Below are 225,587 nucleotides of genomic sequence, written 5' to 3'. Positions count from 1 at the left end.
CTGAGCGGCCTGAAGGCGGACATTCGGCTCGTGGCCGTGGCTGCTGGCAGATGGCATCTGTTCGTGGCGGAAGGTACTGCCGAAGAGCTTGCTTTCAGCGAAGCCCTTGCTCGTGTCTCCGAGCTCCTCCAGCAGCTCGCCGGTCTTGGTCCCACTGCTCGCGCGGCTGACCTAGTGCCCCCGTCGAAACAATCGCAGGCTCAAGCGGGAAGTTCTCCCATTGGAGATTTCACGCTCCGCAGTTCTGTTGCAGCGGGTGTTGCCCTGCCCTTCGGCTCCATAGCGGCAGAAGACCTTGCCGCTCTGGCCTGCACCGCTGGGCAGATGGGCGTCACCGAAATTAGGCTGGCCCCACACCACGGTCTGCTTGCCATCGGCGCCGGCACCGCGTTCACCCAACGAGCAGCGCAACTCGGCTTCATCACCACATCGTCCGATCCCCGCACCCGCATCAGCGCCTGCATCGGCAGCGACGGCTGTGCTTCCGGCCACATTCCAGCGCGGGTTCTGGCGGCGCGGATTGCGGCTCACCTGCCCGAGAAGACCCGTTTACACGTTTCTGGCTGCGCAAAGGGCTGCGCCCATCCCCCCCCCGCCGACATTACCCTTGTGGGCCGCGCTGATGGCTATGGCCTTGTCATCGGCGGCAAGGCAGGCGATACGCCCCGGACAGTGTTGCAAGCGGACCAGCTTGAGTCCTCGCTCGCCGCCCGCTAGGGATGACGATGATCACTTACGACTACATCAAGGATGGCGACGCGATCTATGCGCAGTCCTTCGCCATCATCCGCGCGGAAGCCGATCTTTCGCGCTTTTCATCCGACGAGGCCGAACTCGCCGTGCGCATGATCCATGCTGCGGGCTCGGTCGAAGCAGCTGACCATTTCGAGTTCGGCCAGGGGTTCGTTCCTGCGGCGCGAACGGCGCTCGCCAGCGGCGCACCGATCTTCTGCGATGCGGAGATGGTCGCGCGTGGCGTCACTGCTGCGCGTTTACCCGCACAGAATGAGGTGATCTGCACACTGCGTGATCCGCAAACTCCGGCCCTCGCGGCGGAGCTCGGCAACACCCGTTCTGCAGCTGCCCTGCGGCTCTGGCTGCCGCGCCTGGAAGGATCAGTTGTCGCCATCGGCAATGCCCCGACCGCCCTGTTCTTCCTGCTCGAACTCCTGCGCGACGGCGCGCTGAAGCCCGCGGCCATCATCGGCATGCCAGTGGGTTTTGTGGGTGCAGCTGAATCCAAGGCTGCACTGGCCGAGCACTCCTATGGCGTACCCTATGCCATCGTCCGCGGCCGACTAGGTGGCTCGGCCATGACGGCTGCAGCGCTCAACGCCTTGGCGAGGCGCGGCATATGACGGGTAAGCTTTTTGGCGTCGGCACCGGCCCGGGCGATCCGGAGCTACTCACGCTCAAGGCCGTTCGCGCTGTCAAAGGCGCCGACGTCGTCGCCTATTTCGCAAAGCAGGGCAATCGGAGCAATGCTCGCGCAATCGTCGCCGAGCTGATGACCAGCCAGCTTGAAGAAGAACTCGGCTATCCCGTAACCACCGAGATTCACCGCCATGACGAGCGCTACAAAAGCGCCATGGCCGAATTTTACGCCCAAGCGGCCGAACGCGTTGCGGCGCATCTTGATCTCGGTCGTACCGTAGCCGTGCTCAGTGAAGGCGACCCGCTGTTTTACGGTAGCTACATGCACCTGCATGTGCGCCTCGCGCACCGTTATCCCACCGAAGTTATTCCTGGCATCACCGCTATGTCGGGCTGCTGGTCACAGGCCGGCCTGCCGCTGGTCCAGGGTGACGATATCCTGTCGGTGCTGCCGGGAACGCTTGAAGAAACTGAACTTGCAGCCCGGCTCGATGACGCGGGCGGGGCGGTCATCATGAAGGTCGGGCGCAACCTTCCCAAAATTCGCCGGGCAATCGCCACGGCGGGCCGCCTCGATAGCGCGGTTTATGTTGAACGGGGCACCATGGCCGACGGCCACTCGATCCGCCTTGCCGACAAGCCAGATGATGTAGCGCCCTATTTTGCGCTCGTCCTGGTGCCCGGCTGGAGCACACGCCCATGACCGGCAGGCTGATCGTGGTAGGCACGGGGCCCGGCAATCCCGACCAGACGACGCCAGAAGCGCTCGCTGCCATTGCGGCCTCGCATGTGTTTTTTGGCTATGGCCCTTATCTTGACCGCCTAACCCTGCGAGACGATCAGCGCCGCGTCGCTTCGGACAATCGAGAAGAGCTGGCCCGCGCGAGGGATGCGCTGCATACTGCAGCCTCGGGTGAAAAGGTCTGTGTAGTTTCGGGAGGTGATCCGGGCGTGTTTGCCATGGCGGCCGCCATTTGCGAAGCCATCGAGGCGGGCCCTCCTGCCTGGCGCGCCCTCGATGTACAGATCGTACCGGGCGTCACCGCCATGCTGGCCGTTGCGGCACGATCCGGCGCACCGCTCGGCCATGATTTCTGCGCCATGTCGCTGTCCGACAACCTCAAGCCATGGGCAATCATCGAGACGCGTCTACGCGCCGTGGCCAGCGCCGGTTTTGTGATCGCGCTCTATAATCCCATTTCAAAGGCGCGTCCGTGGCAGCTGGGCACGGCCTTTGCCATTCTGCGGGAAGTGCTGCCTTGGTCAACGCCGGTGATCTTCGGCCGCGCTGCTGGTCGGCCAGATGAATCTATAACGACAATGACCTTGGCCGAAGCTGATCCCGCGCGCGCCGACATGGCAACTTGCGTCATCATCGGCTCGCCCGAGACACGGATTATCGAGCGCGAAGACCTGCCCCCGCTGGTCTATTCACCGCGCTCCATAGGTGAGAAACCATGAGCTGGCTCTCCATTGTCGGCATCGGCGAAGATGGATTGAGCGGATTGGGCGAGGCAGCCCGAGCCGCTATTTCGAGCGCCGAGTTCGTATTTGGAGGCGCCCGCCACCTTGAACTTGCTGGCGCGGCCATTTCGGGCGAGCCAAGGTCCTGGCTCACGCCCTTCAGCCAATCCATTGACGCCATCCTGTCGCTCAAGGGCCGCCAGGTGTGCGTGCTTGCCTCGGGCGATCCATTCCATTTTGGCGTAGGCGCAACGCTGAGCCGCCATGTGGATGCCAGCCAGATGCAGGTTTTCCCGCATCCATCCTCGTTCAGCCTTGCCGCAGCAAAATTGGGGTGGCCCCTTCAGGATATTGTCACGCTTTCCCTGCACGGCCGTCCGCTCGATCTCATCCGGCCGTATCTGCATCCCGGGGCTCGCATTTTGGCGTTAACCTCGGATGAGCACGGCCCTGTTGATCTAGCCCACCTGCTCGCCGAAGCCGGCTTCGGCATTTCCATCGTGACGGTTCTTGAGGCACTAGGCGGACCGGACGAGAATATCCGCTCGGCCGTTGCCATGAACTTTGATTTGGCTGGTATCGATCCCCTCAACATCTGCGCCATCAGCGTTGTGGCCCTGCCTCAGGCGCGTGTCCTGCCGTTTACGTGCGGGCTTGATGATGGATTGTTTGAGCATGACGGCCAGATCACCAAGCGGGAGGTGCGAGCACTGACGCTGTCGGCCTTGGCACCACGGCGTGGAGAAGTGTTGTGGGACATTGGAGCAGGGTCCGGCTCTATTGCCATCGAGTGGATGTTGGCCGATCCGACCCTGCACGCTGTAGCCATCGAAGCCGATCCTGATCGGGCCGCACGCATTTCGCGTAATGCTGGTCGTTTTGGTGTGCCCGACCTGCAGATCGTGATCGGCCAGGCGCCGGATGCGTTGTTGGATTTGCCATCGCCACACGCCGTGTTTATCGGCGGGGGCGGATCGGACGCGGGCGTGATCGAGGCAGCCATTGCGGCGCTGCGTCCGGGTGGGCGGCTTGTCGCCAATGCTGTCACCCTGGAGTTAGAGGCCGTGATGCTGGCTCAGCATGCCCAACTTGGCGGTCGCCTCACGCGAATTGCAGTGGCACGGGCCGACGTTGTCGGCTCCATGACAGGCTGGCGTCCCGCCATGCCGATTACGCAATGGGTCTGGGTCAAGAACCAAGAAAACTGAAGACCCATGGCGAGCTTGTCGACCTATGAGGACAGTCGAAGGGTTCGTGCCACGCCCTCGTTCTTCGACAGGCTCAGGATGAGGCTACAGAGGTAAATAGATGACCGTTCACTTCATCGGCGCAGGACCGGGCGCGGCCGATTTGATCACCGTACGTGGCATGAAGCTCCTCGGGGAGTGCCCCGTCTGCCTTTTTGCAGGCTCGATCGTACCGCCCGAAATGCTGGAGTGGTGTTCGCCGGGCACAAGGCTGGTGGACACGGCACCGCTTTCGCTGGATGAAATCGAAGCCGAGTACCTCAGTGCGCATGAGTCGGGACAGGATGTTGCGCGGCTCCATTCGGGCGATCTATCGGTGTGGAGCGCTGTGGCTGAGCAGATGCGCCGGCTCGATCGGCTCGGGATACCATATACTCTCACGCCAGGAGTTCCCGCCTTTGCAGCGGCCGCTGCGGCTATTGGGCGCGAGCTGACCATCCCTGCCGTGGCACAAAGTCTGGTGCTGACGCGGGTTTCGGGACGCGCCTCACCTATGCCGGAGACGGAAACGCTCAGCGCTTTCGCAGTCACAGGAGCAACTGTCGCGATCCACCTGGCCATTCACGCACTAGATCGCGTTGTGCGGGAACTTGTGCCAGTTCTCGGCGGCGATTGCCCGGTGGCGATCGTGTTTCACGCCTCCTGGGCGGATCAGAAGATCATCCGGGGGACGCTCAACACAATCGAGACCTTGTTCGCCCAGGAGCCAGTGGAGCGCACCGCAATCATCTTTGTGGGGCGAAGCCTGAGTACGGCGAATTTTCGGGAGAGTTCCCTGTACAATCCCGACTATCAGCGCCGCTTCCGCAACCGCCTCTAAGCCGCCCTCGCGCGCCCAATCTCCTGAGTTTTGGTCAAGGCCCAAGCAAGACCAAACAACAGCAGGAGCCCGGTCCCGAGCATCAGGCCATCAGCCAACATGTCAGGTTCGCTATGAGTGCGAATGGCTTGGAGGAACATGCTGAGCACCGTTCCCGTGGCAAAGACAGCCAGCCCTTGGCGTCCCATCAACCGTAGCGGCGTTGCCGCGGCCGAACTTGCAAAGCGGCGAATAAGCAGCCAGTTCGACATCACGTAAAACAGTGCCAAAGCGTGTAAAAGCCTTGGCAGCGACAGGAAGGTCTTGTCGAACCAAACGATATAGAACGGCACGCCCATGCCGTTTAACCAACCCATCGTACCATTCATGAACTTGCCGAAGAGCGGAATCTTCATCCACATCAGGGTGAAGACCAGCATGCCAAGCGCCAGAGTCAGAAGCAGCTTCGAATAGGGCACGAAAGTCCTACCAACCTTCATGGCGCTGCCCGACAGCAATCCAATCGTGAAAAGGAGCTGCCAGGCAAAGGGATTAAAGAACCAGCCGCCAGGATTGGGAAACGCCGGCAGGTTTAAGCGGAACTGACCCGCGACAGCCCAGAGCATGACAGAAGCAATTGCCACCCGCACTGGCCAGCGGAGCCCTGCCAAGATGATGAGGGGTGTCGCCAGCAGCAAGCTCATATAAAGGGGGAGAATATTGAGGTAGCCGAGCTGGTGGGTCAGCAGCGGAATGCCGACGAGGCTGCTCAGCGGCTTTTGAAAAAGCGGAGCCAGATTATTCTTGGTCAGCACTTCGGTGAAGCCGAGCCATTTCGCAGCGCCCGCGAAGATCGCCAGGCACAGCATAGTTATAACGATGTGAACGAAATAGAGCTGGCGCGCCCGCGCCCAGACCTTGGCCGTTCCAGCCCATAGACTGCCGCTGCGGAAGCGACTTGAGTACGCCAGCCCCGCTGCCATGCCGGACATGAAGACAAAGGCCTCGGCGGCGTCGGAAAAGCCAAAATTGCGGTTAGTGAAGTCCTCGTAAAACGTGCCCGGAACATGGTTGATGAAAATCATCACCAGTGCCAGGCCACGGAACATGTCCAGCCTCTCGTCACGCCCGCCTGGGTGAACCAGGCCTTCTGCTGGCTTGGGGCGGCCCAACAAACGCTGCCCCCAGCCCGAAAGGGAGAGGTCAGCTGTCCGGGAGACAGCCGCTGTATCAGGCAGGGACATAGCTGGTCGCCCTGCCCGTCAGCGGCTCGACCGATGGCTCGGGAAGCGTCCAATCCTGCAGGATCTTCTGGTATTCGAGGATAATCGGGGCCGGCTCCATTTCCATATCCGTTAGAAACACCAACCGTGTCCTAAGCCCCTTAGGAGGCTTCGAGCTAATGGAGATCAGTAGAGGCGCGAAGATCGCCGGGAGCATGGCTGGTGCCACCCACATGACAATCTGTGGTGCGAAGGCAATTGTTCCGCCCAGGGTTGCCAAGCCCAGAAGAGCAATCCACCAGGACGCGCGAAAAGCAATCTCGAGATTGATCCAGTTTTGTCCACGCACGGTTGCAGGCCAACCTCCGTCGAGCCCCAGAAGAACCTGTGCGACCGCCCGCGTCTGCAAGAGCAGCATGACTGGGGCAAGAATGGTTGAGAAAAGGATCTCGGAAATAACCGAACCCAGGACCCGCAGATTGCCGCCGAAGCGCTTGTTGTGCCCATCAAAGGCGCCGCGGATCATGATCAAGAGCTTTGGGAGGACGAGCACGGCGGCAACGGCAACTCCAAGCACCCAGATATCGATTTTCGTTGCTCCAGAAGGTGCGAACAAGGAGGTCTGGTCGGGGTAGATCGCGGCAAAGATGCTCGAAACCATGAGCAGGAGCCACAAGGGCGAGGCGAAATAGGCCATAATCCCTTGTACAAACGTGAAGCGACTCCAGAACTTGAGCCCCGGCGCCCCTATAAGACGGCGATGCTGCAAATTGCCCTGGCACCAGCGGCGATCCCGCTTGGCATACTCGATCAGATTTTCAGGTCCTTCTTCAAACGAACCGTCGAGGTCGGGATCAACCATCACCTTCCATCCGGCGCGGGAAAGCAGGGCAGCCTCGACATAGTCGTGACTAAGAATATGGCCGCCGAACGGGGGCTTGCCAGAGAGTTCGGGCAAGCCACAACTGGCGGCGAATGCCCGCATCCGCACAATGGCATTGTGACCCCAATATGGGCCCTCCGATCCCTGCATCAGCGAAGCGCCGCGCGCGAAGCTCGGTGACAGATACCCCGCGGCAAACTGCATGGACCGCCCAAACAGCGTGCGGGCATGAATGACCTTGGGCACCGTCTGCAGCAATCCAAGCTTTGGATCGGCATCCATGCGGCGCGCCATCTCACCCATGGTCTCGCCGGACATGAGGCTGTCGGCATCCAGGATGATCGCATAATCGTAGGCACCGCCCGAGCGTGCAACGAAGTCCTCGATATTGCCGGCCTTACGCCCAAGGTTGCGCTCGCGACGGCGATAGAAAATCCGGCCCGAACTCATCGGCTCGCGGAGCAGGTGCTCGAACCAAACAGCTTCCTGGGTCGCGGCTTCGAGTGATTGCGTGTCCGACAAAACGGCGATGTGAAATTTATCGGCTATGCCAAGATCCACCAGGCTGCGGTTCATCGCGGCGATGCGCGCAAAGGTTTGCGTCGGATCCTCGTTGTAGATCGGCACCAGGATAGCCGTCATCCCACGCGGAAGGACGCGTGCGTTGATAGAGGCTGTTCTAGAAGGGGCGAAAACGCCCATCACGCCCGCCGTTCCGCCCCAAACCAGCCAAAAACTGCTCAGAACCACGAGGCCAGTGCGGCACAAATCCAATGCCGATAGGCCATTCTCGCCTGTGAAGCGCAAAAAGAGATAGCCTGCGCAGCAGCTCAGAAAGAGCGCGACAAGCAGGGCACCGGTGCGAAACAAATAAGGCCGTGTCATAAATGTGGAACCGGCTCAGCGTGTTGCCAGTACCGAGAATACATCCCGCAAAGCGTCGAATAAAGACCGGCGCTGATTTTCCAGCCGCTGCTTGGGCATAGGAAGAGGCGCGTCCGGTAATGCGTTGCCAAAGGGAAAGTTACCGTCATATTTCATGCCGCAGGCCTCCATTGATAGAGCCAGGTTTCGGTTAGCTGGCGTCCCGACCCGACCAGGTATGCCCTGAGTTCGAGCGGTGCCGTTTCATCGGTCTCAACGTCAAAGACCAGACGCCATGCCCCGTTGGCATCAATGCGCGACAGCACAGTGTGCTGCGCCACCCCGCCGGAAACTGTTGCCACCACATCTGGTGGCGTTTCCGCCGGAATGTCCGCCAGTTCGCCGCCCATAAAGTCGACGACGAACTTGCGAAGGTTCGTTGCGTTTTCTACGCCAGACACGCCACCTGCCCCGGAGCGGGTCTCGGCCACATAAGCCAATCGCGAATTCGTGTCCGGATTGAGGTCACCCCAAAAAAGGCGATACCCAAACTCGCGCGATTGGCCTGCGAGTGCCGGTTCAGCGGGGATCCAGAAGGCCCCGATATTGTCGTCCACTTCCAGTTTTGCTGGGATTTCGATGAGCCGGATAGATCCTTGCCCCCATGAACCAATTGGTTCGACGCGCAGGGATGGGCGGCGCTCGTAATGGGCACCAGCATCTTGATATGTGTCGAATTCACGGCCGCGCTGATAAAGTCCGAAGGCCTTCGGATTGTTTTCCCAAAGATAGGAATTGCCCAACGCAGGCGAATTGTTCAACGCACGCCACATCACCTCTCCGCTTTCACGCTCAATCAGCAATCCGTTGCTGTCGTGAACCTGGGGGCGGTAATCATCGAAGCCTGCGCGATTGGCCTCGGCGAACAGGAACATCGAGGTGAGCGGCGCCACCCCCCATTCCCTGACATCCTGCCGGAAGTTTAACCGGGCCGTCACGTCCATGATTGTTGACTGCTCGGCCTCGCTGCCGGGCGTGATAACGAAACGATAGGCGCCGGTGACGCTGGGGCTTTCGAGCGCTGCATAAACAATCACGGGACCACCCGCGACTGCCGGACGCTCGATATAAAATTCGGAAAAGCGGGGGAACTCCTCGGGCACATCAAGCCAGGAATTTAGCAGCAGGCCGCGTGCGCTCAGGCCATAGATATTATCGCGGCCCAGGGCACGGAAATAGCTCGCACCAAGAAAGGTCACCAGCTCATCCATGCGATCGCCTGCATTAAGCGGGTAGTTGATGCGGATGCCTGCGACGCCTGGAAAGGTCGTACCGGCAACGCGCTCTTCTACTGCAGCATCATGGTAGTCGAAGTCAGCGGCACCAAACTCGACGGGCATGGCGATGCCGTCGCGGAGTTCGAAAACCTTGACGGGCTCCTTAAAGAGCCAGCCTGGGTGGAATGCATGGACCTGGAACCCGAGCCCATGTTCCGACCAAAGGGCATGATCCGGGCGGAACTGGATGCGACGGTAATCATCGTAATCAAGGCCGTCGAAGCTTTCAGGCAGTTCGAACTGCGGCGCCACATAAGGCTGCCCCGCAAGATCCTTCATGCGAGCTGAAAACGTATCGAAGTCGAAGGGCGTCAATTTGACCTCCGCTTCGACCTCCTGCCCAAAGGGAGCACTGCTCAAAGCAGTGCCTGACATCAAAAGAAAAGCAGCGCCGCCCCCAAGCAGGACGGCGCGACGGTTCGGCAAGCTTTGCTGGTGACGCTTCACAACTCAATCCGGTGCAGGAATTAGCCTAGCTCTGTCGGCAAATCCTCAACGCTGGATAGGGGGAAAAGTTGTCGCATGGGTGGCATGCAACATGGTTATAGCTCACGCCGCTGTGAACGGCTCGTCAGCCACCCTGTCTTAGGCCAGTTTTCCGTTGCTTAGCGAATGGGCCAAGGGGATAGGCCGTTCCACGGGTGTTGAAATATTTACGACCTGTCCCGTCCGAGACGAAACATCAAAGGCCTCCATAACTTCAAGAACATGGAGCGCCAGGTCTCCGTTCGCGCGGTGGGGGCGGTCACTTGCGATAGCATGCGCCATATCGGCGAGACCAATGGAACGGTAATTTCCGTCGGCATAGGGCATATCGGTGTCAACCCTTTGCCATTCGCCGCCCTTTTTGAGCAGTTCTATCTGTCCACCAAAGAAGTTCGGATCTGGCACAACGAGGCTCCCTTCAGTGCCGTATATTTCCAGCGGCACATGCTTGTGCCCCGCCACGTCGAAGCTCATTGTGACCTGAACAACGGCGCCGCTCTGGAAAATTAGCGTGCCCGAAACGTGTGTCGGCACATGCACCGGGATGATTTCGCCCGCACGTTCCTTGGCCGTGATGGTGCGCGTGTTGCGAAGCATGGAGCCCACGCCGGAGACCTTGGCTACAGGGCCAAGCAGATTGACCAGATCGGTGATATAATAGGGTCCCATGTCGAGCATCGGGCCGCCGCCCACTTCGTAGTAAAAGGCGGGGTTCGGGTGCCAACGCTCATGACCAGGGCACATGAAATAGGCCGTGCCACCAACCATCTGCCCAAGCGTGTCTTCATCGACGATGCGACGCGATGTTTGGTGTGCACCGCCCAGGAAGGTGTCGGGAGCCGAGCCGACGCGCAAGCCTTTGGCCTTGGCAGCCGCGATCAGCTTTTGACCTTCTGCAAAGGCGATGCCGAGTGGTTTTTCGGAATAAACGTGCTTGCCGGCTTCGATTGCCCGCAGGCCAACTTCCACATGGGCCTTGGGGATAGTCAGATTAAGGATGATGTCGATGGACGGATCAGCAAAAAGCTCATCCACACCGACGGCCTTGAGCCCAAATTCGTCCGCCCGCGCCTTGGCAGCGGCCGGATTCATGTCGGCAACGGCGCGGATATCGAGAATAGGGAAATGCGTGCTCGCCTTGAGATAGGCCGCGGAAATGTTTCCCAGCCCAACAATGCCGATACCCAACTTGTCCATGTGTGATCCCAGTTATTGCGGTTGAATATAAGAAAAGCGCCAGTCAGCCGCGGCCGACGAAGGGCATTTTGGTTGCCATGATGGTCATGGACAGCACATTGGCTGAGAGGGGGAGCCGCGCCATGTTGAGGACGGCATCGGCCACCAAGGTCACATCCATGGTCGGCTCGGCTGCCGTCGAGCCATCGGCTTGCAGCACGCCCTTGGACATGGCGCTGGTCATGTCCGTTGCCGCATTGCCAATGTCGATCTGCCCGCAAGCGATGTTGAAGGGGCGGCCGTCTAGCGCCGATGATTTAGTAAGGCCCGTAATGGCGTGTTTGGTGGCGGTATAAGGCGCCGAGTGCGGCCGCGGCGTCATGGACGAAATGGAGCCATTGTTGATGATGCGGCCGCCCTGAGGATCTTGCCGCTTCATCTGCCGGAAAGCGGCCCGGGTGCACAGGAAGGCACCCGTCAGGTTTGCGCCCACCACCTGATGCCAGACCGAAACATCGAGTTCATTAATGGGCACCGCGGGTGCGGACATGCCGGCATTATTCACCAGCAGGTCCAGCCGTCCATATCGGGCAACCACCGCAGCAAACAATGCATCCACTTCCTCGCTGTTGCCGATGTCAGCTGGGTAAACAAGGGTTTCGCCAGCAAACTCGCTAGCAGCAGCCTCGAGCACTTCGCTGCGGCGGCCGGTCATGGCCACGGCATAGCCGGCCTTGAGCAGAGCGCCAGTGATAGCCTTTCCAACGCCCGTCCCGGCGCCGGTCACTAGGGCGATGGGTTGGCTCATGGCAACGCCCCCCCGAGTTCGTCCTCAATATGGGCTTGGATGATTTCTGCAAATGAGGTCTCGGCCTTGAAGCCCAGGGCTAGGGCTCTTTCGGGTGCGAAATTGTAGGGCCAGCCATCTACAAATTTAATGATGCGCGGATCAGGTTCCCGGCGGATCAATTTGACTGCCTTCTCGCCTGCGGCGGCTCGCAGGGCCTCGATCTGATCGGCAACAGTGGCGGAAAGGCCGGGCATGTTGAGGGTGCGCCGCGTGCCCAATGACTCGATATCGATCGTCGCGCCATGGACGAGGAAGCCCACGGCGGAGCGTGGACTGGTAAACCAATGGCGCACGCTTTCGTCCACCGGCAGAACAGCTTCCTGCCCGATCAGCGGCTCGCGCAGGATGTTGGAAAAGAAACCCGATGCGGCAGCATTGGGGGTGCCTGGACGCACGCATATCGTGGGCAGGCGGATGCCTATGCCGTCAAAGAAGCCGCGCCGGCTGTAGTCGGCCAGAAGAAGTTCCGTCATCGCTTTCTGCGTGCCGTAACTGGTTTGTGGTGCAGTGATGAAATCATCGTGGATCGGCTCGGCAAAAGGCGGGCCGAATACCGCTATGGACGAACAGAATACAACCCGCGGGCAGTAAGGCTGCTTCTGCCCCTCCGTCCGGATCGCCTCAAACAGCGCGCCACTTCCTCCCAGATTGCTTCTGTAGCCTTTCTCGAAGTCAGCCTCCGCCTCCCCAGAGACAACAGCTGCCAAATGGAAAATGACGTCTGGACGTGAGGCGATCACCTGCTGGGCGCTGGATGGCGAAGCCAGGTCTAGAACGAGTTCAGTGACCTTGCCGCCGAACCCCACTGGACTTGTAGGCTTCACGATATCGGCAAGGGTCAGTGCTTCAATTGCCTTGTCGCCCAAGGTTCCGGCGCTGACCAATTGCGCGGTCAGCTTGCGCCCGAGCATGCCGGCCGCACCAATAATCAAGACGTGCATAATTCACCTCTGCGCCAGACTCAGGCGCGGTTGGTCCGCGTTCGCATGCTGGCCGATGTTTCGATTCTCGATAGTTTCACACACCATGGCTTTGCATAGCCAGCCTTCGAACGGGCTTTTTCGTCCAATCTTGTTCCTTTATGAGGGAACGAAAAACAAAGCCTTGTTATTTCCAGTGGGGTGGCAGGGGCGTTATTGCCAATTGCACAGAACCCGATCATGGCACTACGCTATGATGACCTCCCTCTTGAACGACTTGAGGCTCCGTTGACTCAGCCGAATATTGCCTCAAGCCTGACCCGTCGGTTGCGCGTCGAAACCGCTGAAGCGCATGCCAGACTAGAGGCCGCTACCGGCTTTGACCTCCACCGCCCAAGCGCTGCGAGCGCCATCGCCATGCTAGAGAACTTCCATCGTGTGCTCACCGTCTTCGAGCCAGCCATGCTGGCGCTGTTACCGGCGCGGCTACAGGAGCGCTCGCGCCTCGCGCTTCTTGAGGCAGACCTAACCAAGCTCGGGCGCGCCCCTGAGCGGAGATCATTTGCTCCGCTTTGGCTACCGCACCACAAGGCAGAAGCCTTTGGGGCGCTCTACGTCATGGAAGGGTCAACACTGGGTGGCAAGTTGATCTCCAGGGCGCTTCAAAAAACTGCAGACTGGCCGCTGAAGAGCCCGAACTATTTTGACCCCTATGGGCCCCAGACCGGCGCCATGTGGTCCCTTTTTCAGGATGAGCTTTTGGATATTCCCCCCGCCGATGCCAACGGCGTGATTCACGGCGCGAACGAGACCTTTACTATGCTCGAGAGTGCATTTGCCCGGGAGGCAGTGTCTTGACGGGCCTAACCAACGCGCAGATCGACAATTGCGCCGCCGAGCCGATCCGTATTCCTGGTGGTATACAGCCGCATGGCGCCGTGCTGGTGGTGGAGCCACAGAGCCTACGTATTCTGCAGGCGAGCGCCAATGCCACTGATCTGCTTGGGCCGGGTTACGTGGCAGGCGCCGTTCTGGAGCTTGATGGCTATGTGCTGGATTGGGTGCGGCTGGCCGATGGCTCCAATTTGCTGCAGTCTTTTGAAAGAGACGGGGGCCTTTTCAACATCAGCGGCCACCATATGCCGCAAGGGGCCGTATTGGAGTTCGAGCCCCTCGATCAGGGCGAAGCATCTTCTATTGAAGCGATGTTCCCCCGGCTTGAGGCCTTTGCGGATGCCATCCTGCCGCTGGACGAGATCAAGGCGGTGGCCGGTGCGGTAGCGGACCAAGTGCGTACTGTAACGCGGTACAATCGAGTCATGATCTACAGCTTTGATCCTGATTGGCACGGCACCGTTGTAGCGCAAAGCACCGATGGTACCCTGCCCTCTTATCTGGATCTGCGCTTTCCCGAATCCGACATCCCCGGTCAGGCGCGCGAACTTTACCGGCTGAGCCCACTCCGCATCATTCCCGATGCCGACTACATGCCCGTGCCCCTGGTGCCGCTGCTCAGCCCGGTTGATGGGCAGCCAACCGATCTGAGTTTCACGGGTCTGCGCAGTGTCTCGCCGGTGCATCTGCAGTATATGCGCAACATGGGCACGTACGCGTCCATGTCCATTTCCATCATCGTCGATGGCAGGCTTTGGGGTTTGATCTCCTGCCACAATGAAAAACCACGCAGAGTGCCGCTACAGATCCGCTCGGCCTGCAATTTCATTGCGAAGATCTTCTCCCTCCAGATCAGTTCGCTCCAGCGTGGTGCCCACGCAGCGCAGCGGATCGCGCTCAAGCAGCACGAAACGACGCTCCTTCCCAAGCTTTCACGGGCTGACAAGCTGCCCGAGGAATTGTCCAAGCATGCGGCGGCCTGGCTGTCGCTGACCAATGCACAAGGCGCGGTGATCGTCACCGAAGATGGGATGCGAAGCGTTGGGGAAACCCCAAGCCGGCACGCCATAGAGGCTCTTGTGGCCTTTCTGAAATCCGAGAAGCAGGATCGCTTCGCCACCGACCAGCTTTCAGCCGTTTGGCCCGGCGGCAGTGCAATAGCCGACACCGCTAGCGGAATTCTCGCGATCTCCATTTCGCAACTGCATCCGTCCTATGTCATCTGGTTCCGCTCCGAAGTGGTGCGGACGGTGACCTGGGGCGGCGACCCTCGAAAGCCGGATGATCCGCAGGAGCGACTAACGCCGCGCAAATCGTTTGAGCAGTGGCAGGAAGTGGTGCGACATCGCTCCATTAGCTGGACGCAAGCCGAGATCGAAAGCGCCGAGGACTTCCGGAACGCCTTGCTCAATTTTGTGCTGTTGCGCGCAGAGGAACGCGCCGAAATGACCGAGGAGCTGGAACGCTCCAACAAGGAATTGGAGTCTTTCTCCTATTCAGTCTCGCACGACCTAAGGGCGCCCTTCCGCCACATCGTAGGCTATGCCGAACTGCTGACAGCCCGCGAACAGAACATGGATGAAAAGTCGCGGCACTATCTTCGCTCGATTGTGGATTCGGCACTCTCGGCTGGCCGGCTGGTGGACGATTTGCTGACATTTTCGCAGCTCGGGCGCACCAATGTTGCCAAGTCCCGCATCGATATGAACAAGCTGGTTGCCGAAGTGCGTCGCTCGTTGGAACCGGATTTGGAAGGCCGAAATGTGCAGTGGAAGATTGCAGACCTGCCGCCAGCATGGGGCGACGGGGCGTTGATCCGCCAAGCACTTGCTAATCTCTTGGAAAACGCCATCAAGTACAGCACTGGCCGCGATCCTGCTGTTATTGAAATCTTGGGATCCAATGACGGGCAACAAACCGTATACAGGGTTCGCGACAACGGCGTTGGTTTCGAGATGGCCTATGTTCACAAGCTCTTTGGCGTATTCCAGCGCCTGCACCGGGCGGAAGATTTTGCCGGTACCGGTATTGGACTGGCCTTGACCAAGCGCATCATCAACCGCCATGGCGGGGAGGTGGAGGCGCTGGGTGCTGTTGATGAAGGCGCCACCTTTACATTCACTTTGCCGGAAGGTGGAAGAGACAAACCGAATGCCTGATTTACGTCCGATCCTGCTGGTCGAGGATAACCCGCGCGATCTCGAGCTGACACTGGCTGCGCTGGCGAAATGTCAGCTCGCCAATGACATCGTCATTGCCCGGGACGGCGCCGAGGCGCTCGACTACATCTACACACGCGGAGCCTACAAGGATCGGGACCCTGGTCACCCGGCGGTGGTGCTGCTCGACCTTAAGCTGCCTAAAATCGATGGCCTGCAGGTTCTCGAAACAATTAAAAGCGACCCTGCGCATAAGCATGTCCCTGTGGTGATGCTGACCTCCTCACGCGAAGAGCGGGATGTGTTGTCGAGCTACGAGAACGGCGTCAACGCTTTCGTTGTGAAGCCGGTAGACTTCAATGTCTTCTTTGAGGCCATACAGGACCTGGGCATGTTCTGGGCCGTGCTGAACGAGCCACCGCCTCGGGGCTGGAATGACCGCTAGGTTTGAACGCCTTTTTGAGCCGATGGTCCTGCGCATCCTCCTGCTGGAAGATAGTGACATCGACGCCGAGCTGCTGGAAACTCATCTGGCAGCGGGACCTCTGACGTTCGAGATCGAGCGGGCAACCAGCCGGGTGGAGTTCGAGCGCCTTTTGAAAGGCGAGCACGATGTTATTCTGGCGGATTATTCGCTGCCGGACTTCGATGGTCTGGCTGCGCTGGAAATTGCCCGAGGGCGTCGCCCTCAAACGCCGTTCATCTTTGTTTCCGGCGTGGTGGGCGAGGACTTCGCCACCAACGCCCTGCTCCAGGGCGCGGTGGACTATGTCACCAAGCGCAATCTGCGGCGCCTCCATTCGGCCGTCGCGCGAGCCGTCGGCGAAGCACGGGAACGCCGCCGCAGCCAGCAGATCGAAGCTGACCTAAGGGCAAGCGAGATCGGCAGCCGCATTGCACTACGCGCTGCGCGGCTGGGGAGCTGGGAATATCATCCGCAAACCGGGCAGCTCAGCTGGGATCAAAAATGTCGAGCCATGTTTGCCGTCGGTCCTTCGGTGGAATTGGACTATCCCCTATTCCTAAGCATGCTCCATGCCGACGATCGGGAACGCATTCACCAGGCCATTCGCCGTTCTACGACGCAGCTGGCGAGCCCCGACTTTGCAGAACAGTTCCGTATCGTAACGCCGCAAGGCGGTTCAGCCTGGATCGAAAGCACGGGCAGTGCAATCTTTGAAGATGGTCTTTGCCAACGCTTCCTCGGTGTGGTGCGGGACATCACTAGCGAGAAAAAGGCAGAGCTTGCTCTGCTTGATCGCACAGCCTCGCTGCAGGCCAGTGTCGAACAGCAAGCCATGGAGCGCCACCTCCTGTGGCAGAATTCGCAGGACGTCCTTGCCGTTATTGGTCCAGACGGAAAAATGCGCGATGTCAGCCCGTCATGGGCACGCACCTTGGGTGACAAGGTGGATGATGTGCTCGGCCGTCCCCTGCTCGACTGGGTGCATCCAGATGATGCCGAAGCGACAGGCGCAACGATGGCTCGGGCAAAGCCCACGGTGTCGGTCCAGTTCGAAAACCGCTTGCGCCACATCGACGGCAGCTATCGCTGGTTTTCTTGGACGATCACGCCCGACGACAATGGCGTTATCTATGGCAATGGTCGCGACACCACCGAGGAAAAAGCCGCTGCCGAGCGAGTGCGAAATGTGGAAGAGGCCTTGCGCCAGTCGCAGAAAATGGAGGCGATCGGCCAGCTTACCGGCGGTATCGCGCATGACTTCAACAATCTTCTAGCCGGCATCATGGGTGCCATCGACGTGATCAGCCGGCGGATCAGCAAGCAGCGTTATGATGACCTGGACCGCTTCATGGAGGCGGCCATTTCTTCGGCCCAGCGCGCCGCGGCCCTGACCCAACGACTCTTGGCCTTCTCCCGCCGGCAGACACTGGATGTTCGACCGGTCGATGTGGCTGCGGTTATCACAACGATGGAAGATCTTCTTCATCGTACGCTGGGCGAAAACATCGAGCTCGAGGTCACTTCCAGCACCGACCTTTGGCGCGGGCTAACTGACAGCAACCAGCTCGAAAGCGCCGTTCTCAATCTTGCGATCAACGCCCGAGACGCTATGCCCGGCGGCGGCAAACTCCAGATAGAAACCGCCAACGTTTTGGTTGGCCCAGGCCAGCACAGAGGCAGCCTCGAAGACGGCGAATATGTGCTTGTCGCGGTTGCCGACAATGGCGAGGGCATGACCGAGGAGGTCATCAACAAGGCTTTTGATCCGTTTTTCACTACCAAGCCCATCGGCCAAGGCACCGGGCTGGGACTGTCGATGGTTTATGGCTTTGTCAAGCAATCGGGTGGGCATGTAAACATCGTTTCCCAGCCCGGGCGTGGTACGCGGATTGAGCTCTATCTGCGGCGTGCACTAGCGCCGCTTGCAGAACAGCAGAACATTCCCCCGCGCGACAGCCGCACATGGGACGGAGAGACGGTCTTGGTGATCGAGGACGATGATGCGGTTCGCATGCTCATCGTTGAGGTGCTCCAGGACCTTGGCGTCCATGTCATGGAGGCCGAGGATGCGCGGTCTGCCCTGCCCCATATCGAGGGAGATGGACGGATCGACCTGATCGTGTCCGACGTTGGTTTGCCCGGGCTGAACGGGCGCAAACTGGCCGAGATCGCCCGCGAGAAACGGCAGTCCGTCCCCATTCTTTTCGTGACGGGCTATGCCGATGGCGTTCAGGATCGGGACGGTTTCCTGGGCGACGGCATGGACATGCTGGCCAAGCCCTTCCAGAACGATGAACTGGCTGCGCGCGTCAACGCGATGCTGACTTAGGGCAGCCCTCAAGGGCTGCCAACTACCCCAATTGTGAAGCATCCATTCTCCCTGCTTGCTCGTTGCGCACCACCAATCCGGTGAGTGCTTGGGCACAGTGGCAAGGCGGGTAGATGGACTTGGCCGATATAACGATCTTGGTGGTGGACGATGAGCCGCTTGTGCTCATGAGCACGGTGGATTTTCTGCAGGACGAAGGTTTCGCGGTTCTTGAAGCTGCCAATGCTGACGAAGCCATCGCTTTGCTCGAGACCAATCCGGCCATTTCCATTCTGTTCACCGATGTGGACATGCCTGGAAGCATGGATGGCCTCAAGCTCTCAGCTGCCGTCCGCAAGCGCTGGCCGCCGGTGCGGATCGTCGTGACATCCGGCCACCGTATCGTCGACATAACCGATCTTCCGGATGGCGGGGTGTTCTTCTCCAAGCCCTATCGCCACAGCGACATTGCGGCTTCTTTTCGCGAGCTTATGTCCGGCGCCTGAAGTTTGTCCGCTTACACGTTCTTGGGAGCGGCCGAACCGGCTGTCCGCTTTCGCAGTTGAGCATGAGGCCGCCCGCGACGATGCGAGCCCCGCTTCTCACTGACGGAGATATTGTATGAAGATCAACCATCTACATTGTGCCAGCATGCTTGTGCTTGCACTTGCCATGAGCAACCCGGCCTTGGCCCAAAACACACCCGCCGAAACGCAGCCGCCCAACGCTCCAAGCCAGGAGCCGCAATTCCCCAACCAGACCCGGGCACCAGAACCGGCCGACCCAGCGCAGGTTGAACAGGAGGTCGTAGCAACCGGGCTCCCACAATTGTGGGCGCTGGAATTTTTGCCAGATGATCGCATGCTGGTGACGGCAAAATCCGGGGCGATGATGATCATCGGACCCGATGGTCAGCCTGGTCCCGAGATCGAAGGCGTTCCCGAAGTTGACGCGCGTGGCCAGGGCGGTCTGCTGGATGTGGCCCTGGCGCCGGACTATGAAACCAGCAACAAGATCTTCTTCTCGTTTTCCGAGCCGCGTGACGGCGGCAACGGAACCTCGGTCGCTTCGGCGACCTTGGCCATGGATGAAAGCGGTGGCGGACAGCTCCAAGATGTCGAGATCATCTTTCGACAAACCCCCAGCTATGACGGTACCAAGCATTTCGGTTCCCGCCTTGTCTTTGGCAATGACGGTGAGCTTTTCGTTACAGTAGGGGAACGCTCGGATACGCCGATCCGCGATCAGGCGCAGGATATCGCAAGCGGCTTGGGCAAAATCTTCCGCATCGACCAGAACGGGCAACCCCTCCCCGACAATCCGCTAATCGATGAACCCAATGCCTTGCCTGAAATCTGGAGCCTTGGACATCGCAACATGCAATCGGCGACCCTCGATGGACAGGGCCGCCTATGGACCGTGGAGCATGGCCCCAAGGGTGGGGACGAGCTCAACATGCCGGAGGCCGGCGTGAATTATGGTTGGCCTGAGGTCACCTACGGTATCGATTATAGCGGCGAGCCGATCGGCGAAGGCATTACGGCCAATGCCGAAACGACGCAGCCGATCTACTATTGGGACCCGGTGATCGCCCCCTCGGGGATGGCCTACTACACAGGTGATGAGTTCGCCAATTGGCAAGAGGCTTTTCTTGTTGGAGGTCTCGTGACCCAAGACGTTGTCGTGCTACATATGGAAAATGACTTAGTCGCCTTTGAGGAACGCGTGCCGGTCGGCGCCCGCGTGCGCGATGTCAAGCAAGGTCCGGACGGCGCCGTTTATGTAGTCACCGAGAGCCGCCAGGGCAGTTCGGAAATCGTCCGCCTCTCCAGCGCCGACTGATCTCTTACAATTCCGAACTGGTCGGGACCGCGCCTCATTTGAGCGGCGGTCCCGAGGAAAAGCGCTCGACCAGTGGGCATTCCAGCTTGGTGATCGGGTAGCGCTTGCTTTTATCATGCGTATGCGCGTCAAGCTGTTCGATGCACCATTGGCCCATGGCGCGGTGGGGCAAGATGGACGTGGTCAGCTGCGGGTGAAGGTGGCGGGAGATTTCTTCGTCGTCATAGCCAAGGACAGACATTTCGCGCGGAATGGACAAGCCTGCTTCCTTGAGTGCCTCGTAGCAGCCAATTGCAGTGCGATCATTTTGGCAAAAGATTGCCGTCGGGCGTTCCTTGAGCTTGAGCAGTTTGGTTGTTGCTGCATAGCCAGCGCTGGCCGACCAATCGCCTTCGATCACCAGGCTGGGATCAAAGGGAATGTCGGCGGTCGCCAAGGCCCGCCGATATCCCTTGAGCCGGTCTTGCGCCGCCTGCATCCAGGGCTCTCCAGTGATGCACGCAATTCGTCGATGACCCAAAGCGACGAGGTGGCGGGTGGCCCCCTGCCCTCCTGCGATTTCGCTTGGGATAACTGCTGGAAAAGCGTGATCTGCGGTATAGCAGTTGAGCAGGATCACGGGAATGTCTAGATCGTATAGATAAGGCGGCGCCTCGATCTCGCGCGTAAAGATCGCCATGTAGATCAGGGCCGATGCGCCCTGCTCAACAAGCGCCCGTACCGTGCGCTCGCCCATCACGGGATCAAACAGGGTCTGAGCGACAAGAATGACATTGCCTGCATTCCAGCTTGCCTGCCGGGCACCCTCGATGGCGACCACTGCCTCCGGGCTGGTTGCGAGCTGATCAACGACAAAGCCAATCACCCCATCCACGCGAGGGCGCGCTGGCGCGGGCTCGACATGGGCAAAGTTGGGCGCGGCATAGCCCAGAGCACGCGCGGCCTCGATCACCCGTTCGCGGGTCTGGGCAGAGATTTTTATGCCCGGCGTGCGGTTCAAAACAAAGCTGACGGTCGCCTGCGAGCAATTTGCCGCCTGCGCTATGTCCGTCATGGTGACCCGACGCGGTGTATCGCCCCTTGTGCGGCTACGGCTCCGCTTGGGCTTGGTGAATGCTTCTTCCACTACTCCAACCCTGCCCCACTCAGCTTCTGTGTCTCTCCATGCCCAAGCGTACTATATGGGAGAACAACACTGACTAATACTTATAAATAATTATGGCGAGCAAAGCACGATGCGCAAGATCATGTTGTGGTGGGTGGCTCCAATGCTGCGGTGAAACGATAGGCTGGATGCTCCGAGTGTGGGTATTCCGGAAGCAGACTATTCTGAACTCCACGACATGATAGTTACCCGAGGCTGCGATAATAGCTTGCGCCACGGCTACGGGAACATCTTGTGCGCTGAGTCTTGGAAGATTCGGTTCCGTCATGCAAAAGCACGACATGGAAGAGCTTGTAACAGCTGGTGCGGCGCCCAAGAATTATGGGCAAGTGGCTGGGGTGCTAGGATTCGAACCTAGGAATGCCGGTACCAAAAACCGGTGCCTTACCACTTGGCGACACCCCAATCTGGCGCGGTTCGTACACGGTTTGCACGGGCGGTGCAACATGTCACGAAGGGTTTGCGAGTGATGCTTGAACAGCGTCGCAAGCGCGGCTATATAGCGCTCGCGGCGGTCGCATATGCTCTCTTCGTGCTAACAGACTGTTAGCATCGAGCTTAGCATTTCGCTGCTTTTGACGGAGTATAGCGCAGCCTGGTAGCGCACCTGCTTCGGGAGCAGGGGGTCGAGTGTTCGAATCACTCTACTCCGACCAATCGAGCCCGGCCTTTTCTTAAGGCCGGGCTTTTTGTTGTTCCGGATGTCCCCTGCCGCTTTGAAGCGGGGTATGGTAAGGCACAAAAGGTTAAATCAGGAGCCTTCGCAGGGAATACGGCAGTCAGGAGCCTAGTTTGATTAGCACTTGATCGACGAGGTTGCAGCCGAGTTCCTGGTTGCTGAAGCGGTTCAGCTAAGTCGGCGGCGTACCGTACAATGGCGATCTGATTTTCTACCCAACGATCGATGACGCCATCGCGGTGCATGAAAGCAACCAGAACGCGATCCAGGTGGTATTGCTGCCTCCGGCAGGTTTCCTGTTCATGGGGCCGGAAAAGAAAAAGGCGGGCCGTGAAGCCCGCCTTCTGTTTGGTTTGCAGCGCCGATTAACGGAGCAGCTGCAGCACGCCCTGATCGGCCTGGTTTGCCATCGACAGGGTCGACTGAGCCAGCGACTGACGGGTCTGAAGAGCCATCATATTGGCAGCTTCCTGGTTCATGTCGGCCAGGGTGAGGTTGCCAGCACCTGTTTCCAGCGTGTCGATCATGGCTTTGGTGAAGTCCTGACGGTTCTGAACAATGGACAGGTTCGAGCCAAAAGCCGAAGACTGAGAGCGAACGTCATTCAGAGCTGTCTTCACATCGTCAAGGAACTTGTCGATACTCGCATCGCTGTCTAGATCCTTTGCCTGAAGGGTGGTCTTGAGCTTCAAGCTGGTCGAATCTACAGACTTTTCGCCTTTAGTCTGAATATCGATCGATGAGGTTCCGGTTTCATTGAAGGTAATCTTCAACTTGTCGCCACGAAGCAGGTTGATACCATTGAACGACGCATCGTCTGACAGCTTGTCGAGTTGATCACGCAACTCGTTGAACTGCTCGGCCAAACCTGCACGTACGGTATTGCCTGTTACCTTGTTGACGCCGCTCGACGTTCCGTCAACTACTCCGGTGCTTGACGCGCCGTTGATGTTAAGTTCCTGAGTAGAAAGATTTTCGATCCGCAGCTTGCCATCATCGTTCGACGCGCGGACCTTGCCCTTGAGTTCGGCCTTGTTGTTGATTTCATTGACGAGTTCATCAACAGTTTTAGCCGCCGCGGGAGTTCCAGGAACTGCTGGAGTACCGGTGGTAGCCGGTGTGCCCGCGACCAGGGGAGAACCCGCAACTTCTGCAGGTGTAGTGCCGAGAATCTGATCAGTGGTGCCGGCAACGTTGCCAGTAGCGTCAGCCATGCTGATGCCGGTACCAGCAGCGTTCTGAAGACGTAGCTGACCACCATCAGTATCAGCGACGTTAAAACCAACTTCCGCGTTGATCTTACCTGCAACCGCAGCTGCGTCATCACCGGCATCAAGCGAAACGGTGTAATCCGTTGTGCCCACCGTCACGACGACGTCACCGGCAGTTCCAGCATCGATAGCAGCACCACCAACGCCGGTGACAGAAGAAGTCACTGCAGGGGTATCAGCGCCAGCAGGCGTGCCCGGCACAGCTGGCGTACCGGTCGTGGCAGCGGTGCCCAAAGCTATGGTAACGGGGGTGCTACCGATTGCCCCGCCGGCGAAGCTCAGATTTTGTGCAGAAGTAAGATTAGCACCAAGCGTGAGCGAAGTAGTCTGGAAAGACTTATCCTGGCGAGCCTGGCGCAGGGTGGACTGCATCGACTCTAGATTCTTGGTGATCGAGGTCAGGCCGTTGTTCGCAGCTTCGATGGTCTTGATGCCGTTAGCCATCGAGTCCATCAGATTGTTCAGGTCGCCCGCGCGGCTGTTCAGCGACGAGGCGGTGAAGAAGTTAGTCGGATTATCGAGGGCGGTATTGACCTTGTTGCCGGTCGAGAGGCGATCCGAGGTCTTGGACATCAGCGCCGCTGTGTTCTGCAGCGACCCGAGGTTGGAGCGGACGGCTTTGGAGAGGTTGATATCTGCCACTTTGTGTTCCTTCTGGAAATCTGGCCCTATCTGGGTTGATGATCGATAGCGTGGAACCTTTTAACGATTGATGAAATGAGTGCGCTCGAGTGCTTCAATCGGCAGTGGTGTCGAGGCGTGTGCGCGACGCGCTTAATAAAGGTTAAATCTGGTGGCTGACTTTTGCTGACGCCGAGTTCCGGGGGGCGTAGCAGCCTAGACGGCAGGCCTTCTGCAAGACGCGAGGGGGAGGCGCCACTGGGCTCGGGCGAGAGCGTCGGCGATGCTTTTCGGGGTTTCATATCCTTGGGTCCACACCGCCCCAGATCGGCCTGTTGGCGCGGCGGCCGTGGCTGTATTTCGATATCCAGCGGTATTCGGCTCAGATAATTCCCGCCCATAATAGAAGGCGGCAATAACCAAACCGCCGGCCCATTAAGCGTGAGAGAAGGCCGGCGAGCACCTGTACCAGGAGAGAGTTGGCACATGCTGCATGCTTCGAAAACGTGGGAGTCGATGGCTTCGTTCAGCAACGAACTGGCGTGCACGTCGGACGGTGTTGAGCAGTTGGCCCTAGAGAAGGGCAGGCTTTTTGTTGGTTGGGTTGTCCCCTCCCAATCGATCCGCGGCATTTGTCTAAAATTTTAGGGAAATTGCATGCGAAGCGGCAAGAGGGGGCCGGCATGCTTAAGCCATCAACTCAGGGATGGCTCAAATGAACAACAAATTGGCTTCTGTCTTCACCGGCGCCGCTTTCATGCTGACGCTTTTCTCTTCCGGCGCAGCCTTGGCCTATGCGCCCCATACAAATATTTCGGCACGGCCCGTGGTGCATACCGCAGCGCTCACGCCCTTTGCCATGCAGGTGTTCTGCGCCAAGAGCCCGCGGCAATGTGCCGGTGGCGGCACAGCTAGCCAGGTGACGGCGACCAACGATCTTCTTGCGGTGTTGAGCAAGGTCAACCGGAGCGTCAACGCTGCCATTAAGCCACGCAATGATCGTGGTGATAGCTGGCAGGTCAATGCCAGCTCGGGCGATTGCGAGGATTATGTCCTGACCAAGCGGGCCCAGCTGATCCGCAAGGGCGTGCCGGCGGGATCGCTGCGCATTGCTACTACGAAGACGCGCTGGGGCGAGTCCCATGCGGTTCTCGTGGTCAAGACCAGCGCTGGTGACTATGTGCTCGACAATCTCAGCGACAAGGTCAAGACGCTGCGCGCATCGGGCTACCGCATTCGCTCTATGTCTTCGTCCGATCCCAACCGCTGGGTTGCTGGCTAAGGCGCAGCCCGGCCGGGGAGAATGACGATGCAGCAACAAGCCACACAGCAGGGCTCTGCCCCTGCTCTATTGGAGCGCATCCCGAGGGGCTGGATCGTGATTTCCCTTGCGGCCGGCAGCTGGGGCCTTCTCGCCGCTGTCCTGTTCGGATTAGCCCGTCTTTAACAAGAAGATGGCTATAGATTTCGTCAGTGTTTGATCCGGCCAATACGCCGGATCAATATCGGCGGTGATAAACCTGACGGTGGCGAAAGATTCTGTGGCCAATAAGCAAATTCACGCATAATGAAGCGGCCAATGTTATCTATTGTGGCCCTTGATTGACACAGCGCAACAGTCTTGCTGCCCCAGCCCTGGCCGCTTTTGGCATCGTGCTTCTTGGCTTGAGCGCGTGGGCGTTTGCCCAGGAGGGCAAAACCTACCTCCTTCATGCCAACACTGCCGTCACCTCGATTGCTCTGCGCTCGCCTGCCGATCCGACGGGCCTCGGTGTCGCGACCCGAAACGAGGTATTGCGGGCTTGCGAGCGCACTCTGCGGTCGGAAAAATCGTTCGAGCTGATGGTGCTTTCCAGTATCAAGTTCGAGGATCTTGCGCAGAAATGCGCCGATATCGCTGAAGGGATTGCGGCGGATGCGCCGACCTTTTCCTTTGCATGGGCAATTGCCGCGCGTGCGGCAGCTGTGGCGGGTGACTGGCCCAAAATGAACCAATATCTCAAGGCCTCGCAGCAGACGGCGCCGAACCAGCAATGGATCGGTCGGCTGCGCTTCGAAATTGCCGATATTCATTACGAGCATTTGAATGAGGCCAGCAGGCCCCTGTATGATCAGGATCTGGCCATGCTGATCAAGAGCAACAAGGGCATTCCCTATATTGCGCGGCAATATGTCGGGGATGTTGGGTTCAGGTCTCGCATCACGGCCGTTTTGCAGGACATGAGCGAAGCGGATCAGCGGCGCTACATCTCTACCTTGCGCCGGATGCTGCCGCGATGAGCAGCGAAGTGTCCGGCATTGTTGTTCATGCACGGCGCTCGAGCGGTGATCGCGTCAAGGGGCAGAATCTGCGCAGCCGAGCCAATGGCTTCGCCCTTTGGGCCTCTCTGATCGCGATTGTGCTTTCGCCGGTTCCATTGGGGAGCGCGCGCCCGCTCGCCTGGGCTGTGTGGGGCGTTTATTTCGGTCTCACCCTCACCGTTTATGCCTTGCTGATGCAGCGCAGCCGCCAGCCCTTCCGCGTGACGGTAGCCGATTTCAAAGTGCCTGCGGTCCTGTTTGGCGCCCTGCTGGTCTGGCTTGTGATCCAGGTGCTGCCTCTTGGCGGTGTTTTCGGCGGTCTTCCGGTTGAGGGGCGGCTGGGGATCGTGGCGTTTTCGGATACGCTGAGCGTTGATCCGGGTTCAACGATATTGATGCTGGTGCGCCAGTGCACTTATGCGGCACTGTTCTTCCTGGTTCTGCAGATTGCCGCCCATCCTGCCCGTCGGGAACGGGCGCTCAACATCATCCTTTTTGCATGCCTTGGATATGCGCTTCTTGGCATTGTGGCGCTCAATACAGGCGACTGGATCCTGGGGCTCAGCAAATGGGCTTATGAGGGGTCTGCCACCGGCACCTTTGTTAATCGCAACAGCTATGCGACGTTTCTGGCGTTCGGCAGCGTGATTGCGGCGTCCAAGCTGGCGCGGCATGTGGCCGACAGGCTCGAGCGCCATTATGATGATGGCCCAATCCAGCACAGCACCAGTTCCATCCTGCTTTATAGCCTTGCCTTTGTGTTCCTGCTTGCGGTGATCGTGGCCACCCAATCGCGCATGGGTTTTGCAGCAGCCCTTGCGGGGTCGCTTATTGCCATTGTTGGAACAGCGGCCCGCTCGTCGCGCGCCTTGCCCATCATTATCGGAGCAACGCTGCTGGGCGTGCTCGCGACCATACTGGCCCTGTCGCTCTTTGGTCAGGCCCTGTTCGACCGCTTCGGGACTGTGGAGCGCTCCGCCCTGGTGCGGACCGATCTTTATCAGCAGGTTCTTGCGCTCATCAGTCTGCGCCCATTGACCGGCTATGGCGGAGGATCATTCGAGCTTGCCTATCCCCTGGTGCACGAGCTTCCCGTCAATCTGGACCTGCTTTGGGACAAGGCGCACAATACTTATCTCACCTTGTGGAGCGAGTTGGGGCTTATCGGGGGCAGCTTGCCGCTGGTGATTATTGCCCTCCTGGTGTGGCGAACAGCCATGGCGCCGCGGGGTAGCACGAGTGACTGGCGGTTCCGCTGCATGTTGTTTGGCGTTGTAACCGTTGCTGCTGTGCACTCGCTTGCCGATTTCAGCCTCGAGATACAGGCCAACGCTATCATGTTCGTGGCGCTGCTGGCGCTGGGCATGCCTGCGGCTGATAGGGCGAAGTCCTGAGCATGGGGCTGTTTGGATCACTGTTCAGGCCAAGGCCGCGCATGGTCAGCGCCTTTGAAACACATCTGAGTATCCCGTCCTGGCCTGCTGCCATCTATGCCATTGGCGATGTTCATGGTTGCCTTGAGCAATTGCAGCGGATCGAGCAGTGCATCCTAGCCGACAGCGACGCTCCGCCGGGCGACAAACTCCTCGTGATGTTGGGAGACTATGTTGATCGGGGCCCCCAATCGGCAGGGGTGATCGACCACCTGTTGCGTCCGGCACCGGCCGGTTTCAGCCGAGTGCTGCTGGCGGGCAACCATGAAGAGATGATGCTCAACGCCCTTCTGGGGGCGGGCGATGAAGGATGGCTCGAGTTTGGGGGCATGGAAACGGTTCGCTCCTATGGGGCCGATGCGGATCTGTTTCGCTCGCTGGCGCCCAAGGCGCGCCAAAGGATGCTTCAAAGCCTTGTTCCGCAGGAGCATGTCGGCTTTCTCACGAGCCTTGCCGTGACGCTGCAGGTGGAACAGACCGTTTTCGTGCACGCCGGGATCAGAAGAAACATTCCGCTGGAGCAGCAGGATCGCAGCGATCTGATGTGGATACGGCGCGAGTTCCTGGAGGCTGCGCCGGTGGACGGACTGCTGGTTGTCCATGGGCATACGCCGGTGGAGGAGCCCGAGATCGCCCAGGGGCGGATCGGCATCGACACAGGCGCTTTTGCAACCGGCAGGCTGACGGCAGTTCGCCTGTCCAAGGGGCAAGCACCGGCTTTCTTTACGACTGGCGTGTAAACAGCAATGAGCCTATGCGAACAGCGGCTCTATTAAACAAGAACTGCTGTGCTTACACACAGCCAATGACTTCTTCGGGAAAAGCAATATGGATGAGACAATAGAGCTCCGCACCATTTTTGGCCTATTGCAGCGCCAATTCCGCCTGATTGCGGTAACGGTCCTGCTTGTGGTCGCAGCGGCAGCCTTGATCGCCTTTTCGCTGACCCCGATCTATTCGTCCTCAGCGCTTATCCTGGTGGATCCCGCGCGCAAGGACTTGCTGGACCCCGAAACGCAAGGCTTCTCGACCGGCAGCGACAGCGCCAAGGTCGATAGCGAAGTGGAGATCCTGCGCTCCAACAACGTCCTGCTGCGGGTTGTTCAATCCCAAGACCTCGTAAAAGAGGTGGTGGATAATTGGGCGCCTTCCCTGCGCGAGCGAATTCTTGCGACGCTTCGGCTGGGCGATCTTACCCCGCCAACGGCTGAAGAAGCGGTGACCCAAGCCCTTCAGGGCTTGCGGCGGAACCTGACCGTGCAGCGTGTAGGTCTGACCTATGTGATTTCTGTTCAGGTGCGCTCGCCCGATCCGCAGCGCGCTGCGGACTTGGCCAATGCCGTGGCGGAGGCCTATGTCTCGGAACAATTGCAATCCAAGGTCAGCAATGTTCTGGCCTCGCGGGACATCATGCAAGGCCGTATCGGCTCTGCCCGCCAGCATATCGTTGAATCCGAAGGCGCATTCGACAGCTACATCAACAGCAATATAGACCGCATTGTTGCCGAAACGGGTCGCACGGAACTGGCCAGTTTGCAGCGACAGATCGGTGAGCTGACACAAGCGCGCCAGCAATCGGCAGCTCTCGCCGAAACATTGCAGGCTAGCGTGGCCAATAACGACATAAACGCCATCGTTCAAAGCCTGCAGGATGATGCGGTTCGCCAGCTCGAACAACGCCGCAACGAGTTGAACGGGCAGATTGCCAATGCGGACCCGGCGATCGCGATTGATCTGCAGAGCGAACTGCAGAGCATTGACGAGCAGCTGCGCACTGCGGCCGTGTCGCAGATCGATCAGCTGCAAAATCAGGTCGCCCAGACTCAGGAACAGGAAGAGCAGACACGGCAGCGCCTGCGCAGTTCAGCTGTTTCGAGTGGCCTGCCTGCGGAAATGTTGACCGAGCTGTTTGATTTGCAGCAGGGCGCTGAGCTCGCGCGGCAGCAATATCAGCGCCTTCTCGGGCTTGAGCAGGACCTTTCCACCCGTGCGAGCCTGCAAGTCGCGGACAGCCGGATCGTTTCGCCAGCTCTGGTAGACGAACGCGCCGTGTTCCCCAACCGGCCGCTGATCTTGACGCTGGCCGGCATTGCGGCGATCGGCTTGGGCGTGTTGCTTGCCTTTGCTTATGAAAATCTGATCGGCGGCTTCACGCGTGAAGACCAGACCGAGGCCGTTTTGAAGGCCAAGGTGCCTGCGGCCATTCCGCGCCAGAAGGGAAGTTCAAACGAGATTTCGGCTCTCATGGTGAACTCTCCCCTGTCGGTATTTGCCGAAAGTATCCGGCGCCTGCGGGCCGCCATCGATCAGGCCAAGATCATCACCCCTGGTGCAGCCGACCGACGCAGCCAGGTCATCATGGTGAGTTCCACAGCGCCCAATGAGGGTAAGACGACCGTGGCGCTATCGCTTGCGCGATCCTATGCCACTTCCGGCCGCAAGGTCCTGCTGATCGATGCGGATCTGAGAAAGCCCAGCATCCACCGGCATGTAGGGATCGAATCTTCCGTTGGGCTTCTGGAGTTCTTGAACTCCGATCCGGAGAACGCACCCGAGATCCAGTCCATCATTACGACGGATACGCTCACCAAGGCCATTTTACTGCTGGGGTCGGGTCGTAGTGGCGTACCGACGGATCATCTGGTGACGCTGCCCGCCTTCGAGCGGCTGCTCAAATCTGCGCGCCAGGCCTTTGAAGTGGTGATTGTGGACACGCCTCCGGTGGGGCCGGTGGTGGACGCACTTTATGTGGCGCCGCTGACCGATGCGATTGTCTTTGTCACCAAATGGGCCAGCACGTCCCAGATGGATGCGAAGGCGGCGCTCAACAGCCTCAAGGAGGCCGCACCCGAGACTGCGGTGTTTGTTGCTCTTAATCAGCAGATCGAGTCGCGGATTGCCTATCAGCGGAAATATGGTGGGTATTACGTGGAGGCGTAAGCGCGCGCTGCCTTCGTGCAGTTGACCTGCGTAATGTCGTAGATGGTACTATGTGGCGGGGCGAGAGGCGGGCTATCCCAGCTAAACAGCCGCCCTGCCCCTCCTCACTATGGGGAGGCAGCTATCGGCACGGCGGCCGCTCCATCGCTCGCACAAGTGCCGAGCGAACGCTACCAGCGTGTACCTGATCGCTTTATGAACGTGGTGATATGGGCTCCACTCGCGCGGCCTCGTGGTTCGACAGGCTCACCATGACGCCTCTGGGCGTGCTGAGGGATTATCAGATCTCGCTTCGGGGTACAGCTATGCTCAAACGAACTCCCAGCGTGCAGGCCGGAAGGTTCGTTGTACCAGTTCCTGCTATGGCAGGAATGTTTTGGCGAGGATGTTTAGCGTTCCGAACATACAGGGTGCTCGAATAGTAGATGCATCAAAGTCTAAGCGTCTGCAGCCGTTTTTAGCGGACGCCTAGCGATCAGTGACCAGAGCCGCCGGCGAGTTCGCGCTTCAGGGTCAGCCAGATGATCTTAAGGTCCAGCCAGAGGCTGAAGTTCTCGATGTAGTCGAGGTCATAGTCGACGCGCTTGCGGGCCAGTGTGGCATCGGTCGTGGGCCCACGCAATCCATTAGCCTGAGCCCAGCCGGTCAGCCCGGGCGTAACTGCAAGGCGCAGATCGTAATAGGGCACCAGCGCCCGGTAGTCACGGCCGCCGGCCATCATGCCGCGGACATGTGGACGCGGGCCGACCAGGGACATGTCGCCGAGCAGCACATTGAACAGCTGCGGCAGCTCGTCGATGCTGGTGCGGCGAATAAAGCTGCCCACTTTGGTGACGCGGCTGTCGCCAACGATTGTCTGCTGCACCCCGCTGAGGTCGCAATCATCCTGTCGCATGGAGCGGAACTTGAGGGCGCGGAACAGCATACCGGCCTTGCCTTCGCGTTGCTGCACGAAGAGGACCGGTCCTTTGCTTTCCAGGCGGATCGCCAGGGCAACGAGAATAAGCAGCGGCATCAGCGCAATGATCGCTATTCCTGAAACCAGGATATCGAACAACCTTTTAGCGTCGGATTGCCAGCCGAGAAGATTGGGCGATGGGTTCAGGATGCGTGTTGCCTTGGAGCTCACGAGCTTACCGGCGGACGGGTCAAGCCAGTCAACAGGATCATTCTGGTTGGCCGCCTGCCGAGCGATCGATAGCGGAAAATCAAGTGCCGAAGCATTGATCTCGGTTTCGCCCTGAAAGCCTAGACTACTCACTGCAGCTTCCCCGTGAACACTGTTAACAAAGTCTTATTTCGCAGACACCATAAACATGGCCACGCCACTACCAAGTCATTGTTTTCACAACTTAGCTAGTTAGTTAATGCAAGTCTCGGCAGCAAACCGGACTATTCGCAAGATTGCGGCATGAACTATTGCGCCATCTGGCAAGTGGCACAAAAAAGCTGACACACTCGAAACAAGTGCGTCAGCCCGAACTTAAGCTAGTTCATCTATCAATTGGGGCTTGCCACGTCGGGCTCAGCACCACCGCCAGTAGTTCCACTGAGGCTTTCACCGCCTGCAGCAATGGCAGCAGGGGCGATTGCACCAGTGGCTGCGGTGTCCGGGAACAATTCCTCAAAAGCTTCGTCAACCACTGGGCCGCAATCGGCTTCGCGAGCTGCGTCGCGGAGGGCCTGGAAACGTGCCAGGGCTTCGTCGCTCGTGATCGCGCCGCTTGCAACCAATTCAGCCATCTGGGCGGAATAGTCTGCCAGAAACGAGCGGAATTCAGCTTCGTCCACGGCGCAAGCTGCCAGGACCTGCGCTTCCAAGGCAGTCGTATTATCTTGAGCAAAGGCGTGGGGAACAACAGCGCCACTCAAAGTGGAAGCGCCCATCAACGCCGCAGAGACTACCGTCAACAGCACTTTACGCATGAAAAACCCTCAAAAAATTACCGCACGGTGTTCTTAAGCGGTCTCAATCAAGTCGTCAACGTCGAAGAAAGGTTTCATTTACCCAAAACGCTGCCCAAGATGCCCCCTGGTTAATAGAGAAGGGCTGCGATACTCGGAATGACTTGTTGTTTTGCAGATCAGGTGCAGCTCAACTTACATGAGGCCCATGCAGGGCGTGCAAGGCTGCGGATGGTGAGAGAACAACCCAAGCGGCTTGCCAAAAGCAAAAGGCCGGCGCTGGGCCGGCCTTAGACGATTACGGAAGGTCGTCTTTTTACTTCTTGAGCTGGCTCCAGATGCCGCTGACGGTAAGGGCAGCCAAGGCCATTTTGAGGATGTCCCAAAGGATGAAGGGCTGGACGGCCTTGGCAAAGGCGGAGGCGACGACGTTGGACTGGTCGAGCCACTGGGCCTGGCCGGAGAGGAGAAGCAGCCAGGCGAAGCCTAGGGCGAACAGGGCGGCATCGCCGACCAGCATGGCAGCAAAGAGGGCCATTGGCTTGCCGGAGGCGCCGCGGTCGGCGGCATGACCGATGATGGCAGCCATGGCAAGGAAGCCAAGGAGGAACCCGCCCGTAGGACCAACCAGGTAAGGCAGGCCGCCCCCAGTGGCGAAAACGGGAAGGCCGAGGGCGCCTTGGAGCAGGTAGAGCGCGACGGTCGCAACGCCGATGCGGGCACCGAAAGCGGCGGCAAGTCCGGCCACGGCAAAGCCCTGCAGTGTCACAGGAACTGGCCAGACCGGCACGTTGATCTTGGCGCAGGCGGTGATGAGCAGCGTGCCCAGCACGATCGTTGCGAAATTGGATGCCAGTTTGGCGACATCGCCCTTAGGCTGGTAAAGACCCAGGAGCGTGTTGGGCGTTGTCAAAGTCATCGCCATTTCAAACCTTTCGTACTTAGGGCGCCCGCTGTTTGCGTAAGACACGGCAGCGGTTTACGTCACCACTTTCTTAATGTGCCAAAATCGTGAGTGCAATGGCTGCCCCCCTGGTCTTCGACAAGCAATTCGATCCACAAACGGGGCAGCCGGTTCAGGTTGCCGGGGGGCTGGTGCGGATCACGGCGCCCAACAGCAGTGCCTATACGTTTACCGGCACCAATAGTTTCCTGCTTGGCCATGAACGGCTGGCTGTGCTTGATCCCGGGCCGGACGATGATCGTCATCTTGCTGCACTGCTGCAGGCTATTGCGGGCCGGCCGGTGGACGCCGTTGTGCTGACGCACACTCATCGTGATCATTCTGCATTGGCAGGGCGGCTGGCTCGGCACCTAGGGGCGCCATTATGGTTCGGTGGTGCACATCGGCTGTCCCGTCCCTTGCATCGATTCGAGCGCAATCGGCTGCGTGGCTCAAGCGACTGGGGATTGGTGCCCGATCGTGTTGTAGTGGATGGGGAGACGATCCGGGTGGGGGACCTCCAAGTCACGGTCCATGCCACGCCTGGGCATTGTGCTAATCACCTTGCGTTCGGCTGTGGTGACATGCTGCTCAGCGGGGACCATGTAATGGGGTGGAATTCAACGCTGATTGCTGTGCCCGATGGCTCGATAGCTGATTATTTCGGCTCGCTCGACAAAATCACCGCCCTGCCCTATCGGCGCTATCATCCGGCTCATGGCGGGCCTATCGAGGACGGCCCGGCATTTGCCCGATCGCTCCGGGCGCATCGGGAATTGCGCAATGGGCAGATTGTCGATGCGGTGCAGCGCGGTGCGCGGACGATCGGGGCAATTGTTGCCGCGATCTATCCGCAGCAAACCTGGCCCGTTCGGCGGGCGGCACGGATGACCGTAGCGGCGCATGTGGAGTATCTGGCGGCACAGAACCGGCTGTTGGTTTCCCGGGGGCTTTTGGGCCTCCGGATCACGCTTCACGAAGCAGGTGGCTGAACGTCGCCTTCGGGTTCCACGGGCGTTGGGAGGTTGATGTCGGGATTTTCCACCAGAAGCGTTGTGATGGCATCGTCTAGATTGGTCAGAAAGCTCTCCAGCCGCTGGCCATTGCTGCCAAAATCGTGGGGAGCATTGAGCGAAACGGAGCGCATGTCGACACTGGCGCTCTGATCATCTCCAGAAACGCGAATAACCGCCTCCTCGCGCCAACCGGGCAAGGTCACGATCTGGGCGTTGATCTGGCGGGCCGTGCCGGGTGACACGGCGCGCTCGGCCCTGATCTCCCAGCCATTGCTGGCCACCTGATCGCGGATCAGCTCAAAAGTCTGCGCCTGGTTCAGCGGATAGGTGCGGGTGACAATATTGGGAAAGATCGCTTCCTGCTCGGCAGGCGAGAGCATTTTGGGCGGCGGCATATCTGCCGTGCCGGGTTCAAACACCAGCGGCAGGAGGCTGCGGTCGGTTGTTGCGATGTCGGTGACGGCTGGGTAGCGCAGGGCCAAGGCGCCGTAAAAGGCAAAGGGCAGCAGGCACAAAACGCCCAAGGCGAGACCCAGCAGCGCCTTGCTCCAGCCCTGGTCGCCACTGTACCAGAGGCGGACAAGAGCTGCCAATGAAGTCAGCACGGCAACGAGCGCGACACAGAAGGCCAGGGCCGCAGCCGCCAGAAACAGGTCGCCGCTGATGAGGCGGAAACGGTGCAGCAGGACCGAGATGACGACCAGCGGCACGGCGACGCTGCCGAGCCGGCGCGCCCAGATGGCGAGTTTGGAAGTGCGGATCAGAATACGCAAGGCAGGTTCACGACAGGGCAGCCGATGGCTGCTTCCAGGTTCTGCGGGATGGATTATGCGGGGAAGCGGTCATGGTGTCTTGATCTTTGGCAGCAAGGGTGGATCCCCGCACATGCTGCGAATAGCAGCCCATTCGGCTGGAGAGAAGGGCGGCTCGAGCCCGCTGGGTCGTTGTGCGGCGAGGATTTCCAAAGCGGCCTTGCGATCGGTGGTCAAAGGGTGGGTGTTGAACAGCGCCAGAGCCTGGGCGAATTGGTCGTCTTCGCTGACACGGGCGATCAAATCGGCAAGGCCGGCAGGGTTGAAGTCGAGCCTATGCGCCAGGGACGCTGCATAGGCATCGGCCTCTCTTTCGGCGAGGCGGGAAAAGCGCGCATCGATCAGGGTAGAGCCCAGGCCGGCAGCGACGGAGAGGCCCGTCATGTCTCCGAGGATAAAGCCGATCAGGGCGCCGGTGCCGGCGGTGGAAATCAATTGCTCCAGCCCGTGGCGATAAACGACGTGGCCGATCTCGTGCGCAAGGACGCCGGCGAATTCATCCGGGCTGGTTGCTCGATCCAGCAAAGCCGAAAAGAAGTAGACACGGCCGCCCGGCAGGGCAAAGGCGTTGGGAATGTCGGAGCGCACGATTTTGATGTCGAGGGTGAAGGGCGATCCGGAGCCGCGCATGGCTTCGATGCCAAAGCGCTGAAGCGCCTGGTTGGCGAGGCTTTGCGGGTTGGGATCACAGATTTCAAAACCACCGCTTTGCGCCAGGCCAGCCTCCATCTGTTGGGCAACTGTGTTGCCCAAGGATTGTTCCCAGGCTGGGGGCACGACACTGGCGATGCGGGTGGCAAGAAGTGGCACGCCAAAGAGGTAGGCGGCGATCACGGAAGCAAGCGCCAGGGTGGCGGTGAGGGCGATACGCACCTGCCGCCTGGTTTCCTGCTGCGCCTTGTGCGCCAGCACCGGCAATGTGGCCCGGATGCGGGCTATGTCTTCGCGGCCTTCCACGATCACCCGGGCACCCGTGGGCTGGCCCGTGGCCGCAAGACGCAGCACATGCCGAGGCGCATTGACGGTGTAGAGGTTACCAGCCGGCCAGCGCGCGAGTTCCATTGCGGTCACCGGGTCGCGGATGATCAGCGTGCCCGAGGCGCCGCGCTTTTCGTAGTCGAGAGCGACGTCGCGCACGGCGGCAGTCAGACCATCGTGGAAGCGCGCGGGGATGGCCATCAATAGGCTCCCACGTTGAGTGCGTCGGCAAGGCCTTCGCCAAGAAGGGCTTTGTCCTCCGCGCGGGCTTGGACATTTTCCAGGCTTTGGAGGCCGGAGATATCAGCGCCTTGAGCAACAAGCCGCCAGAAACCATAGCCGATGAACAGCTCCTTTGTGGCGGTAAAGGCGCCCAGGAGCAGCAGATAGCCCAGCACAAATGCGATCACAGTGGCAATACTGCTTTGAAGGTAGCCAAGAAATATCTGAGCGTCGAAATGGTTGTCGGCAAAGGCGTCGGCCGCAAGACTGCCGAGGACAATGGCGCCGCCAACAAGAAGCAGAACGAAGGTGCCGAGCAGGGCGAGGGCGAACTGCCCGTAAATCCAGAGCAGGCTTCGCGCGCGAATGTGCACCGTCAGTTCGGCCGAACCCAGGCGAACGGCGGAGAACATGCGGCTGATTTCGCGCGATTGGTAGAACAGCACCCATAGGGCGCAAAAAGCGGCTCCAGTGGCGAGGGGTGGAAGCGCTGAAGGGTTGAAGGAGGCCAGGCCAAAAGGGAAAATGCCGGACCCTGCCCCGTTCCAGATCGATAGGACGGTGATGATCAACACGGCCATGTAGCTGAGGTAATAGGGCCAGGCGATCTGCCTCCAATTGCCGGTGAAGCCGAACTGACGATCGCCGTACCAAGTGTTGCAATAGCGGTAGCGCCAGAGATTGGCGGCCATGAAGGGATAGACGAGCCCGCCCGTCATGATCATCAGCACGGACCAACCGAAGCGGCGCCAGGCGTAGCCCCAGGCGCTGCCGCCTTGATCAAACCGGATGCCGCGCCACAGGGTCCGGGACAGGCGGAAATCACGCGCGCGATATATGGCGTAGCCTGAGAGAAACCAGACAAAGATGCCAATGGCACCGTAGCCGATGAGGGCGGCTTCCGACGAGAGGGTAGAGAGATAAAAGAAGATGCCGTAGAGCGGCACGAACACAGCAAGGGCCAGGAGGAAGCCGAGCATGAGCTGGCTGGCGTCGCCGGTATATTCCAGCCGGTCCCCGCCGATTGATGTGTGAGACCAGTAGAAGCGGCGCTTCCAGCTGGTGAGCCAAAAGCGATAGAGGCCAATGGTTGGCACCAGCAGAGCGTAGCCGCGCAGCAGGATGCCGGCCAGTTCGCGCTGGGAGCCGGTGAAAACGACCGCAGCATTGGCTTTGGTCTCAACCATGCGCAGCCTCCGGCCGGTTGAGGTTGCCGATCAGGGATAAAGCCGCGTGCTGGTCCAGCCACCGCCGTCCCGAGTAAAGCGGACACGGTCATGGAGGCGGAACTCGCCGTCCTTCCAGAATTCGATGCTGGTGGGGACAATGCGGAAACCGGACCAATGGACGGGCCGTGGTGCCTCGCCGGTGCCGATCTGTTTGGTCAGAGATTCAACTTCATCGAGCATCTGGGCGCGGCTGGCGACGGGTCGCGACTGCTTGGACGTGGCAGAGGCGATACGGCTGTTTTTGTGGCGGGTGGCGAAATAGGCGTCGGCTTCGGCAGCCGAGACGTGCTCGACGGGACCACGCATGCGGACTTGGCGGCGGAGCGACTTCCAATGCATCACCATGGCCGCCTTGGGATTAGCGAGGAGTTGCTGGCCCTTGGCGCTTTCGAAATTGGTGAAAAAGCAAAAGCCCCGCTCGTCGCGCGCATTGAGCAGGACCATGCGCACATCGGGCATGCCCTCTGCGTCCGCAGTGGCGAGCGCCATGGCGTGGGGGTCGTTGGGTTCAGCTTCCCTAGCGAGGGCGAACCATTCTTCGAAGATGGCGAAGGGATCGAGATCGGACCGGTCGCCGTCGTCAAACAAACGTTCGGTCAAGGTTTGCAACATTTTAGCTTATCTCTTGCGTCAGCGAAACTGGACATTGCCGAGGCCCATAGCCATATAGGGCACGAAAATCGGGCAAAGCAACGCCTCCCACAAATTGAATGGACAACATGCGCGATCCCTACACCGTGCTTGGGGTGCCAAGATCGGCAAGCGAAAAGGACATCAAGTCCGCCTATCGCAAGCTGGCCAAGAAGTATCACCCCGACCAAAATCCGGATGATCCTACGGCCCACGGCAAGTTCGCCGAGGCAACGAATGCCTATGATCTGCTCAACGATGCGGCCAAGCGGGCGCAATATGACCGCGGCGAGATCGACGCCGACGGCAATCCCAAATTCGCCGGGTTCAATCCGGGCGGGTTCGGCGGCCCCCGTGGCGCGCGGACGGCGCAGGGCGGATTTTCGGCAGAAGATATCCTCAAAGAGTTCATGAGCGGCTTTGGCGGCCAGCAGCGCGGGGGCACCCGCACGGCCGGTGGAGCGCAATGGGACCCCTTTGCGGGAACGGCGACTGGTGGTGGCGGCGGTGGCGGTGCGCGCATCAAGGGCGACGACATCGTGGTCAACGCCACGGTATCGCTGGAAGACGCCCACAAGGGTGGCTCCATTCCCGTCCGCATGCCTTCGGGCAAGGTGCTTTCCGTCAAGCTGCCGGAAAAGCTCGAGGAAGGACAGCAGATCCGCCTCAAGGGCCAGGGTTCTCCGGGTGTTGGGGAGCCGGGCGATGCCCTGGTGACCGTACGCTTCGAGAAGTCCAAGCAGTTCCGCCGGGATGGGGCGGATTTGCGCACCGATGTCTCAATCACGCTTTACGAGGCGGTTTTGGGCGCCAAGGTGCGCGTGCCGACGCTGGATGGTTCGGTGGAGCTGAACCTGCCGCCGGGGATCGACACGGCCAAGGCTTTGCGCCTCAAGGGCAAGGGGCTTTATGGCGACGGCGACCTTTATGTGAACCTCAAGGTGGTTCTGCCGCCGGGGGGCGATCCTGATCTTGAGGCGCTGGCGCGCTTTATGCGGGATCAAAAGCCCTACAAGGTGCGTGACAATCAGTAAGACAAGCCTCCGGCACGCCGGAGGCTAGTTGCGCGGGGCAGCGGCGCGTTGGAGGCGATCGTTGATCGCCTCGCCCAGCCCGGTTTGAGGAATGGGTGCGACGGCGATCACCCCTGCCCTTTCGGCGTCAAGCTCATGGAGCATGGAAAAGAGGTTCCGTGCCGCTTCCCTCAGATTTCCGCTTTCCGACAGGTTTCGCGTAGGCCCTTCGAAGGGTTGGGCGGAACCAAACGCCAGATAGGCTTCGCCCTGGGCTGGCACGGCATTGAGCCTGATCTGCGCGTCGGGAGCGTAATGGCTTGCCAGCATGCCCGGGGCCGCTATCGCCGAGCCTTGCGCCACCAATTCCACTGGAACATCGAGCGCCCGTTCGATCTCCTCGCGCGCCAAAGCGCCGGCCCGAAGCTGGATGAGGCGATCGCCATCCACCCGGATGATGGTGGATTCCAAGCCCGCCTGGCACGGACCGCCATCCAGAACCGGCACCCTGCCCCCAAATCCAGTCCAGACCTGCTCGGTCGTGGTGGGCGAGAGTTTGCCGGAGGGATTGGCGGAAGGGGCTGCCAGGGGCCGTCCGACAGTCCGGAGCAATTTTGTTGCCAGCGGATGATTGGGCACACGCAGGCCAACAGTGTTCAGACCGGCTGTTGCGATACCAGCAAGGCCGTTGCCCGGTTTTGCAGGCAAGACAATGGTCAGCGAGCCCGGCCAGAGCGTCGCCAGGCGGCGCGCCAGGGGCGAGAACTCTGCCAAGGTTTGAGCCATACCGAGGTCGGCACAATGGATGATCAGCGGATTGAACCGCGGGCGGCCCTTGGTTTCGTAAATGGAGAGAACCGCATCGGGATTGGTCGCATCGCCGCCCAAGCCGTAAACCGTTTCGGTGGGAAATGCACAAACACGGCCGGCGCGCAGCAACTCGGCGGCTTGCGCCACCGTTAGGGCATTCATGTGCTGTTGGGCTGGGTTGGACATGGCGCCTGTTTGACAACGGCCCGGTGGCACGTCAAGACGCAGTCGCGAATCATCTGGAGCATCCTAGGGCGTGACTACCCTGCTCGTCAGCCAGCCGAACTTTGCCGATCACCAGACGCCGCAGGGCCATCCCGAGCGCGCTGACCGCATCCGCGCCGTGGAAGAGGCACTCTCTCGGCCGCGTTTCGACAAGCTCAAGCGGCGCGAGGCACCCACGGGCGATCTGATGCTGGCGGAACTGGTGCATGACGGACGATATCTCGACATTCTCCGTCGGGCCCGACCAGCGGAAGGAATTGGGCAGATCGAGGCTGATACGTTTATTTCGGCCACCTCGCTGGCGACGGTGACGAGCGGCCTTGGCGGCGCTCTCCATGCGCTCGATGCCGTGCTGCTCGGCGAGGTGGACAATGCCTTCTGCGCCATCCGCCCGCCGGGCCATCATGCTGAAATCGCCCGCCCTATGGGGTTTTGCCTTATCAACACGGTCGCCATTGTTGCCCGCGAGGCGCAGCGGAAATATGGGGCGGAGCGGATGGCGATCATTGATTTTGATGTGCACCACGGCAATGGCACGCAGGACATTTTCAAGGCAGACCCGAGTGTCTTTTATGCCTCGAGCCACCAGATGCCGCTTTATCCCGGTACCGGGCGGGCCGACGAAACAGGCGTCGGCAATATCAGCAATGCGCCGCTTGATCCGCAAACCGATGGCCAGACCATGCGCGAGGCGTATCTTGAGCGTATCATTCCTGATCTCGTCAATTTTTCGCCCGACCTCCTGCTGATCTCGGCCGGTTTCGACGCACATGAACGCGACCCGCTTGCCCAGCTCAATTGGCAATCGGGTGATTATGGCTGGCTCACCGGAAAGTTGATGGACGTCGCCGAGCGCTATTGTGGCAACCGCATTGTGTCGCTTCTTGAAGGTGGGTATGACCTCAAGGGCCTGGCCGGCGGGGTTTCAAACCATGTGGCCATGCTGATGGATGGCGCAGTGGGGCGCCTCGACGACTAGGATTGTGCCATGGCCGACAATGACGACATCAAGACCCTCAGCTTCGAGGCAGCTCTTCAGCAACTTGAAGAGATCGTCGGCAAGCTGGAATCAGGCCGGGCTCCCCTGGCTGAATCGATCGCGATCTATGAGCGCGGCGAAGCACTGAAGGCACACTGCGAAACGCTGCTGCGGACGGCCGAGGCGCGGATCGAGAAGATTACGCTCAGCCGCGACGGCAAGGCTACCGGTACCGAACCGCTCGACGCCTGACCATGGCTTCCAAAGCACTTCGAAATTTCCGCATCGTTCTTTGGGTGCTAGTGGCTGTTGTGGCTATCGGCGCAACGGCGCTGTTCGTGTTCCGGCCACCGGCGCGGCCGCTCGGCATCACGGGCCAGGAGTTCGCGCTCAATTCCAGCAAGGGAGGCGCCTTTACGCAGGATGATCTGCGGGGGACGCCGAGCCTGGTATTCTTCGGTTTTACCTATTGCCCCGATGTGTGTCCCACGACTCTTGCCGAAACCACGGCCTGGCGGAGTGAGCTTGGGCTGACGGCAGAGGATCTGCGCATCATTTTCGTTTCGGTCGATCCAGAGCGCGACACGATTGAGATGGTCAAGGATTATGTGGAAGGGTTCGATCCCACGATCATCGGCCTTGTCGGGAGCAGCCTTGAGCAGACCGAGAATGCCAAGAAGGCGTTCGGGGTGTTTTCCGAGAAGGTGGGCGAGCCGGGTGACCCCAATTACCTCGTGAACCACACTGCACTCACCTTCCTGATCGACGAGAATGGTGCGTTCCAGAGCACGGTGTCCTACGAGGAAGACCATGATACGGCGCTAGCCAAGGTCAAGCGGCTGGTCGAGGGATGAGCGAGCGGATCAGGCTCGATCTGGCGCTGGAACAGCGCGGGCTGGTGCCCAGCCGGGCGCGGGCGCGCGATGCGATTCTGCGCGGCACGGTGACCATCAACGGCGTTCTCGCGCATAAGCAGAACCAGATGGTCAGCCGCGACGACACGCTGGAGTTGAGCGATCCGGCGGCGAACTATGTATCGCGGGCGGCGCTGAAACTGGTGGCGGGGCTCGATGCTGGTGCCATCGATGTCCAGGGTAAGGTTTGCCTTGACGTGGGGGCCTCCACCGGTGGCTTCACGCAGGTGCTGATGGAGCGCGGGGCTAGCCGCATCTATGCCGTGGATGTGGGTCATGAGCAGTTTCATGAGCGGCTCAAGGGCAGCGATCGCGTCGTCAGCATGGAAGGGGTCAATGCGCGGGATCTGACCGCGGAGATGATCCCCGAGCCGATCGACCTCCTGGTGTCGGACATCAGCTTTGTTTCCGTGATCAAGGTGCTGGAGGCGCCGCTGCGGCTGTGTACGCCGGGGGCAGAGGCGGTGGTGCTGTTCAAGCCGCAATTTGAGGTGGGGCGGCAGAATGTGGGCAAGGGCGGGATTGTGACCAGCCCTGCGGCCATCGAGACGGCGTTGGCTGATGTGATTGCGTTTATGGAGGCGCAGGGGTTTGTGCACCGGCAGTCGGTGGTGTCGCCGATTGCGGGTGGGGATGGGAATGTGGAGACGGTGCTGGTGTTTGGGCGGAGCAAGCCCCGCACCTAAGCCAGTGTCGAGGTAGGCCCCCCACCCCTAGCCTCCCCCTGGGAGGGGGAGGGACGGATCGGGGTTGGGGCGCGTTCGGAGAACCATATTTGCAGTAGACCTCATGGTGAGCTTGTCGAACCATGAGGGTGTGGCACCTGAGGCCTCCACTCGCGCGGCCTCGTGGTTCGACGGGCTCACCATGAGGCCTCTTGGGCATTGTGGGTGCTGGTGTTTGTCTGGACCAGCTAGCGGCTGTGGCGCCATCTCGGGATGGATCCCGGCTCGAGGCCGGGATGACATCGAGCGTGTGGTAAGATTAATTGCGCTCGAAGCCCACCGCACCTTCACGGCCGGTTTGGCCGCGATGGCGGAGGGCGTGGTCGGCGAGGACGAGGGCCATCATGGCTTCGCCGACAGGGACGGCGCGGATGCCGACGCAGGGGTCATGGCGGCCCTTGGTGATGATGTCGGCGTCCTGGTTGCCGGTGGTCACGGTCTGGCGCGGGGTCAGGATGGATGAGGTGGGTTTGACCGCGAAGCGGCAGACAATGGGGTCGCCATTGCTGATGCCACCCAAGATGCCGCCAGCGTGGTTGGAGAGGAAATAGGGCTTGCCCTCCCCTGCCCGCATCTGGTCGGCGTTTTCGACGCCAGTGAGGCTGGCGGCCTCAAAGCCGGCTCCAATTTCCACAGCCTTGACGGCGTTGATGCTCATCATGGCGGAGGCGAGGTCCGCACTAAGCTTGCCGTAGATCGGGGCGCCCCAGCCGGCGGGGACGTTTTCGGCCACAACCTCGATCACGGCGCCGACCGAATTGCCCTCCTTGCGGATGCCGTCGAGATAGTTGGCCCAATGGGCAGCGGCTACGGCGTCGGCGCAGAAGAAGGGGTTCTGGTCGACTTGGGCCCAATCGAAATTATTGTAGTCGATCTTGTGCGGGCCGATCTGGACGAGGCTGGCGCGGATAGTGATGCCGGCGAGGACCTGCCGGGCAACGGCGCCAGCGGCGACGCGGGCCGCGGTTTCGCGGGCGGAGGTACGGCCACCGCCGCGATAGTCCCGGACGCCGTATTTCTGATCATAGGTGTAGTCGGCGTGGCCCGGACGGTATTTGTCGCGGATATCGGCGTAGTCCTTGGAGCGTTGGTCGGTGTTTTCGATCAGGAGGGAAATGGGCGTTCCCGTGGTGCGGGGGCCGTCGGTGCGCTCGTCTTCGAAGACGCCGGAGAGGATACGAACCTCGTCGGCTTCGCGGCGCTGGGTGGTATATTTCGACTGGCCGGGCTTGCGACGGTCGAGATCGCGCTGGATCATTTCGGGCGTCAGCACGAGCCCCGGAGGGCAGCCGTCGACCACGACGCCGAGGGCCGGTCCATGGCTTTCACCCCAGGTGGTGAAGCGGAAAAGATGCCCGAAAGTGTTGAACGACATGGTGCGGCCCCGTGGTTGGCGGCTTTCTAGGCAGACGGGGGCCGCAGGTCAATCAGGAGGGGGCGCTGAGCAGTTCCATGAAGCCGGGCTTGAAGTGCATGATGACGTCCTGCGGCGGGGCCCAGTTGATGACTTCAATGATGGGCGCCCGCTCGATCAGGACGCGCAGGGTGCGGGCGATGCCGCCATGGGCGACAACGACAGAAGGGCCCTGGAGAACGCTCGAAAACTCGGCTAGGCGCGTTTCGACGTCGCGATAGTTTTCGCCGTTTTCGGGCCGGAACTCCCAATAGTCCTCGGTGCGCTTGCCGGGGGCAACAGCCATGGTGGCAGGCAGATCCTCGAACAATTCGCCTTCCAGGATGCCGAAGGAGATTTCCATAAGGCGAATGTCGAATTTGACTTCGGGCAGTGGCGTGTCGAAGCCGGCGCGAACGCGCTCCATGGTTTCGCGGGTGCGTCCCAGGGGCGAGGCGTGCCATTCAAAGGCATTAGGATCAAGGCCACGTGCCTTGAAGAGCGAAGCGAGCGTGCGCCCGTTCTGGTCGGCTTGTCCGCGACCGATGTCGTTGAGGGGGATGTCGCGCCGGCCCTGGTAGCGGCGCTCCGCGTTCCACTGCGTCTGGCCATGCCGGATGAAGTAGATTTCCGGCCATGTTGTTGTTGTCATAAATTCACTCACGGGAACAGCGGCGGGCAGGATTGCAGGCTCGATTGGCCGCTACCGTAATGGATTCGCCCATTTGTTCCAGTCGCTTGGTGGTTTATTCCCCCTTGTGCCGCTTGTCCCCGTCCGTTTTCAGAGCCATTTAGAAGGCCCCTGCCCTTTCCGGATCTCCCATGTCCTTGCCCCATGCACAGATCGTCCAAGACCTCGCAGCCTTGATCGGGCCCAACGCCGTTATAGGCGAGCCCGAACACATGGGGAATTATTTGCGAGAACCGCGCAAACGCTTCCACACGGGAGCGGCTGCGGTGGTGATGCCAAGCTCGGTCGCTGAGGTGCAGGCGATTTTGCGCTGGGCGCATCAGCACGAGGTCGGGATCATTGCGCAGGGCGGCAATACGGGGCTTGTGGGGGCGCAAGTGCCCCAGCGCGGCGACGAGGTGATCGTGAGCCTGGCGAAGCTCGACAAGATCCGCAGCGTCGATGTGGCGGCGGGGACCATGACCGCCGAGGCCGGGGTGATCCTTGAAAACGCGCATAAGGCGGCGGAGGCGGAGGGCAATATCTTTCCGCTATGGCTGGCCTCGCAAGGGTCTGCCCGCATTGGTGGGCTTCTCTCGTCTAATGCGGGGGGCGTTAATGTCCTGGCCTATGGCAATGCGCGGGAGCTAACCATGGGGGTGGAGGCGGTGCTCGCCGATGGGCGGCTTTATCAGGGGCTCAATGCGCTCAAGAAGGATAATACCGGCTATGATCTCAAGGATCTGCTGGTGGGGGCCGAGGGGACGCTGGGGATCATTACCGCTGCAACGCTCAAGATTTTCCCCAAGCCGGAAGATTACGAGACGGCGCTGGTGAACATTGCGGGGCCGGAGGTAGGCTTGAGCCTGTTCCAACTGCTACGCGAGCGTGTGGGCGCGCGGCTCAATGCGTTCGAGATCGTGCCCGTCCTAGGGCTGGAGTTGCAATTGCGGCATGGGTTCCTTGATCGCGATCCTACGGCGGGCCCCTCCCCCTGGTATGCGCTGATCGAAGTGTCGCGCATGCGGGGCGGACCGGAGGGGACGTTGCAGGCGGCGATCGAGGCGGCGTTTGCTGATGGATTGATCGACAATGCCGTCATGGCCGAGAGCCTCGAGGACCGCACGCGCATGTGGGCGTTTCGCGAGCAGATGAGCGAGGTGCAATCTAGGGAAGGCGCGTCGATCAAGCACGATGTTTCGGTGCCGATTGCTGCCGTGCCGCAGCTAATTGCGCAAGGGATTGCGGCGGCCGAGCGGCTGTTGCCGGGGATCAGGCCGGTGCCGTTCGGGCATATGGGCGATGGTAATATCCACTTCAATTTCAGCCAGCCGGTGGGGGCGGACGGCAAGGCGTTCATGCTGGAGGCCGAGGAGCGGGTGCATGATGCCATTTATGAGATCGTGCTTAAGCTCGGTGGTTCGGTTTCGGCAGAGCACGGGATTGGCCAGCTCAAGGTCAATTTGCTGCGCCAGGTGAAGGACCCGGTGGCGCTCGAAATGATGCGCTCGATCAAAGGGGCGCTGGACCCCAAGGGGATTCTGAACCCGGGCAAGATGCTGCCTTGAGGGCGGCCACTTTTTTGTGCCGTCTTGATCAGCCTTCTGGTTAAGGCCATCTAGCTGGCATGATCGACGATATCCAATTTCTAGACGACGCAACGCGTCCGACGGCGCCAAAGCTGGAGGGTTTGACCGAGGAGCAGCGCGAACCTGGCCTGCATCTGCGCATGATCCATGATCACTTGCGGCGCAACATGGTGACGTTGGGGCAGCTTATCGAGCGGGCCTCACGCGGTGCGGTGACGCATGAGCAGGTGGCCGAGGAGACCGGCAATCTCGCCATGGTCGCCAACTACCGGCGCTTCGGTAATCTCTGCGGGCAGCACTGTCAGATCGTCAACACGCACCATTCCATCGAGGACTATGCAATCTTTCCGGGGCTGGCGCAGCAAGGGCCGGTATTCAAGGCGATCGCGGACCGGCTAAGGGCGGAGCATGTGGTGGTGCACGAACTGCTGGAGCGGCTGGTGGACGCGCTCAATACGCTGATCGATGAGCCGACCGAGGCGCGGTTCGAGGAAACCAAGATCGTCTATTTTGCGCTGGAGCGGGTGCTGCTGTCCCATCTTGGCTATGAGGAAGATGCGATGGGGGATGCGCTGGGGTATTTTGGGATCGGGGTTTGATTGAGCCTGGCTCAGTAGGCCTCATCCTGAGCTTGTCGAAGGACGAGGCCGTGGCACTCTAGTCCTCCACTCGCCCGGCCCCGGGTCAAGCCCGGGGCAGGCCCTCGTGGTTCGACAGGCTCACCACGAGGGCTCTGGGGGGTGGCGCTCTTCAAAACAGATCCATCTGGGCGCTGCCGCCGGCGACGCGTTTCTTTGCGGCGGGAGGCTTTGGCGGCTCGACCGTTGCGGGCTCGATCAGGCCAGGGTCGTCATCGCGGGCGGAGTTGACGCGGGTCGAGACTGGATGAAATTTGAGGACGCCGTCGGGCAGCGGCAGGGCCAGCTGGCGAGCCTCAGCGGCGCGGACATCCCGGACATTGAGCCAGTCGTCGATCGCGTCAGGCGCAATGATGGCTGGCATGCGGTCGTGGATGGGGGAGAGCTGCGCATTGGTCGGCACGGTGATGGTGGCGACGCTGTCAATCTCCTCGCCATTAGGGCCCATCCAGCTGGCATAAAGGCCAGCCAGCGCCATGGGGCGACCATCGGCATAGGTGATGTAGTAGGGCTGCTTGGTCTTATCCGGATTGGTGTGCCATTCGTAGTACCCGCTGGCAGGAATGATGCAGCGGCCGTGTTTAAGCGCATCGCGGAAAGCCGGTTTTTCGGCCATGGTCTCGACGCGGGCGTTGATCAGCAGCGGAAATTCACGGGGGTCCTTGACCCAACCGGGCACCAGGCCCCAGCGCGCGAAATGGGCTTCGCGGCGGCCGTGCTGCTCCCAAATTGCGGCAATCGGCTGGGTCGGCGCAATGTTATAGCGCGGGACCATGTCGAGCTTATTGAGCAGCTTGAAAAGCTCCTGCAGCATCTCGGGCGGGAGCGTTGAAGCGTAACGGCCGCACATGTTGTGGTCTCCATCGTTTACCAACAACAGGTAATGTCTTGGTGCCCGAATCGCAAATGGATCACCTCGTGACCGACCAACCCAATGCCGCCAGTGTTGCCATTGTCAGGGAAGGCAAGGTGCTGCTGATCAAGCGCGCCTATGCGCCCTACCAGCATCTGTGGACCTTGCCGGGCGGACGGATCGAAGAGGGCGAGAGCATCGAGCAATGCGCGATCCGCGAGGTGCAGGAGGAGCTCAATATCACCGTGCGTAATGTGCGGCCGGTGATGGAGCAAATGCTTGGGCGAGAAGGCACTTTTCGGCTCCAAGTGTTTGTGACGAGGGATTTTTCGGGCGTGCTGCGGGCGTCGGACGAGATTGCGGACCATAAATGGGTCGATCCTTCGGCGCTGGTGGCATTCCGGACAACGAGCCGGCTCGATGACGTCCTTGCGAGAGCCTTCGCAGTTTTGCAGCAGGGGTGATAAGGCAGAGCAATGGTTAGCGCTGCAACTCGCCCTTCGTCATTGCCGGGCTTGTCCCGGCAATCCATAAGTGTTGTGAGATGGATCACCGGGACAAGCCCGGTGATGACGATAGTTGGGCTGTTTGGGACGTGACGCAGATCGAGCGCTTCCGCCGTATATCATTTATTGTGTTGGCTCTTGGGCTCGCTAGCACGCCCAGTTGGGCGATCGATCCGCCTTATCAGCGGCAGATGGAGCGGCTGGCCGAGATCATGGGCAGCCTTTATTTCCTGCAGCCGCTGTGCCAGCCGCAGACGACGGATTGGCGGGCGCAGATGGATGAACTCATCACGCTCGATGAGCCGGACGAGGACCGGCGGCAGCGCCTGGCAGGGGCATTCAACGGGGGTTATACCGCTTTTGCCCGTTTTCACCGTCATTGCACGCCGGCAGCCAAGGAAGCCCTGACCCGCTTGCTGACCGAGGCCGAAAAAACCGCCCGGGAGATTCATACGCGCTTTGCGGAGTAAGGGGATAAATTTGCACACCGCGTATTAACCTTCGGGTTACTTCTTACGGGCCTGCCACAATTACCCATGCTACGCCCGTGGCATGACTTCAATCAAAACCAATTTTGCGCCCGCTGCGGGCCAGACCCTGTTTGACCGCGACAATGGCGAGCGGCAGCTGGCGCTGGAATATCTAGCAGAAGCATGGAATTACGCCGAGGAAGACGGCGTGCAGACGGCTGCATTGGCGCATGCATCCTTGTTCGCTGCGCTTGCCACATTCGTCAAAATGCACGGCGATGAAGCCACCGCCGAGCTGATGGAATTGCTGCCCGACCGGATTCGGACGGGGGAATATAATCTGGAGCGTGTGCTGCAATAGCCGCCAAACGGTGCCTTTGGGGCACCGCATTTGCCTGTTTGGCGTTAGCAGACTGTTATCGTTTCCGCGCGGCCTCGCGTTAAACCGGCAGCGCTTCAAGAAAGCGCATGGGCTGGCCCATTGATGGGGTCACCAGTTCTCCCTGCCACATCACTCGATTGCCGCGCACGATCGTGCCTACCGGCCAGCCGGTGACCGTCACGCCATCATAAGGGGTCCAGCCGGCGCGGCTCTTGACCCATTGGTTGGTGATGGTCTCGCGGCGCTTGAAATCAATGACGGTGAAATCGGCGTCATAGCCGACGGCGATGCGACCCTTGCCGGCAATGCCGAAGAGGCGATTGGGGCCGGCGCTGGTCATGTCGACAAAGCGCTGGAGGGTGAGCCTACCATTGTTAACGTGATCGAGCATGATGGGGACGAGCGTCTGGACGCCCGTCATGCCGGAGTGGGATTGGGGATAGGGGTGGTCTTTTTCCTCTGTTGTGTGGGGCGCGTGGTCGGACCCCAGGATGTCGGCCACGCCATTGCTGACGCCGCCCCAGATGGCTTCGCGGTGCGCCTTGTCGCGGACGGGCGGGTTCATCTGGGCGTAGGTGCCAAGGCGTGTGTAGGCGGTTTCGTCGAGCGTCAGATGATGGGGCGTGACTTCGACGCTCGCGACATCCTTGTGGTCAGCGAGGTAGGCGATCTCCTCGCCGGTCGAAATATGAAGGACATGGATGCGCTTGCCCGTTTTGCGGGCGAGGCCAACTAGGCGCTGCGTGCAGTTGAGCGCGACTTCGGGCGAGCGCCAGACAGGGTGGCTCGATGGGTCGCCGGGGACGCGCAAATCCTTGCGCTGCTCGAGCATGTATTCATCTTCCGAATGGAAGGCGGCGCGGCGGGAGATGGCGCGCAGGATGGCTTCAACGCCATCGTCGTCGGGCACGAGGAGTGAGCCGGTGGAGGAGCCCATGAAGACCTTGATGCCGGCACAACCGGGAAGCTTTTCGAGCGTAGCGAGCTCGCCGACATTTTCGTGGGTGCCGCCGATATAGAAGGCGAAGTCGCAATGCATGCGGTTCGTGCCGGCTGCGATCTTTGCCTCGAACGTTTCGCGCGTGGTGGTGAGCGGGTTGGTGTTGGGCATTTCGAAAACGCCCGTCACACCGCCCATGACGGCCGAAAGGGAGCCCGACTCCAAGTCTTCCTTGTGCGTCAGGCCGGGTTCGCGGAAATGGACCTGGGTGTCGATAACGCCGGGCAAGATGTGGAGGCCCTTGCAGTCGATGGTCTCGGCTGCGAGGTCACTGGCAAGACCGCCAATGGCGGCGATGCGGCCGTTGCGGACGCCAATATTGGCGGGGCCTTCGCCGTCCTGGTTCACCAGCGTGGCGTTCTTGAAAATGGTGTCGTACTGCGCCATGTCTGGTTCCCGCCCTGCCCGTTTGTTGTTGCGGGGTTTAGCGGACGGATTGACGGCGAGGCAAGAGATTCATGACCACCTATCTGCGGGCTGACCGGGCCGTTTTCCGCTTTTCGGGCGCCGATGCGCACAAGCTGCTCAATGATGTGGTGACCGGGCATGTGCCGGCCGAGGATGGGCCGGCTGCGTGGTGGGCGCTTCTGTCGCCGCAGGGCAAGATCCTGGCGGAAGGGCTGGTTGGCCATGCCGAGGGCGCCCTGTGGGTGGATGTACATCAGTCCGTGGCCGATGATTTCTTCAAGCGCATGAAGATGTACCGTCTTCGGGCTCAGGCGGTGATCGAGGATTTGCGGGAGAGTTTTCGCGTCGGCTATGCGGCGGAGCCAGTGCTGGGCATTGCGCACAAGGATCAGCGCGGGCCGGTTGATCTGGGGTGGCGGGTGATCGCGCCGCTCGAGGAGACGCAGGGCTGGGAAGCCGAGGACAGGCCCTACCGGATGGCGCGGGTGGAGGCGGGAGTGGCCGAACTGGGCGTCGATTATCCGGCCATGGAGGCCTTTGCCCATGATGTGGGATTTGACCTGCTGGGCGGGATCGATTTTGCCAAGGGGTGTTATGTCGGCCAGGAGGTCGTGAGCCGCATGAAGCATCGCGGCACGGCACGGCGGCGGCCGGTGATCGTGCAAGGGGTGAGCGCAGAGGTCGGGGCGGCGGTGGTTGCTGGCGGGCGCGACGCGGGAACGATCGGGCAGCCGGTGGATGGTGGCGCGGTGGCGATCGTGCGGCTCGACCGTGTGACCGATCCGGGTGCGGTAAGCGTTGCGGGGGAGCCGGTGCAGGTGATGGTGCCGGAGTGGGCGGAGTATGTGTTGGGGGAGACTGGTGGGGAGGGAAGTGAAGAGCCCTCGGGTCAAGCTGGAGGGTGACGATTGGAGGTGGGGGAAGATGGGGGTCTCAGCCACAGAACGAACAAAGAACTCGGTCGTCACCCTTGGGCTTGACCCAAGGGGGTTGCACTTGTGCGTGCTGGTCGGGTGGAAACTGACTGGTCAGGGGGAAGTGAAGAGCCCTCGGGGCAAGCCCGAGGGTGACGATTGGAGGTGGGGGAAGATGGGGGCCAGCCACAAGACGAATAAAGAACTGGGTCGTCACCCTTGACCCAAGGGTGGTGCACTTGTGCGTGCTGGCTGGGTGGAAACTGACTGGTCCGGGGGAAGTTTAGAGCCCTCGGGGCAAGCCCGATGGTGACAATCGGGGCGGGTGTTTCACTTGTTGATCTCGTCCCAGAGGTCCTGCCAGCCGGGATTGTGTTCCTCGATCAGTGCTTCTTTCCACTGACGGTACCAGCGCTTTAGGGTTTTCTCGCGCTGGATGGCGAGGGGGACGGTTTCGTGCGTTTCGAAATGCACGAGGCGCTTGATGTTGTTCTTTTTGGTGTAGCCGTCCGCCAGGCCTTCGCGGTGTTCGTAAATGCGGCGGTGCAGGTTGTTCGTGACGCCGATGTATGTGCGTCCGCGACGCATGTCCGCAAGGATGTAGGTGTAGCCGGCCATATCGGATGATTGGAAGTACAGAGCCCTCGGGTCAAGCCCGAGGGTGACGGTCGGGAGGGGTGGGCTGAAGCGCTAGAAGAATCGCGGCGGGTTGCGTAGCTTCCGGCGCTCAACAAACATCTCGGGGGCGTGATGGTGCGGAATGGGACGCGGGCTTGGCAGCGTATGCTGTCGGGGCGCCGGCTTGATATTCTGGATCCCTCCCCCATGGATGTGGAACTGTCCGATATTGCCCATGGGCTGGCCCGCGTGGCGCGCTGGAATGGGCAGACGCAAGGAGATTATCCATTTTCGGTGGCGCAGCATTCCGTGCTGGTGCTGGAGCTGTTTCGCGGCACTAATCCCGAAACCAGTCCGGTCTGGCAGCTGCAGGCGCTGCTGCATGATGCGCCCGAATATGTGATGGGCGACATCATTTCCCCGTTCAAGGCAGCGATGGGCGGCAATTACAAGGATGTCGAGAACCGGCTGCTGTCGGCCATCTTCCTCAGGTTCTCCTTGCCCGCGAGCATGCCGTCGGCTTTGGCCAAGCTCGTCAAAAAGGCGGACCGGGAGGCCGCCTATTTCGAGGCGACGCATCTGGCGGGCTTTGCGCGTGAGGAAGCGCGGCGCTTCTTTGGCGAGCCGAGCCAACCCACCTTTGATGTCGATTCATTCGACCGGCTGATCCGCCCCTGGCCGACGCGGGAAGCCCATGACCGGTTCGTGGCGGCTTTCGAAGCGATCACCGTCTAGGCCGCCGGCCCATCCGTGATGCAATTTGCGACTGCGTTTGGAAATTAAGCTTAACGAGAAGTAAACTTTGTCCGACTCTGCGGTGTATGGTTGATGGATCGTTAAGACCAACACGCCAAACGCACCACAACGGGACGGACGCCATGAACCTGCCAACGCGCCACGTTATGATCGGGATTGTTGTGGGAGCGCTATCGGCGTCCGTGATCGCGGTGACCGGGCCCGGTGTGACCATGCCGGCGCTGGCCGACGAGGTGCTGACCAGCGTTGCGCCGGGTTTTGACCCCGACAATCTGGTCAAGTTCAAGGAGCGGAAATATCGCGTGGAGCACGAGGACTGGGTGGCAACCGAGCCGCTGTCCAGCGTGCGGGTCAAGAAGATCGTGGGTGGAAAAGTGTCATTTGTGGACATCACCACGACGGCGACAGGGACCTATTCAACCGACGGGATGTTTTCCCGGCACATCCAATATCCCGGGGTTCATGTGGACGAGGTGCGGGCGCGCAACTGGTTTTCCTTCTGGAGCGGGCATGGCTGGGAAGGGCTGTCGGTGGGGGCAGGAAATTCGTTTGTGTATTGGGATAGCTGGCGCAAGTAGGTGATCCCTCCGGCCGGGGTAGCGCCGGGCATTGGCGAGTGCAGGCTCTGAAGGAGAGAGACAGATCGACGGGGTGAGGTGCATTGAGAAAGCTCAAATGCCTCCGATGGTCAGCCTAAGTTCAGCACAAGTGGCGAGCGGCCCTCGGATCAAGTCCGAGGGCGGCGCTGGTGGGTGGAAGGGATGGCGCCCGGCAGAGACCCCCTCCCCGGCCCTTCCGCAAGGGGAAGGGTGGGCAGAGTGATAGCTTTAAGTCTTAGCCGAAGAGCCAGCCGCGTTTGAATTCGTAGAAGACATGGAGCCCGATCTGGGTGAGCTTGACCATGCGCGGCGCCCAGGCTGGGCGGACGTAGGTGGCGTGGTAGTGCGTGGCCTTGCCTACTTCGGTGAGATAGAGTTCGCCATCGGCAAAGCGCTTGGCGATGTCCTGGGCCTGGGCCCATGACTTCTTGTCATTGATGACTTCGGGCTGGCCATCGCAGGCGAAGGAGAACTGGCAGGAATTGCGGCGGTGCTGGTTCTGGAAGACGACGCCGCAAATGGTGCTGGGATAGCGGCGATCCTTGACGCGGTTCTGAACGACCTGGGCGATGGCGACCTGGCCGCGATAGCTTTCGCCGCGCGCTTCGAAATAGATGGCCGTTGCCAGGCACCAGAGTTCCTTTTCCGAGGTTTCTATGGGCTGGCCGGTGGCAAAGCCGCCGGTGATCGGGGCCTGGGCGCGGGCATAGGCCAGTTGCTCGGAAGCGGCAACGGGCATAGGTGTTTTCATTTCGGGCGCAATGCCGGCAATGGCGTCCAGCGCCGAGGCGCCAGAGCCGCCAAGCGAGGCCAGCGACATGCGCGGGCCGATTTCAACGTCCCCTGTTGGAGCGATGTTGACTTCGGCGAGACGCGATTGGTTGAGATCGGCCGGATCGGAGCGCAGGGCGGCAAGGCGAACGCGCACTTCCGCGAAGCTGCGCGAGAGAGCCAACGCATCGACCTTTGGACGCACGCGATCGGTTTTTGCCGATCGATTGGGGCCGGTGAAGCTGGCGCTCTTGAACATATGTTCGAAGGAACCCGTGATCACTGGATCCACAGCCTTGGGAGCAAGGCTCGCCTCGACCAAGTCGACTTGAGGAAGCGTTTCGGGCAGATCGGATGCGGGACCAAAGGCGCCGGAGGTGAGACCGCTATAGGTCAGGGCACAAAAAACCCCAACAGCCAGGACTCTGGTGATGGGATTGGTGCGACGTACCGCTCTAGCCGGGCGCGCAGGCGCCGCCGGCCGGTGGGAAAAGACCATAAATGCTACTCAACTCAACGCAACAACACGACTGGGCGGCGAATGTGACGCTAGAATGCCGCTCTTGGTGATGATGTCTGATTAGGGTTAGCGGCGAGTAAACACGTATTGCGGCCACCCAAAGGATTAACCATGGCGCTGCTGAGGCAGGATTATGAGTCTTGTGCGATGTGGGTCAGACGCCACAGGCGGCGCGGACGGGCGCGACCTCGGTCATGATGTCATCGACCCGGAAACGCACCGAGAGGGAGCGCGAGGCGACGGGGGTGACGCGAGCAGTAAGGTTGTTGGTGCCCGCGAGGCTGTCCAGCAGGGCTGCGGCGTCTCTCGTGTTGTCAACCACGATGGCGGTGTTGGTTTCGTTGACCGGCAAGGTGCGGCTGCGGGCGGGCTGCAAATCGCTTTGAAGGGTCAGGCCAGCGTCGCGTCCAAGGGCGGACATGGTGTTGCCGGCAAAGGCAAAGGCGATGGTCAGCTGGTTGCTTTCACACGAAATTGTCATCGTTGCCGGCTGGCGGCCGCTGGGGCGAGCAGGGATCAGCTGCTCGGATTGGATGACAACGCTGAGGGCGCCTGCCTCGGCACCATTGTTGCGGAACAGTGCATCGTAGCAGGCGAGGCGCTCGGCATCCGCTTGCACCCCAACGCATTGCGCGACCCCTGATTGAGCCAGGGCAGCAGGCGCGGGAAGAGCCAGAAGTGGCAAGAGCGTCAGCACTGCAAAAGATTTCACCGTCGATTTCCCCCATGTGCCGATGTTGCGGCGGTTCCCCTATATGGGGCGTTTGTTTGCTTATTTAAGCTTTGCCTGCGCCAGAGTGAGCCGCGCCAGGGGCACACGATAGGGTGAGCAGGAGACATAGTCGACGCCCAGGCCAGCAAAGAAATGGAGCGACGCAGGATCGCCCGCATGCTCGCCGCAGATGCCGATCTTGATGCGCGGATTGGCCGCCCTGCCCCGCTCAATGGCGATGGCAATCATCTCACCCACGCCCTTTTCGTCGATGGTGACGAAGGGGTCGCGCTCATAAACGCCCTTGCGCTGGTATGCGGCAAGGAAAGTGGGGGCATCGTCGCGGGATATGCCGAAAGTGGTCTGGGTAAGATCATTGGTGCCGAATGAGAGAAAATCCACCATGTGGGCGATGTCCCCGGCGCGCAGGCAGGCGCGAGGCAGCTCGATCATGGTGCCGATGGAGAAGGTGGCACGGCCGCTGCGCAGGAGGCCGGAATTGTCGGCAATAGCCATGGCGCGCTGGCGCACCCAGGAGACTTCGGTTGCGGTGGACACAAAGGGCACCATGACTTCGATGGCGACGGGGTCGTTCTGCGTTTCGGAGGCGGCCCGGGCGCCGGCCATAATGGCCTGGATCTGCATCTGCAGGATCTCGGGATAGGTGATCGCAAGGCGCACGCCGCGATGACCCAGCATAGGGTTGACCTCGGCGATGCGTTCGAGCCGCAGGCGCAGGGCACGCACGGCAAGGCCCAGCGAGGCTGCAGTTTCCTCGATGTCTTCGTCGGTGCGCGGCAGGAACTCATGCAAGGGAGGATCGAATAGCCGGACGGTGACGGGCATGCCCTTCATGGCGGAGAACAGGGCCTGGTAGTCTCCGGTCTGGAAGCCGACAAGACCGTTGACCGCATGGGAGCGGTCGTCCTCGTTTTCCGAAAGAATCATGCGGCGCAGGGCCACCATCCGCTCGGGGGAAAAGAACATGTGCTCGGAACGGGCAAGGCCGATGCCTTCGGCGCCAAAGCTCAATGCTGTCTGGGCCGATTCCACGGTTTCCACATTGGTGCGCACGGCAATGGTGCGGCTGGCGTCGGACCAGCCCAGGACCTTGCCGATGGCGCCCCCGATATGGGGCTGGGCGAGCGGGAGCATGCCGACATAGACGGCGCCGTCGCTGCCATCGATGGTGAGGCGGTCGCCGGTGCGGAACTCGCGATTGCCGATGCGGCAGACCATTTCGCCGGCATCCACCGAAAGGGTGCGCACGCCGGCGACGCAGGGCTTGCCGGTGATGCGGGCGATGACGCCGGCGTGGCTCGACATGCCGCCGCGGGCGGTAAGGATGCCGGTGGCGGCCTTCATGCCTTCGATATCGGCAGGACCCGTTTCGTTGACAACGAGAATGCAGTGCTTGCCGCGGGCGCGGATGCGGGCGGCGTCCTCCGCATTGAAGACCACGACGCCCGAAGCGGCGCCGGGCGAAACGCCAAGGCCCGTGGCAATGGGAATGGCGCTTTCGGCGGAATGAAGGCGTGGGTGGAGCAGTTGCGAGAGGCGCGTCGGATCGACGCGGGAAACGGCATTCTGGGGCGACCATATCTTGCGGTTGACCCGATCGACAGCCGCTTCAAGCTCGGCGGCGGCGCTGACCTGCGTTGGGCGGGCCGAGATGAAAATGGTTTCGCCCTGCCGGATGGCGACAGTGACCACCATGTGGCGGCCGGCCTTGGCATCCACCAGCGCGACGAGCGAGCCGATGGAATCGGGCAGGCGCGGCAGGGTCGTGCCATCAAGGGGCGCGGGGCCGAGGGCTCCGGTGGTGCTGTTGCGGGTGAGGAATTGTTCGATCTCGCCATCGGCGCTGGCCTGTACGAGCACGATCTGCTTGCCACGGTCCTCGTTCGGGTGGGCTGTCCAGCCGCTGCCAAAGCCATAGCTGTCGAAGGCATTCTTGATGGCCTTGCCCAAGGGGCTTGCGGGATCCACCGCGTCTTCAGAATTGCGGGGCGCAGGGATCGCGGTTTTCGCAGGCATGAGCCCGGCATTGTGGGTGGCGGCGGAAGTGCGCACGGCCAGGAGCGGCGCCTTGCCGGCCTTGTCGACGAGCTTGAACAGGCATGCAACCCAATGGGTGCGTAGCCTCGTGTCCTTGCGTGCACGTTCGGCCTGGAGGGCCTCCCAGGCGGCGCGAGTGATCAGGATGGTGGGGATGGTGGGGAAGCCCGCTTCGCCCACGCGAAAAATCCACCGCGCCTTGCCGCTCAGGAGCTTGAGCTGGCTGGCGGATAGATTCGCTTTTCCCACGGCGGGGGCAATCGCGAACATTTCCTGCGCCAAGCTCACACTGAATTCCTTGTTTCTTTGTTGGAGGCATATTGCCTATCGTAGGGCAGTCCGGCAACTGGATGGCTATGTGGTCCTTAGCCGCTCCGGGAAGTTACTGGACCAGCCTCTATTCGTATTTTGGCTGTCAGCCCCCCACCCTGCCGTCCCCGCTAGGGGGAGGGTGGCGCCGGTGGGTGGGAGAACTTGGAGCACCTTTTTTGCATAAGCTCATTTGCGGTCGCTCTTCTGTGACAAGACTTGACTTGCTGGGCGAGCGAAAGCATCTGATCTCTTATGGAAAAGCGGCCAGAACTAGACATCCTCTTGTGTGCCCCACGCGGTTTTTGCGCGGGGGTGGACAGGGCAATCCAGATCGTCGAGCTGGCGCTCGAGAAATATGGGGCGCCGGTTTATGTGCGCCATGCGATCGTTCACAACAAATATGTGGTGGATGGGTTGCGCGACAAAGGCGCCGTGTTTGTCGAGGAATTGAGCGAAATTCCAGAAACCGACGCGCCGGTGGTTTTCTCGGCTCATGGCGTGCCCAAATCTGTGCCGGCGGATGCCAAGAGCCGGAACATGTTTTTCCTTGATGCGACCTGCCCGCTGGTGAGCAAGGTGCATGTGGAGGCCCAGCGCCACCATGCCGAGGGGCACGAGATCGTGCTGATCGGGCACAAGGGGCATCCCGAAGTCGTGGGGACGATGGGGCAGTTACCGCCGGGGTCCATCAGCCTGATCGAGACGGTAGAGGATGCGCAGGCCTTTGTGCCGCGCGATCCGGCTAATCTGGCATTTGTCACGCAGACGACGCTGTCGGTGGACGATACGCGCGAAATCGTGGAAGCGCTCAAGCTGCGCTTCCCTGCGATCAACGGGCCGCATAAGGAAGACATCTGCTACGCCACCACCAACCGGCAGGAGGCCATCAAGGCCGTGGCGCCGGAAGTGGATGCGATGATCGTCGTGGGTTCGCCCAATTCGTCCAATTCCTTGCGGCTGGTGGAAGTGGCCGAGCGCGCCGGCTGCACCAATGCGGTGCTGGTGGATCGTGCTTCGGAAATCGACTGGTCGCGCTACGAGGGAATCCGCTCGCTGGGCGTTTCGGCGGGGGCTTCAGCGCCCGAAAAGCTCGTGGATGAAGTGATCGAGGCTTTCGCGCAACGGTTCGCGATCAAGGTGGAGGCGCGGGTGACCGCGAGGGAAAATATTGCATTCAACATTCCGCGCGAGCTGCGCACGATCGAGGCTGCTGTTTCGCGATGAATGATTTGCGTTTGTTTGAAACCGACCGGCTGATCCTGAGCGGATGGCGGGAGGATCAGCTTGACGATCTCCTGGCGCTGCATGGCGATCCTCGGGTGGCACGGTATCTGGATGCCGATGGCCGGCCCTGGAGCCTTGAAAAGGCCGAAGCGCGGCTTGCCGTGTGGCGAGACAATTTTGCTCAACATCGCATGGGCAAGCTGCGGCTCGTGCGCAAGAGCGATGGTGTCTTCATCGGGCGGGCTGGGTTTGGGCTCTTCGGGGACAAGGGGGAGCCGGAGATCGGCTATGCCTTGTTGCCGGCCTATCATGGGCAGGGCTATGCCACCGAGGCGGCGAGCGGTTTGCGCGACTGGATTTTCCGCGAAACAGACTGGGATTATTTCCTGGGTTTTGCCGATGTGCGCAATAGCGCCTCGCTGGCGGTTCTCGCGCGGATCGGCATGGAAAAAACGCATGTGGGCATTCTCGATAACCAGGAATGCCAGTTCCACATCCTGCGAAAGACTGCCGCTTGAGCGACAAGGTCGTTATCCATACCGACGGGGCCTGTTCGGGCAATCCCGGGCCGGGCGGCTGGGGCGCAATCCTTGAGTATGGTGGGCACACCAAGGAGCTCAAGGGCGGCGAGGCGCTGACGACCAACAACAAGATGGAGCTGACGGCGGCCATCGAAGCGCTGACGGCGCTCAAGCGTCCCTGCACGGTGGAGATCCATACCGACAGCCAATATGTGAAGAATGGCGTGCAAAGCTGGATTCACGGCTGGAAGCGCAATGGGTGGAAAACGGCGGACAAGAAGCCGGTGAAGAACCTCGAGCTGTGGCAGGCGCTGGACGAGGCCACCAAGCGGCATACGATCGAGTGGAAATGGGTCAAGGGGCACGCCGGGCATGAGCTCAATGAGCGTGCCGACCAGTTGGCCAACGAGGGCATGGCGCCGTTCAAGAAGGGTGGCGCGCGGTTGATGCCGCCGGTTTGAGGGGGCGACTGCTTTAGGCGGGGAGATCAGGGCTCACCGCCCCCACCCTTGATCCCTCCCCGCAAAGGGGGAGGGTGTCGACTGCAAGATTTGTGACCGGTCCCTAGCTCGTTGGGCATTCGGGTGAGCCAGACAATCGAATTGCACGGATCGTCATCCTCGGGCCTGACCCGAGGAGACTGCACTTTGTCCTGCCCTCCGCCAGTGAAGGGCCCTCGGGTCGAGCCCGAGGGTGACGCGCGGTGGGTGGGGTGACGGGCGGTGGGCGGATGAAAGCTGATGGCGAGGGTTAGAGCGCCCTGCCCTTAGGCTCGCTTGGGCAGCAGGCGCTTGATGGCGCGCAGGGCTGGGGCGATGATGTGGCTGGCGACGGGGATCAGGAGGGCGCCGAGGAGGATGCCGAAGACGAAGTCAACGGCGGCGGTGGCGAGCCAGCCGGCGAAGGCTGCGATGGCGGGGAAGGTGTGTTCGGCCCAGTGGGCGGCCGCTTCGATGATGTGTTCGGGGGCATCCACGCCAAATTCGTAAAGGCCGTGGGCGACGATGCTGCCGCCGACCCAGGTCATGGCGGCCGTGCCGACAATGGCGAGGATGCGCATGACACTGGGCATGGCCTTGACGATGCCACGGCCAAAACTGCGGCCGAAGCCCGTGCGGCCGTGCTTGGCAAGCCAAAGGCCGGCATCGTCGCCTTTGACGATCAGGGCGACAACGCCGTAAACGGCGATGGTGATGCCGACGGCCACCACAGCCAGGATGAGGGCTTGTTCCCAGATATTGGGAGCCTCGATGGCGGCGAGCGCGATGGTCATGATCTCGGCGGAGAGGATGAAATCAGTCTTGATGGCGCCGGCAATTTTTTGTTCTTCGAGCGTCTTGGGATCAACGGCGATGGGCTCGATGATCTCCTCGTGCTTTTCGGCGCTGTGGGGCGCCAGGGCATGGAAGATCTTTTCGGCACCTTCGTAGCAAAGATAAGCGCCGCCAATCATCAGCAGAGGCGTGATGAGCCAGGGCGCGAAAAGGCTCAGGAGCAGCGCTGCGGGAAGCAGGAAGAGGAGCTTGTTCTTGATGGAGCCCAGGGCGATGCGGCCGACGATAGGCAGTTCACGGTCGGCCGAAAAGCCATGCACGTAATTGGGTGTGACGGCGGCATCGTCGATCACGGCGCCGGCCGCCTTGAGCCCGGCCCGCGAGGCTTGCCCGGCAACATCGTCCAGGGAAGCGGCGGCTACTTTGACGAGACCCGCCACGTCATCAAACAATGCAAGCAGGCCAACACTCATGGGGTCTCATCCTCTCCAGAACCGGTGAGGATGTGAACCGCGCAAAGGCTGCGCGGTTCCGTCTCCTTAGCCAGCTATCTTGCTGAAGTCGGCAACCAGATGCATGGTGTTGCGCAAGCGCGCCAGCAGGTTAAGGCGGTTGGCGCGGACGTCGGGATTGCTGTCGTTGACAAGGACGGCTTCAAAGAAGGCGTCGACTGGGGCACGCAGGGTGGCGAGTTCGGCCATGGCGCCCTTGTAGTCGTCGGCCGCAACATGGCTGGCGACGGCGGCGTTGACCGCATCGACAGCAAAGGCCAAGGCGGTTTCTTCGCTGCCCTGCAAAAGGCCTTGGTCGACAGTGCCTCGATAGTTTTTGCCGTCCTTCTTTTCTTCGGCGGCGAGGATGTTGGCGGCACGCTTGTAGCCGGCGAGGAGGTTCTGCCCATCGGCGGACGACAGGAGCGTCGAGAGGGCCTCAGCACGCTGGGTGATCTGGAGAATGTCAGTGCTGTCGGAGGAGAGGACCGCATCGACGAGGTCGTGACGGGCGCCGGCATCGCGCAGCGAGACTTTCAGGCGATCGTGGAAGAAGGACAGGAGGTCCGGCTCGACCTGGAGCGGGAAGCGCAGACCATTCTCGGTGATGATGCGGATGACACCCAGCGCTGCGCGGCGAAGCGCAAAGGGATCGCGCGAACCTGTCGGCTTTTCATCGATAGCCCAGAAGCCGGTGAGCAGATCGAGCTTGTCCGCTAGCGCGACAGCGATGGAGGTGGGTTCGGTCGGCACCTGATCGGTTGGGCCGAGCGGCTTATAATGCATCTCGATGGCCGTTGAGATGTCGGCGGGTTCGCCCTGCGCGGATGCGTAGTAGCGGCCCATGAGTCCCTGCAGCTCGGGGAATTCACCCACCATGCCGGTGGAAAGATCGGCCTTGGCGAGCATGGCGGCGCGCTTGGCACGTTCTGGATCAGCGCCCACTTGCGGGGCGATTTCGCCGGCAAGCTTCACAAGGCGCTCCACACGAGCAAACTGGGTGCCGAGCTTGGCGTGGAAAATGCTGTCCTCGAGCTTGGGGATGGAATGTTCGAGCGGCGTCGCCAGATCGCCGTTGTAGAAGAAGGCAGCATCGCTGAGCCGGGCGCGGATAACGCGCTCATTGCCGGCGGTGATGATGGCGCCACCATCGGTGGCGACCGTGTTGGCGGTGATGATGAAATTGGGGGCGAGCTTGCCGGATTTGTCGCGCAGGCAGAAGCATTTCTGGTTGGCTCGGATGGTGGCAATGATGACCTCCTCGGGAAGCTTGAGGAAATCGGGATCAAAGGTGCCCATCATGACCACGGGCCATTCGACAAGGCCGGCGACTTCTTCGAGCAGGCCTTCGTCGTTGATGAGGCTCAACCCTTGGGCAAAGGCGAGGTGTTCAGCTTCGGAGCGGATGATGTCCTTGCGGCGATCGATGTCGAGGACGACCTTGGCGCGTTCCAGCGCGGTCACATAATCATCGAAGCGCCGGACCGGGATGGCTTGCGGCGCAAGGAAGCGGTGGCCGAAGGTGGTTTGGCCGGATTGGACGTCGTTGGCGGTGAAGGGGATCACCACCGGGTCTTCGGTTTCGCTGCCAAAGGTTGCGGTGATGGCGCGCAGGGGGCGCACCCAGTTGAAGCTGCCGGTGCCCCAGCGCATGGACTTGGCCCAGGGGAAATCGGTCAGGACCTTGGGCAGGATGGCCGAGAGGAGCGCGATGGCGTCGGCACCAGGCTTGTTGATCTGGGCCAGGTAGAAATCGCCCTTCTTGGGATCGGACTGCACCTGGGCCTGATCAATGGATTGAAGGCCTGCAGCGCGCAGGAAGCCGTCGATGGCAGGCTGGGGTGCGCCGACCTTGGGGCCCTTCTTTTCTTCGCGCGTGTCGGGCGAGCGGACCGGCAGACCTGTGACGGTGAGGGCCAGGCGGCGGGGCGTCGCGAAGGCCTTGGCGCCTTCATAGACAAGGCCAGCATCCACCAAGGCATTGGTAACGGCCTTGCGCAGGTCTTCGGCGGCGCGGCGCTGGAAACGGGCGGGGATTTCCTCGGAGAAGAGTTCGAGCAGCAGTTCGGGCATGGCTTGTACCGTGTTTCTTGAGGGGCGCGGGAGCTAAGCGGCGCTGCCGCCTTCGGTTTGGAGCCACGCTTCGCCACAAGATTTGGCGAGTTCGCGGATGCGCAGGATGTAGCTTTGTCGCTCGGTGACTGAGATGGCACCGCGGGCGTCAAGGAGGTTGAAGTTGTGCGAGGCTTTGATCACCTGCTCATAGGCAGGGATGGCCATGGTGTGGCGATTGCCTTCGGCGCTCTTTTCCAGGATCGCGCGGCACTCGTTCTCGGCGTCGGCAAAGTGGCGGAAGAGAACTTCGGTGTTGGCGACCTCGAAATTGTATTTCGATGATTCCTGCTCGTTCTGGAGGAACACATCGCCATAGGAGACGCGATCGTCGCCCGTGCCGCCGTTGAAGTTGAGGTCGTAGACGTTTTCCACGCCCTGCACATACATGGCGAGGCGTTCAAGCCCGTAGGTGATCTCGCCGGGAACGGGCGAGCATTCAAAGCCCGCAACCTGCTGGAAGTAGGTGAACTGGGACACTTCCATGCCGTCGCACCAGCATTCCCAGCCCAGGCCCCAGGCGCCTAGCGTCGGACTTTCCCAATCGTCTTCCACGAAGCGGATGTCATGGAGCGCGGAATCGAGGCCGATCTCGGCGAGCGACTGCAGGTATAGGTCCTGAATGTTGGGCGGGGATGGCTTCAGGATCACCTGGAACTGGTAGTAGTGCTGAAGTCGATTGGGGTTTTCGCCATAGCGGCCATCCTTGGGTCGGCGGGAGGGCTGCACATAGGCAGCCTTCCACGGGCGCGGGCCCAGGGCGCGCAAGGTGGTCGCCGTGTGGAACGTGCCGGCACCCATCTGCATGTCATAGGGCTGCAGGATCACACAACCTTGCGCCGCCCAGAAATTCTGCAGCGTCAGGATGAGGCCCTGGAACGAGTTCTTCGGGTCCAGATGGGGCGGGCGATTGGTCATGTGGCAGTCCCTAGATTGCGGGACAAAGCTCTAGTTTGAGCGCTTCACTGGGTCAACTGCGCTTGTCGCGATCGCCTGGGCGGAAGGTGCCGTCCTTGTCGCGGGTAAGATCGATGACGCCGGGCTGGTCACGCTCGCGCAGGTCACGCTCACGGCGCAAGCGTCGAGCTTCCTGTTCATCGGCTTTGAACTTGCCGGTCCAATCCATGTAGATCCGGCGGATGCCCAGGATAATGATCGCGGCCAGCGCCAGGATGATGATGATGCGCAAGAGCATGGCTTAGAGCCCCAGGCGAGCCCAGAGGGCACGATCTTCAAGAGTGGCGGAGACGTCGGTGGCGAATGTCTGGGCAGAGAAGCCCAAGCGCGGAATGCCGAAGAAGGGGCGCTTGGGGGCGATGATCTTGAGGTTGAGGTCCTTGCCGTAGCGGGTTTGGAGGACCTCGTGTATGTCGCCGAGCGCGTCGACAAGGCCCAGTTCCACCCCGCGACTGCCGGTCCACCATTCGCCGGTAAAGAGCTGCTCGTCGGGAGCCTTGAGCTTGCTGCCGCGGCGCGACTTCACCGCGTCGATGAAGACCTGGTGGATGTCGAGTTCAAACTGCTTGATGCGGTCGATATCGCTCTGCTTTTCGGGGAGGAAGGGATCGAGCGTGGACTTGTTGTTGCCGGCGGTGTGGACGCGGCGTTCTATGCCGAGCTTGTCGAGCGCACCGACAAAGCCGAAGCCGGCCATGATGACGCCGATGGAGCCCACGATTGAGGATGGATCGACAATGATTTCGTCGCCGGCGATGGCGATGAAATAGCCGCCAGAGGCTGCGGCGTCTTCCACGAAGACGAGAACCGGCTTGCCATGCTGGTCGGCGAGGTCGCGGATGCGCTTGCCGATGAGGCGGCTCTGGACGGGGGAGCCGCCGGGGGAGTTGACGATGATGGCGACGGCCGGGGCCGACTTGATGGCGAAGGCGCGCTCGAGCAGCGGATTGACCGTGGCGATATTGAGCCGACCCTGACGCTGTTCGGCGGCAATCACGCCATGTAGGCGCACAACGGGAATGGTGGTCTTGCCCTGGCGCAGGAAGCGCTGCAGCCAGTTGCGGCGCCCATTGGTCAATTCGGCCATGTGTCGATGTTCTCCCATGCGCGCAAGATTTAGGGGCTAAGGCCGGTGATTACCAGACAAGCCCTTGTTCTCCACGAAAGATTGCGTCGAACGCCGGGGCGAAGGCGCGGCCATCGGCCTCATGCAGGGCGCGGGTGTGCAGCAGGGACAGCGGCGCACGCGAACCCTTGCGGGCGCGGATCAGCATGCGGGTCGCGGGGGCGTCGGGGCGTGGCGCAAGCGGGAGGATGGTGATGGCGCCAAAGCGCTGGTCGAAACTGGCGAGAAGGGAAGGCAACTCGCTTGCTGGGAAGATAAAGATGATCTGGGCGCCGGCCGCAGCGGATGTGGCTGCGCTTTTGACCCAGAGGTCGAGTGCTGCCGCATCCATATGGCGGGCCCCTGCCCGGCTCGGATCGGCAGCATGGGTGCCAGCGGACCCGTCGAAAAACGGAGGATTGGCAATGATCGTGTCGAACGCGTTTTCCGCAAGCCCTGCCGCAAGGCGTTCGGCGCCCCTGGCGGTGACATCGACAGCAATGGCGGAGGCACGATCAAGGAGGTTGTTGTTGGCAAGATTGCCCTGCGCGAGGGCGACCATGTCTGGGTCGCGCTCTGCCAATGTGGCTTGGAGATCGGGATTGAGGCGAAGGGCGACGAGGCTTGCCGTGCCGACGCCAGCGCCCAGGTCGAGCAGGCGCCGGGCCGATGGGCCTACCGATGCGCCCAGCAGAACGCTGTCGAGGCCGGCGCGGAAACCGTGGCGGGGCTGCGACACAGTGAGCCTGCCGCCCAAAAAGGCATCGCGCGTTACGGTTTGGTGTTTTACAAAGCTGTCTGGCTGGTCTAGGGACATCGCACCCGAAAAGGCCGGTTTTGCTTGACCTTACATGCGCAGGTGCGGCGGGCTCAACCAGATTTGCCGGGTGGCAAACGAGGACGGATGGTTTGGTGTCAGTTCTGACGCAAATACAAGAAACGCCAGCGGCGAACCCGATCGACCGGCTGCTCCAGGCAACGGCCTTTGACATGTCCAAGGTCAATGCGCTGATTCTGTCGCGCGCCGATTCGCATGTCGACATGGTGCCCGAGCTCGCCCGCTATCTGATCGAGAGCGGCGGCAAGCGCTTGCGCCCAATGCTGACGGTGGCTGCAGCCACCTTGTTCGGCAAGGGCAATGGCAGCGCGATCAATTTCGCGGCCGCCGTTGAATTCATGCACAACGCGACGCTGCTGCACGATGATGTGGTCGATGAAAGCGACATGCGGCGCGGCAAGCCTGCGGCACGCATGGTGTGGGGCAACAAGGCATCCATCCTGGTGGGGGATTTCCTTCTGGGCCAGGCCTTCATGATGATGGTGGAAACAGGCGATCTTGCGTCGCTGGGTGTCCTGTCCTCGGCATCGGCCGTGATGGCCGAAGGCGAAGTGTTCCAGCTGGCCAAGACCGGTGATTTGACCACGACGCCGGAGGATTATGCCGAAGTGATCCGCGCCAAGACAGCCGTCCTGTTCCAGGCCGCCTGCGAAGTGGGCGCGATGTCCGGCGGTGCGGACGAAATCGGGCGCAAGGCGCTGGCGACCTATGGGCTCGAACTGGGCAATGCCTTCCAGCTGGTTGACGATGCGCTCGACTATGGCGGGCAGTCGGGCACGCTGGGAAAGAATGTCGGCGATGATCTGCGCGAGGGCAAGATGACCCTGCCAGTGATCCTGGCGCTGGCGGAAGGCACAGAAGCCGAGCGCGAGACGATATCGAGCGCACTCGGCAAGGCCGATGCCACCGATGCGCAGGTGCGGGCGGTGGTCGGTGTGATGGAGCGCTACAATACGCTCGATCGCACGCTGCAGCAGGCCCAGGCCCATGCCCGGGCAGCACAACAAGCGCTAAGCGTTTTGCCCGAGAGCGAAATGCGGGCGCTGCTGGTCGATGTGGTCGAGCACAGCGTGGCTCGGGCGTATTGATTTGAGGCCAGGGGCTCCACTCGCTTGGCCTCGTGGTTCGACAAGCTCACCATGAGGCTTTTTGGGAGCGCTAAACCGAAAAGCCGGGTGTCGCCAGTTTCGCCAGCGTGATCTCGAATCTATGACCTATTGGTCGCGCGGTGCCAGTGAAATAGGCGCCGTTCGGTGTTGGTTGTCCTTCGGCGGAGAAATCGAGATTGTCTGCGCCAAGCAGCGCAATGCCTCCCGTCTCGGTGTGTCTCAGCGTGGTGACATGAGCGTGGAGAATGGAGCCGGTTTCAGTGAAATTGCCGTAATAGGCCATTCCGCTGTCACCGCCGGCGAATTTGTAGCCGTGGATCACGACGACGCCCGATGCTTGCCGTCCTTGTACGCGGAAAACAACATTGTACATCCCGTCAGGCAGGTGTTGCGAGCTTCGGGCCGAAGCGGTTGATTGTTCTTTTGAACTGGCCGGCAAGCTGTCCTGTGTCATGACAAACCTCCCAATATGGGGAAACGGGGCGGAAGGTGTCCGGTTGCCGATCTAGCTCGTCACAGCGTCGTGCATCACATGCCCTTGCGTCTGCCAAACCCATCCGAAGCATTGTGCTCGGGAAGCGAAGATTGTTTGATCGGCACGGGAGGATCTGGGGATGGCGAAGGCAATCGGGATCGGTGGCGTATTTTTCCGAGCGCGGGACAATGAGGCGCTTGCGCAATGGTATGAGCGCCACCTTGGGGTGCCGGGCTTCTGGCAGCAGGGGGCAGGGATGACCGTGTTTGCGCCGTTTAGGGAGAGTTCGGATTATTTCCCGGCGGACAAGCAATGGATGATCAACTTTCGGGTGGATGATCTAGATGAGTTGATGGCAGCGCTTGAGGCGGCGGGCATTGCCGTCGAGACACGGGCGGAGTGGGATACGCCTCAAACGGGGCGGTTCGCACGCATCCACGATCCGGAGGGCAATCCGATCGAGTTGTGGGAGCCGGTGGGCTAGTCGAGGCGTCCGGGATGACATCGTGCTCGGGGTCATCCTGGTGGAAGTGATGCGCTAAGGCACCAAAAGCGGGGCAGCGGCGACCCAATGGTCGGGATGGGTGGCGCGCAGGGTCTGAGCCGCCTGGTGGGCCTGGCCTTCGGAGCCAAAGAGGCCGAAGCAGGTTGCGCCGGAGCCTGACATGCGGGCCAGGATGCAGCCCTGGGTTGCAGCGAGTTGCTCGACGATGTCCCCGATGATGGGGACCAGCTTGACGGCCGGGGGCTGGAGATCGTTGCGGGTTTCGGCGAGCCAGATACCAAGCTGGGCGGGACGTGTCAGGGGCGAAGGAAGTTCGGGCAAGGGGTAGTTGTCGTGGGCGCGCAGGCGCCGGAACACGTCAGCCGTGGGCAACGGCACGAGGGGATTGACGAGAACGATGTGAAGCGCGGGAAATTCGGGGAGCGCCGACAGCAGTTCGCCCACACCCCGCGCGAGCAAGGGCGCCGAGACGAGGCAGGCGGGCACATCGGCACCCAAGCGCGCAGCAAGATCGGAGAGTTCGGCAAAGGGGATGGCGTGGCTGGAAAGCCCGGCCATCAGGCGCAGCGCTGCCGCAGCGTCGGCAGAACCGCCACCAATGCCGGCCGCTACGGGCAGGTTTTTGGTGAGGCGCAGCGCCAGGCCGTCGGCAACGGCACCTGGCCAGCGCGCGCGAAAAGCGGCAATGGCGCGCAGCACGAGATTGCCTTCGCCACTGCCAAGGTTCTTGGCGAAAGGACCGATTACGACGAGTGAATCGGTTTCGGCCGCGACGGCTTCGAGTTCGTCGGCGAGGTCAGCGAAGACCACCAGGCTTTCAAGATCATGATAGCCGTCTTCCCGGCGCCGCACGACGTGCAGCGCCAGATTGACCTTGGCGGGAGCGAGCTGGATTATGGGCTCGAGCAAGCTATTCAGTCTCGTTCTCTTGGGTGAGCCCTTCGGCCAGCTTGGGGGCGGCGCGTTCCTTGACGGTGCCGACCGTGTCTACTGAACTCGCGATGTTCCACTGAAAGCGCGCTTCGAGTTGGCGGCCGGCCTTCCAATAGGCATCGCCCAGATGGTCGTTGATCTCGGGATCGGTGGGCAGCATGAGCACAGCTTGTTCCAGCGTCTTCACCGCTTCATCGATGCGACCAAGCTTGTAGAAGGCCCAACCGAGCGAATCGACGATATAGCCATCCTGCGGGGCGGCGGCGACGGCCTTTTCGATCATGCCGAGGGCTTCCTCGAGGTGCATGTCCTTGTCGATCCAGCTGTAACCGAGATAGTTGAGAACGGCGGGCTGATCGGGATTGAGCTCGAGGGCTTTCAGGAAATCGGCTTCGGCTTTGGGCCACTCCTTGTTGCGCTCATAGGCAATGCCGCGGACATAGTAGAAGCGCCAATCGGGTGGATTGTTGCCGCCCGTTATCTCAAGGGCCTTGGTGTAGGCTTCGGCAGCGGCGGCGTATTGCTCGTCAGTGCGCAGCAGATCGCCAAGAACAGAAACCGCATCGAGATCGTCTGGGCGGGTCGCAACGATGTTGTTGAGGCGGCGGAGAGCCTCCTCGCGGTCACCCAGATTGTCGAGATTGGTGGCAATGCGAACAACCGCCGTGGACTTCATGGCCGAATTGGCGGGCACGGCTTCGTAGATACGATTGGCGGCTTCGTGCTGGTCGGCAGCATCAAGCAACTGCCCGAGCGCCAGGGTGATCACGTCGGCCGCGGGATCAAGATAAAGCCCCATGCGCAGGAAAACGAGAGAGAGGTCGCGGCTGCCGTCACGGGCCAGGGCCACGCCGATGCCGTGGAACATTTCGGCCGCGCCGACCTGCACATTGGTGGCAAACACACCGGGGCGTTGGCCGGCTTCGACCTGGCGCTTCACATTGGAAACAATGGGGTGGGTGAGCCCCTGCCCTTCGAACTGCGCGATGATCTCGCGGGCTTCATCGAACCGGCCTGCATTGGCGAGGATGCGGGCATAAACTTCCACGACACGGGCAACATAGGGCTCGTTGTCATAGGCCTGGCCGGCCAGGACGACGGCTTCGTCGATGTCGCCGGCCGTTTCGGCCATCAGGGCGCGGTGGAATACAAGAAAATCCTCAAGGCCGGTTTGGCCGAGTTCGTCCAGCACGGCATCGGCTTCGCGCTTGCGATTGTCGCCCACCAGGGCCCAGGCGCGCAGGATGGTGGCGGTTATGCCGGTGAAGCTGTCCTGCCCCAGGGCATTGAGCATGCGCTCAGCAGCGTTGTAGCGGCGCTCCTTGAGTGCTTCGGTGGCGACAATAAGTTCGGCGAGCTCGTTGTTGCCATCGAGCTCCAAGAGGTGACGGGCGGTGGAGGCTGCCTGCCCGATCTGGCCGTCGGCGGCAAAGGCGATAAAGGCGCGCTCAACAAGGAGCGGGTTTTCCCACTCGCTTTGCGCAGCCTGGAAGAAATAGCGCGCAGCCTCATCAGTGCGCAAATCCTTGAGCGCCTGCTGGCCGGCCATGAAAGAGCCGGTGGGGCTGGCCCGCACCATGGGCATGAGATCAAAGCCCGCAAAGGGATCGGATTGCGCCGTCTGAACAGATGGAGCTGCAAAGGCTGACGGGAGCGCCGTTGTCGCGAGCAAAAGGACCGCAAGGGCCGGGCGTGCGAGGCGGGTCACAAGCGATGTCACGAGGAATGGTTCTCCCTGAAGTCCATTTGGGCGGCGAGATTGTCTGGTTTGCCCCGATATCGCAAGAGAGCGCTACAGAGCGTGATCAAATGACCTTACATCCCGGCGTAATTGGGACCGCTGCCGCCTTCGGGGGGCACCCAATTTATGTTTTGAGCCGGATCCTTGATGTCGCAGGTCTTGCAGTGAACGCAATTGGCAGCGTGGATGCGGAAGACGGGCTTGCCGGCTTCCTCGGCGACCTCATAGACGCCGGCCGGGCAATAAAGCGGCGCGGGTTCGCCATAGGTGGGGAGATTGTCGCGGATGGGAACGGCGGGGTCGCTCAGCACAAGGTGGACGGGCTGGTCTTCGTCATGGGCGATGTTGGCCAGGTAGACCGATGAGGCGCGATCAGAGCGGAGCTTGCCGTCGGGCTTTGGGTAGGTCATGGGCGGTTGCATGGCGAGGGGCCGGAGGCCCTGGTAGTCGCGCTCCTTATGCTCGAGCGTGCCCAGGAGGGAGCGGCCGAGGATGGACGAGGTCCACATATCAATCCCCGCGGCTAGGGCGCCGCCCAATGTGCCCAGGCGCGACCAAAGCGGCTTGACGTTGCGAACGGGCTTGAGCTCGGCGGCAATGCCGGTCGCCATGATCTTGTGGCCGAGATCGGCGATGACGTCGTGCTGGCGGCCCTGCGCAATGGCGGCGCCCACCGCGTCGGCGGCACCTATCCCGGAGAGGATGGCGTTGTGGATGGCCTTGAGGCGCGGCGTGTTCATGAAGCCGGCGGCGCAACCAATAAGGCCACCGCCTGAAAAGGCGAGCGTGGGGATGGATTGCCAGCCGCCAGCGGCCAGAGCGCGGGCGCCGTAGCTGATGCGCGTGGCGCCATCGAGCAGGCGGGCGATGGAGGGATGGGTCTTGAAACGCCCGAACTCGTCGAATGGAGAGAGCGTGGGATTGCGGTAGTCAAGGTAGGTGACGAGGCCGAGGTAGAGCTTGCGGTCTTCCGCATGATAGGCGAAGCCGCCGCCGGAGGTGCGGTTGTCGAAGGGGAAGCCGAGATAGTGGTCCACCCTGCCCGGTTGGTGGCGGTCGGCGGGGATTTCCCAGACTTCCTTGATACCGAGCCCGTATTTTTGTGGACCGCGTTCGAGATGGTGGGTTCCGATGATCTTTTTGGCGAGGGAGCCGCGAGCCCCTTCGGCGATCAGGGTGTATTTGGCTTCGAGCGCGATGCCTTCGGCAAAGCCTGGCTTGGGATTGCCGGCATGATCGCGGCCGAGATCGCCGGTGATGATGCCCCGAACGGGACCGTTTTCGGGGCCAAGGACATCCACAGCGGCGGTCATGGGGAAGATGTCCACCCCCAACTCAGCGGCCTGTTCACCCAGCCAGCGCACGAGATTGCCCAGGCTGATGATGACCCCGTCGGGCGTGCGCATCTGGGGCGGAAGCAATTGGTGGGGCAGCGCAAAATCGCCCGAGGCGGTGAGAAAATGGTAAGTGTCGGTGGTGACGTCGGGGCCAACGGGAGCGCCCTTGAGGCGCCAGTCGGGAATGAGCGCATCAAGGCCGCGCGGATCCATGACGGCGCCGGAAAGAATGTGGCCGCCCAGTTCGGCGGATTTTTCGACAACGGTGACGCCCAGTTCGGGATGGCGCTGCTTGAGGCGGATAGCGGCGGCAAGCCCGGAGGGCCCCGCGCCCACGATCAGCACATCGGTCGAAATCGTTTCGCGCGAACCGGCGTCTGCCATATAGGAAGCCCTTGCCCTTGAGATGCGCGGGTGGCCCCGCCAAACGCGCTGTGACATAACAGAGAACATGGCTGAAGATCGACCGCTAAATCGCGAGGAAATGCTGTCCATTCTTGAGTGGTACAGGGCCGCGGGCGTCGATATTGCCGTGGGCGAGGAGCCGGTTGACCGCTTCGCGCAGCGTCCGCCGCCAAGAGTCACGCCGCCCCCTGCCCCGCAGGCCGAGCCGCCCGCGGAGCGCGCGGCTCCTATGCTGGCGCTGGGCGGGGATCCCGGTGAAGCGCGGGCGCTGGCCTCGCAGGCGCAAACACTGGATGAGCTGCAGGCAATTCTGGGCGCCTATGATGGGTGCGGGCTCAAGCTGCGGGCCACGCAGCTGGTGTTTGCGGATGGCAATCCAGAGGCCCAAATCATGCTGATCGGGGAAGCGCCGGGGGCCGAAGAGGACAGGCAGGGCAAGCCATTTGTGGGCAAGTCCGGGCAGCTGCTGAACAGGATGCTCGCAGCGATCGGGCTGGATCGGAGCAAGGTTTACATTGCCAACACCGTGCCGTGGCGGCCGCCGGGCAATCGGGCACCGACGCCGGAAGAAATTGCCCTGTGCCTGCCGTTTCTGCAGCGGCAGGTGGAACTGGTTGCCCCCAGGATCGTCGTAACGCTGGGCGGGCCGGCAATGCAGACCGTGTTCCAGACCACGGCCGGGATCATCAAAATGCGGGGCAAGTGGAGCCCGGTCAGCATCGGCGCTCATGGCGTAGAGGCGATGCCGACGCTGCATCCGGCGTATTTGCTGCGCAATCCACCGGCCAAGCAGCAGGCCTGGCGGGATTTGCTGAGCTTGAAGATGAAGATGGTTGAACTGGGCTTGGTCTAGGGTGAGTACGTTGTCGCACCACATACACGATCGTCACACTTCGGCTTGACCCAAGGGATCTGTACTTAATTGAAGCTCCGCAAGTGTAGAACCCTCGGGTCGCGCCCGAGGGTGACGATTTGTGGTCGTCGTCCTTGGCTTGTCATCAACAAATTTCCTACCCTCCTGCGATTGCCGCGCTATTGTCACCCTTGCGTGATTTGCAGCGTTGCATTCCCCTTCCAAGCCGAAAGCGCCATGGCCTCCGTTATCAAGATTTATGCCCTGTTTTTAGGGTCGGCCCTCCTTATGTTCGGTGGAGGCTTACAGGGTCTCCTCCTTTCGGTCCGCGGGGCCGAGGAAGGATTCTCGCTTCTGGCGCTGGGGCTGATCGGCACAGGTTGGTCGGTGGGGTTTGTGGCCGGCTCGATCGGCGTGCCGCTGATCGTGCGCAAGGTGGGCCATATTCGCGCCTTCTCGGTGATGGCGGCGATTGGGACGGTTACGATCCTGCTCAATCTCCTGTTTATCAACGATGTGTCCTGGATCGTTCTGCGGGCGCTTTCCGGCTTCTGCTTTGCGGGTGCAGCGATGATCGTGGAGAGCTGGCTCAATGAAGTGGCTGACAACAAGAGCCGGGGCACGATCTTTTCGGTTTATGTGACCATCAACATGGCTTCGTCCACAATCGGGCAGATCGCCATGTCGATCACGGGAACGGCTGGGTATGTGCCTTTCGTGATCGGGGCCATCAGCTTTATCTGCGCCGTCTTGCCGACGGCCTTGACCTCGAGCCCGCAGCCCAAGCCATTGTCGTCTGCCAGGATCGATTTGCGGCTGCTCTACAGCACCTCACCCGTGGCGGCGATTGCGGCCTTTTCGGTGGGCATGGCCAATGGGGCGTTCGGCACGCTGGCCCCGGTGTATGGCTATGAGCGGGGGCTCGATGCCAGCGGGATCGCCTTGCTGTTTTCGATTGCCGCCATTCTTGGTGCCGTGGGGCAAATTCCCTTAGGGCGGCTGTCGGACCGGATCGACCGGCGAATCGTGCTGATTGGGCTGGCGGGACTTGCGGCACTGGTGGGCGCGCTGACGGTGATCATCAATCCAGAGGCAGGATGGGCGATGTATGTCTTGTTCGCCGCCTATGGCTTTGCGGCCAACCCCATCTATGCCATTGCCGTGGCGCATGCCAACGACTTCGCGCGCGAGGGCGATTTCGCCAAGATCGCGGGCGGCATGCTCTTGACCCTGGGCACTGGGCTGGCGATCGGGCCGGCTGTCGCGTCCATGATCATGGGGGCGTGGTCGCCGGTGGGCTTGTTCGTGGTGACGGCAATTTTCCACGCCTTACTGGGCGTTGCCGCGTTCCTGCGCATGCGCATCCGCAAGAGCATCGATGCGGCGGAGCGCACGCCGTTCCAGCCCATGGGCAATGACAAGCAGCAGACGCTGGAATCGATTGTACTTGATCCGCGCACGGAACAGGACGATTTCGTCTTGCCGCCGGACGAGCCGGACGTGCCAGAAGAGCTTGCCGCCACGGGCCCGGCCACAGGAGAGCAGCGCCATGTTTGAAACCGACCGTTTCGCCGATCGTGCGTTCAAGCCACTGTCGATTGCGGTAATTGCGGTTTCCGATACGCGCACTCTTGAAACCGATACGGGCGGCGCCTTGCTCAGGAGCCTGTTGGAAGCCGATGGGCACCGCTGCGCCGAGCGGGTGGTGGTGCGGGACGATATTCAGCTAATCCGGCGTGCCGTGCAAGGGTTTGTGGCCGATCCCGGGGTGGATGTGGTGCTGACGACGGGGGGCACCGGGTTTTCGGGGCGCGATGTGACGCCCGAGGCTGTGGAGCCGCTGTTCGACAAGCGGATGGAAGGGTTTTCGGTCCTGTTTCACCAATATTCGGCGACGACGGTGGGCACGAGTTCCTTGCAGTCGCGGGCGACGGCGGGGCTGATCGGGACGACGTTTGTGTTTTGCCTGCCGGGGTCGCGCGGCGCTTGCCGCGATGCCTGGGAGGGTATTTTGAGCCACCAGCTCGATTACCGGCACAAGCCGTGCAATTTTGTGGAGCTGATGCCGCGGCTGGATGAGCGATAGGGCGGGCTTAGATGCCACGACCTCGTGGTTCGACAGGCTCACCATGAGGTCTACTAGGGTGTCGTGAAATACCGTCCTAGGGTGATTGTTCGGGCCACCATCTCGAGATGGATCCCGGCTCGAGGCCGGGATGACATCGGGGCGAGGTTGGTTTTGGTGGCTCTCTCCAGGTCCTGGACAGAGCCTCTTTTTTAGTGACCGCCGTGGCCTGCCGGGCCGCTGCCTTCGGGCTTGCGGATGAAGAAGGCAGCGACGATGGCGCCGAGGGAGATGATGGCACCCACGAGGAAGGCCGAGCGGATACCACCAGCAAGAGCTTCGACGGGCGTGAGGCCTTCGGCGGTAAGGGCCGCAGTGCGGATGGTCATCAGCGCGATAAAAAGGGCAATGCCCGCGGCGCCCGCCAATTGCTGCACGGAGCCCAGAATGGCCGAGGCGTGGGAGTAGAGTTCCTTGCGCACCGAGCCCATGGAGGAGGTGAAAACTGGCGTGAAGATCAAAGCAAGGCCAACGCTCAGGACCATGTGACCTGCCATCAGCGCCCAGACGGAGGTGCCGGTGCCCACGGTGGTGAGTGCCCAGAGCACAGCCGAGACGAGGATGGCGCCAGGCACCGCCAGCACGGTCGGGCCGACACGGTCATAAAGCCGGCCGACGATGGGGCCCATGATGCCCATGATGAGGCCGCCGGGCAGCAGCAGGAGCCCGGTCTGCAGGGTATCTAGGCCAACAACGTTCTGCGTATAGATCGGCAGCAGGATAATGGTGCCGAACAGAGCCATCATGGCGATCAGCATCATGCCGACCGACACGGCGTAGGTGCGCGACCGGAAGACGCGAAGATCCAGCAGGGCCTTGTTGTCGGCCTGAAGGCGCAGTTGGCGCCAGACGAACGCGACCATGGCGACGACGCCAACAGCGATCGGCAGCCAGAGGGGAATGGCGCTTGGCTCGCCCTGGTGTGCAAAGCTTTCGCCAAAGCTTGAGAGGCCATAGATGAGGCCGCCAAAGGCAAAGGCCGACAAGATCACCGAGACCACGTCGAGCGGCGAAGGGCGCGGGGTGGACACGTTCTGGATCTTGCGGAAGCCCAGCATCAGCGCGCCGATGGCAATCGGCAGCACCAGAAGAAACATCCAACGCCATTCGAAATGAGCGAGGATGAAGCCGCCAATGGTAGGGCCGATGGCGGGGGCAACCGACATGACAATGGAAGTGTTGCCCATGGTGCGGCCGCGCTCTTCGGGCGGCACCAGGGTCATCACCGTGGTCATCAGCAGGGGCATCATTATGGCCGTGCCCACGGCTTGCACCACACGACCGATGATCAGCAGTTCCAGCCCAGGCGAAACGGCGCAGAGCAGCGTGCCGGCGGTGAACACCGACATGGCCAGAAGAAAGATCGGGCGGGTATTGAGCACCTGAAGCAGGAAGCCGGTGATGGGGATCACCACGGCCATGGTGAGGAGGAAGCCCGTCGTCAGCCATTGCGCAGCGCCTGCTGAAACGCCCAGATCGACCATGAGATGGGGAATGGCGACGCTCATGATGGTTTCGTTGAGAAACACCACAAAGGTCGAGACCAAGAGCAAGGCGATGACCAGCTTGTTGCGCGCCCGGTCGGTGTGGGCGACCGGCGGCGCGCCGGCAAGGCTCGCATCGAAATGGGTAGCGTCGGTACTCATGATATCTCCTTGACCATTCGTTTTTGCGCTGGCGGCGATGCGACGATCGGCGTCCTGGTGGTTCGACGCCGAAGTCACAAAATTCTGCGACAGCCCTGTCAGCAGAGTGGATAAGCGCAATGATCGGTGGTCTGGCCCTCGGGAGGTCAGATCTTGGGGTTCGCGCGTCGGAAAATGCCGACGCAGGAAATCGGCCTGCTTGTTTAGGCGCGCCGGCTTGGTGCGTCCAGCCGCCCAAACGCATTTCTGCGATGCGAAATCGCCCATTCGCACCTTGGAAGGCAGGAGCGACTTGCCCATATATGTTGCGGCAGCGAGCACCGCACCCTCTGCACTTGCAGCCGTGTTCTTGATTTGTTCCCATGACGCTGCTAGATGTTCTCCCCAGGCTTGCAGAGGCGATTCGCCCTGTCAGCCCGCTGGCAGGAGATGAACCATGGCCCTTTACCAGGCCCCTTCCTTTGAAGCGCTTGAAATGCTCAGCCGGAGCCGGGACGCCGATCTGGCGCGGCGCGAATTGCTGGACCCTGCCCGCGTGCGTGGCCGGGGCGCCCAGAGCAATCATAGCGGTCGTTTCGAGAAGCAGACGCGCGAGCGGTTCGACGACGGCTGGGACAATGTGGAGCCGCTGCCGATTTTTGAAACGGTGGAACACAGCGAGCGCGCCAAGACCATTATCACCACCAATGACAGCCCCGATATCGGCTTCGAGCGCTCGATCAATGCTTATCGCGGCTGCGAGCATGGCTGTTCCTATTGCTATGCGCGGCCGACCCATGCCTTCCTCGGCCATTCGGCAGGGGTGGAGTTCGAGCGCGACATTTATGTGAAAACCAATGCGGTTGAAGCGCTGCGGGCGGAAATCGGCGCCAAGAATTACCGGGTGAAGCCCTTGGCCATGGGCACCAATACGGACCCGTATCAACCGGCCGAGCGCAAGCACAAACTGACGCGCGGCATTCTGGAAGTGATGCTGGAAACGCGTCACCCGGTGATGATCACTACTAAATCGGCGCTGATCATCCGCGACCTCGACCTGCTCACCGAGCTTGCCAAGCTGGGGCTGGTGAAGGTCGCGATCTCGATCACCTCGATGGACCACAAGCTGTCGCGCAAGATGGAGCCGCGGGCGTCCTCCCCTGCCCGGCGCCTTGAAGCCGTGCGGCTCCTGAGCGAAGCGGGTGTTCCGGTGGCGGTTTTTGCTTCGCCCATGATCCCGGCGATCAACGACATGGAACTTGAGCGCATCCTGGACGCCGCCAAGGCCCAAGGCGCGATCAGCGCCTCGATGATCCTGCTGCGTCTGCCCGGGGAAGTGCGTGACGTGTTCCGCGAATGGCTCCTGCGCCATTTCCCGGACCGAGTGCGCCATGTGCTGGCGCTGGTGCGCGATACACGAGGGGGCAAGGATTATGACTCGCGCTTTGGCAATCGCATGGTGGGCGAAGGTCCTTATGCTACGCTGCTGCAGCAGCGCTTCCAAAAGGCAAGGGAGCGCTATGGGCTGGACGGAAAAATGCCGGCCTTGCGCAACGACTTGTTTATCGCACCGCGTTTGGAAGACCGGCAGATGAGCTTGTTCTAGGCGCCGAGGAGTTTCTGGATCAGGGCGAGGACAGAGGGATCGGTGTAGCTGTCGGTGCTGATCGTGGCGCCGGCGGCGAGCATGTCGGCGGGAGAAAGCGAAGTGCGGATGCCCACGCTCACGATGCCTGCAGCGACTGCCGAGGCAAGGCCGGTGCGCGAATCCTCGAAGGCGATGGTGGCGGCGGCGTCGGCGCCAAGAAGGCGCAGAGCTTCGAGATAGGGAAATGGGTGAGGCTTGCTGTGGGGCAGTTCGTCGCCGATGACGATGGCCTTGAAGCGATTGGTGATGCCAAGACCGCCGAGAATGAGGTCGGCGTTGGGCCGGGGCGCATTGGTGACAGCGGCCATGGGGATTCCCCAGCTGTCGGCCAGATCGAGAAGTTCGAAAAGGCCGGTGACAGCATGAAGTTCCGTGGCGGCAATGTCGCGGAACAGCGCTTCCTTTGCCATCATCACGGCCATGCGTTCGTCATGGGGCAGATGGGGCATGAAGTGGGCGGCAATATCTTCATTGGCGCGGCCCTGCAGATCCCGGACAAAGCGCGCCCTGTCGAACTGGTGACCGAAAGGGGCAAAGGCCTGGTTGAAGGCGGCAAGGTGGACAGGGTCGGTGTCGGCCAGGGTGCCGTCGATGTCGAACAGGAGCGCCGCGCCGCTTTTGAGGATCATGGAACTATCCAGCTAACACTGCCCCGGGGATTGACGCAGCGGCGCGAACCGACAGCAAAAAGGCAGAGGCGTCAACCGGGAGGTGAACGTGCCAGCATCGCCGTTCACGCTTGCCGCGTTGGCTGCCGTGGTGGTTGGCGATTTTCCGAACTGGGGCGGCGACCGCTTCACCCTGGTGTTGTGGGTGGAATGGAACAGCTGACCCTCAAATGCTGGTGAATCCACGTCGCGGCAGCCGGCCCGGAATTGACTTGGGCGCCCAGCTGGCGATTCTCACACCATGCTGATTGATTCGATCATCCAGACCGAGCCGGACTATTCCCATGAGCTGGCGCTCAAGGCACGCGGCGCGCAGGTGGTTGCCGGCGTGGACGAGGCCGGACGCGGGCCGCTGGCTGGTCCGGTGGTGGTGTCGGCCGTGGTCCTTGATCCTCACAATATTCCGGCGGGGCTCAACGATTCCAAGAAGCTGAACGAAGAGCAGCGCGAGGCGCTGTTTGAGCAGATCATTGCCAGCGCCATGGTATCGGTGGTGGTGGCGCCGCCTTCGATCATCCTTAGCCACAACATACGTGGGGCGACCCTCTGGGCGATGGCGCAAGCGGCCAGGAACCTGTGCCTCGTGCCCGACCGCGTGCTGATCGATGGACGCGATGTTCCCATGGGCCTGCCCTGCGAAGGACTGGCGCTGGTGGGGGGCGATGGGCGAAGCGTTTCCATCGCGGCGGCGTCCATCGTCGCCAAGGTGACGCGGGATCGCATGTGCCAGGTCATGGATTGCGATGCACCCGATTTTGGCTTTGGCGGTCACAAAGGCTATTCCACGCCCCAGCACATGAAGGCACTAAGCGAGCATGGGCCTTGCCGGCATCATCGGGAGGCGTTTGCGCCAGTGGCAGCGGCGTGGGAGCGGGTGCGGAGTCTGGTGGCGTAAGCGCCTGCCCGCGTGAACTAAGCCCAGTCAAGGCGCCTTCTGAGAACGAAGAACCCCCAGCTTGATCCTCCCCCTATGAAGGGGAGGTGCCGACTGCGTGATCTTTCCAAAGGAACTATAGGCTCTGTAGCTCGCCGAAAGCGCAGGGCGAAGAAAACGCTTCTTAACGTCCTGCTAACCCCTTGCGAACGCTCCATTAACCCTCGTGGCCTATAAGGGGATTGTTAGTCCTTTGTTAGGGTTAAGTGTATGTTGCGTACCGCGCGTACGGCCCCTGTGGCCGCTGCGGAGGAGCCTGTTCGGCTCCCAATCGATACTATCCTGGTGGGCGATTGCATCGACCACATGAATGCCCTGCCGGCCGGCTCGGTTGACCTTATATTTGCGGACCCACCGTATAATCTGCAGCTGGAACAGGGCCTCACCCGCCCCGACCAGAGCAAGGTGGACGCCGTTGAGGACGAGTGGGACAAGTTCGACAGCTTTGCCCATTACGACCAGTTTACCCGCGCCTGGCTGAAGGCTGCGCGCCGGGTGCTCAAGCCTGATGGCGCGATCTGGGTGATCGGCAGCTACCACAACATTTTCCGGGTCGGGACTGCCTTGCAGGATCTCGATTTCTGGATGCTGAACGACGTGATCTGGCGCAAGGCCAACCCCATGCCGAACTTTCGCGGCACGCGGTTCACCAATGCCCATGAGACGCTGATCTGGGCTTCGCGCAGCCAGAAGAGCCGAGTGACGTTCAACTACGAGGCCATGAAGCTGGCCAATGACGATACACAGATGCGCAGCGATTGGCTGTTTCCCATCTGCACCGGCGCCGAACGGCTCAAGGACGAGGACGATGGAAAGGTTCACCCGACCCAAAAGCCCGAAGCCCTGCTATTCCGGATCCTGAATGCCACGACCAAGCCGGGCGACATCGTGCTCGACCCGTTCTTTGGCACGGGAACTACCGGCGCGGTTGCGCGCAAGCTCGGGCGCCATTTCATCGGGATTGAACGCCAAGAGAGCTATATCAATGCTGCGCTTAAGCGCATAGCATCGATCCGGCCAGGCGTATTCGAGGCGTTGCAGTCGGTTACCCCCAAACGCAAGGAGGCGCGCATTCCCTTCGGCTCCCTGGTGGAACAGGGATTAATCGAGCCGGGCACGCAACTTTTCGATTTAACGAAACGTTACTTCGCCATGGTTCGTGCAGATGGATCACTCGTCTCTGGCACACATCAAGGCTCCATCCACAAGGTGGGCGCGCTGGTGCAAGGTTCAGAGTCATGCAACGGGTGGACCTTCTGGCATCACGAAGTTTCGGGAAAAGCGGTTCCCATCGACGATCTACGCACGGATGTTCGTGCAAAACTTGATTTGCTTTCTGCCTGATCCTGACCTCCAATCATTCAGGCTCTAGTGACTGGCCACCGGTTTGCTCCGGTGGCCTTTTTGTTTGTGGCAAGTATCGGGCATGTCGAGGCGTTGTGTTCTGCGACTGGCAAGTTGAACTGGCTACATGAGGGCATCAGCCCGCCGCTTTGCAGTAGAGCATCTCCGAACTATTTGGCTCCCCTCAATCAAATCAACTCTTCCTTAGCGCCGGATGCGTAAAACTGCTTGGACAGGCATGGGGGTGTGTCATGTTCAAGCGTGGGATCAAGCCGGGCGTGCGCAAGCTAATGCGCATGGGAGAATTGTTTGCGGCCGACGAGCGAGGGGCGTTCGCGGTTGTGTTCGGGCTGATGGCGATTGTCCTGGTCGCGCTTGGCGGCGCTGCGGTCGATTACACGCTTTGGCAGAATGCCCAGACCAGCGCGCTGATCTCTGCCGACCGTGGCGCGCTGGCGGGGGCGATTTCGAGTGCCAAGGACCTCCCAACGATTCGCTCGATTGTGGCGGGAGCCGCTACGCAGGCGTCGATGTTCACCACGCTTGAGGTTAAGGATGTCACCTATGACCGCACCGCCGACCGGATCGGGGTGACCGTAGAAGGCACTTATTCAACGCTATTCGTGACGCTGGTGGGCGTGCACACCATGCCGGTACGAGCGACAGCCGTGTCGGAGCGCGCGCAGCCGGGCGAGCTGGAAGTGGCGCTAGTGCTGGATAATACGTTTTCGATGTCGGATGTGGATCCATCTGGCGGAACAAAGCTGCAGGCCCTCAAGAAGGCGTCTCGCAATCTCGTTGATATTCTTTGGGAGCAGGACACCGCACAGACGGTGGAGATAGCCCTGGTGCCCTACGCGGACTATGTCAACGTTGGCGTGGCAAATCGTGGCCAATCGTGGCTGGACATACCGGCTGACTATTCAACATCCACTCCAAACGCGTGCTATCAGACGGCGGACTACGAGGAATACAATTGCGTGACCACTTACGGGCCGTACTATGACTGCTCGACCTACAAAGATGGAGTAAGGATACCGGCACAATGCAGGACTTCCTCCAAAAAATGCGACAGGCGACCGGTCACACCCAAGACGGTGTGTCCCGCTCCTACCGTACGCAACTATAAATGGTATGGTTGCGTCTATTCTCGCAATACCGGCACCCTGAGATTGAACGATAGTCTGCCGATGTCTCCTTATAGGGGCCCGGTTGCGCAAAGCCAGTCCTGCCTCAATCCCATTGTTCCGCTAACAAAGGACCGCAACATTGTTCGAACAAGTTTGGACAAGATGGTCGTCAATATCGGTTCGTATAGGCCTGCGACCTATATTCCAGCCGGCATAGTCTGGGGCATCAACGTTCTGTCGCCTACCGCACCATTCACCGAGGGCAGCAATTATGATCCTTCGAGGCTTCGCCCGCGCAAAGCCCTAGTGCTGATGACTGACGGCGACAACACCTTGCAGTTTCGTGCGTCCGATGGGCAGCACGTTGCCTTAAGTGCAGCAGAGCCGGCCCGCACTACACAAAAGGGCAAGACTGACGATGACACATTGGCACTCTGCAACTACGCCAAAACTCAGGGCATCGAGGTTTTTACGGTGGGTTTCGGAACGCTATTGCCAACGTCGGATGCGCTGCTGAAGGGCTGCGCCAGCGACGAGAACCATTATTTCAGTGCTGCGAACGCCGAAGAACTTGAGGGTGCGTTTGAGCAGATCGGCAAGGCGCTGAAGTTTGTGCGCCTAGTGGAATAGCTAGTGGAGCCCGGCTTGGGCCAGGACCTTGCGGAACAAGGTGGGCAGCGCCTCGCCCTTGAGCGCCTGGCGTGGCGCCCACCAGCCTTCGCTCAGGCCCGCCGGATCTATCTGTGCGGACCAGACTTCCAGCTCCAGTCGGAAATGGGTGAAGACGTGGACGATCTGGCCTTTGTGGCGCCAATTGCCGGCGGCGGGATAATCGGCAAGTGGCAGATCTGCGGCCCATGGGGAGCCCGGCACTTCGGTCATGCCACCAAGGAGGCCCTTGGTGGGGCGGTTCTGGAGATACACATCGCCCTGCTCGTCGAGCATGACATAGGCGTGGCCCTTTCGCACGGGGCGTTCGGGCTTCGTGGGCTTGACGGGAAATTGCGTCGGGTCGACGGTCTTGGTCGCGATGCAGCCCTGCTGGATGGGGCACAGCATGCAGACGGTGGTGCGCGGGGCGCAGATGGTCGCGCCCAGATCCATCATGGCCTGGGCGAAGTCCCCTGCCCGCGCGGGGACGGACGCCTGAAGAGCGGCACGTAGCTCATCCTTGGCGTCGCGAACGGGCACTTCAAGAGCGTAGTAGCGCGCCAAGACGCGATCGAGATTGCCGTCCAGCACGGCGACGGGCTCATCAAAGCAGATGGCCGCTATGGCAGCACTGGTATAGGCGCCAATGCCGGGCAGGGTTTGCAGCGCCTCGGAGGTGCGCGGGAACTGGCCGCCGTGCCGATCGACCACGGCCTGGGCGCAGGCATGAAGATTGCGGGCGCGAGCGTAATAGCCGAGGCCCGCCCATTCCTTGAGGACGCTGTCGAGTGGGGCGGCGGCAAGGTCGAAGACGGTGGGCCAAAGGCTGGTGAAGCGCAGGAAATAGCTTTTGACGGCGGCAACAGTGGTTTGCTGTAGCATCACTTCGCTGAGCCAGATGCGATAGGGATCGGGCGCTGTGCCGCGGGCGCGATCGGCGGGGGAGACACGCCAGGGTAGATCGCGCGCATGCCGGTCATACCAGGCGAGCACGGTCGGGGCGTCGATCGGCGCGGGATTGGAGAGAGACAAGGAAAGAAGCAAGCTAGTCAGATTTGACCGCTTGTATGATGGCATCGAGCTTTTGGTCGATCTCGCCCATGCGCCGATCGAGGTAAATCTCCAAGCGTGTCTCCAAGTTGGCTACGGCACCGCCTAGTTCCAACTTGATCATACCTTCAAGATCATCACGCAGATCGCCAATGCGGCGCTCCTGACGTGAAAAATGTTCGGAGATGCCTGTAAAGGCCTTCCGGATGTCCCGGCTTTCCTGCCGCAAAAGACGCAGCTCATCGAGCAATTGGGATTGCTGCCGTGCTATGAAATCCAGGCTGATGCTATCGACGTGGGACATGTTATCTCCGTACTCGTGATATAGGCTAAAAACTTCGCATCTGCTAGCTACACGGATCATGCCCAAGGACGACCTGCCTGAGCCCAAGCGGCGGAACAAGACGTTGAACCTGGCGGATGTGCTGGCCGGTGCGCTGGATCCTGTGCTCAAGAAGCGCGGGTTTGCGAGCCGCGATATCATTACCCATTGGACCGTTATGGCGCCCGAGCCCTATGACAAGGTCGCGGTACCCGACAAGCTGGTGTGGCCGCGCGCCGAGCGAGGTGCGGAAGGGGCGACACTGGTTTTGCGCTGCGTGCCCGGACATGCCCTTGCGATTCAGCACGAGGGGCAAAAGATCGCGGCGGCGGTGAACCGGTATTTCGGCTATGTGCTTGTGGGGCAGGTGCGCTTGTCGCCCGAGCCGTTCACGCCCGGTTCAGGCGCCAAGCCAGATAAACGGCCCCAACCAAGCCCGAGCGTTCAGGCAAAGGTCGGGGCACAGGTGGCCGATATCGAAGATGATGATCTGCGCGAAGCATTGCGGACACTTGGTCACGCGCTCTTGAGCAGGTCGCGAGGCAATGCCGGCTCCTGAAACTTAGTGTTCACGTTGGGTTGATGCATGTGCCCACTTGCCCACACAATTGCGCTGTGTAGTGTCGCCAACAACAAAAAAGGAGCGTTAGCCGTGAACTTTACCCGCCGTGACACCCTCATCCTGGCCGCTGCCGCCTCGGCTTTGAGCCTTTGCGGGATCGCCACCGCCAACGCTGCAGAAGGCGACATGGTCGACGTGAACAAGCTGATGGCGCCGGCCGGCGACCTGGCTGACCATGTACTGGGCAGCGATACGGCGCCGGTTACGGTTATCGAATATGCCTCGCCCACCTGCCCGCACTGTGCGGCATTTTCCAACAACGTAAAGCCTGCCTTTATCGAGGCCTACGTCAATACGGGCAAGGTGAAGTACATAGCGCGTCCATTCGTGCGCAACGTACTCGACGCGGCTGTTTTCATGCTGGCAGAAGCTTCTGGCCCAACCAATTACCACAATGTTGTGTCGACCTATTTCCGCACCCAGACGCAGTGGGCAACGTCGGAAACCCCGCGCGACGCGATCCTCGACATTGCCAAGCAGCTCGGCTTTACCCAGGAAAGTTTCGACGCCGCATTGACGAATCAGGCGCTGTTCACCGGGATGGAAGCCGTGCGCGAACAGGCCCTCAATGAATTCGGTCTGGCCGGAACGCCCACCTTCTATATCAATGGCAAGACGCTGAGCGGTGACAAGAGCCTTGAACAGCTGGCAGCTGAAATCGATCCGCTCATCCCCGCCGATTTCGTGCCGAGCACCGACAATGCCGTGCCCGCCACCGTTCCACCAGAAACCCCGTTGCCAGTTGAAACTGCACCGGGAACCGTTCCTGCGGTTTCGCCCATCGCACCCGAGGCTACAGCTCCTGCTGCGCCACCAGCACCGGCAGCTCCCGCTGCACCTGCGGCCCCTGCTGCACAATAAGCTGCTCCAGCCACTGCGCCTCCCCCATCAGGGGGAGGCATTTGCCTTGCTCAGGGAGCGAGGACAATGAAATTTACCCGCCTCAAGCTGCATGGCTTCAAGTCATTTTCGGACGAGATGACACTGGTGATGGAGCCGGGGCTGACGGGCATTGTCGGACCCAATGGCTGCGGCAAGTCCAACCTGGTGGAAGCCATGCGCTGGGTCATGGGCGAAAGCTCATACAAGGCCATGCGCGCTTCTGGCATGGACGATGTGATCTTTTCGGGTTCTGGGAATCGCCCGGCGCGCAACTCAGCCGAAGTCACCCTGGTGCTAGACAATTCGGACCGCACCGCGCCCGCCGCTCTCAACAATGCCGATATTCTGGAAGTCACCCGCCGCATAGAGCGGGAACAGGGATCGGTTTATCGCGTGAATGGGCGCGAGGTGCGAGCGCGCGACGTCCAATTGCTGTTTGCCGATGCTTCGACCGGAGCCCATTCCCCCGCCATGGTCCGACAGGGGCAGATCGGTGAGTTGATTGCGGCCAAGCCCACCGCGCGACGGGCCTTGCTGGAAGAGGCTGCGGGCATATCCGGCCTTCATTCGCGGCGGCACGAAGCAGAACTGCGGCTGCGCGCAGCGGAAGCAAACCTCGAGCGCGTGGACGATGTGATCGCCCAGATCGAAACTCAGCTCGAGACGCTCAAGCGCCAGGCGCGGCTGGCCACCCGTTACCGGGCGCTGAGCGGGGACATCCGACGGGCCGAGGCAACGCTTTATCATATACGCTGGGTAGGTGCGCGCTTTGCAGAAAAGGAAGCCGAGGCGCAGCAGGCGGTGCTGATCCGGCAATTGGCCGATGCAACCCATGGGCAGTTCCAAGCGCAAAAGCAGCTCGATCTTGCCGATACCGCCCTGCAGCCCTTGCGGGAGCGGGAGGCGGTGACCGGGGCGGTGCTGCAGCGCTATACGATCATGGCTGAACAGTTGACGGCAGAAGCTCGCCGGGCCGACCAACGCCGACAGGAGCTGGAAGATCGCCTCAAGCAATTGGAGCGGGACGGCGCGCGCGAGCAGGAGTTGGCTGCCGAAAGCGAGGCGACGCTCGCGGCTTATGCCGAGGAGCAGGCAGTGCTGGAGGCGGAAGCCGAGGCAGCGCAGGTCGACTATGACGAGGCACGGCAAATTGCCGAGGAAGCTCGAGCCGCGGTTGATGCCGCAGAGGCAGTGGCACGGGCGGCTGCCGATGAGTTGTCGCAATTGCGAGCGCAACGGGCGCAGACTGTTCGGGCCGCTCAGGATGCGGCCATCCGGCTGGAGCGCCTCAACGGGCAATTGCGTGATGTCGAGCACGAGGCCGAACAGATCGCCCTCAGTCTTGGCGCCGACGAAACTCTGAGCGCCATGCAGGCGGCACTGGCGGACGCAAAGGACAGCGCGGCGGCGGCCGAAGAGCTGACGTTGGAGGCGGATGAAACAGTTGCAATTGCCGAGGAAGCGCTGGAAGCTGCCCGGCCCCGGCTTGCGTCGATCGAAGCAGCGCTCAACCGATTGCAGGGCGAGGCCAGCACGCTGGGCAAGATGCTCAATGTGGGCGCAAGCCTTTGGCCGGCCATTGTCGATGAACTCAAGGTGGCGCCGGGGTATGAAACAGCGCTGGGCGCAGCGCTCGGCGATGATCTGGAAGCAAGCTCGGATGCCGGCGCCCCCATGCACTGGTCTGTGCCGGTGGATCATAGTGATGACGCCGCCCTGCCCCAGGCGGCCGAGCCGCTGTCTCGCTACGTGACCGGAAGTGCCCTGCTCAAGCGGCGTCTGGATCAGATCGGACTCATCGATGCGGCGGATGGTCCGGGCCTAATGCATGCGCTTAAGCCCGGCCAGCGGCTGGTGACGATGGATGGTGCCTTGTGGCGGTGGGATGGCTTTGTGGCGGCGGCCGATGCTCCGACTCCTGCTGCGCAGCGGCTGGCGCAGCGCAATAGGCTGGCAGAGTTGGAGGAGGAAATCGCCCGCACCAGGGGCGAGCACAGCTTCGTCAAGCGCGAGATCGAAACGCTCAATACAGCCCTGGACGCGGCCCGGCAGGATCAACGCGCCAGGCGCGACGCCTGGCGTACGGCGCAACACGCCATTGGCACGGCGCAGGTGGAAGTGGACAAGGCGCAGCGCGCCATTGGCGATCTGACGGCGCGGCAATCGGCTGTGGAGGAAGCGCGACTGCGGCTCACTGCCAGTGTGGCAGAGGCCGCGGCCCTGCGCGAAGAAGCCGAGGCGGTTCTGAGCGAAGTGGGCTCGGAGGAAGACGCTGCTGCAAAGGCTCAGGAACAACAGTCAGTCTTGGCTGCGGTCAGGGAGCGGGCGGAACAGGCGCGGTTGCGGCTGGGCAATTTCGAAACTGCTGCGCGCATGCGTGACAGCCGAATGGCGCAACTGGAGCGCGATACATTGAGCTGGCAGCGCCGACGCGATGGCGCCCAGGTGCAATTGGCGACCCTTGAGCAGCGAAAGGGGGAAATCCGCGAGCAGCTCAGGAGCGTCACTGAAACGCCGGATGGTTTTGCTGCGCGAAGGGAGCAGCTCGAGGAGCAAATTGAACAAGCCAAGATCGAGCACAAGGCTGCGGGCGACAGCTACAATGTGGCGCAAACCCAGTTCCGCGAAGCCGACAAGAACCTGAAGGCTGCAAACGACACGCTTGCGAGCGTGCGGATCGAGCTCACGCGCATCGAGGAGCGGGCGAAGGGTTTTATCGCGCAGCGGCAACAGATCGAGCGTCAAATCGAGGAAACACTCGATATACCTGCATCGCGAACGTTGGAGGCGTCAGGCATCCGACCCGAAGAGCCCCTCCCCTCGGAAACGGCAATCGAGCAAAAGGTGGAGCGGCTCAAGGCCGAGCGCGAGCGACTGGGCGGGGTGAATTTGTCGGCCGAAAAGGAAGCCGGCGAGGTTCAGGAAAAGCTCGATACGCTTATTGCCGACCGTGACGATCTGATTGAGGCCATCGCCAAGCTGCGCACCGGCATCCAATCGCTAAACCGCGAGGGCCGCATTAGGCTCAACGAGGCTTTCGGCAAGGTGAATGCGCATTTCCAGGAGCTTTTCACCAGCCTATTTGGCGGGGGCACGGCCGAGCTCACCTTTGTGGAAAGCGATGATCCGCTGGAAGCAGGGCTCGAAATCATTGCCCGCCCGCCCGGCAAGAAGCCGCAGACCATGACCCTCCTTTCGGGCGGGGAACAGGCGCTAACCGCGATGAGCCTGATCTTTGCCGTGTTCCTCACCAATCCGGCCCCGATCTGCGTGCTCGATGAGGTCGATGCTCCCCTGGACGATGCCAATGTGGAGCGGTTCTGCAATCTGCTCGAATCCATGCGGCAGCGCACCAACACACGCTTCATGGTGATTACGCACAATCCCATTACCATGAGCCGTGTGGATCGATTGTTCGGGGTGACCATGGCCGAGCGAGGCGTAAGCCAGCTGGTCTCGGTGGACCTGCAGACAGCGGAAAGTTTCCGGGAGGCTGTCTAGAGATAGCCGTCCAAACCGGGAGAATCTGCCTGCGCCTGCCTTCGTTGTGCCATGATGTGATGTGGACAGCATGCCGCACCCCTGCTCCGTCGAAAATTACTTTATCAAAACAATGACTTAAGGCTGATAAGCTTGTCTTGACACTCCCGGACCCCGCCACTATGTTGCGCGCGACTTAAAAGGGTGTCCCGGATTCAACGGGAAAAGGCCGGCTGGGGGAGCGCGCGGATGACAAAACCGCAGGATACCGAAGGCAGGCCCGAGAACACCGGAGAGGCGACACGGGATCTTGCATCGCGGATCGCCTCAGCCAAGCGGGAACGCGAGGCGGAGGACAAAAGAGCCTCTGCAGACAATTCCCGGGAGATGACCGGACTGGCGCGCGGCATGCGCATCGGCACCGAGTTCATCGCCGCGATCGTGGTGGGTACCCTGATCGGGTATTTAATCGATCTTGGCCTGGGGTCCAGCCCCTGGGGCATGCTCATCATGTTGTTGGTGGGCTTCGCCGCTGGAATACGAAATGTCACCCGTGTGGTGATGCAGATGAATGCCGCCTCATCTGTTCCGCCTGAGTCCGTTTCCGGACCGGCTGGGCAGACGAAGATGACAAATGATGACGCTTAGAGGGCTCCATGGCCGGTACTGACCCGATCCACCAATTTGTCATCTCCGACATTGTCGAGCTATTTACCATTGGTGGAGACGGGACCGAAGGCAGCGGCCTCACCTTCTCGTTCACCAATTCTGGCCTGTTCATGGTCGTTTCGGTCGTGCTGACCACGACTTTCCTGCTGTTCGCCAGCCGGAACCGCAAGCTGGTGCCTGATCGCTGGCAATTGGCGGGGGAGATGTCCTACACCTTCATTGCCAACATGCTGCGAAGTTCAGCGGGCAGCGAGGGCATGCGGTTCTTCCCGTTTGTTTTCTCCATGTTTGCCTTCGTTCTGGTCGGCAACATGCTGGGCATGTTCCCCTATTTCTTCACCTATACCAGCCACATCATCGTCACTTTCGGCCTCGCCATGACGGTGATCCTGGTCGTGACCATCTATGGCTTTGCCCGCCATGGCCTGAAGTTCTTCAAGCTCTTTGCTCCTTCGGGCGTGCCGGCCTATGTGCTGCCCATCGTGATCCCGATCGAGATCGTGTCGTTCCTGTCGCGTCCGATCAGCCTTTCGGTGCGTTTGTTCGGTAACGTGCTCGCAGGTCACATCACCCTCAAGGTTTTCACCGGCTTTGTCGTGTCGCTCGGCGCCCTGGGTGCTCTGGGCTGGCTCGGCGCGCTCCTGCCGATGATCATGGCCGTGGCCATCACGGCTCTCGAAGTCCTCGTCTCAGCCGTCCAGGCCTATGTGTTTGCCGTGCTGACGTCGATGTATCTCAACGATGCGGTTCATCCCTCGCACTGATTGTTGAGCCCCACCCCCGGCGTTGACGCCGAAACGATCTTGTCATTGAAAGGACAACTGAAATGGAAGCCGAAGCCGCAAAGTACATCGGTGCTGGTATCGCAACCCTGGGCATGGCTGGTGCCGCTCTGGGCGTGTCGAGCATCTTCTCGAACTTCCTGACGGGCGCTCTGCGCAATCCGTCGGCCGCTCCAAGCCAGGTCGGTAACCTGATCTTCGGTTTCGCCGTGACCGAAGCTCTGGGCATCTTCTCGTTCCTGGTTGCCCTGATCCTGCTGTTCGTCGCCTAAGTCTGGCACGACCAAGATCCTGGCGCAGCCGAGATTGTTTCGGCTGCGCGTCTTTTTTCCGGCTTCTTGCCGGCTGACCGGATTTCACGGGACCTCACCTGATGGTAACGCAAGCTTTCGCTCAAGAGGCCGAGACGCCGACCGAGCAGAACCTCGACGCCGCGATCGACGCCACCCGCGGCGAGCCTGTGGAAGGCGCTGTGGGACATGATCCTACCGCCGATACACATGCCACCACCGAGGCTCATGGTGGCGAGCATGACTCGGGTGTTTTCCCTCCTTTCGACCCAGCGACCTTCCCCTCGCAGCTGCTGTGGCTCGCCATCACCTTTGGCGCGCTCTATCTGCTGATGAGCAAGCTGGCCCTGCCCCGCATCGGCGGGATCCTGGAAAATCGCAAGCACATCATCGACGCCGATTTGGCGGCCGCTGATGCTTCGCGCCAGAAGACCGACGCCGCCATTGCCGCCTATGAGACTGCCTTGGCCGAAGCCAAGAGCAAGGCACAGGGCATTGCCGACCAGAACCGCGAGACTATCCAGGCTGACCTCGCTGCAAAGCGCAGTGCTGTGGAAGCCGATCTGGGCGCGAAGCTTTCCGCTGCTGAAGCGCGCATTGCCAGCACCAAGGCTGAAGCGATGACCCATGTGGACGAAATCGCCACGGAAACTGCGCAGACCGTCGTGACTCAGCTGGTGGGTGACGTTTCCACCGACAGCGTCCGCGCTGCCGTTGCCAAGGCCAAGGAGTAAGCGCGATGGAATGGCTCGATAACTCATTCTACGCCGCCGTTGCACTGGTTATCTTTATTGGCCTCGTGATCTATTTTGGCATCCCCAAGGTCATCGGGACCATGCTGGACAAGCAGATCCAGAAGATCGCCGACGATTTGGCGGAAGCCAAGAAATTGCGCGAAGAGGCTGCCGCCCTGCTCGTGGAATATGAGCAGAAGCGTGTTGCCGCTGAAAGCGAAGCTGCTGGCATTATCGCTGCTGCTCAGGAAGAAGCAACGCGCCTGACCACGGAAGCCCAGGCTTCGCTGGCTGAACTGGTGGCCCGCCGCACTCGTGCCGTGGAAGACAAGATTGCCCAGGCCGAAGCACAAGCCGTAGCCGAAGTGCGGGCCCGCTCCGCCGATGTAGCGATCGAAGCTGCCCGGCTGGTGCTGGTAGACGAAATGGGCCGTAAGGGTGGCCAGGTTGTTGATCGCGCGATCGGCGATGTTGCCAGCCGGCTGAACTGAGGTTTGGTGCAGGTTTAAGTTTTGCAGGCGGGCCGCAGGGTCCGCCTTTTTCGTTGTCAGTGCACTGGTTGCACCATCCTTTTGTGGAAGATCACTAGTGTGGCTGATCCGTCGCAAATCCAGGCTCTCCACACCCCCTGCCGCCCTCCCCTGTCAAGGAAGAGGTGCCACCTATGCCGTTGGCGGGATCGTGCAAATTCGCGAACGGTGGTGCGTAGGGGCGTTGACGCCCACCTAAAACTCCAGCATGTTGCCTGCGACTGCGGGAGAGACGGATTTCTCCGGCGCCGAAGGAGCAACCGCCCCGGAAACTCTCAGGCCAAAGGACCGCAGTCGGGTCAACAACTCTGGAAAGCGGACCTCGCAAGGGTCCCACCGAAGGAGCAACCAGCGCTCAGCTGGGAAATCTCTCAGGTCAAGGACAGAGGGGGTACGGACAAACGCCGAAAAGGCGATGTGTCCCCGTGCCGCCGTGTTCTTTATCCGGGAAGTGTTGATGGCCCGAGCCTCCGACCAAGACCTCAAGACGACGCCGCTTTACCAGCGCCATTTGGATGCCAATGGCCGCATGGTGCCCTTTGGCGGCTATAGCCTGCCGGTACAATACTCAGCCGGTATCATGGCCGAGCATAAATGGACGCGCGAGCAGGCAGGCCTGTTTGATGTGTCCCATATGGGGCCGAGCTTTCTGACCCTCGCTGATCCCAGCGGCGACGCAGAAGCCGATCATGCGGCAATCGCGGCCATTCTCGAGCCGCTGGTGTGTGGTGACATTGCAGGGCTCAAACCCGGACAGATGCGCTATACGCTGCTGCTCAACAAGCAAGGCGGCACCATTGATGATCTCATGGTTGGTCGCTCGCCGCTTCATCCCGGCTCGCTCTATATCGTGGTCAATGCCGGGACCAAGGAAAACGACTTCGGCGTGATCGCAGCGGCTGCGGGGAACCGGGCCAGGCTGCAGCGGGCCGACGACGGGGCGCTCCTGGCGTTGCAGGGTCCCGAGGCGGTCAATGTCATGGCCCATGTGCTGCCTGCCGCGGCCGAACTGGGCTTCATGCAATATGGCTCCTTTGAATGGGACGGCAACCGGCTTGTGATCTCCCGCTCTGGTTACACAGGGGAAGACGGCTTCGAGATCCTCGCCAAGGCCGATGCGGGCCCGGTACTATGGGACGCCCTGCTCGAGGACGATCGGGTAAAGCCGGTTGGCCTTGGCGCCCGCGATAGTTTGCGCCTTGAGGCCGGCTTGCCCCTTTATGGGCATGATCTCGACGAGACAGTCTCCCCCATCGAGGCCGGGCTGGGCTTTGCCGTGTCCAAGCGACGACGCGAAGCTGGTGACTTTCCTGGTGCAGAGCGCATTCTCGCGGAGCGCAGCGGCCATCTCGCTCGCGTGCGCGTGGGCCTCATCGTTGAAGGGGCTCCGGCTCGTGAAGGCGCCGAGATCCTCGATCAAACAGGAGCCACAATTGGCGTCATCACCAGCGGCGGTTTCGCGCCCTCTCTTGGCAAGGCTATCGCGCTTGGATTCGTGCCGCCCTCGCATTCCACTCCGGGCACGAAGCTACAGGTTGTCGTGCGCAATCGCACGCAAGCCGCCGAAATCGTCCAGACACCCTTTGTGCCCCATCGCTATCTCCGCAAGCCCCTAGTCAGTTGAGAGCTTCCCCATGACCACCAAATTCACTCCGGACCACGAATATATCCGCGTCGAAGGCTTCACAGGCGTTGTGGGCATTACACCCTATGCTCAGGAGGCATTGGGCGACATCGTCTTTGTGGAACTGCCTGAGATCGGCAAGGTGCTCAAAAAGGGCGACGAGGCCGCTGTGGTGGAGTCGGTGAAGGCCGCCTCGGAAATCTACGCCCCAGTTTCAGGCACCGTCACAGAAGTCAATTCAGCGTTGAGCGGCGAGCCGGGCCTGATCAATTCGGACCCCGAAGCGGGTGGCTGGATCTACAAGATTGAGATCGCTGATGCCGGCGAAATCGAGGGCCTGCTCGATTCCGACGCCTATGCCGAGCTGACGCTTTAAGACCTCCAACCAGGCCAATTTTCATGCGCTATCTCCCCCACTCCGAAGCCGAACGCGCCGAAATGCTGGGCATCATCGGCGCGGTCGACATCGATGCCTTGTTTAGCGCCGTCCCATCGCGTGCGCTCAAGAGCTTCGATCTGGGCCTGCCCGCCCACAGCCCCGAATTTATGGTCGAAGCGCATATGAAAGCGCTGGCAGCCAAGAACCATGCCGGTGCCGACGGTCCATTTTTTGTTGGTGCTGGCGCCTATCGCCATCATGTGCCGGCGACCGTTGATCACCTCATCCAGCGCTCGGAATTTTTGACCGCCTATACCCCCTACCAGCCCGAAATTTCCCAGGGCACGCTGCAGATGCTATTCGAATTCCAGACGCAGGTGGCCAAGATCACCGGCATGGATGTGGCGAACGCCTCGCTGTACGACGGCTCCACGGGGACGGCCGAAGCCGTGCTGATGGCGCGGCGGCTGACCAAGCGCAACAAGATCGTTCTGTCCGGCGGATTGCACCCGCATTACCGCGACGTGGTGAAGGCCTATCTCAAGGACGATGCGGACCTCGAATGCCTCTCGGCCTCGCCAGAAGGCCAAGGCGACATCCTCGATCACATCGACGAGCAGACCGCCGCCATCGTGGTGCAGACGCCTGATTTCTACGGCCATCTGCGCAACATCAAGACGGCGGCTGATGCAGCCCATGCCAAGGGTGCGCTGCTCATCGTGGTCATTACCGAAGTGGTATCGCTGGGACTGCTAGAGGCGCCGGGTGCGCTGGGGGCCGATATCGTTGTTGCGGAAGGCCAGTCGATCGGCAATGCCCTCAATTTCGGCGGGCCCTATCTGGGGCTGATGGCGACGCGCAAGGAGTTCATCCGGCAAATGCCGGGGCGGCTATGCGGGGAGACTGTGGATACCGAAGGGCAGCGCGGCTTCGTGCTGACGCTGTCGACGCGCGAGCAGCACATTCGCCGCGAAAAGGCGACCAGCAATATCTGCACCAATTCGGGCCTCTGCGCCCTCGCCTTCTCCATCCATATGGCCCTGCTTGGCGAAGCCGGTTTCAAGCGGCTGGCGCGGCTCAACCACGCCAATGCCTGCAAACTGGCAGATGCACTGGCGGGCGTCCAAGGAGTCGAAGTGCTCAACAAGAGCTTCTTCAACGAAATGACCATTCGCACGCGCCAGCCCGCGGCAGAGCTGGTGGAGCGGCTGGCGGCTCGGGGCATTCTTGCGGGTGTGCCCGTGAGCCGGCTGGAGCCAGACGACGCTTCGATTGCCAATCTGATCGTTCTGGCCGCCACCGAACTCACCACCGACGGCGATATCGCCACCTTGTGCGCCGCGCTTGCGGAGGAACTGCAATGAGCATGAACAATCAGGGACGCCCGACCGGCACCGGCACCTCCAGCTATGCGGCAAGCTCGGGCTCGGCCCTGCTACCCAACGAGCCGTTGCTGTTCGAGATCGGGGATATCGAGCATTCGGGCGTCGATCTGCCCGAGGTGGAGATTTCACTAGACCGGCTCGGCGGGTTCGAGCGCAAGAGCGCGCTTGATCTGGCGGGGCTTACCGAGCCCGAAGCCATGCGCCACTATGTGCGGCTGTCACGGCTCAACCATTCCATCGACAGCGGCATGTATCCCCTGGGATCGTGCACGATGAAGCACAATCCGCGCCTTAACGAGAAGATGGCCCGCTTGCCGGGTTTCAGCGACATCCATCCGCTGCAGCCGGTTTCGACCGTCCAGGGCGCGTTGGAGCTGATGGAGGAGCTGTCGCACTGGCTGATGACGCTGACCAACACGGCCGCTGTGGCGCTCACGCCCAAGGCAGGTGCGCATGGCGAGCTATTGGGCATGATGGCGATCAAGGCTGCGCAGGAAGCGGCTGGCCAGAGCCATCGTCGAATTGTCCTGGTGCCCGAGAGCGCCCACGGCACGAACCCCGCGACGGCAGCGTTCTTGGGCTATTTGGTGAAGCCCATTCCGGCACGGGCTGATGGCACCGTGGATGTGCAGGCGGTCAAGGATGCTCTGTCACCCGACGTTGCGGCGATAATGCTGACTAACCCCAATACCTGCGGCCTCTTCGAACCGCAGGTGATCGAGATTGCCGAAGCCGTTCATGCGGCTGGCGCGTTCTTTTACTGCGATGGCGCCAATTTCAACGCCATCATGGGCGTGGTGCGGCCGGGCGATCTGGGCATCGACGCCATGCACATTAACTTGCATAAGACCTTCTCGACGCCCCATGGTGGCGGCGGGCCGGGTGCGGGTCCGGTTGTGCTGTCGGAAGCCTTGGCGCCGTTCGCGCCGGTACCCTTCGTGCGCAAAGGCGAGAATGGGCTGGAGCTGGTAGAGCATGCGGAAGGCAGTGCTCTTGGTCGCGTAACGGCTTTCCATGGGCAGATGGGCATGTATGTGCGGGCCCTTACCTATATGCTGAGCCATGGCGGCGATGGGCTAGCGCAGGCGGCGCAGGATGCGGTGCTCAACGCCAACTACATCAAGGCGCGGCTCGCCCACGCCTTCTCGGTGCCGTTCGGTGATTATCCGACCATGCACGAGGCGCTGTTCGACGACAGTTTCCTCCAAGGCACGGGTGTCACAACGCTCGACTTCGCCAAGGCGCTGATCGATGAAGGTTTCCACCCCATGACCATGTACTTTCCGCTGGTGGTGCATGGCGCAATGCTGATCGAGCCGACCGAAAGCGAAAGCAAGCAGACGCTGGACCGCTTCTGCGATGTGATGGAAGAGCTCGCGGCTGATGCAAAGGCGGGGAATAAGGAGCGGTTTACATCGGCTCCGGTGAAGGCGCCCCGGCGCCGCCTGGATGAGACACGGGCCGCACGGTCGCCGGTGTTGCGGTGGGAGCGGCCGGTAGAAGCGCTCAAGGCTGCGGAGTAGGCTCCGGGACCGTCGACTCTACATACTCGAGGTCCTCGCGGCCTCGAGCCGGGATCGGTCCTGAGATATCAAGATGGGCCCCGGGCCGAGCCCGGGGTGACATAGTGGGTGGGTGAGAGGGTGCCTCCCAGTCCGCGCTTCTCCTACCCTCTTGTGTCGAAGCCCACCCAGATCGTGATGTCCTCGCCGCCAAGATAAGGCACCTGAACGTTTTCGATGACCTTGACGAACTCGGCCGAGCGGGCGGGTGCAGCTATGGCTACGGGAATGGTGTATTTTTCCGAGAAGATCGCCTGGCCGTCGCGCTCGACGGCGAAGCGCACCGGTGCGTTGACCGAGCTCTGATTGCCTTGAGGTCCGAGGAGCACGCGGCCGACCACCCCCATGTTGACAGTGATCAGCCCGTTGGACACCACGCAATTGCGCGAAGTTTCGTCGATCACGCCCTGGTACTGGAGGGCCCTTGCGTCGCCCGTGCGGCCACTGCCATAATAGAACATGGCCTCGCTGCCCGGACGCACCTTGATGGGTGGGCATTGGGTTGCGATGGCCGGCAAGGCGCTGGTTTGTGCCTGCGCCACAGCGGCCGGTGATGGCGTGGCATTCTGAAGGTTTTGGGTCTGGGCGGAATTGCCCCCGCCCATCAGGCCGCCCATGGAACAGCCGGCCAAAAGAGCGGCACCGCAACCCAGGGTCAGGATACGTACGGCATGTGAAGCGATATTGGTCATTGCAGGGTCCTGACGCGGAACTAAGCTTTGGCGGTTTCGAGAGCCATCAAGATGGCAGGAGCCCCCGTGGCGGTGACGCCCGGAGCATCCTCAAGGAAGATCTGCTGCATGATGCCGTCGCGGATCAGGGCTGCCGAGCGGGTAAACCGGCGGCCCATGCCACTGGCGGACATGTCCTTGGCCAACCCCAATGCATCGGCCAGTTCTGCATTTCCATCGGCCAGGAAATCGATCTCGCCCAAGGCGCCGGAGGCCTCGGCCCAGGTTTTCACCACATGCTTGTCGTTGACGGCGGCGCAGACGATGCGGTCTACGCCTGCGGCGCGGAGCTTGGCTGCATTAGCGACAAAGCTCGGCAGGTGATTAAGGTGGCACGTGGGCGTAAAGGCGCCAGGCACTGAAAAAAATACGACCAAGCCCGAGCCCAGCACGGCATCGCTGGTTGTCTCCATGGTGCCATCGGCGTTGATAAGCTGCGTCTTGACCGATGGTATCGCCTGGCCGCTCTGAATCATGGTGTTGATTTACCCCGTTTACTCGATATGCGACGGCATTGTGCCGCCCAGCCCGTTCCTTGGCACACAAGAGCAAGGCCGGTGGTTGCCGTCCCTATAGCCCAGCTGCCCCAAATTCTATGGTGCGGGTCGTTTCGAATGATCCCTCATCAGTCATGAATGTCAGCTGAACAGATTGCGCGTTCGTGCTGAATTCGTCTGCCCCATCCAAGACCGGCACGACGACTAGGTTTGGTTCGGGGCTTTTTTGCGGCGTTCCGTAATGCGGTGAACCATCGGGCGCGGTGACGATCAGGGAGGACAAATCCACCGCCGATGACATGACTGGGATACGCAATTCACCCTGCGTCGCGTCGTAGATGACGTCGCCGAAAGCCTGCTCGCTCTGCGGCCATTCAATAGGCGCAAGCGCCATGGCCTGTTTTATGCGCAAACCATTGGCGCTATCGGGCTTGCTATTGGCCAGCGGCATGGAAAAGCTCGCCTGGGCGGGAACGCAGATGTCCGAGCATACTCCGAGCACGGAGTGAAGCTTCAGCTCGGGCGCATCGCCGGTAAGTTGCAGTTCCACGGGAAGGACCGTCGGGCCATAATAGACATAGTCGAGATAATCGGCAGTCTGGTCACGCTTGGGGAAGGGCCAATGGACCGCATGGTCCTCCACCCCGGTTGAGCTGGAAAAATCAAGTTCGGCCGGAAAGCCCGTGTCGCCTGGTATGCGCCAATAAGTCTTGGTGTTTTCCGGCATGTTGATTTCCAGCGCGATCAGCGTCGTGCCATCAGGCTTGATCTTGCCGGTGCTGATCAGGCGCATCTCGACCTCCGGGGCAATTTCCTGCCACGGTGTTTCGCCCGCGCGGGCGGAGCCGGTGAAAAGGGCCAGAATGGCCAAAGCCAGTAAACAGCGCATTGCGCTCGCCATTAACGCAGGACAGGGTGAATAAATAGCTGACAGGCTATCATCGCTTCGTGATCCCACCCGCCATCACCTGCGTTGCTGCGGTCTTGGCAGCTTGGGACGCTCGTCTTACATTGGGCCCATGAACTCACTTGAAGGACAGTTTCTCATCGCCATGCCCGACATGCAGGATGAGAACTTTGCACAAAGCGTTATTCTTGTTGTGGGCCATGGTAGCGAAGGCGCCATGGGGCTCGTCGTTAACCAGGAGCTCGCCGATCTGCGATTTGCCGATATTCTCGATGAGCTGGATCTGGGCGACCCCGACGCGGTGATCCGCCTGCCCGACTCAATTCGCGAGCGCACGGTCATGCGTGGTGGGCCGGTGGAAAAAGGGCGCGGTTTCGTGCTCCATACGTCCGACTACGTCAGCGGCAACAGCTACAGGGTTGGCGACGATGTCTGCCTGACGGCCACGCTGGATGTGCTCAAGGCCATGGCCTTCGGGCCTGCGCCCAAATCATCCTTGCTTGCATTGGGGTGCTGCGGCTGGAGCCCGGGCCAGCTGGAAGACGAGATCGCGCGCAATGGCTGGCTTACGGCCCCCTTCTCGCGCGAACTGGTGTTCGAGACACCGGTTGAGCAACGTTATGAAGCGGCCTTGGCGAGCCTGCACATCACCCGGGCAAGCTTGAGCTCGGATGTTGGCCACGCCTAGCGCCCTAACTGAGCACTGAGCTTTTTGGTGAATTCGATTCCCGTCATGGCCGCGCCGAAGGCGAAGCCTTGGGCATAGCGGCAGTTGAGCTGACGCAGGCGCTCGATTTCGTCCAGGGTTTCCACTCCCTCGGCAATCACCATCAGATCAAGATCGGTTGCGAGAGCCACGATCGAGCGGATGATCGGGGCCTGGGTGTGAGCCATGCCGTTCTCCTGACCCATCTTCACGAAGGTCTGCGGGATCTTGACCGTGTCAAACGGGAACCGGTGCAGATAGCTCAGGGATGAATGGCCGGTGCCGAAATCATCGAGTGCCAAGCCCAGCCCAAGGTCGCGGAGCGCCTGCAGCATATAGGCGGAATGCTCGGGATTGGTCATCACCTGCGATTCGGTAATCTCGAGCTTTAGGTGCTGGGCTAGCGCCTTGTCCTGACTTACCAGATTGCGCATGTCATTGAGCAGGGTTTCGGTCGCCAATTGGCTGGGCGACAGGTTGACCGCGATAAAAAAATCTTCGGGCAACCCGATCGTGTTCATCCAGTCCTTGGCTTGCCCTGCAGCCTGCTCGAAGGACAGGCGGCCGAGCTTCTCGATCTGGCCGGAGCGCTCTGCCAGGGCCACGAACTCATCGGGGTTGACGGCACCGCGCGTGGGGTGCTGCCAGCGCATCAATGCCTCGGCGCCGGCCATCTGACCGGTCTGGATGTCCATGATGGGCTGGAACTGCACATGCAATTCGCCCTGCTTCATGCCGCGTTCCAGATCCTCTTCGCTCGCCCGATTGTAGGCTGCAATGGAGCGGGCCGAGGCGCGATAGGCTTCGATGCGGTCGCCGCCTAGGCGCTTGGCGTAGTACATGGCAAGTTCAGCGTCGCGCAGCACATCCGCAGCTTCAGCCGGATTGCTGTCATAGATGGTGACGCCAATGGATGCCGTGAGCGAGAGGTCCCGGTCGCCAAAATTGAAGGGGGCCTTCAGCGCCTTGCGAATCTGCTCGGCTGTTTCGGCGATTTTGCCGGCCACCTGCTCGGATGCCAAGATAACCGCGAACTGATCGCTGGTAACGCGCGCCACAGTATCGAGCGGGCGCAGCACGCGCGAAATGCGGCGGGAGATGGCGAGCAGGACCGAGTCGGCCGCCGAGTGCCCGATCCGCTCTTCGAGCTCCATGAAGCGGTCGATGTCGATCAGGAACACGGCCGGCTTGATGCCGCCCGGTGTGCGGGCGCGCACCAGCGCGCGCTCCAGACGATCCAGGAACAGCATGCGATTGGGCAAGCCCGTGAGGCTGTCATGCACAGCGTCATGAAGGAGTCGCTCGCGCGCGGCCCGGTCTTCAGTGACGTCCTGCAGGGTGCCCACAATGCGGTTGACCTGCCCGTCGCCCCCGATCACGGGCTTTACCCGCATGCGGAAGGCGCGATAGCTGCCATCATGGCCGGCTATGCGCATGTCGGTGGAGACTTTGCCGCGGCGCAGTTCCACCAACGTATCAAAGGCCGTGCGGAAGCGGTCACGGTCATCCGGGTGTACGCGATCGAGCCAACGCTTGATGGCGCCGCGCAGGGCGCCACGCTTTTCGCCCAATCGGGTTGCCAGTTCATCGCTGACCGAGACGCGGTCACGCTCGATGTTCCAGTCGAACACGAAATCGCCAGAGCCGGTGAGTGCTAGCGCGCGCCGCTCCACTTCGGACAGCGTGCCGATGGACACCTGCCCTTCGGAAAAGGCGTGCTGCACGGCCGTAAAGCCCAGGAGCATGACGATCAACACCAACCCGCCCCCGACGGCAGGCTGGGCTATGTCATTGGAGACCTGGCCCGAAACAACCAGCCAGGAATAGAACAGCCAGGCGATGAAGATGATCCAGGTGGGCACTAGGAGCACCGCGCGGTCATAGCCGCGCAGGGCCAGAAGGAGGATCAGGAAGAAGCCGGAAAGACCGAGCAGCGCCAGCACCAACCGCGCAATGCTCGCCGCAATCGCCGGCTGAAAGAAGGCAAAGGCGAACAAGGCAAGGAACAGCGCGGCAAGACCCAGCGCCAGATGCACGAAGCGCAAGTGCCAGCGGTGCAAATTGAGGTAGATGAACAAAAAACCTGCCAGCGTTGTTGCAAGGCCAGCCTCGGCCGCAGCGCGCAGGGGCTGCATGCCGCTGGCGGGCAGGCCCAGGAGGCGGCCCAGCACGCCAAAATCGATCAGCAGGTAGATCAACACGGCCCAGGCAAAGGCGGCCGTCGCGGGGAATACCCCCCTGCCCTTCACCACGAACATGATGGTGAGGAAAATTGCCGCCAGTGACGCCACGCCCAGCACCACGCCCCTGAACAGGGTGAAGCTGTTGACGTAGTCGCGATAGGCATTGGGCTGCCACAGATAGAGCTCGGGCAGATCGCCGGAGGTAAGTTCGGCAACAAAGGTGACGGTAGCGCCGGGGTCCAGCGTCACTTCGAAAACATCGGCTTCGCTGTCGGTGAGGCGAACCGGGCGAATGCCGGCGCTTGGCGTGAGCGCGGTCAGCCGATCATTGCCGAGATCGGGCTGGAAGATGCCTGAGCCGGGCAGCCGGAAGAATGGGGCGACGAGGAGCCGCTCGACCTGCTGGTCGCTTTCGTTGCGCAAGGCAAACAGCGCGAAATTGGGTGTCGTGCCGCGCTCGGAGGCCAAAACCTCGATGCGCCGGATAATGCCATCCGCGCCAGGCGCAGTGGAGAGCTGGATGCGCCCTTCCGGCCCTGGCTGGATCTCGATGACCTCGGACAGATTGACAGCATTGACGTCCTCGGGGACGGAAATGACTTCGAACGCCGAGGCGGGTGCGAGGACGGCCAGCGCGAACGCAAAACACATCGCGAGTGCATAGAGGTGACGCATCAGGGGCGATTATATCCTGCGGTAGGCTTCATTGTGGCAGCGGACCGGACTTATCGCGATTGCGACTGGGTGCAAGGACGGTGCGCTCCAAGGCGGGAGCAAGCCTTGGTAGCGGGGATTATTCCCGACGACAAGGTTAGCGGCGTGTTGCCAATAAGCAACGACTTTGCAGCGGGTCGTTGGACCTTCAGCGTTGCGTATAGCGCCGGCTCTCGTAGCGCTCTCGCGTCAAGCCAAACAGCACATGGTCTTCCCAGCGACCGTTGATCTGGAGGTATTTCTCGGCAAAGCCTTCTTCCACAAAGCCGTTCTTTTCCAGTACGCGGCGTGACGCCATGTTGCCGGGCAGGAAGGCCGCATGAATACGGTGAAGGTCCAGCGTGTCGAAAACAAAGGGCAGGCAGGTGGCGACGGCTTCGGTCATGATCCCCTTGCCGGCAAAGGGCTGGCCCATCCAATAGCCCAGATTGACAAACTGGGCAGCCCGCCGCCGAACATTGGAGAGGGTTATCCCGCCTACCAGGATCTCCTGCTGACCCTTGAGGACAAAGACGAAAAAGGAATAGTCCGTGCCCGCTTCGGCCTCTTCGCGCGCCCGCCGGACGCGCATTGCGAAGATGCGCCGACTCAGATCGGCTTCGCTCCAGCGGGGCTCAAAGGGCTTTAGGAATTCGCGGCTGTCGAGCCGCAGCTTGTACCAGGGCTCGTAATCGCTCATTTGCGGCAGGCGCAGCAACAATTGCTTGCCCCGAAGGGCGATCAAGGGGGTCGCCGACGACCAGGGCCATTGCACGGCCATGTCAGCTTTTCAGATAATCGCCAATGGCGCCAACGTCGGCGAGATTGCCGATGGGCCCAATGCCAGCAAGGGTTGGTGAGCCTTGCGTGAAAATCTGTTCGGCTATGTCCTGGACGCGCTTGGCCGTAATGGCGTTGATGCGATCAACCGTTTCCTGCATGGGGATTGGCCTGCCCCAGAGGATCTGCTGGCGGGCAAGCTGGCCAGCACGGGCCGAGGGGCTTTCCAGCGACATCAGCAGCCCGGCGCGAATCTGGTTGCGCACGCGGATCACCTCTTCTTCGGTGATCGACTGGGTAGCGCGCTTGAGTTCATCGAGAACCACCGGGACGAGATCAGCGACTTCTTCTTCACCGGTTGCCGCGGCAACGCCGAATACGCCACTATCGGCAAAGGCCCAGTGGAAGGAATAAACGGAATAGCAGAGGCCGCGGCGCTCACGCACTTCCTGGAACAGGCGCGAGCTCATGCCGCCACCGAGAATGGAGGCGAGAACCTGGGCTGCATAGAAACCATCGGCATTATAGGCACGGCCTTCAAAACCAATGACGATGTGCGCCTGTTCATGGTCGGACTGGAGACGCTCCTCCCCGCCCTGGTATTCTGCTCGTTGCGGAGCTGGTGCGCCATTGGGCTTGAGGTCGGCAAAGCGCGTGCGGGCGACTTCCACAAGCCCATCATGGTCGACATTGCCGGCCGCGGCCATAACCATGTGATCGCCGACATAATTCCGGTTCATGTATTTGCGGATCATGTCGGGGTTGAAGTCGCGGACCGAGTCCACGGTGCCCAGGATGGTGCGCCCGATGGGCTGGGTGGGAAAGGCCGCCGCTTGGAACAGATCGAACACGTAATCGTCCGGGTTGTCGCGGGCAGCGCCGATCTCCTGGACGATCACCTGCTTTTCACGCGTCAGCTCATCATTATCGAAGAGCGAATTCTGCAAGATGTCGCTGAGGATATCGGCGGCGAGCACCACATCTTCCTTGAGGACTCTGGCGAAATAGCCGGTGTGCTCGATGGAGGTTGCGGCATTGAGATCGCCACCCACATTTTCAATCGCTTCAGCGATTTCGAGCGCATTGCGCGACGTAGTTCCCTTGAATGCCATATGCTCGAGCAGATGGGAGATGCCATGTTCGGCCTTGCGCTCGGAACGGGCTCCTGCCTTGACCCAGACACCCAGGGAAGCACTTTCCAGGTGTGGCATGTCGTCGGACAGGACCACCATGCCATTGTCCAGGGTCGTAGATTGTACGCTCACGCAGTTCTCCTCGGGCCTAGCGGGGCTAAAACCGCATGGTCCTCTTGTGATTCAAGCAGCGCGCGTCCGCGCTGAAATGAATTCTTCAACAAGGTGCTGGTCGTTGGCAAGCACGCTCAGGCGCTCCTCGCGCGAATAAAGATCTGCCAGCCAGGTCGGCAGCGCGGGTTCTATACCGGCCGCCTCACGGACGGACGCGGGGAACTTTGCGGGGTGGGCAGTCGCCAAGGTGATCATGGGCGTCGTGCCGTGAGGCTGGTGGCGGGCGACGTTGACCGCCACGGCCGTGTGGGGATCCAGCAGATAGCCGGCGGCCTGGTGGGTCATGGAAATGGTAGCGCGCGTTTCCGCTTCGCTGGTGCGCGCAGCAGCGAAGTTCTGGCGGATGGCGGCGAGGGCATTCTCGGGCAAGGCAAAGCCGCCCGACTGCTTGAGCCCGTCCATCATGCGCACCACGGCACCAGCATCGCGCCCTGCGCTTTCAAACAGCAGCCGCTCGAAATTGGAGGAGATCTGGATATCCATGGAAGGACTGATGGTGGGCACGACGCCATCCATCTCGTAGCGCCCAGTCTCAAGGGTCCGCGCTAGAATGTCGTTTGAATTGGTGGCGATCACCAGCTTTTCGATCGGCAGGCCCATGGCCTTGGCGCAATAGCCGGCGAAGACATCCCCGAAATTGCCGGTTGGAACGGTGAAGCTCACCGGGCGATGCGGGCTTCCCAGGGACGATGCGGCGGTGAAGTAATAAACAATCTGCGCAACGATGCGGCCCCAGTTGATGGAGTTCACACCGGAAAGCCGAACGCGATCGCGGAAGCGATGGTTGTTGAACATCGCCTTGACGATGTTTTGGCAATCGTCAAACGTCCCCTCAAGCGCCAGATTATGGACATTGGCATCCAGTACGGTCGTCATCTGCAGGCGCTGCACGGGCGAGGTGCGGCCTTGGGGATGAAGAATGAAAATATCTGTGGTGTCGCGACCACGGAATGCTTCGATGGCTGCCGAGCCTGTGTCGCCAGAAGTCGCACCAACAATGGTCGCCTTGAGGCCACGCTCAAGCAGGATATGATCCATGATCCGGCTCAGGAACTGCATGGCCACGTCCTTGAACGCGAGGGTGGGACCATGAAACAGCTCGAGAATGAAATGGTTGGGCTCGAGCTCGACTAGCGGCGTCACCGATGGGTGGCGGAAAACGGCGTAGCTTTCCTCGATAATGGTCTTGAGCGTTGTTGCCGGTATTTCATCGCCGACAAAGCGGCTGATGATGTCAAAGGCGACTTCGGAATAGGTCTTGCCGGCGAAAGCGGCTATTTCAGCATGGCTGAGCTGGGGCCAGCTTTGCGGAACATAAAGGCCACCGTCGGATGCCAGACCGGCCAAGACCGCGTCGGAAAAGCCGAGCGCCGGGGCCTGGCCACGCGTTGATATGAATTGCATTCGGGGGGAAGGCCCTTTCAGAATTGCTGCAACCTATAAAAACCCGGAAGCGACCGCAAGTTTTTGCCGGTCAGAGCTTGCGTGGCTGCCGCTGGCGCCAGAGCCAGAAGCCGAGCATGACAACAGCCACGATCGCAAAGCCGTACCAGGTATAGGCATAGCCCAGATGGTTGTTGGAGAAATCCACGATAGTTTCGCCACCTTGCGGCAGCTCACCCGACACGCCTGCGCCCAGGTCGATATAAAAAGGCGCGATGGGCGCTAGTGCCGGATCAACCATGGCAGCAAGCCGGCCGGTATCGCGCACCCATTCAATGCGGTTGGAACTGTCCGCTTCGGGCGTCATGAAGCCCGCAGGCTCGGAAGGACGCAGGAGACCGGAGATGGTGACCTGCGATTCATCGCCTTCGGAGTCCGTCACGGCCGCTTCCTGGAATTCTTCCGGAACAAAACCGCGATTGACGAAGACCGTCCCGCCATCGGCAAGCACAAAGGGCGTCACCACCCAATAGCCGGGGCCAGAAGCAGGTCCCCGTGCGTTGCTGAGATTGGTGAATACCGTCACCGTCTGGTTGTAGCGGAAGGCCCCGGTCAGGGAGACGGGCTGATAGTTGAGGGCTTGGACGTCAAGGCTCGGCCATTGGGCAGCCGGTGGCGCTGGCACGGGAGCAGCGTTTAGGCGCTCCCCGACAAGCGCCACCAGGGCATCCTTTTCGCCCAGGCGCTGCATCTGCCAGGTGCCCAGCCAGACGCATACCGCAGCCAATACAAGCATGAGCACCGCAAAAGTAACCGTCATGATGCGGTGGCGTGCTGGGCTATCCATGGATGTTCCTTGTAGGCGCAAGGTGAACAATGTGAACCAAAGCGGTGAGCAAAGGCTATCTACAAAGGATTGGGGCGCAACCCTCCGGCTGCGCCCCATTTTTTTACCATCTGGATCGATCAGTGGCTGATCGGGACGCCCCAGCTGCCCCAGATATAGATAGAGGCAAACAGGAAGAGCCAGACCACGTCCACGAAGTGCCAGTACCAGGCCGCGAATTCAAAGCCCAGGTGACGCTCCGGCGTGAAGTCGCCGCGATAGGCACGGACCAGGCACACGGCCAGGAAAATGGTGCCGATCAGGACGTGGAAACCGTGCAGGCCCGTCGCCATGAAGAAGGTGGCGCCGTAGATGTTCTGGCCGAAGCTGAAACCGGCCTCGGAATATTCCAGAGCCTGAACGCCGGTGAAGATCACACCGAGCAGAACGGTGAGCCACAGGCCCCATTTAAGTCCGTCGCGATCGCCTTCCAGCAGCGCGTGGTGCGCCCATGTCACGGTGGTGCCCGAGGTCAGCAGCAGAAGCGTGTTGAAGAGCGGCAGGTGGAATGGGTCGAACAGTTCGATCCCGGCCGGCGGCCAATGACCACCCGTGAAGCCTACGCGGGCATACTGCTCAATGTCATCGACTCGGAAGAAGCCGTCGAAATAAGCCCAGAAGAAGGCAAAAAACACCATCACTTCAGAAGCGATGAACAGCATCATGCCGTAACGGTGGTGCAGCTGCACCACGGGTGTGTGGTAGCCGCCATTGGCTTCGCGCACCACGTCGCTCCACCAGGCATACATGGTGTAAAGAACGCCTACGAGACCCACGAAGAAGATCCATGGGGTCCAATCGCGCATCCAAGCAACACCGCCCACGGCCAGAACAAACACAGCCGCCGACATCACGGCGGGCCATGGGCTGGGTTCGACCATGTGGTAGTCGTGGTTTTTCACTAAGTCGGCCAAGGTCAGCTTCCCCCGTTGTCTGAAGCGTAGAAGGTATAAGAGAGGGTGATCTCTTTGATGGTATGGAGCTCGCGGTTCTCGTCGAGCTCTGGATCAACAAAGAACACAATCGGCATCTCAACGGTTTCACCGGGCTGCAGCGTTTGCTCGGTGAAGCAGAAACACTCGATCTTGTTGAAGTAAATGCCGGCACGCTCGGGCGACACGTTGAACGTGGCCGTTCCTGTGATCGGGCGATCGGAATGGTTGGTCGCCACATAATTAACCGTGTTGACTAGGCCGATCGAGTCCGTAATCGAGCTGGCCGGAGAAACGGTCCAGTTGAGGTCGTGGGCGACGTTGGAGTCGAAGCGCACGGTCATTTCGCGCGCGATGGCGCCCTTGGGGCTTTCAGACGCGACTTGTGTCGTGCCGCCATAGCCGGTGACCTGGCAAAACAATTGATAGAGCGGCACTGAGGCGTAGGCCAAGCCTACCATGCCGGCAACCGTGGCTGCGGCCATCAGCGCCACGCGCTTGTTGCGGCGCGCTAGGGTGGTAGTCGCTGAATTCTGACTGATGTCGACCATCAGATTGCCCGATCAAACAGCGCCGGCCCCATCTTGACGATGGTAAGGGCGTAGAATGTCAACGCAAACAGGGCCAGCGCGATCGCAAGGGCAATCGAGCGGCGGCGGCGAACCCGGGAGCGAGCGGCAGCCTGCTCGGCCGATTCAGGCTCGACATGGCGGATTTCATCAGGCGCGCTCATGCGAAAACGCCTCCGAAACGCGCCAACAGATTGTCCGTCATGAAGGCGAAGAAAACGATGAAAAGGTAGCTCAGCGAATAGTTGAACAGGGTTCGCGCTGATCTACGCATCGCAACATCTTCACCCGTGCGCAGCAGGCGCCAGGCCAGCAGCACGAAAGACAGCCCCGTGACCACAGCTACGGCCGTATAGATCGGCCCGGCAAAGCCAAGCCAGGTTGGCAGCATCGCCGAGGCAGCCAGCACAAGCGTATAGCCAAAGATCTGCCGCTTGGTAGACGCGTTCCCCGCCACATTGGGCATCATCGGCACACCTGCGGCGCCGTAGTCGCTTTGCTTGTAGAGCGCCAGCGCCCAGAAATGGGGCGGGGTCCACAGGAAGATGATGAGGAACAGGACCACGCTCTCGATCGAGACCGTGCCCGTGACGGCTGCCCATCCGACCATAGGGGGAAAAGCGCCCGCAGCACCACCGATAACAATGTTCTGCGGCGTGCGGCGCTTGAGCCATATGGTGTAGATGACGGCATAAAAGAAGATGGTGAAGGCCAGCAGCCCCGCTGCGACCCAATTTGTGGCCAGGCCAAGCAGCGCGACTGAAAAAAGCGACAGCACCATGCCAAAGATCAGCGCCTGTTCTGGCGTCATGCGGCCGGCCGGAATAGGACGATTGAGCGTGCGGCTCATGACGGCGTCGATGTCGCTGTCATACCACATGTTAAGGGCCGCCGAGCCCCCTGCTCCAATGGCAATGCAGAGCACGGCGATGATGGCGACGATCGGGTTGATCACACCTGGTGCCACCACAAGGCCGACAATGGCGGTGAAGACAACCAATTGCATGACGCTGGGCTTGAGCAGCGCGAGGTAGTCCTCGACGCGCGCTTCGCCCGTCAAATGTCCCGTGCTTCTGCTGTCGTCGAGGAATGCCACTGGATTGCCTTGCTGTAGTAGGGGACCGCGCGAACGCGGCCCCGAGTTTGTTGAAGTTTAGTGTGCGTTGGTCGAGTCGATCCGGGGCAAGGTGGTGAACTGGTGGAACGGCGGAGGCGAGCTCAGCGTCCATTCCAGGGTCGTTGCACCTGCACCCCATGGATTGTCACCGGCCGGACGCTTTTTCCGGGCAGCTTCCCACATGGCGTAGAAGAAGATGATCATGGCCACGAAGGTGATGTAGTAGCCGATCGAGGAGATGCGGTTCCAGAAGCCGAACACATCGGGGTAGTCGATGTAGCGGCGCGGCATGCCAGCAAGGCCCAGGAAGTGCTGCGGGAAGAAGATCAGGTTCACGCCGATGAACATGACCCAGAAGTGCAGCTTGCCCAGGAATTCGGAATACATCCAGCCGAACATCTTGGGATACCAATAATACCAGCCCGCAAAGATCGAGAAGACGGCACCAAGCGAGAGCACGTAGTGGAAGTGTGCCACCACATAATAGGTATCGTGCAGGACGCGGTCAGCCGCAGCATTGGCCAGCACCACACCCGTGACACCGCCAACGGTGAACAGGAAAATGAAACCAATGGCCCAGAGCATGGGCGTCTTGAAGCTGATGGAGCCGCCCCACATGGTGGCGATCCAGGAGAAGATCTTCACGCCCGTGGGCACCGCGATGACCATGGTGGCCGCCACGAAGTAGCGCTGCACGTCAAGGCTCAGGCCCGTTGTATACATGTGGTGCGCCCACACAACGAAGCCCACGAAGCCGATCGCCACCATGGCATAGGCCATAGCCATGTAGCCGAAGATCGGCTTGCGGCTGAAGGTGGAGACGATGTGGCTGACCATGCCGAAGCCGGGCAGGATCATGATGTACACTTCGGGGTGGCCGAAGAACCAGAACAGGTGCTGGAACAGGACCGGGTCGCCGCCCTGGTCGGGCCGGAAGAACGCCGTGTCGAAATTGCGGTCGGTCAGCAGCATGGTGATCGCGCCAGCCAGCACTGGCAAGGCCAGCAGCAGCAGGAACGCGGTGACCAGGATGGACCACGCAAACAGCGGCATCTTGTGCAGGGTCATGCCCGGCGCACGCATGTTGAAGATGGTGGTGATCAGATTGATCGCACCCAGGATGGACGAGATACCCGCCACGTGCAGCGAAAGGATCACGAAATCCATCGCCGGCCCAGGATGGTTAGCCGTCGAGAGCGGCGGGTAAACCGTCCAGCCTGTGCCTGCACCCAGCTCATTGGCACCGCCGCCACCGGGGAAGAACAGCGACATCAGCAGCAACAGGAACGCCGGCGGCAGAAGCCAGAAGGCGATGTTGTTGATGCGGGGGAAAGCGGTATCGGGAGCGCCGATCATCAACGGCGCGAAATAATTGGCAAAACCACCCATGGTCGCGGGCATGACCACGAAGAACACCATGATCAGGGCGTGGGCAGTGGTAAACACATTGTACATGTGCTTGCCCGCGTCGATCCCGTTTTCCGGAGCGCCAAGGCCGTAAACCATGCTGGCAAGGCCGTGGAAAATCTGGATGCCAGGCTCCTGCAGTTCCAGACGCATGACGCCGGACAGCAGGCCACCGATGATGCCGGTGAAAATGGCGAAGATGAGATACATCACGCCAATGTCTTTGTGGTTGGTCGAATAAACCCAACGGCGCCAGCCGGTCGGCTCGTGGTGATGGGAAGCCGCGTCGTGGCCGGTGGCGTGGGCTTCGAGGTTCACTGTATCAGTCATATCATACTATCCCCTGCGACGCGCTTACTGCACGGCCGCGAGCGTGGCATTGGCGGCAGTATAGTCGCCACCTTCATACGCTGCCATGAAGGCCGCAAAATCTTCCTTGCTGACCACCCGGATGGCGATCGGCATATAGGCATGGTCCTTGCCGCACAGCTCGCGGCACTGGCCATAGAAAATGCCGGTTTCGCGCGCGTTGAACCAGGTTTCGTTGAGCCGACCCGGAATGGCGTCCATCAACACGCCAAAGGATGGCACCGCAAAAGCATGGATGACGCCAGTAGGGTCGGCAGTGATCTGCAGGCGCACAGTGGTGTCGACGGGCACGACAAGCTCGTTGTCCACGGCCAGGAGACGCGGCTGGTTCGGCTTGGTGGCTTCGCGATCGCCTTCCTGGAGCATCACCGAGGTGAAGGTCAGGCCCTGATCCACATATTCATAATCCCAGTACCACTGCTGGCCCGTCACCTTGACGGTCATCTCGGCAGCGGGAACGTCCACTTCACCAAACGAGAAGATGTTGGAGCCCAGATATTTGCGCTCGCCATCAGGGGTAATCAGCTGATCGCTCAGGACGCCAAAAGAGGGAATGGCGATGATGATCAGGATCACCACCGGCAATACGGTCCAGATAACTTCCACCAGTGTGTTGTGGGTGAAACCTGCCGGCACCGGGTTCCGCTTGGCGTTGAAGCGCCACACGATCCAGAGCAACAACACCAGAACCAGCGCCACGATAAATGAAATGGTCCACATCAAGAGGCCATCGTGGAAGGCCACGATGGAGTCCATGAGCGGCGTCACGGAGTGCTGCAGGTGATACTGCCCAGGTTCGGAAAAATGAATTGAATCATCCTGCGCGCTAGCCGCGACGGGGGCCATTGCCAGCGCGGCAGCCGCCAGGGCGCCCATCTTTTTTACCAAGTGCCCGCTCACCATCATCCCTCGTATAAACATCATTAGGTGCATCCTGCACCGGGATTGAGGGGCTTTATAGCGGCATAGCGAACGCCGCCCCGACTCAACCTCGGAGCGATAAACTCTTGCTGCGACCTAAATCACATCGCAAAGGCTGAGTCTATTGCTGCAAGCCATTGCAACCTGTGTCGCAATGTCCCGCCTTCCGCGCCGCCCCGGCCTCACCCTTGCCGCAGTTCTGCCGCTGTATCGCTGGGGTTTGGCGCTTGTGATTGACAGGTGGATGAGCCTGTCAGAAACAAACAGAACTCGGCGCGGCAGCGCGATTCTGCAGGAGAAGTGATAGAGTGAAGCGGATTGTGAAGCGCCATCTGGCCGTCTTGGGCCTTGCCATTGCCGCCATGGCTGCCGCGGGAAATGCGAGTTTTGCGCAGGGCAGCGTACGGGCCGAGTTCGGTGACTGGCAGATGAGCTGCGACACCCCGCCCGGCGCCAGCACCGAGCAATGCGCCATTATCCAGAACGTTATGGCCGAGGATCAACCCAATGTGGGGCTGTCGGTAATTGTGCTTCGGACCGCCGACCGCGAGGCGCGCCTGCTGCGCGTTCTGGCGCCGCTCGGCGTGCTGCTGCCCAACGGGCTTGGCCTCAATGTTGATGGCCAGGACATGGGGCGCGTTGCTTTTGTGCGCTGCCTACCCAATGGCTGCGTAGCGGAAGTTGTGCTCGACGAGAGCTTGATCGATACGCTGAGCAACGGAACGAACGCGATCTTTGTGGTATTCAAAACACCGGAAGAAGGAATCGGCATTCCCGTTTCCCTCAATGGTTTCAAGGACGGCTTTGCACAGCTCCCCTAAGCGAGAGGGAACATGACGCAGGAAGAACGACGCGCCACGATCCGCCACCGCACGCTCAAGGGCGGCAAGATCGCTATCAATGACGGATTCTCGGTGATCGATTGCACCGTGCGCAATATGTCGACGGCGGGCGCCTTGCTGCGCGTGACCAGTGTTGTTGGCATACCCGACGCTTTCCAGCTGGTGATGAGCGATGGGCAGAAATTTGATTGCGTCGTGCAGCGCCGCACCGCGACCGATATCGGCGTGTCTTTCCAGCCATCCGTCTGATTCAACAAAAAAGCCGGACAAGTGCGAGGCACCGTCCGGCAAGTCATCAGGAAACAAGACCGGCGGCAAAACCGGTCCGGGAGATGGCACGAACGATCGAATGATTGTTCGAGCCAACACGGTGGCACCGGCTAGGATTAGCCGGCGCAAAGGGATTTGGACTCAGAGCCGGGCGTTGCGGGCCCGCGCGCTGTTCAGCACCACAGAAGCGGCGCGGCTCCTGGTGGCGAGTGCTGTGGCGATATCGTCCCGCGAAATGCCCAGATCATGAAGGCGGGCATGGTCTAGCTCCAGCAGGGCCTTGAGCGCAACCCGTCGGGCACGTGCCGCCTTCGCTTCGGCGACCCAGCGCACAAGCGCGGCGAATGGACGGGCGGGCAAAGCGGCCGCAACTGACCGCTCGCCGGGAAGCGAGAAAGCCATCGTAATCTCCAAGAATGTTGGTGTGCCGCAGGAAAGCCGTCGCGCATCGGCTGTAATTGAACCGCCGATGTTCACGAGATTGCGCGCTGGACATTCATTCGTCCAACAAATAGATTTCATCCACTTCATCAAATTCAGTGATACTGCAGATGGCTGCTCCTCTTGATCTCGACCAGTTGCAAAGCTTTTGCGCAATTGCCGATTGCGGGAGCTTCACCGAAGCCGCGCGGCGGGTAAATAAGACGCAGTCCGCCGTCTCCATGCAGATCAAGCGGCTTGAGGAGCGGCTGGGACATTCGCTGCTGACGCGGGACGGACGGAGCGTGCAGCTCACGCGCCACGGGGAAACGCTTTATGCCCGTGCCCGCAAGATGCTGCGCACCAATGCGGAAATTCTCGATCATTTCTCCGATGGCGACCTGTCGGGCTCCATCCGCTTCGGCGTGCCCGATGACTATGCCGTGCGGCTCCTGCCGGTGATTTTGTCCAGCTTTCAGCGTACTCACCCAAAGATCGCGGTGGATGTCGCCTGCATGGCCTCCGAGCACCTGCTGGAAGGCATGAAAGCTGGCAAGCACGATCTGATCGTTTTTACGCAAGGCACCGAGCAGAATTTCGGGGAATTGTTCCGCACCGAGCGCATGTTCTGGGTGGCCAGCCATGGCGGCCGGGCACTTGCCAGCGAGCCGCTAGCCATCGCCTGCGGGCCGAACTATTGCATCTGGCGCAAGGACGCGATGGAAGCATTGGATCGCAGCGGCATCGACTATCGGATCGCCTATACGTCATCCAATGCCACAGCGATCTCCAGCGCCGTTCTTTCGGACCTCGCGATCGGCTTCCTGCCCGAAAGCGCGCTTCAACCCGGCATGCGGGTCGTGACGGAAGACCATGGCCTGCCGCGTTTGGCTGATGCGCAGATCGCCCTGATGCGCGCGAGCCACGCCTATGGCGGCATCTATGATGCCCTTGCCAACCATATTGTCCAATCCATGGGCAATCTCGAGGCGCCCACACACTTGACTGACGCAGCCGAGTAAGGCGGCCTCTTGACCTCTGCCCGCAAATCCACCACCACAGGGCATGGCTGAAATCCTTACCAATGCCGCGGAATTCACCGTCAGCGAAATCGCGCAAGCGGTTAAGCGCACAGTGGAAGACGAGTTCGGCCATGTGCGGGTGCGCGGCGAAATTTCGGGGTTTCGCGGGCAGCATTCGTCTGGCCATTGCTATTTCACGCTCAAGGACGAAGCTGCGTCCATTGATGCGGTGGTGTGGAAGGGCAGCTATGGCCGGCTGACCTTCAAGCCCGAGGAAGGGCTGGAAATTATCGCCACGGGGCGGCTGACGACCTTCCCCCGCTCCTCCAAGTACCAGATCGTTATCGATAATATCGAGCCGGCCGGCGCTGGTGCGCTGATGGCGCTGCTTGAAGAGCGGCGCAAAAAGCTCCTTGCCGAAGGGCTGTTCGCGCGCGAGCGCAAGCGCCCCCTGCCCTATCTGCCGCGGGTGATCGGCGTTGTTACCTCGCCCACCGGCGCGGTGATTCGCGATATCCTCCATCGCCTCGGGGACCGCTTCCCCAGCCATGTGCTGGTCTGGCCTGTTCGCGTGCAGGGGGACACCTGTGCGGCCGAAGTGGTGAATGCCATCGAAGGCTTCAACACTCTTGACGGCAATGGCGCCGTCCCGCGGCCAGACCTCCTGATCGTCGCACGTGGCGGTGGGTCCATTGAGGATCTGTGGGGCTTCAACGAGGAAGCCGTGGTGCGCGCAGTTGCGGCCAGCAACATCCCCGTCATCTCCGCCGTTGGCCACGAAACCGATACGACGCTGATCGACTATGTCTCGGACATGCGCGCCCCGACGCCTACTGCCGCGGCGGAAGCGGCCGTACCCGTGCGTGCCGAACTCATTGGCTATGTCGACGATCACGGCGCCCGCCAACGCCAGGCGGCGCGACGCATTGCCATGAGTGCACGCGACCGCTTGCGTGCCGCTGCCGCCGGGCTTCCCCGGCCTGCGGATCTGGTCGCGACGCAACGCCAGCGGCTTGACCACGCTTCGAGCAACCTCTTTTCCTGCCTGCGCCATTCGGTGCAGGAGCGGCACGTCCATTTCTCCCGCATTGCCCCGCGCCTGGGGCCCCAATTGCTGCAGCGACGCCAGGGCGAATATGCCGAGCGCCTCAAGAACCTATTGCTGCGCGGCGATGCCGGCCTGCGCAAGACGGTGGATCGGGCTCGCCTCACCTATGATCCGCGCGCCGAGCGTCTCGGCGCCGGTGCCATGCGGCTGGTGGAGCGTAAGCGCGCGCAGTTCGAGGGGATCGGCCCCAAGCTTTCGCCCAACAGCCTGCGCGCCGAATTGCGCCATAGCCAGAGCCTGCTTACGCCACTCACGGCGCGCCTGCTTGCGGGCGTGACGGGCCAGATCGCCCAGCGCCAGACGGCGCTTACCCAGGCTGGCAAGCTCCTTGTTTCTCTCAGCTACAAGAGCGTGCTAGCGCGCGGCTATGCCGTGATCAAGGATGACGACGGCCATCTCGTGCACGAGCGCTCCAGTCTCACGCCTGGCGATCGGATCGCGATCGAATTCGCCGATGGCGGCGTTGATGCGGTTGTTGCCGGTACTGCGCCGCTACCCAAAAAGAAGGCGCGGCCCGTGCCGGAGAGCGATGCGCAGGAAAGCCTCTTTTGAGAGGCCCCTTGGGGCGCTATATCCTGCCCTAAAGGATGAAGGACTTTGCCCATGAACATCTTCGACAAGAGCTTCGCACCGGCCGAAGCAAGTGTGCGCTATCTCGACGGTGACTATGTGGTGCTCAAGCCCGGCACGTTTGTGCGCTGTGCTATCACCGGCAAGCCCATTCCGCTGGACGAACTGTTTTACTGGAATGTCGACCGGCAGGAGGCCTATGCCGATGCCGTGACGGCGCACACGGCCTTTGAGCGCTACGGCATCGGGCGCTGATCGGTGGCGGAAGCGTCAGTCCGCCGCCGGTTTCTGTTTATTTCCAACGGCCATGGCGAAGACTGGATCGCCGCTGCGATTGTGGCCCGCCTGCCCAAGACCATTGCAGTAGACGCCTATGCCATGATCGGCGCCGGCAATGCCTACAACGGCATCTGCCCGCTGGTCGGCCCGAGAGCCACTCTGGCGTCCGAAGGTTGGCGCAACGTCAAGGGCTCGCTGCGCCGCGATGTTGCGACTGGCGGCTTGCGCATCGTTCCGCCTGCATTGCGGTTCCTGCGCCAGGCCATGGGCCGCTATGACCGCGTTGTGGTCGTGGGCGACATGGTGGGCGTTATCGCCGCTGCTGCCACGGGCCATCGTGGCCTTACCTATCTCGACGTCTACAAGACCGGTGCCGCCCGGCTTTATTCGGCCGCCGAGCGCTGGGTGATCCAGAAGACTTGCCAGACGGTCTTCTGCCGCGCCGACGCGCTGGCTCAGTCATTGCTGGCCACGGGCGTGGATGCCCGTTGTGCCGGCAACGTGATGATGGATACCATTCCCTCGAGCGACTATGACGCCGCCGCACGCCGCACCAGAGCCAGTGCCATAACGCTCTTGCCCGGCAGCCGCGCGCTGACGGCGGAAAGCTTTGCCCTTCAAGTAGCAGCCCTGCGGACGCTTCCTGCGGAACTATGTCCTGATGTGTTCCTGGCTGTTGCCGGCGGCATCGATGTGGATGATCTCGCTGGGCAAACCGGCCTGCGCCGCACACCATTATTGAGCACCGAAGCCGCTGACCTGGGCCAAATATTTGACGGGGATCTTACTATCCACATGGCGCGTGGCGGTGCTCTGGCCAATCTGCTTGCCGCCTCGGACATCGTGCTGTCACAGGCGGGCACCGCCACCGTGCAGGCTCTGGGCTCCGGCCGGCCGGCCATCACCTTTATCAATGAGCGCGACCGCCGCTCCCGCTTCCGTGACGAGCAGGCGCTGTTTGGTGAAGCCAGGATCGTGGTTCCAGCTGAAGCTGGGGCGATCGGCAGAGCGCTTCGGCGCTTGGTGGAGGATGAGACCGAGCGCAAACGGCTGGGTAGTATCGGCCGGCAGAGGATCGGCGGTCCGGGGGCGATGGACGCGATTTTGGCGGAGCTAGTGCGGTAGGCACCACTTTGCCAAGCCCTCGTGGTTTGACAGGCTCACCATGAGGGCCGATGAAAGGGTGGTGCTCGGCCAGCCGGTCTAGCTTCCGCTAGACGAGGCCCGATCCAACACACGCAATTACAACCAAGCCCAAAGGCTCGTCTGCACCCATCACGCCACCAGTAGCCCTCATGGTGAGCCTGCCGAACCAGGGGGCGTGCCCCTGAGCTCGGTGCGAGGTGCACCCCGCTATTTCTTGTCGGCGTCCGGATCCAGCAGGCGATGCAGGTGCACAATGAAGTAGCGCGTCTGTGCGCTATCCACGGTCAGCTGCGCCTTTTGCCGCCAGGCGGCGTGGGCGCTTGCGTAATTGGGATAAACCCCGACGATATCGACCTTGTCGAGATCGGCAAAGGTCACGCCTTCAAGGCTCGATAGCTCGCCGCCGATCACCAGATGGAGGAGTTGCTTGTAAGGGTCTTCTTTTTCGGCCATCGGTTCAAATCCGTTCGTCGGGAAGAGTGAGTTCGCCCATCTCCGGGGCGCGTTCTGGTTCTGCCGGGCAGCCATAAACATTGATCAGCGCGGCATGTACGATCGGTTTTAGGCTCATGTCGCCAAGGGCCGCAAGCGCCCCGTGGCGCACATCTCGTTTGTTGAAAACGGGGAAGCCGCTGCACACGTCCTCGAAGGCAATCCCGCATTCCCGCAGGATCAGCGCCGCCGCCGCAATGTCCCAGTCCTGGCTGCCGCGCCTGTTGGCAACAGCGTCGAGCTTGCCCGTCGCTACCTGCACCAGCCGATAGGCCAGCGAGGGATAATGCGGCCCGCGCGTGTAATTCAGCCCGGCCGCCTGCATTTCCTGGTGCACGGCCCCCGCGGCAGGAATAATGGGAGCGGCTCCAGCGCGCCGATGCCTCCTTAGCGGCTGGCCATTGATGCGAGCGCCCTGCCCTTTTACCGCGTCATACATTTCGTCGCGCACGGGCGCATAAACAACACCTGCAACGGGGACGCCGTTCTCGACCACGGCCAGGGACACCGACCAGCTATCTTCCCCGCGCAAGAAGCCGCTGGTGCCATCGATCGGATCGACCACGAAGACGCGCTCGCAGTCCAAGCGCGACGGATTGTCCGAAGTTTCTTCGCTGAGCCAGCCATAGCTGGGGCGCGCCGAAAGAAGCGATGCGGCGAGATAGCGGTCCACCAGGAGATCCGCTTCGCTGACCGGAGATTGGTTGTCCTTGGTCCAGCTTTTCACCGGGCGGCGGAAAAAGCCGCAGGCAATGATGCCCGCTGCCACCGCCGAGGAGCGGAGCAATTCAAGGTCGTCACTGTAGCTGGTTGGAGGGGTTGGCATGTGCCGGGCCTTTTAGGCGTGAGGCGCCTTTTGGGCAAGGGGTCCAAGGCCCTTGCACGAACATGTCAGCCACGCTTTCGGCATGTGTCGACTAGCGACAAAGCTGGCAAGGATTTGGCAGGGTTAATGCCCCCGATGCCCGTGGGGTTAATCGCTTGTAACTGGGTGCAAGACCCCGCTAACCCTCCGGGAAAACAAGATAAACTTAACCGAACCGATTAAGGGGCTGGGTAAGCCGGCGGGGTATGTTGGCCTCACAAAGAGAGCACCAAAAACCAGCTCTCGAAGTTGACAGGAAGGCGAGTTCAAAATGTTTCATGGCGTTGCAATGGAAGGCGCATCGGTGATCCTGGCTTTCGGAAAACCCGCATTGTCTGACCGCCGGTTTATTGCTGCCAATGACAATGGCCCTCGTGACCCCGTAAAGACCGTCACAGTGCGCCGCATGCTTGAACAAAGTGGCGTTGCCATCAAGGTCAAGGTGCCCGTTACCGAATATATCGGGGTTGCCGTTGCCACCGCGATCTCGGGAGAAGGCGTTCTCACCAGCTCCATCGAGCTGGTCCATGAAGATGGCGAGCTCAACTACAAGGTGTTTGAAGAAGAAGGCAACCACAACGTCGTTGCCGAATGGCAGAACTGGGGCAAGAAGCTACGCCTGCCGCTCTTTATCAAGGCTGGTGATGGCCAATACATGCCCTATTCTCAGCAGGTGGATGGCGTGATGGTCGGCAATTCTGCCACTCGCCGCAAGCTTGCCGCCGATGCCGGCCGCCGCCCCCGCTTCCTCAACCGCCGCCAGCCGGGCCAGCCCGAAGCCTAAAGGTTTACTGCTCCTCCAAAGCACGCTTGAAGGGTTGGCCGGTGGTGCGGTCAGCCCTTTGGGCGTTTGTTGGCGAGATGCTTCCGTCAACACCCTCCTCCTTGCAGGGGAAAGACCAAGGGCTGAGGTTGCTTGCTACCAGACCCATTCCGCCAAGAACGCCAGCGACAGCGCAAGCCCTAATCCCGCATAATGATTGGACCGGAACCGCAACAGTGGATTGCCGGGCTCCGCCCCATCCAGCGTCCAAACCTGCCAGGCCAGCAGCCCCGCCACCACGAGCGAAATCAATGCGAACACAATTCCCGCTCCCGCTATGGTCGCTGCGGCGAGCCACAGCACATAGGCACCCGCATAGAAGCCAGCGATGATCGGCTTGGCCCGGGGCCCAAACAGCCGTGCTGTGGACTTGACGCCGATCATGGCATCATCCTCGATATCCTGCAGCGCATAGATGGTGTCATAGCCGATCACCCAAAGGATCGTGCCGGCGTAGAGCAGGATCGGCGCTAGGCCGAGGCCTCCCATCTGGCTACTCCACCCCACCAGGGCGCCATACGCGAAGGCGAGGCCGAGAAAAGCTTGTGGCCACCAGGTGATGCGCTTCATGAAAGGATAGATCGCAACCAGCACCAAGGAAGCGATACCCGCCCACACGGTGAAGCGATTGAACTGAAACAGGATCACCGCTCCCAGCAGCGACTGCAGCACAAGAAACGCCAGTGCCTTCTTGGCGGTCACCTGTCCTGATGGAATTGGCCGCAGTCGAGTCCGCGCGACCTTGTCGTCGATGTCGCGATCAACAATATCGTTGAACGTACAGCCCGCGCCCCGCATCAGCGCGGCGCCGATAAACATGAGCACTGCCGCCCACCAGTCGAACCCCTGTTCCGGATTGGCGACCGCCGCCAATCCCAGGCCCCAGGCACAGGGCCAGAACAGGAGCCAGACGCCGATCGGCCGATCCCAGCGGGCCAGCCGGGCATAAGGCTTGAGCCATTGGGGCGCGGAGCGGTCCACCCAATTGCCGGTCTGGGCATCGGGGACAGCGTTGGGAACAGTTTCTGGCATGGTGCCACGACCTCGTGGTTCGACAGGCTTGTGCTGAGGTCTACCGCAAACAGCTCTGAGCTAGTAGACCTCATCCGGAGCTTGTTGAAGGACTTGTGGTGGCAGTTTGCCACAGCGAATGGAAGAAGCCTGATGCCCCGCACCCATGCCGCCCTGCCCCGCCTGCATGTTGAGCCCGATCTTGGAGTCGACCTCGACCTCACCCTGGGCAAGGAGCAGTCGCTTTACCTCGCAGCCGTGCTGCGCAAGAGTGTTGGCGATGAAGTGGTCCTGTTCAACGGCCGCCATGGCGCGTGGCTGGCGCGGTTGACCAGCAATTCCAAGAAGTCAGTCGTGGTGCATCTCGTCGAGCAGATCGCCCCGCAAACGCCCCCATCCGACCTTTGGTACTGCTTTGCCCCGCTTAAAACCGAGCGCCTCGATTATGTGATCCAGAAGGCCACCGAGATGGGCGCCGGACGCATCCAACCGGTGATCACCAAATACACTCAGGTCAATCGCCTCAAGCATGATCGCCTCGTTGCCAATGCCATCGAGGCCGCCGAGCAATGCGAGGTTTTGAGCGTGCCCGAAGTCATGCCGGAAACCACTCTCGACAAGCTGCTTGACGGCTGGAATCCCGAGCGGAAGCTGGTTCTGGCCGATGAAAGTGCCCCATCATCCTCGCCCATCGATGTGCTCTCCGGGCTGCGCGGCAAACCCGTGGCCATCATGGTCGGTCCCGAAGGCGGCTTTTCCGATGAGGAGCGCAGCAAACTCCTTGCCTTGCCGTACACCATTCCCATCAGCCTTGGTCCCCGGATCCTGCGCGCCGATACAGCTTCCGTTGCGGCGCTAGCCGTTATTCAAGCGACCATCGGTGATTGGCGATAAAAGCCGATTGCTTTGTTTTGGCGCAACGCTATGTTCCGCCCCACATTTACCTCCAAAGCCACGAGGACTGCATGGCCGGTGCCGACACCCATTCGCCCCTGATCGAATCGCGAACCGAGCTGATCGAGGCGATGTCGCGCGGGTGCAAGCCGCAGAGCGAGTGGCGCATCGGCACCGAACACGAAAAGCACGTGTTCCACACCAATCCCCTGCGCCCCGTGGCCTATGATGGTCCTAACGGCATTCGAGCCCTCCTCGAGGGGGTCGAGGCCAAAACCGGCTGGCATCCCTTCTACGATGGCGAAAACCCGATCGGCCTGCGCAACAACGAGGTGGCCGGCGGTATCTCGCTTGAACCGGGCGGGCAGTTTGAACTCTCCGGCGCGCCGCAGACGGATCTGCATGCCTCTGCCGCTGAACTTGCCGAGCACATGCGGATCGCCAAAAAAATCGCAGCGCCGCTCGACATCCATTTCCTGGGCCTCGGGGTTACCCCGCTTTGGTCGGTGGACGAAATCCCTGCCATGCCCAAGTCACGCTATGGCATCATGAAGCCGTACATGGAAAAGGTCGGCACGCTTGGCACCTCCATGATGTTCCGCTCCTGCACGGTGCAGACCAATCTCGACTTTTCTGATGAAGCCGACATGGTCAAGAAGCTGCGCGTGGCCGTGGCCCTGCAGCCCATTGCCACTGCCCTTTTCGCCAATTCGCCGTTCGTGGATGGACGGGAAAGCGGTTATCTCAGCTTCCGCAGCCATATCTGGCTCCATACCGACAATGACCGCACCGGCATGCTGCCCTTCGCGTTTGATGAAGGCTTTGGCTTCGAGCAATATGCCGATTATGCGCTCGATGTGCCCATGTATTTCGTCATCCGCAACGGGCAGTATGTGAACGTCGCGGGCGAAAGCTTCCGCGATTTCCTCGAGGGTCGGCTGCCGCAACTGCCCGGCGAAAAGCCGACAATCAAGGATTGGGAAGATCACCTGTCCACGATTTTCCCTGAAGTGCGGCTCAAGCAATTCCTTGAAATGCGCGGCGCCGACATGGGCGACGAGCGCTCCGTCACGGCCCTTTCCGCCTTCTGGACGGGCCTCCTCTACGACGATATCGCGCTTGAGGCCGCCTATGAGATGATCAAGCCCTGGAGCCGCGAGGAGCGCGACCGCCTGCGTCACGACGTCCCCCGGTTGGGGCTCGATGCGCCCCATGACCGCTCCAATGTTTTCGACGTCGCGGCCCAGGCCGTCGGCATTGCCCAGGCGGGGCTTGTCCGGCGCAACCGGCTCAACAACGAGGGCAAGGACGAAACCATCTACATGGCGCCGCTCGAGGAAACCCTCCACCTTGCCAAGACGCCAGCCGAGCGCTGGCTCGACCGCTACCACAATGAGTGGAATGGCGATCTGACGCGCATTTTCAACCAAGCCGAAATCTAGACCGCTCAACTCCCTCTTGCCTCGCCACCCCGTCTAGTGCATCACGCCGCTTCAAGCGGGAGGGCAAGGCATGCGGGTTTTGGTGATCGGTTCGGGCGGGCGCGAACATGCGTTGACCTGGAAAATCGCGCAATCGCCGCTTTTGTCCAAGCTCTTTATCGCCCCGGGCAATGGCGGCACCGGCACGATTGCCGAAAACGTGGCTTTGGACATCACCGATCACAAGGCCATCATCGATTTCTGCCGCCTGATGGCTGTTGATTTCGTGGTCGTCGGCCCTGACGCCCAAGTTGTCGCGGGCTTGGGCGATGACATTCGCGCCGCGGGGATCGCCTGCTTCTGCCCCTCCAAGGCCGCGGGCCAATTGGAAGGCTCCAAGAGCTTCACCAAGGCCTTGTGCGACGAAATGGATATCCCCACAGCCGCCTATGCCCGCTTTGACAATGAAGCCGCGGCCCTTGCCTATCTTTACACCCAGGGCGCCCCCATCGTGGTAAAGGCCGATGGCCTTGCAGCCGGCAAGGGCGTCACCGTCGCAATGAGTGTCGAAGAGGCTGAGGAGGCAATCATCGATTGCTTTGCGGGCGCATTCGGCGCTTCTGGCGCGTCGGTGGTGATCGAAGAATTCATGGAAGGCGAGGAAGTCAGCCTTTTCGTGCTTTGCGACGGCACCGACATTCTCCCCCTCACCACCGCTCAGGATCACAAGCGCGCCTTTGATGGTGATCAGGGCCCCAATACCGGGGGAATGGGCGCCTATTCCCCTGCTCCGGTCATGACCCAGGAAATCTACGAGCAAACCCTGGAGCGCATCATCTGGCCGACCGTGCGCGGCCTTGCCCGGCGCGGCACGCCATATCAGGGCGTGCTATATGCGGGCCTGATGCTGACCTCCGATGGGCCCAAGCTCGTGGAATACAATGCTCGCTTCGGCGACCCAGAAACGCAAGTGCTAATGATGCGCATGCTGAGCGATCTGCTGCCCCTGCTCCATGCCACCGCAACAGGTACGCTCAAAGATCATCAAGTTGCCTGGAAAGATCAGTTTGCCCTGACCGTCATCATGGCCACCCAAGGTTATCCTGGCCAGGTTGTTAACGGTAGCGAGATCCGCGGGGCCGAAGGACTGGACAATGATCACCTGCAGGTATTCCATGCAGGAACGCGGCGGGACGGAAAACGTTTACTAGGCTCTGGCGGGCGTGTGCTGTGCATAACCGCTTTGGGCCAGACTGTGAGTGAGGCACAAAAGCGTGCTTACGCCGGTGTGGAACAGATTGATTGGCCAGAAGGCTTTTGCCGCCGAGACATCGGCTGGCGCGAAATCGCCCGCACCGGAAGCTAGTCCGCCACAGAGCGCCGGCCATGCAGCTTTCGACCAGCCAGTGTCTGATGCCTCCACACCACCCCCACAAATGCACGGTCCCGGCCAGGCGCTTGCCGCACGATTGCGCCGGAAGCCAGCAGAGCAAGACCCCAGTGCTGGCCCGCGCATCGGGGTAGCCCTGGGCGGCGGTTCAGCCCGCGGGCTGACCCATATTCCCTATATCGAGGCCATGGATGAGCTGGGTCTCAAACCCAGTGTGATCTCGGGCACTTCCATTGGCGCACTGATCGGGGCCGGTTGGGCTGCGGGCATGAGCGGCAAGGAGTTGCGCGAGCATTCCTATGAAGTGCTGGGCACGATGCGCATCATTGCCTCCAAGCTCTGGGCGACCCAGATCCGCGGCATTGGCGGGATTCTTAAGAACGGCATCTCGATGCAGCTCGACGCCATGGCCATCGTAGAAGCCTTCACTCCCGCCAATTTCCCGCTCGAGTTCAAGGACCTCAAGGTGCCGCTTTATGTCGTGGCCACCGATTTCCAGTCCTGGCACCAGGTGGTGTTCGATTCAGGGCTGCTCCATCCAGCCATTGCCGGCTCGATCGCCATTCCAAGCCTCTTCAAGCCTGTGGTTTATGCCAACCACATTCTGGTGGATGGCGGCGTGGTCAATCCGCTGCCGCTCGACCAGGCCGATATCGGCACCGATTTCCTGATCGGCATCGACGTCAATGGCGATCCCTCCGAAGGCATTGCCAAGACCGACCACAAGGCCCTCGATATCTGGTTTGGCTCAGCTCAGATCATGATGCATTCACTCACCGCCCACATGATGGCGGCCTATCCCCCCGACATCTATATCCGCCCCCATGTCACCAATTTCGGAGCCCTCGAGTTCTGGCGCGTGCGCGAGATCGTGGCGCATGGCGACGGGGAAAAGGAGCGCTTCAAGCGCATGCTGGCCGACAAGATCGAAGCCTATCTTGCTGGCAAGGTGCCGGTCATTGAAAGCAATTAGCGCCGCAGCTTGCGGAAAAACTCGACCAGCATCGCCTCCGAACGCGCCGCTCCAATCCCCCCGATCACCTCGGGCGCATGATGGCAACTGGGCTGCCCAAACAGCCTGATTCCGTTCTCCACGGCTCCCGCCTTGATATCCTCGGCGCCAAAATACACCCGCCGCAAGCGCGCGTGGGCAATCGCACCCGCACACATGGCACAGGGCTCCAGCGTCACATAAAGATCGCACCCATCCAGCCGCCCCGTCCCACGCTGGCCCAGCGCCGCCCGCATGGCCAGCATTTCCGCATGCGCCGTCGGGTCGCCCAGCGCCTTCATCCGATTGCGCTCGGCCGCCAGCACCGTTTCACCCTCCATCACGACGGCACCCACTGGGGCCTCGTCATTGCTGAAGGCTTCGGCGGCGAGTGAAAGCGCAAGGTCCATTGGCGACTGGGAGGGCATCGGGCACCGTTTAAAAGGCTTTCCCGAGCTATAGGCGATAAGCCCCCGGCTGCAAACCGCCGCTAACTCCGCAGAGCGCCGATGCCGAGGTTACGTGGTGATCCCATCGAACCAATAGGCCGGGCGAGTGGAGGTTTAGGTGCGGCGCTCCATGGTTCGACAGGCTCGCCATGAGGCTACTGAGCATCCACGCAGCTCGGCAAAAGATGCGCCTGCAGTGGCACCATCCCAGCCCACCCCCGATGTCACCCCGGGTTCGACCCGGGGCCCAGCCCGAGATCCCACCCCAGCCGCAAGGTGGCTCAAGCGCCCCACCAACTCACTGACCATCTCAGGATGGATCCCGGATCAAGTCCGGGATGACATCGCGTGTTTGGCACGTCTAGCGCCCAGGCACTCACACCATAGATGTTCCCCTTCTCCCCCCACCATTCCCTTGCGCTAATCTCCCCTTACTGCCTTCACGAACCAGCGGGTCGCGCGAACCGGCTTGTGAAGGGGCAGATGGGGCGGGGATGTCGCGATCCCCGTAGGACGGCGGAAGTGATTGTGGGGGCTATTGACGCCTCTCGTCCAGAGTCGCGCCGGGATCAGCCTAAAATCCCATCTGATGTGGCGAGGCTCTGTCTCACTACACTAAACTACCTCCGAGGCAGGGCCTCGCCACATCAACGCTGTTGATCACCGCACTCGAGGCGGCGCTTCGGCACGCCTATGCGCACAATCCCGGTCGGCAGCATCGCTGCCCTCCCCTATACTGCGCCCAAGGAGAATCATTTTTGCCCATTCGCCAGCTGCCCGAGGATCTGATCAACCGCATTGCCGCCGGCGAAGTGGTGGAGCGGCCTGCGAGCGTGATCAAGGAGCTGGTGGAAAACAGCATCGACGCTGGTGCGCGCCGGATCGTCGTCACCACGGGGGGCGGTGGCAAGACGCTGATGCGGATCGAGGACGATGGACATGGCATGGACCGGCAGGACCTCGTTCTGTCAGTCGAGCGACACGCCACCTCTAAACTCAGCGAAGACGAGCTTGATGATATCCGCACCCTTGGGTTCCGGGGCGAAGCGCTGGCTTCCATTGGCTCGGTGGCGGAACTGTCGGTCTGCTCACGCACGGCAAATGCCGAGAGCGGACTGCGGCTCGAGGTGCGCAACGGCGTGCGCGCTGGCCCCGTGCCCCAGGCGATGAATCGGGGCACCATTGTCGAGGTCAAGAACCTCTTCGCCAAGGTGCCTGCCCGGCTCAAATTCCTCAAGAGCGACCGCGCCGAAGCAGCGGCGATTACCGATGTGCTCAAGCGCCTCGCCATGGCCAATCCATCGGTTCATTTCGTGCTTCAGGGCTCCGACCGTTCGGCCAGCAACTGGCCTGCCGTGACCGGTTCGGGTGCGCTCGAAGCCCGGCTTGCGCAGGTGATCGGCGATGATTTCGCCAAGAACGCAGTAGCTCTTGCCAGCGAACGCCATGGGGTCACCGTAGCGGGCCTTGCGGGCCTGCCGACCTTTACGCGCGCCAATTCGCTGTCGCAGTTCTACTTCGTCAATGGTCGCTCCGTTCGGGACAAGGTGCTGGTCGGAGCCATCCGCGCCGCCTATGCCGATTTCACCTTCCGCGACCGTTTCCCAGTTGTGGCGCTTTATCTTGCGATCGACCCCGCCGAGGTCGACGTCAACGTTCACCCCGCCAAGGCCGAACTACGCTTCCGCGATGCGGGCGCGGTGCGGGGTGCCGTGATCCGCGCCATCGGTGAAGCGCTGACCGCCGCCGGGTTCAAGGCCTCGACGACTGTGGCTGAAGACGTGCTGGGCGCGTTCACTGCCCCCGCTTACCCCGCTCCGGCCACACCGACACCAGCTTATGCTGCAGCAGAGGCAGACGGCCGATTTGCCGGCTTTGATCGTCCATCCAGTCTGCGCCAAAGCAATCCTTTCGCACCGGATTATCGCGAGCCTGCAAACCTTGCCGGCTTCAACGAACCCAGTGCCCGGATCGAGATCGAGCCTGCACCGCAAGTGGTGGACTTTCCGCTCGGCACCGCCCGTGCACAGATGTTCGACAATTTCATCATCGCGCAGAACGGCGAGGGCCTCCTGCTGGTCGATCAGCATGCCGCTCATGAGCGGCTGGTTTATGAGCGCTTCAAGGCGCAACTGGCATCCGGACCGGTGCCGAGCCAAGCGCAGCTGATCCCGCTTGTTGTCGAATTACCCGAAGAAGACTGCAGTCGGCTCGAAGAAGCGGCCGACGAGCTGGAGAGGTTCGGGCTTTATCTGGAACGTTTTGGTCCGAGGGCCATCGCCGTGCGCGAGACCCCTGCCCTCCTGGGCAATAGTGATGTCGAGGGTCTCGTCCGCGATCTGGCGGATGGCCTTGCCGAATGGGATTCGACTGCCGCGCTCAGCGACAGGATGGAAGCGATCATCGCCCGCATGGCCTGCCACGGCTCGGTGCGATCCGGCCGGCGCCTGCGGGTCGATGAAATGAATGCCCTGCTGCGCGACATGGAGGCGACGCCTCATTCCGGCCAGTGCATTCATGGACGGCCCACCTACGTAGAGCTCAAGAAAAAGGACATTGAACGCTTGTTCGGGCGCAGCCGTTAAGCCGCCATGCTCTTTTTTACCAGCGACACCCACTTTGCCGACCCGCGCGTCCTGCGCATCGATCGGCGCCCCTTCGCAAACATGGTCGAACACGATGCGGCGCTGATCGCCAACTGGAACAGCATCGTTGGGCCCGATGACGAGATATGGCATTTGGGTGATTTCGCGCGCGGCACGCAGGAGCAGGTCGAGGCGCTACTAAGCCAACTCAACGGCACCAAGCACCTCATCATCGGCAACAATGACCCGCCAGCGACCCTCGCCGTCAAGGGCTGGGCGAGCATGCAGCATTATGCAGAGCTCGTCGTCGACGGGCAGCTCTACATCATGTGCCACTATCCATTCCGCACCTGGAACCAGATGGGCAAGAGGTCCATCAACCTCCATGGCCATTCGCATGGCCGGCTATCACCGCAGCCGCGCCAGTTCGATGTCGGCGTCGACCCGCAGGGCCTCCAGCCAAGGCGGCTGGAGGAAGTCACGGTACGGCCAAAGAAGCGCGCCTATTGAAAGACGCTGGCACCCCGATCAGCAACACCCACAAGGCTGCGCATGCCGGCAAAAAGTTCGCGCCCCATGCCGAAATGCTGCGGGCGCAAATCTTCAGTGGCCGGGGTGCGGGAGAAGAACTCCTTCTCGTCGCCGAGGAACGTCAGCGTGCCTTCATTGGCGTCGAGCCGGATCATGTCGCCATCGCGGATCTTGCTGATCGGCCCGCCATCGACGGCTTCCGGCGTCATGTGGATCGCTGCGGGTACCTTGCCCGAAGCACCCGACATCCGGCCATCGGTCAGCAGCGCAACCTTGAAGCCACGATCCTGCAAAATGCCAAGCGATGGCGTCAGCTTATGCAGTTCCGGCATGCCCAGCGCGCGCGGACCCGAGAAGCGTACCACTGCAATCATGTCGCCGGTCAGCTCGCCTGCCTTGAACGCCGCCTGCAGCCCTTCCTGGCCGTGGAACACCCGAGCGGGAGCTTCGACCACGCGGTGCTCGGGCTTGACGGCCGAGACCTTGATCACCGAGCGGCCCAGATTGCCGGTCAGCAGCTTAAGGCCACCGCTCTGCTGGAATGGCATCGCGACCTTGGTCAAAACCTTAGGGAGCGCGGATTCCTTGGGCGCAGCCTCAAAGGTCAGCTTGTCCTCAATCAGCTTGGCTTCCACCTTGTAGCCCGAAAGCCCACTGCCCCAGACCGTCTTGACGTCCTCGTGGAGGTGCCCGCTTTCGAGCAATTCCCCAATCAGGAAGCCCATCCCGCCCGCGGCACGAAAGTGGTTCACGTCGGCCACACCATTGGGATAAACGCGCGCCAGCAGCGGGGTGGCATCGCTGAGATCGCTCATGTCGTCCCAGGTGACCTGCAGGCCAGCAGCGGCGGCGATGGCAATCAGATGCATGGTGTGGTTGGTGGAGCCGCCAGTGGCATGCAGACCAACCAGGCCGTTGACGATGGCCTTTTCATCAATGACATGGCCTACAGGCGTGTAATCATTGCCCAACGCCGTCAGCGACAGGGCGCGGACCGTTGCTTCCTTGGTGAGCGCGTCGCGCAGGGGCGTGCCGGGGTTGACGAAGCTGGCGCCCGGGAGATGGAGCCCCATGATCTCCATCAGCATCTGGTTGGAGTTGGCCGTGCCATAGAAGGTGCAGGTTCCGGCCGAATGGTAGGACTTGGATTCGGCCTCCAGAAGTTCGGCCCGGCCAACCTTGCCTTCCATGTAGAGCTGGCGAACCTTGCTCTTTTCATCATTCGGGATGCCGGACGGCATGGGACCAGCAGGAATGAACACGGCCGGCAGATGCCCGAACGTGAGCGCACCGATCAAAAGGCCGGGGACGATCTTGTCGCAGATGCCGAGATACACAGCGGCATCAAACATGTTGTGGCTCAGGGCGATGGCTGTCGACATGGCGATGACGTCGCGCGAGAACAGCGAGAGGTCCATGCCCGGCTGACCCTGGGTCACGCCATCGCACATGGCAGGAACGCCCCCGGCCACCTGGGCCGTCGCGCCAATGGAGCGAGCGGCTTCCTTGATGATGTCCGGGTAGAACTGATAGGGCTGATGGGCGCTCAGCATGTCGTTGTAGCTGGTGACAATCCCCAAATTCAGCGTTTTATTGCCAGCAAGCGCTGCCTTTTCAGACGGCGAGCAGGCGGCGAAGGCGTGGGCAAGGTTGCCGCAGGACAGAACGGCGCGGTTTACGCCGGCTTCGCGGGCGGCATCGAGGCGGTTCAGATAGTCCCGGCGGCTATCGCGGCTGCGCGCAGCGATACGGTCGGTGACATCCTGGATGGCCTGACGGACAGACATGGTCGAGCTCCTTCAAGACGGAGCCGCGTAGTGGCCAGAGCGGTCGATTGGGGATCGCTGAGGGGACTATGGGCACCAGTAGACGTTTACAGCATGGCCGGACCGCAAGACGGCACGAATGGGCATGTCCTCAACGGGACCCTCGCCCAAAGCCGTGTCGAGAACGGCGGCCTTTTCCTCCCCTTCAATATGAAGGTACAGCCCATCCGCCTGGAGGAGGCGCGGAAGGGTAAAGGTGATGCGGGGCTCCCCGGCGCCGGGCGCGCGGATAGAGACGGTTGGACCTGCTTCGTTCAAAGCCTGCTCGAGCGTGTCGCCGCCAGGAAAGAACGACGCTGTATGCCCATCGCTGCCCATGCCGAGGACGACTGCTGCGAACTGCTCGGGGAGTTGCGCCAGCAAGGCATTGGTCTTGGCAATTTGCTCTTCGTTCGGTTCGTCGCCGCCGGAATAAAGCGGGAAGAACCGGGCTGTCGCCGCCGGCCCCTGCAGCATCCGTTCGTTAACCAAGAGGGCATTGGAGCGGTCGTTGGTTTCGTCCACCCAGCGCTCATCAACAAGGGTGACCATGACCTTGGACCAATCGATGTCCTTGGTCTTGCCTAGCGCCTGGAAGAACCGGGCGGGCGTGGAACCACCGCTCACCGCGATGGCTGCAACCCCGCGCGTCTCGATGGCTGCGCGAATCCGGTCGGCAACAGCCTCAGCCAGTTCCTTAGCCAGAGTGGCTTTGTCAGCAAATGAGCGGCGTTCGATGGACATCAGATATCGTCCTCATACCAGGTGCGGCCGTCGCGCTCGATAAGGGCAATGGCGCCACTCGGGCCCCAGGTGCCAGCAACATAGGATTGCGGCGGCTCGGTCGAACGGTCCCACGCCTCGCGGATCGGATCGACCCATTGCCATGCGGCTTCGAGTTCGTCGCGCCGCATGAAGAGGGTCTGGTTGCCGCGGATCACGTCCAGCAACAGGCGCTCATAGGCCTCAGGAGTACGCTCCGTGAAGGTCTGGGCAAAGCTCAGATTCAGCGGCACTTCGCGCAGGCGCATGCCGCCGGGACCTGGGTCCTTGATCATCATCATGAGCTTGACGCCTTCATCCGGCTGCAGGCGGATGATGAGCTTGTTGGCCTTGGCGGCGCCTTCGGCGTGATCAAAGATCGAGTGCGGGATGGGCTTGAATTGGATGCAGATTTCCGAAACGCGGCTGGCCATGCGCTTGCCGGTGCGGAAATAGAATGGCACGCCAGCCCAACGCCAGTTTTCGACTTCGGCCTTGAGGGCAACGAAAGTCTCGGTCCGGCTGCCCTTCTTGTCTTCGGGGAGCTCTTCCTGATAGCCGGCCACAGACGTCGTTTCGGATTTCACGCCCTTGTACTGGCCGCGCACGGTGTTCTTGGCGACATCGCCGTTGACGATCGGCTTGAGAGCGCGCAGCACCTTGAGCTTTTCATCGCGCAAAGCATTGGCGTCATCAGAAGCCGGTGGTTCCATGGCCACAAGGCAGAGCAGCTGCAGCATGTGGTTCTGGATCATGTCGCGAAGGGCGCCAGATTCATCGTAATAGCCGCGCGTGCCGGCGCCCACGCTCTCAGCCACGGTCAGCTGGACGTGGTCGATATGGGCTGAGTTCCAGATGGGCTCGAACAGCGCGTTGGCGAAGCGGAGGGCCAGAAGGTTCTGGACCGTTTCCTTGCCGAGATAATGATCGATGCGGTAGACCTGATCTTCCTTGAAAATCTTGGCAACGCCATCGTTGATTTCCATCGAAGACTCAAGATCGTGGCCGAGTGGCTTCTCAATCACCACACGAGCATCGCGGCGGTAAAGCTTGTTTCTCTGGAGATATTCAGCAATCGGCTCGAACAGATCAGGCGCAACCGCCAGATAGAAGGCGCGCACGATCTTGGGGTCCTCGCGCAGCGCCTTGCCGAGATCACCGGCGTCTTCCGGCTTGCTGACGTCCACCGGAACGTAGGAGCAAATCTTCACAAACCGCTCAATGACGTCCTGGTCCTGATAGTCCTTCTCCACGAACTGCGTAATCGCATCGCGCGCAGCGGACTGGAATTCCGCGTCGGAGAGCTTGGAACGCGACACGCCGATGATGCGGCTCTTCTCGTCGAACTGGCCATCCTTGAAACGGTGGTACAAGGCCGGGATCAGCTTGCGCTTGGTCAGATCGCCCGTGGCGCCGAACACCACATAATCGAAAGGCTGAACAGGAATAATACGGCTGGACACTGGGCTAGTCCTTGGTTTGACGCGTCTTTTAAGCGAAGTTCTGCTTGGCGAGGATCACCGCACCGTGGAGCGGTTCGAATTTTGGCAGGGCAACGAAGTCGCCATAGTGCTGCTGGAGGATGGGAAACAGGCGCTCTCCCAAGCCACCAACAATGGCCATGACTTTGGCATTATGGCCTTTGAACCAGCGGACATAGGTGTCGATATAGCCAAGCTCGATGTCCATCATCTTTCGGGCGATCGGGTCACCCTTTTCGAAATATTCGAAAAAGAGCGGCATCAGGCGGCCGAATTCTGCTGGAGCGCGGCCGATCAAGGCATCATCGCACCCTTCCGTTCCATCACGGCTGAGGATCTTGAGGCCAAGGTCGGTCGCAAAGGACCAGGTCATGACGGCCTGGTTGTCGCCCCCCAACTGCGCGATGACGGCCTTGGTCAAGGGCGAAGCTTCCACCAGACCATCCTCGGCCTCCACGGAATAGCGAGCCAGTTCGCGACCAAGGATCGCCCCGGACATTTGATCGCCGATCTGGAAACCCCAACCACCGGCCTGATAGCGCTTGCCGTCGACGATCGACATCGCCGCAGAGCCAGTGCCGACGATGATTACACCGCCCTCACCGCCACCGAGAGCGCCGGCATGGGCAATATCGATGTCGTCATAAACCTTGACGCCTGCGAAGGGCCAGGGGCGGGCAGCGAAATTGGCACGGGCCGAATCCATGCGACCGCCGGCCATGCCGAAGCAGGCGTATGTGTTGGCCGCTTCAGCGAAATCGATACCGGCGGCGCGGAAAACATCGCGCGTGCCGTCGCTGATGGCCTTGAATGCCGGCTCGCCAGCATCGATCTGCAAATTGGAGCGGCCGTTCTTGACCTCGGCCAGCGTTTGCAGATTCTCATCGGCCAGTCGCACGCGGCAATTGGTTCCGCCGCCGTCGACGCCAAGGTAGTATCTGGTCACGCTAGGATTCTCCGAGAGGCTGAACGGATTCTAGGGTCTGGTTTCGGCGCGGACCATAATGCGAAAGCCGCTAAGACGAAAGTAGAATAAGGCACAAAAAACACCTGCCAAGATCGGCTCTTGCATGGCTCGCCTGCATGTCCGATCCAATAAGCAAAACAGAGCTTGAAGCCGCGGCGGCGGACGGAAAAGGGAGGCTTTGATGACACGACATGTATTGGTTCTGGGTGGGGCACGATCCGGCAAGACCGCGTTCGCCGAGCGACTGGCGATGCGATCGGGCAGCAAGCCGGCGTATCTTGCAACCGCTGAAGCGCTTGATGGTGAAATGCGCGATCGCGTGGCCAGCCACAAGGCTAGCCGTGGACAAAAGTTCGCGACCATCGAGGAGCCGGTGGCGCTTTCGGACGCCCTGCTCACTGCCTCGGTGAAGCATGACGTGATCCTGGTGGATTGCCTGACGTTGTGGATCACCAATCTGCTGATGGCTGAGGAAGATGTCTCCCAGCATGTAAGCGAGCTCGGCGCGACACTGGTGCAGCTGAAAACCGCCAAGATCGTGCTGGTGAGCAATGAGGTCGGGCTCGGCATCGTGCCTGACAACGCTATGGCGCGTACCTTCCGCGATCTGGCGGGTGCTGCGCATCAGCGGCTGGCCGAAATTTGCGACGATGTTTATTTCGTCGCCGCGGGCTTGCCGATGACGCTCAAGGGGCAGCAGCCTGGACAAGAGGAAAGCTGGGTTCACAAGGCCTAGCCGGTGCCTGCAAACAGCAAGAGCGCTATTGCGATGCTGAGCGCCAGAAGCACGTTCAGCGTTGCGCGGTACAGCACCAGGGCGTGCAGGATGTCGCTGCCGGCAAGTTCGGATTTACCTCGGCCGAAGGTGGGCAGGTCCACAATGGTGCCGTCATAGCTGCGCGGCCCGCCAAGGGCGAAGCCCAGCGCGCCGGCGAAGGCTGCCTCGGGCCAGCCCGAATTGGGTGAGGCGTGCTTGCGTGCATCGCGCTTGGCAGTTGCCCAGGCGGTGCTGGGACTTGCGTGGGGCACGAAGAAGCAGGCGGCGGTGATCAGCACGGCTGAAACGCGCGCAGGAATCCAATTAACGAGATCATCGAGCTTTGCTGCTGCCCAGCCATAGTGACGATAGCGCTCGTTCATGTGCCCGATCATCGAATCAGCCGTGTTGATGGCCTTGTAGAGAGCGATGCCAGGCAGCCCCAGGAGAACCAGCCAGAACCACGGCGCCACGACGCCATCGCTGGTGCTTTCAGCGAGGGTTTCGATGGCCGCGCGGGAAACGCCGGCCTGATCAAGTGCTTGCGGGTCACGGCCAACAATATGGCTCACGGCTTCCCGGCCTGCCGAAAGGGATTTCTCGAGCGCTTGAGCAACGGCGTGGACGGCACGGGCGAGTTCCTTTTGAGCCAGGAAGGTGGTGGCAAGGAGAATTTCCCCGATCCAGCCGAAGGGGATGGCGCGGAGAATTTGTTGCGTGATTATGGAGCCTGCACAGACAAGGAGGAGAAGCAGGACGAGAGCGCAAATGCCCGAGCGGCGTTGTTGCTGGGGCGATTGGCTTGATTTGTTGAGGCGCTGCTCGAGGAAGCTGATCACTTGGCCAAACCAGGTGACGGGATGGCCGACTAGCGCGTAAAGGCGGGGGGAATAGCCAAGGAGCCGCTCCAGAACGAGAACCAGCGGCACAAAAAGAGCCATCAGCATCAGGGGTTTACCGGGTCGGCGAGGGCCAGGAGTGCCGAGAGGTCGAGGTGGGTTTCGAGGTGGGCAGCCAAGGCGTCGAGGGTTTGCTCGACGCTTGATTCATAAGCAAAATCAAGAGCTGCGGCATTGCCGAGCATGGCACGGCGGAAGCCATCGGCGGCAAAGAGACCGTGCAAATAGGTGCCCATGACGCGGCCGTCGGGGCTGATCGCGCCTTCAGGTGTGTTTTCGACCATGGCAAAGGGGCGGGAGCGGTCGGGGCCTTCGGTTTCGCCCATGTGCATGTGGTAGCCGCTGATGGGTTGGCCCGAAGCCAAATGGGTGGCTGTTTCGGTTCGCAGAAGCTTATTTCGCGTTAGCAGACTGTTAACGTTGAGCAGTCCCAAACCTTCACTTTCGCCGCCTTTTCCCTCGATTCCATGGGGATCTGCGATGCTCTTTCCAAGCATTTGATAGCCGCCACAAAGACCTAGCACTTTTCCCCCTGCGCGATGGTGGGCTTGGATGTCGATGTCCCAGCCATTGTCGCGCAGCGCAGCAAGATCGCTGCGCGTCGATTTGGAGCCGGGCAGTATGACAAGATCGGCGTCGCGGGGGAGAGATTGACCGGGCTCGACCAGAACAAGCCGGACGCCGGGTTCGGCGCGCAAGGGATCGAGATCATCGAAATTGCTGATGCGTGGGAGGCGGGGGACGGCGATCGTGAAAGAGCCTGTGCTGCCTTTGGTGTAGGATTCAAGAGCGAGCACATCTTCAGCCGGGAGCTTGGCGGCGTCGGCAAACCAGGGAATGGGGCCGAAGCAGGGAACGGCGGTGTGCTGCTCGATGGCGCGCAGGCCGTCGGCAAAGAGGCTGGGATCGCCTTGGAACTTGTTGACCATTGTCGCGCGGATCAGCGCGGCATCGGCCGGCTCGATTACGGCGAAGGTGCCGACGAGCGATGCAATGACGCCCCCCCGGTTGATGTCGCCGACAAGGACAACGGGAACAGCGGCCGCTTGGGCGAAACCGAAATTGGCGAGGTCGTTGTGGCGCAGATTGACTTCTGAGGCGCTGCCGGCGCCTTCCACGAGGACAATATCGGCGTCAGCGGCCAGTTCGCGGAAGGCGGCAAGTACTTCGGGCATGAGGGTGCCGCGATTGCGCCAATAATCGCGAGCCGACATGGAAGCGCGGCGCTGGCCGCGAACGACGACCTGCGAGCCGGTCTCGCCCTCGGGCTTGAGAAGGACGGGGTTCATGGCGGTGATGGGGTTGCGGCGGGCGGCTCGGGCCTGAAGGGCCTGAGCGCGGCCGATCTCGCCACCATCGGCGGTAACAGCGGCATTATTGCTCATGTTCTGCGGCTTGAAGGGGGCGACGCGCAGGCCACAATTGTTGAGGGCACGGCAAAGCCCTGCCACCAGCAAGGACTTGCCGACATCGGACCCGGTGCCCATGAACATGAGTGCTTTAGCCATGCGCAGGCTTATGCCGCATCGATGACGTGGGCGTAAGAGCCCATGACGCGGCCGAGCACTCCGCCCATGGGCGGCATGGCGTCGCCACGGGCGTCGGTTGCGGCAAAAAGGGGCGGCAGCTGCGTCTGCTTGGCCGAGGAATAATGGAATTCGTGGGCGTTGAGGTGGCCCGGCCAGGGCAAGGCGCCCGATTGGATGAGACGACGGTAGCCGAGGACGCGCTTGGGGCGATCAATGCGGGTGGTTACCGGCAAGAGCCCGGCCATGGCGTGCCCCTGCCCTGCTTTGTCGACCAGGGTTTCGCCCAGCACCATGAAGCCACCGCACTCGCCATAGATCAGGGCGTTGCGGTCACGGGCGGCGTAAAGGCCGGCCTTGAAGCGGGTGGCGGCAGCGAGCTGGGGGCCGTGCAGTTCAGGATAGCCGCCGGGGAGAAAGATGGCGTCGGCTGCGGGGTTTGGCGCCTCATCGGCCAAGGGGGAAAAGAAACTCAGCTCTGCGCCGGCAGCGCGCCAGCCATCGAGCAGGTGGGGATAAAGGAAGGCAAAGGCGTCGTCGCGAGCGACGGCCATATGCTGGCCCAGCGGCGGCAGGGCTTGAACGGGGTCAGCGGCAGCGGAAAGCGGAGTGGCGAGTTGCCCGAACTGGTCCAGATCAAGATAGCGGCTGACCATATCCGACGCGGTCTGGAGGAAATGGTCGAAGGCCTGGACTTCGCCGGGCAGGACGAGGCCCAAATGGCGCTCGGGGATTACCAACTCGGCGTTTCGGGGGATCGCACCAAGGCACGGAATCCCCGTGGCGGCGAGGGCGTCGAGCAACATGCGCTCGTGCTTGGCCGAAGCGACGCGGTTGAGGATGGTTCCGGCAATCCGCACGCCGGGGCGCCAATGGGCGAAGCCAGCGACGAGAGGGGCTATGGATTGGGATTGCCGATCGGCGTCGACGACGAAGATAACGGGAAGGTCGAGTAATTGGGCGAGATCGGCGGTGGAGCCGAAACCATCTGCGGCGCCATCAAAGAGACCCATGACACCTTCGATGACCAGGAGATCGGCGCCGATGCCTTGCGTTTGCGCCAGCGATCTGAGGCGCGGGGCGGACATGGACCAGGGATCGAGATTGATCGCGTCGCGCTGGGCAGCACGGCCGAGAAAGGCTGGATCGATATAGTCGGGGCCGGTCTTTGAGGGAGCGACGACGAGGCCGCGCTGGCGCAAGGCCGCGAGAATGCCGAGGGTGATCACGGTCTTGCCGGAGCCGGAGCGGGGGGCGGCGATGATGAAGGCGCTGGTCATGGTATCGAAGCTTGGGATGGTAGAAAGAGGTGAACGAGCACCGATATACGGGGTAGCCGCCCCCCACCCTTGATCCCTCCCCGCAAGGGGGAGGGTGTCGACTGAAACTTCTGCGCATGGGGATGGAGCCGATTGCATGGTGGGCAGATCAAAGCGGCTTGGTTTGGCATGCACTTGCCAGTACCACTGCGCGGCACCTCCCCCTTGACGGGGGAGGTTGGGAGGGGGTGCGAAAGCCCCGACATAGGGGCTAGCCGACCCCCACCCTTGATTTGCCATTCGAGCTTAGCTCTCATGGCCTTGCAGCTCAATTTGCTCCACTGGAGCAAATTGACCCTCCGGGTCGCTCGCAAGCCCCGCAAGGGGGAGGGTGTCGACTGAAGCATCTCGGTATAGAGATAGACCCGGTTGAATGACGGGCGAGGTGACAGATCAGATGCCGGCTCTGCCCGGATTGTCACCCTCGGGCTAGACCCGAGGGTTCTTGGGACCAAGAAAGTGTAGAGCCCTCGGGTCAAGCCCGAGGGCGACGATTGGGGGATGGTGAAACACCCGGCAAAAAGGATGGGAAGTAACCGTTGAAAATTCTGATCCTGGGGGGGACGGCGGAAGCGCGGGAGCTGGCGGGTCGGCTGGTAGCGGAGGGGCATGAAGTGGTTACCTCCCTGGCGGGGCGCACGCAGGAGCCGCGATTGCCGCCGGGTGCGGTGCGCATGGGCGGGTTTGGCGGGATCGCGGGGCTGTGTGCCTATCTGCGAGCTGCCAGGATCGACCGGATGGTTGATGCGACCCATCCCTATGCCGGGCAGATTTCGTTTAATGCAGTCCAAGCGGCACAGGAAACGGGCGTGCCCTTGGTGCGCTATATGCGGCCGCCCTGGGAGCAGCAGATCGGAGACAATTGGATCACGGTGGAGACCGTAGCTGAAGCGGCTGCGGCCTTGCCGCCGAATGCTGTCGTTTTGCTGACGACGGGCCATACGGGGCTTGAGCAGTTCATGGAGCGGGACGATTGCCGGTTTGTTGTGCGCACGATCGAAAAGCCAGCAATGGGTTTGCCGGGGCATGCTGAATTGTTGCAGGACCGGCCGCCCTACTCGCTCGATGGCGAAATAGCCTTGATGCAGCACAAGGGCATTACTCATCTGGTGAGCAAGAATTCTGGGGGATTGCAAACCCAGAGCAAGCTCGAGGCCGCGCGGCGATTGGGCATTGGGGTGATCATGATCGCGCGCCCGGCCTATGGACCGGCCCATGAAGTGACGAGCGTGGAAGCCGCGATGGTAGCGCTCGGGCTTGCGAGCTGAGCCAGGCGATCAAGGGAGAAGCCTGGGTGGCACTCGGCAATGGCACAGGTGCTGAAGCGCGCTTTGCGCTTGGGGAGACGCAGGGGACCGGCGACGGCTGCCACGGCTTCGCAGGTGCTGGCGATCTCTGGCGCAAGGACGTGGTCGTCCAGAAAGAACAGGGACACTCCGAAATGCTCGGCAGTTTGCGCGAGGGCAAGGTTGCCCGTCTTTCGGCTGTGGCTGACGACGGCCATTACAGCGTCGGCGCGGCTGCCAGCCTCGGCCAGGCAGCTTTGAACAAGAGCGATGATCTCGTCGGCCGTAGCTTTGCTTGAGCAGCCCAGCCCGATGAGAATCTGGCCATGATCGGTCGTCATCGATGCCTCTTTGCAAGGAGAGGCAGGTTCGCTCGAAATCCGTTGCAGCTCCGGAGTTGGTCCCCGAATTGGGTCGACCGCACCGGATTCTGTTTCAGTTCCTTGTGGAACTCTGCGTGAGGCCAAGTTCTAGGCTGGGAGAAGCACTTGGTCAATCAAGGGCTTGGCACAGGTCAAGCGGAAAACAGGAATGCTTGTGAAAATCATTTGCAAATTCAATAGCTTGATGGTTTGAGCGCTTGGTTCTATGGCAGACAGAAAGCCGTGCGAGACCTGAACCGTGAGCATCACCGACAAGCGTACCCTGGCCATTGCCGGAGCCAGCCTGCTGGTCGGACTTATCGTGCTCGGGCTCAAGTTCCTGGCCTGGTATGTCACTGGATCGGTGGCGCTGTATTCGGATGCGCTGGAATCCATCGTCAATGTGGTGACGGCGATTGTGGCCTTGATCGCTGTGCGGCTGGCGCAACGGCCGGCCGATGCGGCGCTTCAATACGGATACCATAAGGCCGAGTATTTTTCCGCTGTTGTGGTGGGCGTCATGATCATCGTGGCGGCCATTCTGATTTTGCGAGAGGCATACTTCGGATTTACCGCGCCGCAATTGCCACAGGCGCCGGCGCAGGGGCTCGCTATCAGCGGCGTGGCAACGATCATCAATCTTTCTTGGGCGCAAGTATTGCTGCGCTATGGGCGCAAGGCGCGATCACCCGCTATCGAAGCGGACGGCAAGCATTTGATGGTGGATGTGGTGTCCACTGGAGGCGTGCTGTTGGGCCTGGGGTTCGTGCTGCTGACGGGCTGGGCCATTATCGACCCGATCCTTGCAGCGCTGGTGGCGATCAATATCCTGTGGTCGGGCTGGGGCGTGATCCGCGACAGTGTTGGTGGGCTGATGGATGTGGCGGTTTTGCCCGAGACGCAGAAGACCATCCGCGAGGTGATTGCCGGCAATGCGGAGGGCGCGATCGAAGCGCATGATATTCGAACGCGGCAGGCCGGGAAAATGACCTTTATCGATTTCCACCTAGTGGTGCCCGGCAGCATGAGCGTGGATGATGCGCACCAGATTTGCGACGGGATTGAGGCCAAGCTGCGCCAGACCGTGCCCAATGCGCAGATCACCATTCATGTGGAGCCCGAGCAGAAAGCCAAGCATTCCGGCATCGTGGTGTTGTGATCGCGGCGAGTTTGATTGCGCGGGAAGGTGAGGCTTGGCAGGTTCGGCCTATGCGCATCGCCCTTCTTGTCTGCTTCGCTCTTCTCGCCCTGCCCGCCTTTGCCATAGGTTGGAGCTCGTATGAGAACGGCCGCTTTGGCTACCAGAGCGCCATTCCGCCGGGCTTTTCTGGGTATGGCGAGAGCGAGAATGGTGACGGGCGGATCTATGACCGGCCCGGCACGATGCAGACGCTGTCGCTGTGGGGCGCCCATATGCTGGCAGAGAGTTTTGAAGCCGAGGTGGCGGCTAGCATTGGCTATGCCGAGCGCGATGGCTTCAACATCTCTTTCCAGACGGTGACGCCGCAATGGGCGGTTTTTTCCGGCGTGATGGGTGATCGGCAGTTTACACGGCGCATGATCCTGCTTTGCGACCGCATGTCGACGGCGAGCATGACCCTGCAGTTCAGCAGCCGGGACGCCGCTGACATCAGGGATATCGAGCAGCGGCTGGCTCAGGAGTTCCGAACGACCGGCTGCTAGAACTCGATGCCGAGCTGGGCTTTCACGCCCGAACGGAAATGGTGCTTGATCTCGGTCATTTCGGTGACAAGGTCGGCGATCTCGATCAGCTCATCCTTGGCATTGCGGCCGGTGACGATGACATGCTTGTCGGCTGGCTTGTTGCGCAAGGTTTCGACGATCTCATCGATGGGAAGGTAGTCGTAGCGCAGGCAGATGTTGAGTTCGTCAAGGAGCACCATCTTGTAGCTAGGGTCGGCGATGAGGCGCTTGGCCTGTTCCCAGGCGGCGCGGGCGGCGGCCAAGTCGCGTTGGCGGTCGGCAACATCCCAGGTGAAGCCTTCGCCCATGGCGTTGATGGTGACGAGGTCGGGGAACTTCATCAAGACATCGCGCTCGCCGGTTTCCCAGACGCCCTTGACGAACTGGACGACGCCCACCTTCATGCCGTGGCCCAGTGCGCGAAACACCATGCCGAAGGCGGCGGTGGATTTGCCCTTGCCCTTGCCGGTGTGGACGATCAGGAGGCCCTTTTCCTGCGTCTTGGTGGCCAGGATCTTGTTACGGGCTTCCTTCTTTTTCCGCATCTTTTCGGCGTGGTAGGCGTCCCGCTCGGCCTCGGTCATGAGATCGGTTTTCTTGACGGGCTTGTCAGTCATGGCGTGTCCTCGAGAAAGGCGTAGGCGGAATTGGAGCGGGGCGTCCAGAAGCCGCGCTGGCGGGCTTCGTTGAACTTCCTTATGAGTTCGTCATAGCCATAAGCATTGCTGGCCCGAATGAAGTCGCGGGTCGCATCGTCTTCGATGAAGGCTTCGAAGGCCAGATCGAAATGGTGCGTCTTAACGGCGCCCGTGGTGGCGGCGAAGGCGAACATGAAATCGACCGTCGCGATGATCTCGAAGGCGCCGCGATAGCCGTGGCGCTTCATGCCGTCGATCCATTTGGGATTGACCACGCGGGAGCGCATGACGTGGGAGATTTCCTGCTCCAGCGTTTTGATCAGCGGGCGTTCGGGGCGGGAATGATCGTTGTGGTAGATGGCCGGTTTTTGCCCTGAGAGATTTTCGGCCGCGGCGGAGAGGCCGCCTTCGAACTGGTAGTAATTGTCGGAATCGAGCAGGTCGTGTTCGCGATTGTCCTGGTTGTGGATCACGGCGTCGATGTCGCCCAGGCGGGCGGCGAAGCGGGTGCGCTCTGGGGTGCCATGGGCCTTGGCACCATAGGCGTATTGGCCCCAGTCGAGGGCTTGATTGGCGAGGTCGGCCTTGGTGGACCAGGCGCCGCTGTCGATCAGGGCGTTAAGGCCGGTGCCGTAAGTGCCGGGTTTGGAGCCGAAGATGCGGTGGCCGGCGGCGAAGTGGTCACCGGTCAAGGCGTCAGTGCGCATTGTGGCGGCGATGGGGTTGTCTTCAGTGGGCTCGTCGAGGGCCCCGATGGCGCGAATGGCCCGATCAAAAAGGCGGATCTGGTCAGGAAAGGCGTCGCGGAAGAAGCCGGAGATGCGCAGGGTCACGTCGACGCGGGGTCGATCGAGTTTGGCCAGCGGGATGATTTCGTAGCCGGAAACGCGGAGGGAGCCCGGGTCCCATACGGGCTTGGCGCCGATCAGGGCAAGGGCTTGGGCGATGTCGTCGCCGCCGGTGCGCATATTGGCGGTGCCCCAGACGGAGAGCGCGACCGAACGGAGGTGATGGCCATGGTCTTGAAGGTAGCGCAGGACGAGGCTTTCGGCGGATTTGCGGCCGAGCTCCCAGGCGGTGGGCGTGGGGATGGCGCGGGAATCGACGGAGAAGAAATTGCGGCCGGTGGGGAGGACGTCGAGGCGCCCGCGGGAGGGCGCGCCGGATGGGCCGGGGGCGATGAACTTGCCGTCGAGGCCGGTAATGAGGGCGGCCATTTCGGCGGGGCCGGATTGTTGCAGGCGCGGGCGGATGGTGGTGGCGATGATGGTGAGGACGGCGGTGGTGGCGGTCCAGGTGGATGGAACGGTTAGGGTGCCGTCGACGAGTAGGGCGGCGAGGGATTCGAGATGTTCGACGATGTCGCCGATCGTGCGGAAATTGGGGCTCTCGTCCCCCCTCCCAACCTCCCCCGCAAGGGGGGAGGTGCCGCGCAGTGTTTGCCGCAGGATCGAGGGGCCATTCCATGCGTCGCCGAGCTTGGCCGTCAGGGGATCGAAGCCGAGTTTGAGATCGTCGGCGAGGGCGCGGATGAGGGAGGCCTGTCTGGGGTCTTCGCCGCGGGGGACGCGTGCGAGGGCGACGATGAGGTCGCGCTCGAGGGTGCCGGTGGGGGATTGGCCGAAGATGTGAAGGCCGTCACGGATTTGCGCCTCCTTGAGGTCGCACAGGAAATTGTCGATGGCGATGAGAGCTTCGGTTTCGTCGGGTGGCAAGCCGATGTCGCGATCAAGGCGGGAGTCGCGGGTGAAATCGAGTATGCGGCGGCGGAGGTCGGCCAGACGGCGGCGGTCCATGCCGGAGGCGGCGTAGTATTCGTCGAGCAGCGCTTCGAGGTCTTTCAGGGGCCCATAGGTTTCGGCGCGGGTGAGCGGAGGCACAAGGTGGTCGATGATAACGGCGCCGGTGCGGCGCTTGGCCTGGGTGCCTTCGCCAGGGTCGTTGACGATAAAGGGATAGAAATGGGGCAGCTGGCCCCAGAGCGCGTCGGGATAGCTCGCCTCGTCGAGCGCATTAGCCTTGCCGGGCAGCCATTCCAGCGTGCCGTGCTTGCCATTGTGGATCAGGGCGTAGGCGCCCCACTCATGCTGCAGCCAGAGGTAGGCGGCGAGATAGGCGTGGGGCGGCACGAGGGCTGGGTCGTGGTAACTCGCGGTTTCGTCGAGATGGTAGCCGCGGGCGGGCTGAAGGAGGATGGCTGTATTGCCGAAGATGAGGGCTGGGAGGTGGAAGGTGTCGGAACGGACGAAGGGGTCGGTTGCGGGATTGCCCCAACGCGCGGTGACGGCGGTGCGGATGGGTTCAGGGAGGGTGGCGAAGAGTTCGGCGTAGCGCGCGAGCGGGAGCGTGGCGGCAGAGGTGCCGCGCTGGGGATTGGCGTTGGTGGGGCCGGATTGGAGGGCGGTAATGAGGTCGGCGCTGGTCCAATCTTTGGTGGCACGCCCGCGTGGTTCGACAGGCTCACCATGAGGGCTACTGGAGGATGGCTCTACCGTGTAGCCCGCCGCCTCCAATGCTTGCAGCATATGGATTGTGGATTCGGGCGCGTCATAGCCGACGCCATTGGCGAGGCGGCCGTCGCGGATGGGGTAGTTGGCGAGGACCAAGGCGATCTTACGGTCGGCGCGAGGAGTGATGCGGAGGCGGTGATAGTTGCGGGCCAGGGCGACGGCGCGCGCGATGCCGGAATGGTCGGGGGTGTAGCTGGTGAGGGGGATCTGGCAGCGCTCGTGCCATACGGCGTCGCCCTTGTGGCCGACGAGAAGGCCACCGATGCGCCCATCGACTTCGGGCATGACGAGGAACATCGCCATGTCCTTGGATGATAGGCCTTGTGAGTCGGCAATCCATTGCGCTTCGGAGCGGCCGGATTGGATCAGCTGGATGACTGGGGCATCGCTGGTGGCGAAGGGGTTGGACTTGGGGTCGAGGCCGTCGATGCCCAGGGCAAAGCCGGTGAGGTTAAAGATGGCGCTGGGCGGGAAGGCCGAGAGCGCGTTCTGGACGAAGCGGACGCAGGCGGCCTCCTTGAGCGAGGAGACAAGGAGCGGGACCGGCGTGAGGTTGTGCTGCTCGAGTTCGCTGATGAGGGCCGTGATGGTGGCAGTGCCGGCGCCTTCTAGGGCAGCGCGGTAGAAAAGGATGGGGATGAAGGCGGCGGGCGTCTTTCGTTCATCGTCACCACCGGGCTTGTCCCGGTGGTTGGTGGATTGCGCGGACGAGCCGGGTGATGACGATGGGTGGAAGAGTTCGGCTTGGATCGCGCGCAGGCTGGCTTCGTCGGTGATGCCGGTGGTGGGGTGCCAGAGGCCGAAGCGAGCGAAGGGGGTGGGGTGGTGATTTTCCAGAGACGGGGTTTGCGGGCCGTGCAGCACTCCCACCCTGACCTCCCCCTGGAGGGGGAGGGGTTGGTTCGGTGAAGGAGGCGAAGTCAGCGCTCGAAATGCCCGTAGGATCGCGTCGGCGTTGTCGGGGCCGCCGGCGATGAAGAGGCTGTGGAGGCGCGTCCAGTCGTCGGGGTGGATGGTGGAGCGGGATTGAAGGATCGGGTCGGGATTGGCGTCGCCGGGGAGCAGGGCGAGCGGAATGCGCTGGTTGGCGCAAAGGGCGGTGAGTTCGTCGACGCCATATTGCCAGTAGGAGGCGCCGCCGATCAGGCGAAGGACAACGAGGCGGGCGTGCCCAACGGTTTTTTCGAGCCAGAGATCGACGGACAGATTGTTGGCGAGGCGCAGCGTGTTGGCGAGGCGCAGTTCGTCTTCCCCTGCCCTGTCAGCCGCCGCGGCGAGCATGCTCAGTTCGCTATCGGCTGAGGAGGCGAACACCAGCGCGCCGGGCGTTTGGGCCAGGTCGATGGCTTCGCCTTCTTGCTGGATGGCGCCGGCTTGGGCGGAGAGGAGGTGCATTAGCGGTGGCCTCGGAGGCGAGAGAGGGTTCCAGGCGAAGCACTCCCACCTTCTTCCGGGGAAAGGCGTTTTGAGCCGGTCAGCGGAACTCCATGCGCCGGCCTGCACCGGACCGCACCTCCCCCTGGACGGGGGAGGATGGGAGGGGCAGCCAGAGCCCCCATATTCGGGCTAACCGCCCCCCACCCTTGATCCCTCCCCGCTAGGGGGAGGGTGTCGACTGGAACTTCCCGCCTAAGAGAAAGTGTGCATGCAAGCACACCTCGGTCGGGAGTAGCGGGAGTGAACATTAAGCCGCCTTGGCCATGGCCCGCTGCAGGCTTGCCGTAATCGCCTCGTGATCGAGAGGGCTTTCGCCGATGACGACGAGAGCGGTTTCGCGGGGCTCGCCGTCTTTCCAGGGACGGTCGAAATAGGCGGTGACGCGGGGGCCGACGGCCTGGATGGCGAGACGGGCGGCGGCGCCGGGGATAGCGGCGAAACCTTTGAGGCGCAGCACGTCGTGATCGCGGATGGTTTGCTCGACTACCGCAAGGAGTTCGTCCTTGCTGGCAACCGAGGGGATGCGCAGGGAGAAGCTGTCGAAGTCGTCGTGCTCGTGGGTCTCCCCGCCATGTTCGAGCTCATGGTGGCTGGGGCGGTTGGCGATGTCGTCTTCCGAACCCATGCCCATGCCCAGGAGCGCCGTGATATCGACATGGCCGTTGCGGGCGTGGATGATCCCGACGCCGGGGCGCAGTTCGGCGCGGATGTTGGCTTCGACCTTGGCGAGCATGGCGTCGTCGACAAGGTCAGCCTTGTTGATGATGACGAGATCGGCGACGGAAAGCTGGTCTTCGAACAGTTCGCCCAGCGGCGTTTCATGGTCGAGCATTTCGTCCTCCTTGCGCTGCGCGTCGACCGCGTCTTCATCGGACGCGAAGCGGCCTTCGGCGAGGGCCGAGGCATCAGCCACGGTGACGATGCCGTCGATGGTGACCTGCGCCTTGATCTCGGGCCAGTTGAAGGCCCGGATCAAAGGCTGCGGCAGAGCGAGGCCGGAGGTTTCAATGACGATGTGATCGAACTTTTCCGGACGCGCGAGCAGCGCCTGCATGGTGGGGATGAACTCGTCGGCTACGGTGCAGCAGATGCAGCCATTGGAAAGTTCCACCATGTCCTCTTCGCGGCAGGTTTCATCGCCGCAGCCGGCAAGGATGTCCTTGTCGACGCCGAGGTCACCGAACTCGTTGATGATGAGGGCGATGCGCTTGCCCTTGGGGGCGTGGGCCAGAAGGTGGCGCACCAGCGTGGTCTTGCCGGCGCCGAGGAAGCCCGTAATGACAGTGGTCGGGATCTTGGTGGTCATGCGAAGGCTCCAGCAGAGTGGTTGCGGGCGGCGAGGTAATCGTTCATGCGGCCAAAGGTGACGCCCAGGACGATCCAGAACACGGCGGCGTTGAACAGGACAGCCGAGGCAAAGGAGGCAGCAAGGCTGGCAGGCACACCGGTCGCTTCGTCGGGCGCCTGTGGCGCGCCGATCAGGTGGGGCAGGATGGCCAAGGCAATGGCCAGCGCGAGGGCCCAAGGGGCGCGGAACTTGGCGGTGAGCAGGAGCGCGCCGCCGGTAGCCAAGGCGGTGCCGGCCCACCAAAGCTGGCGTGCCAAGGTATCAGCCACTGGCATGCCAGGCAGGCCTGGTGCGAGGCCAAAAGCGGGCGCAAGCGAGAAGGCGGCAAAGCCGCCCACGGCCCAGAGAAGACCGGTGGACCAAGTGATAGGCAAATTGAACAGCACAGACACAGCCCCGATAACAAGGGCATAGCCCGCAGCCATCAGCACATTGGCAAGGACAGTGTAGGCGGTGCGCTCAAAACCATCCTGTGGCATCCACTCGTCATCACCATGGCTGTGGGCGGGGGTGCCTTCGGCGTGGGTGTGGTCGGCCGCCTCGCCATGGTCGTGAGCGCCATCGCCTTCATAGGCCTCGGCGGCAAAGATCAACGGGGTAACGCGGAAATACTGGACGGCCGAGGTGACGAGGCCAGCACAAAGAGCTGCGACGAGCGCAGCGAAAAATAGATTGCGGAACATTCTTTTGGTCTCTTGCTTACTTGCCCGGCCCTAGTGGCAGGGGAAGCCCATGGCGTGGCGCGTGTCGTGGGCACCGTTGTGGAGGCGGTAATCGCCTGCAAAACCAGTGCCGACCAGCAGGACCAGGCCCAGCATCAAGGCCAGCGATCCGGCAATGAGCCGTTGGGAAATCGAAAGAGACTGGATGCCAGTCGTGGAAATCGTCGTATTCATGCAGCACCCTCCGTGCGCGGAACATGGGTGGGCTTTTCGCCCGGCTCGTGTGCCGGCAGGTCTCCTGGCTCGCGGTGGATAAAGCGCCCTCGCCTTCCCGGCTTTCGCCAGTGGCATGAGAGGGCGCGCACCGCTTACAGTTGCGGGGGCAGCCACGGTTTTGGCCCCTGATGGGTAATCCGCACCGTGTTCCCTTTTGATCCCCTTGCCGCTACGGGCGCGGGGAACCGACACGAGGAAGAGCGTTACGCTGTTGCGACGAGGTGGTCAATGTCACTCGTCGGCGGCAGGCTCCTGGTAGTTGGGATCAGGATAGCCCAGGCTAATGGCCTGAACGGTGGTATTGACTTCCTCCAGCAGGGGTTCGTCCGAGGGAACGGAGATTTCGCCCGAGATCTGGGAAGTATCGGTATCACCGATATTGTCGTAATCGGGCGAGAAGCGCAGCGAGATGAAGCAGCCGTTTGCGTCGCCTGCGAGCTTGCCCTCGTTGATCTCAGCATAGCCACCATAATCCCAGCCGAAGCCGCCAATGTCGAAGGGCGCCTCGTTAACCGCTTCCACTTCGGCAACGCTCATGCCGATCCGCACGCCCTGTGGCCCAACCTGCGAGGGGGACAGCTGCACATAGCTCAGCGTGTCGCGGTTTTCCTCGTCGAACCAGCCGAACTCCATTCGCCGATCGGGATCATCGGGAAAAACTGTTGTGGCAAAAATGGTGGTGCCTTCAGGGCCAGGCACGTCGCCAGACACGACATTGTCGGCGCCATAGGTTTCGATCAGCTGCGCTTCGGAGCTGTCGGGGCCGAAAATACTGGAGCAGCTGACTGCATCCGTTTGGGCAAGAGCGGGAGTGGAAAAAGCGGCGGAGACGGCAAGGACAAGCAGGCGGGCGCGCATCGGGATAACTTCCTCTTTTGCCCAATTCTGGAGCAATTTCGTGCGTCCTACAACGGGCGACTCGCCTTATGAACCGGCAATACAGGAGAGCCTCATGCAGCCCATCAAATTCAGCCGGGAAGAAACCAAAGCCATTGTCGGAGAGATCCAGGATTACTTCCGGAACGAGCTCGACCAATCGATCGGACCCATGCCGGCCGAGATGCTGATGCTGTTCTTTGCCGAAAAGATGGGCGCGTATTTTTACAATCGCGGGGTGTATGACGCGCAGGCGCTGGTGCGCGAGCGAATGGACAGCCTGGCTGATGATATGTTCGGGCTTGAGCAGCCCACCAAGCATCTGCGCTAAAGGGAGCGGGAGATGGGCCTTAACTTTGCGACGCTGGCGCCGATTGGCCTGCTGCTCGCCTCCAATGTGTTCATGACCTTTGCCTGGTACGGGCATCTGAAATGGCCGACCTCGGCGCTGTGGGCCGCTGTGCTGATCAGCTGGGGCATCGCGTTTTTCGAATATTGGCTGGCTGTGCCGGCCAACCGGATCGGGGAAGCGGTTTATTCGCCCTCCGAGCTCAAGACGATCCAAGAGGTGATTTCGCTTAGCGTCTTTGCGGTGTTCACGGTGTTTTACTTTGGCGAGAAGCTGACCGTGAACCACGGGGTGGGCTTTGCCTTGATCGCTTTGGGGGCGTTTTTTATTTTCAAGGGGCCGTTGAAGTAAGGCTCCTGCCCGTCTCCTGAGCGCTCGACATCAGGGCCAACCGCCCCCCACCCTTGATCCCTCCCCGCAAGGGGGAGGGTGTCGACTGCTAGTTCGGCTAACTACTGCAAGCAATCTACCAGGCTAGTCGCCAGGCCGCGCAGGAGATTGGGATAGAGGTCGGGGCCTTCGGGGAGCGCGCCGCCTTCGGGGTCGAGCACGCCAGACTTGGCAGTGCTGCCTTCGGTGATGGCGTTGATAATGGTGGGCTGGAAATTGGGCTCGGCAAAGACGCAGGTGGCGCCTAGCTCGCTGACCTTGCTCTTGAGCTCGTCGATGCGCGCGGCGCCCGGGGTGGTGTCGGGGGTGACGGTGATGGAGCCGGCCAGGGTCAGCCCAAACCGCGATTCGAAATACTGGTAGGCGTCGTGGAAGACGATGAAGGGCTTGTCCTTAACTGGCTCGAGGGTAGCGGTTAGCTCTGCCTGAAGCTGGTCGAGGGTGGCGATCTCGGTTTGAGCGTTGGCGGTGTAGGAGGCTGCGTTCTCCGGATCGGCGGCGGCGAGCGTTGCCGCGATGTGCGTGACCATCAGCTTGGCATTCTCGGGATCGAGCCAGAAGTGCATGTCGCCTTCGGCGTGCTCGTGCGCATGATCATGGTCGTGATCGTCCTCGTGCCCATGATCGTGGTCGTGGTCGTGGTCATGGTCATGATTGTGTTGGTCGTCATGCTCATGCGCTTCAAAGGCGCCACCTTGGCGGACGGGGAGCAGCGTGATGCCAGGCGCTTCAGCCAATTCGACCAGTTGGGCATCGGTGGAAAGCGTGTCGAGCGCGTCGCCCAGAAACAGCTCCATGCCATGACCGGTCCAAAACACGATGTCGGCTGACTCCAGCGCACCGGCGTCGGAGGGCTTGAGTGCGTAGTTGTGGGGGGAAGCCGCGCCGCGCACCAGGAGCGTCGGCTCACCCACTCCAGCCATGACAGCGGCAACAAGCGAATGAACGGGCTTTATGGAGGCAACAACAGCAGGCGCAGCGAGCGCCGGAATAGGCAAGAGGGCAGCGCTCAGCAGAATCGCTGGGGGCAGGAACTTCATCGGGAGCCTCGTATGTTATACTATTACGCTTGTGGTGACGTTATGCTATAACATAAATGAAGACGTCAAGCCTGGTCGGCAGAGCCAGGCCGAGAGAAGAAAGCCGATATGATGGACGCCCTGGCTGGCAAAGATGTTCTGGTGAGGCTGGAAGATGCCGGCGTGGCCCGGGGTGGGCGAACGCTGGTGAGCGGCATCGACCTTTCGATCGCGCGGGGCGAGATCGTGACGCTGATCGGGCCGAACGGGTCGGGAAAATCCACCACGGCCAAGATGGTGACGGGCGTGCACAAGCCGACCAGTGGTGCGGTTTGGCGGAAGCAAGGATTGCGCATCGGCTATGTGCCGCAAAAGCTTAGCATAGACTGGACGCTGCCGCTGACGGTGGAGCGTCTGATGACGCTGACCGGACGGTTTGGGCGCCGCGAAATCGAAGAGGCGTTGGACAAGGTGGGCGCTGGTCGGCTGCTGAAAGCGGCGGTTCAGGAATTGTCGGGCGGAGAGTTCCAGCGCGTGCTCTTTGCGCGGGCGATGATCCGCAAGCCGGATTTGCTGGTGCTCGACGAGCCGGTGCAAGGGGTAGATCTGTCGGGCGAGGCGGCGCTCTACCGATTGGTGCGCTCTATTCGTGACACGACGGGTAGTGGCATCCTGATGATCAGCCACGATCTGCATGTGGTGATGGCGGAAACTGATACCGTCATTTGCCTCAACGGCCATGTATGCTGCCGGGGCACGCCGTCGACGGTCAAGCGGAGCCCGGAATATTTGCGTCTGTTCGGCGAGCGGGCGGCGGGGTCGTTGGCGATCTACCAGCACCACCACGACCATGAGCACCATGACGATGGTTGTGTCGTGGCCGAGGGGCAGGTGCATGATCACAGCCACGAGGGGCATGCCCATGTTCGGTGATTATTTCTCCCGCGCGCTGATCGCGGGGATCGGACTGGCCCTGGTGGCGGGCCCCTTGGGGTGTTTTGTCGTGTGGCGTCGCATGGCGTATTTTGGGGATACCATGGCGCATTCGGCCCTGTTGGGCGTGGCGCTGTCGATCATCCTCTCGATGAACATGACGCTAGGCGTGTTTGCCGTGGCGGCGCTGGTGGCGGGGGCGCTGATCGTCCTGCAGCGGCAGGCAACGCTGTCGACCGATGCCCTGCTGGGGATTTTGAGCCATTCGACGCTCGCCGTAGGGCTGGTGCTGGTGGGGTTTCTGACCACGGTGCGGATAGACCTCATGGGCTTTTTGTTTGGTGATATCCTTGCCGTATCTGTTGAGGACATCGCCGTGATCTATGCCGGTGGCGCCGTAATCGTCGGCGTGCTGATCTGGGCTTGGCGGCCACTGCTCGCGTCTACCGTCAGCCCGGAACTGGCAGAGGCCGAAGGACTGCGACCGGAGGCGAGCCGGCTGTTGCTGATGATCCTGATGGCCAGCGTCATCGCCATTGCCATGAAGCTGGTGGGCGTGTTGCTGATCACCTCGCTGCTGATCATTCCGGCAGCCACTGCGCGGCGGCTGAGCGCTACGCCGGAGGCCATGGCTATCGTGGCGGCCGTGCTCGGGGTCATTGCCGTGGTGGGCGGATTGTTTGGCTCGCGGACCTGGGACACCGCTTCGGGGCCGTCGATCGTGGTCGCGGCGCTTCTGGTTTTTGTGGTGTCGCTGGCAGTGCCAGTGTCACGCCTTTTCGGCAGGAGAGAAATTTATGGCACATAGCCACGACTTACCGGCCGATCTGACGCGCAACCAGGGGCTGGTGTTGAGCGCGCTCAACCATTCGGAGGGGCCGCTCAGCGCCTATGACATCCTGGACAAGCTGCGCGGCGACGGGTTGCGTGCGCCGCTGCAGGTTTATCGGGCGCTCGACAAGCTGGTGGAGCGGGGCCTCGCGCACCGGCTGGAGTCGCTCAATGCCTTTGTGGCCTGCGCGGATGAGCATTGCCATCGCAAAGGGCTGATCGCGTTTGCCATCTGCGAAGGGTGCGGGAAGGTGGACGAGTTTGCCGACGGAGTGATCGAAGAGCGGCTGGGAGATTGGGCGGGAGCCAAGGGTTTCCGCGTGGAACGGACGACGATGGAGATCCGCGGGAAGTGTGGGGCTTGTGTGGGGGTGTGAGGAGCTGGTCTCGCTTGTCACTCGCGCTGCTCTTAGCGCTAGCAGTTGGGGCTCGGGCTTAGCGTTACTGTTGCAAATGGGTGGCCAGCCCACCCCCACCCTTGATCCCTCCCCGCAAGGGGGAGGGTGTCGACTGCATGATCGGTGACGTTCAAGGCTGAGTTGTGGGCTCAGCGACAGGGCTAAACGTCAAGAAATGCACTGCTGCGGCGCCGTAGATGCGGCGGTCGTCGAGGGTGAAGCCCTCGGGGATGGTGATGTCGGCTTCCGCGCTTTCCTCGAACACGATGGTGGCGCCGGCCGTGAGCCAGCCGTTCGCGGCGACATTGGCGAGGGCTTGTTCGCCCAGGCCCTGGCCATAGGGGGGATCGAGGAAGACGAGATCGAATTGGCCGAAGGTTCCGGGGGTGCCGAGGTTCGTGGCGTCGCGGCGGAGGAGCTTGGTGACGCCCCCTGCCCCAAACGCTTCGATGTGGTCGCGGATGAGGCCGCGGCCTTCGGCGCCGGTCTCAACAAAGGTGACGTGGCTGGCGCCGCGGGACAGGGCTTCGAAGCCGAGCGCGCCGGTGCCGGCAAAGAGGTCAAGCACGCGCAGATCGGTAAAGACCGGGCCCAGCTTGCTCGAGAGAATGTTGAACATGGATTCGCGCACGCGATCGGCAGTTGGGCGGATCGAGTCGTCGGCGGGTGAGGTCAGCGGTTTGCCGCGATATTTGCCGGCGATGATGCGCATGGGAGGCTCCGGATGGATAATGCAGCAGACAGACGTTCGCCGGATGTCACCCTCGGGCGATGACCCGAGGGCGCCATATTTGATCGCTTGCCTGGCTAGTGCAGAGCCCTCGGGTCAAGCCCGAGGGTGACGGCCGGTGAGAGCGGTCAGGCCTTGGGACGACGAGGACCGGTGGGCCGTCCAGCACCCGGACGAGCGGCGCCCGGGCGCCCTGCCCCCGTTGGACGCCCGCCAGGCTTTGGACCGCGCTGCGGTGCGGCGCCGTCGCGCTTGGGGAAAGGCTTTCCGTCGGCGCGGGTCTTGGGCTTGCCATAGGTCTTGCTTTCGGAGCCGAGGTGATCGCGACCCGGGCGTGCAGGACGCGCGGGACGATCGCCCTCGGGGCGGAAGCTGCGGTGCTTTTCGGAGAAGTTGCGGCCGGGGCGCTTGGCTTCGCCACGGAAGGCTGCGCCCTCGCCCTTTTCGCTGTCAGGGCGCAAGCGGGGCGTATAGGTGCGTGGGCCTTCGGCAGCGGCGGCGTCGTTGCGGCGTGGACCACGGGGCGTGCCGGTGAACTCGCGATCGCGTGGCGGACGCTCGCCTCCTTCAGGACGCGCATTAAAGGGACGCTTTGGCCGATCACCATCTTCACGGCGCGGACCGCGCGGCTTGTCGAGAGCGGGTTTGTCGCCAAACGACTTCTTTCCAAAGGCTGGCTTATCGCCGAAGGCCTTCTTCTCGAACGGCTTCTTGGCACCCGGTGCACGTTCCGGCTTCTTGCCGAAGCTGCGCGCGGGTTGATCGTCCGGATCGCGCCAGCCTGGCTTGCCCAGACGCTTCTGAACAAACTCCTCGGGCGCGCGACCGTCGTCGTCGAAATGGATGCGGCGTGGTGGCGCGGTTTCTTCTTCGCGCTCGTCCCGCTTGGGCATGGGCTTGCGGCTGTCGAACCGGCCGGGACGATCCTGGCGAGGACGCTCCGCGCGCCACTCCTCCTCGCTCTTTTCGGCATGGTCGGTAAAGCGGAAGCGCTGGCGCGCGATTTCCACCGTGTTGGTGCCGCGGCCGGTGAGGCGGTCACGCGTGGGCTTGCCGACAAGCTGGTGCACTTCGGGCATTTCGCTGTCGAAATCGACGTCCGCAGCTTCGGCGAGCTTTTTGCCTAGCTGGTCGCGTAGGGTGGAGGCCTTGACGGTCTCGATGCCACCCACCGGGATGTCGCCGAGCTGGAAAGGACCGTAGCTGACGCGGATCAGGCGATTGACCTCGAGGCCCAGCGCACCCAGGACGTTTTTGACTTCACGGTTCTTGCCTTCGCGCAGAGCCATGACGATCCAGACATTGGAGCCCTGCTCGCGCTCCAGCGTGGCTTCGATGGAGCCATAGCGGATGCCATCGATCTCGATGCCGTCCTTGAGCTTGTCGAGGGCAGCTTGGGTGACACTGCCATGAGCGCGAACGCGATAGCGGCGCAGCCAGCCAGTTGCGGGCAGTTCGAGCACGCGCTTGAGGCCGCCGTCATTAGTGACGAGCAGGAGGCCTTCAGTGTTGATATCGAGGCGACCCACGGAAACGACGCGGGGAAGGCCGAGCTGTTCGAGGTGCTCGAAAACAGTATCGCGGCCTTCGGGATCCTTCTCGGTGACCACGAGGCCCGCGGGCTTGTGGTAGAGCCAGACGCGCGTGCCCTGGCGGGCGGCGAGGGGCGCGCCATCCACCATGATCTTGTCGCGGTCGGTGACGTTGAAGGCCGGGGTCAGCACCTTCTTGCCGTTGACCACGACGCGGCCTTCGGTGATCCAGGCTTCGGCGTCGCGGCGCGAGCAGAGGCCGGAACGGGCAATGACCTTGGCAAGGCGATCGCCGGTGTCTGGCTTGGAGGGGGTAGTGTCGCTCATAGCGATAGTTCTTTCATGACATGCGGGACCCGATGGGGCGGCGCGAAAAACGAGAAGCGGCTGGGTGAACCAGCCGCTCGATATTCCGATGGACCAGACGCAAAGGGCCTAGTCGAGAGTGGTGTCGTCGTTGGTCAGCCCGGCACCAACACCAGAGCTCAGGGAACCTGGCGTGCCGGCATTGTTGAGCTTGGGCGCCTGGGCAGCGCGGATGGCATTGCGCACCTTTGCGGGGCATTTTGGATCGTTGATGGAGACGATCTCGCCATTGCCGACGGCGCAGACCATTTCGGCATCGCCGACGCGGGTGAAGTATTCTTCCGGTGGCAGGTAAAGCGGGCGATCGGTGTTGACGGTGACGCTCATATTGGCGCGCTGCATACGGGCAGTGAGTGCGCGAGCTTCGGCGTCGGTCAGCGGACGGCCGGATACGGAGCGCAAATCGACTACCTTGGCATTGCGAAGGCGCTGGATATCGGCTTCGCTGAGGTTAGCGGTGTTGATCTGGACAGTGTCGCTATTGGCGGGCAGTTGCGCCTTGGCCGTCGTGGTGGACGGCGGCGGCAGGGTCTGGGCAGAGCCGGGCAGCACCAGGGGCGCCCGTGGCTTGGTCAAGTCTTCCTTGGGCTTTTCGCCAGGAATGAGGCCAACGCCCCGGGCGGTGGAGCTCATCACTTCGCGCTCGAACGTGCCAACGTCGGTGAGGGCATTGGTGCCTTCCACCGTGGTGCAGGCAGCCAGCGCCATAGCCAGCAGGATGCCTCCGACAGCCTTGCCGGCCCCGAACAGCCCAGAGAGTTTTGCCTGCTCCGCGGTCAAACCAATTGCCATGAAACGTCCTTCACCTTTTCGGCCGCGCTTATAGCGCACTTTGGCGCCTAAGACCAGATTCTGGCGGGACCGTGTTCGCCAAGAACTATGCGCTCGATTTTCTGCGTCCCAGCCCAAGAAGATCGGCGAGCAAGAGGATAACGCCCGCGGTTATTGCCACATCGGCAATGTTGAAGATGTAGAACGACCAGGTGCCCCAGTGGAGGTGGAAGAAGTCGGCCACGGCGCCATAAAGGAACCGATCCAGCGCGTTGGAAAGAGCGCCCCCGATGCAAAGGGCAAGGCCTATGCGGATCAGGCTTGAATCGGCGCGCCACCACCAGACCGAAAGGGCTGCAATGGCCACGAGCATGATCACGCCCAGAACCCAGACGGGCAGGCCTTCCAGCAGGCCATAGGAAATGCCAGTGTTCCAGACCAGGACATAATCGAAGAAATCGGTGACGCGAACGACTTCACCGCCGCGCCAATTGGTCATGGCAAAGGGTATGAAGCTCGAAAAGATCTCGACGCATGGCGCAGCGCCGGGGGCAATACATTCACCGGATACCTGAAAGCCCTTGTGGGCGCGATCAAGGCCAAAGGCGAGGATGGCGGTGGTGAGGGAGATGTAGACGGAGGGGTGGGTCCAGGAGCGGAGATTCATGGGCGAGACCCCCACCTAGCCTCCCCCTGGGAGGGGGAGGGACAAGTTTGTGGATGTGGCGGGATATTGCCACTTGCGCGGTGTAGTTCCTCCCCCTTCGAGGGGGAGGTTAGGTGGGGGTGGCTAGCCATCAAGCGCTACAGCCCTGCCGCGGCGCGTTCGCGCAGGGCTTGGGCGTCGCGCAGGGTGACATCGGGGAAGTCAGGGTCGGTGCCCACTTCAGGCAGGATCTTCCAGGAGCGGGCACAGCGATTGCCCTCGGCTAGAGCCGGCGCAACGGCGACACCGGGCACGTCTTCCAGGGTGAAGCCTTCGCCGGTTCCGGCGATCACTTCGATATCGGAGGTGATGGCAATCTCGGCGAGGTCCTGGCCTTGGAGGGCCGTGCGATAGCGCTCGTCGGCAATGAAGACCTTGGGTGCAGCCTCAAGCGAGGAGCCGATGCGCTTTTCGCGGCGCTCGATTTCCAGTGCTCCAGTCACCACGCGACGAACAGCGCGGATCAGCTGCCACTTTGCGGCGAGCTCGTCATTGATCCACTCAGCCGGTACTTCGGGGAAGAGGCGCAGATGGACGGACGAGCCTTCTTGGGGGAAGCGCTCGAGCCAGACTTCTTCCATGGTGAAGACCAGGATAGGGGCGAGCCAGGCGGTGAGGCACTCGAAAAGATGGTTGAGAACCGTCAGCGCCGCCTTGCGGCGGATGGAGGAGATTGGATCGCAGTAGAGCGCGTCTTTGCGGATGTCGAAATAAAAGGCCGACAGCTCGATGTTCATGAAATTGGTAAGGAGCGTGACGATCCGGCGGTAGTCATATTCCTTGTAGGCGTCACGCACCTGCCCATCGAGCTGGGCGAGGCGATGAAGGATCAGCTGCTCGAGTTCGGGCATGTCAGCAAAATCGACTGCGTCACTTGGCTGATAGTGGGCGAGATTGCCCAGCAGCCAGCGCAGCGTGTTGCGCAGCTTGCGGTAGCTGTCGACGGTGGTCTGGATGATCTCCTTGCCCAGGCGCAGATCTTCCGAATAGTCGGATGACGCAACCCAGAGGCGCAGGATATCGGCGCCGTATTGCTTGATGATGTCCTGCGGGGCGACGGTGTTGCCCAGCGACTTGCTCATCTTCTTGCCTTCGCCATCCATGGTGAAGCCATGGGTCAGCACGCTTTCATAGGGCGCGTGGCCGTTAGTGGCGCAGGATTCAAGCAGGGACGAATGGAACCAGCCGCGGTGCTGGTCCGAGCCTTCCAGATACATGGAGGCCGGGAATTTGAGGTGCGGCCATTTCTGCTTGTTGCGCAGCACGAAGGAGTGGGTCGAGCCGGAGTCGAACCAGACGTCGAGAATGTCGGTGACCATTTCGTAGTCATCGGGATTGCGCGTTTCGCCGAGATAGCGGGCGGCAGCGCCCTCCTTGTACCAGGCGTCGGCGCCTTCTTCCTCGAAGCTCTGGGCGATGCGGTGATTAACCGCTTCGTCCTTGAGGATTTCGCCGGTGGCTTTTTCCACGAAGACGGTGATCGGCACGCCCCAGGCGCGCTGGCGCGAGAGGACCCAATCGGGGCGATCGGCGATCATGGAACGGAGGCGATTTTGCCCGGCGGCGGGGTAGAAGCGGGTCGCGTCGATGGCGTTGAGGGCACGATGGCGCAGCGTATCGCCCTCGGCACCTTCGATCGGCCGGTCCATGTAGACGAACCATTGCGGCGTGTTGCGGAAGATAACCGGCTTCTTGGAGCGCCAGGAATGGGGGTATTGGTGCTTGACGCGGCCACGGGCGACCATGGCGCCGCGTTCCGCAAGAGCCGTGATGACGCGCTGGTTGGCGTCGCCCTTCTTACCGTTGTCGTCGATCACGCGTGCGCCTTCCAAGCCCGGCGCTTCCGCTGTGTAGAAGCCGGCATCGTCAACGGCGAAGGGGATGGTGGTGTCGATGCCGCGCGCTTGGAGGGCACGGGTCGAGTTCATCCAGATCTCGAAGTCATCGAGGCCATGGCTGGGCGCGGTATGGACAAAGCCGGTGCCCGCGTCGTCGGTGACGTGCTCGCCATCAAGGAGGGGGACGGGGAAGTTGTAGCCGTCGGCGAGGCCCTTTAGTGGATGCGAACAGGTGAGGCTCGCCATGTCTTCAGCAGATACATCAGCACGCTTCTCGAAGGCTTCGACCTTAGCCTTGGCGAAGACTTCCGCGGCCAGCTTGTCGGCAATGATGTATTTCTCGCCAACCTTGGCCCAATTCTCGGCGGGAGCCTGAGTGACCTCGTAGAGGCCATAAGCGATCTTGCCCGAATAGCTGATGGCGCGGTTGGCCGGGATGGTCCAGGGGGTGGTCGTCCAGATGACCACCGAAGCTCCAGCGGAGACAAGGGGGTTCATCTGGCTGCCTTCGCGTCCAGCGAGAAATATCGGGAACTTCACCCAGATCGTGTCGCTCTCGTAGTCCTGATATTCGATTTCGGCTTCGGCCAGGGCCGTGCGTTCGACGACGGACCACATGACCGGCTTGGAGCCGCGATAGAGCTGGCCGGTGGTGGCGACCTTCATCAGTTCGCGCGCGATCTGGGCTTCGGCGTCAAAGCTCATGGTGAGGTAGGGATTGTCCCATTCGCCCAAGACGCCCAGCCGCTTGAACTCCTCGCGCTGGATGCCAACCCATTGCTCGGCAAAGGCGCGGCATTCCTGGCGGAATTCAACAACAGGAACTTCGTTCTTGTCCTTGCCCTTGGCGCGGTATTGTTCCTCGATCTTCCACTCGATAGGCAGGCCGTGGCAATCCCAACCCGGCACATAAGCGGAGTTGTAGCCCAGCATCTGCATGGAGCGGGACACAAGGTCCTTCAGCGTCTTGTTGAGCGCGTGACCGATATGGATGTTGCCATTGGCATAGGGGGGGCCATCATGGATGGTGAAGAGCGGCCGATCCTTGGCCTGTTCCCGCTGAGCTCCGTAAATATCCATTTCCTGCCAACGCTTGAGCCAGATGGGCTCGCGATCGGGCAGGCCGGCGCGCATGGGAAAATTGGTTTCCGGCAGGAAGAGGGTCGACGAATAGTCGGTTTCGGTCGCGCCGGTGGCTGTATCGGTCATGGGATCAGGCAATCGGTAAAGGAGTTTGGCGGCCTTTTAGCAAGGCGGGGCGGCGGGGGCAAAGGATGATTTGGGTGGGTCCACGCGGCCTAGCCGACAAAGCCCAGCTTGGCGTCCAATTCGCTTAGCGGTTTTGCTGCGGCAATAAGGTCTCGCGCCTTGCGGGAGTCACGGTCCATGGCGGCAATGAGCTGGTCCAAGCCCGAGAAGACTTCCTGGCCGCGGATGTGGGCGATGAGGGCTATGGTGAGCGTCTGGCCATAGATGTCTTCGTCGAAATCGAAGATGTGCGTTTCAAAGGGCGGGCGCTGATTGTTGAACATGGGTTTGCCAAAGGCGGCGACGCCGTCAAGGAGCCGGTCGCCTAATCGGGCGCGAACGGCATAGACGCCTTGGGCAAGCTGGAAATTGGTGTGCGTCACAGTGTTGGCGGTGGGATAACCGAGCTCGCGGCCGCGCTGGTCGCCCTTGACCACGCAGCCATCGAAAAACCAGTGGTAGCCGAGGAGGCGATTGGCAGCGGTGACCGCGCCTTCGGAAAGCGCGGCGCGGATGCGGGAGGAGGAAATGGGTTCGTCGCCCTCGTCCGCCAGATCCAGCGTCTGGACGGCAAAGCCATGTTGCTCGCCGGCGCTTTTGAGGAAATTGGGCGTGCCGCGACGCTGGCGGCCGAAGTGGAAATCGGCGCCAACGATGACCCCTGAGACGCCCAGCGCATCCACGAGGAAGCGGGACACGAAGTCCTCGGCTTCAATCTGGGAGAAGGCGCGGTCGAAGGGGAGAATGGCGATGGCGTCAAGGCCAAAGGTTTGTGCAAGACGCGCCTTGGCGTCACCATCCGTCAGGCGGAACATGAAGGGCGCGGGCGCAAAGACGTCGCGTGGGTGGGGCTCGAAGGTGAGCACCATCGCCGGAACGCCCGCTTCGCTGGCACGCGCCTTGAGGGTTTCCACCACCTGCTGATGGCCACGGTGGAAGCCATCGAAATTGCCGATGGCGACATAGGCGCCGCGCAGATTTGACGGCACCTCATCAAGATTGGCCAGGCGAATGAAATCGCTCACGGGCTTTACCAGGACAGGCGCGGCAGGAAACCGGCCAGGTGGGCACGGCTGGGCGCAACCAGATCGGCGATAGCTTGCGGATCGGGCTTGCCGAAGGCGTCGAGCTCGGCGGCGTGGATCGAGCCGGTGACAAACAGGAGGTCGATGCCGAACTGGGCAGCGCCAGTGGCGTCGGTGCGCACGCTGTCGCCGATGGCGAGAACGCGCGATTTGTCGAGCGGGCGGCCGGCCGCTTCTTCGGCCAAGCGGAAGGCTTCCTCGTAGATGGGCTGGTAAGGCTTGCCAGCCATCAAGACCATGCCGCCCATGGCCGCGTAGAGATCGCCCAGCGCGCCGCCGCAGTAGATGATCTTTTCGCCGTGTTCGACCACCCTGTCAGGATTGGCACAGATCATGGGGAGCTTGCGCGAGAGCCAAAGCTTGGCGCGCTCGCGGTACATTTCGGGGGTGTCGTCGTCTGTGTCGAGATCGGTCACGACGATGGCTTCGGCTTCCTCGGCAGAAGCGCGGCGCACGTCGAGACCTTCGTAGAGCGAATCATCTTCGGTGGGCGGGCCGACATGGTGAATGGGCTTGCCGCGGTATTTGGCGATCATAGCACGGGTGGCATCGCCGGAAGAAACAATGGCGTCGTAGGCGGCCGGGGTGATGCCCAGGCGATCAAGCATGGCAACCAGTGGGCCCGATGGGCGGGGTGCATTGGTGATGAAGACGACCTTCCCGCCCTTGTTCCGATACTGCGTGAGAGCGTCCACCGCGCTAGGAAAGGCCGAAACGCCATTGTGCACCACGCCCCAGACATCGCTCAGAACCGCATCATAGCGGCTGGCAAGATCCGAAAGGCCAGAGATGGAAGGCAGGGAGGCGGTCATGGCTTTATCCGGTGCGTGGAAAGGTGAGTGTTGTATGTGGCAGCCGGGGTGGCGGGATCAAGGGGAAATGGTGGCGGGGTGTGGAAGGACGGGCATGGGTGGGATGCGGGAGGAATGAATGGGCTTGGCTGCGTGAGTACCGGCATTGAGCTGATCGAGGGCGCAAAAACCCCTCCCTTGGTCCCTCCCCGCAAGAGGGAGGTGTCGACTGTGCAGCCGGTGACTGGGAGCAATCTTTGCTCCGCGGACTGCCGTCGGTGCTCAGATTTCCGCACGCCGGAGTTGAGCTATTGGGCGGGTAGGTTCGCCCACCAGATCAGGGCGGACAGGGCCGGGGGCAGCGATGTGGGGGCCTTGGACGAGGCGGATCCCGTTGTCCAGGAGTTCAACGATTTCGCGCTCGCTGCTGATGCCGGTTGCAAGCAGCGAGACTTCGAAGCGAGCAACATAGTTGGCGATGTCGGATGCGTGGAAGTCGGTATAGATTTGCGGGCTTTCGATGAAATGGCCGGCATCGATGCGCAGGGAGCGGACCCCCTGCCCTGCAAGTTCGGCCACATCGACCCGCAACGAGCCCATATGAGTGAGCGAGAAGCCGGCGCCTTTCTTGGCCATGGCGTCAGCTATGGCGCGTTCGGCCGTGGTCAGGTCCTGCCAATCGGTGTCGCTGATGGCAAAGATCATGAAGGGAGCAATTGCACGATTGGCTTCAAGGGAGGCCAGCAATTGCTCGGCGGCTGTGGTGTCCCCAAAAGTGGCGCGGGACAGCGGAATATAGAGAGTAACGGGCTGTCCGGCCGTGCGGGCGCGGCGGGAAATGGTGATGGCTTCAACCAGCGCCACCCCTTCAATGTGCCGCCGCACGTCGTCCCCGCCCTGGCGAGGCAGGAAATCGGGCGCATCGGCCAGATCGCCATCTTCCAGCATGAGGCGGGGAACAAGGTCATAGCCGTGTGGGCGGCGCTGGGGGAGTGTGACGATCGGCTGGATGTGAAACAGTAGCCGGTTTTCAGCCAGCGCCTGGCGCACTGTTTCGAGGGGAATAATCGGTTCGGGCTCGCGGACGGGCGGAGGGGGCGCGGGGGTGATCATCCGGTCCCGCGCCTGGCTTTGAGGCTGGGATGCGCGCACCTCGATGTCAGCGACTGCTTCTGCAACCTGGCGGATCACCGTGCCCAGAACCGAGATGTCGGCCTCTACGCCATCGAGGCGCTGTCCGGCATTCTGGTCGGCCAAGGCATTGATGCGCTGACCAAGGACGGCGCCGGCCTGCGCGTCGGTGGCGAGCAGCCGGGAAAGGTCCTCGATGGCTTTTTCCAGGCGATTCTCGGCGCGCTGGCGCAAGATGCGCTCCATCAGGACCACGCAGACGCAGCCAAAAACCACCGTGACCATGATGGCGTCGGCGGGCGTGAAAACCAGGGCGAAATAGGCGGTAGCGCCAGCGCCGATCGCAGCAAGGGCGATAAAGGTGTAGACCAAGGCCTGCACGCTGGAACCTCTGAGCTTCCGCAAGAGCCGGGATTCGGCCTGATCCTTCTAGCATCGCACCGGGCGAGGCAAAAGCGCCCGTTCCCTTGTCTTCCCAAGCTTGTTGGCAGGCGGGCTCCGGACAAACACGCAAGTGCGGAACGGATTATTTACCCTGTTCATCAACAATCAGGGCAAGCCCGGGTTCGCACAACAACCGGTGCAGGACGACAAGAAAAGGAATGGCGGCATGGCGATGCACTCTCGAACCGATAGCGAAGCCACAGGACGGCTCCTGCTGATCGACCGAGACGAGGATTGTGCCCGCGCCATCACGGAAACGCTGGGCGAGAGCCTGGGTGCCGCAACGCGAATCAGCGTGGTGGCTGGTGGGCGGCAGGCAGCGGATCTCCTGCGCGAGCGGCCGTTCGATATCGTTCTGGCCGATCTTTCGAGCCTGTCGGATTTTTCCGAGCGGACGGATGATGCTGTGATGCGGCTCGTGCGTCTCGCTGAGGGGGCGCTGGTGGTGGCGCTGGCAGATGGCGCCTCGGTTTCGGCGGCTGTGGGCGCCATGCGGGCTGGGGCGCATGATTATGTGGCCAAGCCCATCAATGGACCGGCCATGGTCGCGCGGATCGGGGAATTGGCGCAGCGGCATGGCAAGGCCAAGGCACTGAGCATCGAGGCGCGGGCCGCACAGGGGCTGTCGGATTTCGCCGGGTTTATTGGCGCTTCGAGCGCCATGCAGTTTGTTTACGAGCAGATCGGGCGCATCGCGGCTTCGGCAGCGCCCGTGTTCATTACCGGCGAAAGCGGCACAGGCAAGGATGTGTGCGCCGAGGCGCTTCATAGCCAGGGGCCCAGGGCAAACAAGCGGCTCGTGGCGATCAATTGCGCGGCGATCCCGCGCGACCTCATGGAAAGCGAATTGTTCGGCGTGGCACGAGGCGCCTTTACCGGAGCGCATGAAGACCGCAAGGGCGCGGCAGAACTGGCCGATGGGGGCACGCTGTTTCTCGACGAGATCGGGGAAATGGATCTGTCGCTGCAAAGCAAGCTCCTCCGTTTTTTGCAGACCGGAACGCTGAGCCGGGTTGGCGAAGCGGGGGTGCGCAATGTCGATGTGCGCGTGATCTGCGCCACTAATCGTAATCCCATGCAGCTGATCGGGGAAAAGAAGTTCCGCGAGGATCTGTTTTACCGGCTGCATGTCCTGCCGATCCATTTGCCACCCCTGCGGCAACGGCCCAGCGATATCCTGGTGCTGGCACGGCATTTCCTTGCGAAATATGCTGCCGAGGAACGCAAGGTTTTTGCAGGGTTTTCGGCAGAAGCGGCGGTGACGCTGGCATCAGCGGAATGGCCGGGCAATGTGCGGCAGTTGCAGAATTTGGTGCGGCGGCTGGTGGTGATGTTTGATGGCGGTGAAGTGACCGCCGCGATGCTGGCAAACGCGGATATCGAGTCGCGGGGGACAATTGCTTCGGCCGAAGCAGCGCCGCGGGTGGAAAAGCGCAGTGCGATCTTGCCTATGTGGCAGCAGGAGCAGCGCATCATCGAGGATGCGATTGCAAGCTTTGGCGGCAATGTTTCGTTGGCTGCAGCGGCGCTGGAGATAAGTCCTTCCACGATTTATCGGAAGCGGCAGGGGTGGGCTGAGATGGCGGTCGCGAGCTAGTGCAGTAGGCCTCATCCTGAGCCTGTAGAAGGATGGGGGCGTGGCACCCCGGCCTCCACTCGCTCGACCTCGTGGTTCGACAGGCTCACCATAAGGTCTCTGAGGCTCGGCCCAACTCCAGGGTTCTTCACTTGGAAGTTCTTAAATAAGTACAGAGCCCTCGGGTCGAGCCCGAGGGTGACGATCTGGGATGTGGGGCGCTCCACTCACTCGACCACCTGGTTCGACAGGCTCACCAAAAGGTCTCTGGGCCTTGGGGGACAAGTTGGCTCAGGGCGTGTTGGCTTCGCGGGCTTTTACCCGATCCAAGCCGAGATAGTGTTCGCGCAGGATGACGGCGATGCCGGAGGCGACGATGATCAGGGCGCCGATCAGCATGGTGGGCGTGGGAATGTCGCTGAACACTACGAAGCCGATGATGATGGTGAGGATCAGCGAGACATATTCAAACGGCGCGATCACCGACATGTCGGCATAGCGGTAGCATGACGTGAGCAAAAGCTGGCCGACGCCGCCGGCAAAGCCCGCACAGATCAGCAGGAATGCTTGCTCGGGCGTTGGCATGACCCAGCCGAAGGGGATGGTCAGCAGCGACAGGATCGTGGCGCATATAAAGAAATAAACGACGATCGCTTCGGTGCGCTCGGTTTGCACCAGCTTGCGCACCTGCATCATGGCAAACGCCGCCATGATGGCCGCGCAGAAGGAGGCGATGGCGCCGATGGTGGCGCTGTCATCCATGTTGCCGCTGGAAAATACCGTCAGGCGCGGCCAAAGGATGATGACGACGCCGACGAGCCCGATCAGGACAGCGCTCCAGCGGAAAATATGCACGCGTTCCTTGAGAAGGAGCGCGCTGAACACCACGATCAAAAGCGGCGTCGCATATTGGATGGCGGTGGTTTCAGGCAGTGGCAGGCGCGTCAGAGCGAAAAAGCCCAGGCCCATGGAGACAACGCCGATCAGGGCGCGCAGCACGTGGCCCCAAGGGTTGGCGGTATAAAGCGCCACACGCAATTGCCGCTTCCAGCCGAGATAGGCAACAACAGGCAAAATGGCAAAGAAGCAGCGGAAGAACACGAGTTCTCCCGCCGGAATGGTTTGGGTCGCCTTGAGCAGCGTCGCCATGACCACAAAGGCGCAGACAGAAAACACCTTGAGGGTAATGCCGCGCAAGGGTCCGCCCTGATGCTGTGCGGGGCTGATCGCGGCAGGCGACGCGGAATCGGTCACGACGGTCTCTTTGTTGCCGGGCCTAGCGGCTGGAGGATTGCTCCAGCTTTTCCTTGGCGATCCGCGCGGTGGCGAAAGCCTTGTGCTCGGGGCCGACAGCAGAGCCGGTCTTGACGATTTTGCCGGAAGCGTCGTGGATCTCCCAATGCCAGTTGGCGTTGGGACCGCTGCCGCCCTTGAGGCGCAGCTTGATGGAGAGTGCGTTGTCCTGTGTCATGGGTGCCTTATGGCGCAGCTTGGCGTGGGGTTAAAGGGGGAAAGTGGTTTTGGGGGCGAACGCAAGCGCCGCCCCAGGTGCGGTGATGATCAGCGTGCATGTGGCGGAGCGATGCCCCGGATTGATTTTAGAGTAGTGAGACAAAGCCCCGCCACATGCGATGGGATTTTCTGGCGCGCGCGACTCTGGTCCCTGAGCCTCCCAGAGGCATTGGTGACACTTCCGCTTGCCTGCGGGAATCACGAACATTCCCGCCCCATCTGACCTCCATGCTAGCCGGTTCGCGCGACCCGCTGGGCGCATGGAGGTTGGCAGGCAATGTGCCACGGCCTGCACCATGGGGGAGTAGATGGACAAGTGTGCGCACAGCCGATGGGCTAGACCTCGGAGCGGCGGTACTCGATCTTGTCGCCCCAGAAGGCGAGGTGGTCGCGAATGGGTTCGACCAGCGGGCATGGGTCGGGGTAATACCAGACCTGGTCGGGTCCGTTAGCGGTCAGGGTCTTGATGTTGTAATAGGACGCAACGCCCTTGTAGGGGCAAGTCGTGTGGGTTTCGGACATTTCGAGCACGTCTTCACGTACATCGCTGCGGGGCAGATAGATGCGCAAGGGCGAGCCGGGTTCATCCAGCTCGAGCGCATTGAGGGAACTTGCGATTTCCGCATCGTCGAAAATAACGTGCACCCGCCCCTCGACCGGCCTGATCTTGATATCCTTGTCGAGACATTGACGCGTCATGATTACCTGCCATGGGTTGGAAACTGATCTTTTCTAACGCCTAAACAAGATGATCAGTTCACGCGTCCTTGACTCCTCAGAGGGGCAGCCATATATCCCGTGCACCTTGTTAGCACTCTCTTCGCGTGAGTGCTAAAGGACCAAATTGCATTCAGATGCTATAGGAGCAAACATGAGCTTCCGTCCCCTGCACGACCGTGTGGTCGTTCGTCGCCTCGACAGCGAAGAAAAGACCAAAGGCGGGATCATCATCCCCGACACCGCCAAGGAAAAGCCAAGCGAAGGCGTGATCGTTGCTGTTGGCCCCGGTGCGCGCGACGACCAGGGCAAGATCACTGCGCTTGACGTGAAGGCCGGCGACCGCGTGCTGTTTGGCAAGTGGAGCGGCACTGAAGTCAAGGTCGACGGTGAAGACCTGCTGATCATGAAAGAGTCGGACATCATGGGCATCATCGAAGCCTAAGCGCTTCTTTTGCCTTTTCCCTCCATTTGCACTTTAAGGAGCGCCCTCCATGGCCGCTAAAGAAGTAAAGTTCTCCACCGACGCACGCGACAAGATGCTCCGCGGCGTCAACATCCTTGCTAACGCTGTCAAGGTAACGCTGGGTCCCAAGGGCCGTAACGTCGTTATCGAAAAGTCGTTCGGCGCACCGCGCATCACCAAGGACGGCGTGACCGTTGCCAAGGAAATCGAACTGGAAGACAAGTTCGAAAACCTCGGCGCACAGCTGCTGCGCTCGGTCGCTTCCAAGACCAACGATATTGCCGGCGACGGCACCACCACCGCGACCGTTCTGGGTCAGGCCATCGTTGTTGAAGGCGTGAAGGCTGTTGCCGCCGGCTTCAACCCAATGGATCTTAAGCGCGGCATCGACCTGGCCGTTGACGAAGTTGTGGCTTCGCTCAAGGCTTCGTCCAAGAAGATCACCTCCTCCTCCGAAGTTGCCCAGGTTGGCACCATTTCGGCTAATGGCGAATCGTCCATCGGCGAAATGATCTCCGAAGCCATGCAGAAGGTCGGCAACGAGGGTGTTATCACCGTCGAAGAAGCCAAGACCGCCGAGACCGAACTCGACGTCGTTGAAGGCATGCAGTTCGACCGTGGTTACCTCTCGCCATACTTCGTGACCAATGCCGAGAAGATGACCGCCGTTCTGGAAGATCCAGTGATCCTCCTGCACGAAAAGAAGCTCTCGAACCTGCAGGCTATCCTGCCGATCCTGGAATCGGTTGTGCAGTCGCAGCGTCCGCTGCTGATCATTGCCGAAGACATCGAAGGTGAGGCTCTTGCAACCCTCGTCGTTAACCGTCTGCGTGGCGGCCTCAAGGTTGCTGCCGTCAAGGCTCCTGGGTTCGGCGACCGCCGCAAGGCCATGCTCGAAGACATCGCCATCCTGACCGGTGGCCAAGTGATCTCCGAAGATCTCGGCATCAAGCTCGAGAACGTGACCATCGACATGCTCGGCACCGCCAAGCGCGTTGAGATCACCAAGGAAAACACCACGATCGTTGATGGTGCCGGCTCCCAGGAAGACATCCAGGGCCGCGTTGGCCAGATCAAGGCGCAGATCGAAGAAACCACTTCGGACTACGACAAGGAAAAGCTGCAGGAACGCCTGGCAAAGCTCGCTGGCGGTGTTGCCGTGATCCGCGTCGGTGGTTCTACCGAAGTGGAAGTCAAGGAGCGCAAGGACCGCGTCGACGACGCCTTGAACGCTACCCGCGCTGCTGTTGAAGAAGGCATCGTGCCCGGCGGTGGCGTTGCGCTGCTCCGTGCTTCGAACGCCCTCACCGTCAAGGGCATCAACGCGGACCAGGACGCTGGTATTGCCATCGTTCGCCGTGCCCTGCAGGAGCCAGTGCGCCAGATCGCCAACAATGCCGGTGCCGAAGGCTCCGTGGTTGTCGGTAAGATCCTGGAAAACAACGCCGCCACCTTCGGCTACAACGCCGCAACGGGTGAATATGGCGACCTCGTCCAGCTCGGCGTTATCGATCCGGTGAAGGTGGTTCGTACCGCCCTGCAGGACGCAGCTTCGGTTGCTTCGCTCCTGATCACGACGGAAGCCCTGATCGTGGAAGCCCCCAAGGAAGCAGCACCTGCTATGCCAGGCGGCGGCGGCATGGGCGGCATGGGCGGCATGGATTTCTAGTTCGCGAAAGCGAACTAGGTTTCCTTCTCGCTCACGGGCCGTATCGCGATCGGCAAGCCGCCGATCGCTGCCCCTACGCGAGTGCGGCCGACGGCCGGGCGGCCTTTGCCGCCTAAAGTAAGATTAAGGACTTGGAGGTTCGTTTCTTCCCAGTCACGAACCTTCAAGGAAAGGCGCAGTGGAAACACTGCGCCTTTTTTGTTTGTCTCAGGCGGGTTAGAACCAAATGGGAGCAAGCTCGAGGGAGAGATAAACATGAGACCACCACGGCGCGGCAGCGCGTTTGATCAGGCGGAAGCGGCGTTCAAGGCGGTGACGAGCAAGCCAGCGGAGGCAGCACCCAAGAAGGTCGTGCCGCCATCGGGTAAGGAGATGGTGACGATGCGTCTCGATCGCGCCGTGCTGGAGCACTTCCAGGAGGATGGGCCGGGCTGGCAGGAGCGGATCAATGCGGCCCTGCGCCAGGCGGTGGGGCTGCCGGAGGAATAGGCGCCTGCCCTTCCCTACGGGAAGAACAGAAGCTTGACGGCCATGCTGACGGAAATGACCACCACGAGAGGGCGGATAAGCTTGGCGCCGAAGCGGATGCCGGCGCGGGCGCCGGCATAGCCGCCGATCAGCTGGCCGATGGCCATGGCGATGGCGGCGGGCCAGACGACGTCGCCGGCAGGAATAAAGATCACCAGTGCTGCTAAATTTGAGGTGAAGTTGAGCACCTTGGTGTGGCCCGAGGCGCGGGTGACGCCCAGGCCCAGGAGCGTCACGAAGCAGATGGTGAAGAACGAGCCGGTGCCGGGACCGAAAATGCCATCATAGAAGCCGAGGACGAAGCCGATGGCGGGGACGGCCAGCGCAAATGGCAAGCGAGCCGTGCGATCGGCGTCGGAAAGGCTGGGGGAAAACAGGAAGTAAAGTGCGATCCCGATCAGGGCGACGGGCACGGCGATCTGGAGGAGGCTCGTGTCAACCTGCTTGACGACAAGGGCGCCGATGAGACTGCCGGCAAAGGTGAGCGCAATGGCGGGAACCAGTGCGCGCAAGGAGACATAGCCGCGCCGCCAGAAGGTGAGCGCGGCCATGGCCGTGCCGACCACGCCCTGGAGCTTGTTGGTGGCGAGAGCCGATACGGGTGGCAGGCCAACAAAAAGCAAGGCGGGAATGCCGATCATGCCGCCGCCGCCTGCCACAGCATCCACAAAGCCGGCCAGCATGCCGACCCCCGCAAGCGCCAGAAGGATCATGGGGTCGATAAGCATGGGTCAGCTTTCGGGCGGGTGGCGATTGTGGTGAGACGACCTCGTGGTTCGACTGGCTCACCAAGAGGTCTACCAGGGTTTCAGGAGGCTATTTCGGCGCTGAGTTTGGTGAGGAAGCTGTCGAGCTGGGCTTGGCTTGGTGGTGAACGTTCGGCAGTTCGCGAGACAATGAGGCAGGCCTCGCTTTGGAGCATGACGCCATCTTCAAGGACGCGCAGGCCATTGGCGGCGAGAGTGGAGCCGGTGGTGGTGATGTCCACAACGATATCGGCGACGCCCGAAGCGGGTGCGGCTTCGGTGGCGCCGAGGCTTTCAACGGTCCGGTATTCGGCAATCCCCGCCTTGGCAAAATGCTGGCGGGTTATGGTGATGTATTTGGTGGCGATGCGCATCCAACGGCCGTGGCGGGTGCGGAAATCGGAGGCGACGTCGGCCAGATCGTGCATATGGGTGACGTCGATCCAGGAGTCGGGTACCGCGACCACCACATCGGCATTACCGAAGCCCAGGGGCTTGGCGAAGTGGACGGCGCCGGGGCCCTGCTCGCTGGTTTCGTGGATCAGGTCGCGGCCGGTGACACCGATATCGATGGTGCCGCGAATGAGTTCGCGGGCGATCTCGGAGGCCGGGAAGAAGCGGACGGTAACCTCAGGCATGCCCTCGATGGCGCCCAGATAGGAGCGCGCGCCGCCGGGGCGGGTGATGATCATGCTGTTTTGCGCGAACCATTCGCGGGTGAGTTCTTCAAGGCGTCCCTTGGACGGAACGGCGAGGGTGATGCCGGTCATGCTGTTGACGCCTCATGGATTAGGGCCAGCCTACCCCCACCCTTGATCCCTCCCCGCAAGGGGGAGGGTGTCGACTGCGACATCAGCGACACGTCAGTCATAGCTTAACCTCCGCTTCGAGGCGGTCGACCCAGACAGAGCAACCGGAGGCGGCAATGGGGGCAGTGGCGCCGAGGCGTTCAAGGAGGCGGTCATATTGGCCGCCGGAAGCCAGGATCTGTCCATTTGCGCCGGTCATCTCAAAGACAATGCCGGTGTAATAATCAAGGCGCGGGGAGAAGCTGGCGTCGAAGGTGACACGGGCTTCACCCAGGCCATTGAGATGGCGGCGAATGGCGCGGATGGGGGCGCCGAGCATCAGCTTGTGCTGGCTGGCGAGGGCTTCGATCTGGGTCAGCGCCTGCAAGACGGGGCCGGAGATAGCGAGGTAATCGCGCAGGAGTTTGAGAGTTGCGGCGGGAACGTGGGCGGCGTCGAGGGCTTGCTGTTCGAGGTAGCGGTCAGCGATCTCGGCGGGGCTGCGGCCTTCAGAGAGGCTGAGCCCGGCTGCGACCATTTGGGCGGTGATGTCCTCGATCAGCGCATCGCGGCTGGGCTGCTGTTCGCGTGGCATGTCGGGCGCAGCTTCCAGACGGGTCAGCAGGCGATCGAGCGCTTCGGTGTGGCCGAAGCGGTTGCGGATGCGCGGGCGCCAAGCGTCGGGCATATCGGCCTGGACCAGCAAGGCTTCGAAGAGGCCGACGCCGCCAAGGCGAACATGGGGCACAACGTGGAAAATGGAAAGGGCGGCGCGGGCGAAGGTCAGCACCTGATCAAGCGCGATATCGCCATCGGGCTGGGCGAGGAGTTCGATGCCGGCCTGGTCGAACTCGGCGGCACCGGTTTCGCGCTGGCGGAAAATGGGCCCAAGATAGGAGAAGGCTGCGGGCTTGCCGACGCCATCGGCAATATAGGCTTGAACGATCGGCAGGGTGAAATCGGGGCGCAGGCAGTGCTCGGCGCCAGTCGCATCCGTGGTGAGCAGGAGGCGGCGTCCGAATTCCTCGCCGGCGAGGTCGAAATAGGGATCGGCGGACAGCAACAAGGGCGGCGTTGCGCGCGTGGCGCCCTGGGCCTCCACGAGGGCCTCGAGGTTGGCGCGGCGGAGGGCGGCGCCGGTCATTGCTCGCTCAGCAGTTTTTGGATGGCGCTGACGAGGTCTTCGCGCTTGATTTCGAACTGGCCGGGGCGAGCGGCTTTCCATTCGGCGTTGTCGGTGATGGCAGAGGCGGCTTGTTTGCCGGCGATCAGATCCTTGATCTGAAGGATTCCCGTTTCGCGCTCCTGGGAGCCTTCGATGATAACGGCGGGGGCATTGCGCTTGTCGGCATAGGCAACTTGTTTGCCAAAGTTCTTGGTATTGCCCAGGAACATTTCGGCGCGGATACCGGCATTGCGGAGTTCTGAAACCATGGCCTGGTAGCCGGCCATCTGGTCCTTGTCCATGACGAGGACAACGACAGGCCCGACGGGTTCGGAGGCGCCGAGATTGCCGGTAAGCTTCAGAGCATTGGCCAGGCGCGACACGCCGATGGAAAAGCCGGTAGCCGGGACGGGCTCGCGGCGGAAGCGGGACACAAGGCCATCATAACGGCCTCCGCCGCCGACGGACCCGAATACAACGTCCTGGCCCTTTTCGTTTTGAACCTTGAAGGTCAATTCAATTTCGAAGACGGGGCCAGTGTAGTATTCAAGGCCGCGCACGACGGAGGGATCGAGGATGACGCGGCCGCCGAAGCCAGCGGCGCTGACGAGGCCGAAGATGGAGGCCAGTTCCTGCACACCCTGCAGGCCTGCTTCGGACCCGCCGATGAGGCCGGCAAGCGTGTTGATGGTCGAAACGACATGGGCGTTGCTGCCGCGTTCCACGCCATCGGCCGGGACGCCGCTATCGACATAGGCAAGGATCGGCTCGATCTGTTCGGGGGAAAGGCCAGCGCCCTTGGTGAAGTCGCCACTTTCGTCCTTCCGGCCGGCGCCGAGGAGAAGTTTCACGCCTTCGGTTCCGAATTTATCGAGCTTGTCGATGGCGCGGAGGACCGTGAGCTTCTGCTCGTCGGTGGTGACCCCGGCTGTGGCAAGGACACCGTCGAGCACTTTGCGATTGTTGACGCGTACCACGTATTGGCCGGAAAGGCCTAGCGCGTCCATCACATCGGCCATCATCATGCACATTTCAGCGTCGGCTTCGCCCCCCCCTGCCCCAACAGTGTCGGCGTCAAACTGCATGAACTGGCGGAAGCGGCCGGGGCCGGGCTTTTCGTTGCGGAACACATAGCCCTGCCGATAGGAGCGGTAGGGCTTGGGCAGAGTTTCGAAGTTTTCGGCGAAATAGCGGGCGAGCGGCGCCGTCAAGTCATAGCGCAGGCTCATCCATTGTTCGTCGTCGTCCTGCAGGGAAAAGACGCCGGCATTTGGCCGATCGGTGTCGGGCAGGAATTTGCCCAGCGTCTCGGTGTATTCAAAGAGCGGGGTTTCGACGGGATCGAAGCCATAGCGCTCGTAGACCGCCTTAATCTTTTCGATCATGGCGCCGACAGCCGCGATTTCGCCGGGCGTGCGGTCTTCAAAGCCGCGTGGCAGGCGGGGCGCGATCAGCTTGGTTTTTTGCGTTTTTTCGGTCATCTGGCTGCCTTGGCGAAGTCGCGCCGTTCCTAGCGGATCAAGGGGGTGGAGACAACAGGGGTTGAAACCCCCACCTGGCGTCCCATGTGACGGCGCCTTGCGTGTTGCTGAATCTTGCGCAGGCACCGGCTCCTTTGAGGACGAATTGAGGTGGCTGCGTGCACTGCAGCGCAGCCACCTCCTCTTTTACATCCCGGGTCTCCTTAAGGGGGGCGGGATGGTGACATTGCTTGGGATGTCGAGCCAGTGGGCGGGGCTTGCAGACGGGAGCAGGCCCAGATCTTCCCGCAAATATGCCGGCAGGGTTGCAGGCAGACGCGGACGGTTCCACCAAGCGGCGATGGCTGCGGCAAGCACGGATAGCAAGCCGCGTTGGTGCACGGCATCGGCGATGGAGAACTCGAGGCGCAGAACAATGCTGCCTTGAGGAACAGTGTTGTTGAACATGATGATTTCCGGGACGCGTTTGGGCGCGGGCCGGCCTCTTGTTGATGATGGTGGATGGGCAGGAATCAGGACGCAGAGCGACCCGGTTTCAGCGCATCACGGTTTGGTAGTGGTGGAAGTGTCCATGGCAGGAAAACTGCCGAAGGGCGACGAGCGTGGGCGTTAACCCCAGACGCAATGTCGCGATTTAGAACCGTTGGGGAGCACGAGCATTACAGTCATGGAGTGCCTCCCTCGGGTTGGCGTTGTGGACGTGGCTCTTTTAGCTCGCGACTTCGTGATCCGCAAGCGTAGATGTGGCGGGATGTCGCAGATCGGGCGAGCTGTGGCTGGCGCGCAACAGGGCGGGCCGGGGTCAGGACCTTATGGGGCGGACCAGCGCGTTGCGCTCGGCCTCGGCATCTGCGCGGCAGAAGCAGTTTTCCACATGGTCGTTCACCAGGCCCATGGCCTGCATAAAGGCGTAGCAGGTGGTGGGGCCGACAAAGGCAAAGCCGCGCTTGCGAAGGTCCTTGCTGAGGCGCACCGAGCCTTCAGTTTGTGCAAGCTTGCGCAGGTTGTCCCAGCTCAGATCGCTTGGTCGGTGCTCGGGAGCGGTTTCGAAGGGCCAGAAATAGGCCGCAAGGGAGCCGAACTCCTCCTGAACAGCCAAGGCGCGTTTGGCGTTGTTGATGGTTGCGGCGATCTTGCCGCGATGCCGGATAATACCGGGATCACCCAGAAGCGTTTCTATATCGACTTCGGTCATGGCGGCGACCTTGGGTATGTCAAAGCGGTGGAACACTTCGCGGAAGCGCTCCCGCTTGCGCAGAATGGTGATCCAGGAAAGGCCAGACTGAAAGCCTTCAAGGCAGATCTTTTCAAAGAGCCTTGTGTCCGAGGTGACTGGCCGACCCCATTCATTGTCATGATAGTGCTGGTAAAGCGGATCATCGCCGGCCCAGGGGCAGCGGGGCAAGGCGTCAGGTGCTGCAGCGGTGATGGTCATGGCGATAATGTCCCCTCTCCTCCGATCTACCCCGCAGCTAGATTCAACGCAATCTTAGCGCTGCGCTAACCATCAGCATCTGCAATGGCTTAACCAACCGGCTTCACCGCTCCTTGCCTTTTTGCGGCGCACCATGGGCGCCAGAACTAGCCCAATTGGGCGGCTAACAGAGCGAGGCGATCGGAATGAAACTTGGTATGGTGGTTCGGAGCGCCATGGCGCTTGTTCTCCTGGCGACGAGCATGATCCCGGCCCAGGCGCAGGGCCTTGAGCCCGGCTGGCGCTTCCGGCCACCGCCGGGCATCACCATCGTGCCGCCCAACAAGCCAAGGCATGGCCTTGCCCTGTATGCCAATATGCAGGTCGATCCCGTGTTCCTGCGTCAGGTCGTGCGCTACGAAACGCGCGAGCGCAGCGGCACCATTGTGGTCGATACCACGGCCCATTTCCTTTATTTCGTGCTCGGCGACGGACGGGCGCTGCGCTACGGGATCGGCGTTGCCAAATCAGGCTTTGAATGGGGTGGCACCCATCGGGTGACGCGCAAGGCGGAGTGGCCGAGCTGGACGCCGCCGGCCGAAATGCTGCGCCGCCGGCCCGATCTGCCGCGCCATATGAAGGGCGGACTCGACAATCCGCTCGGCGCACGGGCGCTGTATCTCGGTTCCACGCTTTATCGCATTCATGGCACGACCGAGCCCTGGAGCATCGGGCAGAACGTGTCCTCGGGCTGCATCCGCATGACCAATGACGACGTCATAGACCTTTATGCGCGGGTGCAAATCAACACCAAAGTCGTGGTCTTTTGATAAGGTTTTTCCGACATGGTCGGCGCGGCTCCAGTCTGGGCCAGCCGACTATGGTGGACTGCAATGCGTCGCTTTTTCGAACTGGTGGTACGCTTCCGGCGTGATGAAGGCGGCGCGTTTGCCGTAATCTTTGGGGTTATGGCCATTGTCCTGGTGGCGCTCAGCGGCGCCGTGGTGGACTATGTGGCGCTCCAGCAGGCGCGCAGTCGTGCGCAAATCGCGCTTGATGCCGCGGTGCTTGCCTTGCAGCCGGAAATCAATGAGCGCGGCGTCACGGAAGAATCGCTGCGGCAAAGGGCAGAGGCCATCGTCATCGACCGGATTGGCGATTCCCGCATTGCGGCCAAGGTCGACAGAAGCAGCATTGATCTTGAAACCGGCAGGCTGTTCTTTAGCGGCGAATTCACCATGCCCACCATGTTCGTGAGCCTTGTTGGCGTGAATGAACTCAAATCGGCCTTCAGCGCCGAGGCGATACAAGGTTCGGTGAATTTGGAGGTTTCGCTGTCCCTGGACGTTACCGGCTCGATGGGCGGCTCACGCATCAGAGATCTCAAGGTCGCCGCCAAGGATTTGGTGGACGTCATTCTGCAAAACAACCGCGGTGAGATCAGCGCTAAAATCGCTCTGGTTCCCTATTCCCAGGCAGTGAATGGCGGCAAGTATGCCACCGCGCTGCGTGGGCCTATTCGCGCAGGCAAACCGATCAGCGACATCAATTGGGCTAGCGGATCGAGCAAGCCGATCAGCGCTTTGAGCAATTCAAGCCCAGTCAAGGTCACTTCATCGCGGCATGGCTTCAAGAACGGCGAGTGGGTTTTTATCTCCAATGTCAGCGGCTTCAATTTCGGCCACGTCAACAACAGCGCTTTTCAGGTACAGAATGTCTCTACTGATACCTTCACGCTAAGTGGCACGTCTGCCGTATGGTACGCGAGCTATTATGGCAGCGGCACGGTGGTGAAATGCCTCAGACCCAATTGCACGCCGCAGGTCACATCTAACCAGCATGGCTTCAAGAACAACGACTATGTCGCGTTCTCGGACGTACAGGGCATGACGGGGCTGAACGGAAACGCTTTCCTGGTCAGCGATGTCACCGCCAACACACTGATCCTGAACGGCGCGTCGGCAGGCGGTGGCGGCAGCTATGTGGCGGGAACGGGCAAGATGCATTGTACCTGGCAAAATGCCAGCGAGGGCTGCGGCTTTCTTGTTTACCCCACGCAAGCGCGCACGCAAAACATCGCGGAGGTTACTAACTGCGTAACCGAGCGCGCGGGGCCCAACGCTCTCAACGACCAGCCGCCGACCACCACGCTTGTTGGCCGGAACTATCCACCGGATCGCGATTGTCCAAGCAGTGCCATCATTCCGCTGACGGACCGCAAAGCTGACCTCGTCAAAGCCATTGATGAGCTGCCAGCGACCGGCACCACTGCGGGCAGCCTGGGTATCCTTTGGAGCTGGTACATGCTGTCGCCCAAGTTCGGTTATGTTTGGGAAAATGCGCAGCCGGCTCCCTATGGTGACAAGGAAACCTTGAAGGTTGCCATCATCATGACCGACGGCGACTTCAACACGGTGCATTTCGATGGCGTGCTGTCGCGTGATTCCAATATCGGCAGTTCCGCCATGCGGCACGCCAACATTGCCCACAACGGCGCACCCTATGTTCAAGCCAAGGCTTATTGCGACGCCATGCGTACAGCAAAAATAACCGTCTATACGGTAGGTTTCGATATCGGCAATGGCACCCCGGCCGCTAACATCATGGCTTACTGCGCCACCGAGCCGGCCAATTATTACGCTGCCGAGAACGGTGACGAGCTCAAAGAGGCGTTTCAGCAGATTGCCCGCAATATCTCGGCGCTGCGGCTTACCCAATGATCTGGTGGGAAGTGGTACCGCCTCCCCGGATTGAACGGGGGACCTCTAGATCCACAATCTAGCGCTCTAACCAACTGAGCTAAGGCGGCATCTGCGTTTGGGAGGGCCCTTGCGGCGCGCTCCGAAAGCGGGCGGAACATAGGGCGATAAATCGGCAATGACAAGCACCGATTTCGTCCTTGTTAAAACACAAATGGCGGCTAATCCGCAGGCGGATTTCCCTCAATGACTTGCCTGGCAAAGGCTGCATGGTGGCGATTTAACCATGCAGGCACATCAACACACCGCAAATGCGGGCTTTGCTGGACCCTGCGCAGCCGGAGCGGTATTGAAGAAGTCCTAAAGGTGGCGCAGCAATTGTGCCGAAATGGCACGCTTTTGCGGTGACCGCGTGACGGAGTAGTTGAGTTTTAGATGGACGGTGACTGGATCACATCGCCAAGCGCCCGCCGCGTGCAGCAGCACGGGTCGGATTCGCGTCCCGCTTGGCTGTGGTCCGCCGATGGCGAGACGCTGTTGTGGTGCAATCCGGCAGCGGATCTGTTTCTGGCAAAACTCAAGAAAAACGGGCTTAGACGCGCCGCCCTCGCGGTTCCGATTAGAGGCCAGGTGGCGCGCAATATCCGGCTGGGCTCGCCCGGGCGTACCAGCCTTGCCCGCATCCAGTTCTTGGCGGGCGACAAGCCGGCATCGAGCACCTGCGCCACAACGCCGCTGGTGTGGGAAGATGGTAATCTCGCACTGCTGATTGTTGCGGTTGATCCGATTGCGCCGGAGATCATGGACGCGGCGCGGCAAATGGGCGCGATGGCAGAGCCTAAGCCCGTCGAGGTGCAGGAGCCGGCTGGAGCTGAGGAATCACTGCCCGCTTCAGAGCCCGTGTTTGCGGAAGTGCCGCAGGTTGAGCCGGTTCAGGAGCCCGAGCCGCACAAGCTGCCGCCTTTGGTTGAGCCGTCCTTGGAGCAATTGGCTGCGCCGCAAGAGCATGGCGATGAGCTGATATCGTCCGTAGACGAGACGGAGGCGGTTACTCCTGCGGATGAGTCTTACCAGCGCGAACTCGAGAATTGGCGTGACGCAGAAGGTGATTCTGCCCAACCCGAAGAGGCTGTCGAGCCGAGCGGGCCTGCTGATATGCCAGCGGATGAAGGCGATGAAGAGCCCCAGGCACAGCCGACCGAAACGAGCGAGCCGCAGCCCGGCACGAGCCGGTTGAGCCGGCTGGTGGATCAGTTGGCATCGGATGGCGCGCTTTATACTCCGTTGACCGATGCGGATGATAATTTTGAAGGCGCAACTGCCCTGCCCGACCTGACCTCAACCGATGCGGCCATCACCGAGGCTGAAGCGGACCTGGAGGATGTGGCAGCGCTTGATGGCGATGGCGCGGTTGACACTGAAGCGGCTCCGGAGCCCGACGCCTCTGAGCCGGAGGCGGCCGAGGACGTCGAGGCAGTTGAGCGCGTCTCGCGCTACAATTTCGACGAGCTATCGCGCATTCTCAACGATCGCGTGGGCGAGTTGTCACCACCGCCGCGAGCCGTAAGCGAGCCGCAGCGTGGTGGAGCGCTGATTAATCTGGGCGGCGAAACGCTGGTGCTGAACCGCTTGCCCTTGGGCATCCTGGTGTTCCGCGACCAGCAGGTGCTGTTTGCCAATCGGGCGATCACCGAGATGGTGGGCTACCATTCGGTGGAGGCGCTGCGTGAAGCGGGCCTGGCGGCGGTTTTTCCCGCAGCAGGGCCGGAAGGACAAGAGGCTGGGCCAGTCAATCACCTGGTGCAGCGCGACGGAACGCTGGTGCCGGTAACGGCGCGGCTGCAATCCATTTCCTGGCAGGGGCGCCCTGCCCTGATGCTGTCGGCCAGCGCTACCGAGGTGCGCACCGGGCATGAAGCGGCCGTTCGGGCCTTTGCGCAGACGGCGGCGGATCTGCGCGGCGATGGGTTCTTTGAAGCCACGCGCACTGGTGTTCTTAGCGCCGTTACGCCACGGGCGGCCAATCTGCTGAATGCTGGTGGGCCGCTGGAAGGCAAGGCGCTGTCTACATTGATCGCTCCGCGCGAAGTGCCGGCCCTGCGGGAGTTCCTGGAGCGTCCAGCGCGGTTCGCTGAAAGCGAGCGGCCTTATCTGAGCCTGCATGCGCAAGGGGGCAATGCCGAGATCGTCCTGTTTGCGCAGGGACAGGCCGGTGTCGTCACCAATTATTTCGGCTTTGTGCGCGGGCGTGATGCCGTGCCGGCCCGGATTGCCGCGCCAGCCGAAGCCGATCCGGCGCTTCTGGCGCGGATCAGCCGAGGCGTGCGGCGGCCGCTCAACACCATTATCGGCTTTGCTGAATTGCTGCGCTCGCAGGCCTTTGGCGGGCAGCAGGACAAGCCGTTCGAAGGCTATGCGCAGGATATCGCTGCGGCCGGGCAGGACATTGCAGCGCTGATCGATGAGCTGGACAATTATGCCCGGCTGCGGGACGGGCGGTATTTGCCGCAGCGGGCCAGCATCAATCTGACATCACTGCTAGAGAGCTGCGTTCTGCGCATCCGCCACCAGGCCAATAGCGCCCGCGTGATCCTGCGCAACGCGATCTCGGAGAGCTTGCCCCGGATCACGGCCGACCAGGCCTCGCTGGAACAGGCTGTGCTGAACCTTCTGGCTAGTGCGGTGGACCAGAGCCCCACGGGCGGCGCCGTGGTGATCTCGGCCAAGCTCGAGGAAGATGGCAGCATATCGGTGCATGTGCGGGACAGCTCGAGCAATGCCGTCGACATGGCGGAACGCTTCGTCGTGTTCCGCGATGGCGTGGGGCGCGATGGCAAGGCGCTGGCGCCAGTACGCTCCAGCGTGGGACTGGCGCTCACCCGCTCGCTGCTGGCGGTCAATACCTTCTCGCTGTCGGTTGATCCGGCGGGCGAACGTGGCCTGTTGTTCACCCTCATCATCCCGGCCGATCAGGTGGAAGACCAGACGTCATCGGGCGTAGCAGAATAAGGGCGTGCAACGCCCCGCCTTGGCGAAGTCATTTTCCGGTCATTCTTGCTACGGGGCTGGCGGATCGTAGGAAAGTATAACAGGGAAGGCCGCTGCCATGTTAGTGGCCCTGCCCTATATGATGCCGCAATTGGGCAGTCTGGGGGATAATCGATGACCAATCTGATGAAGTCGCTGGGCCTGGCTCTAGCGCTTGCAGGCGCAATGGCGGGAACGGCACTGGCGCAGCCGAGCGAAGTGCGCATCGGCGTGGCGCTGGAGCCACCGATTCTTGACCCTACGGCTGGCGCGGCCGAGGCCATCGACATTGTCGTGTACCAGAACATTTTCGAGGGACTGACCCGGATCGACCAGAACGGGGAGGTGCAACCGGGCCTTGCGCGGGAATGGACCATTTCTCCCGACCAGCTGACCTATACCTTCAAGCTCGCAGAAGGCGTGACCTTCCATGATGGCACCGCATTTGATGCGGAAGACGTCAAGTTCACCTTTGAACGCATCCTAGCCGAAGACAGCGTCAATGCGCACAAGGAATTCTTTACGCCCATTACGGCGATGACAGTGATCGATCCACTCACCGTGGAGATGACGCTGGACCATGTGGTTGGGCGATTCCTGTTTGATTTGGGGCGCGGCGATGCGGTGATTGTGGCGCCCGAAAGCGCCGACAATAATGCCAATGAGCCCATCGGGACCGGGCCCTTTGCCTTTGTGCAGTGGAACAAGGGCAGCCGCGTCGTGCTCGAGGCTTATGGCCCCTATTGGGGCGAGCCGGTGCATCTGAGCAAGGCGACCTATGTGTTTATCAGCGACACCTCGACCATGACCAATGCCCTTCTTGCGGGCGATGTGGACGGCACCAACAATTTTGCAACCGAAGCGCTTGGTGTTTTTGAAGGCAATCCGCAGTACCAGATTTTGGTGGGGACCACCGAAGGCGAAACGATCCTGGGGACCAACAACCGCAAGCCGCCTTTCGACAATCTCAAGGTGCGGCAAGCCATGGCTCATGCGCTTGACCGGCAGGCGATCATTGATGGTGCAACTTATGGCTATGGCACGCCCATCGGGGCACCCTTTGCGCCGCACAATCCCTATTATGTGGATTTGACCGGCACCTATCCCCATGATGTGGAAAAGGCCAAGGCTCTGCTGGCGGAAGCCGGCTTCCCCGATGGGTTCAGCGCGACGCTGAAGCTGCCGCCGGTTGCCTATGCGCGGCTAAGTGGGCAGATCATCGCCAGCCAGTTCGCCGAAGTGGGCATCAAGCTTGAGCTGATCAACATGGAATTCGCGCAATGGCTGGACGAGGTCTACACCAACAATGATTTCGACCTGACCATCATCAGCCATGTGGAGCCGTTCGACATTGGCAATTACGCCAACCCGGACTATTACTTCGGCTACGACAACCCGCAATTCCAGGCGCTGATCACCGAACTCAATGGCACCACCGATGAAGCGCGGCGCAAGGAACTGGCTGTCGAGGCGCAGACGATCCTCGCCAATGACGCCGTCAACGGCTACCTCTTCGAGCTGGCGCAGACGGGTGTCTGGAACGCCAAGCTCACCGGCATGTGGCAGAATTCGCCTATCGAAGGATTGGTGCTGCGGGATATTCGCTGGACGGAATAGGCGCAGTTTGAGCGCCGCACGCCCCCCCCTCCCACCCTCCCCCACAAGGGGGGAGGTGCTGATCGGTGACTGTATACCGATAGGGGCAGCAGCTCTAAACGGCACCTTGCCCTTCGCCGGGAAGGATGGGAGGGGGGGTGCCTTGCCCCTGCCCGCTGTTTGATCGTTTTTGCCCTTCGCCGTACGCTTGGCTTTGCTGCAACGCTGCTTCTGGCGGCGCTCGCGATTTTTTTCCTGCTGGACCTGCTGCCAGGCGATCCGGCGCAGTTCATCCTCGGCATATCAGCCACGCCGGAAAAGCTCGCCGTGCTGCGCACGCAATTGGGGCTCGATGCGCCGGCGCATGAGCGGTTCGTCGGCTGGGTTTGGGGCATGCTGCAGGGTGATTTTGGCACCAGCTATACCCAGCAGGCGCCTGTCGCCGGTTTGATCTGGGAGCGGCTAGCCGTGACGCTGCCGCTGGCGGGCTTGGCCATGATCCTTTCCGTTCTGGTGGGCTTGCCGCTGGGGATCATCGCGGCACGCTGGCGCGGCAAGGGCGTGGATACCTCCATAATGGTCTTAGCCCAGATGGGTGTGGCCGTTCCCAGTTTCTGGTTCGGCATGTTGCTGACCCTTCTTTTTGCCGTGGCCCTGCGCTGGCTGCCGCCGGGCGGCTTTACGCCCTGGAGCGAGAATCCTTTATTGGCGCTGCGCGGCCTGGTGCTGCCCAGTATTGCCCTGGCGCTGCCGCAGGCGTCGATCCTGGCGCGGGTGATGCGCACGGCGTTGGTGGATGTGCGCGGGCAGGACTTTATCCGCACGGCACGCGCCAAGGGGCTGACCATGGGCGAGGCGATCTGGCGTCATGGGGTGCGCAATGCCTTGCTGCCGGTGCTCACCATTTTGGGGCTACAGCTTGCGATTTTGATCACGGGCACGATCATTGTCGAGAATGTTTTCTACCTGCCGGGCCTGGGGCGGCTGATCTTTACTGCCATTGGCGAGCGCGACCTTGTGCTGGTGCGGGGCGCGACCATCATCCTGGTTCTGGCGGTGACGGCAACCATGCTTCTGACCGATATTGCCTATGCCTTGGTTGATCCGCGCTTGCGCGAACGGAGCCCTTCGTGAGGCGCGTGCTGGCTCACCCAAGCCTTGCCATCGGGCTTGCGGCGACCTTGCTGTTCGCCGCGCTCGGGTTGCTATCGCTTGCTTGGACACCCTACCCTATCGAGCAGATCGTCATCCCCCGCCGCTTCCTTGGTCCATCGCCAGAGCATTGGCTGGGAACGGATCATCTGGGGCGGGACATGGCTTCGCTCGTGATGTCGGGCACGCTCACGAGCTTTGTGGTGGCGGCGCTGGCTGTTGCAATTGGCGCCGGGGTCGGAGTGCCGCTCGGCCTTGCGGCAGCGGCATGGGGCGGGCCGGTTGAATGGCTGGTGCTGCGCCTGTCGGATTTTGTTTTTGCATTTCCGGCAATCGTCGTTGCAATCCTGATCACCACGCTGGTCGGGCCCGGAGCCAGCAATGCGGTTGTGGCTATCGGCATTTTCAACATTCCCGTATTTGCGCGGGTGGCGCGGGGCGGAGCGCTGAGTGTTGCAACGCTGGACTTCGTGGCAGCGGGACGTTTGGCCGGGTTGGGGAATGCTGCCGTTGCCTTCCAGCACCTCTTACCCAACATCATGAGCCTTCTGATCGTGCAGGGAACGATACAGCTTTCGCTGGGAATCCTGTCCGAGGCGGGGTTGAGCTATGTGGGCCTGGGCACGCAGCCGCCGGACACGAGCCTGGGTCTGATGTTGCGCGATGCGCAGAGCCTGTTCCTCCTTCACCCCTGGCTGACGCTGGTACCGGGGCTGTGTATCGTGCTGATCGTTATCGCCCTCAACATTGCCGGCGATGGCCTGCGCGATGCTATCGATCCGCGGCTGCGGCAGAGTGAAACCAATGTCACTGCTTGAGGTCCGCGAACTTTCGGTGCGCTTTGGCGGGAGCGAGGCAGTTTCCGATTTGAGCTTCGCCGTAGGGCGCGGGGAGCGCTTCGGGATTGTTGGCGAGAGCGGTTCGGGCAAGACGCTGACGGCGCTCGCCATTACGGGATTGCTGCCTGAGGGTGCAGAGGTTTTCGGTAGTATCGCGCTCGACGGCGAGCCCCTTCCCAGCGACGAACGACAGATGGCGCGGCTGCGGGGCAAGCGGATCGGGCTTGTTTTCCAGGAACCGATGACCGCGCTCAACCCGCTGGTCCGAATTGGGGAGCAGATCGAGGAAGCCATTTCGCTCAATGGTGGCGACGAGGGGCCTTTGGATGTGTCCCGCCTGCTCCAAGAGGTGGGGCTGGAACCCCGGCATGGGCGGCGCTATGCCCATCAGCTTTCGGGCGGGCAGCGCCAGCGGGTGATGATTGCCATGGCGCTTGCCGGGCAACCGGACCTCCTGATTGCCGACGAGCCGACTTCTGCGCTCGATTTGGTGACCCAGCGCAAGATCCTGGATCTGATTGCCGAAATTTGTGCCCGGAGGGGCATGACGCTTCTTTTCATCAGCCATGATCTCAAAGCCATCGCCGCCTTGTGCACGCGCGTCATGGTGATGCAGAAGGGACGATTGGTTGAACTTGGCCCGACCGAGCGGGTGTTCCGGGCGCCTGAGGCTGAGTATACGGGCAAGCTCGTCGCTGCATCGCGGTTCGATATTCCCGACGGGGCGCGGGTGCCCGGTCCGGAATTGTTGAAGGTCGAGGGGGTTAGCCGCGAGTTCCGGCAAGGGGGCTTCCTGCCGTGGCGGGGTAAGCCGCTGCGGGCGGTAGACGAGGCGAGCTTTTCCATCGGGACGGGGGAGTGCCTGGCGCTGGTGGGGCCTTCGGGCTGTGGCAAGACGACATTGGCCAAGATCGTTGTGGGGCTTGATACGGCGAGCAGTGGCGGCCTGCAGTTGGAGGGAACGAGCTATCGCGGTCGCGACCTGCCCAACGCCCTGCGGAGGGATGTGTCGCTGGTGTTCCAGGATCCGTTTGGAAGTTTCAATCCACGCATGACGCTTGGCCGCTCGCTGATGGAGCCGTTACGACTGGCGTCAGGGCTGACGATTGCGGAGCGGCTCGAGCGGGTGAGGAATGCTGTCCGCGCGGTGGGCCTGGATACTGGCATGCTGGAGCGCTATCCGCATGAATTTTCCGGGGGGCAGCGGCAGCGGCTGGCCATTGCACGGGCGCTGGTGACGCGACCCAAGCTGCTGGTGCTGGATGAACCTGTGTCCGCACTGGATGTGTCGGTGCGGGGCGAGGTGCTGGCGCTTTTGGCACGGCTTCGGGCGGAGTATGGCCTCACCTATCTGCTGATCAGCCATGACCTTGATATGGTACGGGCCATGGCTGATCGGGTGCTGGTGATGGAAGCGGGGCGGATCGTGGAACAGGGAAGCCCGCAGGAGCTTTTTGCTCATCCCAAGCACCGGATGACACGGGAATTGGTGGCAGCAAGACTGCCCGAGATCGGCGCCTCGCCGGCCAAGATTTAGGCTTCAAGCCCTAGTTTCTGCCGCAGCGCGTCGATGCGCTTGGAGGCTTCGGCCTTGGTCAGATCCTCGGCAAACGCCGTGTCATCATGCGCCTGTTCACTCAGGGTCTTGAGATAGGAGCCCTGCGCGCCGGTCATCGGCTCGTCGCCCGTGGTCCAATCGTCCGGGTCTTTTTCAGTGTTGGTGTTAGGCGTGTCGGCGACTTTGGGATTGGTTGTGGACATAGGGAACCTCGTTGCTTGTTCCCATAATGTTCTGGTCGCTGCTCAGTTCCGCAGCGTGGGTGTGTTTGACAGGATTTGCTGGGCGATAGTGCGGAAAGCCTGGGCTTCAGGGCCAGTCGGCCGGGCAATCACGGGAGGCTGGCCGGCGTCGGAGCCTTCGCGAATGGCCATCACGAGCGGAATGGCGCCGAGGAAAGGCATGCCGAGCGTTGTCGCAGCCTTTTCGGCGCCGCCCGAGCCAAAGATATCGTAGCGCGTGCCGGTATCTGGAGCGATGAAATAGCTCATGTTTTCGATGAGGCCCAGGAGCGGAACCTGGAGGCGCCGCAGCATGTCGATCGCCTTCTTGGCGTCAATCAGGGCCAGATCTTGGGGGGTGGAGACGATGACGACGCCGTCGATTTCGGTCTGCTGGAACAGAGAGATGTGGATGTCGCCGGTGCCGGGCGGCAGGTCGATGACGAGGATGTCCAGATCGCCCCAGGCGGTTTCGCGCAGCAATTGGCGCAGGGCCGCCGTGGCCATGGGGCCGCGCCAGACAACCGCCTGATCCTTGACCAACATGGAGCCGATGGACATGGCCTTGAGCCCGAACACGTCGTGGGGTGCGAAGATGCCGTCGTCGCGAATGGCGGTACGGTCGTCAATGCCCAGGAGCTTGGGGAGCGAGGGGCCGTAAAGGTCGGCGTCCAGGATGCCCACGCGCAGGCCCTCGGCCTGGAGCGCCAGAGCCAGGTTCACGGCGGTGGTGGACTTGCCGACGCCGCCTTTGCCAGAGCCTACGGCAATGATGTGCTTGATGCCGGGCACCTTGGTCTTGCCGGCGGGAACGGGCTTGCCGTGGGAGAAGGTGGGGCCGGCAGGCGGCTTTCCGCCAGTCAGCGACACCATGATCTTGCGGGTGCCGGCGATCTTTTGGGCAACCTGTTGGGCCTGCTCGCGCACGGGCCCGAAGGCGGCTTCCATGCCGGGTGCTACGGCGATCGCGAAGGCTACGGCGGAGGGCGTTACGATGATTTCCGATAGGCCGGAATAGCTCGCCAGATCGGCGCCGCCGGGAATTTCAACGGCAGCGAGTGCGGATTTGATGGCGGCAGCGAGTTCGGTATCGGCCATGGTGGTGGTGCGGGCCTCCAGAGCCAGGGACCTTTGGATCCGCCGTCATTACCGGGCTTGTCCCAGTAATCCAAGGATGGCGGCGCGTCCCCTGGACCACCCGAACAAGTCGGGTGGTGACGGTGTGTAGAGGTTTGTTTTCGCCCGAAGGCGAACCTTAAAGGATCGACTGGCCGGTGCCGGCCCAATCCTTGAGGAAGCCTTCGATGCCGGCATTGGTCAGCGGGTGATCGGCAAGCTTGCGGATCACGGCTGGCGGGATCGTGGCAACGTCGGCGCCGGCCAGAGCGACCTGGGTCACATGGTTGGGCGAGCGGATCGAGGCGGCCAGGATCTCGGTGTCGAAGCTGTAGTTGTCGTAGATCTGGCGGATGTTCTCGATCAGTTCGACGCCATCGAGGTTGATGTCGTCGAGGCGGCCAAGGAAGGGCGAGATATAGGTCGCGCCGGCCTTGGCGGCGAGCAGGGCCTGGTTGGCCGAGAAGCAGAGCGTCACATTGGTCTTGATGCCGCGCTCGTAAAAGGTCTTGGTAGCCTTGAGGCCAGCCAGGGTCAGCGGCAGCTTGACGACGACGTTTTCTGCAAGCTTGGCAAGCACTTCGCCTTCGGCGATCATGCCATCATATTCGAGCGAAGCGACTTCGGCGGACACCGGCCCGGGGACTAGCGCGCAGATTTCCTTGACCACTTCCTTGAAGTCGCGGCCCGACTTGGCGATCAGCGATGGGTTGGTGGTGACGCCGTCCACCAGACCAGCTTCATGAAGCTCCCTGATGTCCTTGATTTCGGCGGTATCGACAAAGAACTTCATGGTTCCCTCCTGAATACTTAAAGCTGGCCCTTAGGCTATGGATGTAGCACGGCAAAGACGTGCGGCAAGGCGCATGATCTATTTGATGGCGCCGAGAAGAGCGTCGGCCAGATCGCCGATGCGATCCTCCGGGATGCCGGCAACGTTGATGCGGCTGTCACCTATCATATAGATACCATTCTCGGTTTTTAAACGTTCGACGACGCTGTTTTCGAGCCCCAGCAGCGAAAACATGCCGCGGTGATCGGCGATGAAATCGAAGTCTTCCGAGTTCGAGCGCTGGCGAATGGCTTCGCTGAGTTTTTCGCGCAGGCGGATCATGCGCGCACGCATGGAGTTGAGCTCGGTTTCCCATTCTGCGCGCAATTCGGCATCCTCCAGAATGGTGCGGATGATCTCCGCGCCATGATCCGGCGGCTGCGAATAGGCGCCGCGGATGATGTTGAGCAGTTGGGACTGCGCGACATCGGCCTGCGCAGCGTCCTTGGCGACCAGAATGGCAGCACCGACTCGTTCACGATATAGCCCGAAATTCTTCGAACCCGAGAAAGCTACCAGAGCCTCGGGCACCGAGGACAAGATTTTTCGCGTGCCATAGGCATCTTCGAGCAGGCCGTCGCCAAAACCGAGATAGGCCAGGTCGATAAAAGGCAGCGCGCCGGTGCGAGCAAGGCTTGCGGCGACCTGGTCCCACTGCTCGGGCGACAAATTGGCGCCGGTCGGATTGTGACAGCAACCATGAAGCAGAACCACGTCTTGCGCGCTTAATTGATCAAGTGCGGCAAGCATTTGCTGGAATTTAACGCCGCGGGTTTCGCGGTCGAAATAGGGATAGGTCTTGACCTGAAGCCCGGAATTTTCGGCAATGGGATTGTGATTGGGCCAAGTTGGATCGCTGACCCAGACATTGGCGCCGGGCCGCGCGCGGTTGATCAACTGCATCAGGACCCAGAGCGAACCAGTGCCGCCCGGAGCCTGGGCGATGCGGACGCGGGAGCGCTCGACACTATCGGCCAGGGCCAGATCGAGCACGGCGGCGCCATAGCCCTTGTTTCCAGCTATCCCTAGGTAAGTCTTGGTCTTTTCGTTTTCGAGAATGCGCTGTTCGGCCTTGCGGACGGCCGACATCACGGCGGTGACACCCTGCTCGTCCTTGTAGACGCCGACGCCCAGGTCGATCTTGGTCGGGCGCGGATCAGCCGCGTATTCGCCCATGAGCGCAAGGATCTTGTCGCCGGGGGCCTTGGAGAGGGTCTCGAACATGTCTGGAGTCGTTCCGGTGGAGGCGAAGGTGGTTATAGGCGGGATGGTGGATTTTGCAATCGGAAGCGGCTGATTTCTATGCTCTAGAGCTTCCGTCCGACCATCTCAGGATGGGCCCCGGATCGAGTCCGGGGTGACGCTGTGGGTGGGGAGAGGTCACCGAGATACCCCGGCCTTGTCGAGTTCGTCGATCAATTGCGGAACGATCTCAAAGAGATCGCCGATCAGGGCGGCGTCGGCGAGCTTGACCAGGGGGGCTTCGGGATCGTTGTTGATGGCGACGATCCGCTTGGCGCCCTGGATGCCGGCGAGGTGCTGGAGGGCGCCGGAAATGCCGATGGCGATATAAAGGTCGGGCGCAATGATCTTGCCGGTCTGGCCGACTTGCCAATCATTGGGGGCATAACCCGCATCGACTGCTGCGCGGGTGGCGCCGATCGCGGCGCCCAGCTTTTTGGCAAGCTTCTCAACCAGTTGAAAGTTTTCGGCCGAGCCCAGGGCAATGCCACCGCCGACCACGATCTGGGCGGTGGCGAGATCGGGCGTATCGCCTTCGGTCCGGTGCGTGGCAATGAGGCGGGCGACAGAAGCCGTTGTATCGCCGAGGGTTTCGATGGGTGCCGTATTGTCTGACTTGGCGGCTGGGAAGGCCGAGGCGCGGATGGTGAGGATGTGCTTGGCTTGCGGGTCGGTGATGGTCTGGAGCGCATTGCCGGCATAGATGGGGCGGACGAAACGGTTGGGACCCAAGATTTCGATGACATCGGTGACCGGCATCAGATCGAGGCGGGCGGCGAGTGCGGGGATGCGATCGCGACCCACACTTCCCGCGCTCTGGATAACGTACTGATAACGTTGAGCCAACGTTTCGAGTAACGCCAGATCGCTATCGGTGAAGCTAAGTTCCTGCGCGAGCAGCACTTTATGGACGCCGGCAAGTTTAGCAGCTTGTTCGGCGATCTTGTCCCCGTTTTCCCCGATGACGAGGAGGTCAATGGGCCCGAGCTGGGCAGCGGCATGGACGATGCGCGCCGTGGCGGGCGAGAGCTGGCCCAGATCGTGGTCGGCGACGAGGAGGACGCTCATTACAGCGCCTCCATCTGTGAAACTTCGCCGGCGATGAAAGCGGCGAGGTCCGAAACGGAGCCAACGGTCTTTCCTGCCACGCGCTCAGCGGGCGGGGAGATCTTTTCGACCTGGAGGCGCGGGGCGAGATCGACGCTGAACTCGGCGGCGGGGCGTACAGCCAATGGCTTGGAGCGCGCTTTCATGACCATGGGGAGGGCAGCGTTGCGCGGCGTGTTGAGGCGCAAATCGGCGGTGACAATAGCCGGGAGCGGAATGGCGATCGTTTCGCGGCCAGTGTCAATTTCGCGGGTGACTTCGAGCCCCTGCCCCACCACCTTGATCTCGGAGGCGAAGGTCGCCTGAGGGCGGCCGGTGAGCGCTGCGAGCATCTGGCCCACATGGTTGCTGTCATCGTCCACGGCCTGCTTGCCGAGCAGGACGATGTCCGGGTTTTCTTCGGCCACGATCTTGGCGAGGAGCTTGGCAACAGCAAGGGTTTCGAGCTCGGCGTCGGTTTCGACCAGAATGCCGCGATGGGCACCCATGGCGAGGGCGGTGAGGATCACGTCATTGGCGGCTTTGGGACCGACCGAAACAACGACGATCTCGTCGGCGTGCCCCGCGTCGCCCAGCTGCACCGCGGCTTCCACGGCGTGCTTGCAGAACGGGTTCATGGACATGCGCACGCCTTGCGTTTCAACGCCTGTGCCATCGGGGCGAACGCGTATGCGGACGTTGTGATCGACGACGCGCTTGATGGCGACAAGAATTTTCATGTGCGGCTCCCGCGAGTTGGCGGTGTCATGGCAAATATGGATTGGAGGGGCAAGGCGTGGGTGGGGAATAATGGGCTAGGCTGGAGGGGAATGTTGGAAAAGGGTGCCTGGGGGTGGGGATTGCGGCTTCGTCATCAGCCGGCTTGTCCGGGGGATCCATTGCTAGGGGATGGTGCGGTCTGGATTGCCCGGACAAGCCGGGCAATGACAATAGGGGGGAACTAGGGGGGAGAAAGGGGGCACGACGTTGCACTGGGCTTGGTAAGTGCAGAGCCCTCGGGTCAGGCCCGAGGGTGACGATTGGTGGGTGAGAGACGATCGCGGGCGGGTGGCCGCTAGCGGGGTGGTTGACTGTGCCCATTGGGGCAGCGACACTGACCTGACGCGATTTTTTCCCTGGAATCTTTATGCCTGTTATCAACCGTATCGCTGAGTTCACCGATGAGATCGCTGCCTGGCGGCAGGATTTTCATGCGCATCCGGAAATCCTTTACGAGGTGACGCGCACGGCAGGCATTGTGGCGGACAAGCTTCGGGCGTTTGGCTGCGACGAGGTGGTGACTGGGATCGGGCGGACCGGGGTGGTGGGGATCATCGAAGGGCGCGCGAACACTAGCGGGCGCACGATTGGCCTGCGCGCCGACATGGATGCGCTGCCCATGACGGAGCGGACAGGCAAGCCTTATGCGTCTACCATCGCGGGGAAGATGCATGCCTGCGGGCATGACGGGCATACGGCCATGCTCCTGGGCGCGGCGAAATATCTGGCCGAAACGCGCAATTTCGATGGGCGGGTCGCCTTGATTTTCCAACCGGCGGAAGAGGGTGGCGCGGGCGGCAAGGCCATGCTCGAGGATGGGCTGGTGGAGCGGTTCGCCATTGACGAATTTTACGGCATGCACAATTGGCCCGGCATGCCCGCAGGGCATTTCGGCATTCGCCCGGGCGGGATCATGGCGGCCACGGACCGGTTTTATATTGATATATCGGGACAAGGCGGGCACGCGGCGCGGCCGCATACGACGATCGATCCGATCATTGTTGCGGCCAACATGATCACGGGTTTGCAGTCCATCGTGTCGCGCAATGTCGATCCGCTGCAAAGCGCTGTTTTGTCTGTAACCATGGTGGAAGCGGGTGAAGCGGACAATGTGATCAGCAAGACGGCCAAGATCACGGGCACAGTGCGAACGCTTGATCTGGGCGTACAAGACCAGATCGAGGAACGGCTCAACCAGTTCGTTCCACAATTTGCCCAGAGTTTTGGGGCGAGTGCCAGCGTGCGCTATGCCAGGGGCTATCCGGTGACAGTGAATGCGCCGGCGCAGACACGGTTTGCGGCCGAAGTGGCGCGCGACGTGGTGGGCGCCGAGCGGGTGGACGAGGATACGCCGCCCTCCATGGGGGGCGAGGACTTTTCGTTCATGCTCGAGGCAAAGCCCGGGGCTTATATTTTCCTCGGGAATGGGGAAAGCGCGGAGCTCCATACGGGGGAATATGACTTTAATGATGCGGTGATCCCGGAGGGGACGAGCTATTGGGTTCGGCTGGTGGAGCGGGCACTTCCGGTGGGGTGAACTGAGGCTTGGGGGGTGGAGAGAACCCCCACCCTGCCCTCCCCGCAAGGGGGAGGGTGAGATCGAGCGCGGGGCAACATCCTCGTGCGAGCACGAAGTTCACCCTCCCCCTTGCGGGGAGGGCCAGGGTGGGGGGTGGGATGGCGACGCTGGCGCAGAAATTGCGGAAAAACCCGACGTCGGCGGAGATCAGGTTCTGGCGGTTGATCGAACCGCTGCGGCGGCAGGCGCATCATTTTCGCAAGCAGGTGAGCCTAGGGCCGTATATCGTGGATTTTGCCTGCCACGGTGCCAAGCTGGTTGTGGAGGTGGATGGAGACACGCACTACACCGATGAAGGTTTGGCAAAGGACCGGGAGAGGGATGCCTATCTAATGAGGCGCGGCTACCGGGTCTTGCGGTTCACCAATGCCGAGGTGATGCGGAATGGCGAAGGGGTTTACCTGATCCTGGCTTTAGCGTTGGAGGAGAGAACCCCCACCCTGCCCTCCCCGCAAGGGGGAGGGTGAGATCGAGCGCGGGACACGATGTACGCCAAACCAGTAATTTCAATCCGAAGTAGTTTATGTCCCCTCCCGCCGGCCTCCTCCCCACGCTCCTCACCGTCCTGATCGCTGCCGTTGGCGGCGTGCTTGCCACGGCGCTCAGCCTGCCGGCGGGGTGGCTGATGGGTGGGGCGTTGGCGGTGACGATTGCGGCGATGGCTGGGGTGCCGGTGGCCATGCCGGCGCGGGTGCGGGATGTGGGGTTTGTGCTGATCGGGATGTCGATGGGGGCGAGCGTGGCGCCCGATAGCCTGACGCTATTGCGGAGCTGGCCGATCAGCCTTTTGGGGCTTGCGGTGGAGCTCGTGGTGATCGTGGCGCTGACGGGATGGATGCTGACCAAGCTGTTTCGGCTTGATCCAGGGACGGCGTATCTCAGTTCCTTTCCGGGGCACCTTTCGTTTATCATGAGCATTGCCTCGGCCGGGGTGGGCAATTCGCGGCAGATCGCCATTATCCAGGTGATCCGGATTTTCATGCTGACCATCGTGGTGCCGATCGGGTCGGTGTTCTTGCCGATCGATCATTTTACCGCCCCTGCCCCGACATCGTTTCTAAGCGTTTGGGAATTGCTTGCGATTGCGGCGGGGTGTGTTCTGGTGGGGCTCGTCTTTATCCGGCTCAAGGTGCCGGCGGGGCTGGTGCTGGGATCGATGGCGGCTGCAACGGCGGCAAAGCTGGGCGGGCTTTATAGCGGGAGCATTCCCGGGCCGCTGGTGATCATCACCTTCGTGCTCACGGGGGCGCTGATCGGGTCGCGCTTTGCGGGGATCACGCGGCGCGAATTCATGATGGCGGCCAAGGGTGGGGTGATCGCCACGGGGATGACCGTGGGGATCGTGACCTTGGTGGCGTGGCTGGTGAGCTTGGCCGTGGACATGCCCTATGGGCAGTTGTGGCTGGGGCTATCGCCGGGGGCGCTCGAGGGCATGGGGGCGCTGGGGATCGCGCTGGGGTATGACACCGCGTTTATTGCGGCGCATCATGTCATCCGGTTGTTGATGCTGAGTTTTGCGATTCCGCTGGTGGTTGTGGTGATCCGGCGCCGGGAGGCGAAGGCTGCTGTGCCTCCGGGGTGATAACTGCGAATGGGGCGGAGGTGGAAACGGATTGGCTAATCCGCGCATCGGGGCCAATCGACCCCCACCCTTGATCGCCATTCGAGCTTAGCTCTCATGGCCTTGTACGCTTAATTTGCTCCACTGGAGCAAATTGTCCCTTCGGGCCGCTCTCAAGCCCCGCAAGGGGGAGGGTGTCGACTAGGAGGCCGATTTTCTTTTACTCCGACAGCACCCGGGTATTTCGAGCGTTCCATTGCCGCAATGGTGGATTGCCCGGACGAGCCGGGCAATGACGATTGAACAACCATCAGGGCTATCAGGGAGCGTCACCACCCGACTTGTTCGGGTGGTCCATGCGCTGTGCTCTGTTTTGAAACCTTGCGGCTGGCGCGGGATCTCGGGATGGGCCCCGGCTCGAGGCCGGGGTGACATCGGGGTGGGGCGGGTTTGGTGGTTAGATGGGGGCCGGCAGGGGGATGAAGGCGTAGGCGTTGGGGGCGAGGGATAGGGTTCCGTTGGCGAGGGTGGCGCCGGTGGAGATGGGGTCGGGGGTGCTGGTGCCCAGGCCGTCGAGGGTCATTTGCGTGGGCCTCGCCGAGAGGTTGAAGAGGCAGAGCATGGTGGCATCGCCATCCGTGCGCTGGAAGGCGAGGATGGGCTCGGGGGTTTCGAGGAAGGTGATGTCGCCGGTGGCGAGGACCGGGTGGTCTTTGCGCCAGTGGAGAACCTGGCGGTAGAAGGACAAGGTGGAATTAGGGTCGGCGTCTTGCCGGGCGACGTTGAGGGCAGAGTGCGCTGCTTTGACGGGGAGCCAGGGGGTGCCGGTGGTGAAGCCATTGGGCGCCGGACCTTCCTCCCAGGGCATCGGAGTGCGGCAGCCGTCGCGGCCTTTGTCTTCGGGCCAGAAGCGGATGCCGCGCGGGTCGGTCAGTTCTTCGAACAGGAGCTCGGTTTCGCCTAATCCCAGTTCCTCGCCCTGGTAGAGGCAGACGGAGCCGCGAAGGCTCAGGACCAGGGCTGCGGCCTGGCGGGCGAGTGCTTGGGGGTCTTCCGAGAAAGAGGCCCAGCGCGTCACATGGCGGATCACGTCGTGATTGGAAAAGCTCCAGCAGGGCCAGCCATCGGGACCGACACGGAAGAATTTTTCGATGCGCGAGCGGAAATGGCCAGCGTCGTATTCGGGCCCGAGGAAATCAAAGCCGTAGCACATGTGGAGCGTGTCGCCGCCCGAGGTGTATTCGGCCATGAGTTCCACCGAGCGGTGGCTGTCGCCCACTTCGCCGACCGAAGTGGAGCCGGGATATTCGTCCAGCAGCGCGCGGACGCGGCGTAGGAAATCGAGGTTTTCGGGCTGGGATTTTGAGTATCTGTGCTCCTGCATGTCATAGGGATTGACTGCATAGGGCAAATGCTCGGGCTTGGTGCTCGGTGGGTTGGAGCGCAAGAGCTTGTCGTGGAAGTAGTAGTTGACGGTGTCGAGGCGGAAGCCGTCGATGCCGCGCTCGAGCCAGAAGCGCAGGACATCGAGCACGGCCTGCTGCACGGCGGGATTGTGGAAGTTGAGGTCGGGCTGCGCGGTCAGGAAATTGTGGAGATAATATTGCCCGCGCGTGGGGTTCCACTCCCAGGCGCGGCCGCCGAACACGGCGGGCCAATTGTTGGGCGGGGTGCCATCGGGGAGCGGATCGGCCCAGACATACCAGTCGGCCTTGCTATTGGTGCGGTTGAGGCGCGATTCCTGGAACCAGGGATGGTGATCGGATGTGTGGCTGATCACCTGGTCCATGATGATTTTGAGGCCGCGACGGTGCGCCTGCTCCAGCAGGGAGTCGAAATCCTCGAGCGAGCCGAAGAGCGGGTCGACGTCCTGGTAGTCGGAGACGTCATAGCCCATGTCGGCCTGAGGCGAGCGATTGATGGGCGAGAGCCAGATGCAATCGACGCCCAGGCTCTGGATATAGTCGAGGCGATCGATGATGCCGGGCAGATCGCCGATGCCGTCGCCATTGGTGTCCTGAAAGGACCTGGGATAAACCTGATAGATCACCCCGCCACGCCACCATTCCGTCATGCCGCTGCTCCTGCTCGTGCGATTTGCGCGGGAAGCTAGCGGGTTCGCGGGCGGAAGGGAATTGGGGTTGGGTGTGGGGCCGGTTTCAATCCTGGGGCGTGCCGTGGGGAGAGTGGCCCTCGGATCGGGTCCGAGGGCGGTATGGTGGGCATGGAATATTGGGTGTGGAGCCCTAGACCACGGCGCTGATCAGCGGTTCGCCGGCGAAATGGGCTTCGAGATTGGCGAGGAGGAGCGCGCCCATGGCGTCGCGGGTCTGGTGGGTGGCGCTGCCCTGGTGGGGGGAGAGGACAACGTTTTCGAGCCCGAAGAAGGCTTCAGGGACTTTGGGTTCGTCGACAAAGACGTCCAGCGCCGCGCCGCCAAGGCCGCCGTTCTGGAGGAGTTCGAGCATGGCGCCCTCGTCGATCAGCGTGCCGCGGGCGACATTGACCAGCATGCCCTTGGGCCCTAGCGCTTCGAGCACTTCACGCGAGACAATGCCATCGGTGGACTTGCCACCGGGGGCGATGACCACGAGCCAATCACTATCGCGCGCCATGTCGGTGAGGTTTTCATAGAAGACATGTGGCTCGGATGGCTGGCGCTTGCGGCCGGTGTAGACGACGCGCATCTTCATGGCCTGGGCGCGGGTGGCAATCTCCTTGCCGATGCGGCCAAGGCCCAGAATGCCGACGGTCTTGCCAGTTAGTTCGGTGAAAAGACCCATATTGCCGGCGGGCCACTTGCCCTGGCGGACGAACTGGTCGCCCTGCGGAATACGGCGGGCAAGGGCGATCATGAGGCCGATGGTGAGCTCGGCGACGGCATCGTTGAGCACGTTTGGCGTGTTAGTGACGCGGATATTGCGCTCTTTGGCGGCCTTGGTGTCGATGTTGTCGTAGCCGACGCCGAAGCTGGCGATGATTTCGAGATTGGGCAGCTTGTCCATCAGATCCGCCTGCACGCCGGAGCCGGCATGGGCGCGGATGCGGGCGCCGTTTTCACGCAGCCAGGCGTCCTTGTCGGCCTCTTCGTGCAGCTTGTGGACGGTGTAGCGCTCGGCGAGCGCCGCTTCGCAGGAGGCGTGGAGCTTGCCGGTCTGGAGGATTTCAATGGGCATCAAGAATCTCGATCGGTGGTGATGGGTTACAATAGGGAACAGAGCGGGCGGGACAAGTGTTGGCAGGTCTATCATGTGTGCTGGACGGCCGTTCACAAATGTGTAGCAATGTGAAAACAATGCGATGCGCCGCATATTCTTGTGAGCACAATGGCCGATAAAACGCCGTTCGACGAAATGTACAATGCGGACGGCTCCGTTCGCGAACCCTACAGAGCACTGGCGGAATGGCTGGCGGAACAGCCCGACAAGGCGCTGACGCTGATGCAGTCGGATGCCGAGGCGATTTTTCGCCGGCTGGGCATCACCTTTGCAGTTTATGGCTCGGAAGAAGGAACGGAAAAGGTCATTCCGTTCGATGTGATCCCCCGCATCATTTCGGCGGCGGAATGGCGGCGGTTGAGCAAGGGGATCGACCAGCGCGTACGCGCGCTCAATGCGTTTTTGCATGACATCTATCATCGCCAGGAAATCCTCAAGGCGGGGCGGATTCCCGAAAAGCTGATTTTGCAGAATGCGGCCTTTGCGCCCGAGATGATGGGGCTCGATCCGGCCAAGGGGGTTTATGCCCATATTATCGGGGTGGATATCGTGCGGGTGGGCCCGGATGATTTTTATGTGCTGGAAGACAATCTGCGCACGCCTTCGGGGGTCAGCTATATGCTGGAGGACCGCGAGGCGATGATGATGCTGGCGCCGGATCTGTTCCAGCGCACCAAGGTCGCGCCGGTGGAGAACTATCCAGAAAATCTGCGCCGGACGCTGGAGAGCGTGGCGCCGGAGGGTTCGGGTTCGTCGCCCAATATCGTTGTGCTGACGCCGGGCATTTATAATTCAGCCTATTTCGAGCACTCGTTCCTGGCCGACCAGATGGGGGCGACGCTGTGCGAGGGGCCGGACCTATTTGTAGATGGCGGCAAGGTTTATATGCGCACGACCACAGGGCCGGAGCGGGTGCATGTGATTTATCGGCGGATCGATGATGATTACCTCGATCCGCTGACCTTCCGGCCCGATTCCATGCTGGGCGTGCCAGGGCTGTTCAATGCCTATCGGGCGGGAAACGTGACGCTGGTCAATGCACCGGGTACGGGCATCGCCGATGACAAGGCGGTTTATACATATGTGCCGGAGATCATCGAGTTTTACCTCGGGGAAAAGGCGCTCTTACAGAACGTACCAACCTACAATTGCACGGACGATGAGCAGCGCAATTGGGTGCTCGAGAACATCGCAGACCTAGTGGTCAAGGAAGTGCACGGCTCGGGCGGCTATGGGATGATGGTGGGGCCTACGGCGACCAAGGCGCAACACCAGGAGTTCCGGCGCAAGATCGAAGCGCGGCCGGACAATTACATCGTGCAGCCGACCTTGGCGCTGAGCACGTGTCCAACCTTTGTGAATGCCGGGATTGCACCCAGGCATGTGGATTTGCGGCCCTATGTGCTGGTGGGGGACGAGGTGCGGATTACGCCGGGGGGGCTGACGCGCGTGGCGCTCAAGAAGGGATCGTTGGTGGTCAATTCCAGCCAGGGCGGAGGCACCAAAGATACTTGGGTGCTGGAAGATTGATGATGGGTGTATCTGCTTTGACGCAAGACCCCCACCTAGCTTCCCCCTGGGAGGGGGAGGAATGGGGCGGTGCTTGCGGGAATACTGGTGGTTTGCTTGGGCATCGCACCCCCCTCCTGGCCTCCCCCGCAAGGGGGGAGGTGGGGCCGGTGAGCCTTGTGAGATCATGCGATGAACCGGATGTTACCATTGTGGCAGGAGCCGGGGAGCGGTGTGACCCCCACCTAACCTCCCCCTGGGAGGGGGAGGAATGGCTTCGTGCAAGTGACGCAATAAGAGGTAACTCACTAAGCGGTCCCTCCCCCTCACAGGGGGAGGTTAGGTGGGGGTGCCTGGACACCGCCGAGGTGCGCTCATGAGCATGCTGGGCCGTACCGCACAAAACCTGTTCTGGTTGTCGCGCTATGTGGAGCGGGCGGAGAATATGGCGCGGTTGCTGGAGGTGGGGTATCGCATGAGCCTCACCAGCCGGCGCGAGGGAGCCGTGTCGGAGCATCTGGTTTCCATGATGCAGGCGGCGGAGGTGGACGAGGCCTTCGCCAGCAAGGGCAAGCCTGCCGACGTCGACAATGTCGCCCATTTCATGATGTTCGACCCGACCAATCCCTCCTCGGTTTATTCGTGCCTGCTTGCAGCGCGGACCAATGCGCGTTCGGTGCGCACTGCGATCACCATCGACATGTGGCAATCGATCAATGGTGCCTGGCTTGAGTTTTCGCAGATCAAGCCGCGTGATGTGCGCGGCGCCAAATTGCTGGGGCTCCTGGAATGGGTCAAGCATCTGAGCCACCAGTTCCGTGGGGCCCTGCTGGGGACGATCCTTCGGGACGCCGGCTTTGCTTTTCTGCAGGCGGGCAATTTCATCGAGCGGGCCGACAATACGGCGCGAATTCTCGACATGAAATATTATGTGCTGCTGCCGCGCGTGACGCTGGTGGGCGGGGATCTCGATATCCAGCAATGGACGCTGATCCTGCGGGCGGCATCGGCGCATCGCGCGTACCGACACGTGTACCACGACCGCTTCAAGGCGCAGAATATCGCCGATTTTTTGATCTTGCGGCCGGAAATGCCGCGCTCACTGGCCTTTTGCGCGCAACATGTGAAGCAGAACGTGGAAGCGCTGGCGCAGTTTTATGGCCGGGAAGAAGCCTCGTGCGAGGCGGTGCGCCAATTGTGCGCCATGGTGGAAAACACCTCGATGGAAACGGTTTTTAGCCATGGGCTACATGAATTTCTGACCGAATTCATGGCCCGGAACTACCATGTGTCCAACAGCTTGGCAGAAAGCTATAATTTCTACTGATGCGTATCTCCATCCGCCACCAATTGAGCATTTCGCCGCCGCCCGGAACGGCCAATCTGGTGCTGCAAACGCTGCTGACCTCTAGAAACGGGCCAGCACAGCGGATCGAGAGCTGGACGCTGGATCTGCCGGGAATGGAGAATGCCGCCCCGTTCGAGGATGCATTTGGCAATTCGGCTTTTCTGGTGAACCAGGCGCGGCCCGAAGGTCCGCTCCTGGTTGAGGTCAATGGCGTGGTGGAGACGCAGGACACGCATGGCGTGCTCGGCAAGCTCGCGGGCGATCCCGTCCCTGCCCTTTTTCGGCGCATGACGCGGCTGACCCGCGCGCCGGTTACGCTTTATGGCAAGTTCCGCGGCAGCAAGGATAGCCGGATCGATGTGCTCCATGCGTTGATGCTGCGCGTCAGTGAAACGCTCGATCCTGCGGCAGCAGGGACAGGTGCACAAGCGCAGATGCAGGGCGAGGATGGGCAGAGCCAGAGCCAAGGTGGGCAGTCGCAGGGCGAGCAGAATGCGACTGGGGTGACGGAGCAAGCCTTATCGTTGGCCTCGGAGGATGATGCTGGCGTGGTGGAAGCTGAAGGGCATGAGGTTGCAGCGCGCTTGCCACGCCCGCCAGCGACCGACTATGCGCATCTGTTTGTGGGGGCGGCGCGGGCGCTTGGGATTCCGGCGCGCTATGTCACGGGCTATCTGGTGGGTGAAGGGGATGAGCCCGGCGCCTTCCATGCGTGGGCCGAAGCTTATGACGACAAGCTGGGCTGGATCGGCTTTGATGCCATGCTCGAACTCTGCCCCACGGACCGGCATGTGCGGCTGGCGGCGGGGCTTGACTCCCTCTCGGCCGCGCCCCTGCGCTGCGTTCCGGCAGGCGACGGGGTCCAGGATCTGGGCGTTCAGATCGACATCCTGGATTAGCCGAGCCATTGCCCGGAATGTGTCCGGGCAATGCAGGTGCGTCGATCAAGAGTGATCAAACATCGACCAGGGGCACGAAGCCGCCATAGATGGAGCGCTTTGCGTCATAAAGATCGGGGTTGGGTGCCATGCGCGGGTCCTGCATCAGCTTTTCCCAAGCCTTGTTGCGAACATCCTTGGAGGGCCATTCGATGAATGAAAATCCGATGGTTTCCCCATCCGTCGTAGCAACGGCGCGCTGGAAATCGGTGGTTTCCCCCGGGGGCACGTCATCGGCCCAAGTGTCGACCACGCGCAGCGCGCCGAACTCCATGATCAGGGGCACCTGCGTTTGCGCTGCGGCGCGATAGGCATCCTTGTTGCCGACGGGAACGGGCGAGATCATGCCTTCGACATAGCCCGGCTTGCCGTTAGGACCGGTATCCACCAGGGCTTCGAAGCCGCCATAGATCATGCGGTGGGCGTCGAACGGCATGTCCTTCATCATCGATGGGTCGAAGCCCTCGGACATCTTGCGGCCCGCTTCCATGCGCGTTTCGCGATCGGGATATTCGACCCAGGAAAAAACAGGAACTTCGCCATCCTCGATTTTCGTGGCGCGATAGAAATCGGTCTGCTTGCCGTGGGGCACGTCGTCCGGCCAGTTTTCCACCAGACGCGTGGCGCCAAGATCCTTGAACATGGGAACGGCGCCGTGGGCGTGGTCGCGATATTGGTCTTTGTTGGCCGCTGGAACGGCAAGCACGAAACCATCGATATAGGGCATGGGTCATCTCCGAAATGTGCAGTCTGCCGCTAGGACGAATGAGCATCGGGGAAATCGACACGCCCGGCAATATTTCGAAGAGATTAGAGACTGAGGATCCAGAGCCAGGCGGAAATGGTGGCGGCTGAAGCAACAGTGGCGATCAGGATGGTGTTGGCGGCGACGCTCGCGGCACGGTTATAATAGGTGGCAAACACATAAACGTTGACGCCGGCGGGCATGGCGGACAGCAGGATGCCATAGCGGGCGATTTCCATGGGGACATGGAGGACCCAGATCATCAGGGCGTAGGCAAGCGCGGGGTGGATGATCAGCTTGATGAAGGATGCAACAAGCGCCTGTTTCCAGTTTTCCGAGAGCTTGTATTCGTGCAGCGCCCCGCCAATGCCGAACAGGGCCGCGGGCACCACGGCCGAACTCATCATCACGAAAAAGGCCTCGGCCGGCTCGATCAGCTGCAGGCCCGAGAAATAGCCGATCATCCCAGCGATGATGCCCCAGATCAGCGGATTGGAAAGGACGCGGCGCGCGGCGACAACGAGGGTCTTGCCCAGGGGCTGACCGTCACGGCGCACCAGTTCCATGGTGACCATGCCAAGGGTGAGCAGGATCGCGCCATGCAGGCCAATGATGGAAAGGGTGACCGGCAGGGATTCAGCACCATAAGCGCGGGTCATGATGGGCAGACCCACCAGAACCGTATTGGTGAAGGTGCCGGAAAAACCCACGGAAACGCCGACGCCAGGCGTGTTGCCGAAGAAGCGGATGGCGATAACAATGCCCAGCACGAAGCAGGTGATCGCGCCGATGTAGAACGGGCCGATAATGGCGAGATTAAAGGCTGAAACCAGATCGCTGGTGAGCAGCGAATGGAACAGCAGGCACGGCGTTGCGAAATTGTTCACGAACGCGATCAGGCTCTTGATGCCTTCCGCGGGGAACAGACGGAAGCGCACGGCGCTATAGCCGAAGGCCATAAGCGCAAAGATCGGCGCGATAACGGTGATGATGGAGAGCATGGGCCCAATATATCCTGGCCCGGGGAGCCTTCCCCTGCCCTAGACCCGTCCTCGACGGAGGTCAAGGCTGTTCTTGTATGGTAGACAGGAGGGCGCCAGGGCGGTCGCAAAACGAAACATAAACCTTCCAAAACGAAAGCTAATCGCCTAGAAACGAAAGCAACAAGGAGAGTGCTTCATGGCCCAGGACAGCGTCGACATTTTCGTCATCGGTGGCGGCGTCAATGGCGCGAGCGTTGCCCGGGACGCCGTGGGGCGGGGCTTTTCCGTGGCCTTGGCAGAGATGAACGATCTGGCCTCGGGCACCTCGTCGGCGGCGACCAAGCTGGTGCATGGCGGCCTGCGCTACCTGGAGCATTACGAGTTCCGGCTGGTGCATGAGGCACTGGCCGAGCGCGAGGTGCTTTGGGCGGCAGCGCCCCATATCATCTGGCCGCTGCGGTTCGTGTTGCCGCACCACAAGGGGCTGCGGCCGGCCTTCGTGTTGCGCGCGGGGCTGGCCATGTATGACTATATGGGCGGTCGGCGCCTGCTGCCCCCCACCAAGACGCTGAACTTGACGCAGGATGTGACGGGCAAGCCGCTCAAGCCCGGCTACCGGCTGGGCTTCGAATATAGCGATTGCTGGGTGGAGGATTCGCGCTTTGTGGTGCTCAATGCGCGCGATGCGGCGAACAAGGGCGCGGACATCTATGTGCGCACCAAGGTTTCCAGCGTGCGGCGCGACAATGGCGGCTGGATTGTGGAGCTTGATGGCGAGGACGGGCGACGTACCGTGCGCGCGAAGCTTGTGGTGAATGCGGCGGGGCCGTGGGTGGACCAGGTGATCACCGGCGCCATGGGCAAAAATGGGGCGCGCAATGTGCGGCTGGTCAAGGGCAGCCACCTTGTGGTGCGCAAGCTGTTCGACCACGACCGCTGCTATATTTTCCAGAACAGCGACGGGCGGATCATATTCGCCATTCCTTATGAAGGCGATTTTACACTGATCGGCACGACGGACGAGGATTACCATGGCGATCCCAAGGACGTGCGGATTTCGGATGGGGAGACCGATTACCTCCTCAAGGCTGCGAGCGAGTATTTTGCAGAGCCCGTGACGCGTGCGGATATTCGCTGGAGCTATTCGGGCGTGCGGCCGCTGTTTGACGACGGGGCGAGTGCGGCGCAGGAAGCCACGCGCGATTATGTGCTCAAACTCGATGGCGATGCGGCAAGCGGGGCGGCGGTGCATGTGTTTGGCGGCAAGCTCACCACATCGCGCCGGCTGGCCGAGTCCGTACTCGAAAAGATCGAAGGCGTGTTGGGCAAGAAGGGCGCGGCCTGGACCAAGACGGGCAAGCTGCCGGGGGGCGAGTTCGAGCCGCTGAGCTTTGACGCCGAAGTGCGGCGGCTCCATAAGGATTATCCGGAACTGCCAGCGACATTAACGCGGCGACTGATGCGGCTTTATGGCACGAAGGCGCGGGTGATCCTTGGATCGGCCAAGACCACGAGCGATCTAGGGCAGCATTTCGGCGCGGATTTGTTTGCGGCGGAGGTTGATTACCTCGTGCGCGAGGAATGGGCCCGTACGGCCGAGGACATCTTGTGGCGGCGCACCAAGCTGGGGCTGCGAGTGGATCAGGCACAAACGGAAGCGCTGGAAAGTTATTTGGCCGGCAAGGCCATGGGCGTGGCAGTCTAGGCCGGCGCTATTCGGGAGGAGAGTTGAGTGAGCGAGTATATTCTGGCGATCGACCAGGGCACCACGTCGAGCCGGGCCATTGTGTTCGATCGGGACTGCAAGATCGCCGGGGTTGGACAGAAGGAGTTCACGCAGCACTTCCCCAGGGATGGCTGGGTGGAGCATGACCCCGAGGAAATCTGGGAAAGCGTGGTTTGGTCGGTGCGGACGGCGCTTGCGGATGCCGGAATTGCGGCTGGCGATGTGGCGGGTATCGGGATCACCAACCAGCGAGAAACGACGCTGATCTGGGACAAGGCGACGGGCAAGCCGATCCACAATGCCATTGTGTGGCAGGACCGGCGCACGGCGGGGTTCTGCGCGGAGCTGCGGCAGGCGGGGCATGAGGCCAAGGTTACCGAAAAGACGGGGCTGCTGGTCGATCCATATTTTGCAGGGACCAAGGTCAAGTGGCTGCTCGACAATGTCGAGGGGGCGCGTGCACGGGCCGAGGCGGGCGAATTACGGTTCGGGACGGTGGACAGCTTCCTGATCTGGCGGCTGACCGGCGGCAAGCGGCATGTGACCGATGCCACCAATGCCGGGCGGACGCTGCTGTTCGATATCGGTGCGAACCGGTGGGACGACGAGCTGTTGGCGCTGTTTGAAGTGCCGGCGGCGCTGCTGCCCGAGGTCAAGGATTGCGCCGATGATTTCGGCGTGACCGATGAGGCGTTGTTTGGGGCGCCGATCCCGATTTTGGGCGTTGCGGGGGATCAGCATGCCGCGACCATCGGGCAGGCATGCTTTGCGCCGGGCATGCTTAAGTCCACTTATGGCACGGGGTGCTTTGCTCTGCTCAATACCGGGGCAGACATGGTGCGCTCGCAGAACCGGCTGCTGACAACGATCGCCTATCGGCTTGATGGGGTCACGACTTATGCGCTGGAAGGGTCCATCTTTATTGCAGGCGCTGCCGTGCAGTGGATCCGCGATGGGCTCAAACTCGTGCAGCATGCAAGCGAAACCGGGCCATTGGCGCAATCGGCCGATCCCAACCAGAATGTCTACATGGTGCCAGCCTTTGTGGGGCTGGGAGCGCCGTGGTGGGATGCCGAGGCGCGGGGCGCCATTTACGGGCTGACGCGCAATTCGGGGCCGGCCGAGATCGCCAAGGCGGCGCTGGAGGCCGTGTGCTACCAGACGCGCGATCTGCTTCAAGCCATGCACAAGGATTGGCGCGGCGGTGGCGAGACCGTGTTGCGGGTGGATGGCGGCATGGTGGCGTCGGATTGGACCATGCAGTTTTTGGCCGATGTTCTGGACGCGCCGGTGGATCGGCCCGAGATTTTGGAAACAACCGCGCTGGGTGCGGCGTGGCTGGCAGGTTCGCGGGCTGGGGTTTGGCCGGGGATGGATGAGTTTGCGCGGGGCTGGGCGCTGGAGCATCGGTTCGAGCCGCGGATGGATGCGGGGGAACGGGAGCGCAAAATTGCCGGCTGGGATGATGCGGTGCGGCGGACGCTGACGGTTTAGGTTTTTCGACGGGTTGTGCCACGACCTCGTGGTTCGACAGGCTCACCATGAGGTCTACTGGGGACTGGCGGGGCAGACCTCGGGATGAGGTTTGCCGCTGGGCCACTGTCCTCATTTAGGTAACTCCATTGCTCCCAAAACCTCATGGTGAGCTTGTCGAACCACGAGGTCGGGCGAGTGGAGGGCTTGGGTGGCACGACCTCGTCCTTCGACAGGCTCAGGATGAGGTCTACTGAAAGCTCATTGTCTAGCTAGGCGCGCCAAGCGTCGAAGCTGCCGCCGGCGATCATGGCCCAGAAGAGTTTGCCGTTCGGGGCACGGACGGCGGCGAGGCCGAACTCGGTAAATTTCTTGCTCAGAAGCGTCGAGCGGTGGCCGGAGGAGTTCATCCAGCCGCCTATGGTGCTGGGGAGATCGGGATAGCCTTTTGCCACGTTTTCGCCGACGGCGCCGAGATAGCCGGCGGCTGTGACGCGCTCGCGCAGGGTAACACCGAGGTCGTGGCTCATGGTGTTTTTCTGAGCCATGAGGCGCGCCTGGGAGCGGGCGGCGTTTTCAAGCGCAGCGTTGTATCGCCAGGGTGGCGAGCCATTGGCGGCGCGCACGGCGTTGATGGCGAAAAGGATTTCCGCGTCGCTCAGGGTTTCGGGGGTGCTGGCCGTTTTGGGCAGCACGGGAATGGTGCTGGCGCAGGCGGAAACGGCAGCGGCCGCGCCCAGGAACAGCAAGCCGCGACGGGTTAGGTGGAGCATGGGGATCTCAGGCTTGATCATAAGCGGTCAGAAGCAGGGGCAACATAGCCAATTGCGCGGCAATGGGTTGCTCGTCCTCGAGCGCCCAGCAGGCCGAAAGAGCGGCGTGTGCGGCGGCCCAGCCCAGGATGCGCTTGCGTGGGAAGCCGAGCCGAAGGGACAGGAGTTCGGACATGGCGGCGATGCGCCGGGGGTCCTTCACCAGATCATCGGCGCCAACGGGATTGTTGAGGGCGTTGGCAACTTCATAGACGGGATCGCCCAGGAGCGCGCGTGGGTCGATGGCAAGCCAGCCACGGGGGCTTGAAATGATGTTGTCGTGGTGCAAATCGCCGTGGAGCGGGATTTGCGGGCTGGGTCGATCAAACAGGGTCAGCGCCACACCAGCCGCACGCGCGAAAAGATCACGGGCGGTATAGGGCCAGTTTCGAATATTGGTGTTGAACAGCGGATCGAAATGGGTCCGGAGAGGCAAAAGGTCCTTGGGGGCGTCAGGCCTTGGACGGTGAAGGTGGGTCACGACAGTCGCGAGGGCAATGGTTGCTTCATCGTCGCGGCCCTGGCGCACGGCTTCGCCCAGGGGGATGCCATCGAGCCATTCCATGAAAAGCGTGCCGCCATGGCGATCAAAGACGGTGGCGGCCCCCTCCCCGGCATACCATTGCATCAGCTCGCCGCCGCGCTGTTCCCCATCGCCCTTGCCGGGCTTGAGGATCTTGAGGACGGCATGATTGCGGCCGTTTTGCTCCACCTGGAAAATCCAGCTGGTCGGCGTTTCGGCCATGGGCGTGGCTTTGGTCAGGGACCAGCGGATCAGGGCACGGCTGAGCGCTGTTTCGGCAGGTGACTGGTTCATCATGGTGCCATTCAAGAAGAAGGCGCTCCTGATTGGGCAAAGCATTGAGGTGGCTGGTAAACATGATGAAACAGTGGCGTCAACGGTTCGTTAACGCTGCCAATTTTCCTCTTGGTAACCTTTTCAAGCCGATTGGGCTATTTTTGAAGGTTTTTCTTAGCCAGTTGCGAACCACACTGAGGTTTGGCGAAGTCAGGTGGAAAGAGGGACCGCGATGACGCACGGGACTTATGAACGCAAGGGCGCCGAGATCAACGACATCGTGGCAGCGGACGAGGCGCGGACGGGAATATTGCGCCAGATCGTGAATGGCGTGGGTGGGTTGTTGTTGCTGCTGGTGACGGGACTGGTTGTGGTGCTGCTGGTGTTGTGGCGGGCGCCGTAGAGGCTTTGAACCTTTAGGTGGATTACTCAAGAGCTGGATCGTCACCCTCGGGCTTTACCCGAGGGGTCTTTGGTTGGGGTACCTTAGAAAGTGCAGAGCCCCTCGGATCAAGTCCGAGGGTGACGATCGGGGTGGGTCACGCGCCGTAGCAAGGTAAAGACGCGGTGAAGACCAAACCACCTTGCGGCGGGGACGGGATCTCGGGATGGATCCCGGGTCGAGCCCGGGATGACATTGTGCGTGAGGACGTTTTAGTCTTCGTCGCTGGCCATTTGTTGGAGTACGGCCCCTTTGCCGCGCAGGCGGAAGTAAAAGGGGACGAGCAGGGCGATGGCGGCGATGATGTAGAGGGTGATGGCAATGGGCGAATGGACCAGAATGCCGGGGTCGCCCTGGCTGATGGCGAGGGCGCGGCGCAATTGCTGTTCGGACAGCGGCCCTAGGATGAGCCCGATCACCACGGGGGCGATGGGGTAGCCAAAGCGGCGCAGGATGAAGCCCAATATGCCAAAGGCCAGGAGGATCAGCAGTTCGAACGAGAAGGGAATTGGTCCAAGGCGGCCGGACATGGCCCCGTTGGCGCCGAGCGTGCCCAAGGTCGCAAAGGTCAGGATGCCGGCATAAAGCCAAGGCTTTGGAATGGTAAGGAGCCGTACCCAAAGGCCGATCAGGGGCAGGTTCAGCACCAGGAGCATGAAATTGGCGATCAGCAGGCTCGCAACCAGCGACCAAACCAGGGGCGCATTGTTGGCGAACAGAAGCGGGCCAGGCTGGAGGCCGAATTGCTGAAAGCCGGCGAGCATGATGGCGGCCGTGGCGGAGGTCGGCAGGCCCAGGGTCAGCAGGGGCACAAGCGTTCCGGCAGCCGACGCGTTGTTGGCCGCTTCAGGCCCAGCGACGCCTTCGATGGCGCCTTCGCCGAATTCTTCGGGGTGCTTGGAGAGCTTGCGCTCGGCGGCATAGGAAAAGAAGGTGCCAATTTCAGCGCCACCTGCGGGCATGGCACCGATCGGGAAGCCGATGAAGGTGCCGCGCAGCCAGGCGGGCCAGGAGCGTTTCCAGTCGCTCAGCGTCATCCAGACGGAGCCTTTGACCGCCAGCACTTCTTCCTTGAGCGAGGTGGAGGAGGAAGCGATGGCAAGGGTTTCGCCCACGGCAAAAAGGGCAACGGCGAGGGTCGTGACTTCGATGCCGTCCAGCAGGTCAGGTATGCCAAAGGAAAGGCGCGCCTGGCCGGTCTGCAAATCGATGCCGATAATGCCGAGGCCTAGGCCAATAAAGAGCGCGGTGATGCCGCGCAGGGCACTATCGCCAAAGGCTGCAGAAACGGTGACGAAGGCCAGAACCATCAGCGCGAAATAATCGGCGGGGCCGAAGGCCAGGGCGGCCTTGACCACCCAGGGGGCGACAAAGGCGAGGGCCAGCGTTGCGATCAGGCCGGCAATAAAGGAGCCGATGGCGGCGGTGGCAAGGGCTGGGCCGCCCCTGCCCTTGCGAGCCATCTTGTTGCCCTCAAGCGCGGTGACGATGGAGGCGCTTTCCCCGGGCGTGTTGAGCAGAATAGAGGTGGTGGAGCCGCCATACATGCCGCCATAATAGATGCCGGCGAACATGATCAGCGAGCCGGTCGGGTCGAGCCGGTAGGTCACGGGCAGCAGAAGGGCGACAGTGAGCGCAGGGCCAATGCCGGGGAGCACGCCGACTGCCGTGCCCAGCGTTACGCCAAGAAGGGCATAAAGCAGGTTCTGCACCTGGAGTGCGGCCAGAAGGCCTTCTCCTAAAAGACCGAAGGTATCCATTACACTGCTCTTTCGATCAGGGGACGAGGCGCTCGATAGGCCCTGTGGGCAGGGAAAGCTGCAATCCGCGCGAGAAGATAAACCAGATGGCAAAAGCCAGAACAAAGCCGATGGGCACGCTCAGCCAGAGCGGACCACGGCCAAAGCCCTTGGCGACAAAGCCGAACAGCACTGCGGTGCCGATCGAAAAGCCGGCCCAGCTGATCAGCAGAAGCTGCGCCAGGAGACCACCGACGATCCAGGCAATCGGGCCGTAGTTGATCTTTTCACGGACCGGAAACTGGCCGCGAAAGGCCGAGATTGCCGTGGCGAAGGACAGAACGAGCAAGCCGGCGGCGATCACATAGGGAAAAACGGTTGGGCCGACCTTGGCCTGGATGGGGGGAACCCGCATCAGGGATGTCTGCCAGATGATGACCGCGGCGATAGCCGCGAGCACCAGCGCTATAACAAACGCCGCCCCATCGGGGCGGCGCGAAAGATTGGGTTCGCCAAGGCTCATTGAACGAGGCCGATATCTTTCAGGATGGCTTCGGTGGCCGAGATGTCTGCTGCGAGCTGGGCGTCGAACTCGTCACCGGCCAGGAACATGTCGGTCCAGCCATTGGTTTCGAGAATGCCCTGCCAGGTGGCGGAGGTCACAAGCTTTTCGACATCGGCGGTGATGGTGGCCTTCTGCTCGTCGGTGATGCCGGGAGCAGCGGCGACCATGCGCCAGTTTTCGACAACCAGCTCAACGCCGGCTTCCGACAGGGTCGGGATGTCGGAGCCCTCGAGGCGCTCGGCACCGGTGGAGGCCAGAGCGCGCAGATCGCCGGACTGGATCTGAGCGTCGAATTCGCCAAGGCCGGAAATGCCAACGGTTACCTGGCCGCCCAGAACAGCTGCAAGAGCTTCGCCACCGCCGGAATAGGCGATGTAGTTGACGGTGGTGGGATCAACGCCGACGGTCTTGGCGAAGAGGCCGGCCGCGATGTGGTCAACGCCACCAGCCGAACCACCAGCCCAGGAGACGGCACCCGGATCGGCCTTGAGCTTGGCGACGAGGTCGTCAACGGTCTGCAGTTCGGAATTGGCGGGCACAACGATCACGTCGGACTCGCCGGTGAGGCGGGCAATTGGGGTGACGTTGGCGAGCGACACGGGCGAGGCATTGGTCAGCACAGCACCAACCATGACATAGCCCCCAACGATCAGGGCATTGGGATTGCCGTTGAACTGGTTGACGAACTGGGCGAGGCCGATCGTGCCGCCAGCGCCGGGTACGTTGGTGACCTGGACATTGCCGGAGATGCCTTCGGCCTGCAGCGCTTCCTGCATCGCACGGGCAGTCTGGTCCCAACCGCCGCCGGGCGCTGCCGGGGCCATGATTGTGTAGTCTGCGGCGAAAGCAGGAACGGCGAGTGCGCCCGTCAGTGCCGCGGCCAGAAACAGCTTGTTCATAAGTCCTCCCATGTAAATCATCTGGAACGTTCTTGGCGTTCGTGGGGGCACCATAGGTGCCGACCCTGTCACCGTCCTGTCATCGCACAGTGCGGCGCCGCACGCCTGTTGTGCCAAGCTTTGCGCCATTCACGCCATGTTGGCAATGGCGGCCGGCATTGGATGGCCCGAAGACGATGGCGAGGGCCGTTTCTGGCTGAAAAGCTTGAGCAGGGTAGTGGTTGTGTCAAAGGGCCCGGGGCGGGAATAAAGGTGGCCCTGCCCCAGAGTGCAGCCGAAGTTTTCCAGGACGCGAGACTGGTCGGCCGTCTCGATGCCTTCGGCGACAACGCGCATGTTCAGCTTGCGCGCGATGTCGATAATGGCGCCCGCTATGACGTCGCTGGCACGGTCGCTTCCGAGCCGGGCCACAAAGGAGCGGTCGATCTTGATGATATCGACTGGAAAGCTCAGAAGGTGGGTGAGCGAGGCAAAGCCGGTGCCGAAATCATCAAGCGCCACAAGGATGCCGCGCTGGCGCAGAGCACCTACGGCCCTGGGCACCATCTGGTCGATGCCGCTCATGTAGACCGCTTCATTGACCTCGAGGACGATGTGCTTGAGCGGAACCCCTGCCCGCTTGAAAATGGTGACGATGCGTTCCTCAAGGTCGCCGCGCAGGAAATCGCCGGTGGTGACATTGATCCCGACATGCTGGAAATCGATGCCCATGTCGAGCCATTGGCGCACATCGGCCGCGATCTGGGTCAGCATCTGGCCGGTGAGCTGGTAGGCGATGCGCGGGTCGGACAGGGCAGTGTGGAATTCGCCGGCTATGGCGATGCGCCCTTCGGGCATGCGCATGCGCGCCAGGGCCTCAAGCCCCACGATCTCGGCCGTGTCGATGCGCACGACTGGCTGGTAATGGGGGACCATGCGGTTTTCCAGCATGGCCTCGTCGAGGCTACGCACAATACGAACCCGCTCCAGCATGGAGGTCCGCAAATCCGGCTTGAACCGGACATAGCCGCCGCGGCACACTTCCTTGGCGTGGTAGAGCGCGAAATCGGCGTTCTGAAAGAGGGAGGCGGCGTCGGAACCGTCGGCGCCGAACAATGCGCCGCCAAGGGTTATGTGGGGATCAATGGTATGGTCGCCAGCCTGGATCAGCCCACGGACGGCGGCAAGCATGGCGGCAGCGGCACCGCCCAGATCCTCCGGGGTGGCGCAGTTGGAGACAATGACCGCAAATTCATCGCCACCGAGGCGGCAGGCGGTGAGCCGGGGATCGCTGCCGGCGATGCGCTCGGCAATGGTCTTGATCAGGGTGTCGCCATAGGCGTGGCCGACGGTGTCGTTGACGATCTTGAGGTGGTCGATATCGACCAGGAGCAAGCCGAAATCCTGCTTGTGCTCAATGTTGCTCGCCAGAAGGTCATTGAACTGGCCGCGATTAGGCAGGCCGGTCAGCACATCGAAATAGGCGAGGCGATGGTTGCGCCGGCGGACGCGTTCATTGTCGATGGCAATGGCACAGAGGTGGACACAGGTCTGGACGATGCGGCGCTCCATGTCGTCGGGTGCGCGGCTTGTGCGGTAATAAAAGGCGAAGGTCGCAACAACCTGCCCGTTTGCGTCCAGGATCGGGCTCGACCAGCAGGCGCGCAGGCCAAGGGGCTGGGCAAGGCCGCGGTAGTCGTCCCACAAGGGGTCGGTGTCGATATCGGTAACGAGCACGGGTTCACGGCGGAAGGCAGCTGTGCCGCAGGAGCCGGACCTTGGGCCGATCTGCAAGCCGTCGATGGCGGCGGAGTAATGGGCGGGCAGGCTGGGCGCTGCAAGGGGATGCAGCTGGCCGCTTGAGTCGAGTGTCAGAATGGAGCAGATGACTTGGGGGGCAAGGGCTTCGGCGCAGCGGCACATGAGGTCGGCGACATCGGCTAAGGGACTGCCACAGGCGACCGCCTCCAGAACCTCCGTTTGGAGGCGCAGAAGCGCTTCGGTAGTTTTTCCGTCCATCCACATGCCCCGCTCTTTGCCCAGAGGGTAATGCGGACGCGTGAAAGGGTCCTTGCGCGAAAGGGTAAAGCGCTGGGGCGGGCGCTAAGAACTTGTTAGCCATCCCGCCTATTGCGAGGGCGCGGTTAATTTTTGAACCGCTCGTCGCCAAGGTCGTTGTCCACCCAAAGCAGGAGGCTAGCGATGAGTTTTCCACCTATGGACCCCAGCCCGGCTGCGCCTGAACCGGGTCCCACGCCACCCATTTTTCCCCGGCCCCTCGATGATAAGCCAAAGGAAGGGGATGAGCGGCAGGTGCCTGACAAATCCGATCCGCAGGAGAATCCGCAGCCGGGTCCAGACATGCCGCCGGCGCAGTCGCCCTTCCCCGACCACACGCCTGATCCCTAAGGGCAGCAAGCAGCCGCACCACACTTTACCTTTGCGCGAGACTCCCATGACCAGCACATCATGTCCGATCACCAATGAGCCGGCGCAGATCCGCGCCAAGACAGCCGACTACACCGAATATGACTGCCCCAGCTGCGGCGTGTTCCGCATCAGCTCGGCGGCGCTAGCCCTGGCGGGCGACAATCCCGAAACCCTGGCGGAAGCCTTGTCCGTGGCGCAGAATGCGGCCGAGAAGGGAGAAGTCCCGCTGGTCGACAATGTGGTGAGCGGCTAGCAGCCAAATCGCCGTCACCTTGTGCCGGTCGGATAAAATCCTATCTTTGTCCTAAACAGACAAAATGCGGATGACCCATGCCACAGCGCCTTAGAGATTCCATTGTGTCGGTCAGGGCCCTGGTTCCCGACGAGGCACATACCGCTTCCACGCTCGGCACGCTTCGGGAAGGGAGCGGCGTGGTGATCGGTGATGATGGGCTGGTGGTGACCATTGGCTATCTGATTACCGAAGCCGAAGAGGTTTGGCTGACGACCCATGACGAGCGCGTCATGCCCGCCCATATTGTTGGCTATGACCAGCAAACCGGGTTTGGCCTCGTGCAGGCGCTCGGGGATCTGGATCTGCCAAGCCTTGATATCGGAAGTTCTTCGCGTGCCCGGGTGGGCGATGTGGCAACCGTGCTGGATGGACGGGGCGAGGAGATCATCACCGAAATCGTCGCCAAGCAGGAATTTGCCGGCTATTGGGAATATCTGCTGGATGAAGCGATCTTTACGGCCCCCTTCCACCCATCCTGGGGCGGAGCGGCGCTGGTGGATGCGGACGATGAGCTGATCGGCATTGGCTCGCTGCGGCTGCAGATGCTGCAGCGCGACAAGACAACCGACATCAACATGATGGTGCCGATCGATCTGTTGAAGCCTATTCTCGATGACCTGATCGCCGCAGGCCGGCCCCGGCGCGAAGCGCGGCCTTGGCTGGGCGTGTTTTCGGCCGAAAGCAGCAATGGTGTCGTGGTGATGAGTGTTGCCGATGGGGGGCCAGCCGAACAGGCGGGCCTCAAGACGGGTGATGTGATCAGCGAACTCGACGGAGACGAGGTGACAGGGCTGGCGGATTTTTACCGCAAGCTCTGGACCAAGGCGCCAGCGGGTGCGGAATTTGCCATGCGCATCGTGCGCAAGGGAAGGGACAGCTGGGTGCGGGTGAAAACCGCAGACCGGGAGGCGTTTCTCCTTAAGCCGCAGCTGCAGTAGCGCAGTTTGCTTTGGTTGCGCCGTAAACGAAAGCATTCGTTGTCGGCGGGCTTGCCCATGATCTATATGGGAAAAGCAGCGCGGAGCGGACAGCAGATTTCGTGAACACCAGGGAACGTCACGCCGAAATCGTGGAGCTCGCCCGGAGCCAGGGCCATGTCAGCGTCGAGGCCTTGGCGAGCCGGTTCGGCGTTACGGCACAGACAGTGCGCAAGGATCTCAACGACCTGTGCGGCGAGGGCATTCTGAAGCGGACCCATGGGGGTGCGCTGTTTCCCTCAGGCGTCGAGAACATGGAATATGAAGCGCGGCGGCGCATCGCGGCGGCTGAAAAAACCGCCATCGGACAGGCGACGGCCGCGCTTATTCCATCCAATGCGTCCCTCTTCATCAACATCGGTACCACGACCGAGGCGGTCAGCCAGGCGCTGCTGGACCATTCGGGGCTGATGGTCATCACCAACAACATCAATGTGGCCAATCGCCTGCGGGTTTATCCGCGGATCGAAGTGGTGATTGCCGGGGGTGTGGTGCGCCCGGCGGATGGCGGGGTGGTGGGCGATGCGGCGGTGGAATTCATCCGGCAGTTCAAAGTCGATTACGCCGTGATCGGCGCCTCGGCGATCGATGAGGACGGGGCCCTGCTGGATTTCGACTATCGCGAAGTGCGGGTGTCGCAGGCGATCATCGCCAATGCGCGGCATGTTATTCTTGTTTCGGATTCCAGCAAGTTCGAACGAACGGCGCCGGTGCGCATCGGGCATTTGTCGCAGGTGAACAGCTTTGTGACGGACCGGTGCACCCTGCCCTCTATTCGCTCGATCTGCGGGGAAGCCGGCGTGCGGCTGATCGAGACCTCGCCCGAGGGATAAAATCCGCCCGGGCGAGTTTGCGGGCACATTAGTGGCCGAGAACCCGTTCCATGGCGCCGGGCTGATCGTGCACGGCGAGCTTGTCCATAATGGTGGCGCTCGCTTCGTTGAGGCCGACAACTTCCACTTCGGCACCGGCACGGCGGAACTTGAGCACTGCCATGTCAATGGCGTTGACGCCCGTGAGGTCCCAGATATGGGCGGCGCTGAGATCGAGCCGGACCTGTTGTACCTGTTCATCGAACTTCATGGCCGCAAGGAAATCTTCGGTGCTGGCAAAAAACAGCTGGCCTTCGATCCGGTAGGTGCGCACGCCATCTTCGAGAGAGGAGGTGACTCGGAAGATTTGCGAGACCTTCCAGGCAAAGAAAATGCCCGAAAGGAGCACGCCAACGCCTACCCCAAGCGCCAGATTATGCGTGCCGACCACCGTGAGCACCGTTGCCAGCATGACGATGCTGGAGCGCCGGGGATGGTGGAAGAGGTCGCGCAGGGAGCCCCAGTTAAAGGTGCCGATCGAAACCATGATCATGATCGCGACGAGCGCGGGCATGGGAATGAGGCCGACCCAATCGCCCAGCACCAGAAGCAGGAAGAGGAGGAAAGCGCCGGCCGTGAAGGTGGAGAGACGCGTGCGGCCACCGGATTTCACGTTGATCACGGACTGGCCGATCATGGCGCAGCCCGCCATGCCGCCGAAAAAGCCGCTGGCGATGTTGGCGATGCCCTGCCCGATGCTTTCGCGGTTCTTGTCGCTTCCCGTGTCAGTCATCTGATCGACGATGGACGCGGTGAGAAGGCTTTCAAGGAGGCCCACGGCGGCAACAGCCACGGAATAGGGCAGTATGATCCAGAGGGTTTCGAGCGTCAGCGGAATCTGGGGAATAAGCAGCTGCGGCAAGGCATTGGGCAGTTCGCCGAGATCGGCGACTGTGCGGGTGTCGATGCCGACGAGGAGCGCGAGGCCTGTCAGCAGGAGAATGCAGACGAGCGGCGAGGGAATGGCGCGGGTGACGCGGGGGAAGAGGTAGATAACGGCAAGGCCTGCCGCGATCATCGCATAGGATTCCCAGGTGACGCCAATCAGCTCGGGCAATTGGGCCATGAAGATCAGGATGGCAAGGGCGTTGACGAAGCCTGTCATGACCGAGCGGGACACAAAGCGCATGATGTAGCCAACACGGAGCCATCCGGCGGCAATCTGCAGCACGCCTGCGAGGATGGTGGCGGCGAGGAGATATTGCAGGCCGTGTTCGCGCACGAGCGAGCCGAAGAGAACGGCGGTGGCGGCCGTGGCTGCCGAGATCATGGCGGGGCGACCACCGGCAAAGGAAATGACGATGGCGATGATCACGGAGGCGTAAAGGCCCACCTTGGGGTCGACGCCCGCAATAATGGAAAAGCCGATGGCTTCAGGAATGAGGGCCAAGGCAACAACGATGCCGGCGAGGACGTCGGCGCGGATGTTGGAAAGCCAGTCACGGCGAAGAGTGTCTTGAAAGGTCATTGATGTTCCAGGCAGCGCGGCAGCGGAGCTGGCATGGGATGCAAGCGGGCTGATTATGCGGGTTCATACTGGATTGTCTGGCGGATTGGCGGCCAGAAGAGCCACCCGGGTTTGCACCGGGTCCGGAGTTCTGTGGGCTTCATGGCGGCAATGGAAACGTAAATCAACCCTAGGAGGCCACAAAAGCGCTAGCCCGGCCAAGAGCCGAGATTGATAAGCGCGGGAACGGCCAGGGAAAGACCCGACAAGAGCAGGAGCGTGAAGGCTATGCGCCGCAGGGTAAGAACCGGCAGCGGTGGGGGCCAGCGCTTTGCCAGAAAGGTCGTGGCGGTGACGACCGGTGCGGCAAGAAGCGCCCAGGCGAGGATATGGATGGGGAAATTACCGGTGGCGCCCACCAGCCCGAGGCGGAAGATTGCGTTGGTGGCAAAGATCAAGACCAGCGTGTCGCGGATGGTGGCGACGGGAAAGGGCTGCCGATAGAGGTGGTAGATGAGGGGCGGGCCGGAGGTCGAGAACATGCCCCCGAGGAAGCCGCCAAGCGCCCCGACCAACACGAAAGATCCGGAGGACGAGCGTTCCTTGAGCGGATGGGGCTGGAGCAGCAGCTGGATGCTGGCGCCCACGATAACCAGGCCCAGAAGGAAGCGCAGCCCATTCAGGTTGGTGTCGGCAAGCTGTTCAAGAAGGAAATAGCCCAGGACGAGCAGCACAAGGCTGGGCAGCAGGGTAAGGCGGAACTCGCCCCAGGCCACGCCTTTCCAGCCGCGTAATATCATCTGCGATGCATTCACCAGGGTCAGGATGCTGACCATTACGGCGGCGTCGGGCAGTGGCAGCAGGCCGAGCATGCCGATGCCGCCCATCATCAAGAGACCAAAGGCAAAGCCGGTGATGGTTTGAACATAGGCTGCGGCGCCCGCCATCAGCACAAGCAGAGCAATACCGAGCGGGTCCATCAAACAGCCTGAGAAACAGAATCAACGCGGCTGGTGAATTGCCGTGAAGATGCTTTGGCCCATCGCGGCCCCGAAAAGCAATTGCGCTCCCGCGCAAAGAGGTGGGGCGGAGAGGGAAAGCGGCGCCTAAACAGCGCCCACCAAGGAGAGCGGCGCAGATGAACGCCGGATGAATGGTGGACTCAGGGGTGGTTCAAGGCCCCGGTGGCACGCTCTCCCGTACAGACAGGAATTTGCCCACAAGGGAGATAATTATGACCAGGAACCAGGAAAAGGTTTTGATTGCGACGCTGTGCGGGCTTGTAGTCACCGCGGCTGGCGCGTTCGCCGTGCAGCCTGCAATGGCGGCCGGCTACGATGTGGATCAAGTCGCCGAGGTGACGGACGTTGCCTATTGGGACAAGCTTAATGTGCGCAAATGGCCGGCGAGCTATTCACAAAAGATCGGTGCTTTCGCGCCGGGCGACCATGTGTGGGTGGAGCGCTGCATCGAGGCGAAGACCGGCGCGGATTGGTGCCTTGTGGATGCGCGCGATACGCGCGGCTGGGTCAATTCGCGCTTTTTGACCGTAAAGACCGACTGGGATCTCTAGTTAAGGCTTCTTCAACCCTTGGTGACCGGGGGAACAAGCGGGGCGCCTGTTCATTGGTCATTTTTAGGAGGAAACAGGCCATGCCCGCTTCAAACCTGGACCGCATACCCGATCCGCTGACGGACAAGTTCAGCCTGCACGAACTGCCCCGCATCGCCCCCTGGGTTTATGACGAGATTACTGCCATCGGGGTGGATGAGGTGGAGCACACCATCGCCGATATGGGCGAGAACCCAGACGCGCCGCAGCGCATGCAGACCTGGGTCGCAGCGCTTTCGCAGCACCATTCCGATTTCTGGGGTGCGCTGGCGCAGGGTTAGGCCTGAACCAAGCGGCCCGCACAGGATGCGAGCCGCTTTAAAGTTCTAGTGAGCGGTATAGCTGGGGAACAGCACGTCGAGATCTAGGACGGCGATCAGCTGGTCGTCGGACTTGACCAGTTTGGAAACGGTGCTTTCCCCTCTGCCCTTGCCGCCCGGCGGCGGACGCAAGTCGTCCGGCTTGGCGAAGATGATGTCCGACACCGTGTCGGCGATTACCCCCACATCGCGATTGCCGAGGGAAACCACGAGGATCACCTTGCTGGTTTCGTCCTCCATGCTGGGAGCGCCCAGCATGGCAGCAAGGTCATAGATTTCCACGATGCTGCCGCGGATATCGAGCACCCCGCAGGCGCCATAGGGCTGATTGGGCATGGGGGTGGTCTTGGACCATTTGCGGATTTCACGCACCGACATGATCTCGATGCCGAACAGCCTTTGGCCGCAGGTAAAGGTCACGAACTGATTGGTGGTTGCCGCTTCGGCGACGCTGGGGGAGCCTTGCTGGGGCTCGCGGTCGGACAGGAAGTCCATCAGAATTCACTCCAATCCTGCTTGATGGCGGCGTTGCCTTGCGTGAGATAGGAGCGGGCGGCCGATGCGACCCTGTCCTGAAGGGCGCGGATGCCCGTCTTGCCGGGGGCCGACTTGGGCTGGGCCGAAGCGACTATCTGGCGCTCGCCCTGCGCGTCGATCCTGAAGATTTCGACAATCTTGTCGAGTTCGACGGCCTGGGCTTCGGTCTGCTCGATCGCGGCATTGGTTTCTTCCACCAGGGCCGCATTGTGCTGGGTCATTTCGTCCATCTGGCGGATGGCGGTTGTGACTTCGCCGATGGCTGAAGATTGCTCGCCGCTCGCCGAGGAGATGGCCTGCATCAGCGTGCTGTTTTCGCGAACGGCGAGGAGGATGTCCTGCAGCTTCTGGGCGGCGCTGTCGACCAGCTTGGTACCGCCGCTGACTTCAACCGAGCTCTGCTCGATCAGCTGCTTGACGTCAGCAGATGCTTGAGCGGCGGACTGGGCCAGGCGGCGCACCTCGACAGCCACGACGGCAAAGCCCTTGCCCGCTTCACCGGCGCGCGCGGCTTCGACCGAAGCGTTGAGCGCCAGGAGATTGGTCTGGAAGGCGATATCATCGATAAGGCCGATGATGTTGGAAATCTTGGCCGAGGAGGTGCTGATCCGGTCCATGGCTTGCGTCGCCTGCTCCATGACGTGCCCACCTTCATCGGCCAGCTGAGCGGCAGATTGGGTGCGCATGGCGGCGTCACGGGCCTTTTTGGCGTTTTCGGTGACCGTAGTGGCGAGCTGCTCCATGGCGGCTGAAGTTTCCTCGATGGCGGCAGCCTGCTTGGTGGTGCGTTCGGCCAGATCGTTGGTGCCGGCCAGGATTTCGCCGGTGGCCGACTTCAGGGCACGCGAGGTGCCACGCAGCTGCCCAACAACGTTGGTCAGGTTTTCGGCAACCGCATTGGTGTCGTTCTTGAGCTGGGCCAGGGAGCCTTGATAGTTGCCGTTGACGCGCTTGGTGAGGTCGGTTTCAGCCAAGGCCGAGAGCACCTGGCCGGTCTCGGTGATGCTGCGGTCGACCACTTCCACCAGCTCGTTGACGCCCTGGGCCAGCGTGTTGAGTTCCTGGTCGGGGAAAGCCGCAGGGACACGGCGGGTAAAATCACCAGCCACAGCTGCGTGGACGACATTGCCGAAGGCCTGCTGCAGCTCGCCCATCATCTGGGCGCGCGCGTGCTGGTCGCTGATGATGCGGGCGGCTTCGGCTTCGGTCAGCTCAGCGACTTTCAACCCGTTCTGGCGGAAGACCTCCACGGCACGGCTCATGTCGCCGACCTCGTCGCGGCGTTCCTGGCCGGTGAGTTCGACGTCGAACTTGCCTTCGGCGATTTCGAGCATGTCGGTGTTGAGCCGGACCAATGGCTTGGAAATGCCACGGGCGATGAAAATGCCGACGGCGAGCAGGATCACGATCACTGCCAGGCTCACTGTGCCGACAATGGTGGCCGATGCAAGGAACTGGGCCCGAACGTCGGTCAGCAGAACGCCGGATGCAATGGTCCACTTCCAGGGCTGAAAGGCCTGCGCATAGGTGACCTTGTCGGAATAGGTCTTGGTCTGGGGATCAAGAAATGCGTAGTCGACATAGGCCGAGCCATTGGCACGGGCGTTCTCGATCATTTCTTTTACATAGAGCTTGCCATTGCCGTCCTGCTCGACCGCGCGATCCGAGCCCTGCTTTTCGGGCTTGGTCGGGTGCATAAGCAGGACCATATCGAAGCTGTCGACGAAGACGTATTCGTTGCCGTCATAGCGAAGGGCCCGCAGGTTTTCGAGCGCCAGGCGCTGGGCTTCTTCTTCGCTGAGTTCACCGGCCTGGGCGCGATCGTAATAGCCTTGCACCAGGCTGCTGGCAATCTCCACGACGGTCTGCAGCTCCCCGCGCTTGAATTCCTCCAGATTGCTGCGCAGGCCGGACAGCTGATAGCCGACGATGCCGATGAGGCCCAGGGTGAACAGTGCGAGAAGAAGGTAAAGGCGACGGGCAATGCTTGCCGAGAAGAAGGTGATCAATTCGTAGATTCCGGACCGCTCCAGCGAGGCAGCGGCATGCTAAGGGGCTCGGCAAGCCGTCCGTGAGAGTTCGCGAAGCTAGGGATTTGCCTTAACCACACGCTACGAAATCCAACTTAATTGCGCGTAAAGAGCGCCGGATTGCCGTGGCTGGGGCAAGCGGGTCGGGTGGAGACCTCTGCCGATTTGTTGCGCCGATCGGTTGAAGCTGCCGTCGTGAATACTTGCGATTCGCCGTTTTAATTGCAGCGTTGACCCGGCTTTAGCCGCCCTTCTTGTCGCCTGTATGCATGAGAAGAAT

At 61.5% G+C, this 225,587-nt stretch carries 213 protein-coding genes, 3 tRNA genes, 2 riboswitches and 1 other annotated feature (1 of these 219 cut by a window edge); of the genes, 105 read left to right on the top strand and 111 right to left on the bottom strand.

The genetic code is table 11. The annotated features are described in order from the left end of the window. The 6 genes from cobG to cobM all read left to right on the top strand — a co-directional run. Positions 1–717: the 3' portion of a precorrin-3B synthase gene (gene cobG, locus DDE77_RS01785; protein ID WP_108395702.1), read on the top strand. It extends 444 nt beyond the left edge of the window; the window shows 717 of its 1,161 coding nt (coding positions 445–1,161); the start codon falls outside the window, past its left edge; the stop codon is at positions 715–717. Positions 718–725: 8 nt separating this feature from the next. Beyond that, positions 726–1,358, top strand: a complete 633-nt coding sequence (locus DDE77_RS01780; protein ID WP_108395882.1) for a precorrin-8X methylmutase — start codon at positions 726–728, stop codon at positions 1,356–1,358. Next, complete coding sequence (locus DDE77_RS01775; RefSeq protein WP_108395701.1) at positions 1,355–2,077, top strand: precorrin-2 C(20)-methyltransferase; 723 nt, start codon at positions 1,355–1,357, stop codon at positions 2,075–2,077. Before DDE77_RS01780 ends, DDE77_RS01775 begins: the two co-directional genes overlap by 4 nt. After that, positions 2,074–2,835, top strand: a complete 762-nt coding sequence (locus tag DDE77_RS01770; protein WP_108395700.1) for a precorrin-3B C(17)-methyltransferase — start codon at positions 2,074–2,076, stop codon at positions 2,833–2,835. The genes DDE77_RS01775 and DDE77_RS01770 overlap by 4 nt, the downstream gene beginning before the upstream one ends. Then, positions 2,832–4,046, top strand: a complete 1,215-nt coding sequence (gene cbiE / locus DDE77_RS01765; protein WP_108395699.1) for a precorrin-6y C5,15-methyltransferase (decarboxylating) subunit CbiE — start codon at positions 2,832–2,834, stop codon at positions 4,044–4,046. The genes DDE77_RS01770 and cbiE overlap by 4 nt, the downstream gene beginning before the upstream one ends. 100 nt (positions 4,047–4,146) lie before the next feature. Further along, positions 4,147–4,905 (top strand): precorrin-4 C(11)-methyltransferase, encoded by a 759-nt coding sequence (cobM, locus tag DDE77_RS01760; protein ID WP_108395698.1) that lies wholly within the window; start codon positions 4,147–4,149, stop codon positions 4,903–4,905. Here the strand turns inward: cobM and DDE77_RS01755 are convergent. The 6 genes from DDE77_RS01755 to denD form a co-directional block, all read right to left on the bottom strand. Further along, positions 4,902–6,128: an OpgC family protein gene (locus DDE77_RS01755; RefSeq protein WP_108395697.1), complete on the bottom strand. Its 1,227-nt coding sequence runs from the start codon at positions 6,126–6,128 to the stop codon at positions 4,902–4,904. The genes cobM and DDE77_RS01755 overlap by 4 nt on opposite strands. Further along, positions 6,115–7,875: a glucans biosynthesis glucosyltransferase MdoH gene (mdoH, locus tag DDE77_RS01750; RefSeq protein ID WP_108395696.1), complete on the bottom strand. Its 1,761-nt coding sequence runs from the start codon at positions 7,873–7,875 to the stop codon at positions 6,115–6,117. The genes DDE77_RS01755 and mdoH overlap by 14 nt, the downstream gene beginning before the upstream one ends. A 152-nt stretch (positions 7,876–8,027) precedes the next feature. Then, positions 8,028–9,638 carry an OpgD/OpgG family glucan biosynthesis protein gene (locus DDE77_RS01745; protein ID WP_245895050.1) on the bottom strand — a complete coding sequence of 537 codons (1,611 nt, stop codon included), beginning with the start codon at positions 9,636–9,638 and terminating at the stop codon, positions 8,028–8,030. Between the two features lie 138 nt (positions 9,639–9,776). After that, positions 9,777–10,874: a Gfo/Idh/MocA family protein gene (locus DDE77_RS01740; RefSeq protein ID WP_108395695.1), complete on the bottom strand. Its 1,098-nt coding sequence runs from the start codon at positions 10,872–10,874 to the stop codon at positions 9,777–9,779. Positions 10,875–10,917: 43 nt separating this feature from the next. Further along, the gene (locus tag DDE77_RS01735) at positions 10,918–11,661 is read right to left on the bottom strand and encodes an SDR family oxidoreductase (protein WP_108395694.1); all 744 of its coding nucleotides are present in this window, start codon (positions 11,659–11,661) and stop codon (positions 10,918–10,920) included. Next, positions 11,658–12,644, bottom strand: a complete 987-nt coding sequence (gene denD / locus DDE77_RS01730) for a D-erythronate dehydrogenase (protein WP_108395693.1) — start codon at positions 12,642–12,644, stop codon at positions 11,658–11,660. Before denD ends, DDE77_RS01735 begins: the two co-directional genes overlap by 4 nt. Before the next feature lie 267 nt (positions 12,645–12,911). On the opposite strand from denD, the gene DDE77_RS01725 reads away from it, so the two are divergent. The 6 genes from DDE77_RS01725 (at position 12,912) to DDE77_RS01700 (ending at position 20,292) form a co-directional block, all read left to right on the top strand. Further along, positions 12,912–13,481: a biliverdin-producing heme oxygenase gene (locus DDE77_RS01725; protein ID WP_157959604.1), complete on the top strand. Its 570-nt coding sequence runs from the start codon at positions 12,912–12,914 to the stop codon at positions 13,479–13,481. Further along, a complete protein-coding gene (locus DDE77_RS01720; RefSeq protein ID WP_108395691.1) occupies positions 13,478–15,676 on the top strand; it encodes an ATP-binding protein in 2,199 nt (732 codons plus the stop codon). The genes DDE77_RS01725 and DDE77_RS01720 overlap by 4 nt, the downstream gene beginning before the upstream one ends. Continuing rightward, positions 15,669–16,121, top strand: a complete 453-nt coding sequence (locus tag DDE77_RS01715; protein WP_108395690.1) for a response regulator — start codon at positions 15,669–15,671, stop codon at positions 16,119–16,121. The genes DDE77_RS01720 and DDE77_RS01715 overlap by 8 nt, the downstream gene beginning before the upstream one ends. Next, positions 16,111–18,471 carry a response regulator gene (locus tag DDE77_RS01710; RefSeq protein ID WP_108395689.1) on the top strand — a complete coding sequence of 787 codons (2,361 nt, stop codon included), beginning with the start codon at positions 16,111–16,113 and terminating at the stop codon, positions 18,469–18,471. The genes DDE77_RS01715 and DDE77_RS01710 overlap by 11 nt, the downstream gene beginning before the upstream one ends. Before the next feature lie 113 nt (positions 18,472–18,584). Beyond that, positions 18,585–18,956, top strand: coding sequence for a response regulator (locus DDE77_RS01705; RefSeq protein ID WP_108395688.1), 372 nt, complete (start codon positions 18,585–18,587; stop codon positions 18,954–18,956). Positions 18,957–19,071: 115 nt separating this feature from the next. Continuing rightward, entirely contained in the window at positions 19,072–20,292 is a 1,221-nt protein-coding gene (locus tag DDE77_RS01700; protein ID WP_108395687.1) for a PQQ-dependent sugar dehydrogenase, read from the top strand. A gap of 34 nt (positions 20,293–20,326) precedes the next feature. On the opposite strand, the gene DDE77_RS01695 is transcribed toward DDE77_RS01700, so the two are convergent. Then, positions 20,327–21,418 (bottom strand): LacI family DNA-binding transcriptional regulator, encoded by a 1,092-nt coding sequence (locus DDE77_RS01695; RefSeq protein WP_245895049.1) that lies wholly within the window; start codon positions 21,416–21,418, stop codon positions 20,327–20,329. A gap of 369 nt (positions 21,419–21,787) precedes the next feature. Then, a tRNA-Gln gene (locus DDE77_RS01690) sits at positions 21,788–21,862 on the bottom strand. Positions 21,863–22,036: 174 nt separating this feature from the next. Here DDE77_RS01690 and DDE77_RS01685 point away from each other — a divergent pair. After that, a tRNA-Pro gene (locus DDE77_RS01685) sits at positions 22,037–22,113 on the top strand. 388 nt (positions 22,114–22,501) lie between these two features. Here DDE77_RS01685 and DDE77_RS01680 read toward each other — a convergent pair. Continuing rightward, complete coding sequence (locus DDE77_RS01680) at positions 22,502–24,049, bottom strand: flagellin N-terminal helical domain-containing protein (RefSeq protein ID WP_108395686.1); 1,548 nt, start codon at positions 24,047–24,049, stop codon at positions 22,502–22,504. A 694-nt stretch (positions 24,050–24,743) separates the two neighbouring features. Between DDE77_RS01680 and DDE77_RS01675 the strand changes: the two genes are divergently transcribed. The 5 genes from DDE77_RS01675 (at position 24,744) to DDE77_RS01655 (ending at position 30,702) form a co-directional block, all read left to right on the top strand. Then, a complete protein-coding gene (locus tag DDE77_RS01675; protein ID WP_157959603.1) occupies positions 24,744–25,310 on the top strand; it encodes a transglutaminase-like cysteine peptidase in 567 nt (188 codons plus the stop codon). A gap of 320 nt (positions 25,311–25,630) precedes the next feature. Further along, complete coding sequence (locus DDE77_RS01670) at positions 25,631–26,308, top strand: hypothetical protein (protein ID WP_108395684.1); 678 nt, start codon at positions 25,631–25,633, stop codon at positions 26,306–26,308. Next, positions 26,305–27,723, top strand: coding sequence for an O-antigen ligase family protein (locus DDE77_RS01665; protein ID WP_108395683.1), 1,419 nt, complete (start codon positions 26,305–26,307; stop codon positions 27,721–27,723). The genes DDE77_RS01670 and DDE77_RS01665 overlap by 4 nt, the downstream gene beginning before the upstream one ends. Before the next feature lie 41 nt (positions 27,724–27,764). Next, positions 27,765–28,502, top strand: coding sequence for a metallophosphoesterase family protein (locus tag DDE77_RS01660; RefSeq protein WP_157959602.1), 738 nt, complete (start codon positions 27,765–27,767; stop codon positions 28,500–28,502). Positions 28,503–28,590: 88 nt separating this feature from the next. Then, positions 28,591–30,702, top strand: a complete 2,112-nt coding sequence (locus DDE77_RS01655) for a GumC family protein (RefSeq protein ID WP_108395681.1) — start codon at positions 28,591–28,593, stop codon at positions 30,700–30,702. A 475-nt stretch (positions 30,703–31,177) separates the two neighbouring features. Here DDE77_RS01655 and DDE77_RS01650 read toward each other — a convergent pair whose 3' ends face one another. The 3 genes from DDE77_RS01650 to DDE77_RS01640 all read right to left on the bottom strand — a co-directional run bounded on the left by DDE77_RS01650 (position 31,178) and on the right by DDE77_RS01640 (position 33,532). Then, positions 31,178–31,963: a sugar transferase gene (locus DDE77_RS01650; protein WP_245895048.1), complete on the bottom strand. Its 786-nt coding sequence runs from the start codon at positions 31,961–31,963 to the stop codon at positions 31,178–31,180. A 239-nt stretch (positions 31,964–32,202) separates the two neighbouring features. Further along, positions 32,203–32,628 (bottom strand): hypothetical protein, encoded by a 426-nt coding sequence (locus DDE77_RS01645; protein ID WP_157959601.1) that lies wholly within the window; start codon positions 32,626–32,628, stop codon positions 32,203–32,205. 295 nt (positions 32,629–32,923) lie between these two features. Beyond that, a complete protein-coding gene (locus DDE77_RS01640) occupies positions 32,924–33,532 on the bottom strand; it encodes a biotin transporter BioY (RefSeq protein ID WP_245895047.1) in 609 nt (202 codons plus the stop codon). A gap of 95 nt (positions 33,533–33,627) precedes the next feature. Here DDE77_RS01640 and DDE77_RS01635 point away from each other — a divergent pair, with 95 nt between their 5' ends. After that, positions 33,628–34,542 (top strand): MBL fold metallo-hydrolase, encoded by a 915-nt coding sequence (locus DDE77_RS01635; RefSeq protein ID WP_108395679.1) that lies wholly within the window; start codon positions 33,628–33,630, stop codon positions 34,540–34,542. Here DDE77_RS01635 and DDE77_RS01630 read toward each other — a convergent pair. The 4 genes from DDE77_RS01630 to pdxH all read right to left on the bottom strand — a co-directional run bounded on the left by DDE77_RS01630 (position 34,524) and on the right by pdxH (position 38,419). Next, the gene (locus DDE77_RS01630) at positions 34,524–35,339 is read right to left on the bottom strand and encodes a DUF1499 domain-containing protein (protein WP_108395678.1); all 816 of its coding nucleotides are present in this window, start codon (positions 35,337–35,339) and stop codon (positions 34,524–34,526) included. The genes DDE77_RS01635 and DDE77_RS01630 overlap by 19 nt on opposite strands. Positions 35,340–35,408: 69 nt before the next feature. Further along, complete coding sequence (locus DDE77_RS01625) at positions 35,409–36,557, bottom strand: M48 family metallopeptidase (protein ID WP_108395677.1); 1,149 nt, start codon at positions 36,555–36,557, stop codon at positions 35,409–35,411. Continuing rightward, positions 36,557–37,765 carry a DUF898 family protein gene (locus tag DDE77_RS01620; RefSeq protein ID WP_108395676.1) on the bottom strand — a complete coding sequence of 403 codons (1,209 nt, stop codon included), beginning with the start codon at positions 37,763–37,765 and terminating at the stop codon, positions 36,557–36,559. Before DDE77_RS01620 ends, DDE77_RS01625 begins: the two co-directional genes overlap by 1 nt. Before the next feature lie 30 nt (positions 37,766–37,795). After that, positions 37,796–38,419 carry a pyridoxamine 5'-phosphate oxidase gene (pdxH, locus tag DDE77_RS01615; protein ID WP_108395675.1) on the bottom strand — a complete coding sequence of 208 codons (624 nt, stop codon included), beginning with the start codon at positions 38,417–38,419 and terminating at the stop codon, positions 37,796–37,798. Between the two features lie 107 nt (positions 38,420–38,526). Between pdxH and DDE77_RS01610 the strand changes: the two genes are divergently transcribed. Continuing rightward, the gene (locus DDE77_RS01610) at positions 38,527–39,471 is read left to right on the top strand and encodes a DnaJ C-terminal domain-containing protein (protein ID WP_108395877.1); all 945 of its coding nucleotides are present in this window, start codon (positions 38,527–38,529) and stop codon (positions 39,469–39,471) included. A 24-nt stretch (positions 39,472–39,495) separates the two neighbouring features. On the opposite strand, the gene DDE77_RS01605 is transcribed toward DDE77_RS01610, so the two are convergent. Beyond that, a complete protein-coding gene (locus DDE77_RS01605; protein ID WP_170116456.1) occupies positions 39,496–40,446 on the bottom strand; it encodes an L-threonylcarbamoyladenylate synthase in 951 nt (316 codons plus the stop codon). Between the two features lie 70 nt (positions 40,447–40,516). Here DDE77_RS01605 and DDE77_RS01600 point away from each other — a divergent pair, with 70 nt between their 5' ends. Genes DDE77_RS01600 through DDE77_RS01585 form a run of 4 tightly spaced genes read left to right on the top strand, consistent with a single transcriptional unit; the run spans position 40,517 to position 43,064 of the window. Then, positions 40,517–41,464 carry a histone deacetylase family protein gene (locus tag DDE77_RS01600; protein WP_108395673.1) on the top strand — a complete coding sequence of 316 codons (948 nt, stop codon included), beginning with the start codon at positions 40,517–40,519 and terminating at the stop codon, positions 41,462–41,464. A 9-nt stretch (positions 41,465–41,473) separates the two neighbouring features. Beyond that, a complete protein-coding gene (locus DDE77_RS01595) occupies positions 41,474–41,716 on the top strand; it encodes an exodeoxyribonuclease VII small subunit (RefSeq protein WP_108395672.1) in 243 nt (80 codons plus the stop codon). A gap of 2 nt (positions 41,717–41,718) precedes the next feature. Beyond that, on the top strand, positions 41,719–42,318 hold the full coding sequence (locus DDE77_RS01590; RefSeq protein ID WP_108395671.1) for an SCO family protein: 600 nt from the start codon (positions 41,719–41,721) through the stop codon (positions 42,316–42,318). Beyond that, positions 42,315–43,064 carry a TlyA family RNA methyltransferase gene (locus DDE77_RS01585; RefSeq protein ID WP_108395670.1) on the top strand — a complete coding sequence of 250 codons (750 nt, stop codon included), beginning with the start codon at positions 42,315–42,317 and terminating at the stop codon, positions 43,062–43,064. Before DDE77_RS01590 ends, DDE77_RS01585 begins: the two co-directional genes overlap by 4 nt. A 298-nt stretch (positions 43,065–43,362) precedes the next feature. Here the strand turns inward: DDE77_RS01585 and aroC are convergent, their stop codons facing one another. After that, positions 43,363–44,478: a chorismate synthase gene (gene aroC / locus DDE77_RS01580; protein ID WP_108395669.1), complete on the bottom strand. Its 1,116-nt coding sequence runs from the start codon at positions 44,476–44,478 to the stop codon at positions 43,363–43,365. 52 nt (positions 44,479–44,530) lie between these two features. Then, positions 44,531–45,148, bottom strand: a complete 618-nt coding sequence (locus tag DDE77_RS01575) for a histidine phosphatase family protein (protein WP_108395668.1) — start codon at positions 45,146–45,148, stop codon at positions 44,531–44,533. Positions 45,149–45,318: 170 nt separating this feature from the next. Here DDE77_RS01575 and DDE77_RS01570 point away from each other — a divergent pair, with 170 nt between their 5' ends. Continuing rightward, entirely contained in the window at positions 45,319–46,734 is a 1,416-nt protein-coding gene (locus DDE77_RS01570; protein WP_108395667.1) for an FAD-binding oxidoreductase, read from the top strand. 59 nt (positions 46,735–46,793) lie between these two features. Next, positions 46,794–47,354, top strand: a complete 561-nt coding sequence (locus tag DDE77_RS01565; protein ID WP_108395666.1) for a hemerythrin domain-containing protein — start codon at positions 46,794–46,796, stop codon at positions 47,352–47,354. 151 nt (positions 47,355–47,505) lie between these two features. On the opposite strand, the gene DDE77_RS01560 is transcribed toward DDE77_RS01565, so the two are convergent. Further along, entirely contained in the window at positions 47,506–48,243 is a 738-nt protein-coding gene (locus tag DDE77_RS01560) for an SOS response-associated peptidase (protein WP_108395665.1), read from the bottom strand. 68 nt (positions 48,244–48,311) lie between these two features. Here DDE77_RS01560 and DDE77_RS01555 point away from each other — a divergent pair, with 68 nt between their 5' ends. The 3 genes from DDE77_RS01555 to DDE77_RS01545 all read left to right on the top strand — a co-directional run bounded on the left by DDE77_RS01555 (position 48,312) and on the right by DDE77_RS01545 (position 49,583). Further along, complete coding sequence (locus tag DDE77_RS01555; protein ID WP_157959600.1) at positions 48,312–48,710, top strand: NUDIX hydrolase; 399 nt, start codon at positions 48,312–48,314, stop codon at positions 48,708–48,710. A gap of 80 nt (positions 48,711–48,790) precedes the next feature. Then, positions 48,791–49,222: a TIGR02301 family protein gene (locus DDE77_RS01550; RefSeq protein WP_108395663.1), complete on the top strand. Its 432-nt coding sequence runs from the start codon at positions 48,791–48,793 to the stop codon at positions 49,220–49,222. Positions 49,223–49,304: 82 nt separating this feature from the next. Next, the gene (locus tag DDE77_RS01545; protein ID WP_108395662.1) at positions 49,305–49,583 is read left to right on the top strand and encodes a hypothetical protein; all 279 of its coding nucleotides are present in this window, start codon (positions 49,305–49,307) and stop codon (positions 49,581–49,583) included. Between the two features lie 79 nt (positions 49,584–49,662). Here the strand turns inward: DDE77_RS01545 and DDE77_RS01540 are convergent, their stop codons facing one another. Then, positions 49,663–50,991, bottom strand: coding sequence for a dihydroorotase (locus tag DDE77_RS01540; protein WP_108395661.1), 1,329 nt, complete (start codon positions 50,989–50,991; stop codon positions 49,663–49,665). A 71-nt stretch (positions 50,992–51,062) separates the two neighbouring features. Between DDE77_RS01540 and ygfZ the strand changes: the two genes are divergently transcribed. Further along, the gene (gene ygfZ / locus DDE77_RS01535) at positions 51,063–51,917 is read left to right on the top strand and encodes a CAF17-like 4Fe-4S cluster assembly/insertion protein YgfZ (RefSeq protein WP_108395660.1); all 855 of its coding nucleotides are present in this window, start codon (positions 51,063–51,065) and stop codon (positions 51,915–51,917) included. Between the two features lie 339 nt (positions 51,918–52,256). Here ygfZ and DDE77_RS01525 read toward each other — a convergent pair whose 3' ends face one another. Continuing rightward, positions 52,257–52,544 (bottom strand): GIY-YIG nuclease family protein, encoded by a 288-nt coding sequence (locus tag DDE77_RS01525; protein ID WP_108395658.1) that lies wholly within the window; start codon positions 52,542–52,544, stop codon positions 52,257–52,259. Between the two features lie 132 nt (positions 52,545–52,676). Here DDE77_RS01525 and DDE77_RS01520 point away from each other — a divergent pair, with 132 nt between their 5' ends. Together DDE77_RS01520 and DDE77_RS01515 are read left to right on the top strand one after the other, a co-directional pair. Continuing rightward, on the top strand, positions 52,677–53,279 hold the full coding sequence (locus DDE77_RS01520) for an HD domain-containing protein (protein ID WP_108395657.1): 603 nt from the start codon (positions 52,677–52,679) through the stop codon (positions 53,277–53,279). 143 nt (positions 53,280–53,422) lie between these two features. Next, positions 53,423–53,878: a hypothetical protein gene (locus DDE77_RS01515; RefSeq protein WP_157959599.1), complete on the top strand. Its 456-nt coding sequence runs from the start codon at positions 53,423–53,425 to the stop codon at positions 53,876–53,878. 256 nt (positions 53,879–54,134) lie between these two features. Here the strand turns inward: DDE77_RS01515 and DDE77_RS20185 are convergent, their stop codons facing one another. The 3 genes from DDE77_RS20185 to DDE77_RS01500 all read right to left on the bottom strand — a co-directional run bounded on the left by DDE77_RS20185 (position 54,135) and on the right by DDE77_RS01500 (position 58,248). Further along, complete coding sequence (locus DDE77_RS20185) at positions 54,135–55,169, bottom strand: cell wall hydrolase (protein WP_108395655.1); 1,035 nt, start codon at positions 55,167–55,169, stop codon at positions 54,135–54,137. 175 nt (positions 55,170–55,344) lie between these two features. Further along, positions 55,345–55,902: a hypothetical protein gene (locus DDE77_RS01505; RefSeq protein WP_157959598.1), complete on the bottom strand. Its 558-nt coding sequence runs from the start codon at positions 55,900–55,902 to the stop codon at positions 55,345–55,347. A gap of 60 nt (positions 55,903–55,962) precedes the next feature. Then, positions 55,963–58,248, bottom strand: a complete 2,286-nt coding sequence (locus tag DDE77_RS01500; protein WP_157959597.1) for a putative PEP-binding protein — start codon at positions 58,246–58,248, stop codon at positions 55,963–55,965. Positions 58,249–58,524: 276 nt separating this feature from the next. Here DDE77_RS01500 and ispH point away from each other — a divergent pair, with 276 nt between their 5' ends. From ispH to rnhA, 3 genes are read left to right on the top strand one after another with little or no spacing between them, the layout of a single operon-like run. Further along, positions 58,525–59,496, top strand: coding sequence for a 4-hydroxy-3-methylbut-2-enyl diphosphate reductase (ispH, locus tag DDE77_RS01495; RefSeq protein ID WP_108395652.1), 972 nt, complete (start codon positions 58,525–58,527; stop codon positions 59,494–59,496). After that, positions 59,493–60,014 (top strand): GNAT family N-acetyltransferase, encoded by a 522-nt coding sequence (locus DDE77_RS01490; RefSeq protein WP_108395651.1) that lies wholly within the window; start codon positions 59,493–59,495, stop codon positions 60,012–60,014. Before ispH ends, DDE77_RS01490 begins: the two co-directional genes overlap by 4 nt. Next, positions 60,011–60,478 carry a ribonuclease HI gene (rnhA, locus tag DDE77_RS01485; RefSeq protein ID WP_108395650.1) on the top strand — a complete coding sequence of 156 codons (468 nt, stop codon included), beginning with the start codon at positions 60,011–60,013 and terminating at the stop codon, positions 60,476–60,478. Before DDE77_RS01490 ends, rnhA begins: the two co-directional genes overlap by 4 nt. Before the next feature lie 305 nt (positions 60,479–60,783). Here the strand turns inward: rnhA and DDE77_RS01480 are convergent, their stop codons facing one another. From DDE77_RS01480 to DDE77_RS01455, 6 genes are all read right to left on the bottom strand, one after another. Continuing rightward, positions 60,784–61,764, bottom strand: coding sequence for a DUF808 domain-containing protein (locus DDE77_RS01480; RefSeq protein WP_108395649.1), 981 nt, complete (start codon positions 61,762–61,764; stop codon positions 60,784–60,786). A gap of 66 nt (positions 61,765–61,830) precedes the next feature. Then, entirely contained in the window at positions 61,831–63,855 is a 2,025-nt protein-coding gene (gene glyS / locus DDE77_RS01475; protein ID WP_108395648.1) for a glycine--tRNA ligase subunit beta, read from the bottom strand. Between the two features lie 33 nt (positions 63,856–63,888). Next, a complete protein-coding gene (locus tag DDE77_RS01470) occupies positions 63,889–64,812 on the bottom strand; it encodes a glycine--tRNA ligase subunit alpha (RefSeq protein ID WP_108395647.1) in 924 nt (307 codons plus the stop codon). A gap of 52 nt (positions 64,813–64,864) precedes the next feature. After that, a complete protein-coding gene (locus DDE77_RS01465; RefSeq protein ID WP_108395646.1) occupies positions 64,865–65,089 on the bottom strand; it encodes a hypothetical protein in 225 nt (74 codons plus the stop codon). A gap of 3 nt (positions 65,090–65,092) precedes the next feature. Then, on the bottom strand, positions 65,093–65,929 hold the full coding sequence (locus DDE77_RS01460) for a S49 family peptidase (RefSeq protein ID WP_425430724.1): 837 nt from the start codon (positions 65,927–65,929) through the stop codon (positions 65,093–65,095). Positions 65,930–65,987: 58 nt separating this feature from the next. Then, positions 65,988–66,695, bottom strand: a complete 708-nt coding sequence (locus tag DDE77_RS01455) for a tRNA1(Val) (adenine(37)-N6)-methyltransferase (protein WP_157959596.1) — start codon at positions 66,693–66,695, stop codon at positions 65,988–65,990. A gap of 170 nt (positions 66,696–66,865) precedes the next feature. Between DDE77_RS01455 and DDE77_RS01450 the strand changes: the two genes are divergently transcribed. After that, positions 66,866–67,882 (top strand): polyprenyl synthetase family protein, encoded by a 1,017-nt coding sequence (locus DDE77_RS01450; protein WP_425430719.1) that lies wholly within the window; start codon positions 66,866–66,868, stop codon positions 67,880–67,882. Between the two features lie 70 nt (positions 67,883–67,952). Here DDE77_RS01450 and DDE77_RS01445 read toward each other — a convergent pair whose 3' ends face one another. Beyond that, positions 67,953–68,357, bottom strand: coding sequence for a hypothetical protein (locus tag DDE77_RS01445; RefSeq protein WP_157959595.1), 405 nt, complete (start codon positions 68,355–68,357; stop codon positions 67,953–67,955). A 160-nt stretch (positions 68,358–68,517) separates the two neighbouring features. On the opposite strand from DDE77_RS01445, the gene DDE77_RS01440 reads away from it, so the two are divergent. Continuing rightward, positions 68,518–68,862, top strand: a complete 345-nt coding sequence (locus DDE77_RS01440) for a VOC family protein (protein WP_108395642.1) — start codon at positions 68,518–68,520, stop codon at positions 68,860–68,862. Positions 68,863–68,916: 54 nt separating this feature from the next. Here the strand turns inward: DDE77_RS01440 and DDE77_RS01435 are convergent, their stop codons facing one another. The 3 genes from DDE77_RS01435 to DDE77_RS01425 all read right to left on the bottom strand — a co-directional run bounded on the left by DDE77_RS01435 (position 68,917) and on the right by DDE77_RS01425 (position 73,278). After that, positions 68,917–69,792, bottom strand: a complete 876-nt coding sequence (locus tag DDE77_RS01435; protein ID WP_210204319.1) for a 4-(cytidine 5'-diphospho)-2-C-methyl-D-erythritol kinase — start codon at positions 69,790–69,792, stop codon at positions 68,917–68,919. Between the two features lies 1 nt (position 69,793). Further along, entirely contained in the window at positions 69,794–71,536 is a 1,743-nt protein-coding gene (locus DDE77_RS01430) for a tetratricopeptide repeat protein (protein WP_108395641.1), read from the bottom strand. A gap of 95 nt (positions 71,537–71,631) precedes the next feature. Then, a complete protein-coding gene (locus DDE77_RS01425) occupies positions 71,632–73,278 on the bottom strand; it encodes an electron transfer flavoprotein-ubiquinone oxidoreductase (RefSeq protein ID WP_108395640.1) in 1,647 nt (548 codons plus the stop codon). 67 nt (positions 73,279–73,345) lie between these two features. Between DDE77_RS01425 and DDE77_RS01420 the strand changes: the two genes are divergently transcribed. The 3 genes from DDE77_RS01420 to moaB all read left to right on the top strand — a co-directional run bounded on the left by DDE77_RS01420 (position 73,346) and on the right by moaB (position 76,238). Then, positions 73,346–74,152 (top strand): uracil-DNA glycosylase, encoded by an 807-nt coding sequence (locus DDE77_RS01420; protein ID WP_108395639.1) that lies wholly within the window; start codon positions 73,346–73,348, stop codon positions 74,150–74,152. Positions 74,153–74,389: 237 nt separating this feature from the next. Beyond that, positions 74,390–75,709, top strand: a complete 1,320-nt coding sequence (locus DDE77_RS01415) for an MFS transporter (protein ID WP_108395874.1) — start codon at positions 74,390–74,392, stop codon at positions 75,707–75,709. Continuing rightward, positions 75,702–76,238 (top strand): molybdenum cofactor biosynthesis protein B, encoded by a 537-nt coding sequence (moaB, locus tag DDE77_RS01410; protein ID WP_108395638.1) that lies wholly within the window; start codon positions 75,702–75,704, stop codon positions 76,236–76,238. The genes DDE77_RS01415 and moaB overlap by 8 nt, the downstream gene beginning before the upstream one ends. A gap of 191 nt (positions 76,239–76,429) precedes the next feature. Here moaB and DDE77_RS01405 read toward each other — a convergent pair whose 3' ends face one another. Then, positions 76,430–77,923 carry an MDR family MFS transporter gene (locus DDE77_RS01405; RefSeq protein WP_108395873.1) on the bottom strand — a complete coding sequence of 498 codons (1,494 nt, stop codon included), beginning with the start codon at positions 77,921–77,923 and terminating at the stop codon, positions 76,430–76,432. Between the two features lie 436 nt (positions 77,924–78,359). On the opposite strand from DDE77_RS01405, the gene DDE77_RS01400 reads away from it, so the two are divergent. Next, the gene (locus tag DDE77_RS01400; RefSeq protein ID WP_245895045.1) at positions 78,360–79,508 is read left to right on the top strand and encodes a PA0069 family radical SAM protein; all 1,149 of its coding nucleotides are present in this window, start codon (positions 78,360–78,362) and stop codon (positions 79,506–79,508) included. Here the strand turns inward: DDE77_RS01400 and DDE77_RS01395 are convergent. Continuing rightward, positions 79,505–80,179, bottom strand: a complete 675-nt coding sequence (locus tag DDE77_RS01395) for an HAD family hydrolase (RefSeq protein WP_108395637.1) — start codon at positions 80,177–80,179, stop codon at positions 79,505–79,507. The genes DDE77_RS01400 and DDE77_RS01395 overlap by 4 nt on opposite strands. A gap of 280 nt (positions 80,180–80,459) precedes the next feature. Between DDE77_RS01395 and DDE77_RS01390 the strand changes: the two genes are divergently transcribed. From DDE77_RS01390 to DDE77_RS01380, 3 genes are all read left to right on the top strand, one after another. Continuing rightward, positions 80,460–81,113, top strand: coding sequence for a ribonuclease HII (locus tag DDE77_RS01390; RefSeq protein ID WP_108395636.1), 654 nt, complete (start codon positions 80,460–80,462; stop codon positions 81,111–81,113). Between the two features lie 249 nt (positions 81,114–81,362). After that, complete coding sequence (locus tag DDE77_RS01385) at positions 81,363–82,496, top strand: site-specific DNA-methyltransferase (protein WP_108395635.1); 1,134 nt, start codon at positions 81,363–81,365, stop codon at positions 82,494–82,496. A gap of 251 nt (positions 82,497–82,747) precedes the next feature. After that, positions 82,748–84,256 (top strand): TadE/TadG family type IV pilus assembly protein, encoded by a 1,509-nt coding sequence (locus DDE77_RS01380; protein ID WP_108395634.1) that lies wholly within the window; start codon positions 82,748–82,750, stop codon positions 84,254–84,256. Here the strand turns inward: DDE77_RS01380 and mutY are convergent, their stop codons facing one another. Further along, a complete protein-coding gene (gene mutY, locus DDE77_RS01375) occupies positions 84,257–85,285 on the bottom strand; it encodes an A/G-specific adenine glycosylase (protein ID WP_210204329.1) in 1,029 nt (342 codons plus the stop codon). A gap of 37 nt (positions 85,286–85,322) precedes the next feature. Continuing rightward, complete coding sequence (locus tag DDE77_RS01370; protein ID WP_108395632.1) at positions 85,323–85,631, bottom strand: hypothetical protein; 309 nt, start codon at positions 85,629–85,631, stop codon at positions 85,323–85,325. A 58-nt stretch (positions 85,632–85,689) separates the two neighbouring features. Here DDE77_RS01370 and DDE77_RS01365 point away from each other — a divergent pair, with 58 nt between their 5' ends. The 12 genes from DDE77_RS01365 (at position 85,690) to gcvPB (ending at position 98,549) form a co-directional block, all read left to right on the top strand. Beyond that, the gene (locus tag DDE77_RS01365) at positions 85,690–86,208 is read left to right on the top strand and encodes a DUF721 domain-containing protein (protein ID WP_108395631.1); all 519 of its coding nucleotides are present in this window, start codon (positions 85,690–85,692) and stop codon (positions 86,206–86,208) included. 93 nt (positions 86,209–86,301) lie between these two features. Further along, positions 86,302–87,132 (top strand): thioredoxin domain-containing protein, encoded by an 831-nt coding sequence (locus DDE77_RS01360; RefSeq protein WP_170116455.1) that lies wholly within the window; start codon positions 86,302–86,304, stop codon positions 87,130–87,132. A gap of 66 nt (positions 87,133–87,198) precedes the next feature. Further along, the gene (smc, locus tag DDE77_RS01355) at positions 87,199–90,654 is read left to right on the top strand and encodes a chromosome segregation protein SMC (RefSeq protein WP_108395629.1); all 3,456 of its coding nucleotides are present in this window, start codon (positions 87,199–87,201) and stop codon (positions 90,652–90,654) included. Between the two features lie 228 nt (positions 90,655–90,882). Next, positions 90,883–91,281 (top strand): AtpZ/AtpI family protein, encoded by a 399-nt coding sequence (locus tag DDE77_RS01350; protein ID WP_108395628.1) that lies wholly within the window; start codon positions 90,883–90,885, stop codon positions 91,279–91,281. 8 nt (positions 91,282–91,289) lie between these two features. Continuing rightward, positions 91,290–92,066: a F0F1 ATP synthase subunit A gene (locus DDE77_RS01345; RefSeq protein ID WP_108395627.1), complete on the top strand. Its 777-nt coding sequence runs from the start codon at positions 91,290–91,292 to the stop codon at positions 92,064–92,066. Between the two features lie 62 nt (positions 92,067–92,128). Next, positions 92,129–92,356, top strand: coding sequence for a F0F1 ATP synthase subunit C (locus tag DDE77_RS01340; RefSeq protein ID WP_108395626.1), 228 nt, complete (start codon positions 92,129–92,131; stop codon positions 92,354–92,356). A gap of 98 nt (positions 92,357–92,454) precedes the next feature. Then, a complete protein-coding gene (locus tag DDE77_RS01335; protein WP_425430723.1) occupies positions 92,455–93,108 on the top strand; it encodes a F0F1 ATP synthase subunit B in 654 nt (217 codons plus the stop codon). Between the two features lie 5 nt (positions 93,109–93,113). Continuing rightward, on the top strand, positions 93,114–93,599 hold the full coding sequence (locus DDE77_RS01330; protein WP_108395624.1) for a F0F1 ATP synthase subunit B family protein: 486 nt from the start codon (positions 93,114–93,116) through the stop codon (positions 93,597–93,599). A 337-nt stretch (positions 93,600–93,936) separates the two neighbouring features. After that, positions 93,937–94,034, top strand: a riboswitch (glycine riboswitch). A gap of 61 nt (positions 94,035–94,095) precedes the next feature. Next, the gene (gene gcvT, locus DDE77_RS01325; RefSeq protein ID WP_108395623.1) at positions 94,096–95,262 is read left to right on the top strand and encodes a glycine cleavage system aminomethyltransferase GcvT; all 1,167 of its coding nucleotides are present in this window, start codon (positions 94,096–94,098) and stop codon (positions 95,260–95,262) included. Positions 95,263–95,272: 10 nt separating this feature from the next. Further along, positions 95,273–95,638 carry a glycine cleavage system protein GcvH gene (gene gcvH, locus DDE77_RS01320; RefSeq protein ID WP_108395622.1) on the top strand — a complete coding sequence of 122 codons (366 nt, stop codon included), beginning with the start codon at positions 95,273–95,275 and terminating at the stop codon, positions 95,636–95,638. 23 nt (positions 95,639–95,661) lie between these two features. Continuing rightward, complete coding sequence (gene gcvPA, locus DDE77_RS01315) at positions 95,662–97,005, top strand: aminomethyl-transferring glycine dehydrogenase subunit GcvPA (RefSeq protein WP_108395621.1); 1,344 nt, start codon at positions 95,662–95,664, stop codon at positions 97,003–97,005. Next, positions 97,002–98,549 (top strand): aminomethyl-transferring glycine dehydrogenase subunit GcvPB, encoded by a 1,548-nt coding sequence (gene gcvPB / locus DDE77_RS01310; protein WP_108395620.1) that lies wholly within the window; start codon positions 97,002–97,004, stop codon positions 98,547–98,549. Before gcvPA ends, gcvPB begins: the two co-directional genes overlap by 4 nt. Positions 98,550–98,692: 143 nt before the next feature. On the opposite strand, the gene DDE77_RS01305 is transcribed toward gcvPB, so the two are convergent. The 3 genes from DDE77_RS01305 to DDE77_RS01295 all read right to left on the bottom strand — a co-directional run bounded on the left by DDE77_RS01305 (position 98,693) and on the right by DDE77_RS01295 (position 100,705). Next, positions 98,693–99,280, bottom strand: coding sequence for a hypothetical protein (locus DDE77_RS01305; protein ID WP_108395619.1), 588 nt, complete (start codon positions 99,278–99,280; stop codon positions 98,693–98,695). A 20-nt stretch (positions 99,281–99,300) separates the two neighbouring features. After that, the gene (locus DDE77_RS01300) at positions 99,301–99,795 is read right to left on the bottom strand and encodes a peroxiredoxin family protein (RefSeq protein WP_108395618.1); all 495 of its coding nucleotides are present in this window, start codon (positions 99,793–99,795) and stop codon (positions 99,301–99,303) included. Between the two features lie 94 nt (positions 99,796–99,889). Continuing rightward, positions 99,890–100,705 carry a protein-disulfide reductase DsbD domain-containing protein gene (locus tag DDE77_RS01295; protein ID WP_157959594.1) on the bottom strand — a complete coding sequence of 272 codons (816 nt, stop codon included), beginning with the start codon at positions 100,703–100,705 and terminating at the stop codon, positions 99,890–99,892. 130 nt (positions 100,706–100,835) lie between these two features. Here DDE77_RS01295 and DDE77_RS01290 point away from each other — a divergent pair, with 130 nt between their 5' ends. Continuing rightward, positions 100,836–101,411 carry a YqgE/AlgH family protein gene (locus DDE77_RS01290; RefSeq protein WP_108395616.1) on the top strand — a complete coding sequence of 192 codons (576 nt, stop codon included), beginning with the start codon at positions 100,836–100,838 and terminating at the stop codon, positions 101,409–101,411. Here DDE77_RS01290 and DDE77_RS01285 read toward each other — a convergent pair. From DDE77_RS01285 to coxB, 11 genes are all read right to left on the bottom strand, one after another. Continuing rightward, positions 101,408–104,287, bottom strand: a complete 2,880-nt coding sequence (locus DDE77_RS01285) for an EAL domain-containing protein (protein WP_108395615.1) — start codon at positions 104,285–104,287, stop codon at positions 101,408–101,410. The two genes, DDE77_RS01290 and DDE77_RS01285, sit on opposite strands and share 4 nt — an antisense overlap. 187 nt (positions 104,288–104,474) lie before the next feature. Then, a complete protein-coding gene (locus DDE77_RS01280) occupies positions 104,475–105,050 on the bottom strand; it encodes a GNAT family N-acetyltransferase (protein WP_245895044.1) in 576 nt (191 codons plus the stop codon). Positions 105,051–105,087: 37 nt separating this feature from the next. Further along, positions 105,088–106,350, bottom strand: coding sequence for a M16 family metallopeptidase (locus DDE77_RS01275; RefSeq protein ID WP_108395613.1), 1,263 nt, complete (start codon positions 106,348–106,350; stop codon positions 105,088–105,090). A gap of 51 nt (positions 106,351–106,401) precedes the next feature. Next, positions 106,402–107,796, bottom strand: a complete 1,395-nt coding sequence (gene thrC / locus DDE77_RS01270) for a threonine synthase (protein WP_108395612.1) — start codon at positions 107,794–107,796, stop codon at positions 106,402–106,404. Positions 107,797–107,866: 70 nt separating this feature from the next. After that, complete coding sequence (locus DDE77_RS01265) at positions 107,867–108,622, bottom strand: SURF1 family protein (protein ID WP_157959593.1); 756 nt, start codon at positions 108,620–108,622, stop codon at positions 107,867–107,869. A 119-nt stretch (positions 108,623–108,741) separates the two neighbouring features. Further along, a complete protein-coding gene (locus DDE77_RS01260) occupies positions 108,742–109,542 on the bottom strand; it encodes a cytochrome c oxidase subunit 3 (RefSeq protein ID WP_108395610.1) in 801 nt (266 codons plus the stop codon). 35 nt (positions 109,543–109,577) lie between these two features. Continuing rightward, positions 109,578–110,144, bottom strand: coding sequence for a cytochrome c oxidase assembly protein (locus DDE77_RS01255; protein ID WP_108395609.1), 567 nt, complete (start codon positions 110,142–110,144; stop codon positions 109,578–109,580). Then, positions 110,144–110,326, bottom strand: a complete 183-nt coding sequence (locus DDE77_RS01250; RefSeq protein WP_108395608.1) for a hypothetical protein — start codon at positions 110,324–110,326, stop codon at positions 110,144–110,146. The genes DDE77_RS01255 and DDE77_RS01250 overlap by 1 nt, the downstream gene beginning before the upstream one ends. Next, positions 110,323–111,258, bottom strand: a complete 936-nt coding sequence (locus DDE77_RS01245) for a heme o synthase (RefSeq protein WP_108395607.1) — start codon at positions 111,256–111,258, stop codon at positions 110,323–110,325. The genes DDE77_RS01250 and DDE77_RS01245 overlap by 4 nt, the downstream gene beginning before the upstream one ends. 57 nt (positions 111,259–111,315) lie before the next feature. Next, complete coding sequence (gene ctaD, locus DDE77_RS01240; protein WP_108395606.1) at positions 111,316–113,016, bottom strand: cytochrome c oxidase subunit I; 1,701 nt, start codon at positions 113,014–113,016, stop codon at positions 111,316–111,318. 24 nt (positions 113,017–113,040) lie between these two features. Then, positions 113,041–113,979 (bottom strand): cytochrome c oxidase subunit II, encoded by a 939-nt coding sequence (gene coxB / locus DDE77_RS01235; RefSeq protein WP_245895043.1) that lies wholly within the window; start codon positions 113,977–113,979, stop codon positions 113,041–113,043. Positions 113,980–114,338: 359 nt separating this feature from the next. Here coxB and DDE77_RS01230 point away from each other — a divergent pair, with 359 nt between their 5' ends. Both DDE77_RS01230 and DDE77_RS01225 read left to right on the top strand, forming a co-directional pair. Further along, the gene (locus DDE77_RS01230) at positions 114,339–114,797 is read left to right on the top strand and encodes an invasion associated locus B family protein (protein ID WP_108395870.1); all 459 of its coding nucleotides are present in this window, start codon (positions 114,339–114,341) and stop codon (positions 114,795–114,797) included. A gap of 12 nt (positions 114,798–114,809) precedes the next feature. Beyond that, on the top strand, positions 114,810–115,067 hold the full coding sequence (locus DDE77_RS01225; protein WP_108395605.1) for a pilus assembly protein PilZ: 258 nt from the start codon (positions 114,810–114,812) through the stop codon (positions 115,065–115,067). A 162-nt stretch (positions 115,068–115,229) separates the two neighbouring features. Here the strand turns inward: DDE77_RS01225 and DDE77_RS01220 are convergent, their stop codons facing one another. After that, complete coding sequence (locus DDE77_RS01220; RefSeq protein ID WP_157959592.1) at positions 115,230–115,490, bottom strand: YjiS-like domain-containing protein; 261 nt, start codon at positions 115,488–115,490, stop codon at positions 115,230–115,232. 149 nt (positions 115,491–115,639) lie between these two features. Here DDE77_RS01220 and DDE77_RS01215 point away from each other — a divergent pair, with 149 nt between their 5' ends. Genes DDE77_RS01215 through DDE77_RS01200 form a run of 4 tightly spaced genes read left to right on the top strand, consistent with a single transcriptional unit; the run spans position 115,640 to position 119,612 of the window. After that, positions 115,640–116,530, top strand: coding sequence for a LysR family transcriptional regulator (locus DDE77_RS01215; RefSeq protein WP_108395603.1), 891 nt, complete (start codon positions 115,640–115,642; stop codon positions 116,528–116,530). 43 nt (positions 116,531–116,573) lie between these two features. Then, complete coding sequence (gene xseA / locus DDE77_RS01210) at positions 116,574–118,190, top strand: exodeoxyribonuclease VII large subunit (protein ID WP_108395602.1); 1,617 nt, start codon at positions 116,574–116,576, stop codon at positions 118,188–118,190. Positions 118,191–118,241: 51 nt separating this feature from the next. After that, complete coding sequence (locus DDE77_RS01205) at positions 118,242–118,463, top strand: DUF2093 domain-containing protein (RefSeq protein ID WP_108395601.1); 222 nt, start codon at positions 118,242–118,244, stop codon at positions 118,461–118,463. Between the two features lie 3 nt (positions 118,464–118,466). Beyond that, on the top strand, positions 118,467–119,612 hold the full coding sequence (locus DDE77_RS01200) for a glycosyltransferase family protein (protein ID WP_108395600.1): 1,146 nt from the start codon (positions 118,467–118,469) through the stop codon (positions 119,610–119,612). Positions 119,613–119,840: 228 nt separating this feature from the next. On the opposite strand, the gene DDE77_RS01195 is transcribed toward DDE77_RS01200, so the two are convergent. Both DDE77_RS01195 and DDE77_RS01190 read right to left on the bottom strand, forming a co-directional pair. Beyond that, positions 119,841–120,086 carry a DUF4170 domain-containing protein gene (locus DDE77_RS01195; RefSeq protein WP_108395599.1) on the bottom strand — a complete coding sequence of 82 codons (246 nt, stop codon included), beginning with the start codon at positions 120,084–120,086 and terminating at the stop codon, positions 119,841–119,843. A gap of 4 nt (positions 120,087–120,090) precedes the next feature. Then, positions 120,091–120,951: a 3'(2'),5'-bisphosphate nucleotidase CysQ gene (locus DDE77_RS01190; RefSeq protein WP_108395598.1), complete on the bottom strand. Its 861-nt coding sequence runs from the start codon at positions 120,949–120,951 to the stop codon at positions 120,091–120,093. 310 nt (positions 120,952–121,261) lie between these two features. On the opposite strand from DDE77_RS01190, the gene DDE77_RS01185 reads away from it, so the two are divergent. Next, a complete protein-coding gene (locus DDE77_RS01185; protein ID WP_108395597.1) occupies positions 121,262–121,774 on the top strand; it encodes a DUF6101 family protein in 513 nt (170 codons plus the stop codon). A gap of 135 nt (positions 121,775–121,909) precedes the next feature. Here DDE77_RS01185 and ubiA read toward each other — a convergent pair whose 3' ends face one another. Beyond that, complete coding sequence (ubiA, locus tag DDE77_RS01180; RefSeq protein WP_108395596.1) at positions 121,910–122,845, bottom strand: 4-hydroxybenzoate octaprenyltransferase; 936 nt, start codon at positions 122,843–122,845, stop codon at positions 121,910–121,912. Between the two features lie 132 nt (positions 122,846–122,977). Here ubiA and DDE77_RS01175 point away from each other — a divergent pair, with 132 nt between their 5' ends. The 4 genes from DDE77_RS01175 (at position 122,978) to DDE77_RS01160 (ending at position 127,502) form a co-directional block, all read left to right on the top strand. Beyond that, positions 122,978–123,718, top strand: coding sequence for a 16S rRNA (uracil(1498)-N(3))-methyltransferase (locus DDE77_RS01175; protein WP_108395595.1), 741 nt, complete (start codon positions 122,978–122,980; stop codon positions 123,716–123,718). Between the two features lie 71 nt (positions 123,719–123,789). After that, entirely contained in the window at positions 123,790–125,160 is a 1,371-nt protein-coding gene (locus DDE77_RS01170; protein WP_108395869.1) for a glutamate--cysteine ligase, read from the top strand. A gap of 70 nt (positions 125,161–125,230) precedes the next feature. Beyond that, on the top strand, positions 125,231–126,505 hold the full coding sequence (gene purD, locus DDE77_RS01165) for a phosphoribosylamine--glycine ligase (RefSeq protein ID WP_108395594.1): 1,275 nt from the start codon (positions 125,231–125,233) through the stop codon (positions 126,503–126,505). A gap of 40 nt (positions 126,506–126,545) precedes the next feature. After that, positions 126,546–127,502 carry a patatin-like phospholipase family protein gene (locus DDE77_RS01160; protein WP_157959591.1) on the top strand — a complete coding sequence of 319 codons (957 nt, stop codon included), beginning with the start codon at positions 126,546–126,548 and terminating at the stop codon, positions 127,500–127,502. Here the strand turns inward: DDE77_RS01160 and DDE77_RS01155 are convergent. Next, positions 127,499–127,930, bottom strand: a complete 432-nt coding sequence (locus DDE77_RS01155) for a nucleoside deaminase (protein WP_245895042.1) — start codon at positions 127,928–127,930, stop codon at positions 127,499–127,501. The genes DDE77_RS01160 and DDE77_RS01155 overlap by 4 nt on opposite strands. Positions 127,931–128,727: 797 nt before the next feature. On the opposite strand from DDE77_RS01155, the gene mutL reads away from it, so the two are divergent. Both mutL and DDE77_RS01145 read left to right on the top strand, forming a co-directional pair. Continuing rightward, the gene (mutL, locus tag DDE77_RS01150; protein WP_108395591.1) at positions 128,728–130,554 is read left to right on the top strand and encodes a DNA mismatch repair endonuclease MutL; all 1,827 of its coding nucleotides are present in this window, start codon (positions 128,728–128,730) and stop codon (positions 130,552–130,554) included. Between the two features lie 6 nt (positions 130,555–130,560). Further along, on the top strand, positions 130,561–131,064 hold the full coding sequence (locus DDE77_RS01145; protein WP_108395590.1) for a metallophosphoesterase family protein: 504 nt from the start codon (positions 130,561–130,563) through the stop codon (positions 131,062–131,064). Here DDE77_RS01145 and edd read toward each other — a convergent pair. The 4 genes from edd to DDE77_RS01125 form a co-directional block, all read right to left on the bottom strand. Further along, on the bottom strand, positions 131,058–132,872 hold the full coding sequence (gene edd, locus DDE77_RS01140; protein ID WP_108395589.1) for a phosphogluconate dehydratase: 1,815 nt from the start codon (positions 132,870–132,872) through the stop codon (positions 131,058–131,060). The two genes, DDE77_RS01145 and edd, sit on opposite strands and share 7 nt — an antisense overlap. Positions 132,873–132,938: 66 nt before the next feature. Then, a complete protein-coding gene (gene pgl, locus DDE77_RS01135; protein WP_108395588.1) occupies positions 132,939–133,634 on the bottom strand; it encodes a 6-phosphogluconolactonase in 696 nt (231 codons plus the stop codon). Next, positions 133,634–135,115: a glucose-6-phosphate dehydrogenase gene (gene zwf, locus DDE77_RS01130; protein ID WP_108395587.1), complete on the bottom strand. Its 1,482-nt coding sequence runs from the start codon at positions 135,113–135,115 to the stop codon at positions 133,634–133,636. The genes pgl and zwf overlap by 1 nt, the downstream gene beginning before the upstream one ends. A 28-nt stretch (positions 135,116–135,143) precedes the next feature. Beyond that, a complete protein-coding gene (locus DDE77_RS01125) occupies positions 135,144–136,079 on the bottom strand; it encodes a glucosamine kinase nucleotide-binding domain-containing protein (RefSeq protein ID WP_108395586.1) in 936 nt (311 codons plus the stop codon). 202 nt (positions 136,080–136,281) lie between these two features. Here DDE77_RS01125 and cobU point away from each other — a divergent pair, with 202 nt between their 5' ends. Further along, on the top strand, positions 136,282–136,836 hold the full coding sequence (gene cobU, locus DDE77_RS01120) for a bifunctional adenosylcobinamide kinase/adenosylcobinamide-phosphate guanylyltransferase (protein WP_108395585.1): 555 nt from the start codon (positions 136,282–136,284) through the stop codon (positions 136,834–136,836). Here the strand turns inward: cobU and cbiB are convergent. Genes cbiB through DDE77_RS01105 form a run of 3 tightly spaced genes read right to left on the bottom strand, consistent with a single transcriptional unit; the run spans position 136,833 to position 140,562 of the window. Beyond that, on the bottom strand, positions 136,833–137,804 hold the full coding sequence (cbiB, locus tag DDE77_RS01115) for an adenosylcobinamide-phosphate synthase CbiB (RefSeq protein ID WP_245895041.1): 972 nt from the start codon (positions 137,802–137,804) through the stop codon (positions 136,833–136,835). The two genes, cobU and cbiB, sit on opposite strands and share 4 nt — an antisense overlap. Beyond that, positions 137,804–139,264 (bottom strand): cobyric acid synthase, encoded by a 1,461-nt coding sequence (locus DDE77_RS01110; protein WP_108395584.1) that lies wholly within the window; start codon positions 139,262–139,264, stop codon positions 137,804–137,806. Before DDE77_RS01110 ends, cbiB begins: the two co-directional genes overlap by 1 nt. 8 nt (positions 139,265–139,272) lie before the next feature. Continuing rightward, a complete protein-coding gene (locus DDE77_RS01105; protein WP_108395583.1) occupies positions 139,273–140,562 on the bottom strand; it encodes a cobyrinic acid a,c-diamide synthase CobB in 1,290 nt (429 codons plus the stop codon). A 578-nt stretch (positions 140,563–141,140) separates the two neighbouring features. Between DDE77_RS01105 and DDE77_RS01100 the strand changes: the two genes are divergently transcribed. Then, a complete protein-coding gene (locus DDE77_RS01100; RefSeq protein ID WP_108395582.1) occupies positions 141,141–141,869 on the top strand; it encodes a cobalt-precorrin-6A reductase in 729 nt (242 codons plus the stop codon). Here DDE77_RS01100 and DDE77_RS20180 read toward each other — a convergent pair. Beyond that, entirely contained in the window at positions 141,803–142,228 is a 426-nt protein-coding gene (locus DDE77_RS20180) for a cobalamin biosynthesis protein (RefSeq protein ID WP_108395581.1), read from the bottom strand. The two genes, DDE77_RS01100 and DDE77_RS20180, sit on opposite strands and share 67 nt — an antisense overlap. Positions 142,229–142,514: 286 nt before the next feature. Here DDE77_RS20180 and DDE77_RS01090 point away from each other — a divergent pair, with 286 nt between their 5' ends. Both DDE77_RS01090 and DDE77_RS01085 read left to right on the top strand, forming a co-directional pair. Beyond that, positions 142,515–143,408, top strand: coding sequence for a cation diffusion facilitator family transporter (locus DDE77_RS01090; protein WP_425430722.1), 894 nt, complete (start codon positions 142,515–142,517; stop codon positions 143,406–143,408). Positions 143,409–143,458: 50 nt separating this feature from the next. Further along, entirely contained in the window at positions 143,459–143,932 is a 474-nt protein-coding gene (locus DDE77_RS01085; protein WP_108395579.1) for a hypothetical protein, read from the top strand. Here the strand turns inward: DDE77_RS01085 and cobO are convergent. The 6 genes from cobO to DDE77_RS01055 all read right to left on the bottom strand — a co-directional run bounded on the left by cobO (position 143,929) and on the right by DDE77_RS01055 (position 151,682). Beyond that, on the bottom strand, positions 143,929–144,570 hold the full coding sequence (gene cobO, locus DDE77_RS01080; protein ID WP_245895039.1) for a cob(I)yrinic acid a,c-diamide adenosyltransferase: 642 nt from the start codon (positions 144,568–144,570) through the stop codon (positions 143,929–143,931). The genes DDE77_RS01085 and cobO overlap by 4 nt on opposite strands. Continuing rightward, entirely contained in the window at positions 144,567–148,496 is a 3,930-nt protein-coding gene (gene cobN / locus DDE77_RS01075; protein WP_108395578.1) for a cobaltochelatase subunit CobN, read from the bottom strand. Before cobN ends, cobO begins: the two co-directional genes overlap by 4 nt. A gap of 289 nt (positions 148,497–148,785) precedes the next feature. Beyond that, positions 148,786–149,844 (bottom strand): cobalamin biosynthesis protein CobW, encoded by a 1,059-nt coding sequence (gene cobW / locus DDE77_RS01070; RefSeq protein ID WP_108395577.1) that lies wholly within the window; start codon positions 149,842–149,844, stop codon positions 148,786–148,788. Next, a complete protein-coding gene (locus tag DDE77_RS01065) occupies positions 149,841–150,569 on the bottom strand; it encodes a CbtA family protein (RefSeq protein WP_108395576.1) in 729 nt (242 codons plus the stop codon). The genes cobW and DDE77_RS01065 overlap by 4 nt, the downstream gene beginning before the upstream one ends. 30 nt (positions 150,570–150,599) lie before the next feature. After that, a complete protein-coding gene (locus tag DDE77_RS01060) occupies positions 150,600–150,782 on the bottom strand; it encodes a CbtB domain-containing protein (RefSeq protein WP_108395575.1) in 183 nt (60 codons plus the stop codon). Between the two features lie 37 nt (positions 150,783–150,819). Further along, positions 150,820–151,029: riboswitch (cobalamin riboswitch) on the bottom strand. A gap of 26 nt (positions 151,030–151,055) precedes the next feature. Beyond that, the gene (locus tag DDE77_RS01055; RefSeq protein WP_108395574.1) at positions 151,056–151,682 is read right to left on the bottom strand and encodes a hypothetical protein; all 627 of its coding nucleotides are present in this window, start codon (positions 151,680–151,682) and stop codon (positions 151,056–151,058) included. Between the two features lie 94 nt (positions 151,683–151,776). Between DDE77_RS01055 and DDE77_RS01050 the strand changes: the two genes are divergently transcribed. Both DDE77_RS01050 and DDE77_RS01045 read left to right on the top strand, forming a co-directional pair. Beyond that, positions 151,777–152,031: a DUF2164 domain-containing protein gene (locus DDE77_RS01050; RefSeq protein WP_108395573.1), complete on the top strand. Its 255-nt coding sequence runs from the start codon at positions 151,777–151,779 to the stop codon at positions 152,029–152,031. A 12-nt stretch (positions 152,032–152,043) separates the two neighbouring features. Beyond that, positions 152,044–152,400, top strand: a complete 357-nt coding sequence (locus DDE77_RS01045; protein ID WP_108395572.1) for a DMT family protein — start codon at positions 152,044–152,046, stop codon at positions 152,398–152,400. Positions 152,401–152,501: 101 nt separating this feature from the next. On the opposite strand, the gene znuA is transcribed toward DDE77_RS01045, so the two are convergent. Further along, positions 152,502–153,479 (bottom strand): zinc ABC transporter substrate-binding protein ZnuA, encoded by a 978-nt coding sequence (znuA, locus tag DDE77_RS01040; protein WP_108395571.1) that lies wholly within the window; start codon positions 153,477–153,479, stop codon positions 152,502–152,504. A 108-nt stretch (positions 153,480–153,587) separates the two neighbouring features. On the opposite strand from znuA, the gene DDE77_RS01035 reads away from it, so the two are divergent. From DDE77_RS01035 to DDE77_RS01025, 3 genes are read left to right on the top strand one after another with little or no spacing between them, the layout of a single operon-like run. Beyond that, on the top strand, positions 153,588–154,391 hold the full coding sequence (locus DDE77_RS01035) for an ATP-binding cassette domain-containing protein (RefSeq protein ID WP_108395570.1): 804 nt from the start codon (positions 153,588–153,590) through the stop codon (positions 154,389–154,391). Further along, entirely contained in the window at positions 154,381–155,199 is an 819-nt protein-coding gene (locus DDE77_RS01030) for a metal ABC transporter permease (RefSeq protein ID WP_108395569.1), read from the top strand. Before DDE77_RS01035 ends, DDE77_RS01030 begins: the two co-directional genes overlap by 11 nt. Beyond that, positions 155,189–155,599, top strand: a complete 411-nt coding sequence (locus DDE77_RS01025; RefSeq protein WP_108395568.1) for a Fur family transcriptional regulator — start codon at positions 155,189–155,191, stop codon at positions 155,597–155,599. Before DDE77_RS01030 ends, DDE77_RS01025 begins: the two co-directional genes overlap by 11 nt. A gap of 151 nt (positions 155,600–155,750) precedes the next feature. Here the strand turns inward: DDE77_RS01025 and rsmD are convergent, their stop codons facing one another. From rsmD to DDE77_RS00985, 8 genes are all read right to left on the bottom strand, one after another. After that, the gene (gene rsmD, locus DDE77_RS01020) at positions 155,751–156,332 is read right to left on the bottom strand and encodes a 16S rRNA (guanine(966)-N(2))-methyltransferase RsmD (RefSeq protein WP_108395567.1); all 582 of its coding nucleotides are present in this window, start codon (positions 156,330–156,332) and stop codon (positions 155,751–155,753) included. Positions 156,333–156,478: 146 nt separating this feature from the next. Further along, positions 156,479–158,209 carry a pseudouridine synthase gene (locus DDE77_RS01015; protein WP_108395566.1) on the bottom strand — a complete coding sequence of 577 codons (1,731 nt, stop codon included), beginning with the start codon at positions 158,207–158,209 and terminating at the stop codon, positions 156,479–156,481. A gap of 108 nt (positions 158,210–158,317) precedes the next feature. Further along, positions 158,318–159,040, bottom strand: a complete 723-nt coding sequence (locus tag DDE77_RS01010; protein ID WP_108395565.1) for a hypothetical protein — start codon at positions 159,038–159,040, stop codon at positions 158,318–158,320. A gap of 85 nt (positions 159,041–159,125) precedes the next feature. Further along, on the bottom strand, positions 159,126–159,686 hold the full coding sequence (lspA, locus tag DDE77_RS01005; RefSeq protein WP_245895038.1) for a signal peptidase II: 561 nt from the start codon (positions 159,684–159,686) through the stop codon (positions 159,126–159,128). A 137-nt stretch (positions 159,687–159,823) separates the two neighbouring features. Further along, positions 159,824–162,772, bottom strand: coding sequence for an isoleucine--tRNA ligase (ileS, locus tag DDE77_RS01000; RefSeq protein WP_108395564.1), 2,949 nt, complete (start codon positions 162,770–162,772; stop codon positions 159,824–159,826). 89 nt (positions 162,773–162,861) lie between these two features. Then, positions 162,862–163,836: a bifunctional riboflavin kinase/FAD synthetase gene (locus DDE77_RS00995; protein WP_210204317.1), complete on the bottom strand. Its 975-nt coding sequence runs from the start codon at positions 163,834–163,836 to the stop codon at positions 162,862–162,864. Positions 163,837–163,841: 5 nt separating this feature from the next. Then, entirely contained in the window at positions 163,842–164,708 is an 867-nt protein-coding gene (locus DDE77_RS00990) for a TIGR01459 family HAD-type hydrolase (protein WP_108395562.1), read from the bottom strand. A 261-nt stretch (positions 164,709–164,969) separates the two neighbouring features. Continuing rightward, positions 164,970–166,199, bottom strand: coding sequence for an EAL domain-containing protein (locus DDE77_RS00985; RefSeq protein WP_108395561.1), 1,230 nt, complete (start codon positions 166,197–166,199; stop codon positions 164,970–164,972). Positions 166,200–166,332: 133 nt separating this feature from the next. On the opposite strand from DDE77_RS00985, the gene DDE77_RS00980 reads away from it, so the two are divergent. After that, on the top strand, positions 166,333–167,859 hold the full coding sequence (locus DDE77_RS00980; protein ID WP_245895037.1) for a sigma-54-dependent transcriptional regulator: 1,527 nt from the start codon (positions 166,333–166,335) through the stop codon (positions 167,857–167,859). Between the two features lie 270 nt (positions 167,860–168,129). Here the strand turns inward: DDE77_RS00980 and DDE77_RS00975 are convergent, their stop codons facing one another. The 3 genes from DDE77_RS00975 to DDE77_RS00965 form a co-directional block, all read right to left on the bottom strand. Continuing rightward, positions 168,130–169,092 (bottom strand): DMT family transporter, encoded by a 963-nt coding sequence (locus tag DDE77_RS00975; RefSeq protein WP_108395560.1) that lies wholly within the window; start codon positions 169,090–169,092, stop codon positions 168,130–168,132. A gap of 22 nt (positions 169,093–169,114) precedes the next feature. Then, positions 169,115–169,309 carry a hypothetical protein gene (locus tag DDE77_RS00970; RefSeq protein WP_108395559.1) on the bottom strand — a complete coding sequence of 65 codons (195 nt, stop codon included), beginning with the start codon at positions 169,307–169,309 and terminating at the stop codon, positions 169,115–169,117. Positions 169,310–169,686: 377 nt separating this feature from the next. After that, positions 169,687–170,049, bottom strand: a complete 363-nt coding sequence (locus DDE77_RS00965) for a DUF427 domain-containing protein (protein WP_108395558.1) — start codon at positions 170,047–170,049, stop codon at positions 169,687–169,689. Positions 170,050–170,221: 172 nt separating this feature from the next. On the opposite strand from DDE77_RS00965, the gene groES reads away from it, so the two are divergent. From groES to DDE77_RS00950, 3 genes are all read left to right on the top strand, one after another. Further along, complete coding sequence (groES, locus tag DDE77_RS00960; protein ID WP_108395557.1) at positions 170,222–170,512, top strand: co-chaperone GroES; 291 nt, start codon at positions 170,222–170,224, stop codon at positions 170,510–170,512. A 49-nt stretch (positions 170,513–170,561) separates the two neighbouring features. Beyond that, positions 170,562–172,202 (top strand): chaperonin GroEL, encoded by a 1,641-nt coding sequence (gene groL, locus DDE77_RS00955; protein WP_108395556.1) that lies wholly within the window; start codon positions 170,562–170,564, stop codon positions 172,200–172,202. 255 nt (positions 172,203–172,457) lie between these two features. Continuing rightward, the gene (locus DDE77_RS00950) at positions 172,458–172,691 is read left to right on the top strand and encodes a BrnA antitoxin family protein (RefSeq protein ID WP_108395555.1); all 234 of its coding nucleotides are present in this window, start codon (positions 172,458–172,460) and stop codon (positions 172,689–172,691) included. Between the two features lie 14 nt (positions 172,692–172,705). On the opposite strand, the gene DDE77_RS00945 is transcribed toward DDE77_RS00950, so the two are convergent. The 6 genes from DDE77_RS00945 to DDE77_RS00920 form a co-directional block, all read right to left on the bottom strand. Further along, positions 172,706–173,458, bottom strand: a complete 753-nt coding sequence (locus DDE77_RS00945) for a TSUP family transporter (RefSeq protein ID WP_108395554.1) — start codon at positions 173,456–173,458, stop codon at positions 172,706–172,708. Between the two features lie 80 nt (positions 173,459–173,538). Beyond that, positions 173,539–174,246, bottom strand: a complete 708-nt coding sequence (hisG, locus tag DDE77_RS00940) for an ATP phosphoribosyltransferase (RefSeq protein ID WP_108395553.1) — start codon at positions 174,244–174,246, stop codon at positions 173,539–173,541. Between the two features lie 97 nt (positions 174,247–174,343). Continuing rightward, positions 174,344–175,408, bottom strand: coding sequence for an ATP phosphoribosyltransferase regulatory subunit (locus DDE77_RS00935; RefSeq protein WP_157959590.1), 1,065 nt, complete (start codon positions 175,406–175,408; stop codon positions 174,344–174,346). Further along, on the bottom strand, positions 175,405–176,910 hold the full coding sequence (gene hisS / locus DDE77_RS00930) for a histidine--tRNA ligase (RefSeq protein WP_108395551.1): 1,506 nt from the start codon (positions 176,908–176,910) through the stop codon (positions 175,405–175,407). Before hisS ends, DDE77_RS00935 begins: the two co-directional genes overlap by 4 nt. Positions 176,911–177,096: 186 nt before the next feature. Then, entirely contained in the window at positions 177,097–177,357 is a 261-nt protein-coding gene (locus DDE77_RS00925) for a hypothetical protein (protein ID WP_108395550.1), read from the bottom strand. 355 nt (positions 177,358–177,712) lie between these two features. Beyond that, positions 177,713–178,345 carry a DNA-3-methyladenine glycosylase I gene (locus tag DDE77_RS00920; RefSeq protein ID WP_108395549.1) on the bottom strand — a complete coding sequence of 211 codons (633 nt, stop codon included), beginning with the start codon at positions 178,343–178,345 and terminating at the stop codon, positions 177,713–177,715. A 185-nt stretch (positions 178,346–178,530) separates the two neighbouring features. Here DDE77_RS00920 and DDE77_RS00915 point away from each other — a divergent pair, with 185 nt between their 5' ends. Next, complete coding sequence (locus tag DDE77_RS00915; RefSeq protein ID WP_108395548.1) at positions 178,531–179,154, top strand: L,D-transpeptidase; 624 nt, start codon at positions 178,531–178,533, stop codon at positions 179,152–179,154. A 63-nt stretch (positions 179,155–179,217) separates the two neighbouring features. Then, entirely contained in the window at positions 179,218–181,044 is a 1,827-nt protein-coding gene (locus tag DDE77_RS00910) for a TadE/TadG family type IV pilus assembly protein (protein ID WP_170116454.1), read from the top strand. A gap of 12 nt (positions 181,045–181,056) precedes the next feature. On the opposite strand, the gene DDE77_RS00905 is transcribed toward DDE77_RS00910, so the two are convergent. Beyond that, positions 181,057–181,133 (bottom strand) — tRNA-His (locus DDE77_RS00905). Between the two features lie 325 nt (positions 181,134–181,458). Here DDE77_RS00905 and DDE77_RS00900 point away from each other — a divergent pair. The 5 genes from DDE77_RS00900 (at position 181,459) to DDE77_RS00880 (ending at position 189,174) form a co-directional block, all read left to right on the top strand. Further along, positions 181,459–184,032, top strand: a complete 2,574-nt coding sequence (locus tag DDE77_RS00900) for a histidine kinase dimerization/phospho-acceptor domain-containing protein (protein WP_108395546.1) — start codon at positions 181,459–181,461, stop codon at positions 184,030–184,032. Positions 184,033–184,185: 153 nt separating this feature from the next. Continuing rightward, a complete protein-coding gene (locus DDE77_RS00895) occupies positions 184,186–185,667 on the top strand; it encodes an ABC transporter substrate-binding protein (RefSeq protein WP_108395545.1) in 1,482 nt (493 codons plus the stop codon). Positions 185,668–185,826: 159 nt separating this feature from the next. Continuing rightward, entirely contained in the window at positions 185,827–186,780 is a 954-nt protein-coding gene (locus tag DDE77_RS00890; protein WP_108395544.1) for an ABC transporter permease, read from the top strand. After that, entirely contained in the window at positions 186,777–187,616 is an 840-nt protein-coding gene (locus DDE77_RS00885; RefSeq protein WP_108395543.1) for an ABC transporter permease, read from the top strand. Before DDE77_RS00890 ends, DDE77_RS00885 begins: the two co-directional genes overlap by 4 nt. Then, the gene (locus DDE77_RS00880) at positions 187,603–189,174 is read left to right on the top strand and encodes a dipeptide ABC transporter ATP-binding protein (RefSeq protein WP_210204316.1); all 1,572 of its coding nucleotides are present in this window, start codon (positions 187,603–187,605) and stop codon (positions 189,172–189,174) included. Before DDE77_RS00885 ends, DDE77_RS00880 begins: the two co-directional genes overlap by 14 nt. On the opposite strand, the gene DDE77_RS00875 is transcribed toward DDE77_RS00880, so the two are convergent. The 6 genes from DDE77_RS00875 to DDE77_RS00850 form a co-directional block, all read right to left on the bottom strand. Next, positions 189,171–189,398 carry a DUF3072 domain-containing protein gene (locus tag DDE77_RS00875; RefSeq protein ID WP_108395541.1) on the bottom strand — a complete coding sequence of 76 codons (228 nt, stop codon included), beginning with the start codon at positions 189,396–189,398 and terminating at the stop codon, positions 189,171–189,173. The genes DDE77_RS00880 and DDE77_RS00875 overlap by 4 nt on opposite strands. Before the next feature lie 42 nt (positions 189,399–189,440). Then, positions 189,441–190,514 carry an Mrp/NBP35 family ATP-binding protein gene (locus DDE77_RS00870; RefSeq protein ID WP_108395540.1) on the bottom strand — a complete coding sequence of 358 codons (1,074 nt, stop codon included), beginning with the start codon at positions 190,512–190,514 and terminating at the stop codon, positions 189,441–189,443. A gap of 157 nt (positions 190,515–190,671) precedes the next feature. Further along, positions 190,672–191,325 (bottom strand): fructose-6-phosphate aldolase, encoded by a 654-nt coding sequence (gene fsa, locus DDE77_RS00865; protein ID WP_108395539.1) that lies wholly within the window; start codon positions 191,323–191,325, stop codon positions 190,672–190,674. 78 nt (positions 191,326–191,403) lie between these two features. Further along, positions 191,404–192,588 carry an amino acid aminotransferase gene (locus tag DDE77_RS00860; protein WP_108395538.1) on the bottom strand — a complete coding sequence of 395 codons (1,185 nt, stop codon included), beginning with the start codon at positions 192,586–192,588 and terminating at the stop codon, positions 191,404–191,406. 156 nt (positions 192,589–192,744) lie between these two features. Then, positions 192,745–193,674, bottom strand: a complete 930-nt coding sequence (locus tag DDE77_RS00855) for an electron transfer flavoprotein subunit alpha/FixB family protein (protein WP_108395537.1) — start codon at positions 193,672–193,674, stop codon at positions 192,745–192,747. Beyond that, positions 193,674–194,432, bottom strand: coding sequence for an electron transfer flavoprotein subunit beta/FixA family protein (locus DDE77_RS00850; protein WP_108395536.1), 759 nt, complete (start codon positions 194,430–194,432; stop codon positions 193,674–193,676). Before DDE77_RS00850 ends, DDE77_RS00855 begins: the two co-directional genes overlap by 1 nt. A gap of 407 nt (positions 194,433–194,839) precedes the next feature. On the opposite strand from DDE77_RS00850, the gene DDE77_RS00845 reads away from it, so the two are divergent. From DDE77_RS00845 to DDE77_RS00835, 3 genes are all read left to right on the top strand, one after another. Next, the gene (locus DDE77_RS00845; protein ID WP_108395535.1) at positions 194,840–196,009 is read left to right on the top strand and encodes a M20 aminoacylase family protein; all 1,170 of its coding nucleotides are present in this window, start codon (positions 194,840–194,842) and stop codon (positions 196,007–196,009) included. 140 nt (positions 196,010–196,149) lie between these two features. Next, a complete protein-coding gene (locus tag DDE77_RS00840; RefSeq protein ID WP_108395534.1) occupies positions 196,150–196,518 on the top strand; it encodes an endonuclease domain-containing protein in 369 nt (122 codons plus the stop codon). Between the two features lie 56 nt (positions 196,519–196,574). Further along, complete coding sequence (locus tag DDE77_RS00835) at positions 196,575–197,633, top strand: AbrB family transcriptional regulator (RefSeq protein WP_108395533.1); 1,059 nt, start codon at positions 196,575–196,577, stop codon at positions 197,631–197,633. A 436-nt stretch (positions 197,634–198,069) separates the two neighbouring features. Here the strand turns inward: DDE77_RS00835 and DDE77_RS00830 are convergent, their stop codons facing one another. Both DDE77_RS00830 and DDE77_RS00825 read right to left on the bottom strand, forming a co-directional pair. Next, positions 198,070–199,686 carry an alpha-glucosidase family protein gene (locus DDE77_RS00830; protein WP_108395532.1) on the bottom strand — a complete coding sequence of 539 codons (1,617 nt, stop codon included), beginning with the start codon at positions 199,684–199,686 and terminating at the stop codon, positions 198,070–198,072. Between the two features lie 172 nt (positions 199,687–199,858). Then, on the bottom strand, positions 199,859–200,788 hold the full coding sequence (locus tag DDE77_RS00825) for a 2-hydroxyacid dehydrogenase (RefSeq protein ID WP_108395531.1): 930 nt from the start codon (positions 200,786–200,788) through the stop codon (positions 199,859–199,861). 150 nt (positions 200,789–200,938) lie between these two features. On the opposite strand from DDE77_RS00825, the gene DDE77_RS00820 reads away from it, so the two are divergent. From DDE77_RS00820 to DDE77_RS00810, 3 genes are all read left to right on the top strand, one after another. Then, positions 200,939–202,360 carry a circularly permuted type 2 ATP-grasp protein gene (locus tag DDE77_RS00820; protein WP_108395530.1) on the top strand — a complete coding sequence of 474 codons (1,422 nt, stop codon included), beginning with the start codon at positions 200,939–200,941 and terminating at the stop codon, positions 202,358–202,360. 355 nt (positions 202,361–202,715) lie between these two features. After that, complete coding sequence (locus DDE77_RS00815) at positions 202,716–203,666, top strand: alpha-E domain-containing protein (protein WP_245895036.1); 951 nt, start codon at positions 202,716–202,718, stop codon at positions 203,664–203,666. Next, entirely contained in the window at positions 203,666–204,586 is a 921-nt protein-coding gene (locus DDE77_RS00810; protein ID WP_245895035.1) for a transglutaminase family protein, read from the top strand. Before DDE77_RS00815 ends, DDE77_RS00810 begins: the two co-directional genes overlap by 1 nt. Before the next feature lie 55 nt (positions 204,587–204,641). Here DDE77_RS00810 and DDE77_RS00805 read toward each other — a convergent pair whose 3' ends face one another. Both DDE77_RS00805 and DDE77_RS00800 read right to left on the bottom strand, forming a co-directional pair. Beyond that, positions 204,642–205,352, bottom strand: a complete 711-nt coding sequence (locus DDE77_RS00805; RefSeq protein WP_108395529.1) for a DUF1428 domain-containing protein — start codon at positions 205,350–205,352, stop codon at positions 204,642–204,644. 83 nt (positions 205,353–205,435) lie between these two features. After that, a complete protein-coding gene (locus DDE77_RS00800; protein WP_108395528.1) occupies positions 205,436–206,371 on the bottom strand; it encodes an AEC family transporter in 936 nt (311 codons plus the stop codon). Positions 206,372–206,549: 178 nt separating this feature from the next. On the opposite strand from DDE77_RS00800, the gene glpD reads away from it, so the two are divergent. Continuing rightward, positions 206,550–208,058, top strand: coding sequence for a glycerol-3-phosphate dehydrogenase (gene glpD / locus DDE77_RS00795; RefSeq protein ID WP_108395527.1), 1,509 nt, complete (start codon positions 206,550–206,552; stop codon positions 208,056–208,058). Between the two features lie 27 nt (positions 208,059–208,085). Next, the gene (gene glpK / locus DDE77_RS00790; protein WP_108395526.1) at positions 208,086–209,573 is read left to right on the top strand and encodes a glycerol kinase GlpK; all 1,488 of its coding nucleotides are present in this window, start codon (positions 208,086–208,088) and stop codon (positions 209,571–209,573) included. 251 nt (positions 209,574–209,824) lie between these two features. Here glpK and DDE77_RS00785 read toward each other — a convergent pair whose 3' ends face one another. Together DDE77_RS00785 and DDE77_RS00780 are read right to left on the bottom strand one after the other, a co-directional pair. Continuing rightward, positions 209,825–210,325, bottom strand: coding sequence for a CAP domain-containing protein (locus DDE77_RS00785; protein ID WP_157959589.1), 501 nt, complete (start codon positions 210,323–210,325; stop codon positions 209,825–209,827). Positions 210,326–210,332: 7 nt separating this feature from the next. Continuing rightward, positions 210,333–211,196 carry an aminoglycoside phosphotransferase family protein gene (locus DDE77_RS00780; RefSeq protein ID WP_157959588.1) on the bottom strand — a complete coding sequence of 288 codons (864 nt, stop codon included), beginning with the start codon at positions 211,194–211,196 and terminating at the stop codon, positions 210,333–210,335. A gap of 199 nt (positions 211,197–211,395) precedes the next feature. Here DDE77_RS00780 and DDE77_RS19325 point away from each other — a divergent pair, with 199 nt between their 5' ends. After that, positions 211,396–211,566, top strand: a complete 171-nt coding sequence (locus DDE77_RS19325) for a hypothetical protein (RefSeq protein WP_157959587.1) — start codon at positions 211,396–211,398, stop codon at positions 211,564–211,566. Between the two features lie 251 nt (positions 211,567–211,817). Here the strand turns inward: DDE77_RS19325 and DDE77_RS00775 are convergent, their stop codons facing one another. The 4 genes from DDE77_RS00775 to DDE77_RS00760 all read right to left on the bottom strand — a co-directional run bounded on the left by DDE77_RS00775 (position 211,818) and on the right by DDE77_RS00760 (position 216,806). Beyond that, positions 211,818–213,365, bottom strand: a complete 1,548-nt coding sequence (locus DDE77_RS00775; protein WP_108395523.1) for a tripartite tricarboxylate transporter permease — start codon at positions 213,363–213,365, stop codon at positions 211,818–211,820. A 16-nt stretch (positions 213,366–213,381) separates the two neighbouring features. After that, the gene (locus DDE77_RS00770) at positions 213,382–213,867 is read right to left on the bottom strand and encodes a tripartite tricarboxylate transporter TctB family protein (RefSeq protein WP_108395522.1); all 486 of its coding nucleotides are present in this window, start codon (positions 213,865–213,867) and stop codon (positions 213,382–213,384) included. Beyond that, positions 213,864–214,808, bottom strand: coding sequence for a Bug family tripartite tricarboxylate transporter substrate binding protein (locus DDE77_RS00765; RefSeq protein ID WP_108395521.1), 945 nt, complete (start codon positions 214,806–214,808; stop codon positions 213,864–213,866). The genes DDE77_RS00770 and DDE77_RS00765 overlap by 4 nt, the downstream gene beginning before the upstream one ends. Positions 214,809–214,937: 129 nt before the next feature. Further along, complete coding sequence (locus tag DDE77_RS00760) at positions 214,938–216,806, bottom strand: putative bifunctional diguanylate cyclase/phosphodiesterase (protein WP_108395862.1); 1,869 nt, start codon at positions 216,804–216,806, stop codon at positions 214,938–214,940. Between the two features lie 183 nt (positions 216,807–216,989). On the opposite strand from DDE77_RS00760, the gene DDE77_RS00755 reads away from it, so the two are divergent. The 4 genes from DDE77_RS00755 (at position 216,990) to DDE77_RS00740 (ending at position 219,322) form a co-directional block, all read left to right on the top strand. After that, complete coding sequence (locus tag DDE77_RS00755) at positions 216,990–217,196, top strand: hypothetical protein (protein WP_157959586.1); 207 nt, start codon at positions 216,990–216,992, stop codon at positions 217,194–217,196. Between the two features lie 46 nt (positions 217,197–217,242). Then, positions 217,243–217,470 (top strand): hypothetical protein, encoded by a 228-nt coding sequence (locus tag DDE77_RS00750; RefSeq protein WP_108395519.1) that lies wholly within the window; start codon positions 217,243–217,245, stop codon positions 217,468–217,470. A 77-nt stretch (positions 217,471–217,547) separates the two neighbouring features. Further along, entirely contained in the window at positions 217,548–218,450 is a 903-nt protein-coding gene (locus DDE77_RS00745; protein WP_108395518.1) for a S1C family serine protease, read from the top strand. A 101-nt stretch (positions 218,451–218,551) separates the two neighbouring features. Next, positions 218,552–219,322: a DeoR/GlpR family DNA-binding transcription regulator gene (locus tag DDE77_RS00740; protein ID WP_108395517.1), complete on the top strand. Its 771-nt coding sequence runs from the start codon at positions 218,552–218,554 to the stop codon at positions 219,320–219,322. Positions 219,323–219,350: 28 nt separating this feature from the next. Here DDE77_RS00740 and DDE77_RS00735 read toward each other — a convergent pair whose 3' ends face one another. Together DDE77_RS00735 and DDE77_RS00730 are read right to left on the bottom strand one after the other, a co-directional pair. Next, positions 219,351–220,829, bottom strand: a complete 1,479-nt coding sequence (locus DDE77_RS00735; RefSeq protein WP_108395516.1) for a SulP family inorganic anion transporter — start codon at positions 220,827–220,829, stop codon at positions 219,351–219,353. A 71-nt stretch (positions 220,830–220,900) separates the two neighbouring features. Further along, positions 220,901–220,956: a sequence feature (sul1 is cis-regulatory element that is thought to sense ions involved in sulfur or methionine metabolism; They are found in Alphaproteobacteria), on the bottom strand. Between the two features lie 61 nt (positions 220,957–221,017). Further along, a complete protein-coding gene (locus tag DDE77_RS00730; RefSeq protein ID WP_108395515.1) occupies positions 221,018–221,788 on the bottom strand; it encodes a TSUP family transporter in 771 nt (256 codons plus the stop codon). A gap of 254 nt (positions 221,789–222,042) precedes the next feature. Between DDE77_RS00730 and DDE77_RS00725 the strand changes: the two genes are divergently transcribed. Together DDE77_RS00725 and DDE77_RS00720 are read left to right on the top strand one after the other, a co-directional pair. Next, positions 222,043–222,381: an SH3 domain-containing protein gene (locus tag DDE77_RS00725; protein ID WP_157959585.1), complete on the top strand. Its 339-nt coding sequence runs from the start codon at positions 222,043–222,045 to the stop codon at positions 222,379–222,381. An 80-nt stretch (positions 222,382–222,461) separates the two neighbouring features. Further along, positions 222,462–222,701, top strand: a complete 240-nt coding sequence (locus DDE77_RS00720) for a hypothetical protein (protein ID WP_108395513.1) — start codon at positions 222,462–222,464, stop codon at positions 222,699–222,701. Between the two features lie 45 nt (positions 222,702–222,746). Here the strand turns inward: DDE77_RS00720 and DDE77_RS00715 are convergent, their stop codons facing one another. Continuing rightward, positions 222,747–223,235, bottom strand: coding sequence for a chemotaxis protein CheW (locus tag DDE77_RS00715; protein ID WP_108395512.1), 489 nt, complete (start codon positions 223,233–223,235; stop codon positions 222,747–222,749). Further along, complete coding sequence (locus tag DDE77_RS00710; RefSeq protein ID WP_108395511.1) at positions 223,235–225,286, bottom strand: methyl-accepting chemotaxis protein; 2,052 nt, start codon at positions 225,284–225,286, stop codon at positions 223,235–223,237. The genes DDE77_RS00715 and DDE77_RS00710 overlap by 1 nt, the downstream gene beginning before the upstream one ends. Between the last annotated feature and the right edge of the window lie 301 nt (positions 225,287–225,587).

Origin of the sequence: Devosia submarina (assembly GCF_003056345.1) — a bacterium.
GTDB classification, from domain to species: domain Bacteria; phylum Pseudomonadota; class Alphaproteobacteria; order Rhizobiales; family Devosiaceae; genus Devosia; species Devosia submarina.
Note: the sequence above shows the minus strand (reverse complement) of the source record. Positions and strands in the feature narration are given on the sequence as shown.

Coding starts and splice junctions, on each gene's coding strand:
- DDE77_RS01780 (WP_108395882.1), top strand. CDS start 726: ATGATCACTTACGACTACATCAAGGATGGCGACGCGATCTATGCGCAG.
- DDE77_RS01775 (WP_108395701.1), top strand. CDS start 1,355: ATGACGGGTAAGCTTTTTGGCGTCGGCACCGGCCCGGGCGATCCGGAG.
- DDE77_RS01770 (WP_108395700.1), top strand. CDS start 2,074: ATGACCGGCAGGCTGATCGTGGTAGGCACGGGGCCCGGCAATCCCGAC.
- cbiE (WP_108395699.1), top strand. CDS start 2,832: ATGAGCTGGCTCTCCATTGTCGGCATCGGCGAAGATGGATTGAGCGGA.
- cobM (WP_108395698.1), top strand. CDS start 4,147: ATGACCGTTCACTTCATCGGCGCAGGACCGGGCGCGGCCGATTTGATC.
- DDE77_RS01755 (WP_108395697.1), bottom strand. CDS start 6,128: ATGTCCCTGCCTGATACAGCGGCTGTCTCCCGGACAGCTGACCTCTCC.
- mdoH (WP_108395696.1), bottom strand. CDS start 7,875: ATGACACGGCCTTATTTGTTTCGCACCGGTGCCCTGCTTGTCGCGCTC.
- DDE77_RS01740 (WP_108395695.1), bottom strand. CDS start 10,874: ATGGACAAGTTGGGTATCGGCATTGTTGGGCTGGGAAACATTTCCGCG.
- DDE77_RS01735 (WP_108395694.1), bottom strand. CDS start 11,661: ATGAGCCAACCCATCGCCCTAGTGACCGGCGCCGGGACGGGCGTTGGA.
- denD (WP_108395693.1), bottom strand. CDS start 12,644: ATGCACGTCTTGATTATTGGTGCGGCCGGCATGCTCGGGCGCAAGCTG.
- DDE77_RS01715 (WP_108395690.1), top strand. CDS start 15,669: ATGCCTGATTTACGTCCGATCCTGCTGGTCGAGGATAACCCGCGCGAT.
- DDE77_RS01710 (WP_108395689.1), top strand. CDS start 16,111: ATGACCGCTAGGTTTGAACGCCTTTTTGAGCCGATGGTCCTGCGCATC.
- DDE77_RS01705 (WP_108395688.1), top strand. CDS start 18,585: ATGGACTTGGCCGATATAACGATCTTGGTGGTGGACGATGAGCCGCTT.
- DDE77_RS01700 (WP_108395687.1), top strand. CDS start 19,072: ATGAAGATCAACCATCTACATTGTGCCAGCATGCTTGTGCTTGCACTT.
- DDE77_RS01675 (WP_157959603.1), top strand. CDS start 24,744: ATGAACAACAAATTGGCTTCTGTCTTCACCGGCGCCGCTTTCATGCTG.
- DDE77_RS01665 (WP_108395683.1), top strand. CDS start 26,305: ATGAGCAGCGAAGTGTCCGGCATTGTTGTTCATGCACGGCGCTCGAGC.
- DDE77_RS01660 (WP_157959602.1), top strand. CDS start 27,765: ATGGTCAGCGCCTTTGAAACACATCTGAGTATCCCGTCCTGGCCTGCT.
- DDE77_RS01655 (WP_108395681.1), top strand. CDS start 28,591: ATGGATGAGACAATAGAGCTCCGCACCATTTTTGGCCTATTGCAGCGC.
- DDE77_RS01645 (WP_157959601.1), bottom strand. CDS start 32,628: ATGCGTAAAGTGCTGTTGACGGTAGTCTCTGCGGCGTTGATGGGCGCT.
- DDE77_RS01640 (WP_245895047.1), bottom strand. CDS start 33,532: ATGGCGATGACTTTGACAACGCCCAACACGCTCCTGGGTCTTTACCAG.
- DDE77_RS01635 (WP_108395679.1), top strand. CDS start 33,628: ATGGCTGCCCCCCTGGTCTTCGACAAGCAATTCGATCCACAAACGGGG.
- DDE77_RS01625 (WP_108395677.1), bottom strand. CDS start 36,557: ATGGCCATCCCCGCGCGCTTCCACGATGGTCTGACTGCCGCCGTGCGC.
- DDE77_RS01620 (WP_108395676.1), bottom strand. CDS start 37,765: ATGGTTGAGACCAAAGCCAATGCTGCGGTCGTTTTCACCGGCTCCCAG.
- pdxH (WP_108395675.1), bottom strand. CDS start 38,419: ATGTTGCAAACCTTGACCGAACGTTTGTTTGACGACGGCGACCGGTCC.
- DDE77_RS01610 (WP_108395877.1), top strand. CDS start 38,527: ATGCGCGATCCCTACACCGTGCTTGGGGTGCCAAGATCGGCAAGCGAA.
- DDE77_RS01605 (WP_170116456.1), bottom strand. CDS start 40,446: ATGTCCAACCCAGCCCAACAGCACATGAATGCCCTAACGGTGGCGCAA.
- DDE77_RS01595 (WP_108395672.1), top strand. CDS start 41,474: ATGGCCGACAATGACGACATCAAGACCCTCAGCTTCGAGGCAGCTCTT.
- DDE77_RS01590 (WP_108395671.1), top strand. CDS start 41,719: ATGGCTTCCAAAGCACTTCGAAATTTCCGCATCGTTCTTTGGGTGCTA.
- DDE77_RS01585 (WP_108395670.1), top strand. CDS start 42,315: ATGAGCGAGCGGATCAGGCTCGATCTGGCGCTGGAACAGCGCGGGCTG.
- aroC (WP_108395669.1), bottom strand. CDS start 44,478: ATGTCGTTCAACACTTTCGGGCATCTTTTCCGCTTCACCACCTGGGGT.
- DDE77_RS01575 (WP_108395668.1), bottom strand. CDS start 45,148: ATGACAACAACAACATGGCCGGAAATCTACTTCATCCGGCATGGCCAG.
- DDE77_RS01570 (WP_108395667.1), top strand. CDS start 45,319: ATGTCCTTGCCCCATGCACAGATCGTCCAAGACCTCGCAGCCTTGATC.
- DDE77_RS01565 (WP_108395666.1), top strand. CDS start 46,794: ATGATCGACGATATCCAATTTCTAGACGACGCAACGCGTCCGACGGCG.
- DDE77_RS01560 (WP_108395665.1), bottom strand. CDS start 48,243: ATGTGCGGCCGTTACGCTTCAACGCTCCCGCCCGAGATGCTGCAGGAG.
- DDE77_RS01550 (WP_108395663.1), top strand. CDS start 48,791: ATGGATCACCGGGACAAGCCCGGTGATGACGATAGTTGGGCTGTTTGG.
- DDE77_RS01545 (WP_108395662.1), top strand. CDS start 49,305: ATGACTTCAATCAAAACCAATTTTGCGCCCGCTGCGGGCCAGACCCTG.
- DDE77_RS01540 (WP_108395661.1), bottom strand. CDS start 50,991: ATGGCGCAGTACGACACCATTTTCAAGAACGCCACGCTGGTGAACCAG.
- ygfZ (WP_108395660.1), top strand. CDS start 51,063: ATGACCACCTATCTGCGGGCTGACCGGGCCGTTTTCCGCTTTTCGGGC.
- DDE77_RS01525 (WP_108395658.1), bottom strand. CDS start 52,544: ATGGCCGGCTACACCTACATCCTTGCGGACATGCGTCGCGGACGCACA.
- DDE77_RS01520 (WP_108395657.1), top strand. CDS start 52,677: ATGGTGCGGAATGGGACGCGGGCTTGGCAGCGTATGCTGTCGGGGCGC.
- DDE77_RS01515 (WP_157959599.1), top strand. CDS start 53,423: ATGAACCTGCCAACGCGCCACGTTATGATCGGGATTGTTGTGGGAGCG.
- DDE77_RS20185 (WP_108395655.1), bottom strand. CDS start 55,169: ATGGTCTTTTCCCACCGGCCGGCGGCGCCTGCGCGCCCGGCTAGAGCG.
- ispH (WP_108395652.1), top strand. CDS start 58,525: ATGGAAAAGCGGCCAGAACTAGACATCCTCTTGTGTGCCCCACGCGGT.
- DDE77_RS01490 (WP_108395651.1), top strand. CDS start 59,493: ATGAATGATTTGCGTTTGTTTGAAACCGACCGGCTGATCCTGAGCGGA.
- DDE77_RS01480 (WP_108395649.1), bottom strand. CDS start 61,764: ATGAGTGTTGGCCTGCTTGCATTGTTTGATGACGTGGCGGGTCTCGTC.
- glyS (WP_108395648.1), bottom strand. CDS start 63,855: ATGCCCGAACTGCTGCTCGAACTCTTCTCCGAGGAAATCCCCGCCCGT.
- DDE77_RS01470 (WP_108395647.1), bottom strand. CDS start 64,812: ATGACCAATCGCCCGCCCCATCTGGACCCGAAGAACTCGTTCCAGGGC.
- DDE77_RS01465 (WP_108395646.1), bottom strand. CDS start 65,089: ATGCTCTTGCGCATCATCATCATCCTGGCGCTGGCCGCGATCATTATC.
- DDE77_RS01445 (WP_157959595.1), bottom strand. CDS start 68,357: ATGACACAGGACAGCTTGCCGGCCAGTTCAAAAGAACAATCAACCGCT.
- DDE77_RS01440 (WP_108395642.1), top strand. CDS start 68,518: ATGGCGAAGGCAATCGGGATCGGTGGCGTATTTTTCCGAGCGCGGGAC.
- DDE77_RS01425 (WP_108395640.1), bottom strand. CDS start 73,278: ATGGCAGACGCCGGTTCGCGCGAAACGATTTCGACCGATGTGCTGATC.
- DDE77_RS01420 (WP_108395639.1), top strand. CDS start 73,346: ATGGCTGAAGATCGACCGCTAAATCGCGAGGAAATGCTGTCCATTCTT.
- DDE77_RS01415 (WP_108395874.1), top strand. CDS start 74,390: ATGGCCTCCGTTATCAAGATTTATGCCCTGTTTTTAGGGTCGGCCCTC.
- moaB (WP_108395638.1), top strand. CDS start 75,702: ATGTTTGAAACCGACCGTTTCGCCGATCGTGCGTTCAAGCCACTGTCG.
- DDE77_RS01405 (WP_108395873.1), bottom strand. CDS start 77,923: ATGAGTACCGACGCTACCCATTTCGATGCGAGCCTTGCCGGCGCGCCG.
- DDE77_RS01400 (WP_245895045.1), top strand. CDS start 78,360: ATGGCCCTTTACCAGGCCCCTTCCTTTGAAGCGCTTGAAATGCTCAGC.
- DDE77_RS01395 (WP_108395637.1), bottom strand. CDS start 80,179: ATGATCCTCAAAAGCGGCGCGGCGCTCCTGTTCGACATCGACGGCACC.
- DDE77_RS01390 (WP_108395636.1), top strand. CDS start 80,460: ATGCTGATTGATTCGATCATCCAGACCGAGCCGGACTATTCCCATGAG.
- DDE77_RS01385 (WP_108395635.1), top strand. CDS start 81,363: ATGTTGCGTACCGCGCGTACGGCCCCTGTGGCCGCTGCGGAGGAGCCT.
- DDE77_RS01380 (WP_108395634.1), top strand. CDS start 82,748: ATGTTCAAGCGTGGGATCAAGCCGGGCGTGCGCAAGCTAATGCGCATG.
- DDE77_RS01370 (WP_108395632.1), bottom strand. CDS start 85,631: ATGTCCCACGTCGATAGCATCAGCCTGGATTTCATAGCACGGCAGCAA.
- DDE77_RS01365 (WP_108395631.1), top strand. CDS start 85,690: ATGCCCAAGGACGACCTGCCTGAGCCCAAGCGGCGGAACAAGACGTTG.
- smc (WP_108395629.1), top strand. CDS start 87,199: ATGAAATTTACCCGCCTCAAGCTGCATGGCTTCAAGTCATTTTCGGAC.
- DDE77_RS01350 (WP_108395628.1), top strand. CDS start 90,883: ATGACAAAACCGCAGGATACCGAAGGCAGGCCCGAGAACACCGGAGAG.
- DDE77_RS01345 (WP_108395627.1), top strand. CDS start 91,290: ATGGCCGGTACTGACCCGATCCACCAATTTGTCATCTCCGACATTGTC.
- DDE77_RS01340 (WP_108395626.1), top strand. CDS start 92,129: ATGGAAGCCGAAGCCGCAAAGTACATCGGTGCTGGTATCGCAACCCTG.
- DDE77_RS01330 (WP_108395624.1), top strand. CDS start 93,114: ATGGAATGGCTCGATAACTCATTCTACGCCGCCGTTGCACTGGTTATC.
- gcvT (WP_108395623.1), top strand. CDS start 94,096: ATGGCCCGAGCCTCCGACCAAGACCTCAAGACGACGCCGCTTTACCAG.
- gcvH (WP_108395622.1), top strand. CDS start 95,273: ATGACCACCAAATTCACTCCGGACCACGAATATATCCGCGTCGAAGGC.
- gcvPA (WP_108395621.1), top strand. CDS start 95,662: ATGCGCTATCTCCCCCACTCCGAAGCCGAACGCGCCGAAATGCTGGGC.
- gcvPB (WP_108395620.1), top strand. CDS start 97,002: ATGAGCATGAACAATCAGGGACGCCCGACCGGCACCGGCACCTCCAGC.
- DDE77_RS01305 (WP_108395619.1), bottom strand. CDS start 99,280: ATGACCAATATCGCTTCACATGCCGTACGTATCCTGACCCTGGGTTGC.
- DDE77_RS01300 (WP_108395618.1), bottom strand. CDS start 99,795: ATGATTCAGAGCGGCCAGGCGATACCATCGGTCAAGACGCAGCTTATC.
- DDE77_RS01295 (WP_157959594.1), bottom strand. CDS start 100,705: ATGCGCTGTTTACTGGCTTTGGCCATTCTGGCCCTTTTCACCGGCTCC.
- DDE77_RS01290 (WP_108395616.1), top strand. CDS start 100,836: ATGAACTCACTTGAAGGACAGTTTCTCATCGCCATGCCCGACATGCAG.
- DDE77_RS01285 (WP_108395615.1), bottom strand. CDS start 104,287: ATGCGTCACCTCTATGCACTCGCGATGTGTTTTGCGTTCGCGCTGGCC.
- thrC (WP_108395612.1), bottom strand. CDS start 107,796: ATGCAATTCATATCAACGCGTGGCCAGGCCCCGGCGCTCGGCTTTTCC.
- DDE77_RS01265 (WP_157959593.1), bottom strand. CDS start 108,622: ATGGATAGCCCAGCACGCCACCGCATCATGACGGTTACTTTTGCGGTG.
- DDE77_RS01260 (WP_108395610.1), bottom strand. CDS start 109,542: ATGGTCGAACCCAGCCCATGGCCCGCCGTGATGTCGGCGGCTGTGTTT.
- DDE77_RS01255 (WP_108395609.1), bottom strand. CDS start 110,144: ATGGTCGACATCAGTCAGAATTCAGCGACTACCACCCTAGCGCGCCGC.
- DDE77_RS01250 (WP_108395608.1), bottom strand. CDS start 110,326: ATGAGCGCGCCTGATGAAATCCGCCATGTCGAGCCTGAATCGGCCGAG.
- ctaD (WP_108395606.1), bottom strand. CDS start 113,016: ATGACTGATACAGTGAACCTCGAAGCCCACGCCACCGGCCACGACGCG.
- coxB (WP_245895043.1), bottom strand. CDS start 113,979: ATGATGTTTATACGAGGGATGATGGTGAGCGGGCACTTGGTAAAAAAG.
- DDE77_RS01230 (WP_108395870.1), top strand. CDS start 114,339: ATGGCTGCCGCGGGAAATGCGAGTTTTGCGCAGGGCAGCGTACGGGCC.
- DDE77_RS01225 (WP_108395605.1), top strand. CDS start 114,810: ATGACGCAGGAAGAACGACGCGCCACGATCCGCCACCGCACGCTCAAG.
- DDE77_RS01220 (WP_157959592.1), bottom strand. CDS start 115,490: ATGGCTTTCTCGCTTCCCGGCGAGCGGTCAGTTGCGGCCGCTTTGCCC.
- DDE77_RS01215 (WP_108395603.1), top strand. CDS start 115,640: ATGGCTGCTCCTCTTGATCTCGACCAGTTGCAAAGCTTTTGCGCAATT.
- xseA (WP_108395602.1), top strand. CDS start 116,574: ATGGCTGAAATCCTTACCAATGCCGCGGAATTCACCGTCAGCGAAATC.
- DDE77_RS01205 (WP_108395601.1), top strand. CDS start 118,242: ATGAACATCTTCGACAAGAGCTTCGCACCGGCCGAAGCAAGTGTGCGC.
- DDE77_RS01195 (WP_108395599.1), bottom strand. CDS start 120,086: ATGGCCGAAAAAGAAGACCCTTACAAGCAACTCCTCCATCTGGTGATC.
- DDE77_RS01190 (WP_108395598.1), bottom strand. CDS start 120,951: ATGCCAACCCCTCCAACCAGCTACAGTGACGACCTTGAATTGCTCCGC.
- DDE77_RS01185 (WP_108395597.1), top strand. CDS start 121,262: ATGTTTCATGGCGTTGCAATGGAAGGCGCATCGGTGATCCTGGCTTTC.
- ubiA (WP_108395596.1), bottom strand. CDS start 122,845: ATGCCAGAAACTGTTCCCAACGCTGTCCCCGATGCCCAGACCGGCAAT.
- DDE77_RS01175 (WP_108395595.1), top strand. CDS start 122,978: ATGCCCCGCACCCATGCCGCCCTGCCCCGCCTGCATGTTGAGCCCGAT.
- DDE77_RS01170 (WP_108395869.1), top strand. CDS start 123,790: ATGGCCGGTGCCGACACCCATTCGCCCCTGATCGAATCGCGAACCGAG.
- purD (WP_108395594.1), top strand. CDS start 125,231: ATGCGGGTTTTGGTGATCGGTTCGGGCGGGCGCGAACATGCGTTGACC.
- DDE77_RS01155 (WP_245895042.1), bottom strand. CDS start 127,930: ATGGACCTTGCGCTTTCACTCGCCGCCGAAGCCTTCAGCAATGACGAG.
- DDE77_RS01145 (WP_108395590.1), top strand. CDS start 130,561: ATGCTCTTTTTTACCAGCGACACCCACTTTGCCGACCCGCGCGTCCTG.
- edd (WP_108395589.1), bottom strand. CDS start 132,872: ATGTCTGTCCGTCAGGCCATCCAGGATGTCACCGACCGTATCGCTGCG.
- pgl (WP_108395588.1), bottom strand. CDS start 133,634: ATGTCCATCGAACGCCGCTCATTTGCTGACAAAGCCACTCTGGCTAAG.
- cobU (WP_108395585.1), top strand. CDS start 136,282: ATGACACGACATGTATTGGTTCTGGGTGGGGCACGATCCGGCAAGACC.
- cbiB (WP_245895041.1), bottom strand. CDS start 137,804: ATGCTGATGGCTCTTTTTGTGCCGCTGGTTCTCGTTCTGGAGCGGCTC.
- DDE77_RS01110 (WP_108395584.1), bottom strand. CDS start 139,264: ATGGCTAAAGCACTCATGTTCATGGGCACCGGGTCCGATGTCGGCAAG.
- DDE77_RS01105 (WP_108395583.1), bottom strand. CDS start 140,562: ATGACCAGCGCCTTCATCATCGCCGCCCCCCGCTCCGGCTCCGGCAAG.
- DDE77_RS20180 (WP_108395581.1), bottom strand. CDS start 142,228: ATGACGACCGATCATGGCCAGATTCTCATCGGGCTGGGCTGCTCAAGC.
- DDE77_RS01085 (WP_108395579.1), top strand. CDS start 143,459: ATGCGCATCGCCCTTCTTGTCTGCTTCGCTCTTCTCGCCCTGCCCGCC.
- cobO (WP_245895039.1), bottom strand. CDS start 144,570: ATGACTGACAAGCCCGTCAAGAAAACCGATCTCATGACCGAGGCCGAG.
- cobN (WP_108395578.1), bottom strand. CDS start 148,496: ATGCACCTCCTCTCCGCCCAAGCCGGCGCCATCCAGCAAGAAGGCGAA.
- cobW (WP_108395577.1), bottom strand. CDS start 149,844: ATGACCACCAAGATCCCGACCACTGTCATTACGGGCTTCCTCGGCGCC.
- DDE77_RS01065 (WP_108395576.1), bottom strand. CDS start 150,569: ATGTTCCGCAATCTATTTTTCGCTGCGCTCGTCGCAGCTCTTTGTGCT.
- DDE77_RS01060 (WP_108395575.1), bottom strand. CDS start 150,782: ATGAATACGACGATTTCCACGACTGGCATCCAGTCTCTTTCGATTTCC.
- DDE77_RS01055 (WP_108395574.1), bottom strand. CDS start 151,682: ATGCGCGCCCGCCTGCTTGTCCTTGCCGTCTCCGCCGCTTTTTCCACT.
- DDE77_RS01050 (WP_108395573.1), top strand. CDS start 151,777: ATGCAGCCCATCAAATTCAGCCGGGAAGAAACCAAAGCCATTGTCGGA.
- DDE77_RS01045 (WP_108395572.1), top strand. CDS start 152,044: ATGGGCCTTAACTTTGCGACGCTGGCGCCGATTGGCCTGCTGCTCGCC.
- znuA (WP_108395571.1), bottom strand. CDS start 153,479: ATGAAGTTCCTGCCCCCAGCGATTCTGCTGAGCGCTGCCCTCTTGCCT.
- DDE77_RS01035 (WP_108395570.1), top strand. CDS start 153,588: ATGATGGACGCCCTGGCTGGCAAAGATGTTCTGGTGAGGCTGGAAGAT.
- DDE77_RS01030 (WP_108395569.1), top strand. CDS start 154,381: ATGTTCGGTGATTATTTCTCCCGCGCGCTGATCGCGGGGATCGGACTG.
- DDE77_RS01025 (WP_108395568.1), top strand. CDS start 155,189: ATGGCACATAGCCACGACTTACCGGCCGATCTGACGCGCAACCAGGGG.
- rsmD (WP_108395567.1), bottom strand. CDS start 156,332: ATGCGCATCATCGCCGGCAAATATCGCGGCAAACCGCTGACCTCACCC.
- DDE77_RS01015 (WP_108395566.1), bottom strand. CDS start 158,209: ATGAGCGACACTACCCCCTCCAAGCCAGACACCGGCGATCGCCTTGCC.
- DDE77_RS01010 (WP_108395565.1), bottom strand. CDS start 159,040: ATGGCAATTGGTTTGACCGCGGAGCAGGCAAAACTCTCTGGGCTGTTC.
- lspA (WP_245895038.1), bottom strand. CDS start 159,686: ATGAATCTCCGCTCCTGGACCCACCCCTCCGTCTACATCTCCCTCACC.
- ileS (WP_108395564.1), bottom strand. CDS start 162,772: ATGACCGATACAGCCACCGGCGCGACCGAAACCGACTATTCGTCGACC.
- DDE77_RS00990 (WP_108395562.1), bottom strand. CDS start 164,708: ATGACCGCCTCCCTGCCTTCCATCTCTGGCCTTTCGGATCTTGCCAGC.
- DDE77_RS00970 (WP_108395559.1), bottom strand. CDS start 169,309: ATGACACAGGACAACGCACTCTCCATCAAGCTGCGCCTCAAGGGCGGC.
- DDE77_RS00965 (WP_108395558.1), bottom strand. CDS start 170,049: ATGACGCGTCAATGTCTCGACAAGGATATCAAGATCAGGCCGGTCGAG.
- groES (WP_108395557.1), top strand. CDS start 170,222: ATGAGCTTCCGTCCCCTGCACGACCGTGTGGTCGTTCGTCGCCTCGAC.
- groL (WP_108395556.1), top strand. CDS start 170,562: ATGGCCGCTAAAGAAGTAAAGTTCTCCACCGACGCACGCGACAAGATG.
- DDE77_RS00950 (WP_108395555.1), top strand. CDS start 172,458: ATGAGACCACCACGGCGCGGCAGCGCGTTTGATCAGGCGGAAGCGGCG.
- DDE77_RS00945 (WP_108395554.1), bottom strand. CDS start 173,458: ATGCTTATCGACCCCATGATCCTTCTGGCGCTTGCGGGGGTCGGCATG.
- hisG (WP_108395553.1), bottom strand. CDS start 174,246: ATGACCGGCATCACCCTCGCCGTTCCGTCCAAGGGACGCCTTGAAGAA.
- DDE77_RS00935 (WP_157959590.1), bottom strand. CDS start 175,408: ATGACCGGCGCCGCCCTCCGCCGCGCCAACCTCGAGGCCCTCGTGGAG.
- hisS (WP_108395551.1), bottom strand. CDS start 176,910: ATGACCGAAAAAACGCAAAAAACCAAGCTGATCGCGCCCCGCCTGCCA.
- DDE77_RS00925 (WP_108395550.1), bottom strand. CDS start 177,357: ATGTTCAACAACACTGTTCCTCAAGGCAGCATTGTTCTGCGCCTCGAG.
- DDE77_RS00920 (WP_108395549.1), bottom strand. CDS start 178,345: ATGACCATCACCGCTGCAGCACCTGACGCCTTGCCCCGCTGCCCCTGG.
- DDE77_RS00915 (WP_108395548.1), top strand. CDS start 178,531: ATGAAACTTGGTATGGTGGTTCGGAGCGCCATGGCGCTTGTTCTCCTG.
- DDE77_RS00910 (WP_170116454.1), top strand. CDS start 179,218: ATGCGTCGCTTTTTCGAACTGGTGGTACGCTTCCGGCGTGATGAAGGC.
- DDE77_RS00900 (WP_108395546.1), top strand. CDS start 181,459: ATGGACGGTGACTGGATCACATCGCCAAGCGCCCGCCGCGTGCAGCAG.
- DDE77_RS00895 (WP_108395545.1), top strand. CDS start 184,186: ATGACCAATCTGATGAAGTCGCTGGGCCTGGCTCTAGCGCTTGCAGGC.
- DDE77_RS00880 (WP_210204316.1), top strand. CDS start 187,603: ATGTCACTGCTTGAGGTCCGCGAACTTTCGGTGCGCTTTGGCGGGAGC.
- DDE77_RS00875 (WP_108395541.1), bottom strand. CDS start 189,398: ATGTCCACAACCAATCCCAAAGTCGCCGACACGCCTAACACCAACACT.
- DDE77_RS00870 (WP_108395540.1), bottom strand. CDS start 190,514: ATGGCCGATACCGAACTCGCTGCCGCCATCAAATCCGCACTCGCTGCC.
- fsa (WP_108395539.1), bottom strand. CDS start 191,325: ATGAAGTTCTTTGTCGATACCGCCGAAATCAAGGACATCAGGGAGCTT.
- DDE77_RS00860 (WP_108395538.1), bottom strand. CDS start 192,588: ATGTTCGAGACCCTCTCCAAGGCCCCCGGCGACAAGATCCTTGCGCTC.
- DDE77_RS00855 (WP_108395537.1), bottom strand. CDS start 193,674: ATGAGCGTCCTCCTCGTCGCCGACCACGATCTGGGCCAGCTCTCGCCC.
- DDE77_RS00850 (WP_108395536.1), bottom strand. CDS start 194,432: ATGAAAATTCTTGTCGCCATCAAGCGCGTCGTCGATCACAACGTCCGC.
- DDE77_RS00845 (WP_108395535.1), top strand. CDS start 194,840: ATGCCTGTTATCAACCGTATCGCTGAGTTCACCGATGAGATCGCTGCC.
- DDE77_RS00840 (WP_108395534.1), top strand. CDS start 196,150: ATGGCGACGCTGGCGCAGAAATTGCGGAAAAACCCGACGTCGGCGGAG.
- DDE77_RS00835 (WP_108395533.1), top strand. CDS start 196,575: ATGTCCCCTCCCGCCGGCCTCCTCCCCACGCTCCTCACCGTCCTGATC.
- DDE77_RS00830 (WP_108395532.1), bottom strand. CDS start 199,686: ATGACGGAATGGTGGCGTGGCGGGGTGATCTATCAGGTTTATCCCAGG.
- DDE77_RS00825 (WP_108395531.1), bottom strand. CDS start 200,788: ATGCCCATTGAAATCCTCCAGACCGGCAAGCTCCACGCCTCCTGCGAA.
- DDE77_RS00820 (WP_108395530.1), top strand. CDS start 200,939: ATGGCCGATAAAACGCCGTTCGACGAAATGTACAATGCGGACGGCTCC.
- DDE77_RS00815 (WP_245895036.1), top strand. CDS start 202,716: ATGAGCATGCTGGGCCGTACCGCACAAAACCTGTTCTGGTTGTCGCGC.
- DDE77_RS00810 (WP_245895035.1), top strand. CDS start 203,666: ATGCGTATCTCCATCCGCCACCAATTGAGCATTTCGCCGCCGCCCGGA.
- DDE77_RS00805 (WP_108395529.1), bottom strand. CDS start 205,352: ATGCCCTATATCGATGGTTTCGTGCTTGCCGTTCCAGCGGCCAACAAA.
- DDE77_RS00800 (WP_108395528.1), bottom strand. CDS start 206,371: ATGCTCTCCATCATCACCGTTATCGCGCCGATCTTTGCGCTTATGGCC.
- glpD (WP_108395527.1), top strand. CDS start 206,550: ATGGCCCAGGACAGCGTCGACATTTTCGTCATCGGTGGCGGCGTCAAT.
- DDE77_RS00785 (WP_157959589.1), bottom strand. CDS start 210,325: ATGCTCCACCTAACCCGTCGCGGCTTGCTGTTCCTGGGCGCGGCCGCT.
- DDE77_RS19325 (WP_157959587.1), top strand. CDS start 211,396: ATGACGCACGGGACTTATGAACGCAAGGGCGCCGAGATCAACGACATC.
- DDE77_RS00775 (WP_108395523.1), bottom strand. CDS start 213,365: ATGGATACCTTCGGTCTTTTAGGAGAAGGCCTTCTGGCCGCACTCCAG.
- DDE77_RS00770 (WP_108395522.1), bottom strand. CDS start 213,867: ATGAGCCTTGGCGAACCCAATCTTTCGCGCCGCCCCGATGGGGCGGCG.
- DDE77_RS00765 (WP_108395521.1), bottom strand. CDS start 214,808: ATGAACAAGCTGTTTCTGGCCGCGGCACTGACGGGCGCACTCGCCGTT.
- DDE77_RS00760 (WP_108395862.1), bottom strand. CDS start 216,806: ATGGACGGAAAAACTACCGAAGCGCTTCTGCGCCTCCAAACGGAGGTT.
- DDE77_RS00755 (WP_157959586.1), top strand. CDS start 216,990: ATGAGTTTTCCACCTATGGACCCCAGCCCGGCTGCGCCTGAACCGGGT.
- DDE77_RS00750 (WP_108395519.1), top strand. CDS start 217,243: ATGACCAGCACATCATGTCCGATCACCAATGAGCCGGCGCAGATCCGC.
- DDE77_RS00745 (WP_108395518.1), top strand. CDS start 217,548: ATGCCACAGCGCCTTAGAGATTCCATTGTGTCGGTCAGGGCCCTGGTT.
- DDE77_RS00735 (WP_108395516.1), bottom strand. CDS start 220,829: ATGACCTTTCAAGACACTCTTCGCCGTGACTGGCTTTCCAACATCCGC.
- DDE77_RS00730 (WP_108395515.1), bottom strand. CDS start 221,788: ATGGACCCGCTCGGTATTGCTCTGCTTGTGCTGATGGCGGGCGCCGCA.
- DDE77_RS00725 (WP_157959585.1), top strand. CDS start 222,043: ATGACCAGGAACCAGGAAAAGGTTTTGATTGCGACGCTGTGCGGGCTT.
- DDE77_RS00720 (WP_108395513.1), top strand. CDS start 222,462: ATGCCCGCTTCAAACCTGGACCGCATACCCGATCCGCTGACGGACAAG.
- DDE77_RS00715 (WP_108395512.1), bottom strand. CDS start 223,235: ATGGACTTCCTGTCCGACCGCGAGCCCCAGCAAGGCTCCCCCAGCGTC.